Below are 227,912 nucleotides of genomic sequence, written 5' to 3' on the forward strand. Positions count from 1 at the left end.
TCCGTCATGGCAGCCAGTAAGCCACGATGTCTAGGTCAGACGTCAAGCATCACCTGACGCCGAATCGTCAAGCATCATCTGAGACCCGACACGGTTGTTCGGGGCGTGTGGGGCTTGAAGGCGTATGCGCACAAGGGGAGTTCGATGCCCTGACGGTGCGCAAGTGGTAGGTAGGTCACCGGGCTCACAGTCCAGGTGATGACTGTGCGGGCGTGGGTCACGGATACCGTCCAGGGCACGCGGTGCAGCAGGGCTCGGCGTGTGTTTACGCGGTGGTCGTAGAGCCGTTCCCATGCCTCCTCTGAGGTGTCCGTGTCGAGGGCCGGTGAGATGGTCCGCAGGATCGTGGAGACCCAGTTGTTCGCCTCGACCTCGGTGTGGGCGTCGTAGGAGGCGAAGAGTGTGGGGGGCTGGTCGTCGTCCAGGTTCCGGGTCCAGCACTCGCACCAGAATCCGGGAGCTCCCGTCGGCTTCAGCATGGGAACTCGCTGGGGTGTTCGCCGGTGAAGAGCTCCGCGGTGACCGTGTGGCCGGCTTGGCTCTCATGGATGACGACCCGGTGGGCGAGCGCGCTGACCATGCCGAGTCCGCGGCCGTGTTCGCCATCCTGGTCCTGGTGCTCGACCTGCTTGACCTTGGGCGCCGTTCTCCCGCCTCCGTCGTCGGTCACTGATACCGCGACCACCTGAGCGGAGACGGCCACGGCAAGGTGGAAGCTGCCGGACTCACAGCCGCTGGCCGTGTGGAGGATCGCGTTCGCGCTCAGCTCGCTCACGATCAGTTCGACGTCCTCGGCTAAAGGGGAGTCGCGCAGGATGTCGCGGGTCCAGCGCCGGGCCCGGCTGACCTCTTCCGGGAAACCTGGGCAAGACAGTCCCCAGACCCGTGTTGTACTCGTATACTCGTGCATACAAGTTCCTTCGTGCTGGTAGGCCGCCATGTGCAGCGGGTTCGGGCTAGACGAGTTTCACGCCGTCGTGGGCGCGGACGGCCGGCGGGGTCATCGCGTCGAGTGCGTCGGTGACGCGGATCGCGTATGCCTCGTCGGCCAGGTCGGTGACTTCTTCGCGGGTGGCCCAGCGCAGAGCGCGGGTCTCGTCGCCGGTCGTGGGCGTGCCGTCGGCGGCCTCGCAGCGGAAGACCAGGGAGACGATCAGGCCCGTCATGTTCTTGTAGACACCGGTCAGAGTCGCCGGAAGAGCGATCTTGATGCCGGTCTCTTCGAGGACCTCGCGTTGCAGGGCCTCAGGGATGGTCTCCTCGCGTTCGAGGACACCGCCCGGCGGCTCCCACTTGCCGTTGTCACGGCGCTGGATCAGGAGGGCACGGCCTTGGGCGTCGACGACTACCCCGGCGACGCTCACGGAGTGCGGGCGTTCTGTGCTCACGTTCCTCGGCCCTCCCGGATGGCTAGGCTCTCCACCGTAGCAACTTCACTCGCCCACTCGTCTAGATACCTAAAGGAGTACACACGTGAGCCCTCTTTCTTCGGGCCTCCTCGGTGATCTCGACCCCACGAGCGATCGTGCGGTCTTCCGGCAGATCGCCGACCACCTGCGCGAGGCCATCGACCGCGGGCGATTCCGCGAGGGCGAGAAACTGCCCTCCGAAGCGGAGTTGGTCGAGCACTACGGCGTCTCCCGTATGACCGTCCGCAACTCCTTCTCCATCCTCACCGGCGAGGGCCTGGTCCACGCCGAACACGGCAAGGGTGTCTTCGTCCGGCCCCGGCCGCCCGTGCGGCGCCTGGCCTCCGACCGGTTCGCTCGGCGTCATCGTGAGCAGGGGAAGTCCGCGTTCATCGTGGAGGCGGACGCCGCCGGCAGCCACCCCCAGGTCGACAGCCTTGAGGTCAAGGAAGAGAAGGCCAGTCAGGATGTCTCCGCCCGGCTCGGATCCGTCCGACGTGTGCTGGCCCGGCGGCGCCGGTATCTGCTGGACGGGCGACCCGTGGAGTTCGCGACCTCCTACCTCCCCCTCGACATCGCCCGCGGCACCCAGATCGCCGAACCCAACCCCGGTCCCGGCGGCATCTACGCCCGCCTGGAAGAGCTGGGACATCGCCTCGACCACTTCGAAGAGGAGATCCGGGCCCGGATGCCCTCGCCCTCCGAGGTCAAGACGCTCCACCTCGCCGCCGGCGTGCCCGTGATTCATCTGATCCGGACCGCTTTCGACACCGAAGGACGGGCGGTCGAGGTGTGCGACACGGTCATGGCAGCAGACGCCTACGTGCTGTCGTACCAGCTCCCGGCGACCTGATCGGAGATGGGCGGGAGTGCGGTGCTAGGCGTTGGGGTGATCCGTGGCTTCAACTACCGGGGCGGCGAACATGGCGCCGATGTTGTTCCACATGAAGCAGTCCTGCCAGCCCGGCTTGTCGGCTGCCCAGTCGAGCAGGGCTTGACGAGCTTTGTCCTGGGAGGCGGTCAGGGTTTGGTAGTGCTCTGCGGCGACGCCGTCCCGGTACTCCAGTTGGTAGGTGTTGTTGTCGCGGAACAGGACCTGGATGTACCAGTCGCCCTCGCGGTCCTCGTCCTGCCGTTCCAGGATCAGGTGGTCGCCCTGTCCCAGGTTCGCGAGCATCGTGCCTATCGCCGGCTTGGAGGGGCGCTTAACGGCGTGCCCCCGAACGTTCGTCGCAATCAGCATGGGTGGAGCATGACGGAGGGGTCTGACAGTGGGGGTTCTCGGCAAGCCTCTGTGGCCGTCCTGCTTGGGCCGTGTGGTCGTTCTTCCGAACTCGTACACCCCAACACGCCTTACTCGTATAGACGAGTGGGCAAGTTGAGCGGCAGGGTGATCCGTGCGACCCCGGCGGTCGGGTTCGTAGATCGCATCTTGTATAGACGAGTAGATAGGAACGCATCGTGCGCACCATCCGTGTCGAGACCTCCGCCGCGACGATCCTGCTGACGGAGGCCCCCGAACCGAAGGTCCGCGACCGGCAGACGGGCGAGATCGCCAAGGACGCCGTGAGCGGAGAGGCGCTGATGACCATCGGCGTCGTGTACATCGAGGACGGGGAGTCGTCCTTGATCAAGGTCACGGTTCCCGAGAGCGGTGTGTCCGAGGGGCTGGCGCTCGGCTCGCCGGTCTCGCTGCCGGGACTCGTCGCCCGGCCGTGGGAATCGGTGTTCAACGGGCAGCAGCGCCACGGCATCGCCTACCGCGCCGCCGCCGTCACGCCGGCCGCCTTCCCGGCCGCTCTGGGGGCCACGGCCTGATGACCGATCTCGTGTCGCTTCTGGAGGTGGGTGGTCCTGTCGCCGCACTCGGCGGTGGGGCTGCCTACACCAGAGCCCAGCATCCGGCCCTGTACTGGTCGGCGGTCGGCGGGCCGATATCCACCGTCCGACTGCTCAGCTCGTACGGCACGGTCATGGAAGCCTGCGGGCTGACCGTCGCCCCGTCCCGGCTGCGGGTCCTGGCCGTCAAGGTCACCACCCGGCGGGAAGTGCGGCCCGTTCCGCCTCGCCGGGGGATCATCCGGCCCACGACCACCGGCTTACGGCTGCGTCTCCGCCTCGCTCCGGGGCAGGAACCCGCCGACGTCGCCGCCTCGGCCGAACGGCTGCGGCATGCCTGGGGCGTCCACGCCGTCTACGTCACCACCGTCAAACCGGGGGTCGTGGAACTGCGGCTCGTCGGCTTCGACGTCCTGCGCAAGGTCCGGATGCCTCGCAAGGTCGACACCGGACTCCTCAAGGTCCCGGTCGCGCTGCGGGAGGACGCCATGCCCTTCGTACGCGACTACCGGACCGTTCCCCACCAACTCACCCTCGGCGCCACGCTCTCGGGCAAGTCCATGTACCTGCGCCATCTCGTCTCCGGGCTCGCTCCGCAGGACGTCGCCCTCGTCGGCATCGACTGCAAGCGCGGCGTCGAGCTGGCACCGTTCGCCTCCCGCCTGTCCGCCCTCGCCACTGACCCCGACGAAGCCGCGGAGCTCCTGCCCGTGCTCGTGAAGGAGATGGAGGACCGGTACGACCTGATCAAGGCCCGGCAGGGCATCGCACCCGGCACCCCCGACGAGGAGATCACCTCGGACATCTGGGGACTCCCCGAGAACGAACGGCCCGTGCCCGTCGTGCTGTTCGTCGACGAAGTCGCGGAACTCTTCCTCGTCGCCACCCGCAAGGACGAGGAACGGCGGGACGAGATGGTCACCCAGCTCATCCGCCTCGCCCAGCTCGGCCGCGCCGCCGGCATCTACCTGGAGGTCTGCGGACAGCGCTTCGGCGCCGAACTCGGCAAGGGCGCCACCATGCTCCGCGCCCAGCTCACCGGCCGCGTCTGCCACCGCGTCAACGACGAAGCCTCCGCCAAGATGGCACTCGGCGACATCGCCCCGGAGGCCGTATCGGCCGCCTGCGCCATCGCACCCGAACTGCCCGGCCTCGCCGTCGCGGGGGACACGTCCGGCGGCTGGTCCCGCATCCGCACCCCGTACCTGTCCCTCGGCACCGCCGCCGACATCTGCCGCCAGTCCGCGCACCTGGTCCCCGACGTACCCACGCTGAAGCCCTTCCGGCCCGACGTGCCCGAGTGGCAAGTCGAGTCGCCGGCCGTCGCGGCCTAGCCGCTGCTTCCGCACCCATTCAGCGGTCGGCGTGACCGCCTCGCGCCACGTCCCTACCCCTCCCATGCCCGAAGCCGGAAGGAGGCGTCCTCATGCGCGCCCAACTGGCCCGTGTGGATGCGGTGCTCGTACAGGCGCTCATCGCCGCCGCACTGTCCTTCGCCCACATCCACGACGTCGCCACGGCCGCCGGACAGGACGGCTGGAAAGCCTGGGCCTATCCGATCTCCGTGGACCTGCTACTCGTCGCCGCCTGGCGTCGGCTGCGCTCCGGCTCCGGCAAGGGCGCGGCCTGGTGCTGGTTCGTCATCGCGCTCGCGGCCTCCCTCGGCGCGAACGTCGCGACCGCCGGCCTCCTCGACCTGGCCGATGTCCCGGCCTGGCTACGCATCCTCGTCGCAGGCTGGCCCGCTGTCGCCTTCCTCGGCGGCACCCTCCTCGCCCACTCGGCTCCCGGTGCGTCCACGGTCGCGGTCGCCGAAGAGATCGAGGATCGGGTGGACGAGCAGGACGAGCCCGAACCCGCCCGAGAGCCGTCCATCCCAGTCCTGCCCGCCATCGACGCACCACCGGAACGCGCGCCCGTCGCGGCTCCGGTCGTCGCGGTCCCCAATGTCCCGGTCCCGGCCGCCCTGGTCGCTCACGCCCGCAAGGTCGCCGCCGAGCACCACACCCGTACCGGCGCCCCGATCGACACCCCGACCCTCCGGGCCCGTCTCGGCGTTCCGGCGCCCATGGCCGAAGCCATCGCCGCCCAGCTCTGAAAGGAAGTCCGATGTCAGCCAACCGCCGCTTCCGCAACGTCACCCGCATCGGCCCCGTCCAGGTCGGCACCGCCTACGACGGCCGCGGTCGCGAGAAGCACACCGCCGCCTGCACCGCCCCGCGCTGCAACTTCTCCGCCGACTACGACAGCCGCGCCGCCGCCGAACTCGCCGCCCGCACCCACCGCTGCCCCGTCCGCTGAAAGGACCCCGCACCCCGTGACGCTCAACCTCCCCCTCGTCGTCGTCCTCGGCTTCTTCGCCTGGGCCGCGGTCAAGTACCTCGGCGTCCGCACCTGGATCGTCGTCCTGATCGCCCTCTTCGGCTTCTGGCTCTCGCACACCTTCCTCGCCCCCGCCATCGAATCCGGCACGCGTAGCGGCGTGACCGTCATAAACGGCTCACATGACTAGACGAGTAGATAAGGAGATCGCTGCCGTGTTCCTGCCCAAGTACCCGGACAACCCCACCCCGCAGCCCACCCACACCCACGCGCCCGCCGACCCGGCCCCTATCCGGCGTCCCGCGCTCCCCTCGGTCTCCATCGATCAGAAGACCGTCGCGGCCGTCCTCGTCGGCGGAGTCGTCCTCACCGCGCTCCTTGCCGCGGTCGCCGTCACGGCCATTTCCGTCGCCGTCGCCGCCGTGGTCCTGCGCTCCCTGCTCCGCGACCAGCACCGCCGCTGAACCTCACCGCCGCTCACAAGCGGGTCGGCCTCCGGGGCGGCACGAAGCGCCCCAGCATCCGCCGCCCCGGAGGCCCATTCCTCCCGAAGTGCTCATCAGAAGGAGATCGCCATCTTCACCCGCCCCACCCCGCCCCCACTCCCGGAACTCGGCAAGCTCGCCGCGGACGGCACCCTGCCCGGTATCCTCCGCCAGCTCTCCGGGCTCGGCGGCTGCACGCACCCCATCCGCCTGGACGGCCGGCGCACCGAGTACGACATCGACACCGCGATCGGAGAGATCGGCCGCATCCTCCAGCACCTCGACTCGGCCGACCTGCCCGCCGGCCAACTCCTCGTCCGCTGCAACAACCGCCGCACGACCCGCTGCCCTGCCTGCGCCGAGGTCTACCGCCGCGACACCTTCCAACTGATCACGGCTGGGCTCCGGGGCGGCAAGGGCACTCCGGACCAGGTCGCCGCTCACCCCCGCGTCTTCGCCACCTTCACCGCTCCCGGTTTCGGGCCGGTCCACAACCGCCGCTCCGACGGCCGTGCGTGCAGCTGCGGCACTCACCACGACCCAGACGATGACGCCCTTGGAACTCCGCTGACCCCGGACACCTACGACTACGAAGCGGCCGTGCTCTGGAACGCCCACGCCGGTGCCCTCTGGCGGCGCTTCTCGATCTACCTCCGCCGTGAGGTCGCCAGGCGTGCGGGCCTCTCACAGCGTCGCCTACGTGACCACGCCCGCGTCTCCTTCGCCAAGGTCGCCGAATACCAGAAGCGCGGCGCAGTCCACTTCCACGCCGTCATCCGCCTCGACGGCCCTGAGGGTGGTCACACCCCACCCCCGCCCTGGGCCACCGCCGAACTCCTCACCGACGCCATCCGCACGGCCACCGCCAAGGTTCAGGTCGACGGCCCGACCCTCGACGGACACACCCACACCTTCGCCTTCGGCCGCCAACTCGACGTCCGCACCATCCGATCCGCCGACTTCGACACCGGCACGGAACTGACCGAACGGGCCGTCGCCGCCTACATCGCCAAGTACGCCACCAAGGGCGCCGAGACCGCCACGGGAGCTCTCGACCGGCCGCTGAAGTTCGCCGCCGAACTCGCCCAGCTCGACATCAGCGAGCACGCCCGGCAACTCATCCGAACCGCCTGGGCACTCGGCGCCCGCAAAGACCTCGAACACCTCCGCCTTCGCGCCTGGGCCCACATGCTCGGCTTCCGCGGCCACTTCTCCACCAAGTCCCGCCGCTACTCGACCACCCTCGGCGCTCTCCGCGTCGCCCGCGCCGAATGGCGTCGTGCCCAAGCGGCGACACCTGCCGCTCCTCGGCCGGACACGACGTACGTCCTCGCGCACTGGGTCTTCGCCGGCACGGGCCTCTCCGACGCCGAAGCCTGGCTGTCCGCATCCCTCGAACCAGCCCCTGGAACCGAAGGAGAGCCCTCACATGGCTGACGAAGAGCTGTTGACGGTCCCGGACGTCATGGCCCGCCTCAAGCTCGGCCGCTCCACGGTCTACGACCTGATCCGCTCCCGGCGCCTGCCCTCGCTCACCATCGGCCGGTGCCACCGCATCCCGGCGCGAGCCGTTCGCGACTACATCACCAACGAACTGGAGGCGGCCGCCTGATGGCCCAGCAGCGCAAGCGCAACCCGAACGGCGCCGGCACCATCACCAAGCGCAAGGACGGCCGTTTCCAGTGCGCGGTGTACGTGCTCCAGCCGGACGGTACCCGCGCCCGCAAGTTCGCCTATGGCAAGACGTGGGCCGAGTGCGACGCCAAGCGCCGCGAGCTGCTCGACAAGGTGGACCAGGGCGTTCCCGTGCCCACCAAGTCCGCCAAGCTCTCAGAGTGGCTGCCGTACTGGTTGGACAACGTCATCAAGCCCCGACGGAAGCTCAGCACCTTCGACAAGTACGAGACGCACGTCCGCCTCTACCTGGTGCCCCTCCTCGGTGCCAAGCGCCTCGAATCCCTCGGCGTCGCCGACGTCCGCCGCTTCCTCGTCCGCCTGGAGAAGGAGACGACCGCCGCAACCGCTAAGGAATCGCACCGAGTTCTGCGCTCGGCTTTGTCCTCCGCCTGCCGCGAGGAACTCATCACACGCAACGTCGCCAAGCTCGTTGAGCCGCCCCGTACGGACACGCCCGAACTGCACCCCTGGACCCTGGACGAGACGCTCGACTTCCTCGCAGCCTCCCGCAAGGACCCGCTCTACGCGGCCTTCGTCCTTGCGATCGCCATGGGCCTCCGCCGGGGAGAGATTGTCGGTCTCCGGTGGTCTGACCTCGACCTCGACAACCGCGTCCTCTACGTCCGCCACCAGGTCCAGCGCCGCCGCGGCGTCCTCTACGACGACGATCCCAAGAGCCGCCGTCGCCGAGCCGTCCCGCTGCCCGCCCTCTGCATCGCACCCCTGCGCTGGCACCGCATGCGGCAGTCAGATGCTCGTGCCAAGGCAGGGGAGAAGTGGCACCACTCCGACTACGTCTTCGCTACCCGCACCGGCCGCCCCGTCGAGCCGCGCAACCTCTATCGCTCCTTCACGCGCGTCGCCGAGTCCGCCAGCCTCCGCGTGATCCGCCTGCACGACGCACGCCACGGCACCGCCACTCTCCTCACGGCGGCCGGCGTCGCGCCCCGCGTCGTGATGGAGATCCTCGGGCACTCCCAGATCAGCATCACCATGGATGCGTACACGCACGTCGTGCAGGACACCCAGCGCGAGGCCATGAGCCACATGGACAAGCTGTTGAAGCGGCGCCCCGGCCCAGGCTGACCAACGCCGTTCCCCTCTATCCAAGAGGCGGAGCCCCAGGCCGTAACAGTCCTGGGGCTCCGTGGTCCTCAGAGAGCGGACTCGGGTCCTCCACGTTCAATGAGCAGTCGGGCGGCGACGAGGACTTCTTCCTTGAGCTGCTCTAGCGGAGTGCTCCAATTGGCGTTCCAGTCGTCCAGCTGAACGGCACATTCGACGATGGGTTGCAGGCGGTCGGGATAGCCGAGTTCTGACGCTGCTTCGACCCAGATGCGGTCGGCACCGGTCGCCGGGTCCAAGGAGCCGTCGACGATCTGAGAGGCCAACCAGTAAGCCAGGGCCCACCTGGCAGCGATCGGGTCGGCCGGCACCTCGAATGCCAACCCCAGCTCGTCCACGACGTGATCGAAGAGCTCCCGTGCCTCATGCTCCTCACGACGGGCCAGGCCGGCGAGGAGGGCAAGCGACGGGGCATCGACGTCGGCCAGAAGCGCGTCGAGGCCGGCCTGGATGAGACGGTCCGAGCCGACGTGATGTCCGAATGCCTGAGCTCGTGCCAGTTGCCTCAATCGGTCGAGAGCCTCATCTCGTGTCACGCCGGATGCGCTCCGTTCCGTCCCCGTTGATGTCAAAAGTAGATGTCAAAGGCCCCGGACCATGATCGGTCCGGGGCCTTTGCCTTGTGCCCCCGGCAGGATTCGAACCTGCGACACCCGCTTTAGGAGAGCGGTGCTCTATCCCCTGAGCTACGAAGGCGAGGCGGGGCCTTGCGTGAAGCGTGGCTGAATACTCTGAGTGCGTACTCGCCTGCGCTCCGGCAAGGATGCGGACCGCCGCTGAGAGCGGTCCCTGACAGGTTAGCGGATCAGACCGGGGTGGTGGGGCCGAGGCTGATGCCTTGGTCCGGTTTCATGATCGTCGGGTCTCTCCGTCGACCTTGCTGAGGTCTGTGGCTTCCGGTGTCGAAGGCGATCGCGCGGCGGTGCCACAGGGAGTGGCCGAACCGGCACTCGTCGGCCGCGATCGCGCCCGAGGCATCGGAAGCGTCCAAGGCTCCCGAAGCACCCAAGGCTCCCGAAGCGCCCGAGACCCCCGAAGCGCCGGAAGTGCCGGAAGCGCCGGAAGCGCTGGAAGCGCCGGAAGCGCCGGAAGCCCGTGTCGCAGTCACCTCGTGCCCGCGCCCTCGGTCGCGCCCGGCGGAGCCTCCAGGGGGTGGCCCGGCAACCGTCGTCGCGTGCAGGTGTGTGGCCGGTGCACCTCCCGTCGGCCACGACCTCGTCGTCGACGGCGGCGTCACCAGCTGATCCCCCTCACCTGATCGACGGAGTCCCGGCCGCGCGGCCACGCGGCCGGGACTCCGTGCTTTCCGGAACTCCCCGCGCCGGTGTCCGGCCGTATGAATGAATTCGCCCCGACCTGCGGACGAAGTGACGCTGCCCCGCCGGAACCTGACGAAGTAACGATTCCCCCTTCGCGGTGATTCCGTAATTCTGGATAATCGGTGAAAGCGGCTCACGGGTTCAGCCGAAGAAATCCTTCTTCGTCTCCATGAGAGAAACCGAGGTGGACAGCGAGCTCGCTCACATCGAATCGCTCCCCGCTCTCCGGCACCCGATTGGCGGGATCATCCCGAGACGGAGCGGGCGGGGCGGGAACTGAGCGCGCTGCCGCCGCTCGTCGGGGCCGCGGAGGTGACCCGGCTGCACGACCACCTCGGACCACCTCGGGGTGGTCGCAGGGGCACACCCAGGTCATCCAGGCCGGTGACTGCGCCGAGGCTGGGCGGAGAACGGCCGCGTGGACATCGCCCGCAAGGCGGCGGTGCTCGACCTCCTGGCGGGTGTCATGCGCGTCAACGCGGGCCCGCCGGTGGTGCGCGTAGGCGCCGGCTCGCCGGCCAGTACGCCAAGCCGCGCTCCCGGCCCACCGAAACGGTCCAGGGTGTCGAACCGCCCATGCCGCGTCGGCAGACGACGGCGGCCTGCTGCTCACCTCGACGCACTGGCCGTGGATCGGCGAGCGCACCCGGCAGGTGGACGGCGCCCACGTGGCGCTCCTGGCGGCCGTGCGCGACCCGGTGGCCTGCAAGGTGGGGCCGAGCATGACGCCGGAGGAACTGCTGCGCCTGTGCGAGCGGCTGGACCCCGACCGGGTCCCCGGGAGGCTGACGCTCATCGCCCGGATGGGCGCCGGCACGGCACCCCGCAAGCTCCCCGCCCTGGTCGCCGCCGTACGCGGCGCCGGGCACCCGGTGAGCCGGCTGTCCGACCCGGTGCACGGCGACACCGAGTCCGGCCCCGACGGTCTGAAGACACGTTTCGTGAAGACCGTCATACGCGAGGTCGAGGAATTCCAGGAGTCCGTGACGGCGTCCGGTGGAATTGCTGGCGGCCTGCACCTGGAAACCACTCCCGGCCATGTCACGGAACGCGTTGCCGATCGCACTTTTCTGGATTCGGTCGGAGACAGGTACACGAGCTTCTGCGACCCGCGCCTCAACCCCCGCCAGGCCGTTGAGGTCGCCTCGGCCTGGCGCCGCTGAGAAGCTTCTGAGAAGTCGTCGAAAAGTCGCTGAGTGAGGAGACCTGTTCGCTATGCCAGAAAAGATAGCCCTGGTCACGGGAGCCGCGGGCGGAATAGGCGAGGCCGTCGTCCGCACCTTGGGGGAACGCGGGGCCTCGGTGGCCGCCGTGGACAAGGACGCCGACCGGCTGAGCGAGGTGACCGGGAAACTGGCCGCCGACGGACTGCGGGTACGGGCGTTCCCCGCCGACGTCACCACGAGCGCCGCGGCCGACCGCCTGGTCGCGGACGTCGAGGGCACCCTGGGACCGCTGGACCACCTGGTCAACGGGGCGGGCGTACTGCGCCTGGCGAAGGCCCGGGACCTCACCGACGCGGACTGGGCGGCGACGTTCGCCGTCAACACCACCGGCGTGTTCTACATGTCGCGCGCGGCGGTCGGCCGCATGGTCCGGCGGCGCTCCGGCGCCGTCGTCACCATCGCCTCCAACGCGGCGGGAACGGCACGCGTGGACATGGCCGCGTACGCGGCGTCCAAGGCCGCGGCGACCATGTTCACCAAGTGCCTCGGCCTGGAGGTCGCCCAGTACGGCATCCGGTGCAACGTGGTCGTCCCCGGCTCCACCGAGACCCCGATGCTCACGTCCATGTGGCAGGACGGCCACGGGCGCACCGCCACCCTCGAAGGGTCGCCCGACGCCTACCGGGTCGGCATACCGCTCGGCAAGCTGGCCCGCCCCTCGGACGTGGCCGAAGCGGTGGTGTTCCTCCTCTCGGACCAGGCCTCGCACATCACGATGCACGACCTCACCGTCGACGGCGGCGCGAGTCTCGGCGTCTGACGACCCAAGCGATACGAGGAAGACCATGCCAGGGACACCGTCCACGAAGACCGTGCCGGGGATACCCCCCATCCAGCCGTACCCGATGCCCCGGGCCGGCGACCTGCCCGCCAACACCGCCGCGTGGCAGGCCGATCCGGACCGCGCGGTCCTGCTCGTCCACGACATGCAGCGGTACTTCCTGCGGCAGTTCAGCGGGGACGAGGCGCCCGCTGCCGACCTCGTGCGGAACGCGACCCGGCTCCGCGCACAGGCGGTCGCCTCCGGCATGCCCGTCGCGTACACCGCGCAGCCGGGCGGCATGACCGACGAACAGCGCGGACTGCTCAAGGACTTCTGGGGACCGGGCATGCGCGTCGACCCCGCCGACCGGGAGGTCGTCGAGCCGCTCGCCCCCGGCCCCGACGACTGGCTGCTCGCCAAATGGCGCTACAGCGCGTTCTTCCGGTCCGACCTGCTGGACCGGATGCGTGCCCACGGCCGCGACCAGCTGATCCTCTGCGGTGTGTACGCGCACATCGGGGTGCTGTCCACCGCGGTGGAGGCCTTCACCAACGACATCCAGACGTTCCTGGTGGCCGACGCCGTCGCCGACTTCACCGAGGCGTACCACCGGCTGGCCCTCGACTACGCCGCCGAGCGCTGCGCCCTGGTCACCACCACCACGTCCGTGATCCAGGAGCTCGGCCGATGAACGAGGAGAACCCCGGTATGGCACCCGACCCGCTCGACCGGATCCTCGGGCCGCGGCCGCCCGCCTTCGCGCTGCTGCACCGCCCCGAAGCATGTGGCCCGGACACCCTGGAGATCCTCACTGGTACGGCGTCGACGGTGGACGCCGTGGCCCGGATCCCCCTCGAGGCACCCGATCCCGACGCCGGGGCGCGCCAGGAGGTCATGGCGCTGATCCCCTACCGCCAGGTCGCCGAGCGCGGCTACGTCTGCGCCGACGACGGCGAACCGCTGATCACGATCACCGTGGAGGAGCAGACCTCCGTCACGGTGGGCGACGCCGTGCGGCGGCTGCCGGGTGAGCCGGTCGTGCTCGAGGGCGGCGCCTTCGACCTGGACGACGACGAATACGCCGGCATCGTCCGCAAGGTGATCGCGGAAGAGATCGGCACGGGCGAGGGAGCGAACTTCGTCATCAAGCGGTCGTTCGTCGCCGACATCACCGGCTACACGGTGCGCAGCGCCCTGGCGTTCTTCCGGCGGCTGCTGGAGCGGGAGCAGGGGGCGTACTGGACGTTCGTCGTGCACACCGGCGACCGCACCTTCGTCGGCGCCTCCCCCGAGCGGCACGTGAGCCTGCGGGCCGGCCGGGCCGTGATGAACCCGATCAGCGGCACCTACCGCTATCCGCCGTCCGGCCCCACCCTGCGCGGGGTGATGGACTTCCTCGCCGACCGCAAGGAGGCCGACGAGCTGTACATGGTCGTCGACGAGGAACTCAAGATGATGGCGCGGATCTGCGACCCCGCTCCCCGGATCGTGGGGCCGTATCTGAAGGAGATGGCGCGGCTCGCGCACACCGAGTACCTCATCGAGGGCGCCAGCGACCACGATCCCCGCACGATCCTGCGGGAGACCCTGTTCGCGCCGACGGTGACGGGCAGTCCGCTGGAGAGCGCCTGCCGGGTGATCAACCGGTACGAGCCCCGCGGGCGCGGCTACTACAGCGGCGTGGCCGCCCTGATCGGGCAGGACGAGCGGGGACGGCGCACGCTCGACTCCTCGATCCTCATCCGCACCGCCGACATCGACGGCGCGGGCCGGCTGAGCATCGGCGTCGGCGCCACCCTGGTACGGCACTCCGACCCGGACTCGGAGGTCGACGAGACCCGGGCCAAGGCGGCCGGTCTCCTCACCGCGCTGGGCGCCGAAGGCACCGGGCGCCTTGCCGAACACCCGCGCGTACGCCAGGCCCTCGCGCAGCGCAACGACTCGATCGCCGGGTTCTGGACCGGCGAACACGCCCAGCTGACCGGCCAAAGGTCCGAACTGGCCGACCGCCGGGTCCTCGTGGTGGACGCGGAGGACACCTTCACGTCCATGATCGGCCACCAGCTGCGGGCCATGGGGCTGCGGCCGACGGTCCGGCGCTTCGACGAGCCGTACTCCTTCGACGACCACGAACTCGTCGTCATGGGTCCGGGCCCCGGTGATCCGCGCGCCACCCGGCACCCCAAGATCGCACAACTGCGGTCCGCGATCCGTACGCTGCTGGACCAGCGCCGGCCCTTCGTCGCCGTATGCCTGAGCCATCAGGTGCTCAGCACCCTGCTCGGCCTGGAACTGGTGCGCCGGCCGGTACCCAACCAGGGGGTCCAGCGGGAGATCGACCTGTTCGGAGCACGGGAACGGGTCGGCTTCTACAACACGTTCGCCGCCCGTGGCACGCAGGACGAGTTCGACGTCCCCGGCGTGGGGACCGTCGAGGCGAGCCGGGACGAGGACACCGGAGAGGTGCACGCGCTGCGCGGGCCGGGCTTCGCCTCCATGCAGTTCCACGCCGAGTCCGTGCTCACACAGGACGGCGTCCGCATCGTCGGTGACGCGCTGGAAGGGGCACTGCGCCTGTGCGCGTCGTGATCGCCTGGTGGGACCTCGACTGGTCCGGGCGGACCATCGGCCGGAAGGACCTTTCCCGGGTTCCACGAGGAAGTGCGGCGGCTCTTTCCCCGGCCTTTCGACCGGCCTCCCCACAGCGACGAGGATCACGATGAGGGTACTCATCGCCGGGGGCGGTATCGGCGGCCTCGCGGCGGCACTGAGCGTCGCGCGCCACGGCCACCGGGCCGTCGTGCTGGAACGAAGGGCCACCTTCGGCGAACTGGGTGCGGGCATCCAGCTGGGCCCGAACGCCTTCCACGCCCTGGACTGCTTGGGCGTCGGCGCGGAGGTCCGCCAGCACGCGGTGCACATCGACGAGTTGAGGTTCATGGACGGAACCACCGGAGAGCGGGTCGCGAGCATGCCGCTCACCGGCGCGTACCGCACCCGCTTCGGCAATCCGTACGCCGTCGTGCACCGCGGCGACCTCTACCAGACGCTCCTCGACGGCTGCGTCGCGCAGCGGAACATCACCCTGCACACCAACTCCTCCGTGACCTCGTACGAACAGGACCCGGAGAGCGTCACGGCGATCACGGACAGCGGGCGCCGCTTCACCGGCGAGGCGCTCATCGGCGCCGACGGCATCCGGTCCGCCGTGCGCGGCCGGCTTGTCGGCGACGGCGCACCACGCGTGTCCGGCCACACGATCCACCGGTCCGTCATCCCCATGGAGCGGGTCCCGCGGGAACTGCGCTGGAACACCGTCACCTTGTGGGCGGGGCCCAAGTGGCACTTCGTCCACTACCCCATCGGCGGCGGGAAGTTCCTCAACCTGGCGGCCACCCGCGACGACGGCGCACAGGACGTCGTGGCCGGCAGGCCCGCCGAGCGGACGCACGTCCTGTCCGAGTTCCCCGACCTCAGCGACACCGCCCGGAAACTGCTGGAACTGGGGACCGACTGGAAGCAATGGGTGTTGTGCGACCGCGACCCGGTCGAGCGCTGGACGGACGGCCGCGTCGCCCTCCTGGGCGATGCCGCGCACCCCATGCTCCAGTACGCGGCCCAGGGCGCCTGCATGGCACTCGAGGACGCCGTCGTCATCGGCGAACTGCTCGCGGGGGCCGCCGGAGACGTCCCACAGCGCCTGGAGAAGTACAACGCCGAGCGGTACGAGCGCACCGCCCGGGTGCAGCAGGTGGCCCGTGCCATGGGCGAGCAGCTCTACCACCCGGCCAAGGACGCCGCGGCCGCCCGCAACACGATGCTCGCCTCCTTCACGCCTCGCGAACTGTACGACCAGGTCGAGTGGCTGCACGGGGCTCGCGTCGGCGGGACGGGAGGACACCGTCGAACAGGCTGCGCCGGCTGACCGCGGGGGAGTCCCACGGTCCCGCACTTGTCGCGACGCGGGACGCGGATCCGCTGCGCTGCCTGGACGCGGACGCGGTCGGCGAGAAGTTCGGCGGTGACTCGGTGCCGACCTGGCCGGGCAGGGCTGCGAGGCCGTCGCCCGATGCCGGAAGGCGCTCGGCCGGGGCCCCCGGGGCGCGGGGGCTTTCGCGATGCGGCCGCGTTCCTGGTTCAGGACAGCGGGACGAGGGTGAAGCGGGAGGCGATGCGCAGGTCGGTCTGGATGTGGTCCGCCGTGGTCCGCAGGTGCGGCAGGACGTCCGTCACGCACTCCTCCAGTGAGCGGCGGGCCGCGTGCGTGGCCACGTTCAGGGCGGCGACCGGGCGGCCGGTCCGGTCCCGTACCGGCACCGCGATCGAGCGCAGGCCCGACTCCAGTTCCTCGTCGGCGAGGGCGTACCCGGGTGGCCCGTCGGGGTCGAGGAGGGCCCGGCCGAGGGAGGTGCGGGCCGCCGGGAGGCGGGTGCCGACCGTGATGTCCACGGTCAGGACGCGGCTCGCGGTCGCCACCGCGATGTACTGGATCTCCGCCGGGTCCGCCCCCGGTACCGGTACGGCCAGGGCCGTCGGCTCCTGCAGCCGGTCCGTGAGGGCGCGGAGGTGGGGAGCCGCCAGGCGGGCGAGGGTGGTGCGGGACAGCGGCGGGTAACCGAGCGACAGCACCCGGGGGGTGAGGGTGAAAAAGCGGTCCCGCGCGGTCACCAGGCCCAGGTGCTCGTAGGTGATCAGGGCCCGGCGGGCCGTGGCCCGGGCCAGGCCCGTCGCCTTCGCCGCATCCGTCAGGGTCAGGGCCGAGCGGCCCTCGCCGAACGCCGTGAGGATCGTCAGGCCGCGAGCCAGGGACTCCACGAAGTCGCGGCCCAGCTCGTGCTTGGACGCCGTGGTCCAGCCGGCCAGGCCGGAGGGCGGCGGGCCCGGCTGTGGCGGCGCGGCCTCGCGCAGTTCCCGCTCCATCGCGGTCACCGCCGTAAGCAGGCGGGGCAGGAGCGCGGTGCGCAGCTCCGCCGCCGTGTGGCGGCTGGTGTGGCTGACGACGCTCGCCACGCAGGCCACCCTCCCGGTGGCCGGGTGGCGCACCGGGACGGACACCGCGACCAGGCCCGGTTCGATCAGCTGGTCGTCCAGGGCCCAGCCGTCCCGGCGGGCCCGGTCCGCCCGCGCCGCGAAGTCGTCGGCGGTGGTGCCGCGGGGCGGTACGGCCGGGAAACCCGCGTCGGCCGGGTCCGCCGCGCGCCGGGCCCGCCAGGCCGTCCACTCCGGCTCCGTCCACTGCGCCGCGAACAGCGGGCCGGGGCCGGTGCGTTCGGCCGGCAGCAGGTCGCCGATGCGGAAGCTGACGGACATCGCGCGGCGGCGGGTCGCCTGGTGGATGAAGCGGATGCCGTCCCCGTCGGCGACCGCGAGCGAGACGGACTCGTCCAGCTCGTCGGCGAGGGCGTCGGCGTGCCCGTCGAGGAGGGCGGGCAGGCGGAGGGCGGCCAGGTAGGCGTTCCCGAGTTCCATCACGCGCGGGGTGAGTACCGCGTCCCGGCCGTCCTGACGGACGTATCCGGTGCGGGCGAGGGTCGCGGTGATCCGGTCGACCGTGGAACGGGCGAGGCCCGTACGCCGTTCCAGCGCGCTCGCGCTCAGCGTCCCGCCCGCCTCGGTCAGTGCCGCCAGCACGGCCACCCCCCGGACGAGCGGGGCGACCGCCTCGGCCGGCGGATCGTGCGGTGGCACGGCGGGGGACAGGGGGGTGGTCATCGACTCTCCGGTACGGCGGCTTCCGCGATCTCCGGCACGGTGATCAGGGCACACCCACGATCTCCGGCACGGCGATCAGGACACGTCGGCGATCTCCGGCACGGTGATCAGGGCACGCCCACCGTAAACCCCGGCCGGGCCGGCTAGCGCCGCGTCACCTGTACGCGGTAGTTCCCTTCCGCGTCCACGTCCGCCACCCGCACCTCGATCCCGTGCTTCGGGTCCTTGAAGGTCTCGCCCGGGCCGAACGGGGCGTCGGAGAGTTCCGCCTGCACGTTGGGGCTGCGGGTGCAGCCGCCGGTGTCGCCGTGGGCGTCGTACACCTTGATCGGTCCGCGGCCGGTGTCGACGTTCGCGTCGACCTTGTAGATGAGGACGCCGGGGCGGCAGACCTCCTCGTCGTTGCCGCCCTTGGTGCGGACCTCAAGCGCGTAGCCGGTGCGGGCGTCGACGGGGACGAAGACCAGTTTGTGGCCACCGGCCCGGGAGAGCGGGGCCAGTGTGTACTCGGTGCTGCCGCGGGCGGCCGCGCAGCTGACCTGGTCGGCGTCGAGCCAGCCGAGCTTCCACTTGTGCCAGGCGAGGAGGTCGTTGTCGGCGCCCCAGTCCTCGCTCATGATGTCCCAGTGGCCGACCGCGCCCCCGCCCTCCTGGGTGTAGAGGTCGGGCAGGCCGAAGACATGGCCGTTCTCGTGGGGGAGGACCCGGTAGCCGGTCTGCGTGTAGGAGCCGGAGCCGTCGTCCTGGCGGGAGTAGACGAAGGAGGCGTTGGCGACCGGGACGCCGTCGGCGACCGGGGCGTCGGAGTTGCCGGCGAAGGTCACCGACAGCACGGTGTCCAGGGCGGAGGGGCCGGCGTTCGGGGTGACCAGCACGTTCAGGAGGTCGTACGACCGGAAGTCCACCTCCGGGTCGGCGGCGGCCACGATGTCCTGGACCAGCTGCCGGTAGCCGGGGTCGAAGGGGGCGCCGCGCTCTATGCCGTACGCCGCGAACGGCTTGGGCATGCGCAGCCAGTGGTCGACGGGGGCCGCCGGCTGGTAGTCGAGCTTGCCGTAGGAGGCGGTGCGGAACCAGTCCTGGGTCTGCGGGAAGAACTCGCGGTAGCGGTCGAGCGCGTCGCCCTGGCCGGGCGCGTCGGAGAAGTCGACCATCAGCGTCAGGGCGTGCACGGTGCCGGTGGAGCGGGAGTAGCCGCCCGGGGTGGGGATGCCCTCGGTCATCTGGACCTCGTGGGCCCCGCTGATCAGGCAGGGGCCGTAGACCGAGGAGCGGGCCAGCGCGATCGGGCCGGCGCCGGCCGGCGTGGGCGCCGCCGTGAGGTGTCCGGTGCCCGCCGAGGTGCCGACCGCGAGGATCAGCACGGTCACGGCGGCGAGGGAGACCGCACGGCGGTGGCGTATCGCGCGGCTCGGGGGCGTGCGCGCGGAGCGTGAAGTGCGCGCGGAGCGCGGGGGGTGTGCGCTGTGCGCGGCGGGCGCGGCGGGCGCGGCGGGCGCGGCGGGCGCGGCGTGCGCGGTGTGCGCGGCGTGCGCGGCGTGTGGCGTGTGCGTGGTGTGTGGCGTGCGCGGGGCGCGTGGGGTGTCGGGGTGCGCGGGTATCGGGCGGCTGGGCTGCGGCTGCATGCATGGACCTTTCGCGCCACGGCAGCCGCCGGTTTCCGGCTGCACCCTCTCGATCACCCTGTGTCGGCGGGGCGGCGGGCGCGCGCTGGAGAGGCCGATCGTGCGATTCCCCGTCCCAGAAGGTGTGACTCAGGTCACATGAAATGAGGAGAGGGTGTGGAAATAACCGGGGACCCTCTCCCCGTTTAGACCTGTGTCCGAGCGAAACGGGGAACGGATCCCCGGATCGTGGAAGCCCAGAGCATCACCCAGACCACCAGACAAGGAGTGCGCCGTGCAGACCGCGACCGCCACCCCCACCGTGCGCAAGGCGCCCCGGCCCCGCGCCGACGCCCTGCGCAACCGGGAGCGGATCGTCATCGCCGCCCGCGAGATGTTCACCGAGTTCGGCCCAGACGTGCCGCTCGACGAGATCGCCCGCCGGGCCGGCGTCGGCAACGCCACGGTGTACCGCAACTTCCCCGACCGCGACGCGCTCGTCCGTGAGGTCGTCTGCTCCGTGATGGACCGGACGTCGGAGGCGGCCGAGCTCGCGCTCGCGGAGACCGGGGACGCCTTCGGGGCGCTGGAGAGGTTCGTGCACGCCTCCGCCGACGAGCGGGTCAGCGCGCTGTGCCCGATGGTCTCCAGCACCTTCGACAAGAACCATCCCGACCTGGAAGCGGCGCGCCAGCGCTGTGAGCAGCTCATCGAGCAGCTCATGGACCGCGCCAAGGCGGCCGGGCAGCTCCGCCCGGACGTGGGTGTCGGCGACGTGATGATCGCCGTGGCTCAGCTCAGCCGGCCCCCGTTCGGTACCGACTGCCTGGTCGGCGACCGCTTCGTCCACCGTCATCTGCAGCTGTTCCTGGACGGACTGCGGGCCCCGGCCCGTTCCGCCCTGCCGGGCACGGCCGTGACCATGGAGGACCTCCGCCAGGCCTGAACGACCGAGAGCGACCGCACCGTCCCACGGGGGGGCCGATCAGTTTCGGACCGAGCGCCGGTCCTTCATGGCGCGCACCCCTTGTTCCGCACCGACCACCGTCTGCGCTCCACCGATCCCTTTTTTCCGTCACGAACGCCGGCCATCCGGCCTGTGTCGCCGACCGTCCGTAACGAAGCACCGACTTTCCGTCACGCATTCACGAAGTCAAGAAGTGGGTACCCCCATGTCCGAAACAGCCGCCAAGGCTCCCGGCGCACCGGCGCAGTCCGGTGACGCCAACCGCTGGAAAGCGCTGGTCTTCATCGCGCTCGCCCAGCTGATGGTCGTCCTCGACGCCACCATCGTGAACATCGCGCTGCCCTCCGCCCAGACCGACCTGGGCATCTCCGACGGCAACCGGCAGTGGGTCGTCACGGCCTACGCCCTCGCCTTCGGTGGTCTGCTGCTCTTCGGCGGCCGGATCGCCGACCTGTGGGGCCGTAAGCGGGCCTTCGTCATAGGCCTGACCGGCTTCGCCGCCGCCTCCGCGCTCGGCGGCGCGGCGACCAGCGGCGCGATGATGTTCGGCGCCCGCGCCCTCCAGGGCGTCTTCGGCGCCATGCTCGCGCCGGCCGCGCTCTCCCTGCTCGCCGTGATGTTCACGGACGCCAAGGAGCGTGCCAAGGCGTTCGGCATCTACGGCGCGATCGCCGGTGGCGGCGGCGCCGTCGGCTTCATCCTCGGCGGTGTGCTCACCGAGTACCTCGACTGGCGCTGGACGTTCTTCGTCAACATCCCGTTCGCCATCGTCGCCGCGCTCGGCGCGTACTTCGTCATCCGCGAGCCGGAGGGCGGCCGCAACCGCAACCCGCTCGACATCCCCGGCGTGCTCCTGTCCACCCTCGGCCTGGTCTCCCTGGTCTACGGCTTCACCCGCGCCGAGTCCGACGGCTGGGGCGACGCCACCACCATCGGCCTGTTCGTCGCCTCCGCGGTCCTGCTGATCGCGTTCGTGGTCACCGAGACTCGGGTCAAGGCCCCGCTGCTGCCGCTGCGCGTGGTCCTCGACCGCAACCGCGGCGGTATCTACCTCTCCCTCGGTATCGCGATCATCGCGATGTTCGGCACGTTCCTCTTCCTGACCTACTACCTGCAGGTCATCAAGGGCTTCTCGCCGATCAAGACCGGCTTCGCGTTCCTGCCGATGATCGCGGGCATGATGGTCGGCTCCACCCAGATCGGCACCCGTCTGATGACCCGGGTCCCGGCCCGGGCGCTGATGGGCCCCGGCTTCCTGGTCGCCGCGGCCGGCATGCTGGTGATGACCCAGATGGAGATCGGCTCGTCGTACGCCTCGACGATCCTGCCGGCGATGCTGCTGCTCGGTCTCGGCATGGGTACGGCGTTCATGCCGGCCATGTCCCTGGCCACGCTCGGCGTCGAGCCCCGGGACGCCGGTGTCGCCTCCGCGATGGTCAACACCTCGCAGCAGGTGGGCGGCGCGATCGGCACCGCCCTGCTGAACACGATCGCCGCGTCCGCGACGACGTCGTACATCAAGGACCACATCGCCACCGCGACCTCCAAGTCGCAGCAGCAGCTGGTCCTGATGGAGGGCGCGGTGCACGGCTACGCCAACGCGATCTGGGTCGCCGTCGGCATGCTGGTGCTGGCCGCGGTGGTCGTGGTGACCTTCGTCAACGCCGGCAAGCCGGACACCACGACGGTGGCCACGGGCGAGGGCGCGGAGGACGAGGTGGCGATCCCGGTGGTCGCCCACTGAGCCTCTGAGCCACCACCGGCCGACCGGGTACCCGCACGCGGGCCTGTCCTGATCTCCTCAGCGGAGCCAGGGCAGGTCCGCGCCCGCTTCGTTGGGCTGCAGGCCCTCGGCGACGATCTGCATGATCTCGCCGAGGGTCTGCTGCTGTTCGGGGGTCAGCCGCTCGAACAGCGCCTGCCGTACGGCGGCCACATGGCCCGGCGCGGTACGGCGCAGCACCTCGGAGCCCTCGTCGGTCAGGACGGCGAACTGGCCCCGCTTGTCGGAGGGGCAGTCCTCCCGGCGCACCCAGCCGTTCTTCTCCAGGCGCGCGACGGCGTGCGAGAGCCGGGACCGGGTGATCTTCGCCCCCATGGCCAGCTCGGTCATCCGCAGCCGACGCCCGGGCGCCTCGGCGAGCCCGACCAGCAGGCCGTAGTAGATGTGCGGCATCCCCGCGTCCCGCTGGAGCTGACGGTCCAGATGGTCCTCCAGCAGGGTCGTGGCGTGCAGGTACGAGCGCCAGACGCGCTGTTCTTCGTCGCTGAGCCAGCGGTCCCCGGCAACGGTCGCGGATGTGGGTGCCGTATTCATGTATCCCACTGTACGAGCCTCTCCTTGAAGGTTAAACAAGTGGGGCGTATGGTGTTTCACGGAAAGCTTGAGAGTTAAAACATGGGGCCCTGGGGGTTCCCGTCCGTGGAGGGAGCCGCCGTCATGACCGCCGCCGCACAGGAGCGACCCGCCGCTTCCGAGGGGCGCATGCCCGCCCTCTACCTGAGCCACGGCGCGCCGCCGCTCGCCGACGACCCGGTCTGGCCCGGCGAACTGGCCGCCTGGAGCGCCGGTCTGCCCCGCCCCAAGGCGATCCTGATGGTCTCCGCCCACTGGGAGGAGGCCCCCCTCGCCCTCGGTGCCGTCCAGACCGTCCCCCTCGTCTACGACTTCTGGGGCTTCCCCGAGCACTACTACCAGGTGCGGTACGCGGCCCCCGGCGCACCAGCGCTCGCCGAGTCCGTACGCAAGCTGCTGCGCGCCCCCGGCACCCCCGTGCAGGACATCCCGGACCGCGGGCTCGACCACGGCGCCTACGTGCCCCTGGTGGAGATGTTCCCGGCCGCGGACATCCCCGTCCTGCAGATTTCCATGCCCACCCTCGACCCGGTACGGCTGATGGAGATCGGCCGGCGGCTCGCCCCGCTGCGCGACGAGGGCGTGCTGATCGTCGGCTCCGGCTTCTTCACCCACAACCTGGCCGCCCTGCGCCACACCGGGGCCGGGGTGCCGTCCTGGTCCTCGGAGTTCGACGAGTGGGGACACCGGGCCCTGGAGCACCGCGACTGGGACGCCCTGCTGGACTTCCTCGACAAGGCACCGGCCGGCCGTTACGCCCACCCGCGCACCGAGCACTTCGCCCCGCTCTTCGTCACCATGGGCGCGGCGGAGGCCGGCGGCGAGCTGGACGCGCAGAAGTCGGTGATCGACGGGTTCTGGATGGGGATGGCCAAGCGGTCGGTGCAGTTCGGCTGAGCGGCGGCAGGGCAGTCGGCTGAAACTGGCCCTTGGCTGGGGCGGGCGCTCGGCGGGAGCGGGCCCTCGATTGGGGCGGCGCTCGGCTGGAGTGGGCGCTCGATTGGGGCGGCTGCTCGGCTGGAGTGGGCGCTCGATTGGGGCGGCTGCTCGGCTGGAGTGGGCCCTTGGTCGGGGCGGGCGCTCGGCGCGGGCCGACCCTAGGCGCGGGCCGGCCCTCGGCTAGAGCGGGCGTTCGTACCAGGCCACGTCCCAGTAGCGGCCGAACTTGCGGCCCACCTCGCGGTACGTGCCGACGTACCGGAAGCCGAAGCGCTCGTGCAGCCGGGTGGACGCCTCGTTCGGCTGCGCGATGCCCGCGTAGGCGCGGTGCAGGTCCTCGCCGGCGAGCGCCTCGAAGAGGGTCTTGTAGAGGAGCGTGCCGATGCCGCGTCCGCCGGCGTCCGGGGCGACGTAGACCGTGGTCTCCACCGAGGTCCCGTAGGCGGGTTTCGCGCGGTAAGGGCTGGATGTGGCGTACCCGAGAATCTCCTGTGAGTCCGCCGACGTGGCAACCATCAGGCGGTACGGGCCGTCTTCCGGGTGGGAGAGCAGCCATGCACGACGCTCTTCCGGCGTGAAGACCACCGTGTCGAATGTGATGGACGTCTCACGTACGTAGTGGTTGTAGAGGTTCGTGAGAGCTTCGAGGTCTCCCTCGACTCCCGGCCTGACCTGCACCTCTGTACGTTCCGGCGACATCACGCCCCCTCGGTCGGTCCGACAGGGTACTGCATGATCAGAAAAATCGGGGGGCGGCATGGGAATTCTGTCCGGATTCCAGTCGTTGTTTCCTTCGGATGCCGGGCACCCGACCAGAACGCCGGGAGTTCCAGAAGCGGACTCCGCAGCGCCGCCGGCCGAGCGCCGAGCATCCACCGGAAGACCGAGAAGAACCGGATAGGACCACCCCGCCCGCCCACCATCGCAAGGGAGCACCGCATGGCAACCCGTGCCGTCGCCCGTCGTCAGTCCGCCACCGGCGAGACGGCCGACTCGGCAAGCAGTGTTCGCCGCGTCCATGGCGGCGAGATCGCCGACCGCGATCTGGTCGGCATGTATCTCGACGAGATCGCGCGCACACCGCTCCTCGACGCCGCCAAGGAAGTCGAGCTGTCCCAGACCATTGAGGCGGGTGTGTTCGCGCGGCAGGTCCTCGACGGCGAGGAGGAGTCCGGGTCGGACGCCACCCGCGAAGAGCTGGAGGCGCTCGTCGCCGCCGGCGAGCGGGCGAAGGACGTCTTCATCCGCTCCAACCTCCGCCTGGTCGTGGCCGTCGCCCGACGCTACCCGCGCAGTGGCCTGCCCCTGCTGGACCTGGTCCAGGAGGGCAACGCCGGCCTGGTGCGTGCCGTCGAGAAGTTCGACTACCGCAAGGGCTTCAAGTTCTCCACGTACGCCACCTGGTGGATCCGCCAGGCGATCACCCGTTCCATCGCCGACCAGTCCCGGACCATCCGGCTCCCCGTCCACCTGGTGGAGGAGCTGGGCCGGATCCGCCGCGTCCAGCGCGAGTTCAACCGCGAGCACGGACGCGACCCGGAGCCCGCCGAGATCGCCGCCGAACTCGGCTCCAACGCCGAGCGCGTCATCGACGTCCTCGACTGGGCCCGTGACCCGGTGTCCCTGAACATGTCGGTGGACGACGAGGGTGAGACGCAGTTCGGCGACCTCCTTGAGGACACGTCGGCGGTCAGCCCCGAGCAGTCGGTCCTGACCCTGCTGCGCAGCGAGGAACTGGACGACCTGATCGGCCGTCTGGACCAGCGCACGGCCTCCATCATCAAGATGCGGTACGGCATCGACGACGGCCGCGAGCGCACGCTGACCGAGGTCGGCAAGGAGCACGGACTGACCCGTGAGCGCATCCGCCAGATCGAGAAGCACGCACTGCTGGAGCTGAAGAAGCTCGCCCGCAGCACGGGGTTCGAGCCGGCGGCGTAAGAGAGTTGTGTCCGCGGGCGCATGGGGCTCCCGTGTCTTCGGGAGCCCCCCGAGGTTCACGGGGCCCGCGGGCGCTCCCGGGTGTGTGCGGGCTCGCGAGCCTGGGGGCGCGCGTGGAGCGGTTCACGCCGAGCGCGTGCGCCGGGTGGCGAAAGACGGCGCAAACATGGCGCGGTACCGCCGCTTCAAGGCTCCGCGTGTAGGGAACAACCAATCCGGGCCGAGGAGTTGAGGGCCCCGGCCGGGCGGCCGGCTCAGGAGGGCGGTCGGCTCATGAGAACAAAGGGCTTCTCGCGGGACGGCCCGCGACGATCTCTGACAACGGCCTGCGACGACGGCCTGTGACGACGACTTCTGACGACGACGTATGACGATCCCTCAGTGAGCCACGTCCCGACGCACCATCCCCCCGGCGCCGGGACTTCCCCAGAGCCGGGCTTCGGCGCCCACCCCCCCCCGGCGCCGGAGCCCGGCTCCATTGTTCGGCGAGCACCCGGCGAGCACCTGTCGGCTGTTCCGAGCACTTGTCGGCTGTTCCGCGGCCCTCCGGCTCTGCGGCTCTGCGGTTCTGGGCCCCGCCACCGGCGCCGCGCGTTTGCCGGGTTCTGTCCCTTCCCCGCATGCTGGAACGGTGGTTCACCCCGTACCTGAACCACGGGGTGAACCACCGGATGGCAGATTCTGCCACAGCGGCATAGCCTGCCGAGGTGAGCACCCCCAGCACCACCGGCAACACCTCCCGACAGGACCCTCCCGGTGTCTCCCTGACGGAGCGGCGCAAGGCGGAGACCCGGATGGAGATCGCCCGGGCGGCCGCGGGCCTCTTCGTACGGCAGGGCCTGCGAGCCACCCGCGCCGAGGACATCGCACACGCCGCCGGCATCGCGCCCCGCACGTTCTACCGCTACTTCGCCACGAAGGAGGAGGCGGTCGCCCCGCTTTACGCGGCGGGCGCCCAGCGCTGGGCGGAGGCCGTACGGTCGGCTCCGGCGGCCCTCTCGGTCCCCGAGGCGCTCGAACACGCCGTCCACCACACCCTGACCCCCGGCGCCGGCGTCTCCGCGGCGTCCTGGGAATGGGTGCGCACCCTGATCCACCTCGCCGACACCAGTCCGGCCCTGCGCAAGGTGTGGGCGGAGGTCTGCCAGTCGTCGGAAGACCTCCTGGCGACGATCCTGGCGGAGCGCACCGCACCTGACACCGCATCCGACACCGCACCCGACAACGTTGCCCCCACGCCGCACCTCCGTTTCGCCTCGGCGGTGGCCGGTGCGGCGGTCCGAGTGGCGGTGGAGTCCTGGGCGGCGGGCACGGCGTCCCCGTCGGACGCGGAGGGACCAGCGGCACTCGCGCTGCGGAACCTGGCGGATCTGCGCGGGTTCGCCTGGGGAGAGCAGACGTAGCGGATGCGCCGGCGCCTGTGTACGTGCTCCGGCGCCTGTAGGGCTTCGGGTGTCCAAAGGGCCTGGGAGGCGCCGGGCCGCGCGCTCACGCGCCCCCACCGGCTCGCGCCAATCGGCCCCCCAGCTCCCTCGCACACTCCACGAGTTCCCGTGGCTCCCGCACCACGAACTCGCACCCCGCCATCACCAGCCGCACCGCCAGCCACTCCTTCGGATCCCCGGTGGTCCCTCGCACCACACACCATCCACCCCCTTCGTCCACCGGCGTCCCCAGCCATCCCGGCACCCGGGCCCCCACCTCCGCCGCCGTCCCGGCGAACGCGACCACGAACTCGTACGTCTCCTGCTGCCGTTGGATCGACCGCCGCAGATACTCCGCCGCACTCCCCGTCGGCAACTCCCGCGGAGCGAACCGCGCCCCGGTCGCGAACGGCTCGCTCACCCGGTCGACCCGGAACGTCCGCCAGTCGTCACGATCGACGTCGTACGCCACGAGGTACCACCGCCGCCCGGTCGACACCAGCCGGTACGGCTCGGCCTGCCGCCGCGTCTCGCTTCCGTCCGCCGCCCGGTAGGCGAACCGCAACCGCTCCCGCCCCGCAACCGCCGACGCCATCACGGTCAGCGTCTCCGGCGCGATACTCGCCCCGTCCCCACTGGTCAGCGGCGTGGTCGCGGCCTGAAGCGTGGCCACCCGGTGCCGCAGGCGGGCCGGCAGCACCTGCTCCAGCTTCGCCAGCGCCCGTACGGACGCCTCGTCCACCCCCTCCAGGGCATGCCCCGCTCCGGCGCGCAGCCCGACCGCGATGGCCACCGCCTCCTCGTCGTCGAGGAGCAGCGGCGGCATCGCCTTCCCGGCGACCAGCCGGTACCCGCCGTCTGCCCCCTTGCTGGCCTCGACCGGATACCCCAGCTCCCGCAGCCGGTCGATGTCGCGCCGCACGGTGCGCCGGGACACCCGGAGCCGTTCGGCGAGTTCACCGCCGGGCCACTCGCGGGGCGTCTGGAGCAGAGACAGCAGCTGGAGCAGTCGAGCCGGAGTGTCTGTCGTCATGCACCAGAGGATGCCTTACGACTAGGACAGGATCTGACCTACTCGCGCCCTACGTTCTCGACATGACTTCCGTTGACGACAACGCCGCAAAGGGGCGCGGGGAACTGCGCACACCACCACGACGAACCCACAGGCAACCCGCCACAGCGACCCCGACGGCGCTCGAAACGTCGGCAGCCCCCGGCGCACCGCACCGCTGGCTGGCCCTGGCCATCGTCATGACCGCCGCCTTCATGGACCTGGTCGACGTCACGATCGTCAACATCGCCATCCCCTCCATCCAGCGGACCGCCCACGCCTCCTTCAGTCAGATCCAGTGGATAACCGCCGGCTACGCCCTCGCCTTCGCGGCCGGCCTGATCACCGGAGGCCGCCTCGGGGACATTCACGGCCGCAAACGGATCTTCCTCCTCGGGGTCGGCGGCTTCACCCTCGCCTCGGCCCTGTGCGGCTTCGCCGCCAACCCGGAGATGCTGGTCGCCGCCCGCATCCTGCAGGGCGGCATGGCCGCGATGATGGTCCCGCAGGTCCTCTCCATCGTGCACGCCACCTTCCCGGCGCACGAGCGCGGCAAGGTGTTCGGCATGTTCGGCGCGATCGTCGGGCTGGGCGCGGTCTCCGGCCCGCTGCTCGGCGCCCTTCTGACGGAGTGGAACGTCCTCGGCCTCGAATGGCGCCCGATCTTCCTCATCAACCTCCCGGTCGGCATCGCGGCCTTGCTCCTCGGTCGCCGTTACATCAGCGAATCCAGGGCGCCACACGCCCTGAAGCTCGACCTCGTCGGCGTCGCCCTGGTCACCCTCGGCCTGCTGATGCTGCTCTACCCGCTGACCCGCGGCCGCGAGCTGGGCTGGCCGCTGTGGGGGTACGCGTCGATGGCGGGGGCGCTCGTCGTCTTCGGTGCGCTGGTGGCGTACGAACGCCGCAAGGCGGCCCGCGACGGTTCCCCGCTCATCGAACCGTCCCTGTTCAAGGTGAAGAGCTTCGCCGCCGGCATCGCCGTGCAGACCGTCTTCGGTGTCGCGCTCGGCATCTTCTTCCTGGTCTGGACGCTGTACATGCAGGACGGCCTCGGCTGGAGCCCGCTGCACGCGGGCCTGACCGGGGTGCCCTTCTCGATCGCCGTCTCCGTGGCGGCCGGCCTGTCCGTGCAGAAACTGGTCCCGCGCTTCGGCCGCAAGGTGCTGCAGGCCGGTGCCCTGGTGATGGGCCTGGGCGTCCTGCTCTACATCTGGGAGTCCGATCGCTACGGCCTCGCCATCGCCTCCTGGCAGATGGCCCTGCCGCTGGTCGTGATGGGTGTGGGCATGGGCCTGATCGTCGCCCCGCTGACCGACGCGGTGCTGTCGGAGGTGCCGCGCGAGCACGCCGGTTCCGCCTCCGGCCTGATCAACACCGTCCAGCAGATGGGCAACGCGCTCGGCCTCGGCCTGGTCTCGGTCGTCTTCTTCGGCGTCATCGACGACCGCCTGACCGCGGACCGGGTCGGCCCGGCCTTCGTGAACGCCTTCCAGCACGCGCTGCTCTGGGTGGCCGCCGTCATGGCCGTGATGTTCCTGCTGATGTCCGCCCTGCCGAAGCGCCCGGCGCAGCACGTGGAGGGCGGCGGCGCGGAGGAGGCCCTCCCGGCGCAACCGGAGGACGAGCCCGTGCTCGTCCCCTGAACACGCCTCCCGAGCGCGCCCTGAGCGCCCCCCCGACGAAGGGCTCGGCACCTCTTGGTGCCGGGCCCTTCCACATACGCGTCTCCCGCGGGCCTCACCCGCCCCTCCGGACGGCGCGGAAGTCCGACCGTGCCCGGTTGAAGCCCGAACCTGTTTACTTTCCGGAAATCCGGGCGTAGCCTCCAGCGAAACCACAAGTTCGGGCACGAGTCAGACGCAGTCGGACATGGACCGGACACCAGTCGGACGTATCTTGGAGCGGAGGCGCAGGGCATGTACGCACCGGAGCGACAGCAGGAGATCCTCCGGCTCGCCCGTGACGGCGGCCGGGTGGACGTCGTGTCGCTCGCCGAGGAGTTCCAGGTCACCGCGGAAACGATCCGCCGCGACCTGAAAGCCCTCGACCGCGCCGGCCTGGTCCGCCGGGTGCACGGCGGTGCCATCCCGGCCGGCCGCCTCGACTTCGAGCCGGACCTCGCCGAACGCGAATCCACCTCGGCCGACGAGAAGGACCGCATCGCCAAGGCCGCCGTCTCGGAACTGCCGACCGAGGGCACCCTGATCCTCGACGCCGGCACGACGGTCGCCCGCCTCGCAGGGGCCATCCCGCTGGAGGCGTCCCTCACCGTCGTCACGCACAGCCTGCCGATCGCGGCCCGCCTCGCCGACCACCCGGGCATCCAGCTCCACCTGGTCGGGGGGCGCGTACGGCACCGCACGCGCGCCGCCGTGGACGCCTGGGCGCTCCGCGCGTACAGCGAGATCCGGGCGGACGTCCTCTTCGTCGCGGCCAACGGCTTCTCCGCCGACCAGGGCCTGACCACTCCCGACCTCGCCGAGGCCGCGGTCAAGCGGGCGGCCGTCGCCGCGGCCCGCCGGGTGGTCCTGCTCGCCGACTCCGCCAAGCACGGCCAGGAGCACTTCGCCCGCTTCGGCGACCTGAGCGACGTGGACCTGCTGATCACCGACAGCGGGCTGAGCCCCGAGGACGCCGCCGCCATCGAGCGCGGCGGCACGGAAGTAGTACGAGCATGAGCACCACGGACAGCGTGAACGCGACGAACGGCACGACCGGTACGGCCATGATCCTCACCGTCACCCCCAACCCCTCCCTCGACCGCACCTACGAGGTGCCCTCCCTGGAGCGCGGCGAGGTCATCCGCGCCACCGGCGAACGCATGGACCCCGGCGGCAAGGGCGTGAACGTCTCCCGCGCCGTCGCGGCCGCCGGCCGGCGCACGGTCGCCGTGCTGCCCCTGGGTGGTGCGCCCGGCGCGCTCGTCGCCGACCTGCTCGACGCGCAGGGCATCGAGGTCGCGCCGGTCCCGGTCGCCGGAGCCACCCGCTCGAACATCGCTCTCGCGGAGTCCGACGGGGTGCTCACCAAGATCAACGCGCCGGGTCCGGAACTCTCGCGGGCCGAGCAGGAACTACTCCTGGAGACGGTGCGCGAGCAGTCCCGTGACGCGGACTGGATCGCGTGCTGCGGGAGCCTGCCGCGGGGGCTCGCGCCGTCCTGGTACGCCGATGTGGTCGCCCGGGCGCACGCCGGGGGCGCCCGCATCGCGCTGGACACCTCGGGGCGTGCGCTGCTGGAAGCGCTGCGCGAGCACCCGGACGTGGTGAAGCCGAACGCGGAGGAGCTCGCGGAGGCCGTCGGGCGCCCCCTGGCGACGGTGGGCGACGCACTGAAGGCGGCCGAGGAGTTGCGCGGCATGGGCGCGCGCGCCGTACTCGCGAGCCTGGGCGCCGACGGCCAGCTCCTCGTGGAGGACGCCGGCGCCTGGTTCGCGAGCGCCCGCGTGGACACCGTCCGCAGCAACGTCGGCGCCGGCGACTCCTCCCTCGCCGGATTCCTCATCGCCGGCGGCAGCGGCCCCAAGGCCCTCGCCTCCGCCGTCGCCCACGGCGCCGCCGCCGTCCAGTTGCCCGGCAGCGTGATGCCCACCCCCGCCGACCTGGACCCCACGGCGGTGACCGTCACCGACCGCGTCCCCGTCGACCGCGAACTTACGGAGCCGGTGTCATGAACGCTCGTACGACCCTGCACGCGGCCGCGCTCCTCCCCGGCGCCGCCCGCCGACAACCGGCCCGCGAGCGGCGAGGTTCCTCCTCTTTACTCGCCGCGCCGACGGGTCGACGGGGCACCCTGAGCCGCCCCGGCGTCCCCGGGAGGCGGGGCTTCCCCGGCCCCTCCTCCCACCCCGCCCCCCACGGCACCCCCGTCCCCGAAACCGCCCACCCCACACCCCGGGCGATACGCGTGCATAGGAGCCCGCGATGAGCGACATGATCACCGCGGACCTGGTCGATCTCGACCTGTCCGCCGACACCAAAGAAGCGGCGGCGCGCGCCCTCGCCGAGCGCATGGTGGCCCTGGGCCGGGTGACCGACCTGGAGGGCTTCCTCGCCGACGTCGCCGCCCGCGAGGCCCAGATGCCGACCGGCCTCGACGGCGGCATCGGCATCCCGCACTGCCGCAGCGCCCACGTCACCGAGCCGACGCTCGCCTTCGGGCGCAGCGCCGCCGGCATCGACTTCGGCGCGGCGGACGGCCCCGCCGACCTCGTCTTCCTGATCGCGGCCCCCGCCGGCGCCGACGACGCCCACCTCACGATCCTCTCCTCACTGGCCCGCCAGCTGATGAACAGCGAGTTCACCGACGCGCTGCGGTCGGCGGGCGACGCGGAGACGGCTGCGGCGCTGATCCGGGGGGACAAGGCGCCCACGAAGGGCGCGGAGGCCGCGGGCGCCGGCGACGCGGGCGCCGACGCGGGCGCGAAGGGCACCGCGAGCGCTGCTGAGGGCGCCGTGAGCGCCTCCCAGAGCACCGCTGCGACGCCGGCGGCGGCCTCCGCCGGCGCCGCAGCGGCAAACACGGCGCAAGCGCCCACCCCGGGCTCCGGCGCGGATGCGACCGCCGAGCGCCCCTTCCGTATCGTCGCCGTCACCTCGTGCCCCACCGGTATCGCCCACACCTACATGGCGGCCGAGTCCCTGGAGAACGCGGGCCGCGAGGCGGGCGTCGAACTCGTCGTCGAGACCCAGGGCTCGGCCGGCTTCACCCGGCTCGACCCCGAGGTCATCGCGGCGGCCGACGGCGTGATCTTCGCGCACGACGTGCCGGTGCGTGACAAGGACCGCTTCGCCGGCAAGCCGACCGTCGACGTCGGCGTGAAGGCGGGCATCAACCGCCCCGCCGAGCTGATCGGCGAGGTGCGCGCCAGGGCCGAACGCGGAGAGGTCACTTCCGGATCGGCGCCCACCCCGGTCGAGCGGGCCGGAGACGAGTCCGAGGGCTACGGCACCAAGCTGCGCAAGTGGCTGATGTCCGGCGTGAGTTACATGGTTCCGTTCGTCGCGGCCGGCGGTCTCCTGATCGCCCTCGGCTTCGCGATCGGCGGCTACGAGATCAAGTCCGCGCCCTCGGTCATGACCCACTTCGTGTGGACCCAGAGCGACAGCTGGGCCGCCCTGCTCTTCCAGATCGGCGCCGTGGCCTTCGGCTTCCTGGTCCCGGTACTGGCCGGCTACATCGCCTACGGCATGGCCGACCGACCGGGTCTGGTGCCCGGCTTCGTCGGCGGCATGATCGCGTCCACCATCAACGCGGGCTTCCTCGGCGGGCTCGTCGCCGGTCTGCTCGCCGGTGGTGTGGTGCTGGCGATCCAGAAGGTGAAGATCCCGGCGGCGGTCCGCGGGATCATGCCGGTGGTGGTGATCCCGCTGATCTCCTCCGCGATCGTCGGGTTCCTGATGTTCGTCGTCATCGGCAAGCCCATCGCCTCCGCCCAGAAGGGCATGACCGACTGGCTGAACGGCCTCAGCGGCTCCAACGCCGTCCTGCTGGGCGCCCTGCTCGGCCTGATGATGTGCTTCGACCTCGGCGGCCCGGTCAACAAGGTCGCGTACACCTTCGCCACGGCGGGTATCGCGGTCTCCAACCCCAGCGACTCCGCGATGAAGATCATGGCGGCGGTCATGGCGGCCGGCATGGTCCCGCCGCTGGCGATGGCACTGGCCACCACCGTGCGCGGCAAGCTCTTCACCGAGACCGAACGCGAGAACGGCAAGGCGGCCTGGGTCCTGGGCGCGTCCTTCATCTCCGAGGGCGCGATCCCCTTCGCTGCCGCCGACCCGCTGCGCGTCATCCCCTCCTCGATGGTCGGCGGAGCGATCACCGGCGCCCTGTCGATGGCCTTCGGCGCCACCCTGCGGGCCCCGCACGGCGGCATCTTCGTGGTCCCGCTGATCGGCAACCCGTTCCTCTACCTGATCGCCATCGCCGCCGGTGTCTGCGTCACCACGGCCCTGGTCGTCGTTCTCAAGGGTCTGCGCAAGCCGGCCCCGCAGACCCCGGCGGGCGGCTCCGCGGCCGGCCCGGCCGCCACCACGAAGGAGACCAAGCAGCCCGTCGCGGCCTGATCACCCGCACCCTCTTGTCCCTTTGATTCGCTGTGAGTTGTTCACGGCACCTGCGAGATACGTCACGGTCCGGGGCCAAAGTCCCGGACCGTGGTGTGTACTGGGGTGCATGTCTGAGCACGTCGCGCCCCTCCAGCTGATCGGAGTGACCGCCCTCGCTCTGGCGACCGTCGCCTGGGTGGTCGTCCTGATGCGCGTGCTGCGTCACACCCGCCGCGAGGCCACCTCCTGGCACCCGGGCCGCTTCCTCCCCGGCCATCCGCACCAGCTGCAGGCCGGCCCGCCACGCGAGTCCGTGGAACTCACCCCGGCCGAACAGGACGCCTTCGCCGGCCTGGTACGCCGGCTCGGCGGCCGCTGAGAACGCCTGGCGGGTGCGCCCGGCTCAGGGCCGCCGCGCGGCCCGTCGCTCCATGGCCTCCCGGGCCGCGTTCTCCGACGGGTACACCTCGCACATGTGCCGGCCGTCCGGCGTCGCCGTGTGCTCGACCTCCCACAGGGACAGCTCCCGGCCGTCGCTCAGCAGGAACGCGTGCTCGTAGAGCGAGAAACTCAGTCCGGTCCGGCCCGCCCGCCCCGGTCGTCCGAACGCCTGGGTGATCTGGTGCGCGAACGCCGTCGCCAGCACCTCAGCCGTCTCCGTATCCGGCCGGTCGGCGTTCTCCGCACGGCGCAGAAGCCGGCGCGCGTGGTCCGCGGAGTCGTCCGGTACATACACGTGCCGGGGTTCGGGGACCGCCGCCAGCGTCATCAGCACCGGCAGTTCGAAGTCCGGCGCGTCCTGCGGCAGTGGCAGCCGCGCCGTCGCGGCCCGCAACTCCTCCTCGTCGACGTACACCTCGGCCTGCGGGGCGCTGCCGGGCGCGGTGTTGTGTACGAGCTCCCACAGAGTGACCGCCGAGCCGTCGGCGAGCAGCCAGGTGTGCCGGTAGGTCTCCCGGTGCAGCCCCGCGCTGTGGTGTGCGGAGTGCAGCGAACTGTCGTGCGCCAGCGCGCAGTCCAGCTGCCTTATCGCCTCGTCGGGCAGTTCGAAGGAGTTCAGGGCACGGCCGAGGAGCCGCGCGAGATGCTCCTCCGGAGACTCGGGCGACTCGGCTGGTTCGTACGCTGCCGTCTCGTACGGAACGCTCAAGGTTTCTCCCGGCGTTGCTGCATGTCACCTTGTGGGTGCATACCGTAGCCCCTCGATCGGACATCATGTCCGGGAACCGAGAAAACGTACGCCGGGAAAACAAGCGGGCCGCGCGAAAAGTTCCCGCGCGGCCCGGTGATCTGTCAAAACCAGCCGGTCAGACGGCGCTTCCGGCAGTCCACTCGTTCCACGACAGGTTCCACCCGTTGAGCCCGTTGTCCGGCTGCACGGTCTTGTCGGGGGAGTTCTTCATGATCACGACGTCCCCGATGAGGGAGTTGTCGTAGAACCACTTGGCCGTCGTGTCACCCTGCGCGCCCTGCACGTCCGCGAGCCCCACACAGCCGTGGCTGGTGCCCTCGCGCCCGAACGGCGGGTTGCCCTTGTTGTACCAGTAGTTGCCGTGGATGAACGTGCCCGACTGCGTCAGCCGCATCGCGTGCGGCACGTCCGGGATGTCGTACTCCCCGCCCAGGCCGACCGTCTGGCTGTTCATCCGGGTCTGGGTGAACTTCTCGGAGATCACCATCTGCCCGTTGTACGTCGTGTGCTCCGGGCTGCCCGTCGACACCGGCACCGACTTGAACGTCCTGCCGTCCCGGACCACCGTCATGGTCTGCGTGTTCGCGTCGACCGTGGAGACCTGCGAACGCCCGACGGTGAAGGTCACCGTCTTCTTCTGCACCCCGTAGACGCCGTTCGCGCCCTCGACCCCGTCCAGGTCGATCTTCATCGTGACCTTGGAGCCGGCCTTCCAGTAGTCCTGCGGCCGGAAGTCCAGCCGCTGCGAGCCGAACCAGTGCCCCACCACCTGCTGGCCGCTGCTGGACGTGACCGTGATGTGCGACTGCACGGCCTTCTTGTCGCTGATGACCTTGTCGAAGTTGAACGAGACCGGCATCCCCACGCCGACCGTCGTCCCGTTGTCCGGCGTGTACGTCCCGATGTAGCTGTTCGTCGAATTGACGGTGGTGAAGATGGAGTTGGCCGCCGCCGTGAGCCCCTTGGGGTCCTTCGCGGTCGCCGATATCTCGTACTTCGTGCCGCGCTCCAACTGCTCCTTCGGCTTCCAGGTGCTGCCGTCCGCCGAGAGGGTGCCGTCCACGGCCTGCCCCGACCCTGCCACGGTCATCTTCACGACGGTCAGCTTGCCGTCGCTGACCTGCACGCCGGTCGTGTTGATGGACGCGCCGGTCGAACCGTCCTTCGCCGAGATGACGATCTTCGCGGTCGACGTCTTGGCGGCGCTGTCCTGCCCGCCCCTGCTGTCGTCGCTCTTGGCGCTGGCGTTGCCGCCGCAGGCGGTCAGGGTGAGGGCGCCGACCATCAGGGCGGCACAGGCCCCCAGTGCGCGCCGCGCTGCAATGTCCGGCGTTGTCACGGGCTGCTCCAAGTTCTTGTGATGTGCGTGATCCGCTCCAGTGCGTGGAGAGAGAGGGCGCCGACGCGGGTTCGGGTTCCCCCGGGCGGCCGCGAACGCCATCACGTGACAGAACCGGGACAATCGGCGAGAACGCGCGACAGGGGCGCGCCCCCGCCGCCGTCATCGCGACCCGTACAACTCCCCGTACGACGGCCACACTCCGCCCGGCCCGGCCACGGACTCGGCGGCGCGCACGGCGTGCACGACGGCGCGCGTCACCAGGTCCGCGCCGGCCGCGAGGATCTCGTTGAGCGCGAGCGGGCTCGCGTCGAGCGGACGCGCACCCGTCGCCAGCGCGAACACCGTGTCCCCGTCGTGCAGCAGGTGCACCGGCCGCACGGCGCGCGCGATCCCGTCGTGCGCCGTCCCGGCCAGCTTCTGCGCCTGCGCCTTGGAGAGGTCGGCGTCGGTCGCCACCACCGCGAGCGTGGTGTTGAGCGGCGGGAGCCCGTTGCCGGCAGCCGCCTCGGCGAGCCGCCGGCGCGCGGCCTCGTGCACCCGCTCCTCGGGGTACGCCACGCGCCCCTGGAACAACTCCCCGTACAGCACGCCCGTTTCGGGATCCGTCACCGCGCCGGCGGCATTGGCCACCACCAGCGCGGCCACCGTGATCCCCGACTCCAGCACCGCGCTCGCGCTGCCCACCCCGCCCTTCAGCGCCCCGGCCACGGCGCCCGTACCGGCGCCCACGCACCCCTCCCGTACCGGCGCCCCGGGCGCGCTCGCCGCGGCCTTCTCGACCGCCGCGCGCCCCATGGCCGCGTCCGGGCGGGCCCGGAAGTCCCCGCCCCGCCCCAGGTCGAAGACGCAGGCGGCGGGCACGACCGGCACCACGTGCGCCGGATCCGGCCCCACCCGCACCCCGCGCCCGCGCTCCTCCAGCCAGGCCATCACCCCGGACGCCGCGTCGAGCCCGTAGGCGCTGCCGCCCGTGAGCACGATGGCCTCCACCCGCTGCACCAGGTTGCGCGGGTCGAGCGCGTCCGTCTCCTTGGTGCCCGGACCGCCGCCGCGCACGTCCACCGCGGCGACCGCGCCGCCCTCGGGAGCGAGGACCACCGTGGTGCCGGTGAGCCAGCCGTCGCCGCTGCGCGACGCGTGTCCCACCCGCAGCCCGGCCACGTCCGTCAATGCGTCAACTGTCATGACGGCCAGTCTGGCCCAGACCGCCCTGGACCCGGAGCGTCAGGAGGCGCCCGCGGTGGCGTCCGCCGGGCGCTCACGACCGGCCGTGCGCGCCGTCAGGGCCGTCCCGGTCGCCACCGCCAGCGCGGACACCAGGCCCGCCGCCGGCACCGCCCGGTCGCCCAGGAAGGTGCAGCAGATCACCAGCAGCGCCGTCACGGGCAGCACCAGCTGCTGGGCGATGCCGACCTTGAAGTACCGCGAGTGCAGCGCCCACACGGTCAGCAGGTACAGCGCCGTCGGCAGGGTCACGGCCGCCGAGGCGGCCGGCGTCGAGATGTGCGCCGTGCCGACCGCCTGCTCCACGGCCACCTCCAGGCCCGCGCCGATCGAGGCCGCCGACGCGAAGATCAGGTAGTGGCCGTAACCCCACAGGAACGACTGCCTGTTGGAGCGCAGATGGCCGTGGATCGGCACCACGAAGTAGATCCACCACGCGGAGAAGACGATCAGCAGACCGCCCGCGGCGATCGGCAGCAGCTCGCCCAGCGCGTCATGCTCGGCCACGGCCGACTTCACGGCGGCGGTCGCCGCCGCGATCGTCTCCCCGAGCACGATGATCGTGAACAGCCCGTACCGTTCGGCGATGTGGTGCGGATGCCACGAGGTCGCATGATCCTTCTCCGCGTACAGCGGCACACACATCTCGACGACCGCCATCACCAGGAACACCCAGGCGCGCGCCTGCTCCGGCAGCAGCACCAGGCCCGTCCAGCCGACCTGGCACAGCAGCACGCCGCCCGCGTACCGGAGGGCCATTGTTCTCTCCGCGCCCTCGGCCGACCGTGCGGCTCTCAGCCACTGCGCGGCCATCGCCAGCCGCATGATCACGTAGCCCAGCCAGACCGCCATGTACTCGTGGTCCGCGAAGCCCCGCGAGATGCCGGCCGCCAGCACCAGCACGCCGGCGATCTGGATCAGGGTGACGACCCGGTAGAGCGCGTCGTCGTTGTCGTACGCCGAGGAGAACCAGGTGAAGTTCATCCAGGCCCACCAGATGGCGAAGAACAGCATCCCGTAGTTCAGGATGCCCAGGCCGGGACGGCCCTCCGCGACGGCGTGCACCAGCTCCCCACCCGCCTGTGCGATGGCCACCACGAAACACAGGTCGAAGAAGAGCTCGAGCGGGGAGGCGACGCGGTGGGCTTCGTCGCGCCCGCGCGCGGTGAGCCGGCGCAGCGGCCGGAGGTGCTGGGGCGCGCCCTGGGAAGCGGGCGCCGGAGCGGAACTCGACGTCATGCGTCCAGCACAGCAGAAAAGGACACCGAAAGCTTGTGAGCGTGTTCACGAGCGGGGATGGGGGAGGGCGATGGGCAGGGCGAGAAGGGCGCAGGCGCGGTCCCAGCCGGACCGCCGGACGAACGGTGTGGACGGTGTGGACGCAGCCATGGGCGACGCTGGCGCCCGGGCGCGCGGCGCGGGCGAGCGCCGGGACGGTCTCCGCGGTGGTCTCGCGGTACGGCTCGTGGACCGTCGTCGTGCCGGCGGCCGGGGCCTGCTCGTCGCGAGCGAACGGCCGGCTGAACTGCTCGTCCAGGAACGCACGGAATCCGGTGAGCAGATCAGGGCCCGCGAAGAACTCGGAGTCATCGGGCTCGCCCACGGCCGCGGAATCCGCGGTGGCGGCATCCGTGGCCTCGTGTGCGGCCGCGTACCGGTCGGGCCGGGTGGCAGGTCCAGGGCCGCCGGGCGCCTCGGCCGGGCCGGGACCGTACGGACCGTACTCTTGAGGCATGAGCACCGCCGCCCCCGAGCCCGAGCCGCGCGACCCGAAGGCCGCGCTGATCTTCGACGACCCGCTGGACCGGCAGTCCTCGGACGACACGGACGGCGGCTGGGGCGAGCGGCCGGACGGGGACTCCGCGGCCGACCTCAAGCGCTTCCTCGACGAGAAGCCGCCCCACCACCTCTGAACCGTCCGCGCCGTCGCCCGGACCCACCACCGCCGGGCGGCCCGCGCCGTCGTCAGGGCCGCCCGCGGCAGTGTCGCTAGCGCTCGTTGTGCCCGGACCCGCGCTGCGCGACCAGGGCGTCGCGGATCTGCTGCAGCACCTCCAGCTCGGTCACCTCGACGACCTCGCGCGTGCCCTCCTTCGCCCTCCTGCGAGCCTCTATTCGGGCCAGGTACTTCGCCATCGGCAGGACCATCAGGAAGTACACGACCGCCGCGGTGATCACGAAGCTCAGCGTGGCTCCCAGGACGGAGCCCCACATGATCGGAATGCCGCTCTTCACCGAGCCGTCCGGGTTCAACGCGCACGGGTCCTTCAGGCACGAGCTGTAGCTGTCGAGGTTCTTCGTGCCGATCGAGCCGACCAGCGGGTTGATGATCCCCTTCACCACCGAGTTGACAATGTTCGTGAAGGCGGCGCCGATGACGACCGCGACTGCCAGATCGACGACGTTTCCACGCATTAGGAAGGCCTTGAAGCCCTGCCAGATGCCCGGTTCCTTCTTCTCGCTCACCTCGGGGACTCTCCTCGCATGCACAGGGTGTGGAACAAAACGCTCCGCAACCTACGCCACCATGCGGCCATCTGGTCCAATCCGGCAGCTCGAACGAGCGACTTGACAGGATTCGGCCAAGAAATTTCCCCAGGCTGTTCAGCACAACGTCACCGCCAGCCGTGCCGTGGCGCTCGCGCCGACCAGCCGTGCCGCGGCGGTGCGCGGAACCGAGAGCACCACCAGCGCCCCGCTCTCCGAGGTCCCCTCGACCGGTTCCGGCAGCTCCTTCACACGCACCCCACGCGCGATCACCCGGGCCTCCCCGCCCGTCGCGGGATCGCCGGCGGCGATGACGTCCACCCGGTCGCCGGGGCGCAGCAGGCGGACCGTGGCGGCGTCGGCGATCCGCACCGGCGCCGTCACCATGTCCACGGGCGGGGCGTGCCGCCGTACCGGCTGGGTGGCCGGATGCTTCCGGGTCCGCTCGGCGCGCAGGGGATCCGTGGCGGCGCGGGGCCCGGCCGCCACGAGCGCCGCCGCCGTGATTGCCAGGCCGGCCGCGAGGGCCCGCCTGCGGTGCCGCAGCAGCCGCCCCAGCAGGTGGCTCCCGCCGCGTACCCGCACCGGGTCGAAGTGCGGGACCTCGCAGGTGGCGGGGGCGTCCGTGCCCAGCGGGCGCGGGACGCGAAGGGGAGGGGGGAAAACGGGGGAGGAGGGTGGGGGAACGGACATGTGGATCACCACCTGCGACGAGGAATCGGCTTGCGAGGCCACGATGAGGCCTCGTGCCGAAACGCGTCGGAGCCCGTGGGCTACCCACGGGTTGTGGACAACTCCGCCACCCGAACGAGGAATTCCGCACGTTTTCCACAGCGGCACGGCCGCTCGATGAACCGCCCTGGCGCCCGTGCTACGGCAGCGGGAATCCCGGGTCCATCCCGCCGAGCGCGTTCGTGCACAGGCAGTCCCGTGCCGTGTTCTCCGGCAGGGCCGCCACCGCGTCGAACAGCACGCCCCGCAGCCGGTCCACGTTCGCCGCGAACACCCGCAGCACCTCGTCGTGCGAGACGCCCTCACCGGTCTCGGCGCCCGCGTCCAGGTCGGTGACCAGCGTCAACGACGTGTAGCAGAGCTCCAGTTCGCGGGCGAGCGCCGCCTCCGGATGACCGGTCATGCCCACCACGGACCAACCCTGAGCCTGGTGCCACAGCGACTCGGCGCGCGTCGAGAAGCGCGGTCCCTCGATCACGACCAGCGTGCCCCGGTCCACCGGCTCCCAGTCCCGGCCGTGAGCCGCCTTGAGCGCCGCGGCCCGCCCGGTGGGGCAGTAGGGGTCGGCCAGGGACACGTGCACCACGTTCGGCACGGTGCCGTCGGGCAGCGGCAGCCCGTCGAAGTACGACTGCGCCCGGGACTTCGTACGGTCCACCAGCTGGTCCGGTACGAGGAGCGTGCCCGGCCCGTACTCGGGGCGCAGACCGCCCACCGCGCACGGGCCCAGTACCTGGCGCACGCCGACGGAGCGCAGCGCCCAGAGGTTGGCCCGGTAGTTGATGCGGTGCGGCGGCAGATGGTGGCCGCGTCCGTGACGGGGCAGGAAGGCGACCCGGCGGCCGGCGATCTCGCCGAGGAAAAGGGAGTCGCTGGGCGGCCCGTAGGGCGTGTCGACCTGGACCTCGGTCACGTCCTCGAGGAAGGAGTAGAAGCCGGAGCCGCCGATTACGCCGATCTCTGCGTTCACCATGCCCAGCACACTAGCTGGCCGCCGCGGCACGCCGGACCCGGTGCCCGGGAACACCTCGGACCCCGCCGTCACACGACGGCGGGGTCCGGGAAGAGGAGTCTCAGGCGGCGGAGCTGCTGGCGGAGCCCGAGGAGGACGTCGAGCCCGAGGATGACGTCGAGGACGACGACTTCGAGTCGGACGACGTGCTCGACGAGCCGGAACTCGACGGCTTCGACGCGGGGCTGCTGCTCGACGAGGAGCCGCGGCTGTCGTTGCGGTAGAAACCCGAGCCCTTGAAGACAATGCCGACGGCGGAGAACACCTTCTTCAGGCGGCCACCGCAGTTGGGGCACTCGGTCAGGGCGTCGTCGGTGAACTTCTGCACCGCCTCGAGGCCCTCGCCGCACTCGGTGCACTGGTACTGGTAGGTCGGCACTGTCTTCCTCCTGGCACTCTCACTCGATGAGTGCTAACGACGGTCCATAGTGACGTATTCCCGAGGATCAGTCCACCGTCACCGGCACGCGGTGACCGACGCCACGTGCGACCGTACGGTTCCGGGGCCGGGTGACGAGTCGCGAGCGCAGCGCCAGAAGGGTCACCAGGGCGAGCACCGTGCCCGCCATCGGCACCAGGAATCCGGCGCCGCCCCACAGGCGGTCCTCCAGCTGTCCGGCGACCGTGACCGCGGCCGCCTGGCCGAGCGCCACCGCGCCGGTCAGCCAGGTGAACGCCTCAGTGCGGGCGCCTGCGGGGACCAGGCCCTCGACCAGCGTGTAGCCGGTGATCAGCGCGGGTGCGATGCACATGCCGACCAGCAGGCCGAGGCCCGCCAGGACGAGCGCGGAATGGGACGTCCACAGCGCCGACGCGGTCAGCGCCAGCGCCGCGTAACCGACGACCAGGCGCCGGTGCGGGGCGGCCTTCCAGACGATCGCGCCGCAGACGATGCCCGAGAGCATGTTGCCCGCGGCGAACGTGCCGTACAGGACGCCGTTCAGGCCGGGCTCACCGATCGACTCGGTGAACGCGGCGAGCGAGACCTGCATGCCGCCGAAGACCGATCCGATGCCGAGGAAGGCGACGACCAGCACCCGCACGCCGGGGACGCGGAGCGCGGAGACGTGCTGCACGCGCGCGTGGCCGGTGACGGCCACCCGCGGCTGGGTGCTCTTCTGCGCGGCGAAGAGGAGACCGCCGACCAAGGTCAGCGCGGCCTCCGTGACCAGGCCGGCGGCCGGGGCCACGGCGGTGCACAGGGCGGTCGCGAGCAACGGGCCGAAGACGAAGGTCAGCTCGTCCGTGACGGACTCGAAGGCGGCCGCGGTGGACATGAGGGGTGAGTCCTGGAGCTTCACGCCCCAGCGGGCGCGCACCATGGGGCCGACCTGCGGCACCGAGGCCCCGGTGGGCACGGCCGCCACGAACAGCGCCCACAAGGGCGCGTGCGCCAGCGCGAGCGCCGTGAAGGCGAGCCCCGACAGCGTGTGGACCAGCACTCCGGGGATCAGCACCGCGCGCTGCCCGTAGCGGTCGGCGAGGCGCCCGCTGTAGGGCGCGAACAGCGCCATGGAGACACCGGTGACCGCCGCGGCGGCGCCCGCGGCGCCGTACGAGCCGGTGGTGTGCTGCACGAGCAGCACGATCGAGATGGTGAGCATCGCGAACGGCTGGCGCGCCGCGAAACCGGGAAGCAGGAACGTCCAGGCGCCGCGGGTGCGCAGCAGCTGTCCGTATCCCGGGCGGGGCGGCGTCGCCGAGTTCTCCGACGGCTCGGTGGTGACCGTGGATTCCACGGCCCGTGCCTTTCTGCCGCCTGGTAGCGCGCCCGTGCGGGGGCGCCGAGAGCTGTCCTCTTGCGCGGAACTGCGGTAGATACCGGTGTCCACTGCGAAGAGCGATCCGGCCGCCATACGGTCGCGCCAGCTCTGCGTCAGGCAGAGTTGGTTCGATCAGGGTGCTTTCATCGTACAGGGCTCGACACGCCGCACACCTGTGAAAACGGGCACCATAGGGGGCGTTCACCTGGGATTGGGCGGGGTGTGAACCGCCCGAAACGCACCCTTAACACGCCCCTCGCGCGCCCCGCGGCCGCGGCCGCAGGCGCCGCGCGCGCCAGCGCCCGCGGCCGTCCCGCGCCCCCGGCGCCCCTGACCGTCCCGTGCGCCCGCGCTCACCGCCCGGAGGGCGACCCCGGCCCCGGCCCCGCGCCCGACCCCGCGCTCGCCGTTCCGTTCGTGCCCAGCCAGCTCGCCAGCTTGCCTCCGTGCCCGACCGCGCGCAGCCGGCGCTCAGCGGCGTCGCGTACCGGGTCGGTGGCGACCACGAGGAGTTCATCCCCGCGCCGCAGCACCGTCGTGGGCAGCGGAACAAACGATTTTCCTTCGCGGACGACCAGGGTGACGGCGGCTCCGGCGGGCAGCCGCAGCTCGTTGACCTCCACGCCGTGCATCCGCGAGCCCTCGGGGATTGTGACGGACAGCAGGTGCCCGCGCAGCCGCTCCAGGGGCGCGGACTCGATGCCGAGGTCGGCCGCCTCCGGGTAGTCGCCGAGCCGCAGCTTGCGGGCCAGCCAGGGCAGCGTCGGCCCCTGGACGAGGGTGTAGACGACGACCAGGACGAAGACGATGTTGAAGATCCGGTGGCTGGTGTCGACGCCGTTCACCATGGGGATCGTCGCCAGGATGATGGGGACGGCGCCGCGCAGGCCGGCCCAGGACATCAGGGTCTGCTCCCGCCACGGCACACGGAACGGCGCGAGGCTGACGATCACGCTCAGGGGCCGGGCCACCATGGTGAGCGCGAGCCCGATGATCAGGGCCGGCCAGATGTCGTCACCGAGTTCGTGCGGGGTGACCAGCAGGCCGAGCAGGACGAACATGCCGATCTGGGCGATCCAGCCGAGTCCCTCGGCGAAGCCGCGCGTGGCGGGCCAGTGCGGCAGCCTGGCGTTGCCGAGCACCATGGAGGCGAGGTACACGGCGAGGAAGCCGCTGCCGTGCGCCAGCGCGCCGGCGGCGTACGCCGTGACCGCGATGGCCATCACGGCGATCGGGTAGAGGCCGGAGGCGGGCAGTGCCACATGCCTGAGGCCCCAGGACCCGAGCCAGCCGACCGCGAGGCCCATGGCCGCACCGATGGCCAGTTCCAGGGCTATCTCGCCCAGCAGGACGTACCAGTGCTCGACCGGGCCCGCGGTGGAGAAGGCGACGACCAGGATGACCACCGGGGCGTCGTTGAAGCCGGACTCGGCCTCCAGCGTGCCCGTCACGCGCGCGGGGAGGGGAATGCGCCGGAGCACGGAGAACACCGCCGCCGCGTCCGTCGAGGACACCACCGCTCCGATGATGAGCGCCTGCCGCCACTCCAGCCCGACCAGATAGTGCGCGCCCGCCGCGGTGACCCCGACACTCACCCCGACCCCGACCAGGGCCAGCACGGACGCGGACGCCAGGACCGGTTCGACCACCTTCCACTTCGTTCCGAGACCGCCCTCGGCCAGGATCACGACCAGGGCCGCGTATCCGATGACCTGGGTCAGTTCGGCGTTGTCGAAGTGGATGTCGCCGATGCCGTCCTGGCCCATGAGGACGCCGATCCCCAGGTACACGAGCAGGCTGGGGAGCCCGCTGCGCGAGGAGATCCGGACCGCCGCGACGGCGACGAGCAGGACCAGGGAGCAGACGAGCAGGAGCTGGTTGAGGTGCTGGACAGTCAGTGGCGATTCCCTCCGTCGGCTCGCGCGCGGGCGACGCGAAAGCTCACGTACACAGGACCCGAGGCTGCGGCGCTCCGCACCCAAGTACTTCGTTACCTTACCTAACTCTTGACGCTTTCTTGACGTTGCGCGAGGCAAGATCGAACGGCCGTGCCCGCCGGTTCCCGACTCCGCGTCAAGGCGCGTGAGGCCCTGCGCCTATGGTTGCTCCAGCACTCCAGGACCGCCTGCCGCTCGCGTTAGGACAGCAAGGACAGCGATGCCCCCCAACACCACCGCCACATCGGGTGACAAGCCTGGCAAGTCCGGCAGGAAGAAGGGGCGCAAAGCCCGCCTGATCGTTCTGGTGCTCGTCCTCGCCATCGTCGGGGGCATCGCCTACGGGGCGTACTGGTCGATCAGCACGGTCCGCGCGTCCTTCCCGCAGACCAAGGGTTCGCTCACGCTCAAGGGCCTCTCCGGACCCGTGACCGTGAAGCGGGACGGCTACGGAATCCCGCAGATCTACGCCTCGTCCGACGCGGACCTGTTCATGGCGCAGGGCTACGTCCAGGCGCAGGACCGGTTCTACGAGATGGACGTGCGCCGCCACATGACCTCCGGGCGCCTGTCCGAGATGTTCGGCAAGGGCCAGGTGAAGGACGACGAGTTCCTGCGCACCCTGGGCTGGGACCGGGTCGCGAAGGAGGAGTACGACACCAAGCTGTCGGACTCGACGAAGAAGTACCTCCAGGCCTACTCCAAGGGAGTCAACGCCTACCTCGCCGGCAAGGACGGCAAGGACATCTCCCTGGAGTACGCGGCTCTCGGCTTCATCAACGACTACAAGCCCGAGCAGTGGACGCCCGTCGACTCGGTCTCCTGGCTGAAGGCGATGGCCTGGGACCTGCGCGGCAACATGAAGGACGAGATCGACCGCGCCCTGATGACCAGCCGCCTCGGCCCGCAGCAGATCAAGGACCTCTACCCGGAGTACCCGTACAGCCGCAACAAGCCGATCGTCCAGGAGGGCCAGTACGAGGAGGTCACCAAGACGTTTGAGCAGAGCGGCTCCGCAAGCGGCTCCGGGACCTCGACGGGCACGAGTGGCTACTCCACCTCGTCGGCCACCGGTTCGGCGCTCACAAGCCAGCTGGCGGGCCTCTACAACGTCATGGACGACGTCCCCACGGCCGTCGGTGTGAACGGCCAGGGCATCGGCTCCAACTCCTGGGTCGTCGCGGGCAAGTACACCATCACCGGCAAGCCGCTGCTCGCCAACGACCCGCACCTGTCGGCCTCGCTGCCGTCCGTCTGGTACCAGATGGGCCTGCACTGCACGACGGTCTCCAGCAAGTGCCAGTACGACGTCACCGGATACACCTTCGCCGGCATGCCCGGTGTGATCATCGGACACAACGCCGACATCGCCTGGGGCATGACCAACTCCGGTGTCGACGTCACCGACCTCTACCTGGAGAAGCTCTCCGGCGACGGTTACCTGTACGACCGCAAGACCAAGCCCTTCACCACCCGCGAGGAGACCATCAAGGTCGCCGGCGGCACGTCGAAGAAGATCGTCGTACGCCAGACCGCCGACGGGATGCCCCTGCTGTCCGACCGCGACGACGAACTCGTCCAGGTCGGCAGGAAGGCCTCCGTCGACACCGCCGCACCCGACCGAGGCGATGGCTACGGCGTCGCACTGAAGTGGACCGCCCTCGAACCGGGCACCACCATGGACGCCGTATTCGCCCTCGACAAGGCGTCCGACTGGAGCAGCTTCCGCGACGCGGCCGCCCAGTTCGACGTGCCCTCGCAGAACCTGATCTACGCCGACACCAAGAACCACATCGGCTACACGCTGCCCGGCAGGATCCCCACGCGATCGTCGGCCGACGACGGCTCCATCCCGGCCCCCGGCTGGGACTCCAAGTACGCGTGGACCGGGTACATCAAGCAGGACGAACTGCCCTACGAGTACGACCCGGAGCGCGGCTACATCGTCACCGCCAACCAGGCCGTGGTCGGCAAGGACAAGTACCCCTACACGCTCACCACCGACTGGGGCTACGGCACCCGCAGCCAGCGCATCACCGACCTGATCGAGTCGAAGATCAAGGACGGCGGCAAGATCTCCACCGACGACATGCGCCAGATGCAGCTGGACAACAGCAGTGAGATCGCCAAGCTGCTGGTGCCCAAGCTGCTGAAGATCAACCTCGACGACAAGGACGTCCGCGAGGCGCAGAAGCTCCTCGAAGGCTGGGACTACACCCAGGACGCCGACTCCGCGGCCGCCGCCTACTTCAACTCGGTCTGGCGCAACATCCTCAAGCTCGCCTTCGGCAACAAACTGCCCAAGGAACTGCGGGTCAAGGGCCAGTGCCTGTGGGTCGAGAAGGCCGACAGCACCGGTCCGGTCGACGAGGACTCCAAGGTCCGCGAGTGCGGCGAGCGCGACGCCGACCAGGCCCAGCCGGACGGCGGCGACCGCTGGTTCGAGGTGGTCCGCACCCTCATGGACAAGCCGAACAGCGACTGGTGGAAGACGCCCGCGTCCGGCACCCGCCCCAAGGCCGACAACATGAACGAGTTGTTCGCCCGCGCCATGATCGACGCCCGCTGGGAGCTCACCGCCAAGCTCGGCAAGGACATCGACACCTGGAGCTGGGGCCGGCTGCACCGCCTGTTCCTGAAGAACCAGACCCTGGGCACCGACGGCCCGGCCATCGTCCAGTACGTCCTCAACCGCGGCCCCTGGAAGCTCAGCGGCGGCGAGGCCACGGTCAACGCGACCGGCTGGAACGCCGCAGGCGGCTACGGCGTCGTCTGGGTCCCCTCCATGCGGATGGTCGTCAACCTCGACGATCTCGACAAATCCAAGTGGATCAACCTCACCGGAGCCTCCGGCCACGCCTTCAGCGCCCACTACACCGACCAGACAGGCAAGTGGGCCGACGGCGAACTGCTCCCGTGGTCCTTCTCGGACAAGGCGGTCGACAAGAGCACCGGCGACACGCTCGTCCTGAAGCCCTGAGCCCGCCTGACCGCACGCCGCAGGAAACGGCCCTCCACGCACGCGTGGAGGGCCGTTTCCTGCGGCGGCGCTCGGCGTCGTCCCGCGCGCCGGCTACCTCAGGAGTCCGCGAACCGGCGCGCGCCCGACGGCGTCACCACCGCTTGCACCGGCCGGTCGTGCGCCTCCGTGGGCACGCGCTCGACGACCTCCGTGTCGTACAGCAGCACCACGAGCGCGGGGCGCGCGCCCGCGCGTTCCAGACGCGCCAGCACGCGGTCGTACGACCCTCCACCGCGCCCCATCCGCATCCCGCGCGCGTCGACCGCGAGCCCCGGCAGCAGTACGACGTCGGCGGCGAGCACGGCGTCCGGGCCGAGGAGTTCACCGGCGGGTTCGAACAGCGCCATCTTCCCGCCGTGTTGGACGCGCGTGAGGGAGCCCTCCCCGGCGTACGCGCCCCAGTCCAGGTCGTTGTCCGGCAGGAGCGCCGGGAGCAGGACGCGCACGCCCCGCGTGAGCAGCGCGTCGAGCAGCGTGAGCGTGCCGGGCTCGCTCCCGACGGAGACGTACGCCGCCACCGTGCGCGCACGCGCCAGCTCGGGCAGTTCCAGAGCGTGCTCGGCCAGCGCGACGGCCGACTCCCTGACGACGTCTGTCGTCAACCTGTTCCTCACCCCCAGGAATTCTCGCCGCAACTTTCGCTTGTCAGTCTCGCCCCCGGGTTCACCGTGCTGCACAGGTCGTCCCCGCATCCCTTCTAATCTGCTCATATGAGTGCCAATTAACCGGAGCCTCAGATTCTTCGCAAAGGCACCGGATAAGGTTGCGGACATGACTCAGTCGCACCCCAGGATCAGCAAGGCTGTCATCCCCGCCGCGGGCCTCGGCACCCGGTTCCTGCCGGCCACCAAGGCCACTCCCAAGGAGATGCTGCCGGTCGTCGACAAGCCGGCGATCCAGTACGTGGTCGAGGAGGCCGTGTCGGCGGGGCTCGACGACGTCCTCATGATCACCGGACGCAACAAGCGTCCCCTGGAAGACCACTTCGACCGCAACTACGAGCTGGAATCGGCGCTTCAGAAGAAGGGCGACGCCAGCCGGCTCGCCAAGGTCCAGGAGTCCAGCGACCTGGCCACGATGCACTACGTGCGCCAGGGCGACCCCAAGGGCCTCGGCCACGCCGTGCTCTGCGCGGCCCCGCACGTGGGCCACGAGCCCTTCGCCGTCCTGCTCGGCGACGACCTGATCGACCCGCGCGACCCGCTGCTCCAGCGCATGATCGAAGTCCAGGAGCAGCACGGCGGCAGCGTGATCGCGCTCATGGAGGTGGACCCGGAGCAGATCCATCTCTACGGCTGCGCCGAAGTGGAGACCACGGTCGACGGTGACGTCGTCAGGGTGACCGGCCTGGTGGAGAAGCCGGACCCGGCGGACGCCCCGTCGAACTACGCCATCATCGGCCGCTACGTCCTCGACCCGCACGTCTTCGACATACTGCGGCGCACCGAGCCCGGCCGCGGCGGCGAGATCCAGCTCACCGACGCCCTGCAGCAGCTCGCCCAGACGTATTCGTCAGCGGCTACCGCCGCGGAGAAGGTCGGCGGCCCCGTGCACGGCGTCGTCTTCAAGGGCCGCCGCTATGACACCGGCGACCGCGGCGACTATCTGCGTGCCATTGTCAGGCTCGCGTGCGAACGTGAAGACCTGGGCCCGGACTTCCGGACCTGGCTTCGCAGTTACGTAGCCGAGGAGATGCAGCAGAGTTGAGCAGCGCCGCGACCCGCCCCGCCGGCCAGAACCACCTGTGGTCGGTGGACGAGCACCTGGAGGACATCCTCACCACCGTCCGCCCCCTGGAAGTCATCGAGCTGCAACTCCTCGACGCCCAGGGCTGCGTCCTGGTCGACGACGTCATGGTGCCGGTGTCACTGCCGCCGTTCGACAACAGCTCCATGGACGGGTACGCGGTACGGGTCGCGGATGTGGCGGGCGCGAGCGAGGAGTTCCCGGCCGTCCTGGAGGTCGTCGGGGACGTGGCGGCGGGCGCCGCTGAGCTCACCCCGGTCGGCCCCGGTCAGGCCGCCCGGATCATGACCGGTGCCCCGCTGCCGCCCGGCGCCGAGGCCGTCGTCCCCGTGGAGTGGACCGACGGCGGACTCGGCGAGGGACCGGTCGAGGGCATGGTGGCGCGCCGCCTCGCGCCCGAGGGTGCCGAGGGGCACGTGCGCGTGCACCGGCCGGCCGAGGCACGCGCGCACGTGCGCGCGAAGGGCAGCGACGTGCGGGCCGGCGACCGCGCCCTGGAGGCGGGCACCGTGCTGGGGCCGCCGCAGATCGCGCTGCTCGCCGCGATCGGCCGCGGCTCGGTACGCGTACGCCCGCGCCCCCGTGTGGTGGTCCTGTCCACCGGCAGCGAGCTCGTCCAGCCCGACGAGGAACTCGGCAGCGGCCAGATCTACGACTCCAACAGCTTCGCCCTCACCGCCGCGGCCCGGGACGCGGGCGCCATCGCCTACCGGGTGGGCGCGGTCGTCGACGACGCCGACACCCTGCGTGCCACCATCGAGGACCAGCTCGTCAGGGCCGACCTGATGGTCACCACCGGCGGCGTGAGCGTGGGGGCGTACGACGTCGTCAAGGAGGCGCTGGCGCACGTCGGCGACGCAGACGAGGCGGGCGGCGGCATCGACTTCCGCAAGCTCGCCATGCAGCCCGGCAAGCCCCAGGGCTTCGGCTCCATCGGCCCCGACCACACGCCCCTGCTGGCCCTGCCCGGCAACCCCGTGTCGTCGTACGTCTCCTTCGAGCTGTTCGTCCGACCGGCCATCCGCACCCTGATGGGCCTCCCGGACGTGCACCGGCCCCGTACGAAGGCCATCCTCAGGGCGGACCGGGCGCTCGGCTCGCCCAAGGGGCGCAGGCAGTTCCTGCGCGGGGCGTACGCCGACGGCGAGGTGACCGTCGTGGGCGGCGCCGGTTCGCATCTGGTCGCCGCCCTGGCACACGCCGACGCGCTGATCGTCGTACCCGAGGACGTGGAGTCCGTCGAGCCCGGCAGCGAGGTCGAGGTCGTCCTGCTCGGATGATGCGCGCGCGTACCCGTCCGCCGGGCGATCCTGCCCGGTCCTCCGTGCCGGCTTGGCGGTACCGTGTCGCGCACAGCAGGCCCGAGCGCCGCACCGCGACGGGCCCGGACCGGGAGCGCCACACAGCATGACTGAGCCTTCCCGGGGGGAGACCCCCGGACGCCCTGCGCCAGACCGCCTGACGCACATCGACGACGCGGGCGCCGCCCGCATGGTCGACGTGTCCGGCAAGGACGTGACCGCGCGTACCGCCCGCGCCAGCGGACGCGTCCTCGTCTCGCCCCGCGTGATCGAGTTGCTGCGCGGCGAGGGCGTCCCCAAGGGCGACGCCCTCGCCACCGCGCGCATCGCGGGCATCATGGGCGCCAAACGCACCCCGGACCTGATCCCGCTGTGCCACCCCTTGTCGGTCTCCGGTGTGAAACTGGATCTGTCGGTCGCGGAGGACGCCGTGGAGATCCGGGCCACCGTGAAGACGACGGACCGCACGGGCGTCGAGATGGAGGCCCTCACCGCGGTCTCCGTCGCCGCACTCACCGTGATCGACATGGTCAAGGCGGTCGACAAGGGAGCTGTCATCACAGACGTACGCGTGGAGGAGAAGACGGGCGGCAAGTCGGGCGACTGGAGCCGGGCGTGAGCGCCGGGCCGTCCGCCGGTGGTGCGCCGCGCGCGCCGTACCGTGCGCTGGTGGTGACCGCCTCCAACCGCGCCGCCGCCGGTGTCTACGAGGACAAGGGCGGACCGCTGGTCGCGGCGGGCCTGGAGGGCTTCGGATTCGCCGTGGACGGGCCGCGGGTCGTGCCCGACGGGGATCCCGTGACGGCCGCCCTGCGCGCGGCCGTCGAAGCCGGATACGACGTCGTCGTCACCACCGGAGGCACCGGCATCTCGCCCACCGACCGGACGCCCGAGGCGACCCGCGCGGTGATCGACCACGAGGTACCGGGCATCGCGGAGGCCGTCCGCGCGTTCGGACGGGAGAAGGTGCCCACCGCGGCCCTCTCCCGTGGTCTGGCCGGGGTGGCGGGCCGGACGCTGATCGTCAACCTTCCGGGGTCCACCGGCGGGGTACGGGACGGCCTGGCCGTCCTGGAACCGCTGCTGGCGCACGCCGTCGACCAGATCCGAGGCGGCGACCACCCCAGACCCAGCACCGGGGGTGCGAGCTGAACAGCCCATCCTGGCCCGTCGTGCTGGTGGACGGCGATGTCGTCCTCCGGCCCATAAGGGTGCGCGACCAGCGGGCCTGGCGCGAGGTCAACCGGCGCAACCGCGACTGGCTGCGCCCCTGGGAGGCGACCATCCCGCCGCCCACGCCCAGCGGTCCGATCACACACCGGCCGACCTACCGGCAGATGGTCCGGCATCTGCGCTCGGAGGCGAACGCGGGCCGCATGCTGCCCTTCGTCATCGAGTACCAGGGTCGCCTGGTCGGGCAGTTGACGGTCGCCGGGATCACCTGGGGGTCGATGTGCTCGGGACACGTCGGCTACTGGGTGGACCGGTCGGTGGCCGGCCGCGGGGTGATGCCGACGGCCGTCGCGCTCGTGGTGGACCACTGTTTCCGCACGGTCGGTCTGCACCGCATCGAGGTCTGCATTCGCCCCGAGAACCGGCCCAGCCGCCGGGTCGTGGAGAAACTCGGATTCCGTGAGGAGGGGCTGCGGCCGCGTTATCTCCACATCGACGGAGCCTGGCGCGACCACCTCGTCTTCGCCCTCACCGCGGAAGAGGTGCCCGAAGGGTTGCTCGGCCGCTGGCGGAGGGAACGCTCCCAGAGCGGGTCACCCAAGGCACCGGGCACGACGGGCACTCCGAACATGCCCTGGAATCCGCAGAACACTCCAGGGAATCCCGGCTAGCCTGAAAATGGAATATGTGTTCGAAATTGATCGACTGATGACCGTCTCAGGGCATTGAATTCGCGGCTCCGGCGGCCGTCTGATCGCATCGGTCACAAAAAAAGTTCGAAATATCAGCCAGATCGTGCGACACACCGACGCAATTGGCAGATGGCCCCACGCAAACCCCTCTACCGTGTGAGGCGTGAGCAGCAGCGGCCTCATCTACGCAGTCATTGTCGGGGCCTGGGCCGCCTACTTGGTGCCGATGTGGCTCCGTAGGCAGGACGAGCTGAACGAGGCCCGTCCGACGGAACGCTTCAGCACCGCCATCCGGCTGCTGTCCGGACGGGCGGGGATGGAGCGCCGATACGCCAAGGACCTGCGGGCGCGCTCCGCCCCCGAGGGGGAGCAGGACGCCGGTGATCCGGACGCCGTCACCGACTCGGTGGACGTCCGGGCCTTCGCCATGCCTCCGACCCGCCGTCAGGTCCGGGCCGAGGCGGAGCCGGAGGCACCCGGGCGCCAGGAACCGGCGCGCGACCAGGCGGTCGCGCAGGCGGCCAAGTCCCCGTCAGCACCGGCCCGTCAGGCAGGCGCCACGCCCGCCCCGGCATCAGCCTCCGAGCGCAAGCGAGTTCCGGCTGCGCGGCGCGCGTCCTCGGCGCAGACGGCCGCAGCACGCGCCCGGCGTACGAAGGCGCTCGCGCGCCGTCGGCGCACCACCGTGTTGCTCTTCGTCGCGTTCACGCTGGGCGCGATCGTCGCAGCCGTCGGGGGGTTGGCGTTCCTGTGGGCTCCGGGTGTACCCGCCGTCATGCTCAGCGGCTACATCGCCTACCTGCGCGCGCAGGAGCGCCGGCGCTTCGCCTACCACATGGACCGGCGTCAGGCCGAGGTCGCCGCACAGCGGTTGCGGGAGCGCCAGCCGCGGCGGCGTGCGCCCCTCGACCATGACGCGGTCACGGACGAACCGGACGAGGGACCAGGGGCCGAGACCGACCCCGGCCTGTCCGCGCTCGCCGCTGACCGGCGCGCTCTCGTCGAACAGACCGATCACGCCGAGTGGGTCGACCAGCAGCGTGAGCGGCAGCGGCGGCCCGGGCACGGAGACAGCTGGGACCCGGTGCCGGTGCCACTGCCGACGTACGTGACCGCGCCGGTCGCGCCCCGCGCCACCTCCGATGTGGATCTGGGGGCGCCCGACGCCTGGAGTTCGGCGCGGTCCAGCTCCGTCGCGCCAGAGCAGGAGACCAAGCCGGTCGCGCCGGAGAGCGAGGCGGAGGCGGCGGAGTCCGCCGCCGACGACAAGCCGGCGGACGGCCGGACCGACGCGCGCCGCGCGGCCTCCGCGCGCCGGGCACGCGAGCGCGGCCGCACGCCGCTGTTCGACCAGTACGAGGACGGCGAGCGCCCGCGCGCGGCCAACGAGTGACCCGGGGAAAGCGCGAGGCGCCTCCCGGGACCCCGTCCCTGACCAGTCAGGGAATGGATTTCCAAGCACCCCGACGGGGATGCTAGAGTTTCACTCGTTGCAAGGGCCTGTGGCGCAGTCTGGTAGCGCACCTCGTTCGCATCGAGGGGGTCTGGGGTTCAAATCCCCACAGGTCCACTGCACGATGAGATGCCGGCGATCATTCCGATCGCCGGGATTTCTGTCGTTTCCGGGATGCCCCGACCCGCGACCCAGTGGGTACCGGAAGGCGAGTTGGGGCGGTCGGATGTGACGCGTATTACAAGTCCGCCCGCAGGGGCTTCGCGTAGCAGCGGCTCGACTCGTAGTGGCGGTAGTAGCCGAACTTCACGCACGGCTCGTAACCGCTGGAGGTGTACAGGGCAATGGCCTCCGGCTGCTTGGTGCCGGTCTCCAGGACCATGCGGAGGCGGCCGGCCGCGCGGGCGTCGTCCTCCAGGGCCGCGAGCATGCGGCGGGCCAGCCCCCGGCCGCGCATCTCCTCGACGACGAACATGCGCTTGAGTTCGGCGTCGCCGTCCTCGTTGCCCTCGCCGTTCTCGTCCTGGCTGCGCCAGCCGCCGGTGGCCACGGGGCGGTCGGACTCGTCGTACGCGATCAGGTAGACGCCGTTCGGCGGTGCGAAGTCGGCCGTGTCGAGGGCCGTGGCGTCGCCCCCGTCGCCGTAACGCACGTGGTACTCGGCCTGGACCTCGTCGTTGAGCTTGACGGCGTCGGGGTGATCGAAGGCAACGGAACGTATATTCATGTGAGGCATCGTATATTCGTGCAGGCGAAAGCGCGGTGGACATGGGGTCTCCGTCCAGTGTGCCGGTATCGTGCCCTGGTGCTGACTGTGACCTCGGTGAATGTGAACGGGCTGCGGGCCGCCGCGAAGAAGGGCTTCGTGGAGTGGCTCGCGGAGACCTCCGCGGACGTGCTCTGCCTGCAGGAGGTGCGCGCGGAGCCGCAGCAGCTCCCGGAGGGGGCGCGCGCGCCCGGCGGATGGCACGTCGTGCACGCCCCCGCGTCCGCCAAGGGGCGCGCGGGTGTCTCCCTCTACACCCGGCGTGAGCCGGACAGCGTGCGCGTCGGCTTCGGCTCGGACGAGTTCGACGCGAGCGGGCGCTATGTCGAGGCCGACCTGCCCGGCGTCACCGTCGCCTCCCTCTATCTCCCCTCCGGGGAGGTCGGCACCGAGCGGCAGGGCGAGAAGTACCGGTTCATGGACGCGTTCCTCGCCCACCTGAAGGAACTGCGCGAGCGGGCCGCCGCCGACGGGCGCGAGGTCGTCGTCTGCGGCGACTGGAACATCGCCCACCAGCAGGCCGACCTGAAGAACTGGCGCGGCAACACCAAGAACTCCGGCTTCCTGCCGGAGGAACGGGAGTGGCTGACCAGCGTCCTGGACCCGGCCGACGGCGGCTACGTCGACGTCGTACGCGCACTGCATCCGGAGGTCGAGGGGCCGTACACTTGGTGGTCGTACCGGGGGCGGGCCTTCGACAACGATTCGGGATGGCGCATCGACTACCAGATGGCCACGCAGGGGCTCGCGGGCAAGGCGGTCAAGGGCTTCGTGGAGCGCGCGGCCACCCATGCGGAGCGCTGGTCGGACCACGCGCCGGTCACTGTCGTGTACGACCTCTGACGGGCTGGTCCCGCTTGCTCATCCGGCGGTCCAGGGCCAGCGAAACCTCCGCCTCCACCACGCTGCGGGCCAGGGGGCGCAGGCGCTCCATGTCCTCTCGTGGGTTGTGCCGCAGGACTAGTTCGGCGAAGAGTTCGGCGAGGGCGTCGGCGTGTTCGCGGACGCTCCGGCCGGCGGCCAGGACCTCCGCGAGCGGGAAGCCCTCGCGGACCAGGGCCTCCGAGGCGTCCAGCAGGCGGCGGCTGATGTGGACGATGTCGTCGCCGTCGGTGCCGAGGTAGCCGAGGTCCAGCGCCGTGGCGAGGTTCTCCGTGGTGACCTGGCCCTCGAAGCGGGCGGCGAGTTCCTCGGGGGTGAGACGGACCGGCTCCTCCTCCGTCGGCTCGATGCCCAGGAGGTCGGCGACATCGCGGCCCTGGTCGAGGGCTTCGGCGAGCTCCGCGATGCCGTTCAGGGTGTGGCCGCGTTCCAGGAGCGCCGAGATCGTGCGCAGCCGGGCCAGGTGATGGTCGTCGTACCAGGCGATACGGCCCTCGCGGCGGGGCGGCCGGATCAGCTTGCGCTCGCGGTAGAAGCGCAGCGTGCGCACGGTGATGCCGGCCAGGCCGGCCAGTTCCTCCATGCGGTACTCGCGCGCCTCGCCGCCCTGTCCGCCGTCGTCTGCCACATGCGAAGCCTATGTTGTACCGCCGGTAACTTTCGTCCGTCCGGGCTCTACCCATCAGTACGGAGCTGCTCTACAGTCCAATCGTGCCAGTGTTCACTGGCGTAATCATGGTCGATGCGTGGAGGCTCCGGATGGCCCAGCACGAGCAGGTACGGGTGGCGGTGATCGGGTCCGGGTTCGGCGGACTGGGCGCGGCCGTGCGGTTGCGCCGGGAAGGGATCACCGACTTCGTCGTCCTGGAACGGGCCGGCAGCGTCGGCGGCACCTGGCGGGACAACAGTTACCCGGGGTGCGCCTGCGACGTGCCGTCCCACCTGTACTCCTTCTCCTTCGCACCCAACCCCGACTGGCCGCGCACCTTCTCCGGCCAGGAACACATCCGCGCCTATCTGGAGCACGTCGCCGATGTGTTCGGGCTGCGGCCCCACCTCCGCTTCGACGCCGAGGTCAAGCGGATGGCCTGGGACCCGGAGAAGCTGCGCTGGGACATCGAGACGGCCTCCGGTTCGCTCTCCGCCGACGTCGTCGTCTCCGCCACCGGGCCGCTGTCCGACCCGAAGATCCCCGAGATCCCGGGGCTGGACTCCTTCCCCGGCAAGGTCTTCCACTCGGCCCGCTGGGACCACGACTACGACCTGCGCGGCAAGCGGGTCGCCATGGTCGGCACCGGCGCCTCCGCGATCCAGATCGTGCCCGCCATCCAGCCCGAGGTCGCGAAACTCACCCTCTTCCAGCGCACGCCCCCGTGGGTGATGCCCCGCGTGGACCGCGCCATCAGCGCCGCCGAACGGCGGGTGCACCGGGCGCTGCCCTTCACCACCCAGGCCCGGCGTGGGTTCCTGTGGGGGATCCGGGAACTCCAGGTCCAGGCGTTCACCAAGCGCCCCGACGAACTCGGCCTGGTCGAGAGCATCGCCAAGCGCAACATGGCCCGTGCCATCAAGGACCCCGTGCTGCGCGCCAGGCTCACCCCGGACTATCGCATCGGCTGCAAGCGGATCCTGCTGTCCAGCACCTACTATCCGGCGCTGGCGCAGCCCAACGTGGACGTGGTGGCGAGCGGGCTCAGCGAGATCCGCGGATCGACCGTGGTGGCCGCCGACGGCAGCACCGCCGAGGTCGACGCGATCATCTTCGGCACCGGCTTCCACGTCACCGACATGCCCATCGCCGAGCGGGTCGTCGGCGCCGACGGGCGCACCCTCGCGGAGGCCTGGAAGGGCGGCATGGAGGCGCTGCGCGGTGCCGCTGCCGCCGGGTTCCCGAACTGGATGACGATCATCGGGCCCAACACCGGCCTCGGGAACTCCTCCATGATCCTCATGATCGAGTCCCAGCTGAACTACATGGCCGACTACCTGCGCCAGCTCCGTGTCCTCGGGGGGCGCGCGGCCCTCGACGCGCGCCCCGCCGCCGTGGCCGCCTGGAACCACAAGGTCCAGGAACGCATGAAGCGCACCGTGTGGAACACCGGCGGCTGCACCAGCTGGTACCTGGACGCGAGCGGCCGCAACACCACCATCTGGCCCGGTACGACGACGGAGTTCCGGCGCGCGACCCAGCGGGTGGATCTCGCGGAGTACGAGGTGGTCCGGGCGCCCCTGGCCGGCGACGAGGACGGCGCGCACGGCGCCAAGTCCGGTGCGGAGGTGGGCGCGTGAGCCGGCTCACCCATGTGACCACCGGGCCGTACGCGCCGCCCGCGCCCGCGCGTGAACTCACCGTCGTCTCCGCCGACGGCGCGCGCCTGCACGTCGAGGTGCACGGCCCCGAGGACGCGCCCGCCGTCGTCCTCGCCCACGGCTGGACCTGCTCGACCGCCTTCTGGGCGGCGCAGATACGGGAACTGGCCGTCGACCACCGGGTCATCGCGTACGACCAGAGAGGGCACGGGCGCAGTCCCGCGAGCCCCGCGTGCACCACCCAGGCGCTGGCGGACGACCTGGAAGCGGTGCTCGCGCACACGCTCGCGCGCGGGGAGCGGGCCGTGATAGCCGGGCACTCCATGGGCGGCATGAGCGTCATGGCGGCCTCCGCGCGCCCGCGCTTCCGTGAACACGCCGCCGCGGTCCTGCTGTGCAGCACCGGCAGTTCACGACTGGTGGCGGAGGCGCGCGTCATACCGTTGCGCGCCGGGGCCGTACGCACCTGGCTCACGGCGCACGTCCTGGCATCGCGCGCCCCGCTCGGACCGGTCACGCCCGCCGCCCGGAGCATCCTCAAGTACGCCACCATGGGCGCCGGTTCCGACCCGCAGATGGTGGACGCGTGCGCGCGGATCGTTCACGCCTGCCCGCGCGGTGTGCGCCACGCCTGGGCGCTCGTCCTCGCGCGCCTCGACCTCGAGGACGGCGTACGGGAGTTGCGCGCGCCCACGGCGGTCATCAGCGGCGCGTCCGACCGGCTCACGCCCCCTGCGCACGCCCGCGCGCTGGCTGAGGCGCTGCCGCACTCCCTCGGTCTCACCGAGCTGCCCGGCATGGGGCACATGACTCCGGTCGAGGCGCCGGAACTGGTCAACGGAAAGATCCGGGAACTGGTCACCGCGTATGTGACGGCCACCCCCGGCCGAGTCGGCGCCGAGGCGCCCGAGCGGATCAAGGAGGGCTCATGAGCAGGGTCGGTCTCGAAGGACAGGTCGCCGTCGTCACCGGAGCGGCGCGCGGGGTCGGCGAGTTGCTCGCCCGCAAGCTCTCCGCGCGCGGGGCGAAGGTCGCGCTGGTCGGGCTGGAGGAGGAGGCGCTCAAGGAGGTCTCCGGGCGGCTGCACACCGACAGCGCGTACTGGTACGCCGACGTCACCGACCACGAGGCGATGAGCCGGGTGGCGCGGGAGGTCAAGGAGCGGTTCGGGAAGGCCGACATCGTGGTGGCCAACGCCGGGGTGGCGAACGGCGGTCCGTTCGCCGAGTCGGATCCCGAGGCCTGGCGGCGGGTGATCGAGGTCAACCTGATCGGCTCGGCGGTGACGGCACGCGCGTTCCTGCCGGTGCTCACGGAGAGCCGGGGCTATCTGCTGCAGATTGCGTCGCTGGCCGCGATCACGCCGGCGCCGATGATGACGGCGTACTGCGCGTCCAAGGCGGGCGTGGAGGCGTACGCGCACAGTCTGCGCGCCGAGGTCGGCCACCAGGGGGTGCGCGTCGGGGTCGGGTACCTGTCCTGGACGGACACCGACATGGTGCGGGGCGCCGACCAGGACGAGGTGATGCGGGAGTTGCGGCAGCGGCTGCCGTGGCCGGCGAACAAGACGTATCCGCTGGGCCCGACGGTGGACCGGATCGTGGCCGGGATCGAGCGGCGCTCGGCGCATGTGTACGGGCAGTGGTGGCTGCGGGGGATGCAGGGCGTGCGCGGGTACCTGCCGGCGCTGATCGGGACGGTCGGGCAGCGCGAGATGAAGCGGTTCGCGCCCCGCTTGCAGGGCATGCGCACCGGGCTCGTCGGCGCAGGTGGGGCCGCTGACGAGGAGGCGCGCACTACGCACCGTCACTGATCGAAATGCGTGCGTTGTCCGCCCGTGTGAATCTGGTCGAGGCCCCACAGAGGGCCGATCCCCTCACCCTCCACGGGAGTGAACCCACATGGGTATGAAGGACAAGGCCGCCAAGACGCAGGGTCAGGCCAAGCAGAAGATGCACGAGGGCCAGCAGGAGTCGCAGCAGCGCGGCCAGCAGACCCACCAGGGTGGCCAGCAGACCCACCAGGGTGGCCAGCAGGCCCACCAAGGTGGCCAGCAGGCCCCGCAGCGTGGCCAGCAGGCGACGCAGCCGCGCGGCCGGCAGGCGACGCAGGAGCGTGGCCGGCAGATGCCTGAGCGCGGTCGTCAGAACATCGACGACACCGAGCAGGAGATGCAGGACCGGTTCGACCAGGACTACGACGCCTAGTCGTTGCACCGGCTCGGCCGTATGACGTGGGGCGCCCTCCGATCCGGAGGGCGCCCTGCGCTTTCGGGCGCCCAGAGGGCGGGGGCGCGTGCGGGTCCGCAATGGTTGCTCGCGCAGTTCCCCGCGCCCCCTGGGCTGGGACGGTTCCCGGCGTCTCAAGGGGCCGTCGGCCTCGGGGGCAGTTTCGGGCGGGACCTGTCCGGTACCTCGCTGTGGTCCGGGGGGATCGCCGCCGGATGGTCGGTCATGAGGTCCAGGGCCAGTTGGATCGCGTCGTCCATCTCCACGTGGCGGCCCTCCGCCCAGTCCATCGGGGTGCGCAGGACCTCCACATCGGGGGCGACGCCGTGGTTCTCGACGGACCAGCCGTACTCCTCGAACCAGGCCGCGTTCATCGGCACCGTGATCACCGTGCCGTCGCCCAGGCGGTGCCGTCCGGTCATGCCGACGACCCCGCCCCAGGTGCGCTGGCCGACGACCGGGCCGAGCCGCAGCAGTTTGATCGCGGCCGTGATCATGTCGCCGTCGGAGGAGGTGGCCTCGTCGGTGAGCGCGACGATCGGGCCGCGCGGGGCGTTGGAGGCGTACGACACCGGCTGCGCGTCCCTGGTCAGGTCCCAGCCGAGGATGGTCCGGGTGAGTTTCTCGACGACGAGTTCGCTGATGTGGCCGCCCGCGTTGCCGCGCACGTCGACGATGAGCGCGGGGCGTGAGACCTCCAGGCGCAGATCGCGGTTGAACTGGGCCCAGCCCGAGCCGCCCATGTCCGGGATGTGCAGGTAGCCGCACCGGCCGCCGCTCGACTCCCGAACCACGGCCCGGCGTTTGGCCACCCAGTCCTGGTAACGCAGCGGCCGCTCGTTGATCAGCGGGAGGACGGCGACCCGGCGCGCCGGCCCCGGCTCGCCGTCGCCCGGCACGAACGTCAGCTCCACCGTCGTACCGCCCGCTCCCGCGAGCAGCGGGTACGGGCCGGCCACCGGATCCACCGGCCTGCCGTCCACGTGGGTGAGCACCGCGCCCTCCCGGATCCCCGTGCCCGCGAGCGGGGAGCGCGCCTTGGAGTCGGAGGAGTCGCCGGGCAGGATCCGCTTGACCGTCCAGCGGCCGTCCCGGCGGACGAAGTCGGTGCCGAGCAGGCCCTGGAAACGCTGGTAGTGCGGCGGGCCCTCGTTGCGGCGGGCGGGGGTGACATAGGCGTGCGAGGTGCCCAGTTCGCCGAGGACCTCGCGCAGCAGGTCGGCGAACTCGTCGGGGGAGGCGACCCGTTCGACCAGCGGGCGGTACTGGGCGAGCACCCCGTCCCAGTCGATCCCGCACATCCCGGGGTCCCAGAAGTAGTCGCGGATGAGGCGGCCGGCCTCGGCGTACGCCTGCCGCCACTCGGCGGGCGGGTCGACCTGGTGCAGGATGCGGCGCAGGTCGATCCAGACGGTCGAGTCGGCGTCGCCGGACTCGGTGGACGGCACGGCCCGCAGCTCGCCCTCGTCGACCACGACCAGGCGGCTGCCGTCCCCGCTGACCGTGAACCAGTCCAGGTGGTCGACGAGTTCGGACTTCTTCGCCTTGGTGATGTTGAAGTACTCCAGGGTCGGCCGGCCGCTGGTGTCGGCGGGATTGACGAAGGTCTCGCCCAAAGCACCCGAGATCGGCCAGCGCAGCCAGACCAGGCCGCCGCCCGCGACCGGGTACAGCGCCGAGTACTTGGAGGCGGCGACCGGGAACGGGGTCACCCGGTTCTCCAGTCCCTCCACCTCGACCGTGACCGTGCCGCCCTCGCCGGGCTCCTCGTCCTCGACGGGGTCCAGACCGCCCGCCGCCGGGCGGCCGTCGGGGCTGAGGGCGAAGGGGGAGGGGGTAGCCGAGGAGAGCGGGACCAGGTAGGGGCGGCAGCCGAGCGGGAAGGACAGGTCGCCGGTGTGCACGTCGTACACCGGGTCGAAGCCCCGCCAGGACAGGAACGCGAGGTAGCGGCCGTCGCGGGTGAAGACCGGGTTCTCGTCCTCGAAGCGGCCGTTGGTGACGTCGATGACGAGCCGGTCGCTGATCCGGGCCATCTTGATCTGCCGCAGCGAACGGCCGATGCCCGGATGCGACCAGGTCAACCATGACCCGTCCGGTGAGAAGGCCAGATCACGGACCGGACCATTGATCGACTGGATCAACTCGGTGACCATGCCGTCGGAGCCCTCGCCGTCAACAGGATCAATATCGGCGGGGGCAGCGTCGTCAACAGCGTCAATACTGTCAACGGAATCAACAGACGCCCCGTCGCCCTCAACATCCTCGGACACGTCGATCAACAGCAGCCGTCCGTCGTGCGCCGCGACCGCAAGCCGCTCGCCCAGCGGGTCGGAGACCAGTTCCAGGACCCGGCCCAGCTTCCCGGAGGCCAGTCGGCGCGGTGGGCGGTCGCCGCTCGCCCGGGGCAGGTGGGCGATCTCGACCGCGTCCTCGCCGCCGGCGTCCGTGACGTACGCGATCTGCCCCGTCGAGCCGAGCATCTCCGGGAGCCGCACCCGTACCCCCGGAGTGTCGGCGATGGTGCGGGCCGGGCCGTCGCGATGGGTGAGCCAGTACAGGCTGCCGCGTACGACGACGGCGCTGGCCCGGCCCGTCTCGTCCACGGAGACGCCGTCGACGTGCTGGGCGGCCGGCACCTGGTACGGGCGGCGCCCGGCGCGCGGCCCGGACAGCCGCACCTCCAGCCTGCGCGGCGCCGAGTCCGGGCCGAGGTCGTCGACGAGCCACAGGTCGCCGGCGCACTGGTACACCACCCGGGTGCCGTCGCTGGCGGCGTTCCGGGCGTAGAAGGCGTCGTGGTCGGTGTGCCGGCGCAGGTCGGAGCCGTCGTAGGCGCAGGAGTAGAGGTTGCCGACGCCCTCGTGGTCGGAGAGGAAGGCGATCCGGCCGGCGACGAACATCGGGGAGTCCAGATGGCCGCCGATCCCGGCGAGCAGCCGCTGCCCGTGCAGCCAGAGCCGGCCCATGGCGCCACCCCGGTAGCGCTTCCAGCCGGCCGGTTCGTGCGGCGGGGTGCCGGTGAGCAGCAGGGCCCTGCGCTCGCCGTCGACGTCGGCGACCTGGATGTCGGAGACCGGCCCCCAGGGCAGCTTGCGGCCCGGGTCGCCGTCGGGGGACACCTTGTAGGCCCATGTGAAATAGGAGAACGGCTGCCCCTGCGAGGCCACCGCGAGGATGTCGCCCTCCGGCGTCCAGCCGCACACCTGGGTGTCGGCGCTGCCCCAGTACGTCAGCTGCCGTCCCGGGCCGCCGTCCACGTCGGCCAGGTGGATCTCGGGCACCAGACTGCGCCAGCTCGTGTACGCGACCCGGCGGCCGTCCGGCGAGAAGCGCGGATGGCCGATCTTGGTGCGGTCGACGGTGAGCCGCCAGGCGCGGCCCGGGGCGTCCAGCGAGGTCAGCCAGAGGTCGTCCTCGGCCACGAAGCACAACAGGTCACCGTGGAGATGCGGCAGGCGCAGATAGCTCACCTCCCCATGCTTTTCCGGGTACAGGGGGCCAGCAACTCGTGGGCACGCGCGCGTGGCGGATGCGCGTGAGCGAGCACACGTACGAAACGGTTTCGTTTCTCTAGATCCCGGGGTATCTTCAATATGTACGCAGCGAGGTGCAGGATGTACGCACCCGATTGCCGATGGAACAGGGAAGGGTGAGTGGCATGGCTGAGGTCGCAACGGCGCGTCGCAGTCGGATCACGCCCGAGCGTGAGACCGAGCTGTACGAGGCCGTGCTCGACCTGCTCCGTGAGGTCGGCTACGACGCCCTCACCATGGACGCCGTCGCCGCCCGTACCAAGTCCAGCAAGGCCACCCTCTACCGCCAGTGGGGCGGCAAGGCCGAACTGGTGGCCAAGGCGGTCCGGCACAACAAGCCCGGGGGCGCGGGCCTCGGCAAGATCGACACCGGCTCGCTCCGGGGTGATCTGCACGCCCTCACCCTGCGCTCGGACGACTGCGAGATGGAGCAGAACTCCGCGCTGATGCGAGGTCTCGCCATGGCGGTCCACGGCAACCCGGACCTCCTGGAAGCGTTCAAGGAGCATCTGATCGGGCCCGAGATGGCCGACTTCAACCAGGTGCTGCGGCGTGCCATCGACCGGGGTGAGGTCCGCGCGGACAACCCGGCGATCGACTTCCTGATGCACATGATGATCGGTGGGTTCGCCGCCCGTTCCCTGATCGACGAGCAGCCGCCCGACCAGGCCTTCATCCTGTCGTACATCGACGCCGTAGTGCTCCCCGCACTCGGCGCGCCCACCACCGGCTGACCCCTCCCCACAGCCAGCCCACCTGACGCCTTCGCTCACGTCGTCGGGCCGATCACCCCTGCCACCCACCGGGTTGATCACCCCTGCCCTGAATACCCCACGACCTGACCGGGAGTACGCCCTCGTGGCCACGTTCCTCTACAAACTGGGCCGGCTCGCCTTCAGGCGACGGCACTTCGTCGCCCTCATATGGGTGGCGCTGCTGACCCTCGCCGGAGTCGGCGCGGCCAGTGCCCCCGCCGCCGGCAACACGTCCTTCTCCATCCCCGGAACCGAGGCCCAGAAGGCCTTCGACCTGCTGGACCAGCGCTTCCCGGGCACCAGCTCCGACGGCGCCACCGCGCGCGTGGTCTTCAAGGCGCCCGCCGGCGAGAAGATGACGGACAAGCTCAACAAGGCGACCGTCAAGAAGACCGTCAAGGAACTGTCCGGCGGCTCCGAGGTCGACTCGGTCGCCGACCCCTACAAGGGCAAGGCCGTCAGCAAGGACGGCAGGATCGCGTACGCCTCGGTCAGGTACAAGGTCTCCGGCATGGAGCTGGAGGACTCCTCACGGGACGCCCTGAAGGCGGCCGCGCAGGACGCGCGGGACGCCGGGCTGACCGTGGAGATCGGCGGCGACGCGCTCAGCGCCACGCCCGAGACCGGCTCGAGCGAGGTCATCGGTATCGCGATCGCCGCGGTCGTCCTGGTCATCACCTTCGGTTCACTGCTCGCGGCCGGCTTCCCGCTGCTCACCGCGATCATCGGCGTCGGCATCGGCGTCTCCACGATCACGGCCCTGGCCAGCGCCCTCGACCTGGGCTCCACCACCTCCACACTGGCCACGATGATCGGCCTCGCGGTCGGCATCGACTACGCCCTGTTCATCGTCTCCCGCTACCGTGCGGAGCTCGCCGAGGGCCGCGAACGCGAGGAAGCAGCCGGCCGCGCGGTCGGCACGGCGGGATCGGCGGTCGTCTTCGCCGGTCTGACGGTCGTGATCGCCCTGGTCGGACTCTCCGTCGTCAACATCCCGATGCTCACCAAGATGGGTGTGGCCGCCGCGGGCACGGTCGTCGTCGCCGTCCTGATCGCCCTCACCCTCATCCCGGCGCTGCTCGGCTTCGCGGGCCGCAAGATCAAGCCGGCCGGTGAGAAGAGCAAGCTGCTCGGCGGCGGCCGCGCGAAGAAGAAGCACGCCGACAAGCCCAACATGGGCACCCGCTGGGCGAGCTTCGTCGTACGGCGCCCGGTCGCCGTCCTGCTGCTCGGCGTCGTCGGCCTCGGCGCGGCGGCGGTCCCCGCGTCCTCCCTGCAGCTCGGCCTCGGCGACGATGGCTCCCAGCCCACCTCGACCACCCAGCGCCGCGCCTACGACCTGCTCTCCGACGGCTTCGGCCCCGGCTTCAACGGCCCGCTCATGGTCGTCGTCGACGCCAAGGACAGCGCCCACCCGAAGGCCGCGTTCAACAAGGTCGACAACGAGATCAAGGGCCTCAAGGACGTCGTCACGGTGACCCCGGCCGCCGCCAACAAGGCCGGCGACACCGCGACCATCACCGTCATCCCGAAGTCCAAGCCGTCCTCGACCACCACCGAGGACCTGGTCCACGCGATCCGCGACCAGGGCACCGAGATCACCGCCGACACGGACGCCAAGGTCCTGGTCACCGGCTCGACGGCGATGAACATCGACGTCTCGCAGAAGCTCAACGACGCCCTGATCCCCTACTTGGTCCTGGTCGTCGGCCTCGCCTTCCTCCTGCTGATCGTGGTCTTCCGCTCGATCCTCGTCCCGCTGAAGGCCGCCCTCGGCTTCCTGCTCAGCGTGATGGCGGCCCTGGGCGCCGTGGTCGCGGTCTTCCAGTGGGGCTGGCTGTCCGGCCTGCTCGGCGTCGAGGAGACCGGCCCGGTCATGTCGATGATGCCGATCTTCATGGTGGGCGTCGTCTTCGGCCTCGCCATGGACTACGAGGTGTTCCTCGTGACCCGGATGCGGGAGGCGTACGTCCACGGCGAGAAGCCGAGCCAGGCCGTCGTCACCGGCTTCAAGCACGGCGCACGGGTCGTCACGGCCGCCGCCGTCATCATGATGGCCGTCTTCTCCGGCTTCATCGGCTCCAGCGAGTCCATGATCAAGATGATCGGCTTCGGCCTCGCGATCGCCGTCTTCTTCGACGCGTTCATCGTCCGCATGGCGATCGTCCCGGCCGTGCTCGCCCTGCTCGGCAAGCGCGCCTGGTGGCTGCCGAAGTGGCTGGACCGCGTGCTGCCCAACGTCGACGTCGAGGGCGAGGGCCTGCGCGCCCTGTCCGACAGGAACGCCGGCGACGACTCCGGCAAGGACGACGAGGACCGCGAGCTGGTACGCGCCTGACACACGGCTCGTGAAAGACCGCCGGTGAGGGTCCGTGGGGACGGGGCGCCCTCACCGGCTTCCTCGCGCCCGCGCGCACCATCGCCGCGAGCGCCCGCGCGCACCAACGGCTCGGGCGCCCCCGCGTGCCGCGACCACAGCCGCCCGCGCGTGCCACGGCCGCGGGCGCCCGCCTGTGCCACGGCCTCGGGCGCCCGCGCGTGCCTCGGGCGCCCGCGCGCACCACGGCCCCGGGCGCCCGCGCGTGCCGCGACCACAGCCGCCCGCGCGTGCCGCCACCGCGGGCGCGCGGCCCGGTGTTAACCGCTCGCATCGCCCCGCCCGCTTGGTTAGCGTGCCCCCTATGACGACGACAGCCGCCACTGACGCCGACGCCGGGGGTCCCGGAGCCCACCCTCGTTTCGCCGCCGCCCTGGCGGAACTGGGGCTCGGCGAACTGACCTCGCGGGTGCGGCGGTTCCCGGACGCGACCCGTACCGCCGCCGAGGCCGCCGCGGCGATCGGGTGCGAGCTCAGCGAGATCTGCAAGTCGCTGATCTTCGCGGCCGACGGGGTACCGGTCCTGGTGCTGATGGACGGCGCCTCACGCGTCGACGTGGAGCTGGTGCGCAAGGAACTCGGCGCGGAGAAGGTCACCCGGGCCAAGGCGGACGTCGTACGCGAGACCACCGGGTACGCCATCGGGGGCGTGCCGCCGTTCGGGCACCGTACCCGCACGCGCGTCCTCGCCGACCGCGCGCTGCTGCGGCACGACGTGGTGTGGGCCGCCGCGGGCGACCCGCACGCCGTCTTCCCGATCCCGCCCGCCGCCCTGATCGAACACGCCGGGGCCACCGTTGTGGACGTGCGTGAGCCCACCGGGTGATTCCACCGGTTGCCGTGGTCGTGCGTGAGCCCACCGGGTGATTCCACCGGTTGCCGTGGTCGTGCGTGAGCCCACCGGGTGATTCCACCGGTTGCCGCGGTCGTACGCGAGCCCACCGGGTGATTCCACCGATCCTCGCGGTCGTACGCGAGCCACCGGGTGATTCCACCGGTTGCCTCGGACGTGCGTGAGCCCACCCGGTGATTCCACCGATCCTCGCGGTCGTACGTCAGCCCTCCGGGTGATTCCACCGGTCGCCGCCGTCATGCGTGAGCCCACTGCATGGCCGTCCGCTCCGGCGCCAAGTCGGCTTGCGGGCTCCATGACTTGCCGTTGCCTTGACGAACCGTTCTTCGAACGTTCAGCCGACCGCCTGTGCCTGGGTTGTGTGTTCTCCGTAGGGTCCCTGCGAGTTGCGGAAGAAGGGACTCGTGGGACTCATGGACGCACTCCACGCTGTCCGGGCCAGAGGGATCACCAAGTGCTTCGGTGACATCGTCGCACTCGACGGTGTCGAGCTGGATGTGACGCAAGGCCAGATCCACGGCCTGGTCGGACCGAACGGCGCCGGCAAGACGACACTGCTCGGCCTGCTGCTGGGCCTGGCCGTCGCCGACGGCGGCCGGCTGGAGATCCTGGGCACGCCGGTCGAGCGGACGCTCGCCGCCCCCGACGGTGTCGCCGGCTTCGTGGACGCGCCCGGCCTCTACCCCTCGCTCACCGCCCGGCAGAACCTCGCCGCGCTGGCGGCCCTGCGCGGCCTGGACACGGGGCCGGCGGGCATCGACGGCGTGCTCGGCGAGGTCGGGCTCACCGATGTCGCCGACGACAGGACCCGCGGCTTCTCCCTCGGCATGCGCCAGCGGCTCGGGCTCGCCGCCGCCCTGCTCACCCGCCCCCGGCTGCTCGTGCTCGACGAGCCGTCCAACGGCCTGGACCCGGCCGGCAAGAGACATGTGCACGGCGTCCTCACCCGGCTGGCCGCCGACGGAACCGGCGTGGTGCTCTCCAGCCACCGCATGGACGACCTGGAGGCCCTGTGCTCCGAGGTCACCATCCTCGCCACCGGAAGGGTCGTCTTCTCCGGCCCGCTGAACAAGCTGGCCGCCGAGAACCGTGAACTCGACTACCGGCTGCGCACCTCCGACCCTGAGGCCGCGCGCCGGGTCGCCGCCGACACGGAGGGCGTCCGGATCGTCGACGACAGCGGCGTACGACAGGACGCCGACGTACTCGTCGTCCGCGCGCTGGTGCCCGCCCTCGACGAACTCGTCGCGAAGGTCGTGCGGTCGGACGTCGCGGTGCGCGAACTCGCCCCCGTCGTATCACCGCTGGAGGCCGCGTTCCTCGCCCTCACCGAACAAGAGGAGGCCGGCCGGTGACCGCGACCACCGTCACCCGACGCCCGCCCGCCGCCCGCCGCGTGCCGGTCTCCCGCGGCTACCGGTTCGAACTGGTCAAGCTGGTCTCCCAGTGGCGGATCCGGCTGCTGGTGCTCGCCTGCTGGATCGCGCCGGCGCTCTTCGTCGCCGGGGTGAGCCAGCAGAGCACGCTCCCCTCCGACACGCTCTTCGGCCGCTGGATGCACGCCACGGGCTGGGCCGGGCCGCTGGTGATCCTCGGTTTCGCGGGCACCTGGGCGCTGCCGCTGCTGACCTCGGTGGTCGCCGGTGACGTGTTCGCCTCCGAGGACCGGCTCGGAACCTGGCGTCATCTGCTGGTGGCGGTCCGCTCGCCCGCGCGGATCTTCGTGGCGAAGTCACTGGCCAGCCTCACCGTCATCCTGCTGCTGGTGGCCGGGCTGGCCGTCTCCAGCGCGGTCGGCGGACTGGCGGCGGTCGGCAACCAGCCCCTGGTGGGACTGGACGGGCATCTGCTGACGCCCGGGGACGCGGCCGGCCGGGTCCTGCTCTCCTGGATCGCGGCCCTCGCACCGACCCTCGCCCTCGCGGCGATCGGACTGCTCGGGTCGGTCGCGCTGGGCCGCTCCCCGATGGGGCTGCTGCTGCCCCCGATCGTCGCGCTGGCGATGTCGGTCGCCCAGATGCTGCCGCTGCCCGTCGCCGTGCGCCTCGCCCTGCCCACCTACGCCTTCATCTCCTGGAACGGCCTGTTCACCAGCCCGGCCCAGCTCGCCCCGCTCCTGACCGCCGTCGCGGTCAGCCTGGTGTGGGCGGTGCTCGCGACCGTACTGGCCCATGTGCTGTTCGTACGGCGCGACTTCACCAATCCGGCCTACGACGGTTCCGGGCGCCGCGCGATCACCCTCGGCGTGCTGCCGCTGGCCGCACTGACCGCCGTCACCGTCGCAGCGGTCGCCGTGGCCACGCCGTCGACGGGTTCCGGGATCGAGCAGGACAAGGTCCAGAAGTCCCTCGCCACGGTGTTCGCCCACCTCTACCGCCTGCAGACCGATCAGCTCCACCGCCCCGCCGTCACCGAGGCCCGGCTGCGGGCCACGGCGGCGTGCACCAAGAGCGACGGCCGGGCCGCCCAGGAGGGCGCGGGCAACGACTGGCGCTGCGTCGTGAGCTGGCACCTCCCCGGCGTCGCGGTCACGGGGACGGCGATCTACCAGCTCGACATCACCTCGGACGGGCGGTTCGTGGCCGACGGCGACGGCCCCAAGGAAGTCAACGGCTACTTCCTGGTGCGGACGTCGACCGGGGACGCCCCGAACCCGCTCTGGCAGTTCGACGGCAACGTCGATCTGCTCGAAACCCACTGAAGGGACAGTTCCGTGCAGGTAACCCGCCGGCGTCGGACCATCGAGAAGAAACACGTCGACCTCTTCGGCAGACATGTCGGCCGCCGCGCCGTACTGGTGACGGCGGGCATCGCGGTCGCCCTCGGTGTCACGGGCACCGCGGTCGCCTCGACGTACCAGTTCGGCACCCAGCAGGTCGGCCAGACCACTGCCAACGGCCAGGTCGTCTCCGCCGACCAGTACATCAACCCCTACGGCAGCCGCACCGTCATCAACGACGGCAAGATCATGTCGTCGACGGTCAGCCCGGACGGCACCCACCTCGCGGCCTCGGTCGCCGACGGTGACGCCTCCTTGGTGATCATGGACCTGGCGACCGGGCAGGTGAAGCAGAAGGTCGGCACCAACGCGGCGGACGACCTGCGCATCAGCAGTGGCGCGGTCGGCCAGGAGGGCCCGGCCTACTCGCCCGACGGCAAGCAGCTGTGGCTGGGCCAGGCCGGCGGCTACACCAGGTTCACCGTCAACGCGGACGGCACCCTCACCGGCCCGAAGGCCGTTCCGATCGCGGCCGACGGCACCAAGCAGGCGCTGGTGGGCGCGGCGGTCTTCTCGGCTGACGGCGCCACCGTGTACTCCGCGGTCAACGGCCAGAACAAGGTGGTCGCGATCGACGCGGCGACCGGCACGATCAAGCAGACCTGGGCCGTCGGCAACGCCCCGCGCGGTCTCGCCCTGGTCGGCGGCAAGCTCTACGTCAGCAACGAGGGCGGGCGTCCGGCCAAGGCCGGCGACACCACCATCAACTCCTACGGCACCGACGTGGTCGCCGACCCGAAGACCGGCGCGTCCACCACCGGCACGGTCAGCGTCATCGACACCGCCGACCCGTCCGCCGCCGTCGGCACCATCGCCGTCGGTCTGCACCCGACCGCCGTGTACGCGAGCCAGGGCGCGGTGTTCGTCACCAACACCGCCGACAACAGCGTGTCGGTCATCGACAGCCACAAGGACAGGGTCGTCCAGACCATCGCCACCCAGCCGTGGCCCGAGGCGTCCGTCGGCTACGAGCCGAACGCGGTCACCCTCACCGACGACGGCCGCCTCCTGGTGACGCTCGGCCGCGCCAACGCCGTCGCCGTCTACCGCTACACCTCCGCGCAGCAGCCGGCCCGCTTCGTCGGCCTGCTCCCCACGGACTACTTCCCGTCGGGGATCACCGCCCTCGGCAAGCAGGTCGTCGTCGCCAACGCCCGTGGCATCGACGCGCTGCGCCCCGACGCCGCCGGTCACAACACGCACGACACCACGTCGAGCCTCACCCGGTTCACGATGCCGAGCGACCAGGTCGTCAGGTCCGAGACGGCGAAGGTGTTCAAGCAGAACGGCTGGACGTCCAACTCGGTCAAGACCGCCAAGGGCAACAGGGACAAGAAGGCCGTCCCGGTCCCCAAGCGGATCGGCGACCCCTCGACGATCAAGCACGTCTTCCTGCTCGTCAAGGAGAATCGCACCTACGACCAGGTCTTCGGCGACCTCCCGCAGGGCGACGGCAACCCCTCGCTCACCCAGTTCGGCGCGAACGTCACGCCCAACCAGCACGCGCTGGCCCAGCAGTTCGGGCTGTACGACAACTTCTACGACATCGGCACCAACTCCGCCGAGGGCCACAACTGGCTGATGCAGTCCGACAACCCGGAGTACACCGAGTCGTCGGCCGGCGAGTACACCCGCAGCTACGACACCGAGAACGACGTCCTCGGCCACCAGAAGACCGGGTTCATCTGGACCGGCGCGCAGGCGGCCGGCAGGTCGGTCAAGGACTTCGGCGAGTTCCAGTCGTACGAGAGCAAGCCGGCCGGCGCGAACTGGCAGAACCTGTACTGCGACAGCAAGAACATGGCCGCGACCGGGGCATCGACCGCCTACCCCATCAAGACGGGGTCGGCGATCCCCTCGCTCAACGACGTGTCGGTGCAGGGCTTCCCGCTGTTCGACCTCGACGTCCCGGACATCTACAAAGAGCAGATCTGGAAGCAGGACTTCGAGAAGAACGGCCCGGCGAACCTGAACATGTTCTGGTTCTCCAACGACCACACCGGCGGCCCGGCCAACGCGGCCGCCGAGGTCGCCGACAACGACCTCGCGGTCGGCCGGATGGTCGACGAGATCAGCCACAGCAAGTACTGGAAGGACTCGGCGATCTTCGTCGTCGAGGACGACTCCCAGGCCGGCCTCGACCACGTCGACGGCCACCGCGCGCCGGTCCAGGTCATCAGCCCGTACGCCCAGCACGGCACGGTCGACGACCACTACTACTCGCAGATCACCATGGTCCGTACCGTCGAGCAGATCCTCGGGATACACCCGATGAACCAGCTCGACAGCGCCGCCACCCCGATGTACGGGGCCTTCACCCGCAAGGCGGACGACACGCCGTTCACGGCGGTCCCCAACCGGACCTCCCTGACCCTCGGCGTGAACCCGCAGCCGTCCTGCGGCTCGGACACCCCGGCGGCCCAGGACACCAAGGCGGCGGCCGCGCCGACGACGGTCTCGGTGCCGGCGGCCAAGAAGACGCTCGCGGCGCAGTGGAAGACCTGGGCCTCGCACCAGCGGCTGACCGGCCCGAACGCCGTGCCCGACTACGCCAACCCCACCCAGATGAACCGCTACACCTGGTACCAGACCCACAACTGGACCAAGCCCTACCCCGGCGACAAGAAGATCTACACGCCGGACGACGTACCGGGCGCCTACCTCCCGTCCTCGGAGAACGACGGCTGACAGGCCGCCAGGCCGTCATGTGCGGGGCCCTGGCCGGGCCCCGCACGCCCTCCCACGCCCCCACACGCCCTCCCCACGCCCTCCCACGCCCCCACACGCCCTCTCCCCGGTCCCGGGGACGGCCTGGTGCGGCCAGGCCGGCGCGCGCAGGCCGCCGCGCCATGCGCCAAGCTTGCTGCGGAACGTACGAGGACAGGGAGACGTCATGACCGACAAGCCGACCGTGGCCCTGCTGGGCACCGGCATCATGGGCGCCGCGATGGGCCGCAACCTCCTGAAGGCCGGGCACACCGTCCGCGCGTGGAACCGCACCCGCGCCAAGGCCGAACCCCTCGCCGCCGACGGTGCCCAGGTCACCGACACTCCCGCCGAGGCCGTCGAGGGCGCCGACGTCGTGCTGACCATGCTGTACGACGGCGACACCGCCCTGCAGACCGTCCGCGAAGCCGCCGGCGCTTTGCGGCCCGGGGTCGTCTGGGCGCAGTCCACCACCGCGGGACTCGACCAGATCCCCGAACTGGCCGCCTTCGCCCGCGAGCACGGCCTGGTCTTCTACGACGCCCCGGTCCTCGGCACCCGCCAGCCCGCCGAGGCCGGACAGCTCACCGTCCTGGCCGCGGGGCCCGAACAGGGCCGGGAGACGGTCACCCCGGTATTCGACGCCGTCGGCGCCCGCACGCTGTGGACCGGTGACGACGGGTCCTCGGCCACCGCGACCCGGCTCAAGCTGGTCGCCAACAGCTGGGTCCTCGCGGTGACGGCGGCGGCCGGCGAGGTGGTGGCCCTCGCCCAGGGCCTCGACGTCGACCCGCACAACTTCTTCGACCTGATCGAGGGCGGCCCGCTCGACATGGGCTATCTGCGGGCCAAGGCCGCGCTGATCCTCGACGGCGGACTGACCCCGCCGTCCTTCGCCGTGGACACCGCCGGGAAGGACGCCCGGCTGATCGTCGCCGCCGGCGCGAGCCACGGCGTGCGCCTCGACGTCGCCGAGGCGGCCGCCGAACGCTTCGCCCGCGCCGCCGGCCAGGGGCACGCCGACGAGGACATGGCCGCCGCGTACTTCGCGAGCTTCGACGGCAAGTGACCCGCGCGCGGGGCGGCGCGTCCCGTGCCGACGTGACGGGCGGGGCCCCGAGGGAGCACCCTGGAAGCAGCGATTGCGGAGGTGGTCCCCATGATGCAAACCGCTGTGGGATGGCACGTCGAGCTGGAGTTCCTGGAGGACGACACGCACACGCGCGCGGTCGCCATGGTGCGGCTGCCCGACGGCACGGAAGTACGCGCGCACGGCCATGCGAGCCGTCATGAATCCGACAGCAACCAGCCCAGAGTCGGGGAGGAGATCGCGGGAGCCCGCGCCATGAACGAACTGGCCATGCAGTTGCTGAGCAAGGCGCACGGCGAGATCGACGCGGACTCCGGGCGGCACTCGCATCCGATCAACGTGTGAGGAAGTGTGGGCGCGCGGGGGTGAGGCCGTGCTTGCGCGGGGCGTGCGGGGTTCGCGCGCCCGGGGCGTGTGGGGTTCGCGCGCGACGGGCGTGCAGGGCGTGCCCGCGCGGGGCGCCGAGCTCTGAGCGCGGGCGCGTGTGTCGAGGGGCGTACGCGGGCGCCGGGGCGTGTACGGCGGCGCGGTTACGCCAACGCCGTGCGCACCGCCCGAACCAGCGCCTGCGCCCGCGCGTCCGCCGTCACGCTCTTGCGGAAGCCGTTGGTGACATAGCCGAAGGCGATGCCCGACTCGGGGTCCGCGAAACCGAGCGCGCCGCCGCGGCCCGGGTGGCCGAAGGACGCGGGGGAGAGCAGCGGGGACGCGCTGCCGTGCAGCATGTAGCCGAGCCCGAAGCGAGTGGAGACGACCAGCACCCGGTCCGGCCCCGCCGACTGCTCGGCGCGGGCCAGCTCCACGGTCTCCGGCGCGAACAGCCGCTTGCCGCCGTCGACCTCGCCGACGAGGGAGGCGTAGAAGCGGGCCAGGCCGTCGGCGGTGGCGATGCCGTTGGAAGCGGGCAGGGCGGCCGCGCGGTAGGCGGGGTCGTTCTCGTCCGGGAGCGGGCTGATCGCGCCGAACGCCCGGCGGGTCAGCGACCCGGGGTCGGCATACGCCTCGGAGACGGCCCGCTTGGGCCGGGTCCGCAGCGCACCGGCGGCCTCCGGGGCCTCGACGGGCCCGACACGCCCCACGCGCGCGTGCTCCGCCTCCGGCAGCCCGAGCCACAGCTCGGCACCGGTCGGTCCGGCGATCTCGTCCGCGATCCACTCGCCGACGCCCCGCCCGGTCACCCGCCGCACCAGCTCACCGGTGAGCCAGCTGTACGTCTGCGCGTGATACCCGTGATCGGTGCCCGGCTCCCACACCGGCGCCTGCGCCGCGACCGCGGCCGCGCCCAGGTCGGGGTCGGCGGCCTCCTCCGGAGTGAGCGGCCGGTCCAGCGCCGGTACGCCCGCTCGGTGCGCGAGCAGGTGCCGCACCAGCGTCCGCTCCTTGCCGGCCGCCTTGAACTCCGGCCAGAGGTCACCCACCGGGGCGTCCAGGTCCAGTTCCCCGCGCTGCCGCAGAAGCAGCAGTACGGCGGCGGCGACGCCCTTGGTCGCCGAGCGCACGATCTGGGCGGTGCCGTGCTCCCAGGGCGCCTCGCCGACGTCCCCGTCGAAGTCCCGGGCCCCGCCCCACAGGTCGACGACCCGGTGCCCGTCCCGGTACACGACGACCGCCGCGCCCCGGTCCCCGAGCAGTTCGAAGTTCTTCGCGAACGCGTCCCTGACCGGCTCGAAGCCCTCGGCCACAGTGCCGTTCACGTCCACGCCCGCCACATCCTTCCTGATCGCCTGCACCCTTGGGGGCAACGCACCCGCGGGGCCCGCGATTCCTCGGTACCGGGGCGGTACGGGCGTGAGCTGTGCCTCAGTGGGGTGTGCCTCAGGGGTGTGCCTGAGCGGGGGGCGTGAGGTCAGCCGAGCACGATCGTCACGTCGATGTTGTCGCGGGTCGCGTTGGAGTACGGACACACCTCGTGGGCGGCGTCCACCAGCTTCGCCGCGACGTCCGCGTCCAGGACCGGGAGCGAGACGCTGAGCGCGACGGCGAGACCGTAGCCGCGCCGCTTGTTGGGGCCGATGCCGACCTTCGCGGCGACCGTGGAGCCGGTCAGGTCGTAGCCCGAGCGGTTGCCGACCAGGATCAGCGCGTTGTGGAAGCAGGAGCTGTAGCCCGCCGCGAACAACTGCTCGGGGTTGGTGCCGTTGCCGTCGCCGCCCAGCTCCGGAGGCATCGCGACCTTGAGGTCGATCTGGCCGTCCTGGCTGGTCACATACCCGTCCCGGCCACCGTGCGCGGTCGCCTCGGCGACATACATGATCTTCGTCGGACGGGTGTCGACGGTGGCGCCTTCGGTCACGGCGGGACCTCCCCCAGGGTGGAAACGATGATGGGCAACACGATGGTGTGCAAGTACATCGTGCACAAGGTACCGACCGGTAGGAAGTCTCTGGATTACCAGGGGGTGGAAACCGCGGGTAACAGGAGGGCGGGGGTGATGAGGGTGGGGCAGGGTGGGGGCGGGGCGTGCGATGTCGGGGTGCGCGCCCGGCGCTACGCCGGGCGTGTGGCCGCGCCGTTCGCGCGGTCCGCGAGCGCCCGCAACTCCTCGCGCAACCGCACGACGTCCGCGCCGTCGAGTCCCGTCGTCGTGAGCAGGGCGCCGGGTACGCGCGCCGCGCGCTCCCGCAGTTCCTCCGCACGCTCGGTGCACACGACGAGCACCGAGCGCTCGTCCCGCTCCGCGCGCTCCCTGCGCACCAGACCCGCCGCCTCCAGCCGCTTCAGCAGCGGCGACACCGTGCCGTAGTCGAGGCGGAGCGCGCCGGCCAGTTCCTTCACCGTGGTCTCGCCCCGCTCCCACAGGACGAGCAGCACGAGGTACTGCGGGTAGGTGAGCCCGAGGTCGTCGAGGAGCGGGCGGTAGGCGGCGGTCACGGCGCGCTGCGCGGCGTACAGCGCGAAGCACAGCTGGTCGTCCAGCCGTGGCGGCCCCGTGTCCTCTTGATGCGTCACCCGCCCATTGTCACGGACGCGGGGACGCGCGGGACGGTCGTCAGGGAAACGCGTCAGGCGCCGCCGCGTCCGGCCGTCGCCGCGCGCGGGTCGAAGCCGAACGGCAGTTCCAGCCGGTGGGCGCGCATCAAGGTGTCGTCGGAGAGGAGCTCACCGGTGGGGCCGTCGGCGGCGATCGTGCCGTCGCTGAGGATCAGGGAGCGCGGGCACAGCTCCAGGGCGTAGGGCAGGTCGTGGGTGACCATGAGGACCGTGACGTCCAGGGAGCGCAGGATGTCGGCGAGTTCGCGGCGGGAGGCCGGGTCGAGGTTGGAGGAGGGTTCGTCGAGGACGAGGATCTCCGGTTCCATGGCGAGGACGGTGGCGACGGCGACCCGGCGTCGCTGGCCGAAGGAGAGGTGATGCGGCGGGCGTTCGGCGAAGCCGGCCATGCCGACCCGTTCCAGGGCGGTACGCACGCGTGCGTCGAGTTCGGCGCCCTTCAGCCCGGCCGCCGCCGGTCCGAACGCCACGTCCTCGCGGACCGTCGGCATGAACAGCTGGTCGTCCGGGTCCTGGAACACGATGCCGACCCGGCGCCGGATCTCCGCCATGTGCCGCTTGCCGACCGGCAGTCCGGCCACCGTCACCGTGCCCGTGCCGCCGCTCAGGATGCCGTTGAGGTGCAGGACGAGGGTGGTCTTGCCGGCGCCGTTCGGCCCGAGCAGCGCGACCCGCTCGCCGCGCGTGACGGTGAAGTCGACCCCGAACAGGGCCTGGTGCCCGTCGGGGTAGGCGAAGGCGAGGCCGGAGACCTCCAGGGAAGCAGTCACAGGGCCCATCCCAACAGGCAGACGACAAGAGCGGACAAGGGCAGTGCGAGGGCGCGGGACCACTGCGCCCGGGACGCGGTCACCTCGTCGATGACCGGCATCGAGCCGGCGTACCCGCGGCTCACCATGGCCAGGTGGACGCGCTCCCCGCGCTCGTAGGAGCGGATGAACAGCGCGCCGGCGGACTTCGCGAGCACGCCCCAGTGGCGCACGCCCCGCGCCTCGAAGCCGCGCGACTCCCGAGCGATCCGCATCCGGCGCATCTCGTCGGTGATGACATCGCCGTAGCGGATCATGAAGGAGGCGATCTGGACGAGCAGCGGCGGGAGTCTCAGCCTCTGGAGCCCGAGGAGCAGTTCGCGAAGCTCCGTGGTGGCCGCGAGGAGCACGGAGGCGGCGACGCCGAGGGTGCCCTTGGCGAGTACGTTCCAGGCGCCCCACAGGCCGTTCACGCTGAGCGAGAGACCGAGGACGTCGACCCGCTCGCCCTCCGCCACGAACGGCATCAGCACCGCGAAGGCGACGAACGGCACCTCGATCAGCAGCCGGCGCAGGACGAAGGAAGCGGGCACGCGCGCGTGGTGCGCGACGCCCGCGAGGAGCACGGCGTACAGGGCGAACGCCCACATGGCCGTGCGCGGTGTGGAGACCACGACGACCACGAAGGCGAAGGCGGCGGCGAGCTTGGTGTGCGGGGGGAGCGCGTGCACGGGGGAGTGCGCGTGCCGATAGAGCCTGTGGGCGTGTCCGGCGCCCATGTCAGAGCGCCTCGGACGGCGCTTCCGCGCCCCGGCGCCTGCGTACCGCCCAGAACACCGCGCTGCCCGCGACGACGGTCACGCCGACGCCGATGACGCCCGCGAGACCGCCGGAGAGACGGGCGTCGGAGACGTCCTTGACGCCGTAGTCGGCGAGCGGGGAGTCGGCGGTCGCGTGCTCCCGCGCCTTCACGTCGATGCCCTTGTCGTGGGCGACCTTCTCCAGACCGTCCGGGTCGGCGGAGGCGTAGAAGCTGACGACGCCGGCGAGGACCAGGGAGGCGGCGAGCCCCGTGATCCACAGCGCGCGCCGCGAGGTGCGCGCCGCCACGGGCGCCGTGGGCGCCGGCCGTGACGGGGGCGCGTCCACCAGCACGCCGTTCACGCGCAACTTCAGCCCCTGACGCAGCTCGCGCGCCCCGTACACCAGGTCGGGGCGCACCGCGATGACGGCGCCGACCGTGAGCGCGGTGATCGCGGCCTCGCCGATGCCGATGAGGACGTGCACACCGATCATGGCCGTGGCCACCTTGCCGATGGAGACGTCGGTGGTGCCGCCGATCGCGTACAGCAGCGTGAAGGCGACGGAGGCGGCCGGGACGGAGAGCAGGGCGGCGACGAAGGAGGCGGCGGTCACCGAACGCCGGCTGCGCGGCAGGACCTTCAGCAGACCCCGGAAGACGGCGTACGCGACGACGGTCGTCACGATCGCCATGTCGGTGATGTTGACGCCGAGCGCGGTCAGGCCGCCGTCCGCGAACAGGATGCCCTGCATCAGCAGCACCACGGAGACGCACAGGACCCCGGTATAGGGGCCGACGAGTATCGCGGCCAGCGCTCCGCCCAGGAGATGCCCGCTTGTTCCGGCCGCGACGGGGAAGTTGAGCATCTGTACGGCGAAGATGAACGCCGCCACCAGGCCGGCGAGTGGTGCCGTGCGCTCGTCGAGTTCACGGCGGGCGCCGCGCAGGCTCACGGCGAGGGCACCGGCCGCGACCACCGCGGTGACCGCAGAAGTGGGGGCGTCGATGAATCCGTCAGGTACGTGCACCGTTCGATTTTAATGTGTTGTTGCGAAGCTTTTGCAAGAGCGAGAGAGTCGTGTATCGCACACCGAGGCCGGTCGAAGGATGTCGAGGTGCACCGGGGAACCGCATGAGATGTCACGGCCTCCGCAAGCGCAATCCGGAAAATGTGCGACATTTGGAGAAGAAGCGGTTGCACAGCTTTCGCAAAGGTAACGGAGCGTAAAGGGCAGTCCGATGTCTGTAGTCGAGCAGTATGCGCGAGCCCACATCGTCACGGACGAGGACGCGCGGGAGGACCCGGGTGCGGTGCCCGTCGTCCTGCGCTACGACCCCGACGCCGATCCGCGATCGGTGCGCGTCGGCCTGCCCGGGACGGACGAGTGGACGTTCTCTCGCGCGCTGCTGGAACAGGGACTCAGGGCACCGGCGGAGAGCGGTGACGTACGGGTGTGGCCGCTGGGGCGGGTGCAGGCCGTGGTGGAGTTCCACTCCGACCACGGCACGGCGGTGGTGCAGTTCGAGTCGAAGGCGCTGCTGCGCTTCCTCAGGCGCACCTACATGAGCACCCCTGTGGCCGGCTAGCGCCGCCTACAGCGTCGACCCCAGCTTCAGCAGCGCCGCCACGATCGGCCCGGCCGTGTCACCGCCGTGGCCGCCGGCCTGGACCACGCCCGCGCCCACCAGATCGCCCTTGTACGCCGTGAACCAGCCGTTCGGTTTCTTCTGCCCGTCGACCTCCGCCGAGCCCGTCTTGGCGCCGTAGTCCGGGCCGAGACCGGCCATCGCCTTGGCGGCCGTGCCGTACGCCGCCGTGTACTGCATGACCTCCTTCAGCTCGGACTGCGTCTTCGCGGACATCGTGCGCGAGGCCTTGGCGACGGTCCGGTTGTCGACCGAGGGGGAGACCAGGTACGGCTGGTGGAAGACGCCCGATTCGACCGTGGACGCCACCGACGCCATGTTCAGCGGGTTCATCCGCACCCCGCCCTGCCCGATCAGCGAGGCGCCCATCTGCGCGCCGCTCTGCACCGGCACCGAGCCGTCGAAGGTCGGGACGCCGATGGCCCAGTTGTTCATGCCGAGGCCGTAGACCTGCTGGGCCTCGGTCGTCAGGTCGCTGTTGGACAGCTTGGGCGCGAAGTTGATGAAGGCGTTGTTGCAGGACGCCCCGAAGGCCAGCTTGAACGTGCCCTTCTTGATCTCGGAGTCGTCGTCGTTGTGGAACGTCCAACCGGCCAGCTTGTACGTCTTGGGGCAGGGGTGGGAGGCGTCCGGGGTGATGAGCCCCTTCTCGAACAGCATCGTCGAGGTGACGATCTTCATCGTGGAGCCGGGGGCCAGCGAGCCCTGGAAGGCCACGTTGAAGCCGTGGCTGGAGTTGGCCACGGCGTAGATCTCGCCGGTCGACGGACGCATGACGACGACCGAGGCGTTCTTCTGCGTGGTGACCTGCTTCTCGGCGGCCGCCTGGAGGGTCGGGCTGAGCGTCGTCTTCACCGTGCCCGGCGTGCCCTTGCTGAGCTCCAGGAGGGTCTTGTCCGACAGCTTCGCCTTCTGGGACGCCTTGCCGCGCACCACGCGCAGTTCGACGCCCGCCTTGCCGCCGGCCTTCTTGCCGAACTTCTCCCGCAGCCCGTCCAGGACCGTGCCCAGCGACGGGTACTTGGCGGTGGTGATCTCCCCGCCGTCGCGGTCCAGGGCCTTGATGGGCGGCGTGCCGGACTCGCCGGTGGCCAGGGTGTCGCCGTCCGCGAGGTCCGGGTGGACGACCGCGGCATGCCAGTCGACCACCGGCTTGCCGTCGCTGGTGCGCCGCACCACGCTGAACGAGGAGTCGTACGACAGCGGCTTGCTGACGCCCTTGTACGACACCGTCGCCTTCACCGAGAACGGGACCTTGGCGCCGGTGCGCGCGCCCTCGGTGAGCGTGACGTCCTTGACGTGGGCGTCCTTGGCGTAGCCGGTGAGCAGCCTGACGCAGGCCTGGGCGTCGTCCGTGACGGCGGCGGCCTGCGTGACCTTGCCCTGCTGCCAGGACGCCAGGAAGGTCCGCGCCGTCGTCTGCACCTCGGTCGCCGACAACGGCCCGGTCTTGACGGGCTTGGCGGCCGCCTTCGACGCCGCGTCGGCCGCTCCGCCGCCGTACAGCGCGTAGAGGCCGAAGCCGGCGCCGCCGACCACGACGGCGATCATCCCGCCGATGACGGCGGGTCTCTTCTTCCGTCGTTCGACGACGCGCCTTCTCTTGCCCACAGTCCAGTTCCTCCGCGCACTTCCCCAGGGCCCCCGCCGCCCCGTAGCCCTCACGCTCCCCAACGACTGCAACAGCCTAGAGTCCCGCCCTGTGCGAGTGACTTCAGCCACCGATCCGTAGCACACTCGCGACAATCGGACCGGCCGCGTCGATGCCGTGGCCGCCGTCCTGGGTCATGGCCGCGGCCGCGACGTCGTCGCGGTAGCCGGTGAACCAGCTGTTCGACTTGGACTGTCCGTCGACCTCCGCCGAACCCGTCTTGGCGCCGATGCTGCCGTGCAGCCCGCTCATCACCCCGGCCGCGGTGCCGCTGGTCGCGGTGCGGTTCATCATGGAGCGCAACTGGCCGACCGTGTTCGCCGACAGGCCCTTCGCGGTGGCCACTTCACGGTCGTCCAGCTTCTGGGAAACGAGCACCGGCTGCCGGAAGGTTCCCGTCATCGCGGTCGCCGTCACCGACGCCATGTTCAGCGGGCTCATCTGCACCTGGCCCTGGCCGATGAGGTTGGCCGCGGTGTCCGGGCCGCCGGAAGCGGGGACGCGGCCGTCGAAGCTCGGGATGCCGACCTTCCAGTCGTTGCGCCCGAGCCCGAAGCGGTCCTCGGCCTCCTTGGTGAGCGAGTCGACCTGGACGGAGTCCGCGTACTTCACGAACGCCGTGTTGCAGGACCGCGCGAAACTGTCCGAGAGGGTGGCCTTCAGGTCCGGCTGAAGTCCCTTGAGGTTGCTGAAGGTCTGGCTCTGCCAGGTCGCGGTCGGCGGGCAGGGCGCCGGGCCGCTCATGTTGGTGATCCCGGTGTCGATGAGGGTGGCCGCGCTGATGATCTTCATGGTGGAGCCGGGCGCCAGTTCGCCGAGGAAGGCCGCGTTGAAGCCGTCCTCACGGTGGTTGGCGACCGCGAGCACCTCGCCGGTGCTGGGCTTGACGGCCACCACCGACGACTCGGCGTACTTCGTCACCGCGGTCTCGGCGGCGGCCTGCACGCGCGCGTCGAGCGTCGTGCGCAGCCTGCCCGCCCTGCCCGCCGCGAGGGTCAGCAGCGTGGTGTCGGCGGACTCCTGGGACGCGTGCTGGATCACCAGCTCCACGCCCGGGGTGCCGCCCGCCTTGTCGCCGTAGCGGCTGCGCAGCTCGTCCAGGATCGGGCCCAGGGACGGGTACTTGTCCTTGCTGAGGACCGTGCCGTTGCGGTCGACGGCCTCGATCGGCGGGCTCGCCGCCTCGCCGGTGGACAGCGTGTCGCCGCGTCTGAGCTGCGGATGGACCACGGAAGGCTGCCAGTCGACGAGCGCGCGGTGCGTGGTCTCGCCGCGCACGACCCGCAAGGTGCTCCGGTAGGCGAGCGTCTTCGACTTCCCGTCGTAGGACACCGTCCCCTTCACGCTGAACGGCACGGTGGCTCCGGTCGCCTTGCCGGGCGTGATGTGCACGTCCTTGATGTGCGCGGTGGCGCTGAAGGAGGTGAGCACCGGTTCGGCGTCGGCGGAGTCGTTCGTGTACGACGCCGCGGTCACCGACTGGCCCTTCTCCCAGGCCGCGAAGAACTTGCCCGTGGTGTCCCTGATCTCCTCCGCGGTGGGCGGTCCGGTCCGTACGGCCGGTGTGCCGCCGCCGTCGCCGCGCACCGCCGACAGCACGTTGTAGGCGCCGTATCCGGCTCCGCCCACCATCACGGTGCAGACGCCGCCGACTATGGCCGCCTTGACCCCCTTGCGCATGGTGCGAATCCCCTCCCCGTTCCCCGTGAGCTTTTGCCGCATTTTGTGAACGCGTTCAAAAGCTTGCTCTGGTGCGCACTCTAGGCGGACGTGAGGGCCCTGTGTCAGATGTTGACTAATTGTTGTCTGAACAGAAATCAGGGATGTGGCTCATACCCAGGCATCGAGCCACATACGTGAACGCCAGGAATCGACGGGAATCGCCGTGCCCGTGTACAGCGGCCAGAAATAGAGGAAGTTGCCGCGTCGCGGCCGGCGAGGCACCTGAACAGGCACTTCACGCCGACTGGGCACGCGATCCCCACTCTGGGCCGTGTGTGGGCCGTGACCGTGGGCGGGGGCCGGGTGAGAGGGCGGTGTCGTTCGCTTGTCAGCGCGAGGGGGGCGACAACTCCATCAGCCAGACATTGGCCATCAAGAACGCGAACAAGGAGTCAGTCGTCCCCGTACTGGCGTTCACCGCCCTCGACCAGAACGGTGACCCCTCGCCGAGGGTGCATGTCCGAACCGTCTACGGCGGCGACAGCGGCCGTCTGGTCACGAGCGCTGGCATAAGACCACGGCAACCTACGGCCGAGGGGTGGGACGTTCAAATCCCACCGCCTCCGCGCAGGCCAGCGTAGGTGCTGGTCAGAAGGGGTGTCCCTTGATGAGGGGCGCCCCTTCTGCAGGGGGTCTGTCTCACCTTGATCCGGCTCTGTCACGTTGTGGATCAATGTGTGTGGACCAGGCGTGGACCAGCGTTGCGAGACAAACAGCACGTCAGCGCCTGGTCAGAGGGTTTGCGCTGTTGCGGACCAGAGGGCGCAGGGCGCCGTGAAACGGGAAGGGGAAAGCCCCAGCCCTCCGGCTCGTTCCGGACGGCGGGGGCCTCGGGTGCCCATGCGATCAGTTGTTGTTCTTCATGGTGGAGCCGGTTCCTCCCGGCTCCTTCGGCGCCCAGCCGGGAGCTTGGGTGGCGTCCTTGAAATCGGCCGACTTCATCAGAACCCGCCAGTCCTCCTTGCCCGCACCGCCGTCGAGCCGAACGGTGAACTCTTTGACCTGGTGGGTGCCATGGAAGTACAGGACCACGACTTGGCGTTCTGAACCGTCGTCATAGAAATCGCCTGTCACTTTGCCGCGGGCGCCGGCTCCGAAGCCCTTGATCCAGTTCTCGGCGGTCTTTTGGGCTACCGCATCGCTGCTGTCGCTGGTCGCCAGCTTGCGGAGCTCAGCCGTCCTGCCGTCGGCGATGTCCCGCACGAGCTCTTGCATCACCAGCAACGAGCCGGTGGAGGGGTAGCCGACCACGTGCAACGGCTCGTGGTCGGCGTACGCCTGCTCGTAGGACGCGCCCGGCCCTCGGGCATCAGCAGAGCTGCTGTCGAGAACAGCACATCCAGACGTCAGCAACGCCGCTGCTGCCATCCATCCGGCCGCTGCATGGCTCTGCTTCGACCTGGGCATCTCACGTTCCTTGCTGCTAGCGGGTCTTGGGCCTGACGATCGTGACCTTCTCGATGGGGTTCCAGGCAGCCGAGCCGGAGCACCTGGATGAAAGGCGGAGGCGTCACCTCTCCTCCGACCACGAGGGCGCGGCTGAATGCCGCGCCCTCGTGACGTTTCTGCCCAGCTAGACCCAGGTGTCCAGCCACATCCGCGAGCGCCAGGAGTCGATGGGGATCGCCGTACCGGTGTACAGCGGCCAGAAATAGATGAAGTTCCAGGCGATCAGCAGGACGAGTACGCCGGCCCCGGACGCGCCGACCAGGCGGCGGGTGTCGCTGGAGCCCGGCGGGCCGATGATCGCGCCGATCATCATCGCCACCGCCAGGCACAGGAACGGCACGAAGACGACGGCGTAGAAGAGGAAGATCGTGCGCTCCTGGTACATGAACCAGGGCAGGTAACCGGCCGCGATGCCACAGGCGATGGCGCCGGCCCGCCAGTCACGGCGGAACGCCCACCGCCACAGGATGTACAGGATCGCGAAGCAGGCCGCCCACCACAGCAGCGGCGTGCCGATCGCCAGCACCTCGCGCGCGCACTTCTGTCCGGCGTTTGACGGGCAGCCGTCCGCACCGGGGGAGGGCGACTCGTAGAAGTACGACACCGGGCGGCCCAGCACCAGCCAGGACCACGGGTTGGACATGTAGGTGTGCGGCGACGACAGGCCGACGTGGAAGAGGTACACCTCGTGCTCGTAGTGCCACAGGCTGCGCAGCCAGTCCGGCAGGAACGTCCAGTCGCCGCCCTTGCCGTCGGTGGCCGCCCAGTTGCGGAAGTAGCCGCCGCTGCCGTCGGTCGGGGACAGGATCCAGCCGATCCAGGACGTCAGGTAGACGGCGGTCGCCACCGGGACCGTCGCCAGGAACGTGATCCCCGTGTCGTACTTCAGGACCGCCTTGTACGGATGCCGGGCACCGGCCACCTTGCGGGCGCCGACGTCCCACAACACCGCCATCAGGCCGAACGCGACCATGATGTAGAGGCCGTTCCACTTGGTGCCGATCGCGAGGCCCAGCAGCACACCCGCCGCCCAGCGCCAGGGACGCCAGCCGAAGCGGAAGGCGTCGGCCACGCGCGCGTCGGGGCGGATCCGGCCGTCCGCATCGGGCGGCAGCGCGGCCGCGAGTCTCTCCCGTGACCTGTCCCGGTCGATGACCAGGCAGCCGAAGGCCGCCAGCACGAAGAACATCAGCACGCCGTCGAGCAGCGAGGTCCGGCTCATCACGAAGTGCAGCCCGTCCACCGCCATCAGGCCGCCCGCCAGGCAGCCCAGGAAGGTGGAACGGAACATCCGGCGCCCGATCCGGCACAGCAGCAGCACGCTCAGCGTCCCCAGCAGCGCCGTCATGAAGCGCCAGCCGAACGGGTTGAAGCCGAAGATCAGCTCCCCGAGCCCGATGACGTACTTGCCGACCGGCGGGTGCACGACGTACGCCGCGTCCGCCGGGACCGTGACATGGCCGTTCGCCTGCAGGATCAGATCGTTGGCGTTCTTGTCCCAGTTGACCTCGAAACCGCGGTGGACGAGCGCCCACGCGTCCTTCGCGTAGTACGTCTCGTCGAATATCACCGCCTTCGGGCTGCCCAGGTTCCAGAACCGCAGCAGGCCCGCCATCAGCGTCACCAGGAGCGGGCCGCCCCAGGCCGACCACCGCGTGATCCGCTCGGCGAGCACCGGGGGCACGCCCAGGCCGAGCCACAGCCGGGAGCTGGGCTCGGCGTACGGCGGGACCAGGCGGTCGACGACATCGGCGCCCACGCCGGCGCCCGCGGCGCTCACGCCGCCGGTGGTGTGCGCCGTGTGCGCCGGGCTCGCCGTGTAGCCGAATCGGCGCAGCCGCTGCTGCCACGTCGACCGCTCGTCGAGCGCTGCCTGGCCCTGCCGGGTGTCCGTGGAGGACGCGGTACTGGTCACCGCGCCATCGTAGGGAACCGTTCTGTGTGAGTCCCGTGCAATGGGGCTTAGAGGTGGGTTCCTTTGCGATCGGCGGCCGCGGTTGCCGGGGACGGCGCTGTCGGTGGCGGCTGCGAGGATGGGGGCGTGACTGGAACCCTTGTCCTCGCAGGCACCCCCATCGGCGACGTCGCGGACGCGCCGCCCCGGCTCGCGGCCGAGCTGACCGGCGCCGATGTGATCGCGGCCGAGGACACCCGGCGGCTGCGGTGGCTCACACAGGCGCTGGGTGTGACGCCCAAGGGGCGCGTGGTGTCCTACTTCGAGGGCAACGAGGCCGCCCGCACGCCCGAGCTGGTCGAGGAACTCGTCGGCGGCGCGCGCGTGCTGCTCGTCACCGACGCCGGGATGCCCTCCGTCTCCGACCCGGGCTACCGGCTGGTCGCGGCCGCCGTGGAGAAGGAGATCCGCGTCACCGCGGTCCCGGGGCCGTCCGCCGTGCTCACCGCGCTCGCGCTGTCCGGGCTGCCCGTCGACCGGTTCTGCTTCGAGGGGTTCCTGCCGCGCAAGGCCGGCGAACGCCGTTCCCGGCTCCAGGAGGTCGCCGAGGAGCGCCGCACCCTCGTCTACTTCGAGGCACCGCACCGCCTCGACGACACCCTCGCCGCCATGGCCGAGGTCTTCGGTGCCGAGCGGCGGGCCGCCGTCTGCCGTGAGCTGACCAAGACGTACGAGGAGGTACGGCGCGGTCCGCTGGCCGAGCTCGCGGTGTGGGCGGCCGACGGGGTGCGCGGCGAGATCACCGTCGTCGTCGAGGGCGCCCCCGAGCGCGGGCCCGAGGAGCTCGACGCGGCGGAACTCGTCCGGCGGGTGCGGGTGCGCGAGGAGGCCGGCGAGCGCCGCAAGGAGGCGATCGCCGCGGTGGCGGTCGAGGCGGGGATTCCGAAGCGGGTCGTGTTCGACGCGGTGGTGGCGGCGAAGCGCGCCGACGGGTGACGGCGGTTCCGGCAGCGGCGTCGTGGTTGCTCCTGGGCAGTGGAGCGCGGGTCGCCGGGGCCGGCCGGGCAGTTCCGCGCGCCCCTGACGGGGCGTCCCGGGACCCGGAGCCGGCGAGGGGACACCCCTCGATCCTTGAGCCCGTCGCTCTTCCTCTGAGCATGCGCCTCTGACCTGCGGTGATGTGTCCTCTGAGCGGGGCGCTCCTCCTCTGAGCGCGCGCCCCACGGGACGGTAAAGCAAGGGCGGGAAACGCAAAGCCCAGCCCTACGCGACGAGGCCGATTTGGCAAGCAGACTCCAAATCGCATCCAACACTCGACAGGCCCGTCGCATTCGCGCCGGTGAAGGCGTCCACTGGTCAGCAGGGACGTACCCGTCCCTCACCTCCATGGGATTCCGGGGGGAATCCCAGCGGTCGGAGGTGCTTGTCCAGCGGACAACAGGAGCTGGCATGAGTGAGATCGCAGGGCAGACCGGCCTCCGCGGTGCGGCCACAGCCGTCGTTCACGAGTCGTATTCCTTCGCCTGCATGCGATGCGGGCACGGCTGGGAGCAGTCGTACGAGATAGAGCACCACACGGACGCGGAGAACCACGAGTTCGTCATGTATGTGGCGAACGGCCAGGTCGTCCCGTCCCCGCTGAGCCGGCCCTCGTGCCAGAACTGCGACGGCCATGTCCTGCGGATCATGCGCGCGGGACAGGTCTCGTCGGTGCACAGCGCGGCCCAGCAGTCGTCCCGGCGACCGGTGCAGAGCGGCGGGCCCGAGGTGGCCGAGGAGACCGAGACCGGACCCGCGGCGGCGACGGAGGCCTCCGCGCAGGTCAAGGCGTCCCACCACTGGCACCTGTCCGATCTCCTGCATCCGTTCCAGCGCAAGGCGAGCTGAGCCGGACGCGGGTCCGGCGGGGCGTGCCCCTTTCGTAGGATCGGGGCATGCCTTCGAACGCCTCCGCGAACGCCTCGGCCGCGGCCGACAAGAACGCGGCACCGCCGCTCCCGGAACCCCTCCGGGTACCGGTCGCCGACTCCCACACCCACCTCGACATGCAGTCCGGCACGGTCGAGGAGGGTCTCGCGAAGGCCGCCTCGGTGGGCGTGACCACGGTCGTCCAGGTCGGCTGCGACCTCAAGGGCTCCCGGTGGGCGGCCGAGACGGCGGCCGCCCACGCGAACGTCCACGCGACGGTCGCCCTGCACCCGAACGAGGCCCCGCGCATCGTCCACGGCGACCCCGACGGCTGGTCCCGGCAGGGCACCCGCACGGCCGGCGGAGACGCGGCCCTGGACGAGGCGCTCGCCGAGATCGACCGGCTGGCCGGGCTGCCCCAGGTGAAGGGGGTCGGCGAGACCGGCCTCGACTACTTCCGCACCGGGCCCGACGGCAAGGCCGCCCAGGAACGCTCGTTCCGCGCCCACATCGAGATCGCCAAGCGGCACGGCAAGGCCCTCGTCATCCACGACCGGGACGCCCACGCGGACGTGCTGCGCGTCCTCAAGGAGGAGGGCGCCCCCGAGCGGACGGTGTTCCACTGCTACTCCGGGGATGCCGAGATGGCGGAGGTGTGCGCACGCGAGGGCTACTTCATGTCCTTCGCCGGCAACGTCACCTTCAAGAACGCCCAGAATCTCCGGGACGCGCTCGCCGTCGCTCCGCTGGAACTGGTCCTCGTGGAGACCGACGCGCCCTTCCTGACCCCGGCGCCGTACCGCGGACGGCCCAACGCCCCGTATCTCATTCCGGTCACGGTGCGCGCGATGGCCGCCGTACGGGGCATCGACGAGGACGCGCTGGCGACGGCCCTGGGCGTGAACACGGCTCGCGCCTTCGACTACTGAGGGTGTACCGATCATAACCGACGTGTAACGCTCGCTCGGGCACAGCTTGGGCCCCGTCGCGACCGTGCGTAGTCGTGCCGCTTTGGAGAGTGACCGACGCTCCGCTAGGTTCTGGGGGCCCGATCCGGACCCCTCTGGCCCTCTGGAGCGTGTCGGCGTGAGCACATCGCAGTACGAGACGTTTGAGGCGTACGACCCCTACGGTGCGCCGGGGGCGCACGGCGGGGGCGGCGCGTACGGGGAGCAAGGCGCGTACGGGGAGCAAGGCGCATACGACGCGCCAGCGGTGCCCGGCGTGCACGACGCCGTGACGCAGGGATACGGCGTGGCCGCCTACGGGGGTGACACGTACCGGCCGGCGTACGAGATCGCGGCCGAGGCGGGAGCCCGGGCCGTTCCGGCAGCGCAGGCGCAGGCGTATGCGAGCGAGCCGGGGGAGCCCGGGGAGCCGGTGCTGCCGCGTCAGGGCGGGCGCGTGCCGGAGAGCGGGGCGCCCGCGCCGGTAGTGCGCGCCGGGGCGGGTCGACGTGCCGCGCGCCGGCGTAAGGCGCGGTACATCCAGCGCCCGGATTCCGCCGTGCGCCGCCTGCTGCCGCAGGCGCTGGTCGTCGCCTTCCTCGCCGGCGGCACGACCGCGTTCCTCGCCAAGGACAAGGCGATCGAGCTGACCGTCGACGGCCGGCCGCGCGTCCTGCACACGTTCGCGGACGACGTGACCGAACTGCTCGCCGACGAAGGCGTACGAGTGGGGGCGCACGACGTGGTGGCGCCCGCCCGCGGCGCGGAGCTGGCCAGCGGGGACGAGGTCGCGGTGCGCTACGGCCGCCCCGTGCGGCTCACGCTGGACGGTCAGCAGCGCGAGGTGTGGACGACGGCGCGCACCGTCGACGGGGCGCTCACCCAGATGGGGGTGCGGGCCGAGGGCGCGTACCTGTCGGCCTCACGCTCCCAGAGCATCGGTCGCGCCGGGCTCGCACTCGACGTACGCACGGAGCGCACGGTCACGATCCTGGCGGACGGCCGGACCCGCACCATCCGCACCAACGCCGCGACCGTCCGCGAGGCCGTCGAGGAGGCCGGGGTCACCCTGCACGGCCAGGACACCACCTCCGTGCCACAGGCCGGCTTCCCGCGCGACGGGCAGACGGTGACCGTGCTGCGGGTCACGGACGGCAAGGAGGTGCGCGAGGAGACCATTCCCTTCGAGGTGCGGCGCACGTCGGACCCGACGGTGTTCAAGGGCACCGAGGTGGTCGAGCGGGCCGGGCGGCCCGGGCTGCGCCGGGTCACCTACTACCTGCGGACCGTCAACGGGGTCCGGCAGAAGCCGCGTCGCGAGCGGTCCGAGGTGGTCCGCGAGCCGCGCCCGCAACTCGTGAAGGTCGGCACCAAGCCGCACCCGGACTCCGTGAAGGGCGCCGAAGGCCTGAACTGGCACGGTCTCGCCGCGTGCGAGTCCGGCGGCCGCCCGGGCGCGGTGGACCCCTCCGGGACGTACGGCGGGCTGTACCAGTTCGACACCCACACCTGGCACAGCCTCGGCGGCAGCGGGCGCCCGCAGGACGCGTCGGCCGAGGAGCAGACGTTCCGTGCGAAGAAGCTCTACACGAAACGCGGTTCCACGCCCTGGCCGCACTGCGGGGCACGGCTGCACGGGTGACCGGCGGGCGGGATCCCGGCGGCCCGTACCCTTGTCCCGTGAGCAGCCCCCTCCCCGACGCCCTCCTCGGCCCGGCCGACATCCGTGAACTCGCGGCCGCGCTCGGTGTACGCCCCACCAAGCAGCGCGGCCAGAACTTCGTGATCGACGCCAACACGGTCCGCCGTATCGTCCGCACCGCCGAGGTCCACCCGGACGACGTCGTCGTCGAGGTGGGCCCGGGACTCGGGTCCCTCACCCTCGCGCTCCTGGAGGCCGCCGACCGAGTGACCGCCGTGGAGATCGACGACGTCCTGGCGGGCGCCCTCCCCGCGACGATCACGGCGCGCATGCCGGCGCGCGCGGACCGGTTCGCGCTGGTCCACTCCGACGCGATGCACGTCACCGAACTGCCCGGGCCCCCGCCCACCGCGCTCGTCGCGAACCTCCCCTACAACGTCGCCGTCCCCGTCCTCCTCCACATGCTCGACACCTTCCCGAGCATCGAGCGGACGCTGGTGATGGTGCAGGCCGAGGTCGCCGACCGGCTCGCCGCCGCACCCGGCTCGAAGGTGTACGGCGTGCCGTCGGTCAAGGCCAACTGGTACGCCGAGGTGAAACGCGCCGGATCCATCGGCCGCAACGTCTTCTGGCCCGCCCCGAACGTGGACAGCGGGCTCGTCTCCCTGGTCCGGCGCGCGGAGCCGCTGAAGACGACGGCGTCCAAGCGCGAGGTCTTCGCGGTCGTCGACGCGGCGTTCGCACAGCGGCGCAAGACCCTGCGGGCGGCGCTCGCCGGCTGGGCCGGGTCCGCGGCCGCTGCCGAGGCGGCGCTCGTGGCCGCCGGGGTCTCGCCGCAGGCGCGCGGGGAGGCGCTGACGGTGGAGGAGTTCGCGCGGATCGCCGAGGCCGCGTCCCCGCAGGGGGCACAGCACCGGACGTCCGCCGCGCCGCGGTCCGCGTCCCCGACAGAGGAGTCCGGCAAGTGAGCGTCACGGTACGCGTTCCCGCCAAGGTCAACGTCCAGCTCGCGGTGGGCGCCGCCCGCCCCGACGGCTTCCACGACCTGGCCAACGTCTTCCTCGCCGTCGGCCTGTACGACGAGGTCACGGTCACGCCGGCCGACGAACTGAGCGTCACCTGCGAGGGCACGGACGCCGACCAGGTGCCGCTGGACCGCACCAACCTCGCCGCGCGCGCCGCGCTCGCGCTCGCCGAGCGCCGGGGCATCGACCCGGCCGTGCACATCCACATCGCCAAGGACATCCCGGTCGCCGGCGGCATGGCCGGGGGGAGCGCGGACGGGGCGGGCGCGCTGCTCGCCTGCAACGAGCTCTGGCGCGCGGGCGCCTCGCGCGCCGAACTCCTCGCCATCTGCGCCGATCTGGGCAGCGACGTGCCCTTCAGCCTGGTCGGCGGCGCCGCCCTCGGCACCGGGCGCGGCGAACGGCTCACCGCCCTGGAGGTCGGCGGCACCTTCCACTGGGTGTTCGCGATGGCCGATCGCGGGCTGTCCACGCCGGCCGTCTTCCGCGAGTTCGACCGGCTCGCCGAGGGCCTCGACATCCCCGAGCCCGTCGCCTCCCGCGAGCTCCTGGACGCGCTCGCCAAGGGCGACCCGGACGCGCTCGCCGCCGCCGTCTCCAACGACCTCCAGGCCGCCGCGCTCTCCCTCTTCCCGGAGCTCGCGCAGACGCTCGACACGGGGCGCACGGCCGGTGCCCTCACCGCGCTGGTCTCCGGCTCCGGACCCACCACGGCGTTCCTGGTCCGCGACACCGCGTCGGCGCAGAAGGTGTCCGAGGCGCTCCTCGCCTCCGGCACCTGCCGCACGGTGCGCACGGCGACCGCGCCCGCGCCGGGCGCGCGGGTGATCACCACGGCGCACGACGTCAGCGCGCACACCGGAGTGTGACGCCGGAGCACGAGCGGGGCGCATGACGCCTTGTAAGCGCCCCGAGCCCACCATCGGCGCCCAAGCGGCAACGGGGCGAAAGGGCCGGGACCCGCGGGTGAAGGTCACCTTCGTCAGCCCGGTGAACGGCGTCACCAAGGACGTCACGACTGGCTCCGGCAACCGCGACCGACTGCCCGGGCCGGACGGGTACGCCCTCCTCGACGAGGTACGCGCTCGGGCGGGCGGAAAACAGCTCGCGGCGGGACGGCCCCCCGGCGCGCATTACGCTGGGAGGCTGACCGTCCCCCTGCGCAGGAGTGAAATGGCCGTCAACCTGGTCAATGTCGAGAACGTCAGCAAGGTCTACGGCACCCGTGCCCTGCTGGACGGCGTCTCGCTCGGCGTGTCGGAGGGCGACCGCATCGGCGTGGTGGGCCGCAACGGCGACGGCAAGACCACCCTCATCCGGATGCTCGCCAAGCTGGAGGAGGCCGACACCGGGCGCGTCACGCACTCCGGCGGACTGCGCCTCGGCGTCCTCACCCAGCACGACTCCCTCGACCCGGCGGCCACCGTCCGGCACGAGGTCATCGGCGACATGGCCGACCACGAGTGGGCGGGCAACGCCAAGGTCCGGGACGTCCTCACCGGCCTCTTCGGCGGCCTGGACCTGCCCGGGTTCCCCAAGGGCCTGGACACCGTCATCGGGCCGCTGTCCGGCGGTGAACGGCGCCGGATCGCGCTCGCCAAGCTGCTCATCGAGGAGCAGGACCTGCTCGTCCTCGACGAGCCCACCAACCACCTCGACGTCGAGGGCATCGCCTGGCTGGCCAAGCACCTGCGGGAGCGCCGCTCGGCGCTGGTCTGCGTCACCCACGACCGCTGGTTCCTCGACCAGGTCTGCACCCGCATGTGGGACGTGCAGCGCGGCGACGTCTACGAGTACGAGGGCGGCTACTCCGACTACGTCTTCGCCCGCGCGGAACGCGAACGGATCGCGGCCACCGAGGAGACCAAGCGGCAGAACCTGGTCCGCAAGGAGCTGGCCTGGCTGCGCCGGGGCGCCCCCGCCCGCACCTCCAAGCCCCGCTTCCGGGTCGAGGCCGCCAACGAGCTGATCGCCGACGTGCCGCCGCCGCGCGACACCTCCGAGCTGATGAAGTTCGCCTCCTCCCGGCTCGGCAAGACCGTGTTCGACCTGGAGGACGTGACCGTCCAGGCCGGGCCCAAGGTGCTGCTCAAGCACGTCACCTGGCAGCTCGGGCCCGGCGATCGCATCGGCCTGGTCGGCGTCAACGGCGCCGGCAAGACCTCGCTGCTGCGCGCCATGGCCGAGGCCGCGCGTACCGAGGGCGAGGACCAGCCGGCGGCCGGCCGGATCGCCGTCGGCCGGACCGTCAAGCTCGCCTACCTCTCCCAGGAGGTCGCCGAGCTCGACCCGAGCACCCGGGTCCTGGAAGCCGTACAGCAAGTGCGCGAGCGCGTCGATCTCGGCAAGGGGCGCGAGATGACCGCCGGGCAGCTGTGCGAGACGTTCGGCTTCAACAAGGAGAAGCAGTGGACGCCGGTCGGCGACCTCTCCGGCGGTGAGCGCCGCCGCCTCCAGTTGCTGCGCCTGCTCATGGACGAGCCGAACGTCCTCTTCCTCGACGAGCCGACCAACGACCTCGACATCGAGACCCTCACCCAGCTGGAGGACGTCCTCGACGGCTGGCCCGGCTCGATGATCGTCATCTCCCACGACCGGTTCTTCGTCGAGCGGACCACCGACCGTGTCTTCGCCCTCCTCGGTGACGCCACCCTGCGGATGCTGCCGCGCGGCATCGACGAGTACCTGGAACGGCGGCAGCGCATGGAGGAGGCGGCCGCCGCCACGGCCGTGGCGCCCAAGGCCCCCACGGCCGAGCGGAGCGCCGCCGACCAGCGCGCCGCCAAGAAGGAGCTCCAGAAGATCGAACGTCAGCTGGACCGCGTCTCCGAGAAGGAGACCAAGCTGCACGACCAGATCGCCGCGAACGCCACGGACTTCGCCAAGGTCGCCGAACTCGACGCCCAGCTGCGCGACTTGGCCGGGGAGCGCGAGGAACTGGAAATGCGCTGGCTGGAGCTGGCGGAGGACGCGTAGCACTGCGTGCGCGCGGCAGCGGGCGGCGCGCGGCTCGGCGTGCGCGCGGTGCCGGGCGGCGCGTAGTTCGGCGTGTGTGCGGCGTGCGGTTCGGCGTGCGCGCGGTGCCGGGCGGCGCGTAGTTCGGCATGTGCGCGGCGCGTGACTCGGCGTGCGCGCGGTGCCGGCGGGCGTGCAGCTCGGTGTGCGCGCGGTGCCGGCGGGCGTGCAGCTCGGTGTGCGCGCGGTGCCGGTGGGGGCGTGCAACTCGGCGTGCGCGCCGTTCCGGTGGGCGTGCGACCCGCGGTGGCGCGCCCACCCCCACCCACCAGCGTGAACCGGCCGCGCACGCGCGCCACCCCACGGCGCGCACCACCCACCCCCGCGCCCCCCCGCCCACCGCACCCCCGCGTGCAACCCCCGTGCGTGCGCCCGGTGAAGGGAGCGTGAAGGCGCGTAACGGGCGCATCACGGGGCGGTTCTTCCTTGGGCACAGGGGCTGACGAGGGCCCGTGGCCTGTCGGTCCCGGGTGATAGAAAGGTCCGTCTGAGAGCAGTCTGAGAACGGCCTGAGGCCCGTCGGGAGCCTCGGGGCGTGGCTAAAAATCAGTAACGGGGGAAGATCGCTGATGACTCAGCCACCCAATCAGCCGCCGCAGCAGGGCGGATTCGGCGCACCGCAGGACCAGCCGGCAGCGGGTGGTGGCTTCGGCGCCCCGCAACAGCCGCCCGCTCAGGGCGGCTTCGGGGCACCCCAGGGCACACCCCCGCCTCCTGCCCAGCCGCCCCAGCCGGGTTACGGCTATCCACAGCAGCCGGGACCGTATGCGCAGCCCGGTCCCTACGGTCAGCCGCTGCAGCCCGGTCCTTACGGCCCGCCGCAGCAGGCGGGGCCGTACGGGCAGCCGCCCCAGCCGGGTTACGGCTACCCGCCGCAGTACCCGGGCGCACCCGGCGTCACTCCGCCGCCCGGGGGCGGGGGCGGCGGCCCGTTCAAGGGGAAGCCCGGGCTGGTCGTCGCGGCGGCCGTGGCCGGGCTGCTGGTCGTCGGCGGCACCGTGTACGCGGTGACCAGCGGCGGGGACGACGGCAAGAAGCCGGTCGCCCAGCAGTCCGACGATCCCAAGGCCTCGGGCACCGACACCCCGGTCGACCCGGGTGACGGCAGTGGCGACGGCGGCGCGGACCCGGAGAACCTCAACGAGGGCCGCAAGTCCGGCGAGGCCAAGGTGCTCTGGTACAAGTCGGCACCCGACGCCCCCGCGTCCGGCGCCGACGCACCCGGCATGTGGATCACCGGCAGGACCGCGGTGAAGGCGGCGTACAAGCAGGTCTTCGCCTACAAGGTGGGCAACGGCGATCCGGCCTGGGCCCCGATCACGTTCCCGCAGAAGATCTGCGCGGTCACCCCGGACCGGTCGTCCGACGGCAAGGTCGTCGTGGCGTACATGAACGGCACCAGCGACCGGGCCAAGTGCAACCAGCTGCAGGAGATCGATCTCGACACGGGCCGCAAGGGCTGGACCGCGACGGTCGCCGACGGCGGCCTGTTCGACACCGCGCTCAGCATCGAGCTGACGATCAGCGGAAAGACGCTGATGGTGGGCCGCTCCCAGTCGGGCACGGCGTACGACCTCGGCAGCGGCGACAAGCTGTACGACAAGAAGAAGTACGGCGCGTCCTGCTTCCCGACGGCGTTCGCGGGCGGCACGAACCGGCTGGTCGAGGTGGCCTCCTGCGGGGTCGGCGGAGGCAACGAGCACGACGAGATCTCGGAACTGGAGCCGGCCACCGGCAAGGTCAGGTGGACCCAGCCCGTCAAGAAGGGCTGGTCGGTCCAGCGGACGTACTCCGTCGACCCACTCGTGGTCTACATGACCAACGAGCAGAAGAAGGCCTGGAACATCTCGACCCTGGACGCCAAGGGCACGTTCCGGTCCGAGGTGAAGGTCGACGAGAAGTTCGCCCCCGAGTGCGGCTGGGCGCTCCTCTCCCGTGACCTCCAGGGCTGCCAGGGCGTCGCCGTCGACGCGAACACCCTCTACCTGCCGACGGACACGAACGGCGGCGCCAACGAGATCGTCGCGATCAGCCTCGCCGACGGCAAGGCGAAGTGGCGTACGAAGTCCCCGGCGGACGAGTCGATGTACCCGGTCAAGGTCGAGGGCGGCAAACTCGTCGCCTACGTAAGGCCGTCGTACGACTCGGGCGGCCAGGTCGTGTCGATCCCGACCGCCGGCTCCGCCCACACCACCACCAGGCTGCTGCAGAACCCGCAGCACACCGCCGACATCGAGGACGGCTTCTACGACGGCGCGGTCGACTGGGTCGACGGGCGCTTCTACCTCTCCTCCACGCGGCTGACCGGCAGCGACGACGCGAAGGAGAAGCTGATGATGGCCTTCGGCAACTGAGCGGACCCGCCACGTCGCGCCTCTCCCCGCCCCACACCGCCCCAGCCGTCTTCCGCGCCGTCCCCAGAGGTACCCCGTCATGACCCAGCCGCCTCCGCCACCACCCAACCAGCCCCCGCAGCAGCCCGGTTACGGCGCCCCCGCCGGCCCGCCGCAGCCGCCCGTACCCCCGGCCCCTCAGCCGGGCTACGGCTACCCGCAGCAGCCCGCGGCCCCGCAGCCCGGCCACGGCCACCCGCACCAGCCGCCCCAGCCCGGCTACGGCTACCCCGCCCAGCCCCCGAACCCGTACACCCAGCAGCCTCCCACCCCCGCCAACCCCTACGCCCAGCAGCCCGGTTACGGCTACCCGGGCGGCCAGCCGGGTCAGCCGGGCGGCCTCACCCCCGCCCCCGCCCCCGGCAGGAACAACGCCACGCTGTTCATCATCGTCGCCGCGGTCGTCGTGATCGCGCTGATCGTCGGCGGTGGCATCTGGTACTCCAAGTCCTCGGGCGCCGACGGCAAGAAGGACGACACCACCGGCTCCACCAACGGCGGCATCGGCGGCGACGGCGGCAAGGGAGGAGGCGGCGGCAGCGAGAAGGTGCCCGCGAACCCGGCCTCCAGGGTCCTCTTCCAGGTCCCGCTGCCCACGGCGAACGACACCACGGTCACCGCCGGTTCCTGGCTGACCGACAAGGTGTACGCGAAGACCGGCGTCGCACGGATCGTCGGCTACGACCCCGACTCCGGCGCCGAGTTGTGGACGGTCCCGCTGCCCGGCCCGGTCTGCTACGCCACCGGACACGTCGGTGCGGACGGCAGGACGGCCGTCGTCTTCCAGCCGAAGATGCCGCCCAAGGGGTCCACGGCGGGCTGCACCCAGGTCGCCGCGATCGACCTCAACGCCGGCAAGAAGCTGTGGACGAAGACGATCAAGTCCGGTGACGTGCCGGTCAACTTCAACAACGTGACGGTCGCCGGGCAGACGGTCGCGGTCGGCGGCACCAGCGGCGGCGCCGCCTTCGACCTCGCTTCCGGGAAGGTCCGCTGGCAGCCGAAGCCCACCGACACCTGCTACGACGCGGGCTACGGCGGCGGCGCCAAACTGGTCGCGGTCCGCAGGTGCGGCAGCGGTGACACCGCGCAGCTGCACATCCAGACCATCGACCCCGTCTCCGGCAAGGTGATCTCCGAGTACGAGATGACCTCGGGCATCCCCTACGCGAGCATCGTGTCGACCGACCCGCTGGTGGTGGCCGCCGACGTCAACGACAGCGCGGGCGACGGCAGCGGCTTCTCGGACGTCTTCTCCGTCGACAACGCGACCGGGCGGCTGCGCACCCGTATCTCCACGCCGGGCAGTTCCTACGCGGCCCGCTGTGACGGCATCTACCAGGTGGAGAAGTGCCAGGGAGTGGTGGTCGGCAACGACCGGCTGTACCTGGCGACCGAGGAGCACGACGGCAGCGGGAACCTCGCGAAGACCAACGAGATCGTCGCCTTCGACCTGGCCACCGGCAAGCAGACCGGCCAGCGCGCCGACGCCGGCGACAACTACACGATCACGCCGCTGCGCATGGACGGTTCAAATGTGATCGCGTACAAGGATCCGCCGTACGACAAGGGTGCTCAGATCGTCAGTATCGACGGCGGTTCGTTCAAGGAGACCAAGCTGCTGGAGAACCCGGCGACCGCGGCGGTCAGGGCCGTGGAGACCGCCATGTCCCCGGCGAACGCGGAGGTTCTCTACTCCCAGGGGCGCCTGTACCTGTCCGCGGTCTACGCCCACGCCGCCGGTTCGTCGCTGTCGGGCAAGGAGTACCTGGTCACCGCGTTCGGTACGGGCGGCTGACGGTTCGTCAAGCGTGAACGCCCGTATCACCCGGCCCGCGATTCCGGTCCCGTCCCTGCTCAGGGGCGGGGCCGGGCGCGTACCGCACCACACCCGCTCTTCACCAGCGAATACGAGAAAAGCCAGAGATTCCTCCGATCCGGGGCACTTCTCATCAGTAGGGGCAGCGCAACGTCGAACAAGCGTGTAGCTTCCGGGGGCATGAAGGACGAGGTGCCGGGGGGCCCTCTGTCCATGCGGACCAGTGGGCATCCATAGTGGGGCATCCATTGGGGGGACTGGGGGGTTGCTCTATGGGAGTGCGGCTCATGGTGGTCGACGACCACCGGCTGCTCGCCGAGGCGCTGGCCTCGGCGCTGAAACTGCGCGGCCACCGGGTGCTCGCGGCGGCGGCACCGGCGGCGGGCGCGGCGGAGCTGGTGATCACACGCGCGCCCGAGGTGTGCCTGCTGGGTACGGCGACACCGGCCGAGCCGGGGATCTTCGACCCGGTGGTGAAGATCAAGCGGGAGCGGCCGCAGGTCGCCGTGCTCGTCCTCGGCCCGGTGCCGTCGCCGCGGGGCATCGCGGCGGCCTTCGCCGCGGGCGCCTCCGGGTACGTACGGCACGACGAGCGGATAGAGGGCGTCGAGCGGGCGATCATGAAGGCGCGGGCCGGTGAGGCCGCCGTGGCGCCCGCGCTGCTCCAGGGCGCGTTCGGTGAACTGCTCAACCCCGCCGCCCAGCCCGACGACGAGGGCCAGCGCCTGCTCCAGATGCTCACTCCGAGGGAGGTCGAGGTCCTGGTCCGGGTGGCCGACGGCGAGGACACCCGCCTGATCGCCGCGGGCATGGGCATCGCCCCGAGCACGGCCCGCACTCACGTCCAGCGGGTGCTGATGAAGCTGGGGGTGGGGTCGAGGCTCGAGGCGGCGGCCCTCGCGGCCCGGACGGGCCTGCTGGACAGGGCCGGCCCACTGAGGAATTCCGCGGGGCCGGACATGACGGGCCCGGACATGTAGCCGACAGCCACCTGCACCCGCCTGCCCAGGGGTGCGGGGACCTGCGCTACCAGCCCCCGCGCCCGGCGTGACCAGCCCGCACGCCCCCCGCGACCAGCCCCGCACGCCCCGCGCGACCCGCGAAGACCCGCGCGATCAGCCCCGCACGCCCCTCCGTCGAAACACAACCCCGCCTACTCCTCGGCCTCCTCCACAGGCGGCACCGGAGGCGGCGTGGGCCGCACCCACAACCACGCCAGGAAGAACACCCCCAGCAACAACATCCCGATCCCGGTCCACAGGTTGATGTTGATCCCCTGTGCCTTGTCGATCTCGGCCTGCGAGTCCGTGATCCCGGTGATCGTGACGATGATCCCGTACAGCACGAACAGTCCGCCGATGATCCGCCGCAGGTCGAAGATGCGCGCCGCGGTCGTGGACCTGCTCTCCAGCTCGGAGACTTCCCGGTGGACGTCCTGCTCGGAGTAGTGGAATCCGGAGTGCCCGGAGTCGTCGGTCATGGTCTCTCCATTCTCCCGGGACCGGGGTCAGAACGAGAACGGGACGTAGCAGAGGGCGGCGAGGACCACCGCACCCCAGCCCAGCAGCGCCGGCCGCCGGTACCAGGCCTCGTCGCCGGGCGCGGGCGCCTCGGTCATGCCGGGGGAGCGCGTGCCGTAGACCAGGCCCGCGAGCTCCGCCTCCGGCTTGGGCGCGGTGAACAGGGACACGATCACCATCACCACCGCGCCGGCGACGAAGCCGGCGATCGCGGAGACGAAGTTGGCGCCCTGGTCCGTGGGGATGCTGATGATGTCCTTCTTGTAGAGGACGAAGTAGTTGACCATCGCGGTCACCGTCCCCGCGAGCAGCCCCCAGAAGCCGGACTTCGCCGAGGCGCGCTTCCAGAACATGCCGACGATGAAGACGACGAACATCGGCACGTTGAAGAAGGAGAACAGCGTCTGCAGGTAGCTCATGATGTTCGAGAACGACGACGCCAGGAACGCCGTACCGACGGACGCGGCCACGCCGATCGCGGTGATGAGGCGTCCGAAGCGCACGTAGTACGCGTCCTCGCGGCCCCTGACCACGTACTTCGCCCAGATGTCCGTCGTGAACACGGTGTTGAAGGACGACACGTTGGCGGCCATGCCGGCCATGAAGGCCGCGAGCAGGCCCGTGACCGCGATGCCGAGGACGCCGTTGGGCAGCAGCTGGGACATCAGGTAGGGGATCGCGTCGTTGTACTGGAGGCCGGAGCCGGACGTGCCGATGTTCGGCACCAGTGCGGCGGCGACCAGGCCGGGGATCATCACCAGGAAGACGATGAAGATCTTCGGGTACGCGGCGATCAGCGGGGTGCGCTGGGCGGCGGAGAGGTTCTTCGCCGACAGGGCGCGCTGGACCTCGGCGAAGTTGGTCGTCCAGTAGCCGAAGGAGAGGACGAAGCCGAGGCCGAGGACGATGGTCAGCCAGTTCGCGCCGAGCGGGTTGACGCTGCCGATGCCGGTGCCGCCCCAGGCGGTGGTGAAGTTGTGGCCGTGGGTGGCGTCGAGCTTGCCGACCAGGCCGTCCCAGCCGCCGACCTTCTTCAGGCCGAGCACGGACAGCGGGATGAGGGCGGCCAGGATCACGAAGAACTGGAGCACCTCGTTGTAGATGGCCGAGGAGAGGCCGCCGAGGGTGATGTACGCCAGCACGAACGCGCCGGCCACCACGATCGCCACCCACTGCGGCCAGCCCAGCAGCGCCTGCACGACGATCGCGAGGGCGTACAGGTTGACGCCCGCGATGAGGATGGCGGCGAAGGCGAACAGGATCGAACTCAGCAGGTGTGCGGCTCTGTCGAAGCGCAGCAGCAGCATCTCGGGGACCGAGCGGACCTTGCTGCCGTAGTAGAAGGGCATCATCACCAGGCCGAGGAAGACCATGGCCGGAATGGCGCCGATCCAGTACCAGTGCACGGTGTACGCGCCGTACTGCGCGCTGTTGGCGGCCATGCCGAGGATCTCGGTGGCGGCCAGGTTCGCCGAGATGAACGCGAGCCCGGTGATCCACGCGGGCAGTGAGCGCCCGGAGAGGAAGAAGTCGAGGCTCGTCTTCACCGAGCGGCGGGCCGCGAAGCCGATGCCCAGGACCACCACGAAGTAGATGGCGAGGATCGCGTAGTCGAGGCCGTTGGTGGGGAGCCGTAGCTCCGCCGCCAGGGATGTCGCGGGGTATGTGGGGGATACAGGGGCATTGGTGGGGTTTTGCACCCAGTAATTCAACACTTTTGTTGTCTCACCTTGATTGATTGCGATGTTGACTCACCTGGTGAGTTGTGTTTTGGTGTGTTCGGTTCTGTTTGATGGTTGGCTGACTCGAACAACGCTCGATTTTCGGGAGTCCGCAGTGAAGAAGACCTCGACCCGGCTGGCCGACGGTCGCGAGCTCATCTACTACGACCTGCGGGACGACACCGTGCGGGACGCGGTGGACCGCCGGCCGCTGGAGCGGACGCACACCACCTCCGAGATCCGCCGTGACCCGCTGCTCGGCGACCAGGTCGCCATCGCCTCGCACCGGCAGGGCCGCACCTACCACCCGCCGGCCGACCAGTGCCCGCTCTGCCCGACCAAGGGCGACCGGCTGAGCGAGATCCCGGACTCCTCGTACGACGTGGTGGTCTTCGAGAACCGTTTCCCCTCGCTGGCCGGCGACTCCGGGCGCTGTGAGGTGGTCTGCTTCACCTCGGACCACGACGCGTCCTTCGCGAGCCTCACCGAGGAGCAGGCCCGCCTGGTCCTGGACGCGTGGACCGACCGGACCTCGGAACTGTCGCATCTCCCCTCCGTCCAGCAGGTGTTCTGCTTCGAGAACCGCGGCGAGGAGATCGGCGTGACGCTCGGTCACCCGCACGGCCAGATCTACGCCTACCCCTTCACCACCCCCCGCACCGCGCTGATGCTGCGTTCACTCGCGACCCACAAGGAGGCGGCCGGCGGGGAGAACCTCTTCGACGCCGTCCTGGCGCGTGAACTCGCCGACGAACGCGTCGTCCTTGAGGGTGAACACTGGGCCGCCTTCGTGCCGTACGCGGCACACTGGCCCTACGAGGTCCACCTGTACCCGAAGCGCCGCGTCCCTGACCTGCTCGGTCTCGACGAGGCGGCACGCTCAGAGTTCCCCCAGGTTTATCTGGAACTCTTGAGGCGCTTCGACCGTATCTTCGGTGAGGGTGAACCTCCCACGCCCTACATCGCCGCCTGGCACCAGGCGCCGTTCGGGACGCTGGAGGAGTTCGAGGGGGTCACGCGCGACGACTTCGCGCTGCACCTGGAGCTTTTCACCATTCGCCGAACGTCCGGCAAGCTGAAGTTTCTCGCGGGTTCCGAATCCGGCATGAACGTGTTCATCAACGACGTGCCGCCGGAGCGCGCGGCCGAGCGACTGCGAGAGGTAGCGAGTTGATGAAGTACCTGGTGACGGGCGGGGCGGGTTACGTCGGCAGCGTGGTTGCCCAGCATCTGCTGGAGGCGGGCCACGAGGTCACCGTCCTCGACAACCTCTCCACGGGCTTCCGGGAGGGCGTCCCGGCGGGCGCGGCCTTCGTCGAGGGCGACATCCGCGACGCCGCGAAGTGGCTCGACGCCTCCTACGACGCGGTGCTGCACTTCGCCGCGTTCTCCAAGGTCGGCGAGTCGGTCGAACACCCCGAGAAGTACTGGGACAACAACGTCGGCGGCACCATGGCGCTGCTCGGCGCGATGCGCGAGGCCGGCGTCCGCAAGCTCGTCTTCTCCTCCACGGCGGCCACCTACGGCGAGCCGGAGCAGGTCCCGATCGTCGAGACCGCCCCGACGAAGCCCACCAGCCCGTACGGTGCCACCAAGCTCGCCGTCGACCACATGATCACCGGCGAGGCCGCCGCGCACGGCCTGGGCGCGGTCTCCCTGCGCTACTTCAACGTGGCCGGCGCCTACGGCGCGCAGGGCGAGCGCCACGACCCCGAGTCGCACCTGATCCCGCTGGTCCTCCAGGTCGCCCAGGGCAGGCGGGAGGCCGTCTCGGTCTTCGGCGACGACTACCCGACGTCCGACGGCACCTGCGTCCGCGACTACATCCACGTCGCGGACCTGGCCGACGCCCACCTGCTGGCCCTGACGGCCGCACGGCCCGGCGAGCACCTGATCTGCAACCTCGGCAACGGCGAGGGCTTCTCGGTACGCGAGGTCATCGAGACCGTCCGCCAGGTCACCGGCCATCCGATCCCCGAGGTCGTGGCCCCGCGCCGGGGCGGCGACCCGGCCGTCCTGGTCGCCTCGGCGGCCACCGCCCGCGAGCAGCTGGGCTGGAACCCGACCCGCGCGGACCTCGCGGGAATCGTCGCGGACGCCTGGGAGTTCGCACAGCACGTCTCGAGGGAGCAGTAGTGGGGGCACAGCAGGTCCGGGACGGATTCACGGAGCTCTACGGAACCGCGCCCGAAGGGGTCTGGTCGGCACCGGGCCGGGTCAACCTGATCGGTGAGCACACCGACTACAACGACGGCTTCGTGATGCCGTTCGCGCTGCCGCACGTGACGACGGCCGCGGTCTCCCGCCGCACCGACGGCGTGCTGCGCCTGCACTCCGCCGACATCGAGGGCGGGGTCGTCGAACTCGCCCTGGACGCCCTGGAACCCGGCACCGACGACGAGTGGACGGCGTACCCGGCGGGCGTGGTCTGGGCGCTGCGCGAGGCCGGCCACCCGGTCACCGGCGCCGACGTCCACCTGGCCTCCACGGTCCCGACCGGCGCCGGCCTGTCCTCCTCCGCGGCCCTGGAGGTGGTGATCGCCCTCGCCCTCAACGACCTGCACGGACTGGGCCTGGCCCGCTGGCAGCTGGCCCGCCTGTGCCAGCGCGCGGAGAACGTCTACGTCGGGGCGCCGACCGGCATCATGGACCAGACGGCGTCCGCCTGCTGCGAGCTGGGCCACGCCCTGTTCCTGGACACCCGGGATCTCGCGCAGAAGCAGATCCCCTTCGACCTCGCGGCCGAGGGCATGCGGCTGCTGGTGGTCGACACGCAGGTCAAGCACGCGCACAGCGGCGGCGAGTACGGCAAGCGCCGGGCCGGCTGCGAGAAGGGCGCGGCCCTGCTGGGCGTGGACGCGCTGCGGGACATCGCCTACGACGACCTCGGGGCGGCGCTGGACCGGCTGGGCGACGAGGAGGAGGTACGGCGCCTGGTCCGGCACGTCGTCACCGAGGACCACCGGGTGGAACGCGTCGTCGCCCTGCTGGAGGCCGGCGACACCCGCGCCATCGGCCCGATTCTCACCGAGGGCCACGCCTCGCTGCGCGACGACTTCCGGATCTCCTGCCCGGAGCTGGACCTGGTCGTGGACACCGCCCTCGCCACCGGCGCCCTGGGCGCCCGGATGACCGGCGGCGGCTTCGGCGGCTCGGCGATCGTCCTCGCGGAGGCGTCCGACGTCGACACGATCACCAAGGCGGTCGAAGAGGCGTTCGCGGCGGCCGGTTTCAAGGCGCCCCGTACGTTCGAGGCGGTGCCGTCGGCGGGCGCCCGCCGGGAGAGCTGAGGCTCAGCCCAGCCGCTTCGTCAGCGTGTACTCCGTGATCCCCGGCGGATAGTCGGGGACCACGCACACCACGACGTAACCCTGCTTCCGGTAGAAGTCCGGCGCCTGGAAGTCCCAGGTCTCCAGGCGCGCGGCGGTGCAGGCACGGTCCTGCCCGGCGATGCGCTCCGCCTCGGCGAGCAGCCGGGTGCCCAGACCCGCGCCGCGACGGCCCGCGTCCACCCACAGATAGGTGACGTGCAGCCAGGTCGCCCAGGTGTGCCCCACCAGACCGCCCGCCAGCTCGCCCGACCCCTCGTCCATCGCCCAGACGTGCAGCGGCACTTGGCGTTCACCGGGGGTGCCGCGCAGGGCCGCGAGGACCGGGGAGGCCGCGGTGTTGGTGTCCAGCAGCCGGGTGCGGAGCAGTTCCCGCCGTTCTTTGTCGACTTCCGCCTCAATACGAAACATGCGGCACACCATAAACGCGTCGGTCGGGCAGTTCTGCAAATTGCCTTCCGCTCCCGCCCCCCTTCCGTACCCTGAGGAGCAGCACCGGTGGGGGCCGGTGCTGATCAGGGGGCGAGACAAGTCGGGTACGACACCCGCGGTGGGGGTAGCAGTTCAGGCACGGCGGCGGCCGTGCGGTTCGGTCCTCCCGCGGGTGTCGTGTCCGTGTGACCCGTCGTTCTGAGCATCTTGGGGTATCCCCTGCTCGTGAAGAGCTTGGGGAAGGGGGTTTCGTGGTTCGTATCCGAGTTCTGGTCGTCGACGACCACCGTATCTTCGCCGAGTCGCTCGCCGCGGCACTGGCCGCCGAGCCCGACGTCGACGTGTCCGCGGCCGGCAGCGGTCCGGCGGCGCTGCGCTGCCTGGAGCGCGCGGTCGCCGAGGGCCGCCGCTACGACGTGCTGCTCGTCGACGCCGATCTGGGTGGCCAACTGCCCGGCGGCCGCCCGGCGGTACCGGTCCAGGAGGGCAACGAGGAGGGCCTGGTCGACGGGATATCGCTGGTCACCGGGGTCCGCTCGGCCCACCCCGCCGTCCGTGTCGTCGTGCTCGCCGAGAAGGACGACCCGCGGCGGGCGGCCCTGGCCCTGCAGGCCGGCGCCTGCGGCTGGGTCGCCAAGGACTGCTCGCTGTCCCGGCTGCTGAACGTCATCCGGGGGGTGCTGCGCGACGAGACCCATCTGCCGCCCGCCCTGCTGACCGGGGTCCTGCGGGAGCTGACGGCCGCGCGCAAGCACCGCACCGAGAGCGAGCGGCTCGTGGAGTCCCTCACGCCGAGGGAGCGCGAAGTGCTCCGGTGCATGGTGGCGGGCCTGGGGCGCAAGGCGGTCGCCGAGCGCCTGTTCCTGTCCCCGCACACCGTCCGCACCCACATGCAGAACGTGCTCGGCAAGCTGGGCGTCCACTCCACCCTGGCCGCCGTCGCCCTCGCCCGCCGCGCCGGGGTCGGCCCGGCGGACCTAGCCGGGGATGTTGTCGAACGGGGCGGTCAACTGGCGTAGCAGACCGGCCAGTTCGGCGCGCTGGGTGCGGGAGAGTTCGGCGAGGATCGCCCGTTCCTGGTCGAGGAGTCCGGCCAGGGCCTGGTCCGCGCGGTCCTGGCCCTCCTCGGTCAGCCGCACCAGCACGCCCCGCCGGTCGCTCGGGTCCGGCAACCGTTCCACCAGGCCCTTCTTGGCCAGCCGGTCGATCCGGTTGGTCATCGTCCCCGAGGTGACCAGGGTCTGGGTCAGCAACTGCCCGGGGGAGAGCTGGTACGGCGTCCCCGCGCGCCTCAGCGCGGTCAGCACGTCGAACTCCCAGGGTTCCAGGCTGTGCTCCGCGAAGGCCAGCCGACGTGCCCGGTCCAGGTGTCGGGCCAGTCGGCTCACCCGGCTGAGCACCTCAAGCGGTTCCACGTCGAGGTCCGGGCGCTCCCGGCGCCACGCAGCCACCAGCCGATCGACCTCGTCCTCCATGGCGATCAGTGTAGTGGTTGTGTCGACGTGAAGTCTCTTGATGTCGAGCTTCTTGACATCGAGATATCAGGCCGGGGAAGGTGGAACCCATGACGACTCCCGCCTGGGACCCCGCCCAGTACCTCCGGCACGCCGGCCACCGCGCCCGCCCCTTCACCGACCTCCTCGCCCGGATCCCCGCGCTCCCCGGCGAACCCCCGGCCGTCGCCGACCTCGGCTGCGGCCCCGGCAACATGACCGCCCTGCTCGCCGAACGCTGGCCCACCGCCCGCATCACCGGCTACGACAACTCGCCCGAGATGCTCGACAAGGCACTCGTGGAGTACGAGGGCCGCACGGCCGGCGGTGGCCGCCTGGACTTCTCCCACGCCGACGTCCGCACCTGGGCGCCCGAGCGGCCGTACGACCTGATCGTCAGCAACGCCACGCTCCAGTGGGTCCCCGGGCACGCCGAACGGTTCGCCGAGTGGGTCGCCGGCCTCGCCCCCGGCGGCACCTTCGCCTTCCAGGTCCCCGGCAACTTCACCGCCCCCAGCCACCGGCTGATGCGCACCCTCGCCGAGTCCCCCCGCTGGCGGGGCCGCCTCGCCGAGGCCCTCCGGCACGACGACGCCGTCCTCACCCCCGAGGCCTACCTGGAGCGCCTGACCGGGCTCGGCTGCGCCGCCGACGTCTGGGAGACGACGTACGTCCACCTGCTCACCGGCGAGGACCCGGTCCTCGACTGGGTGAAGGGCACCGGACTGCGCCCGGTCCTCACCGCCCTAGCCGACGATCCCGGGGCCCGTGACGCCTTCCTCGCCGAGTACCGGACCGCACTGCGCGAGGCCTACCCGGCCGGCCCGCACGGCACCCCGTTCCCGTTCCGGCGCATCTTCGCCGTCGCCCACAAGGAGGGGAACTGATGCTCGCCGCCCTCGACCACGTCCAGCTCGCCGCCCCGCCCGGCTCCGAGGACCGGCTCCGGACGTTCTACGTGGACACCCTCGGCATGACGGAGGTCCCCAAACCGCCGGTGCTCGCGGCGCGCGGCGGCTGCTGGTTCCGGGCCGGCGAGATCCATCTGCACGTGGGGATCGAGCAGGCCTTCCGGCCGGCCAGGCAGGCCCACCCGGGGCTGCGGGTGACGGGCATCGACGGGTATGCGGCCCGGCTCACCGCCCACGGCACACCCGTCGCCTGGGACGGGAACCTCCCCGGCCACCGCCGGTTCTTCTGCGAGGACCCCGTCGGCAACCGCCTGGAGTTCCTGGAACCGGTCCGCTGAGCCGCCGTCCGCCCCGGCACGGTCACGGTTGCCCGGCGGGCGGCGACAGCCGGCCGCCGGGCGGTCTCACGCCTTGCGGTGCCCTATCAGCCGCGGCTTCGGCTCCAGCCCGTCCAGGCCGTGCCAGGCCAGGTTGACCAGGTGGGCGGCGACCTCCGCCTTCTTCGGGCGGCGCACGTCCAGCCACCACTGGCCGGTCAGCGCCACCATGCCCACCAGCGCCTGCGCGTACAGCGGCGCCAGCTTGGGGTCGAAGCCGCGCAGCTTGAACTCGCGGCCCAGGATGTCCTCCACCTGGGTGGCGATGTCCGAGATGAGGGACGCGAAGGAACCCGTGGACTGCGGGATGGGCGAGTCCCGCACCAGGATCCGGAACCCGTCCGTGTACTCCTCGATGTAGTCGAGCAGGGCGAACGCGGCCTGCTCGCACAGCTCACGCGGATGGCCGGCGGTGAGGGAGCCGGTCACCATGTCCAGCAGCCGGCGCATCTCCCGGTCGACCACCACCGCGTACAGGCCCTCCTTGCCGCCGAAGTGCTCGTACACCACCGGCTTGGAGACCCCGGCCTTCGCCGCGATCTCCTCCACCGAGGTGCCCTCGAAACCCTTCGCGGCGAAGAGGGTGCGACCGATCTCCAACAGCTGCTGGCGGCGCTCCGCACCGGTCATCCGGGTGCGACGTGCCCGCCGCGGCTTTTCGGGACTGGGGTTGCTGGAGTCGGTCGCCACAGCGTCAATCATGCCGCCTCGACGCTCTTCGCCCCTCGCCGGGAGCCGCCTTCCCCGCTGTCACGGCGCGAATCGATACGTGAGCGTGACGGCCACCGCACGTCGTACGCCCAGCCCAGCTGCTCGCACCAGCGGATGATCCGCGCCGACGAGTCCAGCTGCCCGCGCTCCACCCCGTGCCGGGCCGAGGTCGGGTCGGCGTGGTGCAGGTTGTGCCAGGACTCGCCACAGGACAGGACCGCCAGCCACCACACGTTCCCCGACCGGTCCCGCGACTTGAACGGCCGCTTTCCCACGGCGTGGCAGATCGAGTTGATCGACCAGGTCACATGGTGCAGCAGCGCCACCCGGACGAGTGACCCCCAGAAGAACGCGGTGAACGCTCCCCACCAGGACCAGGTCACCAGGCCGCCGATCAGCGGGGGCAGTGCCAGCGAGAGCACGGTCCAGAAGATGAACTGCCGGGAGATCGCCCGGATCGCCGGGTCCTTGACCAGGTCCGGCGCGTACTTTTCCTGCGGGGTCCGCTCCTCGTCGAACATCCAGGCGATGTGCGCCCACCACAGGCCCTTGAGCAACGCCGGCACGGTCTCCCCGTACCGCCACGGCGAATGCGGGTCACCCTCCGCGTCGGAGAACTTGTGGTGCCTGCGGTGATCGGCCACCCAGCGCACCAGCGGCCCCTCCACCGCCATCGAGCCCGCGACCGCCAGCGCGATCCTGAGCGGTCGTTTCGCCTTGAAGGAACCGTGGGTGAAATAGCGGTGGTAACCGATCGTCACGCCATGGCAGCCCAGATAGTAAAAGAACACCATCAGGCCCAGGTCGAGCCAGCTCACGCCCCCCCATCCCCACGCCAGCGGCACCGCCGCCAGCAGGGCGAGGAACGGCACGACGATGAACAGCAGCAGGGTGATCTGCTCCAGCGAGCCCTTCCGCTCGCCGCCCAGGGTGGCGGACTGGAGCGAGCCGTCGGCCGCCTTCCGGGGGTCTTCGATCACATCGGAACTAGACGAGGTCATGCGCGTCCCCTGGGGGGTCGAGGGTTGAGACAGGTGCCGATCCGCGGCGACCGGACGGGACGATAGGAGCTCTTCCCTACGGTTCCGTAACCTACGGCGACGTAAGTATGGCAGCGAGGCGTCTCACGGCAAGAGCCCCATAGCCTGCGCGTCCTCATGGACACCTATCCTTGGAGTCGGTCGGACAGCGCGGTCCGCTCTGTTTCCTTCCCGGATGTCCGGCCCGTATGCGGACAGGCCCCGCCTGCCGCCCGGCTGACGGACGGGTCCCCTCCAGACGAGCTTCAACACTGCAAGGAGCCGCACCTGTGAGCAGTGCCGACGACCAGACCACCACGACCAGCAGTGAGCTGCGCGCCGACATCCGCCGGCTGGGTGACCTTCTCGGCGAGACCCTCGTCCGGCAGGAGGGCCCCGAGCTGCTGGACCTCGTCGAGAAGGTCCGCCGTCTCACCCGCGAGGACGGCGAGGCCGCCGCCGAACTGCTGCGCGGCATCGAACTGGAGACCGCCGCCAAGCTGGTCCGTGCCTTCTCCACCTACTTCCACCTGGCCAACGTCACCGAGCAGGTGCACCGCGGCCGCGAACTGCGCACCCGCCGCGCCGCCGAGGGCGGCCTGCTCGCCCGCACCGCCGACCGGCTCAAGGACGCCGACGCCGACCACCTGCGTCAGACCGTCCAGAACCTCAACGTCCGCCCGGTGTTCACGGCCCACCCCACCGAGGCCGCGCGCCGCTCGGTCCTGAACAAGCTCCGGCGTATCGCCGCACTGCTGGACACCCCGGTCATCGAGTCGGACCGCCGCCGTACCGACATCCGCCTCGCCGAGAACATCGACCTGGTCTGGCAGACCGACGAACTGCGCGTCGTACGCCCCGAGCCGGCCGACGAGGCCCGCAACGCCATCTACTACCTGGACGAACTGCACGCCGACGCGGTGGGCGACGTCCTGGAGGACCTGACCGCGGAGCTGGAGCGGGTCGGCGTCAAGCTCCCCGACGACACCCGCCCGCTCACCTTCGGCACCTGGATCGGCGGCGACCGCGACGGCAACCCCAACGTCACCCCGCAGGTGACCTGGGACGTCCTCATCCTCCAGCACGAGCACGGCATCAACGACGCCCTGGAGATGATCGACGAACTCCGCGGCTTCCTCTCCAACTCCATCCGCTACACGGGTGCGACGGAGGAACTGCTGGAGTCGCTCCGCGCCGACCTGGAGCTGCTGCCCGAGATCAGCCCCCGCTACAAGCGCCTCAACGCCGAGGAGCCCTACCGGCTCAAGGCCACCTGCATCCGGCAGAAGCTGGTCAACACCAAGCAGCGCCTCGCCACCGACACCCCGCACCAGCCCGGCCGTGACTACCTCGGCACCGCCGAACTCCTCGGCGACCTGCGGCTCATCCAGGCCTCCCTGCGCGAACACCGCGGCGGTCTGTTCGCCGACGGCCGCCTCGCCCGGACGATCCGCACCCTGGCCGCGTTCGGCCTCCAGCTCGCCACCATGGACGTCCGCGAACACGCCGACGCCCACCACCACGCCCTCGGCCAGCTCTTCGACCGCCTCGGCGAGGAGTCCTGGCGCTACGCCGACATGCCCCGCGAGTACCGCGGCAAGCTCCTCGCCAAGGAGCTCCGCTCGCGCCGGCCGCTCGCGCCCACCCCGGCGCCGGTGGACGCGGCCGGCGAGAAGACCCTCGGGGTCTTCCAGACCGTGAAGAAGGCCCTGGAGATCTTCGGGCCCGAGGTCGTCGAGTCGTACATCATCTCCATGTGCCAGGGCGCCGACGACGTCTTCGCCGCCGCCGTCCTGGCCCGCGAGGCCGGGCTGATGGACCTGCACGCCGGCTGGGCCAAGGTCGGCATCGTCCCCCTCCTGGAGACGACCGACGAGCTCAAGGCCGCCGACACCATCCTGGAGGACATGCTCTCCGACCCCTCCTACCGGCGCCTGGTCGCGCTGCGCGGAGACGTCCAGGAGGTCATGCTCGGCTACTCCGACTCCTCCAAGTTCGGCGGCATCACCACCAGCCAGTGGGAGATCCACCGCGCCCAGCGCAGGCTGCGCGACGTCGCCCACCGCTACGGCGTACGCCTGCGGCTCTTCCACGGCCGGGGAGGCACCGTCGGCCGCGGCGGCGGCCCCTCCCACGACGCGATCCTCGCCCAGCCCTGGGGCACCCTGGAGGGCGAGATCAAGGTCACCGAGCAGGGCGAGGTCATCTCCGACAAGTACCTCATCCCCTCCCTCGCCCGCGAAAACCTGGAACTGACGGTGGCCGCCACCCTGCAGGCCTCCGCCCTGCACACCGCACCCCGCCAGTCCGATGAAGCGCTCGCTCGCTGGGACGCGGCCATGGACGTCGTCTCCGAGGCCGCCCACGCCGCCTACCGCGAACTCGTCGAAGACCCCGACCTGCCGACGTACTTCCTCGCCTCCACCCCCGTCGACCAGCTCGCCGACCTCCACCTGGGCTCGCGGCCCTCCCGCCGCCCCGGTTCGGGCGTCTCGCTCGACGGCCTGCGCGCCATCCCCTGGGTGTTCGGCTGGACCCAGTCCCGGCAGATCGTCCCCGGCTGGTTCGGCGTCGGCTCCGGACTGAAGGCCCTGCGCGAAGCCGGCCTGGACACGGTCCTGGACGAGATGCACCAGCAGTGGCACTTCTTCCGCAACTTCGTCTCCAACGTCGAGATGACTCTCGCCAAGACCGACCTGCGGATCGCCCAGCACTACGTCGACACCCTCGTCCCCGACGAGCTGAAGCACGTCTTCGACACCATCCGGGCCGAGCACGAGCTGACCGTCGCCGAGGTCCTCAAGATCACCGGCGAGAGCGAACTGCTGGACGCCACCCCGGTGCTCAAGCAGACCTTCGGCATCCGTGACGCCTACCTGGACCCGATCTCCTACCTCCAGGTCACGCTCCTCAAGCGCCAGCGCGACGCGGCCGCCGCGGGCGCCGAACCCGACCCGCTGCTCGCCCGCGCCCTGCTCCTCACCGTCAACGGCGTGGCGGCCGGCCTGCGCAACACCGGCTGACCGACACCACCGCACACGGCTGTGCCCCCGGGGTCGTACACCCGGGGGCACAGCCGTGTGTGCTGGAGCCGTGTGTGCTGAGGCCATGTGTGCTCGAGCCGTGTGTGCTGGAGCCGTGTGTGCTCAGGCCATGTGTGCTCGAGCCATGTGGGCTCGAGCCATGTGCGCTCAAGCCGTATGTGCCTGCCGTCTGTGCCCGCAGCTCTACAGGCTCACTGCAGGGCGAAGAAAGCCGCCGTCAGCAGCGCGATCCCGAGACCGCCCAGTCCCCAGGCCACCCGGGTCAGCCGCAGGCCTCCGGCCACCACCACCGACGCCAGCAGCAGCGCGCCGCCGAGCGGTACCCAGGCGAGCAGGACCCCGGCGGGGCCGGACCGGACCACGTCGTCGGTACCGGGTTTCACGATCACGTCGTAGGTCTGCCCCTTGCGTACCGCCACCGACTTGTCGATGGCCACCCGCGAGCGCGCGGAGGCGCCGGACGAGACCGGGGTGAACGGGCCCGTGCAGGTGTCCGCACCGCACGTGGTCACCTCGATCGTGCCCCGCTCCTTGCCCTTCGTCAGCATCACGTGCTGCGCCGTACTCCAGGAGCCCCACACACCGCCGACCAGGATCAGCACGGCGACCGCGCCCATCGACACGACCCGGCCGAACCGCAGCGCGGCGACCGGGGGCGTACGGGAGGAGGTGACCGAGGCAGCAGGCATGGCCGGGATCATTGGCCATGTCCCTACGGCCGGTCAACTGCGGTGGGGGACAAGTCAGGAGTTGTACGAGCTTTGCGCCCGCTCCAGTCCCTCGGTGACCAGCGCCTCCACGGCGTCGGCCGCCCGGTCCACGCAGTAGTCCAGTTCCTTGCGCTCGGCCGAGGAGAAGTCCTTCAGCACGAAGTCCGCGACCTGCATACGGCCCGGCGGGCGCCCGATCCCGAACCGCACCCGGTGGTAGTCGGCACCCATCGCCTTCGTCATCGACTTCAGCCCGTTGTGGCCGTTGTCGCCGCCACCGAGCTTGATCCGCAGGACGCCGTAGTCGATGTCCAGTTCGTCGTGGACCGCGACGATGTTCGCCACCGGCACCTTGTAGAAGTCACGCAGCGCGTTGACCGGGCCGCCGGACAGGTTCATGTACGACATCGGCTTGGCCAGGATCACCCGCCGGCTCGCCGGACCCGGCGCCCCGAGCCGCCCCTCCACGACCTGGGCCTGCGCCTTGCCGGCCCGCTTGAACTTCCCCCCGATCCGCCCGGCGAGCAGGTCCGCGACCATGAAACCGACGTTGTGCCGGTTCATCGCGTACTCCGGTCCGGGGTTGCCGAGGCCGACGATCAGCCAGGGGGCGTTGGCGGCTGCGGGAGTGGTCACGTCCATGTCTCCTTGATACGCGCCAGCCGCCGCTCCCGGGAGGAAGCAGCGGCTGACGAACGACGAAACGAAGGTGAGGATCAGGCCTCGGCGACTTCCTCGCCCGACTCGCCCTCTTCGCCCTCGGCGGACTCCTCGGCCTGCGCGGCCAGGACCTGCAGGACGACCGCGTCGTCCTCGACGGCCAGGGTCACGCCGGACGGCAGGGTGATGTCCTTGGCGAGGACGGAGGCGCCGGCCTCCAGGCCCTCGACGGAGACCGAGACGGACTCGGGGATGTGGGTGGCCTCGGCCTCGACCGGCAGCGCGTTCAGCACGTGCTCCAGCAGGTTGCCGCCCGGGGCCAGCTCGCCCTCGGTGTGCACCGGGATCTCGACGTTGACCTTCTCGCCGCGCTTGACCAGCAGCAGGTCGACGTGCTCCAGGAAGCCCTTGATCGGGTCGCGCACCACGGACTTCGGGATCGCCAGCTCGTTGGACTTGCCGTCGATGTCCAGGGAGATCAGGACGTTCGGGGTACGCAGCGCGAGCAGCAGCTCGTGGCCCGGGAGGGTCAGGTGGATCGGGTCCGAACCGTGGCCGTACAGGACACCGGGGACCTTGCTGTCGCGGCGGATACGGCGGGCGGCGCCCTTGCCGAACTCGGTGCGCGACTCGGCGGCGATCTTCACCTCGGACATGGTGATCACTCCTCGTAGAGATAGGAACGGACGTGGTCACCCGGCCACGAACGGCCTGCTACGAAGAGCGCGTCGATAACGGACCGCCGACACCTGTACGAAAACAGGTACGGCCTCCCTCGCCGAGCAACTGGGGCAGTCTACTCGGAGCGGAGGCCGTACCCAAAAGGATCTTCACCGGCGGCTGGAGCGGCCGGTGCAGAAACCTCACTGCACGGTCGTTACGAAGCGCCGCTCACTGCTCGTCGAAGAGGCTCGTCACCGAACCGTCCTCGAACACCTCGCGCACCGCGCTCGCGATTGTCGGCGCGATCGACAGCACCGTGATCTTGTCCAGGTCCCGGCTCAGCTCGCCCGGCGTCGGCAGCGTGTTCGTCAGCACGAACTCGCTCACCCGCGAGTTCTTCAGCCGGTCCGCCGCCGGACCCGACAGCACACCGTGCGTCGCCGTCACGATCACGTCCTCGGCACCGTGCGCGAACAACGCGTCCGCCGCGGCACAGATCGTGCCACCCGTGTCGATCATGTCGTCGACCAGGACACAGACCCGGCCCTTGACCTCACCCACGACCTCGTGGACCGTCACCTGGTTCGCCACGTCCTTGTCACGGCGCTTGTGCACGATGGCCAGCGGCGCACCGAGCCGGTCGCACCAGCGGTCCGCGACCCGGACCCGGCCGGCGTCCGGGGACACGATCGTCAGCTTGCCCTTGTCCACCTTCGCGCCCACGTAGTCCGCCAGCAGCGGAAGCGCGAACAGATGGTCCACCGGCCCGTCGAAGAACCCCTGGATCTGGTCCGTGTGCAGGTCCACGGTCAGGATCCGGTCCGCACCCGCCGTCTTCATCAGATCGGCGATCAGCCGCGCCGAGATCGGTTCACGGCCCCGGTGCTTCTTGTCCTGCCGGGCGTAACCGTAGAACGGCACGATCACCGTGATGGAACGAGCCGACGCGCGCTTCAGCGCGTCGATCATGATCAACTGCTCCATGATCCACTGGTTGATCGGAGCCGTGTGGCTCTGGATCACGAAGCAGTCGGCACCGCGCGCCGACTCCTGGTAGCGGACGTAGATCTCGCCGTTCGCGAAGTCGAAGGCCTTCGTCGGGACAACCCCGACACCCAGCTGGTGGGCGACCTCCTCGGCAAGCTCGGGGTGGGCGCGGCCGGAGAAGAACATCATCTTCTTCTCGCCGGTCGTCTTGAACCCGGTCACAGCACTGTCTCCTCAGAGGTGTCTCAGCCGTACAGCCTGCTGGCTGCCAGCGACCCCTCGGCTGGGCGCGAGAGGCCGAATCAGCTGGTTAGGTGCGGGTGTGCACTTATCACGGTACGACGTCTTCGGCGCACCTGTTTCCGGTCAGTCCTCGTTCGTGCCCTGCCGGGAGGCCGCCTCGGCGGCCTTCGCCGCCGCACTTCCCGGACGCTTCCGGGCCACCCAACCCTCGATATTCCGCTGCTGGCCACGGGCCACGGCCAGCGAACCGGGCGGCACGTCCTTCGTGATCACGGACCCGGCAGCGGTGTACGCACCGTCCCCGACCGTGACAGGCGCCACAAACATGTTGTCCGAACCCGTCTTGCAGTGCGACCCGACGGTGGTGTGGTGCTTGCTCTCGCCGTCGTAGTTCACGAACACGCTCGCCGCACCGATGTTCGAGTACTCACCGATCGACGCGTCGCCGACATAGGAGAGATGCGGAATCTTCGTCCCCTCCCCGATCGAGGCGTTCTTGGTCTCCACATAGGTGCCGATCTTGCCCTTGGCCCCCAACCGCGTCCCCGCCCGCAGATAGGCATACGGTCCCACGGACGCGTTCGCACCGACATGGGCGGAATCGGCCACCGTGTTGTCCACCCGCGCCCCCGCGCCGACCCGGGTGTCCTTCAGCCGGCTGTTCGGCCCGACCTCGGCACCCTCACCGACGTGCGTGGACCCCTGCAGCTGCGTCCCCGGGTGGACGACGGCATCCTGCTCGAAGGTGACCGTCACGTCGACCCACGTGGTCGCCGGGTCCACGACGGTCACGCCGGCCAGCATCGCCCGCTCCAGCAGCCGGTCGTTGAGGATCCGGCGGGCCTCCGCCAGCTGCACCCGGTTGTTGATCCCGGCGATCTCGCGGTGGTCGGCGGCCACCGAGGCGCCGACCCGGTGCCCGGCCTCGCGCAGGATCCCCAGCACGTCCGTCAGGTACTCCTCGCCCTGGCTGTTGTCCGTGCGCACCTTGCCCAGCGCGTCCGCGAGGAGCTGCCCGTCGAACGCGAACACACCCGAGTTGATCTCCCGGATCGCCCGCTGCGCGTCGGAGGCGTCCTTGTGCTCGACGATGGCCGTCACCGCGCCGGACGCGTCGTCACGCACGATCCGGCCGTAACCGGTCGCGTCCGGGACCTCGGCGGTCAGCACGGTCACGGCGTTGCCGTCGCCGTGGTGCGTCTCGGTGAGCCGGGCGAGGGTCGCGCCGGTGAGCAGCGGGGTGTCCCCGCAGACGACCACGACGGTCCCCTGGACCGTGCCGCCCAGCTCCTCCAGCGCCATCCGTACCGCGTGCCCGGTGCCGTTCTGCTGTTCCTGCACGGCCGTACGGGCGGCGGGGTCGACCGCACCGAGATGCGCGCCGACCTGCTCACGCGCGTGCCCGACGACGACGACGAGGTTCTCGGGCTTCAACTCGCGGGAGGCGGCGAGCACATGGCCCACCAGGGAACGGCCACAGATCTCGTGCAGGACCTTGGGTGTGGCCGACTTCATACGGGTGCCCTCACCCGCTGCGAGAACGACGACGGCTGCCGGGCGAATGGCGCTCACGGAGTTGCCCTTCGGCTTTTGGATGGTGGGGGTGACATCCGCAGGATACCGGGGCGTTTCATGGGCGACATGGGAGCGGGCCCTGACGGTGCTGTCAGGGCCCGGCCTTGTCGTGCTCCCGGAGAAGGATTCGAACCCTCATTCAACGGACCAAAACCGTTTGTCCTGCCCTTAGACGATCCGGGATGGATAGCCGCTATGTCCGACTTTGTTGATCGGCCGCTGTGGCAGCCCCTACTATGCCGTACCACCAGCCTTCGATGCGACGGTACAACTCGCTCCCGCGGGACACACGGACGGCGAGACAGCCTCTGTAGGAGTCGCCGACGTTCTTGCGAACGGTCTTGGGGTTGTGTTTCTTGAGTGTGGTCTTGTAGAACGCGGAGCGGTCGGCGCCGACGAGATCGGCCCAGTACTGTTCGGCGCCGCTGATGTCCGCGGTCTCATGGATCATCACGGTGAATCGAAGGCGCTCGCGCTCGACGTTGAGCAGGTCCAGCCAGGCCAGATAGAACTTGATGACGCCTGGGTCGCTGTTGACGAAGATCACGTTCTCGCGGCGGGCGTACGGTTTGTCCTTGGATCCTTCGGCCCAGTACAGGGCGACTCCCGCCATGAACAGCTCTCGATCGGTCAGTTCACCGATCTCGCGTTTCGCCACTGCCTTGGTCTCCTGGCGTTCGGCGTCTCGGATCGCCAGTTCGTGCTCCCAGCGTTTCCGGCCCGCCAGCTTCGCCTGTTCCGTCGGGTCGCGTCGCTCCGGCTTCGGTAGATCCCGTACCCACAGTGAGATCGAGCTCTTCGAGCACCCCAGCTCCACTTGGATCTGGTCGTACGTCCAGCCCTGGAGCCGTAGCTCCCTCGCCCTCTCCCGCAGGTCGTCCTTCGCGTTCGGGCGCTTCGTCCATTCCGGGGGCGGCTCGCCCTCCAGGAGGCGGTTGAGGATGTCGTTGTTGTCGACGTGCAGCCGGTCGCGGATCTGGCGTCGGCTGAGTCCGGACCGCCGCAGCGCCACCGCCTGCTCCCGGAGCCCCTCGAAGTCCCGGTACTTGCTGTCTGAATGTGCCATGGGCATACCGTCCGGGCGGAATGGTCGATTCCGAGGCTGAACGGTCATGGTTCAGCAGTTCGAGGGATACAGGTGGGTTTCGGTGTTGTTCGGTTACGGAGGGTGGTGTAGGCCAGTAGACGAAACTCACCGGAAAAGCCCACCCCCGCGCCCGTAGGCTGGACGCATGACCACGACGGGGGCAGACCGCACGACGGCCTTGGCAGGGCCGTGGTGGTGGTCGCGGTGGCGTAGTGCGGTGCTGGACGGTGGTCTGGCACTGGTGTCGGCGCTGGAGTGCGGCGCCGAGGGGATCCCGTTCGCCCGGGACGCGGGTGTTCCGGCGTCGGCCGGGATCGTGTTCGGTCTGCTGGCCGGTTCGGTGCTGCTGCTGCGCAGGAAATGGCCGATCGCCGTCGTACTCGTGTCGATCGCGATCACGCCGGCCCAGATGGGCTTCCTGATGGGCATCGTCGGCCTCTACACCCTCGCCGCGGCGGAGGTGCCGCGACGGATCATCGTGGCGCTGTCCGGAATGACGTTCCTGGGCACCCTGATCGTGACGTTCGTGCGGGTCCGGCAGAGCATGGCGCGCGGGGATCTGACGATGGGGGACTGGTTCGTCCCCTTCGCGTCGCTGGCGACCTCGCTGGGACTGACCGCGCCTCCGGTGCTGCTGGGCCTGTACGTGGGTGCGCGGCGGCGGCTGATGGAGAGCCTGCGGGAGCGTGCGGACAGCCTGGAGCGGGAGCTTCAGCTGCTCGCGGAGCGCGCGGAGGAGCGTGCGGAGTGGGCGCGGGGCGAGGAACGGACCCGGATCGCGCGGGAGATGCATGACGTCGTCGCGCATCGGGTGAGCCTGATGGTGGTGCACGCGGCGGCCTTGCAGGCGGTGGCGCGGAAGGACCCGGAGAAGGCGGTGAAGAACGCGGCGCTGGTCGGCGACATGGGGCGCCAGGCGTTGACGGAGCTGCGGGAGATGCTCGGGGTGCTGCGCTCCGGGGACGGTGACCGGCGTCGTACGGCGTCGGCGTCCGCGTCGTTGCCGTTGGCCGCGGTGGGGGTGGCCGCCGCGGCGGCGGCCTCGCGGGTGGCCGAGGAGGAGGGGCCGTACCTGTCGGAGCTGGAGGAGCTGATCGGGCAGTCGGCGGCGGCCGGGATGGTGGTCGATCTGTCGGTGGAGGGGGACGTGCGGTCGTACGCGGTCGCGGTCGAGCAGACGGCGTACCGGGTGGTGCAGGAGGCGTTGACGAACGTCCACAAGCACGCGGCGGGCGCCAAGACCCATGTGCGGCTGGCGCATCGGGTGGCGGAGATCGCGATGCAGGTGGAGAACGAGCCGCCGCCGGAGCCGGCGTCGGCGGCCTCGGCGGGCCTGCCGTCGGGCGGGAACGGTCTGCTGGGGATGCGCGAGCGCGTCCTGGGCCTGGGCGGGGTGTTCGTGTCGGGGCCGACGGACGCGGGAGGTTTCCGGGTGTCGGCGGTGATTCCGGCGGCGTGAGCGGGTGTGGTGGGTGTGGGTGTGGCGGGTGTGGTGGGTGGGGGCCGTGGACGGGCGTTGCGGGTGGGTGTCGTGGGTGGTGAGTGGTTTCGGTGGGTGGTGCGTGCGTGGGTGGTGAGTGGTTTCGGTGGGTTGTGCGCGCTGGGGTGAGTGAGCGGTTTCGGTGCGTGGGTGCCGGTCAGGCCTGGGTGCCGGTCAGGTGTGGGTGGTGAGGCGTTGGGGTTCGACGCCTGCGATGAGGGCGGTGAGGCCGTGGTCGATGTCGGGGCCTACGTACCAGTCGCCGGTGTGGTCGAGGGTGTAGACGCGGCCCTCGGTGTCGATGGCGAGCAGGGAGCGGGTCTCGGTCTCCTCGCCCAGGGGGCAGACCTCGGTGTCGAGGGCGCGGCCGAGGTCGCCGAGGGTGCGGGCGAGGTGGAGGCCGTGCAGGGGGTCGAGGTGGAGGGTGGCGGGGGCGATCTGGCGGCCGGGCCCGGTGGGGTTGATGTGCAGGCCGCCGAATTCGGCCCAGGCCTCCACGGCGGCGGGGAAGACGGCGTGCCGGTGCCCGGCGGGTGAGGTGTGCTCGCGGAGGGCGTCGGCCCAGACCTCGGCCTGTTTTATGTCCCAGCGTCCGGGTTGCCAGCCGGCGGCGCGCAGAGCCGCGTCGACGGGCACCGAGAAGCGCGTGGTGGAGGTGCGGTCGGGGTGCATCTGCCCTTCGTTCGTTTGGTGCGGGTGCGGGTGCGGGTGCGGGTGCGGGTGCGGGTGCGGGTGCGGGTGCGGGTGCTACGGGTGGCGTGTGGTGTTTGGTGCGGGGTGTTGGGTGTTGAGTGCTGTGCGGGTGGGGGGTGCGTCAGTCGTCGGTGGCGGTGGGGTCGACGATGCGGACGCCGAAGTGGGCGCTGAGGGCGGCGCAGGACCGGCAGGGGGCGGCGAAGCTGCCGTGCAGGGGGTCGCCGTCCTCGCGTATGCGGCGGGCGGTGAGCTTGGCCTGCTTGAGGGCTTTGCGGGCCTCTCCGTTGGTCATGGGTTTGCGGACCGCGCGTTTGCTGCGGGCGCTGTCGGCGGAGGCGATGTGCCGTGAGATGAGGATGGCCTCGGCGCAGCGCCCGGTGGAACGGTCGCGTTGTCCGCTGGGCAGGGTGTCGAGGAACTCCTGGACCAGCGGGTGCAGCGGAGGCGGCTGGTCGCCGCGGGCCGCGGTGCCGGTGAGGGTGGCGCCGCGGACGGAGAGGGCGGCCGCGACCGTGGGCAGGATGCCGTCGCGGCGGTGCCGGAGGGTGGGCGCGGGAGGTATTTCGGTGCTGCTCCAGCCGATGCGGGGGTCGCCGGTGGTGGCGCCGTGACCGGCGCCGGGCATCGCGGTGTGCGGTCCCGTCTGCGTGACGTTCATGATCGTCTTCCCCTCCCGGGCATCCCCCCGAAAGTCACAGACTGCCAAATCCCGTGGCGGGTGCGGTAGCTGGGGCGCTGCGACACGCCCGGGTTTGGGCAGGCTGTCACGGCGGGGTGACGGCTGGTCACGGAAGCGGAGGCCCGGTGACCGGGGTTCGCGTACCGCATAGGCTGTCGGCACCGCGATGGGCGCGGTCGACGCGTCTGGGACGTGGGAGAGACAGCCGGATACGAGCCGGGGTGCGCCTTTGGGGTGTGGTTTCGGTTCGTACAGAGTGCCGCAGGGGGCAACCGTCATGACGACAGGTCGGCTCGGGATGGGGGCACCGCCCAGCCGCCAGGCCGGGGGACAAGCCGTGCCGCCGAACTCGGCCTACGCCGGGCAGGTCGTGCATTTCCCGGATCCGGTCCGGGCGGCACGTCACCCGAGAGGGGTACGTGTCGACGACCATGGGTACCCCGATTTCTCGCCCTACGCGCGCGCGGCGGCGGAGATCGCGGACCCGCCGGAGGGTTTCGGCGTCGACGAGTTGCGGCTGACGGACTACGTGTCGGCGAACGCGGTGCTGTCCGCCTCGGGTCATGAACTGTGGGACACGGTGCCGGCGGTGGCGACGCCGCACGGCTGGACGTGGCATCACGTGGCCGGGTCGCGGCGGCTGGAGCTGGTCCCGGTCGAGGTGAAGGCGTTGCTGCGGCACCACGGCGGAGTGGCGACGGCCCGGGTGGACCAGGGCAAGCGGGGCACGCGGCCGTTGCAGGAGACCCGCCCGGCCCATGTCGGGCTGCCCAAGTCGGGCGTGGCGGTGTCGGAGTCGCAGGTGCAGGGCGTCGAGGAGGACCTGGGCTACCGGTTGCCCGGTGCGTACCGCTCCTTTCTGAAGGCGGCGGGCGGGTGCGCTCCGGTGGGCACGGCGCTGGACGCCGAACTCGGTCTGCTGCTGGACCAGCCGTTCTTCACGGTCCGCGACGAGGCGGCGGTCAACGACCTCGTGTACGTCAACAAGTGCCTGCGCGACCATCTGACCAAGGACTACCTGGGCGTGTGTTTCGTGCAGGGCGGTCTGCTGGCGGTGAAGGTGAAGGGCGACCGGCTCGGTTCGGTGTGGTTCTGCGCGTACGACGATGTGCGCGACGTGGATCCGTCGTGGCCGCCGGCCGAGCGGGTGGAACGGCTGCTGCTGCCCTGCGGTGAGGACTTCGACGTGTTCCTGTCCCGGCTGGCGGGTTCCCCGCCGGAGCTGGAGACGGTGGCGAACCTGATGGTGGACGGCGGTTTCGCCCGTGCCGTCTCTGTTGGCTCGGGGGAGTGAGTTTCGGCATGGTGACGTTCGCGCAGGCGCAGGAGCGCGCGGAGGAGTGGATCAACGGCGACGTGCCGGCGTACCAGCACCGTGAGGTGCGGGTACGGGAGTTCGGCCTCGGGTTCGTGGTGTGGGGCGAGGACCGTGCCGAGGGCCCGCGTTCGGACGCGGGCGGGCAGCGGCTGGTCATCGCCCGGGACACCGGCGACGCGACGCTCTGGCCGGCGCTGCCGGTGGGCGAGGTGATCCGCCGGTACGAGGAGGAGTACGGCCGTGAGGCGGAGGTCGCCGACGCGGTACCGGCGCCCGCGGCGCGGGTCGACCTGAACCAGACCTCCTTCCTGTTGAGCCCCCCGGAGTGGCTCCAGGAAGCGGCGGACAAGCTGGGGATCCCGGACCGGCGAGCGGGAGGTGACGGGCCGTCGGCCGAGGGTGTGGCCGGGGGGGCCGGTGCGGGCTCGGGGACGGGCTCTGGTGTGGGGTCCGGTGCGGGTTCCGGCATGGGGCCGGGTGTGGGTTCCGGTGGGCTTGCGGAGACGCAGGCGGGAGTGCCGGCGGGTCCCGGTGGGGCTTCTTGGCCGGCGGCCGGGGGCGGCGCGGGGGCCGGCGCCGGGGCGGTTGTGGAGGCGCAGGGTGCACCCGGTGCGCCGGGCGTGCCCAACGTGCCTGCCGGTGCCACTCCTTGGGCGGGCACCGACACGAACGCCGATGCCGGTGAGGACCGTTCTGTTCCGTTGCCCGCGACGGTGTTCGCGCCGCCGCTGAGCGGCTCCGACAACGGTGCGCTGGGAGACGCCGAGACGGCGCTGATGTCGGGGGGCAGTCAGCTGCCGCGCACGGCGGTGTCTCCGGCGCTCGACGACGCGAGCGCGCAGGGTGTGCAGGGCGCGCAGGGTGTGCACGGCGGGCAGGGTGGTGTGTCGGGGGCGCGTGGAGCTGCTGGTGCGCCGGGGGTGCCGGGTGCACCCGGGGCGCACGGTGCGGCCGCCGCGCCCGGCGCGCCGCAGGGCAGCACGCCTCCGCCGCCTGCGCCGGGCGCCCCGACGTACGGCTATCCGCAGGGGCCGGCCGCGGCTCCGGGCGTGCCCGCGCCGGGCGTGCCGGCCAGTCCGCCGGCGCCCCCGGCTCCGCCCGCGCCCTCTTACGGCTATCCGCAGAGCCCCGCCGCCCCGGGCTACGGGTACCCGCAGGGGCCGGACGGTGCTCCGGGCGCGCCGCAGCCTCCGGCGGGGCCGGCCGCTCCGAGCCGCCCGCTGGCACCGAATGCCAGTGACATAGCGGATGCCGCGACGAGCCGGGCCGCACCTCCTCCGCGCAAGGCGCGCGGCGCGGCCGGTGCGCCGCCTCCGCCGCCGGGCACCCCTGGAACGCCGGGCGCGCGCCCGGGGGGCACGCCTCAGCTGCCCGCGCCGCCCGCGCCGGGTGCGCCGGCGGGCGGGTATGTGCCGACGCAGATGGTGTCGGCGCTGGGTCCCGAGGGGCCTGGGGGTCCGGCTCAGGCGCCGGGCGCGCAGACTCCGCCGGGCGCCCCCAACCCGCACGGCGCGCCGGGCACTCCGGGTGGCACGCCCCCCGGGGACGTCCATCGTTCGGCCACGATGCTGGCCGACCCGAATGCGAGGGGCGGGGGCGCGCCTCAGGCCCCTGGCGCCCCGGGCATGCCGAACCCGCCCGGCGCTCCTGGAGCCCCGGGCGCCCCCGGTGTACCCCACGCGCCCGGCGCGCAGCCGCCGCCATACGCCCCAGGTGCACCTTTCGTGCCGGGCGCACCGCAAACCTCGGGCGCCCCTGGCGCACCGCAGCCCCCCGGCGCCCCAGGCATGCCTCCAGCGCCGGGTGCGCAGGGCTCTCCCGGTGGTGCGCAGGGGGCGGTTCACCACGCGGAGACCGTGCTGGCCGGGCCCCCCGTGGGCGCCCCCGGCGCACCACCGCCCCCGCCCGCCCCCGGCGTACCCGCGGCACCGGGCGCCCCCGGTATGCCGCCGGGTGCCCCGCAGATGCCGCCGCCGATGCCGGCCGGCGCGATGCCGCCGCCCGGGCAGGCCGTGCCGGGGCAGCAGCCACCGGCGTACGGCTACCCGCAGCAGGGCCAGCCGACCGTGGGCCCCGGCTACCAGGCGGTGCTGCGCTACCGCGCGCAGGACGGTTCGGAGCAGCAGCTGATCCGGCGTTCGGCGCCGGGGACACCACACCCGGAGTGGCAGATCTACCACGAGCTGCGGGCGATGAACGTGCCGCCGGACCAGGTGCTGGAGCTGCACACGGAGTTGGAGCCGTGCGAGCTGCCCGGTGCCTACTGCGCGCGGATGATCCGGGAGCAGTGGCCGCAGGCGCGGCTCGCGAGCATCGCGCCGTACGGGACGGATCACGCGAGCCGGCAGCAGGGGATGCGGGAGTTGCTGGCGCACCAGGGCGAGCTGCACCAGGTGGCGGCGGGTCCCGCGCGGCCCGCGCCGGTGCGGGCGCCGTTGCCGCCGGTGCAGGCGGCGCCGCCGATCCCGCCGGAGGCGATCGCGCAGGAGCTGGGGGCGGCGTTCGGGCCGGGCGTGTTCCGGTTCGAGCAGGCGGCGGTGTCGCGGCAGGGGGTGCCGCCGATCGTGGCGCACACGCTGGTCGCGGCCGGACTGCCGCTGGACATGGGGCCGTTCTTCTGGGCGCAGGCCCAGCCGGGCCGTCCGGTGCCGACGCTGGCCGAGCTGGCGCAGGAGCGCGGGGTGCAGCCGGCGCCGGACGCGGGGTCGTACCTCGTGATGGGTACCGACTTCGGCAAGGCGATCTGTGTGCAGTACGGCACCGCGAACATCGTGGCCGTGCCGGTGGAGGCGGGGCCGGGCGGGGCGTCGGTGGCGCCGCAGTTCGTCAACACCGGGCTGCCGGAGTTCGCGCGCTGTCTGGCGCTGCTGGGCCGGATGTGGCGGCTCCGGTTCGGCCTGAACCAGGAGCAGGCGGGCCGCTGGACCGTCGACTTCCAGGCCCAGCTGGCCTCCCTGGACCCGGCGGCGCTCGGTTCGCCGGAGAGCTGGTGGTCGGTGCTGCTGGAGCAGATGTGGGACGGCCTGTTGTAGAGCGGCGGTAGGAACAGCCGGTGGGGGCCGGTCCGGTCGAGTGAACCGGACCGGCCCCCACGTGTGTGCGCACGCCGCTGCCCGGGATCGGGTCGGGGCGGGTGGTGCCGAGCCGGTACCGCGGGGCGCGCGGCTGAGGGCTCACGCCTCCTGGTGCTCTCGCGGGCCCGGATGCGATGCGCGGCGCTCCGGCCGTGACATGTCTGCGGAGTGTCGCGTTATGAACACTTACGCCCTATCCATCAAGATGTGCGCGAAATCATCATTTCGTGCGGGTCCGGCGGAGAGGGGTTCCAAGGTGAGCAACGCATCGATGCCGCCGTACGACTTCGTGACCGTCCGCGGGCGTGGTTACCGCCCCGAACAGGTCGACACGTTCCTGGCGGCACTCTCGCAGGACCGGGACGCGGCGTGGGAGCGTGCCGCGCGGCTCACCGTGCTCGCCAAGGACATGGAGGCGGAGTTCGCGCGGGTGCGTGCCGTCGTCGAGCAACTCCCGCCCCAGACCTACGAGACGCTGGGAGACCGCGCGCAGCGTATTTTCCGGCTCGTGGTGGACGAGGCGTCGGCCCTGCGCGGCAACGCCCAGCGCGCTCTGACCGACGGGGTCTCGCAGGCGGCGGAGTGCGCCGAGAACGAGCGCTGTACGGCGCGGGAAGAGGCGGACGCGCTCCGCGCGGACGCCGAGGAACGCGCCCGCCAGTTCCTTCTCGCGGCGCGCGCGGAGGCCGACGAGATCCGTATCGGCGCCCGGCTGGAGGTGAAGGAGGCGCGCGGCGAGGCCCTCGCCGCGTTGCGCGAGGTACGGCAGCGCACCACCGGGATGCTCGCCGAGCAGGCCAAGGAGCACGCCGAGCGCTGGATCCAGGCGGAGGACGAGGAGGCCGCGCGCGTCGCCGAGGCCGATGTGCAGATGGCCGACCGCATCGCCCGTGCGGAGGCCGCCCTGTCCGAGGCGAAGCGTGCCCTCGGCGAGGCGGAGGAGTGGCAGCACCGTTCCCAGGAGGCGGCCCGGGTGCGTGCCGAGGAGATCCTCGCGGAGGCGCGGGTCCGGGAGGAGCGCATCGCGCGGGACACCGAGCGGGTGCTGCGTGAGCACGGGGAGACCTGGGACGACGTTCAGGCGCACATGGATCACATGCGCGACAGCCTCATGACCCTGACGGGGCGTGCGACGGCCGAATAGCGCCCTGCTCCCCGCTCGCGCGCCCCCAGCCCACCACCTCCGCTCCGTTCAAGCCCCCCGGCGCCCGGCGCCCGCGAGGATCCAGCCCTCCACCGCCTCGTACTGCCGACGCTGTTCTGCCGCCTCGCGCCGGCCGGAGACGACCGTCCCCAGCCATCCCAGGAGGAAGCCGGCCGGGATGGAGACGATGCCGGTGGTGGTGAAGGGGAACCAGTTGAAGTCGGCGTGCGGGAAGGCGGCGCCCGGCGAGCCGGAGACCAGGTTCGTGCCCGGCATCAGGAGGAGCACGGTGAGGGTGCCGCCGAGGAGGGTGCACATCAGGCCGGTGCGGGTGTAGCGGCGCCAGAAGAGGCCGTAGACCAGGGCGGGGGCGAGGGCGGAGGCGCCCAGGCAGAAGGAGAGGGTGGCCAGGGGCTGCAGGCTGTGGTGCTGGACCAGGGCCGCCAGCAGGATCGTGGGGACCCCTATGGCGAGCGCGCAGACGCGGGCGAGTTTCATCTCGCGCCGGGCCGGTGTCTCCTGGGCGCGGGTCGCGAGGACGTCGTGGGCGAGGGAGTTGGCGCAGGCGAGGATCATGCCGGCGACGGAGGCGAGCAGGGTGAGGAAGATCGCCGTGGTGACGGTGGTGAAGAGCAGGGTGCCGGCCGTCGACACGTCGGTTCCGAACGCCGCGCGCGAGCCCAGCAGGTAGGCGGTGTTGCCCTGCGGGTCGGCGGCGGTGATGCCGGTACGGCCGACCAGGGCGGTGGCGCCGAAGCCGACGATGCTGATGATCAGGACGAACAGGGCGACGCTCGACACGGCCCAGGACATGGAGCGGCGGACCTGGCGGGCGCCGGCGGCGGTGTACATGCGCATGGTGATGTGCGGCAGGCAGGCGCCGCCGAGGACGATGGTCAGTTCTGAACTGATCATGTCCAGGCGGGGGTTGGGGCCTGTGGCGAACTGCAGGCCGGAGTGCAGGTAGGCGGTTCCGGCGCCGCTGCCCCGTGCCGCCGCGGCGAGCAGGGCGCCGGGGTCCCAGTCGAAGCGGTGCAGGATCAGCAGGGCGACCACGGTGCCGGAACCGAGCAGCATCACGATCTTCAGGATCTGGATGAGGGCGGTGCCCTTCATGCCGCCGATGGCCGCGTAGCTGATCATCAGCGCGCCGAGGCCGATGACGCAGCAGGTCTGCACGGACTCGTCGGAGAAGCCGAGGATGAACGCCATCAGTTGGCCGGCGCCGGCGAGTTGGACCAGCATCAGCGGCAGCAGGGCGGCGATGGTCACCGCGCAGGCCGTGATCCGTACGCTTCGGCCGGGCATCCGGCGGGCCAGCGCGTCGGCCATGGTGAACCTGCCCGCGTTGCGCAGCGGTTCGGCCAGCAGGAACATCAGCAGCATCAACGACAGTGCGGTGCTGAGGGCGAGGACGACACCGTCGTAGCCGCACAGGGCGATCACGCCGCCGGTGCCGAGGACGGTGGCCGCGGAGATGTAGTCGCCGGCGATGGCGAGGCCGTTGCGCAGCGGGGAGAGGGAGCCGTAGCCGGTGTAGAAGGCGTCGAGGTCGTCGCGGTCCGGGCCGGTCAGTACGCACAGCAGGAGGGTGAGGGTGGCGACGGCGGTGAAGGCGACCAGGGACATGGACTGCGCGGAGTCGCTGAAGCCGGTCACCGTACGGCTCCTCGCCTGGCGTCCAGTTCGGCCGTTCTGCGGATGCGGTCGGCGAGCGGGTCGACACGGCGGCGCGCGGTGTGCTCGTACAGGGCGATCGCCAGCCAGGTGACGGGCAGTTGGAGAAGGGCGAGGAGCAGGCCGGCGGGTACGCCGTCGGCGACCGTGCTCGTCATCATGCGCGGGGCGAACGCGGACAGCACCAGGAACAGGGTGAAGTAGCCGAGTGCGGTGAGGGTCGCGGTGCGCCGCTGGAGGCGGTAGGCGCCGCGCAGCACCCGCAGGTCGCTGTGGTGGCCGACCGGCTCCCGGTGCGGCAGATGACGGGGTGCCGGCGGCTCCGGCGGCAGCGGCTGCCAGGGGTAGGTGAGGTACGACGGATCGCGCGGGGAAGGGTCCTGGGACATCCCGGTGCTCCTTGCGTGGCTCGGGTCCGTGGCGGCGGACCGCAGGGAGAGGAGGGAGCGGGGTCACGCACGCTACTCGCAAGTAGCCGGGGCTCGCGGTGTTTTTCGCCAACTGGGCGACCGGTATGCGCTTACTGGCCGAGAGGGAGCCTGACCTCGGGTGTTACCCGCGTTAACCGTGGGGTGGGAGCCGTTCTCGGGGAGCGTGTTGACGAAGGGGCAGGTGTCAGTCCGTGAGGACCGGGAAGCGTCGCGGTGCCACGAACAGCAGGACCAGGAACGCCAGTGCGGCCGCGCACGCCGCTCCGAGGTACACCGCGTGGACCGCGTCCGCGATCGCGTGGCGGGTGGACTCGGGGGCGGTTCCGTCGTCCAGCGCGCGCGTGACGGAGTCGAGGTCGCCCGCGCCGCCCAGGTGGGCCGCGAGCACGCCGTTGGCGATCGCGCCGAACACCGAGGCGCCGATCGTCTGTCCGGTCTGCCGGCAGAAGAGCACCGACGCGGTCGTCGTGCCCCGCTCCTCCCAGCCCACCGTCGACTGCACGCCGACGATCAGCGGCAGCTGGAACAGGCCGAGCGCGCCGCCCAGGACGAGCATGAGCAGCGTCGGCTGCCAGGCGGCGCCGGGGTAGGGCAGGAAGGGGAAGGCGAACAGGATCAGCGCGGCCGCGCCGATGCCGAGCAGCGCGGTGTCGCGGAAGCCGATGCGCCGGTACACGTGCTGGCTGAACGCCGCCGAGATCGGCCAGCTCAGCGTCCACACCGACAGCACGAATCCGGCGGCCACCGGCGCGAGGCCGAGGACCGACTGCGCGTAGGTGGGCAGGAACACCGTCGGCGCGACCATCAGCAGTCCCAGTGCGCCGAGCGCGAGGTTGACGGCCGCGATCGTACGACGGCGCCACACCCAGCCCGGGATGATCGGTTCCGCGGCCCGGCGCTCGATCCACATCACGAGCCCCACGAGCGCGAGCCCGGTGGTGAACAGCGCGCACGACGGCGCGGACCACCATGCCCACGCCACCCCGCCCTGCACGAGCGCCGTCAGCAGCACGCCCCCGCACGCGAAGACCGCCAGCGCGCCCGCCCAGTCCACCCGCGGGGGCGTGCGCGGCGCGCGCTCCGGCTCGTGCAGGTGACGCACTATCAGCCAGAGCGCCGCCGCGCCGATCGGCAGGTTGACGAGGAAGATCCACCGCCAGTCCGCGTACGTGGCCAGCACCCCACCGAGCCCGGGCCCGGCGACCGCGGAGACCGCCCACACCGTGGACAGCTTGGACTGGATCTTGGGACGTTCCTTGAGCGGGTACAGGTCGGCCGCCAGGGTCTGCACGGTGCCCTGCAGCGCGCCCCCGCCGAGGCCCTGCACGATCCGGAACGCGATCAGCGCGGCCATGTTCCAGGCGGCCGCACACAGCAGCGACCCCAGCAGGAACACCACGGCCCCCGCGACCAGCACCGGCTTGCGGCCGAAGGTGTCGGAGAGCTTGCCGTACACCGGCAGCGTCACGGTCACGGCCAGCAGATAGCCGGAGAACAGCCAGGAGAAGACGGAGAACCCGCCGAGGTCGCCGACGATCTGCGGTACGGCGGTGGAGACGACGGTGGAGTCGAGCGCCGCCAGCGCCATCGCGAGCATCAGGGCGGCCACCACGGCCCCCCGCCGGCTCGTCCCGGCATCGCGCCCGGCCGCGCGTATCGCGGGTTTCGTGTTCTCCACGCCGGATCCCCTCCCTATGCGTTCCCCTTGCATCTATGTCGCGTGCGACAGCTTCCCATCCGCCCCGACCTGGCGGGAGTGCGCATTCACTTGACCCTCACGCGAGGAGAGGGAGGAGGCTGAGCGCGCCGGGGGGTGGAGCCGGACCCGGAGAAGGACTCCACCCGGCGGTGGACTTCCCCTAGGGGGTTCTCCGTACTGAGGCTCGGGGAGGGTTCGTACCGCCGGAGGAGGAGACGGCACCCCTGTCGTCCTTAACCTGGCTTTACGTCGCCGGGGGGCGGTTGACCGAACCGGCGGGGGTGGGGTTTTCCCCCGGGAAAGACGGGGCTTCGCACCAGCGCGGAGCAACCCCACGCACCGCGAGACTCATCGTCGTACCAAACGCTTCGCAGCAGGACGCGGCACAGAGCCGTCCGTTCGCTGACCGACTTAGGAGACATACCGTGACATCGGCTGTGACCATTCCCAGGCACGGGGGTACTGGAGGGCGTACGGCCGTTGCCGCGCGGGCGCGGCAGGTCGTCAAGGCGTACGGGTCCGGAGAGACCCGTGTCGTCGCTCTCGACCACGTCGACGTGGACATCTCGCGGGGGCAGTTCACCGCGATCATGGGCCCCTCGGGGTCCGGCAAGTCCACCCTGATGCACTGCCTCGCCGGACTCGACACCGTGACGAGCGGTCAGATCTATCTGGACGAGACCGAGATCACCGGTCTGAAGGACAAGAAGCTCACGAAGCTGCGCCGGGACCGGATCGGGTTCATCTTCCAGGCGTTCAACCTGCTGCCGACGCTGAACGCGCTGGAGAACATCACGCTCCCCATGGACATCGCCGGGCGCAAGCCCGACAGGGAGTGGCTGGGGCGCGTGGTGGACACCGTGGGGCTCGCGGACCGGCTCAAGCACCGTCCCACGCAGCTCTCGGGCGGTCAGCAGCAGCGCGTGGCCGTGGCGCGCGCCCTCGCCGCGCGCCCCGAGATCATCTTCGGTGACGAGCCGACCGGAAACCTCGACTCCCGCGCGGGCGCGGAGGTCCTCGGCTTCCTGCGCAGCTCCGTCGACGACCTGGGGCAGACGATCGTGATGGTCACGCACGACCCGGTCGCCGCCTCCTACGCGGACCGCGTGCTGTACCTCGCCGACGGCCGGATCGTGGACGAGATGTTCAAGCCGACCGCGGACACCGTCCTGGACCGCATGAAGGACTTCGACGCGCGGGGGCGTACGTCATGACCGTCATGAAGACCTCGATGCGCAACTTCTTCGCGCACAAGGGACGCATGGCCCTGTCGGCCGTCGCCGTGCTGCTGTCGGTGGCGTTCGTGTGCGGCACGCTCGTGTTCACCGACACGATGAACACGACGTTCGACAAGCTCTTCGCGGCGACCTCGTCCGATGTGACGGTCAGCGCCAAGGGCGCCTCCGACACCGGCGAGACGACCTCGGACAACGGCAAGCCGCCGGTCATGCCGGCCTCGGTGGTCGGCAAGGTCCGTGCGGCGGACGGCGTCAAGGCGGCCGAGGGGACGGTCTTCTCGACGTCCGTGACCGTCGTCGACGCCAAGAAGGACAGCCTGTCGCCGTCCAGCGGGGCACCGACCATCGTCGGCAGCTGGAACTCCAACGACGCCCGCACCATGAAGGTCACCTCCGGTGCGGCGCCGGCGAACTCCGGCCAGATCATGGTGGACGCCGACACCGCCGACAAGCACCACCTCGGACTCGGCGACGAGATCGGCGTGATCAGCGCGGTCGGCACGCACATCGCGAAGATCTCCGGCATCGCCGACTTCACCGTCACCAACCCCGGTGCCGCGATCTTCTACATGGACACGAAGACCGCGCAGCGCACGCTCGTCGGGCAGAGCGGCGTCTTCACGAACGTCAACGTGACGGCCGCCTCCGGTGTCACCGACGCGCAGCTGAAGAAGAACGTGGCCGGCGAACTCGGCGCCGGCTACCAGGTGCAGACCGCCAAGGAGACCGCCGACGCGAACCAGAAGGACGTCGAGGGCTTCATGAACGTCATGAGGTACGCGATGCTCGGCTTCGCCGGGATCGCGTTCCTGGTCGGCATCTTCCTGATCATCAACACCTTCTCGATGCTGGTCGCCCAGCGCACCCGCGAGATCGGCCTGATGCGGGCCATCGGCTCCAGCCGCGGGCAGGTCAACCGGTCCGTGCTCGTCGAGGCGCTGCTGCTCGGCGTGGTCGGCTCGGTCCTCGGGGTCGGCGCGGGCGTCGGCATCGCGGTCGGGCTGATGAAGCTCATGGGCTCGATAGGCATGCACCTGTCGACCAGCGATCTGACGGTGGCCTGGACGACCCCGGTGCTCGGCCTGGTCCTCGGTGTCGTCGTCACCGTCCTCGCCGCCTACCTGCCCGCGCGGCGGGCCGGCAAGGTCTCCCCGATGGCCGCGCTGCGCGACGCGGGAGCCCCCGCCGACGCCAGGGCAGGCGTCGTACGCGCCCTGCTGGGCCTCCTGCTGACCGCCGGCGGCGGCTTCGGCCTCTACCTGGCCGCGCAGGCCGACAAGGCGTCGCAGGGTGCCGCCTGGCTGGGTGTCGGCATCGTGCTCTCGCTGATCGGGTTCGTCGTCATCGGCCCGCTGCTCGCCGGCGCCGTCGTACGGGTCCTGGGCGCCGTCCTGCTGCGGATGTTCGGCCCCGTGGGGCGCATGGCCGAACGCAACGCGCTGCGCAACCCGCGCCGTACCGGAGCGACGGGCGCCGCCCTGATGATCGGGCTCGCGCTGGTCGCCTGCCTCTCGGTGGTCGGCTCCTCCATGGTGGCCTCCGCCAGCGACCAGCTCGACAAGACCGTCGGCACGGACTTCATCATCCAGTCCGACAGGGGCCAGCCGATCACCCCGCAGGCCGTCAAGGCGGTGAAGGACACGCCGGGGCTCGCCCGGGTCACCGAGTACCGGGTCACCTCGGCCGACTACACCACCCCCGACGGCAAGACGCTCAAGGACACCGACATCACGGCCGCCGACCCGACGTACGCGACCGACCTGCGGACCAAGACCGTCGCCGGTGACCTCAAGGACGCCTACCTTCCCGACTCGATGTCCGTGCACGAGAAGTTCGCCAAGGCGCACGACATCCACCTCGGCTCGAAGATCACCGTCCGGTTCAAGGAGGGGCGCACGGCCCACCTGACCGTCCGCGCGATCACCAGCAGTGACGTCGTCATCGACGCGGGCGCCAAGTACACGTCCATCGCGACGCTCGCCAAGTACGTGCCGGCCGACAAGATGCCGCTCGACCAGCTGGTGTTCGCCACCGCCAAGGACGGGCAGCAGGACAGCGCGTACAAGTCGCTCAAGAGCGCGCTGCACGACTACCCGCAGTACACCGTGCGCGACCAGACCGACTACAAGCAGGCGCTGAAGGACCAGATCGGGCAGTTGCTGAACCTGATCTACGGGCTGCTCGCACTCGCGATCATCGTCGCGGTCCTCGGTGTCGTGAACACCCTGGCGCTGTCGGTGGTCGAGCGGACCAGGGAGATCGGCCTGATGCGGGCGATCGGTCTGTCGCGGCGGCAGCTGCGCCGGATGATCCGCATGGAGTCCGTGGTCATCGCCCTCTTCGGTGCCCTGCTGGGCCTGGGGCTGGGCATGGGCTGGGGCGCGACCGCCCAGAAGCTGCTCGCCCTGCAGGGCCTGAAGGTCCTGGAGATCCCCTGGCCGACGATCATCGGAGTCTTCATCGGCTCGGCCTTCGTGGGCCTGTTCGCCGCGCTGGTCCCGGCGTTCCGGGCGGGCCGCATGAACGTCCTGAAGGCGATCGCGACGGACTGATGTGAGCGACAGAAACCGTCGAGATCGACGGGAGCGATAGAACCGACAGGACCGACGGGAGCGGTAGAACCCGCAGGACCGACTGAGAGACCACCGCATACGGGGGTTGCGGGGGAAGGCCCGGCGCCGGAGAGTCCCAGGACTCTCCGGCGCCGGGCGCTTGTGTCCCGTGCGAGACCCCCTGGGCGCGCGGAACGCCGCACAGGACGTCCACAGGCGGTTGTCCACAGCCCCGGCGCGTGTCCACGCGGCGACGTACGCTGGAGACCCCCCGGTCGCAGCCCGCGCCGGGCACTTCGCGTTGCCCACCCCCGGACGAAAGCCGCCTGAATGAGCCTGCACGGTCTGCTCGACGCCGTCGTCAAGGACGCCGCACTCGCGGAAGCGATCAAGGCGGCCGCGGACGGCAACCGCATGCACGTCGACCTGGTCGGCCCCCCTGCGGCCCGTCCCCTCGCGATCGCCGCCCTGGCCCGTGAGGCCGGCCGGCCGGTGCTCGCGGTCACCGCCACCGGCCGCGAGGCCGAGGACCTGGCCGCCGCCCTGCGCACCCTGCTGCCGTCCGAGGGCGTCGTGGAGTACCCCTCCTGGGAGACGCTCCCGCACGAGCGGCTGAGTCCTCGCAGCGACACCGTCGGCCGCCGCCTGGCCGTGCTGCGCCGCCTCGCCCACCCGAGACCCGACGACCCCGAGACCGGCCCGGTCTCCGTCGTCGTCTCGCCCGTACGGTCCGTGCTCCAGCCGCAGGTCAAGGGCCTCGGCGACCTGGAGCCGGTGGCACTGCGCACCGGGCAGAGCGCCGATCTGAACGACGTCGTGGAAGCCCTCGCGGCCGCCGCCTACGCGCGTGTGGAGCTCGTCGAGAAGCGCGGCGAGTTCGCCGTGCGCGGCGGCATCCTGGACGTGTTCCCGCCCACCGAGGAACACCCCCTGCGCGTCGAGTTCTGGGGCGACGACGTCGAGGAGATCCGCTACTTCAAGGTCGCCGACCAGCGCTCCCTGGAGGTCGCCGGACACGGACTGTGGGCGCCGCCCTGCCGCGAGCTGCTGCTGACCGACGACGTCCGCGCACGCGCGCGTGCCCTCGCCGAACAGCACCCGGAGCTGGGCGAACTCCTGAACAAGATCGCCGAGGGGATCGCGGTCGAGGGTATGGAGTCCCTCGCCCCCGTCCTGGTCGACGACATGGAGCTGCTGCTCGACGTGCTGCCCAAGGGCGCGATGGCCGTCGTGTGCGATCCGGAGCGGGTCCGCACGCGCGCCGCCGACCTGGTGGCCACGAGCCAGGAGTTCCTGCAGGCCTCCTGGGCGGCGACCGCGGGCGGCGGCGAGGCGCCCATCGACGTCGGCGCGGCCTCCCTGTGGTCGATCGCGGACGTCCGCGACCGCGCGCGCGAGCGGGACATGATGTGGTGGTCGGTGTCGCCGTTCGCGGCGGACGAGGAGCTGGCCGCCGACACCCTCAAGCTGGGCATGCACGCCCCGGAGACCTACCGCGGCGACACCGCGAAGGCCCTCGCCGACACCAAGGGCTGGCTCGCCGACGGCTGGCGCACGGTGTACGTGACCGAGGGCCACGGCCCCGCCTCCCGCACCGTCGAGGTACTCGGCGGCGAGGGCATCGCGGCCCGCCTCGACGTCGACCTGGAAGAGCTGAGCCCCTCGGTCGTGCACGTGTCGTGCGGCTCGATCGACTACGGCTTCGTCGACCCCGCGCTCAGGCTCGCCGTCCTCACCGAGACAGACCTGTCAGGCCAGAAGGCGGCCGGCAAGGACGGCGCCCGGATGCCGGCCCGCCGCCGCAAGACCATCGACCCGCTCACCCTGGAGGCGGGCGACTACATCGTCCACGAGCAGCACGGCGTCGGCCGCTACATCGAGATGGTCCAGCGCACCGTCCAGGGCGCCACCCGCGAGTACCTGGTCGTCGAGTACGCGCCCGCCAAGCGCGGCCAGCCCGGCGACCGGCTGTACATCCCCACCGACCAGTTGGAGCAGATCACCAAGTACGTCGGCGGTGAGGCGCCCACCCTGCACCGTCTGGGCGGCGCGGACTGGACGAAGACCAAGGCGCGCGCCAAGAAGGCCGTGAAGGAGATCGCCGCCGACCTGATCAAGCTCTACAGCGCGCGCATGGCAGCCCCCGGCCATTCCTTCGCCGGCGACTCGCCCTGGCAGCGCGAGCTGGAGGACGCCTTCCCGTACGCGGAGACCCCCGACCAGCTCACCACCATCGCCGAGGTCAAGGAGGACATGGAGAAGTCGGTCCCCATGGACCGCCTGATCTGCGGCGACGTCGGCTACGGCAAGACCGAGATCGCGGTCCGGGCCGCCTTCAAGGCCGTCCAGGACGGCAAGCAGGTCGCCGTCCTCGTGCCCACCACCCTGCTGGTGCAGCAGCACTTCGGCACGTTCTCCGAGCGATACTCGCAGTTCCCGGTGAGCGTGAAGGCGCTCTCCCGCTTCCAGACCGACACCGAGGCCAAGGCCACCCTGGAGGGCCTCAGGGAAGGCGCGGTCGACGTCGTCATCGGCACCCACCGGCTGTTCTCCTCGGAGACCAAGTTCAAGGACCTCGGCCTGGTCATCGTCGACGAGGAGCAGCGCTTCGGCGTCGAGCACAAGGAGCAGCTGAAGAAGCTGCGCGCCAACGTGGACGTGCTCACCATGTCCGCGACCCCGATCCCGCGCACCCTGGAGATGGCGGTCACCGGCATCCGCGAGATGTCCACGATCACCACCCCGCCGGAGGAACGGCACCCGGTGCTCACCTTCGTCGGCCCCTACGAGGAGAAGCAGATCGGCGCCGCCATCCGCCGCGAACTGCTGCGCGAGGGCCAGGTCTTCTACATCCACAACCGGGTCGAGTCCATCGACCGCGCGGCCTCCCGCCTCCGCGAGATCGTCCCCGAGGCGCGGATCGCCACCGCCCACGGCCAGATGTCGGAATCGGCCCTCGAACAGGTCGTCGTCGACTTCTGGGAGAAGAAGTTCGACGTCCTCGTCTCCACGACGATCGTCGAGTCCGGCATCGACATCTCCAACGCCAACACCCTGATCGTCGAACGCGGCGACACCTTCGGCCTCTCCCAGCTGCACCAGCTGCGCGGCCGGGTCGGCCGAGGGCGTGAGCGCGGATACGCGTACTTCCTGTACCCGCCGGAGAAGCCGCTCACCGAGACCGCGCACGAACGGCTCGCCACCATCGCCCAGCACACCGAGATGGGCGCCGGCATGTACGTGGCGATGAAGGACCTCGAGATCCGCGGCGCCGGCAACCTGCTCGGCGGCGAGCAGTCCGGCCACATCGCGGGCGTCGGCTTCGACCTGTACGTCCGCATGGTCGGCGAGGCCGTCGCCGACTACCGGCGGCAGCTGGAGACCGGGGAGATCGAGGAGGAGCCGCCGCTGGAGGTCAAGATCGAGCTGCCCGTCGACGCGCACGTCCCGCACGACTACGCGCCCGGCGAGCGGCTGCGCCTCCAGGCCTACCGGTCCATCGCCTCCGCCAACTCCGAGGAGGACATCAGGGCCGTCCGCGAGGAACTCACCGACCGCTACGGCAAGTTGCCCGAACCGGTGGAGAACCTGCTCCTGGTCGCCGGGCTGCGGATGCTCGCCCGCGCGTGCGGAGTCGGTGAGATCGTCCTCCAGGGCACCAACATCCGCTTCGCCCCGGTCGAGTTGCGCGAGTCGCAGGAGCTGCGGCTCAAGCGTCTGTACCCGGGGACCGTCATCAAGCCGGCCGCCCACCAGGTGCTGGTGCCCCGTCCGAAGACCGCGAAGGTGGGCGGAAAGCCGCTCGTCGGACGGGAGTTGCTGGGCTGGGTCGGTGAGTTCCTGGCGTCGGTGCTGGGGTCGTAGCCGTAGCCGTAGCCGGAGCCGGAGCCGGAGCCGGAGCCGGAGCCGGAGCCGGAGCCGGGGTCGGGGTCGGGGTCGGGGGACCATCGGCCCCGGGAGCGCAGGGCCGTCGGCCCGGAGGAGCGCAGGGCCGTCGGTGCGGGGCGCGGACGGCCGAGGCGCGGCCTTTGCCGGTTCCCAGGCACCGCCCGCGCCCACTCCCCGTCGTCGACGCATCGGCGCCTGCCAGGCGCCTCGTTCATTCCCGGACAACCCCTGCACACCGGACCTCGTGGACGACGCGACCGTCACGGCGGCCTTCGGTCCGCCGATCCTGCGCTCGGCCCCGGCGGTTTGGCGCGCCACGAACCGGCAAGGCGTGCGTTACGGCGTGCGACCGTGGCGTGGTGTGAGCGGGCGCGTAGGCGTACCGCCCGGGCTTCTCCCGGTGCGTCAAAGCGGTTCCGATAAGGGGGAGTTGGTTGTCAATTCGCCCTTTTAGGTACCATTCGACGTGAACCGTGCGGCGGCTACCGTGAGCCAGGAGAGATCCGCCCGCGTGGAGGCGGAAAGAGGGATGGAAGAGGGGGGCGCACGTGACGCGTCTGAGGGGCGGGGCGGTCATCGCTGTCGTCATGATCTTCGCCGTGGCCGGCTGCAAGGACCTGCAGGACAAGGGGAGCCCGGGAGCCCAGGGCGCGGGCGGCGGGGGAGCGGGCGGCGGGGGAGCGGCGCTGACCGCCGCCGACGCGCTGACCGTCAAGGGCCGGGCGCCGAAGACCGGTTACACCCGGGAGGAGTTCGGCTCCGCCTGGGCGGACACCGACTCCAACTCCTGTGACACCAGGGACGACATACTCAAGCGGGACCTCAAGGAGGTGAAGTTCACCGACGGCGACTGCAAGGTCTCCTCCGGCGTGCTGGAGCCGGACCCCTACTCCGGCAAGGAGATCACCTACAAGCGCGGCCGCAGCCTGGTCGACATCGACCACCTCGTCGCGCTCTCGGACGCCTGGCAGACGGGCGCCAAGTACTGGGACGCCAGTAAGCGCATAGCCCTGGCCAACGACCCGCTCAACCTCCTCGCCGTCGATGCGAGCGCCAACCGCGGCAAGGGCGACGGCGACACCGCCACCTGGCTGCCGCCCGACAAGGCCTACCGCTGCACCTATGTCGCCGCTCAGGTGGCCGTGAAGAAGAAGTACGGGCTGTGGGCCACCGCCGCGGAGAAGGCCGCGATGAAGAAGGTCCTCGCCACCTGCCCCGGTCAGAAACTTCCCGCGGGCGGCAACCCGACCAAGGCGCCGTCCCGGTTCAAGGCCCGCTGACGCGACGGCCCGCACGTCGGGTCCCGACGACGGAAACCTTTCGGCGCCGTGGTCGGCTTCGAGGCGTCCGGCGCGCGCCCCGGTTCGCTGTGAACCAGGGTGCGCGCGGACGCGCCGTGCACGCCGGACCCACCATGCGCAGGCACCCATCGCTCTGACATCGCACACCCCTCGACGCGCGTCCGCCCCTCGGCGCGCGTCCGCGCCCGCGTGCATCGCCCGTCCGCCCCTCGGCCGCGCCCGCGTGCACTCCCCGTCCGCCCCTCGGCCGCGCCCGCGTGCACTCCCCGTCCGCGCAACCCCCTTCTGCGGTCCGCGCCGGGGTGTGGGTGGTCGCGCCCCGGCGATCGCCACACAACGGTTCGATACAACCCGGACCGCACGTCGGTGTCGGGCCATATGCTCGATCCGACCAACGCACGACCGGTGCTGTCCGTCAGCGGACGCACCGGGCGGGCACGTACGCCCTTTTCAGGCAATACAGGAGCGATCATGCAAGGCCAGGGCCATGCGCAGCCGGTGCAGCGGCCGCCGCACGACGCGGTACTGGTCCTGTTGCGCGTGGTGTTCGTGGCGATGGGAGTGTTCAGCGTCGGCTTTCTGGCCTGGGCGATGATGCTGCGGCTGGCCGTGGTGACCCGCAGATCGGCGGACTACGGCCTGCTGGTGGCGGTCGCCGCGGCCGACATCCTCAGCGTCGTGCTGCTGGCGACCGAACCCGGCGACGACGTGCACACGGCCGGCGGCTACCTGGGGATCACGCTGCTGTTCGGCACGCTCCTGGCCACGATCGTCTACTACCTCGCCGCCGACGTACGCCACTTCCAGCGGCAGCGCGAGGCGTACGCGGCGCAGACCACGGCGCACACGTACGGCTACCCGCCCCCCGCCTCCCCGTACACCACGACGACGACGCCTCTGGGCGCGCAGCCCCCGCACACCCCGCCCCCGCACACCCCGCCCCCGCACACCCCGCCCCCGCACACCGTGCCTCCGGTCGCCGCGCCGCCGCTGTCCCAGCCCCCGATACCCGCGCCGCCCCAGCGTCCGGCGCCCGCGCGGATCGAGCAGGTGCGGGCCGAGCTCGACGAGCTCAGTGACTATCTGCGCAAGCACGACGGCCGCGACGAGGGCGGAAGGTGACCGTGGCGACAGGGAGAGTCGTCGCCGACCGCTACCAGCTGTCCACGCTCATCGGGCAGGGCGGCATGGGTCAGGTCTGGACGGCGTACGACCAGCGGCTCGACCGGCGGGTGGGAGTGAAGCTGCTGCGCCCCGACAAGGTGGCGGGCGCGGACGCCGACGAACTGCGCCGCCGGTTCCTGCGGGAGTGCCGGGTGACCGCGCAGGTCGACCACCCCGGCCTGGTCACCGTGCACGACGCGGGCACCGAGGGCGAGGAGCTGTTCCTCGTCATGCAGTACGTGGACGGCACCGACCTCGCCGGCCACCTCGCGGAGCACGATCCGTACCCCTGGCCGTGGGCGGTCGCGGTGGCCGCGCAACTGTGCGCCGTGCTGAGCGCCGTGCACGCCGTGCCGATCGTCCACCGCGACCTCAAGCCGCGCAACCTGATGGTCAAGCAGGACGGCACCATCACCGTCCTGGACCTCGGTATCGCCTCCGTGATGGAAACCGACAGCACCCGCCTCACCCACACCGGCACGCCCATCGGCTCGCCCGCCTACATGGCGCCCGAGCAGGCGATGGGCGGCGCGGTCGGCCCGTACACGGACCTGTACGCGCTCGGGGTGCTGCTGCACGAACTGCTCAGCGGAGAGGTGCCGTTCGCCGGCTCCACCTCGCTCGGCGTGCTGCACCGCCACCTGTACGAGCAGCCGGTGCCGGTACGCCGGCTCCGCCCCGAGGTGCCCGAGCCGCTGGAGGCGCTGGTGCTGCGGCTGCTCGCCAAGGACCCGCAGCACCGGCCCGCCTCGGCGCAGGAGGTGTACGAGAACCTCGTCCCGCTCCTGCCCGCGCGCGGCATGCACACCGGGGCGCCCCTGGACCCCACCCGCCCCTTCTTGCGCCCGCACGCCCCCTGGCCGGACCGCGCGCGGTTGCCCGCACCCCAACCCGCCGCCCCGGTGGCCGCCGTGCCCGGAAGACCCGATGTCGTCACCGCCGTCGAGGAGGTCAAGCGGCTGCTCGGGGAGGGGCGCATCACCCAGGCCGTCGACATCCTGGGTGCGATCCTGCCGGTCGCCGCCGACCAGCACGGTGAGCGCTCCACGGTCGTCCGCACGCTGCGCAAGCAGTACGCGGCCACCCTGATGGACGACGGCCAGTACCGGCGCGCGCTGCCCGAACTGCGCCGGCTCGCCGACGAACGCGCCGCCGAGGCCGGCCAGGCCGACCCGCAGTCCCTGCGCTTCCGCTACGAGACCGCCCAGTGCCTGGAACAGCTCGGCGAACCGGCCGCGGCGCTCGCCGAGTACCGCGCGCTGCTGCCGTACTACGAGAACCAGTACGTGGCCGGTGATCCGCAGCTCGCGCACGACGTGCGCCGCCGGATCGGGCACCTGCTGCTGGCGCTCGGCGACCGGCCGGCAGGTCAGGACACGCTCACCCGGCTGCTGTTCGACGTGGAACGGCTGCACGGGCCCGGTCATCCGATGGCGGGAGAGGTCCGGCGGACGCTGCAGTGGCTGGGGCAGGTGCGCGGCTAGTTCCCGCGCGGTTCATACTGCACCTACTTCTCGTACGGCTTTTCGCACAACACAGTTACAGACAACAGGGGTGGGGTTCCGGCATGTCCAGCCATCGGCAGTCGAAGAAGCGCAGATACATCACGTGGGGCGTCGCGGGAACCGCGGTCGTCGCCGGCGCCGGGATCGCCGCGCAGACCTCCATGGCGGCCACCACCTGGCCCGCCCAGAAGACGTACACCGGCCGCGCCTTCGACACCTGCACCGCGCCCTCGTTGGCCGCGATGAAGGCCTGGCACGGCGGCCTCTACGGCGCCGCCGCCGTCTACGTCGGCGGCAAGAACCGCGGCTGCGCCCAGCCCAACCTCACCGCCTCCTGGGTCAAGTCCGTCTCCGCGGTCGGCTGGAAGCTCATCCCGCTCTACGTCGGCGCCCAGCCGTCCTGCCAGAGCGGCTCCAACCCGGAGAAGATGACCACCGCCAACGCCGCCTCCCTCGGCACCAGCGACGCCACCGACGCGGTCGCCAAGGCCGCCGCCCTCGGCATGAAGGCGGGCAGCCCGATCTACCTCGACATGGAGGCGTACGACACTACGAACACGGCGTGCAACAACGCCGTGCTCACCTATGTGCGCGCCTTCGACAAGCAGCTGCACGCGAAGACCTACCGCGCGGGCTTCTACGGCTTCACCAGCTCCAGCGCCAAGGCGATCGCGAACGCCAAGGACAAGACGGACCTGCCGGGCAACCTCTGGTACGCGCTGTGGGACAAGAACAACACCACCACGGCGGACTGGCCGTTCGGCGCGACCCAGTTCACCGCGCACAGCCGGGCGCACCAGTACATGGTGAACAGCAAGGAGACGCGCGGCGGTTACACGATCACCGTGGACCGTGACGCGTGGGACGCCCCGGTGGCGATCACGGGCTGAGCGGGGCCTGGGCGGAGCTGGGCGCGGGCTGGGCTGGGCGCGGAGCGAGGGCGGGCCGAGGACCGGACCGCCCGGCGAATCCCGCGAACCGACCCGCAAACCCTTGCGGAGGGTGGCGCGGCGGTGCCGGATGCGCGTGTGAATCGTTGGTCGAATGGGTTGGCCAGAGCTTGCCCACTGCCTACCATCGATCACCGCAAGACTTTGTGCACCGTCGCACAATCTCCTCGGGAGGCATCCTTGCACCGCCGCCGTCGCACCGCGCTCGTCCTGTCCGCCGCGATCGCCACCGCGGCCCCCTTCCTCACCGCCTGCGGAAGCGACGCGCACCCGGGCGCGGCGGCCGTCGTCGGCGGCCAGCGCATTTCCGTCGCCCAGCTGGAGACCCGGGTGAACGAGGTGCGCCAGGCGCAGCGGGCCGCGGTGCCGGACCAGCAGCAGTACCAGCAGGTTCTCGCCGCCACCAGCAGCCTCACCCGGGACACGCTGCACAACATGGTCCTCGACCAGGTACTGCACCGGGCCGCCCAGGACGCGGGCATCAGCGTCAGCCGCAAGGAGATCCAGCAGATGCGCACCGGCCTCGAACAGCAGGTCGGCGGCTCCAAGGCGCTCCAGAACGCCTGGCTCCAGAAGTACGGCATCGCCCCCAAGCGCCTGGACGACAACCTCCGCCTCCAGCTGGAGGCACAGAAACTCGCCCAGCTCCTCGGCACCGACACCACCCAGCCCGCCTTCTGGAAGGCCCTGTCCAAGGCGTCCCAGGAGCTCCACGTCGACCTCAACCCGCGCTACGGCGCCTGGGACGTCCAGAAGAGCGGCCGGGTGGACGCCAAGACGCCGTGGGTACGCGAGGTCACGTCGTCAGGGACACCCGTGACGGCGTAGGGCAGGCCGGATCGGCGGGCCGGACGAAGACCGGCCGGCCGGCGGAAGGTGACCGGCGGGTGAAGCCGCGCGGGTCGGGGCCGGCGGGTGGAGACCGGCGGGTGTGACGCGAGCGGTCGTACGATCACTTGATCATCCCCGCCCTGTGGACAACGCCCGAGGCCGGCGACGCGGGTGCGTTACGTTCGGATGGTGAACACCACCAGCTCGGAAGCTCCCGTTCCCACCGTCCCCGACCCCGGCCGGGTCGTCCTGCTCACCACCAGCCACCGTGTCGCCCCCGGCCTGCTGTCCTGGCCCGCCTGGCAGGCGCTGCGCTCGGCGGACCGTGTGCTGTGCGCGGACGGCGCGCACCCGCAGCTACCCTATCTGCGGGAGGCCGGGACGACCGTGGACGAGGCCGCCCCCACCGCCCAGGAGCTGGTCGACGCCTGCGCCGGCGGTCGGACGGTGGTGGTCGTGGCGACGGGCGAGGGCGAGCCGGCCCTCACCGACGGCCTGGCCCGCCTCGCCGGCTCCGGCCGCGTGTCGATGCCCCAGCTGGAGCTGCTCCCCGCCTCCTACGACCTGCCCGGCGCCCGCCTCCTCGACCTCGTCCAGGTCATGGACCGCATCCGCGCGGAGTGCCCCTGGTCGTCGCAGAAGACCCATGAGGGACTGGCGAAGTACGCCATCGAGGAGGCGTACGAGCTCGTCGAGGCGATCGAGGCCGGCGACCGCGACGAACTGCGCGAGGAACTGGGCGACGTGCTCCTCCAGGTCGTCTTCCACGCGCGCATCGCCGAGGAGGACCCGGACGCCCCCTTCTCGGTCGACGACGTGGCCGGGGGCATCGTCGCGAAACTCATCCACCGCCACCCGCACGTCTTCGGCGACGAGACCGCCTCGACACCGGAGGAGGTCAAGGAGCACTGGCTGCGCAAGAAGGCGATCGAGAAGCGGCGCGAGTCGGTGACGGACGGGATACCCCTCGCCCAGCCCGGTCTCGCGCTGGCGTCGAAGCTCGCCTCCCGGGTGCGGACGGCGGGGCTGGAGGTGCCGCTGCCGCAGGCGCAGGGCATCGGGTACGAGCTGCTCGCACTCGCGGCCCGGGCCGAGGCGGAGGGAACCGACCCGGAGGCGGCCCTACGGGCGGCGGCCCGGGCGTACCGGGACGCGGTACGGGTTGCGGAAGGGGTGGATGCGTAGGGACTGCCCTGAGGATCAGCCACGGGTACCGTTGCACGTACGGGTGGGCTTCGATGCGTGGGGGCGTACGTGGAGCAGGAGTTGGACTGGCTGGTGGCGGCTCTCCTGCGATTGCCCCAGGAGAAGCGGAAGATCCACTTTCGCGGATATGGCAGCCCCGACTCGTTGCGCAGCCACCTGCGGTACCTGCGTGAGAACAACCCCGACATCTACGCCGACTTCCTCGTGCTGGCACGGTCGGCGCCGGGGACGGGACGGGCGCCGACACCGGGACCGGCGCCGAGGCCCAAGCAGACAGGGACGCCTGCGGCGGCTCCGGCACCGCGGACCGGAAGAGCACCGGCTCCGGCTCCGGCGCCTGCGTCGACACCGAGACCGGCTCCGGTGCCCGCGTCGACACCGAGACCGGCACGGGCGCCCGCGTCGGCAGCGGGAACGACACCGGGAACGACACCGGGAGCGTCGGCTCCCGCCGTCCTGGGGGACCACGTGGACTTCCGGGACGGCACCTTCCACGAACCGGTGGTCGGCGTCCAGTACAACCACTACGGCAGCGTGTCGGCCCCCGTCGAGTGGCGCCCCGTGGACGATGTCGACCCGGTGGAGCTGGGGGTGCGACCGACTCGGCGGGTCCCGGGCGAGCCGGACGTGCCGCCGTACGTGCCCCGCGACTGTGACGCGGTGCTGCGCGAGGAGTTGGCGCACGGCGGGCTGGTCCTGGTCCTCGGCGAGCCGTACGTGGGCAAGTCCTACACCGCGTGGAACGCGTTGCGCTCGCTCGCGGCACGGCGCTACGCCGTGTACGCCCCCGATCCCCGCGAGGAACTGCGGAGGCTGCCCGCCGCGGTGCGGGGCAGAACGGGAGGGCACGTCGTCTGGCTGGACGACGTGACCGAGCACCTCGGATCCGGCGGGCTGGAGCGGCGCCTGCTGGGACGTCTCACCAGTCTCGGTGTGGTCGTGCTGGGCACGATGGCTCCGGAGGAGTACTACCGGAGGCGCTTCGGCACCACGCCCGGTGAGAGCGCGCTGGCCACGGCGCGCACGGTCACGGTGGATCGGGAATGGAGCGAGGGGGAACTGCAGCGGCTGGCGCACACCGAGGACCCGCGTGCCTATCCGGCGTACATGTGGAGTGGAAAGGAGGGGGCCGCCTCGTACTTCGCCATCGGGCACGTGCTGTTCGACGAATGGCAGCGGGACGGCACCCGGACGGACCATCCACGTGGACAGACCCTCGTCAGGGCGGCCGTCGACCTCGCGCGCTGTGGTGTGACGGAGGCCGTGCCGGCCGGTCTGCTGCGGGAGGTCGAGGCGTGTTACGCCGAGCCCACGGAGAACGGACCGGAGCGGTTCGAGGACGCGTTGGCCTGGGCGACGACGCCGAAGTCCGGAGGGTCGAGCCTGCTCGTGGCGGGGGAGCGGAACGGCACCTGGCGGGCGTACGGGGCGCTGGTCGCGGAGGCTCTGCGGTCAGGAGGCCTGCCGCCTGTGCCGGACGACGTGTGGTGGGTCCTGCTGGACGACGCGAGGGTCGACCGCGCGGCCGTCATGGACGCCGCCCAGGCCGCGATGCGTCATCGGGTCGAGGCGGGCGACGTTGCCGTCATGCGCCGGTTCGCCGTGCTGTCCGAGGGAGAGAAACAGCAGGAGTGGTACCGGATGGCGGTCGGCCACGGTGACCGTCTCGCCGCCCTCCGGCTGGCGGAGATCCTGCTGGAGCGCGACGACGAGCAAGCGGCGATCCCCTACCTGGAGAGGGCCGCGGAGGGTGGGCTCGCGGAGGCCGCCCTCCAGCTCTCCGAGATCTACCAAAGGCGGGCCTGGGAGTGGGCGCGCGTCGCCGTCAAGATCGACCATGGCCGGCTCGAGGGCCCTCCGGCGCCGGATACCGTCTAGAGGTGACCGACCAGCCCGCCCCCGACGGCACCCCAGTCCCCGACGGCACCACCGCTCCTGAGGGCACCACCGCTCCTGGCGGCACCACCGCTCCCCACAGGACCGGCGCTCCTGGCGGCACCACCGCTCCTCACGGGACCGGCGCTCCTGACGGCACCACCGCTCCCCACAGGACCGGCGCTCCTGGCGGCAGCGGCGGCGCCGACGGCACCGCCACCCCTGACGGCACCACCGTCCCGGAACTCTTCAGCTGGGAGTTCGCCGCCGATCCGTACCCCGCCTACGCCTGGCTCCGGGAGCATGCGCCCGTGCACCGGACCCGGCTCCCCAGCGGGGTCGAGGCATGGCTGGTCACCCGCTACGCCGACGCCAGGCAGGCCCTCGCCGACCCCCGGCTGTCCAAGAACCCGGCGCACCACGACGAGCCCGCGCACGCCAGGGGGAAGACCGGGATCCCCGGTGAGCGCAAGGCCGAGCTGATGACGCACCTGCTGAACATCGACCCGCCGGACCACACCCGGCTGCGCCGGCTGGTCAGCAAGGCGTTCACGCCGCGCCGGGTGGCCGAGTTCGCGCCCCGCGTGCAGGAGCTGACCGACCGGCTCATCGACGGGTTCGCGGACCGGGGCGAGGCCGACCTCATCCACGAGTTCGCCTTCCCGCTGCCCATCTACGCCATCTGCGACCTGCTGGGCGTCCCGCGAGAGGACCAGGACGACTTCCGGGACTGGGCCGGCATGATGATCCGGCACGGCGGAGGGCCGCGGGGCGGGGTCGCCCGGTCCGTGAAGAAGATGCGCGGATATCTGGCCGAGCTGATCCACCGGAAGCGGGAGGCGCTGTCCGCCGAGCCGGCCCCCGGCGAGGACCTCATCTCCGGGCTCATCCGCGCCTCCGACCACGGCGAGCACCTCACCGAGAACGAGGCCGCCGCCATGGCCTTCATCCTGCTGTTCGCCGGCTTCGAGACGACGGTCAACCTCATCGGGAACGGCACGTACGCCCTGCTCACCCACCCGGAACAACGCCGCCGCCTGCAGGACTCCCTGGCCGCCGGCGAGCGCGGACTGCTGGAGACCGGGGTGGAGGAACTCCTGCGCTACGACGGGCCGGTGGAGCTCGCGACCTGGCGGTTCGCCACCGAGCCGCTCGGCATCGGCGGGCAGCGCATCGCCGCCGGCGACCCGGTCCTCGTCGTACTCGCCGCCGCGGACCGGGACCCGGAGCGGTTCGCCGAGCCGGACACGCTCGACCTGGCACGGCGGGACAACCAGCACCTCGGGTACGGCCACGGCATCCACTACTGCCTCGGCGCCCCGCTCGCCCGCCTGGAAGGGCAGAGCGCGCTCGCGACCCTGCTCACCCGCCTCCCGGACCTGCGACTCGCGGCGCCGGAGAGCGAGTTGCGCTGGCGCGGCGGCCTCATCATGCGCGGACTGCGCACGCTCCCCGTGAAGTTCACCCCCGACGGCCGATGAGCCCCACAGGCGCCCACCTGGCCCCCGGTCGGCCCCTCACCAGGCCCTCCACCCGCAAAGATGACCAGCGTTCAACTCTGTGATCTTCACGTGATCTACGCGGCATTAACTTGTGACAAGTGATCGTCTGCCTATACGTTCACCCATCAAGTGCGGCGCCCCGGCGGGACCCGTCGCGCCGGTCACCGCTGTCGCTCGAAAGGTTTCCGCATGCTCTCCGGGAACGGTCGTCACCGTCGCCCCCGTCAGGCTCCGGCTCTCCTCGTCGCGGCCGGCGTGACCGGCTCGGCCATCGCCATCCCGCTCCTGGGTGCGGCGAGCGCCAACGCGGCCGACGGCAACACCTGGGACAGGGTGGCCGAGTGCGAGAGCGGCGGCTCCTGGAGCATGGACGCCGGCACCGGCTACTACGGCGGCCTGCAGATGTCCCAGGACGACTGGGACGAGTACGGCGGCCAGGAGTACGCCGCCACGCCGGACCAGGCGAGCCGCTCGCAGCAGATCTCCGTCGCCGAGAAGATCCTCGCGGACCAGGGCACCAAGCCCTGGCGGACCTGCGCCCTGATCGCCGGGCTCTCCTCGGACGACGCCTCGGTGAACGTCGACACCGGCCTCGGCGGATCGGACGACTCGTCCGGCTCCTCCGACTCGTCCTCCGGGCTGTCGGATTCATCCTCTTCATCTGGTTCTTCGGATTCATCCGGTTCATCGGATTCCGGCTCGTCCGACTCCTCGTCGGATTCCTCGGGCGCCACGGACTCCGGCTCCGCCACCCCGTCCCCGAGTGCGAGTGACGACTCCGGCAAGGGCACCCCTGCCGACTCCACGAAGGCGGACAAGTCGGGATCCAAGGGGTCCAACGCCTCGAAGGCGAGCGAGAATCCCGTCGTGCTCGAAGCCGATGACTCGGACAATTCGTGGCAGACGGGCAGTTCCTGGGATCTGGTCGACACGGGGGCCGTCGGTAGCGGCGGCAAGCATCGCGGCGGCTCGGCGGACGAAAGCGTGACAAACGGTCAGAGTGTGACTTCTTCCGGCCGTCACGCCTCCCGGGACGCCGGCACCTACACCGTCCGGGACGGCGACACCCTCGCCTCCATCGCCGACTCCCTTGGCCTCGACGGCGGATGGCATGCGCTCTATGTCGCGAACAAGGCGGACATCGGTGCCGACCCGAACGACATCGCTCCCGGTCAGACCCTGAAACTCGGCAGCGAAACGGACTAAAAGTAGCGGGAGTTGGACCTTCCGACCGCCCTACTTCGAAGTTAAATGTCCGGTTTGGTGAAAGTGTGGGATGAGTCTCAGAAGCCCTGATCATCTTTGAAATTCACCTGATCGCCTGTTTACGGTCAAGGCCGCTCGTCACCACGAGCCCCGGCCGTCGCAACGCCGAGTCCTGCCAGCGGCTGCCCGGGAACAGTCGTCGCGTCAAGCGCCGTAGGCAGGAGCGGGGGACCCAAGGTAAGTGCCGGGACCGGTAGTTGAGACTGCCGTGTCCGGCTCGGGGTGAAGCCGCGCACCGTGAGGTGTGCGGCCGGGCAACTCAACCGGCCCGAACCCGACAGCTCACCTCGCAGGCGTCGGTGAGGGGATCCTTCATGCTGTTTTCCGGCAAGGGCAAGCACCGCCGTCCGTCCAGGGCCACCCGCGCCGCCGCGCTCGCCGGCGTCACCGGTGTCGCCATCGCCGCTCCGCTGATGGCCTCCGGCACCGCCTCCGCCGCCACCGCCTCCGAGTGGGACACCGTCGCCCAGTGCGAGTCCGGCGGCAACTGGGCCATCAACACCGGCAACGGCTACTACGGCGGTCTGCAGTTCTCCTCCTCCACCTGGGCCGCGTACGGCGGCACGCAGTACGCCGCGCAGGCCAACCAGGCCACCAAGGCGCAGCAGATCGAGATCGCCGAGAAGGTCCTCGCCGCGCAGGGCAAGGGCGCCTGGCCGGTCTGCGGTACGGGCCTGTCCGGTGCCGCCTACACCGGCGGCGGCACCAGCTCCTCCTCCTCCTCGTCTTCCTCCTCCAGCTCGGCGAACAGCGGCACGAGCAGCCGTACGACCGACACCCAGGCCGCCTCCCGCTCCGCCGAGCGTCCGGCCGCCAAGAAGACCGTCACCACCCCGACCGGGAAGAAGGTCAAGAAGGGCGACGGCGAGTACAAGGTCGTCAAGGGCGACACGCTCAGCTCCATCGCCGAGAAGCACAAGGTCAAGGGCGGCTGGCAGACGCTGTTCAAGCTGAACAAGGACATCGTCGACGACGCCGACTTCATCTACCCGGGCCAGCAGCTGCACCTGAAGTAAGGCGCCCGACGTAATACGAGGGCGCCAGCTGAATCACAGCGCCCGCACAGCCGTGGTCCCCATAGTGGAGACCGCGTGAGGGTCACCCCCGTCCCCCACGAGCCCCCGCCCCGGTGCGTTCTCCCCCGTACGCACCGGGGCGGGGTTTCTCTTTGCCACCCTCGCGCGGTCCTCGCCGTCCTCGCGGCGCGGTCCTCGCCGTCCCTCGCGCCGTCCTCGCGATCCCCCCCGCGGTCTTCCTCTTGACCCGCTCTTCTTCCGTTCTTCATCGGACCCCCCTTTGTTCCGCACATGAACAATGAGTACCGTCTGTGTGTCCACGGGCCGGTCGGTCGGCCGATTGTCGGGCCCGGGGCGGTTAGGCTCTAGTCGCAAGGCTGAGCAAGGGCCGACAAGGCCCGCGTGCGCCCGCACAACCAGCGTCACATCCCAAGAAGGAGATGCTCGTGCCGTCCATCGACGTCGTCGTAGCCCGGGAAATCCTGGACTCCCGAGGCAACCCCACGGTCGAGGTCGAGGTCGGCCTCGACGACGGCAGCACGGGTCGTGCCGCCGTCCCGTCCGGCGCCTCCACCGGCGCCTTCGAGGCCATCGAGCTCCGTGACGGCGACCCCAACCGCTACCTCGGCAAGGGTGTCGAGAAGGCCGTCCTCGCCGTGATCGAGCAGATCGGCCCGGAGCTGGTCGGCTACGACGCCACCGAGCAGCGCCTGATCGACCAGGCGATGTTCGACCTGGACGCCACCGACAACAAGGGTTCGCTCGGCGCCAACGCCATCCTCGGCGTCTCCCTCGCCGTCGCCCACGCCGCCTCCGAGGCCAGCGACCTGCCGCTGTTCCGCTACCTGGGCGGCCCCAACGCGCACCTGCTGCCGGTGCCGATGATGAACATCCTCAACGGCGGCTCGCACGCGGACTCCAACGTGGACATCCAGGAGTTCATGATCGCCCCGATCGGCGCGGAGTCCTTCTCCGAGGCGCTGCGCTGGGGTGCCGAGGTCTACCACACCCTGAAGAAGGTCCTGAAGAGCAAGGGCCTGTCCACCGGCCTCGGCGACGAGGGCGGCTTCGCCCCGAACCTGGAGTCCAACCGCGCCGCGCTCGACCTCATCCTCGAGGCCGTCAAGCAGGCCGGCTACGTCCCGGGCGAGCAGATCGCGCTCGCGCTCGACGTCGCCGCGTCCGAGTTCTACAAGGACGGCAAGTACGAGTTCGAGGGCAAGTCCCGCTCGGCCGCCGAGATGACCGAGTACTACGAGGAGCTCGTCGCCTCCTACCCGCTGGTCTCCATCGAGGACCCGCTGTTCGAGGACGACTGGGCCGGCTGGAAGGTCCTCACCGACAAGCTCGGTGACAAGGTCCAGATCGTCGGTGACGACCTCTTCGTCACCAACCCGGAGCGCCTGGCCCGCGGCATCGAGGACGGCGCCGCCAACGCCCTGCTCGTCAAGGTGAACCAGATCGGCTCGCTCACCGAGACCCTGGACGCCGTCGAGCTGGCCCAGCGCAACGGCTTCAAGTGCATGATGTCCCACCGCTCCGGCGAGACCGAGGACGTCACCATCGCCGACCTCGCCGTCGCCACCAACTGCGGCCAGATCAAGACCGGCGCCCCGGCCCGCTCCGAGCGCGTCGCCAAGTACAACCAGCTGCTGCGCATCGAGGAGATCCTCGACGACGCCGCGGTGTACGCCGGCCGCAGCGCGTTCCCGCGCTTCAAGGGCTGACCCGTCAGGGGTCGCTGACCCGTTGTTAAGGGTCAAGGCTGCGCCAGTCGTACGTACGTCCCCGTACCGGTCCCGTACCGTGTGCGGGGACGTACGCGCGTGTGAACGGGAGGCGGGGACATGGCCGTGAAGGACCGGGACCGGTTCTCCACCGCGACCAGGCTGAAGCTGCTCGGCGAGCAGACGGCGGCCCGGGTCTACCGCTCCCAGACCAAGCGGCAGGCCCGCCGCTCCCGGCTGACCGGCCGCGCCGCGCTGCTCGCGATCGTGCTGTGCACGATGATCGTGGCGCTCGCCTATCCGATGCGGCAGTACGTCTCCCAGCGAGCCGAGATCGCCGACCAGGAACGCCAGCAGGAGCAGGCCCGGCAGCGGGTCGAGCAGCTGCGGGACGTCAAGGCCCGGTGGCAGGACGACGCGTACGCCGAGCAGCAGATCCGGCAGCGGCTGCACTACGTGATGCCGGGGGAGACGGGGTACATCGTGATCGACCCCGCCGCCGCCAGGCAGGCGCACGCCTACCTCGGGGCGGCCGACCGCCCCTGGTACGCGAACGTCTGGGACGGCGTCGACAAGTCCGACGCGTCCGACCAGTGAACCGACAGAAAGCCACACAGAACACAGTCATGCAAACGCCTCCGCCCTCCACCCCGCGCACCGAGCCGACCGACGCCGACGTCGAGGCCTTCAAGCAGCAGCTCGGGCGGCCGCCGCGCGGGCTGCGGGCGATCGCGCACCGGTGCCCCTGCGGGCAGCCGGACGTCGTGGAGACCGCGCCCCGGCTGCCGGACGGCACGCCGTTCCCGACGCTGTACTACCTCACGTGCCCCAAGGCCGCGTCCGCCATCGGCACCCTGGAGGCCAACGGCGTGATGAAGGAGATGACGGCGCGGCTGGAGAGCGATCCGGAGCTGGCGGCGGCGTACCGGGCCGCGCACGAGGACTACATCCGGCGCCGGGACGAGATCGAGGAGCTGACGGGGTTCCCGAGCGCCGGCGGGATGCCGGACCGGGTGAAGTGCCTCCACGTGCTGGTGGCGCACTCGCTGGCGGCGGGGCCGGGCGTGAACCCGCTCGGCGACGAGGCGATCGCCATGCTGCCCGAGTGGTGGGCCAAGGGCGCCTGCGTGGTCACCGGCGAGTGACGGCCCCCAGGAGGCCCCGCTTCCCCGGCCCCGAGACCTTCGCCCACCCACCAGCCGACTCGGTCCGTCACCAGGTCACGTACAGAGTGAGGAACACCCAGCCATGACCCGCGTCGCCGCCATCGATTGCGGTACCAACTCCATCCGGCTGCTCGTCGCCGACGCCGACCCGGAGACCGGGGAGCTCGTCGACCTGGACCGGCGGATGGTGATCGTGCGGCTCGGGCAGGGGGTCGACCGGACCGGGCGGCTCGCTCCGGAGGCGCTGGAGCGGACCTTCGCCGCCTGCCGGGAGTACGCGGCCGTCATCAAGGAGTACGGGGCGCAGCGGCTGCGGTTCGTGGCCACCTCGGCCTCCCGGGACGCCGAGAACCGGGACGAGTTCGTGCGCGGGGTGCTGGACATCCTCGGCGTCGAGCCGGAGGTCATCAGCGGTGACCAGGAGGCCGAGTTCTCCTTCACGGGTGCGACGAAGGAGCTGACGGGCCGCGACGACCTCACCAAGCCCTTCCTCGTCGTGGACATCGGCGGCGGCTCCACCGAGTTCGTCGTCGGGGACGAGCGGGTGCGGGCCGCGCGCTCCGTGGACGTCGGCTGTGTGCGGATGACCGAGCGGCACCTGGTGCACGGGGGACAGGTCAGCGACCCGCCGGCCGAGACGGAGATCGCCGCCATGCGGGCCGACATCGAGCGCGCCCTCGACCTCGCGGAGCAGACCGTGCCGCTGCGTGAGGCGCACACCCTGGTCGGCCTGGCCGGGTCGGTCACCACCCTCTCCGCCATCCACCAGGACCTGCCGGAGTACGACTCCGCCGCCATCCACCACTCCCGCATCCCCTACGCCCGGGTGCGGGAGATCACCGAGCGGCTGCTGGACTCCAGCCACGCCGAGCGCGCCGCGATCCCCTCCATGCACCCCGGGCGCGTCGACGTCATCGGCGCCGGCGCCCTCGTACTGCTGTCGATCATGGAGCGGGTGGGCGCGGCGGAGGTCGTGGTGAGCGAGCACGACATCCTGGACGGCATCGCCTGGTCCGTCGCCTGACCCTCCCGGCCGGCCTCTCCGGCCCCCCTCACCGGCCCTCTCCGGACGCCCTGCCCGACCCTCCCGACCCCCTCGGATGAGCGTGCGGGGTGCCGGGTGAGCGTCCCGGACGGCCCGTGACACGCCGTGCCACGACACCCCCTCGGGAAACTTCGTGAAGTTCTTCACAAGGAATTCGGTGCAGGTGGGGGGTCCAAGGGGGCCCGTTGGCCCGTTCGGGGGCTCAACAGCCCCGAGCGCGTGCTCAGGAGAGCGTTCCGGGGGTGTTCGCGGAGGTGCTCGTGCGGGTGACATCCGGTGCCCCCGCGGTGCCCGCGGAAGTCTGGAGGAGCAGCTCACGCGGCATTGACAACGGGTCGTATCGGAAGTGGGTTCCCACTGTCGACCATGACCTGTGTCACGTGGGCGGCGGAGTGTAGCACGACCCCCGTGGAACCTTGTGAAGGGGCGCACGAGCGGCCCCCCTGAGGCGGGTGGATACTCGATGCCATGAGCACCACGGAGCGTCCCAGGATCCTCGTAGTAGGCGGTGGGTACGTAGGCCTGTACGCAGCTCGGCGCATTCTCAAGAAGATGCGCTACGGCGAGGCGACCGTCACGGTCGTCGACCCCCGGTCGTACATGACCTACCAGCCCTTCCTCCCCGAAGCCGCCGCCGGCAGCATCTCCCCTCGGCATGTCGTCGTCCCGTTGCGACGCGTGCTGCCGAAGGCGGAGGTCCTCACCGGCCGGGTCACCACCATCGACCAGGACCGCAAGGTCGCCACGATCGCCCCCCTCGTGGGCGAGGCGTACGAGCTGCCCTTCGACTACCTGGTCATCGCACTCGGCGCGGTCTCCCGCACCTTCCCGATCCCCGGCCTCGCCGAACAGGGCATCGGCATGAAGGGCATCGAGGAGTCCATCGGCCTGCGCAACCACGTCCTGGAGCAGCTGGACAAGGCCGACTCCACGACCGACGAGGACATCCGCCGCAAGGCGCTCACCTTCGTCTTCATCGGCGGCGGCTTCGCGGGCGCGGAGACCATCGGCGAGGTCGAGGACATGGCCCGGGACGCGGCGAAGTACTACAAGAACGTGTCCCGCGAGGACATGCGCTTCGTTCTCGTCGACGCGGCCGACAAGATCCTTCCCGAGGTCGGCCCCAAGCTCGGCCTGTACGGCAAGGAGCACCTGGAGAGCCGCGGTGTGGAGATCTACCTCTCCACCTCGATGGACTCCTGCGTCGACGGCCACGTCGTGCTGAAGAACGGCCTCGAGGTCGACTCCAACACGATCGTGTGGACCGCCGGCGTCAAGCCGAACCCGGCGCTCGCCCGCTTCGGTCTGCCGCTCGGCCCGCGCGGCCACGTGGACACCGCCCCCACCCTCCAGGTGCAGGGCACCGACTACATCTGGGCCGCGGGCGACAACGCCCAGGTGCCGGACGTCGCCGCCCGCAAGGCCGGTGTCGAGAACGCCTGGTGCCCGCCGAACGCGCAGCACGCGCTCCGTCAGGCCAAGGTCCTCGGCGACAACGTGGTCTCCGGCATGCGGGGCTTCCCGCAGAAGGAGTACAGCCACGCCAACAAGGGCGCGGTCGCCGGTCTGGGCCTGCACAAGGGCGTCGCGATGATCGTCCTGGGCAAGACGAAGATCAAGGTCAAGGGCCGTCTCGCCTGGTACATGCACCGTGGCTACCACGGTCTGGCGATGCCGACCTGGAACCGCAAGATCCGCATCTTCGCCGACTGGACGCTCGGCATGTTCCTCAAGCGCGAGGTCGTGTCCCTGGGCGCCATGGAGAACCCCCGCGAGGAGTTCTACGAGGCCGCCAAGCCGGCTCCGGTCGCCGCCCCGAAGACCGAGGAGAAGGCCAAGGCCTCCTAGCCGAAGCCTGCTGGGCCAAGGCCTCCCGGGTCCCGGTCCGCCGGCCTCGGCCGTCGGACCACCTCGAGGATCTCCCGCAACACCACCCGAAGGACCTCCCGCCATCCGTGGTGCGGGAGGTCCTTCGGCGTTCCCGGACCCGTCCGTAACTGCGTGGCCGCTACAACTGTTTTGCCCAGTCGTAACTCCTTTGCGGGACTGCGATGCTGACCTCACGGTGTTTACGTGGTAACCGGCATCCGGGATCGTCGTCTTGGAGGTGTACGCCATGGCCGACGCCGCGTCGCGGCTGAGGAGTGTTGCCGAGCAGGTGCTGGGAGTTCCGCTCCCGGTACGGCTGCGGGCCTGGGACGGATCACAGGCCGGACCGCCGGACGCCCCGGCGATCGTGATCCGCAACCGCCGTGCCCTGCGTTACATGCTGTTCAAACCGGGTGAACTGGGCCTGGCCCGGGCCTGGGTCGCCGGCGACCTGGACATCGAGGGCGACCTGTACAGCGCCCTGGCGGTGATGTCAGGACTGATCTGGGAGCGCGGGGAGGACGACCGTACCCTCGCTCAGGCCCTGCGCGACCCCGAGGTGCGGGCGGCCGCCCGGGAGCTGCTGAAGCTCGCCGGACCGCCCGTCCCGCCGGCCCCGCCCCGCGAGGAGGTGCGCAGACGCCGCCATCTGCACACCCGTCGCAGTGACAAGCAGGCCATCAGCCACCACTACGACGTGGGGAACGACTTCTACGAGATCGTCCTCGGGCCGTCGATGGTCTACTCCTGCGCGTACTGGGAGGACGACGGAACCTTGGAGACCGCCCAGCGCGACAAACTGGAACTCGTCTGCCGCAAGCTCGGCCTGAGGCCCGGTCAGCGGCTGCTCGACGTCGGCTGCGGCTGGGGCTCGATGGCGATCCACGCGGCCCGCGAGCACGGCGTGAGCGTCGTCGGGGTCACCCTCTCCCAGGAGCAGGCCGCATACGCCCGTAAACGGGTCGCGGACGAGGGTCTGACGGACCGGGTGGAGATCAGGGTCCAGGACTACCGGGACGTCAGGGACGGGCCGTACGACGCGATCTCGTCGATCGGGATGGCCGAGCACGTCGGAGCGGAGAAGTACCTGGCGTACGCGAGCGATCTGTACGCGCTGCTGAAGCCGGGCGGGCGGCTGCTCAACCACCAGATCGCGCGGCGCCCGCAGCGCGACGAGGCGGACTACCACGTCGACCGGTTCATCGACGCCTACGTCTTCCCGGACGGGGAGCTCGCCCCGGTCGGCACCACCGTCACCCAGCTGGAACGGGCCGGGTTCGAGGTGCGGGACGTGGAGTCGATCCGCGAGCACTACGCCCGCACCCTGCGCCGCTGGGTGGTCAACCTGGAGGCCGACTGGGGCCGGGCGGTACGGCTCACCAGCCCCGGCCGGGCCCGCGTCTGGCGGCTGTACATGGCCGCCTCGGCCCTCGCCTTCGAACGCAACCGGATCGGCGTCAACCAGGTGCTGGCCGTCAGGACCCCCGAGTCGGGTGCGTCGGGGCTGCCCCTGCGCGCCCGTACCTGGAACAGGTAGGACGAGAAACCGGAAGGGGGCCCCACACCATGTGTGCGGGGCCCCTTCGCCGTACCTGCCGCTACTCGGACTTGATCGCCGACAGCATGTTCAGCCGTGCCGCGCGCCGGGCCGGCCACAGGGCCGCCAGGACGCCGACCAGGCCGGCCAGGACCAGGAAGAGCGCCATCCTGGACCACGGCAGGACCAGTTCGTACGTCGGCATCCGCGCGCCGACCAGCTGACCGGCCGCCCAGCCGAAGAACACCCCCAGGCCGAGACCCAGCACCCCGCCGAAGAGCGAGATGACCAGGGACTCCAGCCGGACCATCCGCTTGACCGCCTTGCGGTCCAGGCCGATCGCGCGGAGCATGCCGATCTCCTGCTGCCGTTCGAAGACCGACATGGCCAGGGTGTTGATGACACCGAGCACCGCGACGATCACCGCCATCGCGAGCAGGCCGTAGACCATGTTCAGGATCAGCGTGAACGCCTGCGCGATGGAGTCGGACAGGTCCTGCTTGTCCTGGACCTTGATCGCCGGGTTGAAGCCGAGGACCTTCTCCAGCCCGTCCTTGGCCGCGCCCGACGCGCCGTCCGCCGTCTTGACCATGACCTGCATGTCGGCGGGGTCGGTCACGTGCGGGGTGAGAGTGGCGTTGTCGAGCATGATCCCGTGGATCGCCTCGTTGCCCTCGTAGATTCCGGCGACGGTCATCCTCTGCGCCTTGCCGTCCTCGAAGTGGACGGTGAAGCTCGAACCCGCCTTCCAGCCCAGCGACTTGGCCTTCTTGGCGTCCACGACGACGTTCGACCCGCCGACCTCGAAGGAGCCGCTGTCCACCGTGAGGTCGGTCAGCTTGCCGATCGCCGAGCCGTTGACGCCGGTGAGGAACTCGGTGTCGCCGTCGATCCGGGAGATCGCGTTGCGCAGCGGGCTGCTCGCGGTGACGCCGTCCGCGGCCGCGATCTTCTTCGCCACGTCGGGGGAGAGCGCGTTTCCGTTGGCCATCGAGACGATGTAGTCCGCGCGGATCGCCGAGCTCGCCATCTTGTCGATCGACTTCTGCAGGCTGCCCGCCATCACCGTCATGCCGGTGATCAGGGTCAGGCCGATCATCAGCGCCGAGGCGGTCGCGGCGGTACGGCGCGGGTTGCGCACCGAGTTCTGCCGGGCCAGCTTCCCGGCGACCCCGAACCCGCGCAGCAGCGGGGCGGCGGCCGCGATCAGCGGACGGGACAGGAGAGGGGTGAGGACGAAGACGCCGATGATCAGGAGGACCGCGCCCAGGCCCATCGGCGCCTGGCCGTCGGAGCCGCTCATCGTGGTCGCCGCCAGGATCACCGTCACGCCCGCCGCCGAGAACAGCGCGCCGATCGTGTTGCGCAGCACCAGCGACTTGGTCGTCGGCGCCGAGTGCAGCGCGCTCATCGCGGCGACCGGCGGGATCTTCGCGGCCCGGCGGCCGGGCAGCCAGGCGGCCAGCATCGTGATGACGACGCCGACAGCGAGGGCGGCGGCCACCGTGCCGGGGCTGACGACCAGCGGGCCGTCCGGGACGGTCGCGCCGAACGAGCCCATCAGCGCGCGCAGTCCGGCGCCGATGCCGATACCGGCGACCAGACCGGCGACCCCGGCCACCGCGCCGACCACGAACGCCTCGATCAGCACCGAGCGGGTGACCTGGCGGCGGGAGGCGCCCACCGCGCGCAGCAGCGCCAGCTCCTTGGTGCGCTGGGCGACCAGCATGGTGAAGGTGTTGGCGATGATGAACGTGCCGACGAACAGGGCGATGCCGGCGAAGACCAGCAGGCCCTGGCGCAGGCCGCTCATGCCGGCGGCGATGGCCTTCGCCTGGTCGTCGGCGAGCTGCCGGCCGGTGGTGGTCTCCACGAGCTTCTTCGGCAGCGCCCGGTCCAGCTGCGCCTTGAGGGCGGCCTGGCCGGTGCCGGACTTCGCGGTGACGTCGATCTCGTCGTACGCGCCCTTCGTGCCGAACAGCCGCTGCGCGGTCGCCGTGTCGAACAGGGCGAGGCTGCCGCCGGCCGTGACATTGCCGTCGTCGGTGGTGAAGATGCCGGCGACGGTGGGCGTGAGGACCGGGCCGTTCACCGAGATGCGTACGGTGTCGCCGACCTGGTAGCCGGCCCGCTCGGCGGTCTTGGAGTCGATCAGCACCTCGTTCGCACCGCTCGGCGCGTGGCCGCCGACCAGCGGGTAGCGGGCGTCCTTGGAGCCCCAGTAGTTGCCGCCCTCGGACTGCCAGCCGCCGCCGATCAGCTTGCCGTCCTTGTCGGCGATCGCGGTGAAGCCGGAGACGACGCCGGTGGCGGAGGCGGCCCCGGGGACCTTCGCGGCCCTGTCGAGCAGCGCCTGGGTGAGGTGGGGGGTCTTGCCGACCTGATCGCCCTTGGAATCCTGGTACTTGGCCTGTACGGCCACGTCGACGCCGTCGAAGCCCTTGGCGGAGCTGTTCTGGTAGGCGTCCGAGATGGTGTTGGTGAAGACCAGGGTGCCGGAGACGAACGCGACGCCGAGCATGACGGCGAGCACGGTCATCAGCAGCCGGGCCTTGTGCGCGAGGACGTTGCGCAGGGCGGTGCGGAACATCAGCTGGTCCGGCCCTTCGCGTCGAACTGCTTCATGAAGTCGAGGACGGTCTCGGCCGTCGGGCGGTACATCTCGTCGACGATCCGGCCGTCGGCGAGGAAGACGACGCGGTCCGCGTACGCCGCCGCCACCGGGTCGTGGGTGACCATGACGACCGTCTGGCCCAGCTCCCGCACGGAGTTGCGCAGGAAGCCCAGCACCTCGGCGCCGGAGCGGGAGTCCAGGTTTCCGGTCGGCTCGTCACCGAAGATGATCTCCGGCCGGGAGGCGAGGGCGCGGGCGACGGCGACGCGCTGCTGCTGGCCGCCGGAGAGCTGCGCGGGCCGGTGGCTGAGCCGGTCCTTCAGGCCGACCATCTGGATGACGCTGTCGAGCCACTGCCGGTCCGGCTTGCGGCCCGCGATGTCCATCGGGAGCGTGATGTTCTCCAGCGCGGTCAGCGTCGGCAGCAGGTTGAACGCCTGGAAGATGAACCCGATCTTGTCCCGGCGCAACTTGGTGAGCTGCTTGTCCTTCAGGGTGCCGAGTTCGGTGTCGCCGATCCGCACGGAGCCGGAGGAGAAGGTGTCGAGGCCCGCGACGCAGTGCATCAGCGTGGACTTGCCGGAGCCGGACGGCCCCATGATCGCGGTGAACTCGGCCTGCCGGAACTCGACGGTGACCCGGTCCAGGGCGACGACCTGGGTCTCACCCTGCCCGTAGATCTTCGACAGCTCCGTGGCGCGAGCGGCCACGGAGGTGGTCCGCCGGTCGGCGAGGGGTGTGGTGGACACGGAAGGGTGCTCCTGTCGGGACGACGGCGTTCATGGGGACGTGACCATCGTCCCGGCCGCGGCGGCCCGTGTAGTCAGCCGCAGTTCCGGTTCCGGGGGGCGACCGAGGGGGGACCGGAGCGCGCCGAGTCATACCTGGGGATGACGGCGGACCCCTAGACCGACCGATCGAGCGGCGCGACCGATCGAGCGGCCTGACCGAAAGAGCGGCCCGACCGGATGAGCGGCCCGACCGGATGAGCGGCCCGACCGGATGAGCGGATCGACCGAATGAGCGGATCGACGGATCGAGCGACTGGCTGAGTGGAACGGACCGGACCGACTGACTGACTGACCGACTGACCGACTGACCGACTGACCGACCGAACCGAACCGGAACGAACCGAACCGGATCGGATCGGATCAGATCCGGAACCAGTCGCTCCCATCTGTCCAGAACAGGTGGAGCCCCCTTGTTCGGACGGTGAAATTCCGTCATTCCCCGTACGCGTGCACCCACCGCGCGTAACGCTACTGGCAAGTGCGGATGGCCCGTTCCGGGGGCTGATGCACCCTCAGACGTCAATAAAATAAGACAACATCGGGTCGCCTGCCCGCTGTTCGGGGGACGCCTCCCGATAGGCTCGGAATCTCGTTGCGAAGCCCATGGCCTGCCCGGATGGTGGAATGCAGACACGGCGAGCTTAAACCTCGCTGCCCCTCGCGGGCGTACCGGTTCAAGTCCGGTTCCGGGCACTTTCGCTGCCATTGCGTCGGCCCTGCCGATAAGGTCGGTCGGCGCCGTCCCTCGTGCGAGTCGCGACAGACGGTAGCGCTTCGACCCCACCGACGAAGGCCCGGAGGCCGGTTGCCCGGGATTCGATCGACGACGGGCGGCACCGCTTGCTCGAGGAGCACACCGACGCGCCCGAGACCGCCACCCCACGCCGGCCCGCACCGGTGCGTTCGCGGGCACCGAGAGCCATCGTGACCAGGAGGACCGCCCCCGTTCCACGACGACGTGCGGGCGCTGCGCAAGTTCGCCGACCCGCTGGTCTTCGGGCACTCCAGCATGCTGCCGCTGCTCGCGGAGGACGTGGCCGCGGCCAGGCTGCACCTGAGCGGCGAGGTGGCCGGGTTGCAGGAGCGGCGGTGGGGGAACGCCGCTCTGTTCGACGAGCTGACCGACGGCCGGCTCGTCAGTGCCGGGCAGCGTTCGCCCGTCCGCGGGGCCCATTTCGCCACCGAGCAGGCGGCGTTCGAGGCCGCGAGGCGGCTGCGCTCGGCCGGCGTCCTGGTACTGCCCGCCTCCTTCCCGACCGTCGCGAAGGGCTCCGGGCTCATCCGCTTCGCGCTCTGCGCGCTCCACGAGACCTCCCGGCTGACGGCAGCCGCGGAGGCGCTCGGCCCGATCGCCTCATGACCGTCCCCCCACCGCAACCGTGAGCCCACGACCCGGCGGGCCCGCCCAAGGAGTCACGTGAACACGAAGAACCTGGTCCCTCCGGCCGGACCGGCGCGTACGCTCGCCCTGGCCCAGTTGATCAGCAGGACCGGTGACGGCGCGTACTACGTGACGGCGGCGCTGTTCTTCACCCAGGTCGTCGGGTTGTCCGCGGCCCAGCTGGGCCTCGGGCTGACCATCGCCTGGACGGTGGCGCTGGCCGTGAGCGTGCCGCTGGGACATCTGGCCGACCGCCGCGGGGCGCGGGGGACGGCGGTGTTCTTCTTCCTGTGCGCGGCGGTGGCCGTCGGTTCCTACCTGGTCGTGCGCTCCTTCCCGCTGTTCGTGCTCTCCGCGTGCCTGTACGCGGTGGGGCAGCGCAGTGGCTCCGCGGCCCAGCAGGCTCTGCTCGCCGGGGTGGTGCCCAAGGAGAACCTCACCAAGGTCCGCGCCATCCTCCAGGCCGGCTACAACGCCGGGCTCTCCCTGGGCGCCGCGCTCGGCGGCGTGGTGCTGCTCTTCGACACGCGGGGCGCCTATCTCGCCGCGTTCGCGCTCAACTCCGTGGCCTTCGCGGTGGCCGCCGCGGTGCTGTGGCGGGTGCCGCCCATCGCCCCCGCCCCGGCACCCGCCGACGGCGAGCGGACGAAGACGGTGTTCCGGGACCGGCCCTACGTCGCCGTCAGCCTCCTCAACCTGGTCCTCGTCCTGCACGTGCCGCTGATCGACGTGGCGCTGCCACTGTGGATCGTCGGGCACACCGAGGCCCCGAAGTGGGTGCTGTCGGTGATGTTCGTGCTCAACACGCTCGCCGTCGTGGTCCTCCAGGTGCGCGTGGCGCGCGGGGTGACCGACCTGGCGAGCGGGGCGCGGTACGTGGTGCGCGGCGGGCTGCTGCTCGGCGCGGGCTGCGTCGTCTTCGCCTTCTCCGGCAGTGGTGACTCCGCCTGGTCGGCGGTGCTGCTGCTGGTCGCCGCCGCGGCGGTGCAGACGGTGGGCGAGATGACGCAGATGGCCGGCAGCTGGGAGATCAGCTTCGGGCTCGCCCCCGACGGCAAGCACGGCCAGTACCAGGCGTTCTTCGGGTCGGGGCTGACGGTGGCCGAGATCGTGGGCCCGCTCGCGCTGACCGGGCTCCTCGTCTACTGGGGCGCGCCCGGCTGGATCCTGCTCGGCGCCCTCTTCGTCGCGGCGGGCCTGGCGATGGTGCCGGTCGTGCGCTGGGGTGAGCGCACCCTGGCCGGCCAGGGGGAGGCGGTGCCGGACACCGCCGACGCGGCCGGACACCAACTGACCCGGGACTGACCACCGACTGACGGACCAGCTGGTCCGTCCTGCGGCCCCTGGTGACGGCCGCGCACCAGGTCTTCGGTTTCTCGGGCAGGGCGACCATCACCGAACCCGGTGCGGAGCCGGTCGGCCTCAGCTGCGACACGCCGGGCCCGCGCGGCAACAGCCACCGGTGCGCCCGGCTGCTGCGCGACAGGGCGGAGATGCGGGGGCACCTGGCCGGCCGGCCCGGCGCGGTCGCCGCCGCCGTGGCCGAGGACCGGGCCGCGCTGGAGAGGTTCGGGGCCGGCCCGGGCGGCGCGGAGACACGAATGGCGGCATTGCCCGGGTGCCGGGTCGGCTCACCCCTCGTAGACGGTCAGGACCGCGCCGTCGACCTCGATGCGGCGGCCCGCCCGCATGCCGTTGCGGCGCAACGCGTGCAGGCATTCCCCGAAGAGGGCGAGTTCACCGGTGTCCAGGATGGCGGCGGCCAGGTCCAGGAGCTCGGTGACCGAGGCGTCGGTGAGCACCTCGGGCAGTTCCCCGGACAGCAGGACGACGGACTCGCCGTCGGGTCCCCGGACCACGGCCGTCGCCGGTCCGCCGTGCACGAACAACACATTTCCCCCTGAGAGCCCGTGGTCGTGCGGCTCTCGCGTCCCGGGCAGGACGAGAGACTAGTCCTGGATCTTCACGGTTTCGTGCGGAGTCGGATTCTTTTTCCGACTTGGCGAAAGACCGTCCGAGAGCGTTCGAGGAGCCGTCCGGTGGCGGTCACTTCTCCTTGGCGGGCCCGGAGGAACGGTCCAGCAGGGACTCGACCAGCGCGGTGACATGGCGGCGGTCGTCCGCCGACAGCTTCTGGACGCTCGCGATGAGCAGCGCGACCTCGGGGTCGGCGGCGCCGCCGGTCGCGCCGGCGTCCGGCGAGGTGTCGTACACGTGGATCCCGCACGCCTCGGCGGCGGCCCGGCGCACGCTCTCCAGTGGGAGCTCCAGGCCCTTGGCCAGGCCCTCCAGGGTCGCCGTCTGGGGCATGCGGACCACCCGCTCGGTGGTGGCCAGGTGGTGGACCGTGGAGCGGGGGACACCACCGCGCCGCGCCACGTCACCGTAGGACCAGCCCTTGCGGTCGAGGTGCTCACGGATCAACTGCTGCAGTGCGTTGGCCACTGAGTCACTTCCTGCTCGCCGCCTGCGGAGTCCGCCATGTCGCGCCGATTCTACGGTCGTGACCGCGATCGGCCGAGAGGGTGATTTCCCGAACGGGTTGCGCGAGGGGTCTCCGAGGCCCTAGTGTCCAATCTCGTTGGACAGCTCGTCCGACCAGATTGGACAGAGTCCGGGGGGAACCTGACTCGGTCCGATCGGAAATGTCTATCCCTGAGGGGGAAGCGATCATGATGGACGCCCATGAGCTCGAGGCCGAGTCCGCGGAGCTGCTGCCGGGTCGTGAGGCCCTGGGCCGCCTGAAGTTCGGCTTCGGCAAGACGGTCAACGTCACCAAGCACGTCGCGAACATCAGCGCCCACAACGAGTCCGCCGCCCTGAACGACCACTCGTCGTGGTCGGTGGCCGACTCCGGCGCCGCCCAGACCATCAGCGTCACCCAGTAACACCGCGCCGGCGCCCGGCGCCGGCGCCCACCTCGACCTCATCGCACACGAAACGAAAGGACATCCGTCATGAGCATGGACATGAACGAGCTGGAGAACGAGTCCGCCGAGCTGCTGCCGGGCCGTGAGGCCCTCGGCCGCCTGAAGTTCAGCTTCGGCAAGACCGTCAACGTCACCAAGCACATCGCCAACATCGACGCGTCCAACCAGTCCGCCGCCCTGAACGACCACTCCTCGTGGTCGGCCGCCACCTCGCAGGCCGCGCAGACGATCAGCGTCACCCAGTAGTCCCCGGGAGCGCCACCGCCGTCGCCCCGGCGGTGGCGCTCGCGGCCGGCGCCGGACCGGCGCCAAGGGGGGGAACTGCATGCGGGATCCGGGGGGAGACCAGACATGACGGTGCTCGGAGACGGGACCGCCGCACTGTACGACACGGGCCCGGTGCCCGGACCCGGCGGCTGGCCGGTCACCTACGAGCAGGTCGCGACGGGCAGCCTGCCGGTGGTCGACCCGCCGTCGCCGATCCCGAGGCTGAGCGCGGGACTGCGGTTGCACGGCGAGTACCAGGGGTCGGGATTCACCGAGTCCAAGTACATCGCCCGTCGGGGGGACGGGCAGGTCGTGCAGCTGTCCAGGCTGCTGTACCTGGTGGCGTCGTCGGTCGACGGCGTCCGCGATGCCGAGGCCATCGCCCACCGGGTCAGCGCCCGCTTCGGCCGCGAGGTCAGCGGGGAGAACATCCGCTACCTCGTCGAGAAGAAGCTCGAACCGCTGGGAGTGACGGTCCCGGAGGGCCAGGAGGACGACGAGGTCGACGCCCCGCGCTCCGACCTGCTGCTCGCCCTCAAGGGCCACCGGGTGATCTTCGACGAGCGGCGTACGGCGAAGATCGCCCGTTCGCTGGCCTGGCTGCACCGACCGGTGGTGGTGGCACTGGTGCTGGCCGCGGTCGTCGGCATGGACGTCTGGCTGTTCGGGTTCTTCGGGGCGATAGAACCCGTCCTGGAGGTGCTCGACCAGCCCGTCCTGATCCTGGTCGTCTTCGTGCTCACGGTGGCCTCCCTCGTCTTCCACGAGTTCGGCCACGCCTCCGCGTGCAGATACGGCGGAGCCCGCCCCGGCTGTATCGGGTGCGGGCTCTTCCTCATCTGGCCCTCGATGTACACCGACGTCACCGACGTCTACCGGATCGGCCGGGCCGGCCGGCTCCGCACCGACCTCGGCGGCGTCTACTTCAACATCGTCTTCATGCTGGCCATGGCCGGTGCCTACTTCGCCACCGGGGCACAGTTCTTCCTGGCCACGGTCTACCTCGGGCACTTCGAGATCCTGGAACAGCTGATGCCGGCCGTACGGCTGGACGGCTACTACATCCTCGGCGACCTGGCCGGGGTCCCGGACCTGTACGGCAAGATCAAGCCGATCCTGCTGGCCCTGGTGCCGGGCCCACGGGGGGACAAGGCCCGCGAGGAGGTCGCCGGGCTGAAGAAGTCGGCGCGCGCCATCGTCGCCACCTGGGTGCTGACGATGGTCCCGCTGATCATCGGCGAACTCGGGTACGCGCTGTGGAACCTGCCGCGGATCCTCACCACCATGACCCGCTCCCTGACCGAGCAACTCGTCGGCACCGGCTCGGCGTTCGTGGACGGGAAGATCGTCGAGGGGCTGGTCGGAACCATCGGCAGCGTGATGCTGCTGTGCCCGATGGCCGGTGTCGTCTATCTGTCCGTGAAGATCGGCGGGCGGATCATCCGGGCCGCGAAACGCACCACGGCGGGCCGGCCGGGGCTCCGGCTCGCGGTCTGCGCCGTCGCCCTCGCCGGGCTCACCGGTCTCAGCTACGCCTGGGTGTCCGGGGTGACGCCGAAGCCGCTGCCCAAGCAGCCGCCGATCGCGCCGATCCTGCAGCCGGGGGTGCCGACCGAGGCACCGCCGGCCCGGCAGGCCACGACCCCGGACCGCCCGACGGGATCCGGCAGCCCGTCGGACCCGTCGGCCGGTGCGCCGGCCGCCTCGGGCGGGGCGGGCGCCGGGCCCTCGCCGACGGAGTCCTCGCGCCAGGCGTCCGCCTCGGCGTCGCCGTCCGCCTCGGTACCCGGCGGTCCCGGCGACGGTGCCTCCAGGTCGCCGGTGCCGTCCAGCGGGGGAACGGTCGCCGATCCGGTGCCCTCGCCGTCCGACGGGCCCGGCACGACGGAGCCCGAGCCGTCGCCCACGCCGTCGGAGAGCGTCCCGGTGTCCCCGCCGCCCAGCCCGACCCCGCCGCCGGCCAGCGACCCGCCCAGCTCCCCGGCCCCGGCCACGTCCTGACGAGCGGCCCCGGGCCGTCGTACGGCCACCGCGCGGGCCGCGCCGCCGGCCACCACCACGCGGCCGGCCCGCGCACGGCCACCGAACCACCTACCGCAGAAGCACAGGAGCATCCATGAGCAGTCACCGAAAACCACGCACCACCTCAGGTCCGCTCACCCGGCGGGCCGTCCGGATCGGCCTGTTCGCCGCCGGGGTCGCCGGCGCGGCCACCGCCCTGCCCGCACAGGCGGCCACCGCCGTGCCGCACGCCGCGGTCGCCTCCGACCATGTCTTCAGCCACGCCGACCGCGGCCACCACACCCAGGTCCGGGACTCGTTCACGGTCCGTCAGTTCGGCAAGGTCAACGCCGCCGCCGTACGCAACCAGGCCAACGCCGTCTCGGCCGGCTGCTCGGCGGACGACCACTGCCGTTCGGTGGCGCTGTCCTTCCAGATCGTCACGGTCGCCGGGGAGCACACGCGGCTGAACGCGGTGAACCTCAGCGACGCGGCCAACAAGGAGTGCACGGGCTGCCAGACCCTGGCCGGTGCCTACCAGTTCGTGGTCGCCACGCCCAACCCGCTGCTGCTCGACGCCACCGCGCGGGGCAAGCTCGGCGACATCCACCGCCGGCTCGACGAGCTGAGCCGCTCCACGCTGCCCGCCGACGAGCTGCGCACACAGGCCGACGGGCTGGCCGCCGAGGTCACCACCGTCCTGCACGACGCGGTCGCGAACGCCCCGAAGGGCGACCCGCGCACCGATGTCACCCTGCACCGCCACCTGGACGGCTGGCCGGGTCGCTGACCCCCGCTCCACCGCTCCGCGCACCGGCCGCCCGGCCCACCACCGCCTCCGGCGGACCGGGCGGCCGGCCGCGCGCGCCGCCGGAGCTCGGGCGCGTCCATTGACAGGGGGTAGGTGCGGGCGGAGACTCGGGAGAACAGGGTGAAGGAAATTTCACCAGACGAACAGGCGAACCAGGTGAACGCCGCAGTCTCCGCAACGGGCGACGACGCCCCGTCCACGGAAGGAACGACCGATGCGCACCACCGTCGGCATCATCGGAGCCGGACCCGCCGGGCTCCTGCTCGCCCGGCTGCTGCACAACGCCGGCATCGACTCGGTCGTCCTGGAGGGCCGCGACCGCGGCTACGTGGAACACCGCCAGCGCGCCGGGATCCTGGAGCAGGGCACGGTGGACGTGCTGCGCGCGGCCGGCGCCGGGGAGCGGATGGACCGCGAGGGCCTGCGCCACGACGGCATCGAGCTGCGGTTCGCCGGACAGCGCCACCGCGTGGACTTCCCCGGGCTCACCGGCGGGCGGTCCGTGACGGTCTACGCCCAGACCGAGGTCTGCAAGGACCTCATCGCCCTCCAGCTCAAGGAGGGCGGCCCGCTGCTCTTCGAAGCGGAGGCGCTGGCCGTGGAGGGCGCCGACAGCGAGCGGCCGCGGGTGCGGTTCCGGCACGAGGGGCGGGAGGACGTGCTGGAGTGCACGTACGTCGTCGGCTGCGACGGCTTCTGGGGGGTGGCCCGCGGCGCGTTCCCCGACTCCCTCTCCCGGGTGTTCGAGCGCACCTACCCCTACGCCTGGCTGGGCATCCTCGCCGATGTCGCCCCCTCCCACGACGAACTGGTCTACGCCCGCCACGACCGCGGCTTCGCCCTCCTGTCGATGCGCTCCCCCTCCGTCTCCCGCCTCTACCTCCAGGTCCCGGCCGGCACGGACGCCGAGGACTGGACCGACGAGGCGATCTGGGACGAGCTGGAACGGCGCCTGGAGACCGACGACGACTGGCGCCTGGCGCGCGGGCCGATCGCCCAGAAGTCGGTCACACCCATGAGGTCGTACGTCCACGAGCCCATGCGGCACGGCCGGGTCTTCCTCGCCGGGGACGCCGCCCACATCGTGCCGCCGACCGGTGCCAAGGGGCTGAACCTCGCCGTCGGTGACGTCGTCACCCTCGCCCGCGCCCTCGCCCACGAGAAGGAGACGGGCTCGCCCGAGCTCCTGGAGACCTACTCGGCGACCTGCCTGCGCCGGGTCTGGCAGGCCGAGCGGTTCTCGTACGACATGACGACCCTGCTACACCGCGGCCCCGGGGACACCCCCTTCGACGCCCGGCTCCAGCTGGCCCGGCTCGGCCGGATCGCCTCCTGCCGGGCGGCCGAGACCGACCTGGCGGAGGCGTACACGGGGTTCCCGCTGGACGCCTGAGGCATCTCGGGCCGGTTCCGGCCGTGTAGCGACCCGGTCATGGAATGAAGCCCTCCATGGCCGGGAATGAGGGGTCCGCGTAGCGTGTTGCGCAGCACGACGAGGGAAAGATCCTCCCCAGGTACGAGGGTCGTTCTTTTGCCAATCCATTACTCTTGACGCCAAGGCCACGCACCGTGGCCATGGAGGAGCGAAATGAGGAGCAGTAACCCGGTCTTCTCGCGACGGGGGTTCAGCCGCGACAACGGCTACGCGGGCTTCAACACCGCGCCGCAGGCCGGGTACGCACAGGGCAACCCCTACGCGCAGAACCCGTACGCGAACAACCCCTACGCCCAGCAGGACGTCCAGCAGGGCGCCCCGCCGCAGGCCCCGGCCACCACCGGCCGGATGACCATGGACGACGTGGTCCTGCGCTCGGCGATGACGCTGGGCACGGTCGCCGTCGGCGCGGCCCTCGCCTGGGCCCTGCTGCCGGTCTCCAGCACCAGCTACGGCCTGGCCTTCGGCTCCGCGATCGTGGCGATGGTCCTGGCCCTGATCCAGAGCTTCAAGCGCACCCCGGTGCCCGCGCTGATCCTGGGATACGCCGCCTTCGAGGGCGTCTTCCTCGGCGTGATCAGCGAGATGTACAACAGCCGGTGGAGCGGCGCCCCGTTCCAGGCGGTGCTCGGCACCATGGCGGTCACGGCCGCGACCCTGCTGGTCTACAAGGCCGGCTGGATCCGCGTCACGGCCCGCTACGCCCGCGTCGGCATGGCCATCGCCATCGCCTTCGTACTGGTGATGGCGGTCAACCTGCTGCTGGTCGCGTTCGGCGTCGCCGAGAACGGCGGATTGCGCAGCTTCGGTCCGCTCGGTGCGATCGTCGGCATCATCGCGATCCTGCTCGGCGCGTTCTTCCTGACCCTCGACTTCAAGCAGATCGAGGACGGCATCGCGTACGGCGCCCCGAAGAACGAGGCCTGGCTGGCCGCGTTCGGCCTCACCCTGACCCTGGTGTGGATCTACGTCGAGATGCTGCGCCTGGTGGCGATCTTCAGCAGCAACGACTAGCGGTCACGGCCTTCGGCCGCAAGAGAGCCGAGAAGGGCCCCGGGACTCCCGGGGCCCTTCCTCGTCTGTGCGCGCCTAGAGAAGTTTGCGCGCGGCCCTCCTCAGGTCGTACTCGTGGATCAACGCCTTCGCGTGGCCGTACGCGAGGTTGTGCTCGTGGCGGAGCCAGCTGACCTTCTCCTCGAAGCGGAAGAGGGACGGGCCTTCGGCCACGGTACGCAGCCAGTCGGACACTTCACGACCGGTGCAATGGGGGATGCGGGCGAGCATGTTGCGATGGGTCTCCTCGGAGAAGACTTGGGACATCGGCGCCTCCGGTGCGCAAAGGGGGTTGTAGCCGGTCCTTCACGTCACCGTGCCTGAGTGTTGGCGTGTTGGCAACAGTCAGGACAGGACAGCCGACGTCAGGCGTTACGCTCACGGCGTGGTTGATACGACGCCTCTTACCCGTGCCGTGGAGCATTTCGCCGACAAGTTGAGGGCTGCGCCGCAGAGTCGGCTGCAGAGGGGGGCGGCCGCGGAGGCGCTGGCGCTGGCCAGGCAGTTGGCCGACTGGGCGCAGGATGTCGAGGAGCCGGGCGGCGAGGCCCGGGAGATGCCGGACGCGGGGATGTTCGCGGTCGCCGACCAAATCACGGTGGCCGGGAACGACTTGGCGGTGGTCCTGGAGAGCGACGCGGAGGTGGGGGACGCGGTGCGCCTGGTGGAGGAGGCGCAGAAGAGGGCGGGGGTGTGAGGGCGGCGGTGTGTCGGCGGGTGCGGGCGCGTGGGCGTTGCTCACGCAGTTCCCCGCGCCCCTTAAGGGCAGGACGTTGCGGCAAGCGCCCCTTCAGGGGCGCGGGGAACTGCGCGACCAGCCACATCGCACCCGCACCCGACCACGCACCCTCAACGGCTCACAGCGACGCTATGACCCGGTCCGCCAGGATGTACACGTTCTCCTCGCCGCACGCGAACGTCAGCGTGTAGGCGCCGGAGATCCCGGACCCGCCCAGCAGGTACGGCGTCTCGCCCGCGCTCAGCGCCGCGGCCAGCCGTTCCGCCGTCTCCCGGTGCCCCGGCGTCATGCACAGCGTCGTGCCGTCGGCGAAGACATAGACGTCCAGCGTGCCCAGCGGCCCGGGGCGGACGTCGGAGAGCTCGACCTGGGACTCGGCCAGCTGCTCCAGCGTCGCGACCGTGCGCTCGTGGTCGTTCACCACCGGCGACTGCACGGGCACGAAGTCCGGGTGGGACGGGTGCCGGCGGCGGGCCGCGGCCAGCTCCGGCGACTCGGTGGCGCCGCCCCCGGCGAAGTCGTCGGCCTCCGTCGCCTGCTCGGCGACCGGCTCCAGACCCACGAAGTCGCTGTGCCGGGGCAGGAACGGCTCACCGTCCGCCAGGCCCAGCAGCGAAGGCGTGTCGGAGGCGTCACGCACCTCCTGCGCGGCCCAGAAGGCCCGCGCCTCGGCCAGCTCCCGCTCCCGCTCCTCGGCCAGCGCCTCGGCCACGGCGGCCCGTATCTGCTCGGCGTCCGCATGGCTGCGGGCGGCCGGCAGCAGCGCGCGCATCGCGGCGGCCTGGTTCTGGGCAAGCTGGGTGTGCAGCTCGGCGACCTGACGGCGCAGCTTCAGAACACTGCGCAGGACAGCGACGCCCACGGCGCCCGTGGCGGCCGTGGTGAGCAGCAAGGCGATCGGCATGGCGCTCACTGACGTACTCCCGGTTCAAAGTCGACCCCCGACTTCCTACATCAGCTTGAAGGGCGGACTATCAAGCTGTCAGTGCGTAACGTCACGAAAGGGACAGGACTTTGACCCTCGGGTTTACTGGGGCGACCCAGCTGACCTGCGGTGATATACCCGCAGAGGGAGATAGGTCACATCCTGGGGGAGATTGGATCACAAATCGGCCCGGTGTTCGGAGTTTTCTCGAACACCGGGCCGTGGCGTCACGGTGGGTCCCGTGACGGTCACTCAGGGATCAGGCAGGGGGGGTTCACTCGGGGTTCACCCGGAGGCCCCGCGGTGGCTCAGCTCAGGCGCTCGATGACCATCGCCATGCCCTGGCCGCCGCCGACGCACATCGTCTCCAGACCGAACTGCTTGTCGTGGAACTGGAGGGAGTTGATGAGCGTGCCGGTGATCCGGGCGCCGGTCATGCCGAAGGGGTGGCCGACGGCGATGGCGCCGCCGTTCACGTTCAGCTTCTCCAGCGGGATGTCCAGGTCGCGGTAGGAGGGGATCACCTGGGCGGCGAACGCCTCGTTGATCTCGAACAGGTCGATGTCGTCGACGGTCAGGCCGGCGCGGCGCAGGGCCTGCTGCGAGGCCTCCACCGGGCCGAGGCCCATGATCTCCGGGGAGAGGCCGGTGACGCCGGTCGACACGATCCGGGCGAGCGGGGTCAGGCCGAGCTCGCGGGCCTTGGTGTCGGACATGATGATCACGGCGGCGGCGCCGTCGTTGAGCGGGCAGCAGTTGCCGGCCGTGACCAGGCCGTCGGGGCGGAACACCGGCTTCAGGCCGGCCACGCCCTCCAGGGTGACGCCGGCGCGCGGGCCGTCGTCCTTGCTGACCACCGTGCCGTCGGGGAGGGTCACCGGGGTGATCTCGCGCTCCCAGAAGCCGTTCTTGATGGCTTCCTCGGCGAGGTTCTGGGAGCGGACGCCGAACTCGTCCATGTCCTGGCGGGTGACGCCCTTGACGCGGGCCAGGTTCTCGGCGGTCTGGCCCATCGCGATGTACGGGTCGGGGACCAGGCCGTCCTCGCGCGGGTCGTGCCAGGTGGAGCCGGTGGACTGGGCGGTGGCGGCGGTACGGGCCTGGGCCTCGGCGAAGATCGGGTTGGTGGTGTCCGGGAGGCCGTCGGAGCTGCCCTTGACGAACCGGGAGACCGTCTCGACACCGGCCGAGATGAACACGTCGCCCTCGCCGGCCTTGATGGCGTGCAGCGCCATGCGGCTGGTCTGGAGGGACGAGGAACAGTAACGGGTGATGGTGCAGCCGGGGAGGTGGTCCATGCCCATCTGCACGGCGACGATCCGGCCGAGGTTGTAGCCCTGCTCACCGCCGGGGAGGCCGCAGCCGAGCATCAGGTCGTCGATGTCCCTGGGGTCCAGCTCGGGGACCTTGGCGAGGGCGGCCTGGATGATCGTCGCGGTGAGGTCGTCGGGGCGCAGGTCCTTCAGGGAGCCCTTGACGGCACGGCCGATCGGGGAACGGGCGGTCGAGACGATGACTGCTTCGGGCATCTCACGGCTCCAGTGACGCGGGGATTGGCAGGGCTGCTTGGGAAGTTACCCGCACGTATGTCATCGGTCACCGGTGCCGCGGTGTGACACTGGCCGCACTTTCTAAGCGCTTGCTTTTCTGCGTCGGCGGTCCAGTCGTCCGTCCGCGGCGCCGTCGTGGCCGTTCGCGCAGTTCCCCGCGCCCCTGAAGGGGCGCTACAGCGCGGGCGCGCTTGCCGGTGACACAGCCGCGCCCACCCCACCGTCTCCCTAGTCGGTGGTACCCGCCCGCGACCTCGCCTCCTCGGAATCCGGGTCGGTCGGGAGGGCGGGCGGCTCGTCGACCTGGTGGCGCCGGCGGCGTTTCAGCAGGGCCCACGGTCCCCGCGGCCCCGTCGGCATCGCCGCCGTGACCTCCGTGCCGGCCTCCGCCGCGGCCTCCGCCGCCGCACGGGCGACCGGGAGGAAGCCCTCGCGGCGGGTGACGTCGGGGCGCTCCTCCTCCGCCGGCCACAGACCGAGGGCCGCGCAGACCGTGGGGAGCACCGCCATCGCCGCCGTGGCGTAGCCCTCCGCCGAGGGGTGGTAGTTGTCGGGGCCGAAGAGCTCGCGGGGGTTCGCGGCGAACTCGGGGCCCAGCAGGTCGCCCAGCGACACCGTGCGGCCGCCCTGCTCCACCGTGCCGATCGTCTGGGCGGCCGCCAGCTGGCGCGACGCCCGCCGGGCCAGCCAGCGCAACGGCTGCCGTACCGGCTCGATCGTGCCCAGGTCCGGACAGGTGCCGACCACCACCTCCGCGCCCGCGGTGCGCAGCCGTCGTACCGCCGCCGAGAGATGACGCACCGAGCGGGTCGGCGGCATGCGGCGGGTGACGTCGTTGGCGCCGATCATGATCACGCAGACGTCGGGGGCCGGCGAGGCCGAGCCCAGGACCAGCGCCACCTGGCGGTCCAGGTCGTCGGACTGGGCGCCGGGCAGGGCCACGTTGGTGAACTCGACCGGACGTTCGGCCACTGCCGCGAGGCCCGATGCCAGCAGCGCGCCCGGCGTCTGCGCGGCCCGGTGCACACCCTGCCCCGCCGCCGTGGAGTCGCCGAGCATCGTCAGGCGCAGCGGGGGCTCGCCGGTTCCGTACGCGTCGCCGTAGCGGCCGTTCGCCGCCGGTACCCGGCCGCCGCTGTTGCCGTTGTTCACCCGGGTCCTGGCCATCCGGACCTCGGCCAGCACCAGGCCCACCGCGGCCGCGCCGACCAGCCCGATCCCGCCTCCGCCGTACGCCGCCCCGGCCGCGATCCGCCGGGCCACCCGTGCCCTAGACATGCTCGACATACGTCGCCGCCACCTCCTCGTTGCCCGTACATCCACTCCTTGCCCCGTACCGGCCGTCCGCCAATCTCAACGGTGAGTGAACCTGTGGAGCGGGCCTTAGGCTGGCGGCACCACCAGGACCACTTCTTTTGAAAGCAACCGGAGACAACGGTGCGATTCCACGACTCGATGATCAGCCTCGTCGGCAACACCCCGCTGCTGAGGCTCAACAGCGTCACCCAGGGCATCCAGGCCACCGTGCTCGCCAAGGTCGAGTACTTCAACCCGGGCGGTTCCGTGAAGGACCGCATCGCCCTGCGGATGATCGAGGCCGCCGAGAAGAGCGGGGAGCTCCAGCCCGGCGGCACCATCGTCGAGCCGACCAGCGGAAACACCGGGGTGGGGCTGGCGATCGTGGCCCAGCAGAAGGGGTACAAGTGCATCTTCGTGTGCCCCGACAAGGTCAGCACCGACAAGATCAACGTGCTGCGGGCGTACGGCGCCGAGGTGGTCGTCTGCCCCACCGCCGTCGACCCCGAGCACCCGGACTCGTACTACAACGTCTCCGACCGGCTCGTCCGGGAGACCCCCGGCGCCTGGAAGCCGGACCAGTACTCCAACCCGAACAACCCCCTTTCGCACTATCACTCGACCGGCCCCGAGCTGTGGGAGCAGACGGAGGGGAAGATCACCCATTTCGTGGCGGGCGTGGGCACCGGCGGCACCATCTCCGGCACCGGCCGCTACCTGAAGGACGCCAGCGACGGCCGGGTCCAGGTGATCGGCGCGGACCCGGAGGGCTCCGTGTACTCCGGCGGGTCCGGGCGGCCGTACCTCGTCGAGGGCGTCGGTGAGGACTTCTGGCCGACCGCCTACGACCGGACCGTCGCCGACGAGATCGTCGCGGTGTCCGACAAGGACTCCTTCCAGATGACCCGGCGGCTGGCCAAGGAGGAGGGCCTCCTGGTCGGCGGCTCCTGCGGCATGGCGGTCGTGGCCGCGCTGCGGGTGGCCGAGCGGCTCGGCCCGGACGACGTCGTCGTCGTCCTGCTGCCGGACAGCGGCCGCGGCTACCTCAGCAAGATCTTCAACGACGAGTGGATGGCCGACTACGGCTTCCTGGAGGACGAGGGCCCCAGCGCCCGCGTCGCCGACGTGCTGAGCGACAAGGCCGGCGGCTCCATCCCCTCCCTCGTCCACATGCACCCGGAGGAGACCGTCGGGGAGGCCATCGAGGTGCTGCGCGAGTACGGCGTCTCGCAGATGCCGGTCGTCAAGCCGGGCGCCGGCCACCCGGACGTGATGGCCGCCGAGGTCGTCGGCTCGGTCGTCGAACGCGAGCTGCTCGACGCGCTGTTCAGCAAGCGGGCCTCCCTGCAGGACCCGCTGGAGAAGCACATGAGCGCGCCCCTGCCGCAGGTCGGCTCCGGTGAGCCGGTCGGCGACCTGATGTCGGTGCTGGGCGCGGCGGACGCGGCGATCGTCCTCGTCGAGGGCAAGCCCAAGGGCGTCGTCAGCCGGCAGGACCTGCTGGCGTTTCTCGCCAAGGGCGGCAAGCACTAGCGAACGTCCGGTGAACCGGCCGTGACGCCGGGGAACTTGCCGTCCTCCGTCCAAGCGATGGACTTCGCGGAAGTGGTACGAGCGTGTCACGTCCACGCAGCACACGCTTAACACGGGTCCGGCACATTGGTGGGTGTCGGCAGGGCGGGAGCGGCTCCCCGCCCCGGCCGGCACCGAACGTCCAAGGACCTCCGGAGCGGCTCCCGGACCTCCATGGACGCTTGGACGTGCGACCCGGCCCTGACCCGGTCCATGTCCCTCGCGGGGACCGCCGTCGTCCCGCCCCCCGGTAACGGGGGTGCGGCGGTCCCCGCGCCACTTCTCGTGCCTGAACCGGCGCCGCTCTCGCGGACGTGGTTGCTCGCCGGCGTGGTTCCTCAGTTACTGGTTGCGGCCGTCGTCGCTTTCCAGCTGCCGAGCAGCGCAAGCCGTTCTTCCGTCTCCGAGCCCGGTTCCGGGGTGTACGCCACGAGCGTCTGGTCCGGGGCCGTCGGGACCGTGAGGGTCTCGTAGGGGAGGGTGAGCAGTCCGGCCACCGGGTGCTGGATGCGCTTCACGCCGTACGCGCACTCCTTGACCTCGTGGTCCGCCCACAGCCGGCGGAAGTCCGCGCTCTTCAGGGACAGTTCGCCGATCAGCGTGGCCATGCGCGGGTCGTCGGGGTGGCGGCCCGCGTCGATCCGCAGGTTCGCCACGGTCTGGGCCGCGACCGCCGCCCAGTCGGGGTAGAAGTCCTCGGCCGCCGGGTCGAGGAAGACCTGGCGCGGCACGTTGCGCTCGGCCGGGGCCAGCGCGCTGAAGCCGTTCACCGCGTCGCCGAGCGCGTTCCAGGCGAGCACGTCCATCCGGCGGCCCAGAACGAACGCCGGCGTCCGGTCCATGCCGTCCAGCAGCAGCTGCACACCGGGGCGCACACGCGGGCCGGCGGGATGCCCGGCGCGCCTGGTGTTCCTGCCCGGGCGGGCCACCGTCCGCAGATACGCGTGTTCGGTCTCGTCCAGGCGCAGGACGCGGGCGATGGCGTCCAGCACCGCGTCGGAGACTCCCCCGGACTTCGTCCGGGACGGGCCTCCGGGCCCTCTGCCCTGTTCCAGCCGGATGTAGTAGTCGACGCTCACGCCCGCCAGCTGTGCCACTTCCTCGCGGCGCAGGCCCGGCACCCGGCGCCGTCCGTGCGAGGGCAGCCCCACCTCCTCGGGCCGGATCCGGGCGCGGCGCGAGCGCAGAAAGTCTCCGAGGTCCCCGTCCATAGGTTCGATCGTAGGGGAGCGGCGGCCTTCCAGCCTGGTTCTGCCAGACCCAGGAAAAACGCATCCCTGGGTAGGGCGCCCGGCCCCGGCGAGGGTGGAGACACGCCACCGGGACCGGCCCGGCGGCACTGACCAGGGAGTACCTCATGTCGTACGACAACCTGTCCGGCCGTACCGCCGTCGTCACCGGAGCCGCCAGCGGGATCGGGGCGGCCGTCGCCCTGCGGCTCGCCGGGTCGGGTGCCCGGGTGGCCCTGCTGGCCCGGCGCGCGGACCGGCTGGAGACGGTCGTGGCGAAGATCCGGGCGAACGGCGGTCAGGCCCTCGCCGTCACCGCGGACGTCACCGACGACGCGTCCGTACAGGCGGCTGCGGACGCCGTGCACGAGGCCTTCGGGACCGTCGACCTCGTCGTCAACAACGCCGGTGTGATGCTGCCCAACCCGGTCGACGACGGCCGGCTCGACGAGTGGCAGCGCATGATCGACACCAATGTGACCGGAGTGCTGCGGGTGCTGCGGGCCTTCACCGGGGACCTGGTGGCGGCGGCCGCCGAGGGCCGCACCGCCGACCTCGTCAACGTGTCGTCGATCGGCGCGCACGCCGTCTTCCCCACCTACGCGGTGTACGGCGCCACCAAGGCCGCCGTCACCCACCTCTCGCAGCTGCTGCGCACCGAGTTCGGGCCGCGTGACGTGCGGGTCACCAACGTCGAGCCGGGGCTGACGGAGACCGAACTGGCCGACCACATCGGGTCGGCCGAACTGCGGGAGCAGCTGGGCGGCATGCTCGAGGGAATGGGCTCGCTGGCCGCCGAGGACGTCGCCGACCTGGTGGGCTATGTGACGAGCCGGCCCCGCCACGTCAACCTGCGCCAGGTCATGGTGCTGCCGACCCGGCAGGTGTGACCCGCGGGGCCGCGGGTCAGTTGTCGCGGTCGGGGCGGTGGAACATGCCCGGGTTGACGCGGACCGCCTGGGCCATGTTCACGCCGACGATGCCGAGCCAGGTGGCGATCAGGCCGGTCGTGCCGCCGAACGTGCCGCCGAGCGCCGACAGCGGGACCGCCAGCACCAGCGAGACGATCGCGAAACCGAACCGCTCTCCCCAGGAGTCGGTGCCCTTGCCGCGCCGCGTGCTCCGGGCCGCCTGGAGCTGCTGCTCGGCCAGGGTCCTGCGCAGCCGGCGCTCCACGGCGCCGTCGATGCGCTGGTCGATCTTCTCCAGGAAGGAGTCGGCCAGCTCCGACTCGTACTCGGGCCCCAGTTCCCTGCGGGCGTGCAGGGTGGCGTCGAGTTCCTTCTTCAGGTCGGTGTCATGCGCGTCCGTCATGGAGCCCACGGTAGGGAGCCGGGACGCCCGCCGCACTGGGGTAAGCCCCCGCAATTCTCCGGGGGCCCGCCCTCAGGGCAGCAGCGACACCAGCCCGCTGTCCAGGTCGAACCGGGCCGCCACCACCGACGCCCCGCCGAACGCGGGGTCCGCCCGGATCGCGTCCCGCACCCACGCGGTGTGCGCCCGCATGGTGTGCTCGGCCCAGTCGCCGGGCAGCGCCCTGGTGCGGCGGGCGGCCGGGGAGATCTCCTCGACGAGCAGTTCCAGGTGGCCGGGGACGGGCGCGCCGGTGCGCAGCCGGGCGAGGGTGGCGGCGACGGCCCCGCAGCGCTCGTGGCCGAGCACCACGACCAGCGGGACGCGCAGTTCCTCCACGCCGTACTGGATCGAGCCGAGCACGGCCTCGTCCAGCACCTGCCCGGCCGTCCTTATGCACAGCAGGTCACCGAGACCCTGGTCGAAGACCAGCTCGGGGACGACCCGGGAGTCGATGCAGCCGAGGACGACGGCGAACGGGTGCTGGCCGCCGGCCAGCAGCCGGCGGTGGCCGACGATGTCGTGCGGGTGACGCGGCCGGCCGGCCGCGTAGCGCCGGTTGCCGGCGAGGAGTTCGTCCAGTGCGGCGTCGGCGGTGGCCGGCGCGGGGGAGTGCGGTCGGCCGGTGCCGGCCGTCGCCGGGGTGGGGGCGACGGCCAGGGCGCCGACGGCGGTTGCGGTTGCGGTGGCGGTCAGAAAGGCCCTGCGGTTCGAGGCCATGACGCTTCCCCAGAGTTCACAGAGTTCCGGTGCGGTGCTGCTGACACCTCCTCACCGTAAGCACACGCATGGTTACTCCGTGTGCCTGTTTGCGGACATTTGGTACTTCCGTCATCGGCTCATCGACCGTGCGATACGGCTTCGTGATCAGGTCAGCCCGTGCTGCTCGGCGTAGGCGTCCGCCACGTCCTCCGGGTCCTTCTTGTCGTTGTCCACCTGGCTGTTGAGCTGGGTGAGCTGCTCGGTGGTGAGGAGGTTGCCGAGCCGGGCGAGGGCCTTGCGGACCGTGGCGTCGGCCTTGCGGTCGGCGATCAGCGGAACGATGTGCTGGCTGGGGATCAGGTTCTTCGGGTCGGTCAGCACCACCCAGTCGTTGGCGGCGATGTCGGTGTCGGTGGTGAAGAGGTTCGCCACGTCCACGTCGCCCTTCTTCAGGGCGCCCTTGACCAGCGGCCCGTCCGAGTCCAGCGACTTGAACTCCTTGAACTGGACGCCGTACACGTCTTGGAGGCCGATGGCGCCCACCCGGCGCTTCTTCACCTCGGGCGCCGCGCCGATGACCAGCCTGCCGTTCTGCTTGGTCAGGTCGGCCAGCGAGGTCAGGCCGTACTTCCGCGCGGTCGCCCGGGTGACGACGAAGCAGTCGGAGTCGGCCGCCTGCCCGTAGGGGAGGACCTGGAGGCCGCTGGGCAGGGCGATCGCCAGCGCGTTCTGCATGGTGCCCGGGTCCGCCGAGGTGTCCTTCGGGGCCAGGTAGTTGAGCAGGGCGCCCTGGTACTCGGGCAGCAGGTCGATGTCGCCGGCCTCGAGCGCGGGGATCACGATCTCCCTGGTGCCGAGGTTGGGGCGGACCTTCACCTTCACGCCGGCGGCCTTGAGGGCGGCCGCGTAGAGGTAGCCGAGCACCTGGTTCTCGGTGAAGTTGGCGGTGCCGATGGTGATCCCGCTCTTGCTGGAGCCGCCGCCGGCGGCCGAGCCGCCGCTCTCGTTCAGGGAGGTGATACCGCTGGAGCAGGCGGAGAGGGCGGGCACGGAGGCCGCTGCGAGGAGGCCACCGAGGAGCGTACGTCGGTTCATCTGGGGTCCCTAGGCGGTGCGGTGGCGGAAGAGGAAGCGCTGGAGGCTGCTCAGCAGCAGGTCCAGGACGATGGCGACGACCGCGACCAGGACCGCGCCGCCGAGCACCTGGACGAGGTCGCGCTGGGCGAGTCCGTCGAAGACGTAGCGGCCGAGGCCGCCGAAGGAGACGTAGGCGGCGATGGTCGCGGTGGCCACGACCTGGATGAGCGCGAGACGCAGGCCCGTCATGATCAGCGGGAGCGCCAGCGGCAGCTCGACCTGGAGGAGGACCTGGTGGCCGCGCATGCCCTGGCCGCGGGCGGCGTCGCGGACGTCCGGGTCGACGGCCGTCATCCCGGCGTAGGTGTTGGTGACGATCGCCGGTACGGCGAGGGCGACCAGCGCCACGTACACCGGCAGCATCGACAGGCCGCCGGCCAGGAAGACCAGGACGACCAGGCCGACGGTGGGCAGCGCGCGGCCGAAGGACGCCAGGTTGATGGCGACGAACGCGCCCTTGCCGGTGTGACCGATCAGCAGGCCGATCGGGAGGCCGATCGCGGCCGCGATCAGGGTCGCGAGGAGCGAGTACTGGAGGTGCTCGGCGAGCCGGTGGCCGATGCCGTCCGGGCCGGCCCACTGGGAGCCGCTGGTCAGCCAGGTGCCGAGGTTCTTGAACAGCTCGAACATCTCAGGCCCGCCTCCTTCGCCACGGGGTGAGGACGTACTGGAGGGCCACCAGCAGGGCGTCGGCGACCACCGCGAGCAGGATCGTGAGCACCACGCCCGCGATCACCGGGGTCGGGAAGTCGCGCTGGAAGCCGTCGGTGAAGAGCTGGCCGAGGCCGCCGTCGCCGATGTAGGTGGCGACGCTCACCAGCGAGATGGACATGACCGTGGCGATCCGGACGCCCGCCATGATCACCGGGAGGGCCAGCGGGAACTCGACCGTGAGGAGGGTCCGCAGCGGGCGGGTGCCCATCGCCTTGGCCGCCTCCTTGGTCTTCGCGGGGACCGAGTCCAGGCCCTCGACGGTGTTCCGCAACAGCACGACCAGCGTGTAGACGGTGAGGCCGATGACCGTGGTGGTGCGGGTCAGGCCGCTGATCGGCAGCAGCAGGACGAAGATCGCGATCGAGGGGATCGTGAAGAGCACGTTGGACAGGCCGAGCAGGAAGCCGCGCAGCGGGCGGACCCGGTGGGCGAGGACCGCGAGCGGGAGCGAGATCAGCAGGCCGAGGAGGACCGCGGTCATCGCCGCCTGGAGATGGGAGAACGTGAGGCCGGCGAGGTCGTCGGTGTGGTCGCCTATCCACGACCAGTCGATGGTCATGCCGCCACCACCCGGGCCTCGGTGTGCGCCTGGCCGGCGTGCGCGTGGATGTCGTCGCGGGACGAGACGCCGGTGAGGACGCCGTCCGCGTCGACCCTGGCCACGAGCCCGGTGGGGGAGGCGATCGACTCGTCGAGCGCCGCCAGCAGGGAGTCGCCGTCCTTGAGGGGGCGCAGCGGGAGTTCGGCCTCCTCGGACCGCCAGTGCAGGGGCTTGCCCGCCGGGTCGAGCGCGAGGGTCCAGTCGCCCTGGGGTGCCGGGCCCTGCGGGACGTCGGCGAGGGTCTTGAGGGACAGCAGCTTCAGTCCCCTCTCCGCGCCCAGGAAGTCGGCGACGAAGTCGTCGGCGGGGCGGGCCAGCAGCTCGGCGGGCGGCGCGCACTGGACGAGATGGCCGCCGGTGCGGAAGACGGCGATCCGGTCGCCGAGCCGGACCGCCTCGTCGATGTCGTGCGTGACGAAGACGATGGTCTTGTTCAACTCCTTCTGGAGCCGGAGCAGTTCGTCCTGCAGCTGGGCGCGGACCACCGGGTCGACCGCGCCGAACGGCTCGTCCATCAGCAGCACCGGCGGGTCGGCGGCGAGGGCGCGTGCCACGCCGACGCGCTGCTGCTGGCCGCCGGAGAGCTGGTGCGGGTACCGCTTGCCGGAGTCGGCGGCGAGGCCCACGGTCTGAAGGAGTTCGGCGGCGCGGGCGCGGGCCTTCTTCCGGTTCCAGCCGAGCAGCAGCGGGACGGTGGCGATGTTGTCGAGCACCGTGCGGTGCGGGAAGAGCCCGGCCTGCTGGATGACGTACCCGATGGAGCGGCGCAGTTCGGCCGCGTCCTGGTCGAGGATGTCCTTGCCGCCGACCCGGATGGTGCCGGAGGTCGGGTCCACCATCCGGTTGATCATTCGCAGGGTGGTGGTCTTGCCGCAGCCGGAGGAGCCGACCAGGACGGTCACCCCGCCCTCCGGCATCTCCAGGGAGAGATCGTGGACTGCTGTCGTGCCGTTGGGGAAGCGCTTGTGGACCGCGTCGAACTGGATCATGAGATGTCCCTTGCCCGGCTGTATAACGTCATGCAGAGTTCTTCGTAGGTGAATAGCTTGTCAACGGTCTGGCGTTAATCCGAGGTAACGGATGACCGCAACGCAAGACCGGGTGTCCGGATTGAGGGGAGTTTGGGCGTGTTGTCGTCTCGCATCGTGGACGCACCCGGAACAGAACATTCCGGCCTGGTGATCCTCGACGGCATCGGAATGGGCGTCGAGGATGTCGTACGACTCGCCGACGGCGCCGCCCGGCCGGTCCCCGGCACGGACGGGATGCGCCGTGCGGAGGAGTCCTGGAACGCCGCCCGGCAGATCGCCGCGACCGGCCGCGTCTACGGCCGTTCGACCGGCGTCGGCGCCAACCGGAACGAGGACGTGCCCACCGAGGCCGCCGCCGGACACGGACTGCGGCTGCTGCGCAGCCACGCCGGGGCGATCGGCGAGGAACTGCCCGCCCGGCAGGTGCGCGCGATGCTCGCGGTGCGGGCCAACCAGCTGCTGGCGGGCGGCGCGGGACTGCGGCCGAGTGTCGTCACCGCCCTGTGCGAGGCGCTGGAGGCGGGGGCCCACCCGGTCGTCAACGAGTTCGGCTCGGTCGGCACCGGCGACATCGCCGCACTGGCCCAGGTGGGGCTGGCGCTGGCCGGGGAGCACCCCTGGCGGGGTGAGAAGGCCCCGGACCCCCAGCCGCTGGACAACAACGACGCCCTCGCCCTGATCAGCAGCAACGCCCTCACCCTCGGTCAGTCGGCGCTCGCCCTGCACGAGTTGCGCGGGCTGATCGAGGCCACCCAGGTGGTGGCGGCCCTGTCGCTGCTCGCCGTCGACGGCTCCCACGAGGCCTACGCGGCCCCCGTGCACGCGGCCCGCCCGCACCGGGGCAGTGTCGAAGCCGCCCGCCGGATGCGGGAGTTGATCGGCGCCGCCGACCGGCCCACCCCGCCGCTGGGCCGTATCCAGGACCCCTACGGCTTCCGCTGCCTGCCCCAGATCCACGGCCCCGCGCTGGACGCCGCCGACGCCCTGGAACAGGTCCTCGCGATCGAGATCAACGCGGCCGCCGAGAACCCCCTCATCTCGTCCGAGGACCTCGCCGCCTACCACCACGGCGGCTTCTACCAGGCCCAACTCGCCCTCGCGCTCGACCACTTCCGGCTCGCCGTCACCCAGGTCGCGCGCCTGTCCACCTCCCGGCTCTCCTCCCTCAACGAGCCCGCCTTCACCCGCCTGCGCCCCTTCCTCGCCGACCCGGAGCCCGCCTCCTCCGGCGTGATGATCCTGGAGTACGCCGCCGGCGCCGCCCTCGGCGATCTGCGCGCCTTCTCCGCGCCCGCCTCCCTCGGGCACGCTGTACTCTCCCGAGGCGTCGAGGAGCAGGCCAGTTTCGCCTCGCTCGCCGCCCGTCAAACGCTGCGCGCCTGTCGTGCGTACCGTCTGGTGGTCGGCTGCGAACTCGTCGCCGCCGTACGGGCGCTGCGCCAGCGCGACCTGAAGCCCGAACCCGGGCTGGGGGTGGGGCTGGCGCTGGAGCTCGCCGAGGCGGTCCTCGAGTCGGACCCGGCCGACCGGCCGCTCACGGACGACGTCACGGCGGCGGCCGGGCTGCTCGACCGGTTCACGGACATCTGGAGGGGGAGCACGTCATGAACGTGACCGACAGCCCTGCGACACGGTTGCAGGCGCTCTTCGAGGGGCACCGGCTCACGCCGACCCAGCGGCGCATCGCGCACAGCATGGTGCGGCGCGCCGCCGACGTGCCCTTCCTGTCCAGCGTGGAGCTGGCCGAACTGGCCGGGGTCAGCCAGCCGTCCGTGACCCGGTTCGCGGTCGCCCTGGGCTTCGACGGCTACCCGGCGCTGCGCAAGCACCTGCGCGAGGTGGTGCCCGCCGAACAGGCGGCGGGCAACGGCTCGTACAACGAGTACCAGCAGGCCGTCGAGGCCGAGATCGAGAACCTGCGGCACCTCGCCGAGGTGCTCGCCGACCCGCGCCCGGTGCAGCAGGCCGGCCGGCTGCTGGCCGCGTCCCGGCCGCTGCCGGTGCTCGGGCTGCGCGCCGCCGCCTCGCAGGCCTACGGCTTCGCCTACTTCGCCGCCAAGGTGCACCCGGACGTCCGGCTGCTCAACGAGGGCGGCACGATGATCCACGACCGCATCGACGCCGCCGTAAGGGCGGGCGCGACGGCGCTGCTGTGCTTCGCGCTGCCCCGGCATCCGCGCGAGGTCGTGGACACCCTCGGCTATGCGAAGACGGCCGGGCTGACCGTCGTGACCGTCGCCGACTCCGCCTTCGCGCCCGTGGCCAAGGTCTCCGACCTGCTGTTGCCGGCCGCCGTCGGCACCGGGCTCGCCTTCGACACGGCGTGCGCGCCGATGCTGCTGGGCCGGGTGCTCCTGGAGGCCATGGCCGACGACCTGCCGGACGCGCAGGCCCGCCTGGAGGAGTTCGACGCGCGGGCGACGACCCTGGGGCTGTTCGTCGAATAGCCCGCCCGGTCGGACGCCTGTCGAGCGACCGGCATGTCGAGCGACCGGCTCGTCGAACGGGCGGCTTTAAGACTCGTCTCACGTTGACTGGTTAGCGTCCCGCCCTACGGACCGACTGGGCCGATACGGGCGAGGAGGCTGCGGACATGGCGCGTGCGGGACGAGGGACACGGGGCGGGCAGGGATTGGCCCGGGTGGCCGTGGTCGTACGGGCCGGGGCCGCCCCGCTGTGGTGGTTCGGGGTGTTCGCGGCCGGGATCGGCGTGCTGCCCGAGGGGATCACCGGACGCCGGATCGGCGTCATGGCCGGGGCCGCGCTGTTCATCGTCGGCGCCGCCGTCGTGGCGCTCACCCGCCGCAAGCGGTACACCGCGCTGCTGCGCGGGGCCGCCCGGGCCGGCAAGCACGATGTGCTCCAGGACCGGGCGGTGACCGTGCGGAACTGGCGCCGCGGGCACCGCTGGTGGCTGCTGCTGGCCTGGGCCGTCGCGCTCGGCAGCGCCTTCGCGGTGCCGGCCGCCGGGGGCATGCTGCTCGCCGGGACCGGCACCGGGCTGCGGCTGAAGGCGGCCTGGCTGGGCCGCCGGGAGCGGGACGGGGAGCAGCTGGTGTGGCTGCGCGTGGACTGGCTCGACGGGCGCGGCGGACGCCCGGCCGGCAAGGCCGTCAGGGCGTACCGCGGTACCGGCATCGCGGCGGGCGACGCGGCCCCGGGCGGGGCCCGCCGCCGCACCGCGGCGCTGGTGTGACTCCGGGACCCGGGGGGTCAGACCTCCAGGTCTTCCTCGATCTTCTTCAGCTGGTGCCGGGCCATCGCCAGGTTGGACCGGTTGATGTCCAGCACCAGGTAGAGGAAGAGGCCGTTGCCGCCCCGGCCCTTGATCAGCCGGATCAGGTGGTACTGGGAGGAGAGCGTGATCAGGATGTCCTCGATCTCGCCCTTGAGCCCCAGGTGCTCCATGGTGCGCATCTTGGCGCGGATCACGTCCGTGTTGCCGGCGGCGGCCACGTTCAGGTCGAAGGTCTTGCTGCCGCCCATCGTGCCCAGCGCCATGCCGGTGGTGTAGTCGACGAGCGCGACGCCGGTGGCACCCTCGATGGAGGTGAGGGCCTCTTTCAGCGCGGTTTCGGTGTTGGCCATGACTCTCTGTTTCCTTTCAACTCAACTGTCGGTTGCTGCGGTGCGCGCGTCGGTAGTGGTGCTGGTACGAGGCGTGCGCGTGGATCTGGTCCGTGTGGCTGCTGTGCGGGCGGGGCGCATGGCCTTGGCGGCGGCCTCGGCGGCGTCGACCAGCTCGCCGATCCGGGCGGCGGCCCGGCGGCCCTCCAGATGGAGCCGGCCGACGTTCACCCGGTCCTCGGCGAGCAGGGTGAGCACGGCGCTGCGGCCGGCCGCGTAGGTGGCGACATAGCCGTCCTCGCCGCGTACCAGCAGCTCCCTGAGCTCCCCCTTGCCGGTGGCGTCGGAGACCCGCACGGCGACGCCGAGCTCGGCCGCGGTGAGGGCGGCGAGTCCCTCCGGGTCGACGCCCGGGCAGTCGTGCGCGACGACCAGGCCGTCGACGCCGGCCGCGAGGGCGCCGGTGAGCTGGGGCATCCGGGTGCGTAACCGGCGTAGTTCGTCGAGGACGGCCTCTCTGCCGGAGCTGCCGGGTTCTGCCGCCATCAGCTGTCTCCTCTCGGCGGGGCGGTGCCGTTCAAAGGGCCTCCAGCGCATCCCTGAGCCTCTTCAGCAGCGCGATGTCGGGGTCGGTGACCGGGGGGAGCCGGGGCGGTGCGGCCGTGCTGCTCCTCGGGGCGAGGAGCCCGGCCGCCGCCAGCCGCCGTATGTCCACCAGCGTGTGGAAGGCCGGCCGGCCCAGCTCCCGGGCGATCTCCGGGGCCGTGCGGACGCCGTCCACCCGGCCCAGGACCGCCCGCTGGCGCTGGGTGACCGGCGGTGCCGCGACCGGGTCGGCACGGATCAGCGGGGTGCCGTCCGTCGACGGGTCGGGCCAGATCCGGTACAGCAGCTCGCGGCGGCGCAGGGTCTCGCGTTCCAGTGCGGCGGCGGGGACCGCCGGGAACGGGCCGGCGGCGGCCGGGTCGCCGTACCGGAACCGCCCCGGGGTGCTGCTGGGCGCGAGCGCGAAGAACCCGGCGTCGTACAGCGCGCCGAGGCGGCACAGTTCCAGGGCCCCCTTCGGCAGCAGACCGGCGTCGAGCAGCCGGTGCATCGCGGCGGGTATGTCGTCGGTCCAGGGCCAGACCGCCGCGTCGAGCGTGCCGTGGGCCGTGAGGAGCACGTCGAGGCCAGGGGCGAGCGGGCTCTCGGCGTGCACCACGCGGCCCTCGGCCAGGTGCAGGGTGCCGTGCTCGCGGACCAGGACACCGGTGGCCCGCTCCTCGGCGAGACGTATCAGCATCGGTGAGAGCGCGCCGGCCACTCCGTCGGGCGGGGCCGCCCGGTCCCGGACCGGCAGCGGCGGAGGTATGTCGACCACGGTCATCCCAGCACCAGCCGCTCGGCCATCTCGCCGAGCCGGATCCGGGCGAGGGCGAGATTGCCGTCCTCGCGGGCCAGCCACAGATGCAGGAACACCGTGGCGTCGAAGGACGTGACCACGAACCGCAGCAGGTGGTAGCTGTCCCGGTTGCTGACGATCAGGTCCTCCACCGGAGGGTTCACCTCGGTGTCGTCCTCCGTGCTGAACGCCCCGTGCTCGGCGGCCAGCCGGGCCAGCTCGGCGGCCTCCGCGGCGGTGGTCTCGTGGTCACCGCCGGGCGCCTCCCCGACCGTGCCCAGGGCCAGTCCGCTCGTCCAGTCGACCAACGCGGCCCCCCGGGCACCGGGCAGTCGCATCGCTTCCAGTAAGCACTCGTCGATTCCGGGCACCGTGGCTCCCCTCCCACCGCCTGGCTCTCCGGTTGAGTGACGCAGACACTACGCAACGTGTGCGACGGGAGGGATGCGTTTGGCATTTTCCAGTGGAACATGCTTACGGCAGGCTAGTGTTGGTCAACTGAGCTGCTTTTCGCACCAGTTGATCCCTCTGTCCCGGGTCCCTCAACGGCTTCCGGTTGCGCGCAGGGTGGTGAGCGCGTCGGCGTGCGCCCCTCCGGACTCGGCCACGATCTCCGCGACCGTCTGCGGCCGCCGTACGACGGCGAACGCCACGCCTCCGGCGCCGTCCGGGGCGAAGCCGTAAACCCCGGGCCGGACAAGGGAGTTGTAGGAGTAGTGGGTGCCGAAGTAGTACGCGCCGGTGTCCAGCGCGGCCGCGTAGTCCCCCTGCTCCAGCGCCGGGAGCGCGCGCCCCTCGGCGAGCAGATCGCCCGAGAAACAGGCCGGCCCCGCCACGTCCTGCACCACCGGCGGCCCCTCCTTGGGGCGCCCCTTGCCGTCGTACCCGGCGATCCTGAGCGGCCACGTCCCCGGCACGTACACCGTCCGCGCCGCCACCTGTACGCCCGCGTGCGTCACCGCGATCCGCCGTCCGCCGGAGCTCTTGGCGTACTCCACCCGGGCCACCACCGTGCCGTGCCGGGCCAGCAGCGACCGCCCGAACTCCGTCACCAGCCCGTACCGCCCGTCGAACAGCCCCGGCACCGCCTCCGCGAGCAGCCGCGCGTACTGCGCGTACGTCGGCTGCGTGACCTCCGACGCCAGGTTGACCGACAGCCCGCCGCCGATGTCGAGGGTGTCGATCTGCCGCCGCCCGATCCGCGCGTTGATCTCCTCGGCCAGCGCGTAGGTCTCCGCCACGCCCCGCGCCAGCAGCGACAGCGAGATCCCCTGCGAACCGATGTGCGCGTGCAGCCGCGTCAGCCACGGCCGCTCGCCGAACGCCCGCACGACCCACTCGCGCGCCCCCTCGTCCCGCAGCCCCACCCCGAACTTCGAGGTCGCCGTCGCCGTGGAGGTGGCGCCGATGCTCCCGGCCCCGATCTGCGGGTTCACCCGGATCCCGAGGGGTGAGCGGGGGAGGCCGCCCGCGGGTGCGCCGGTCACCAGGGCGTCGATCCTGGTCAGCTCCTGCGGGTTGTCCGCGTTCACGGCGACGCCCAGCGCCAGCGCCTCGCGCAGCTCCGCCTCGGTCTTGGCGGGGGCGTCGAACACCGTCCGCTCCACCGGCACCCCGGCCGCCCGCGCCAGGGCCAGCTCGCCCGCGCTGGCCACCTCGGCGCCGATGCCCTCCCCGGCCAGCAGCCGCACCACCGGCACCAGCGGGTTCGCCTTCACCGCGAAGGCGTGCAGGATCGGGGTGCCGGGCGCCGCGACCGCCTCGAACGCCCGGCGCAGCGCCGCCGCCGAGGCTCGGATGCCGGTCACGTCCAGCAGGCCTACGATCGGCGCGTCCGGCCCCAGCAGTCCCTGCTCCACCGCCGCCCGCACGGCGTCGTCCCGCCGCACCACCCGCTCGCTGTCGTCCACGCAACCGTCCCTGCCCACTTCGCCGCCCGTCCTGCCGTCCGCCACGTCGTCCCCCGACATGTCGTCGTCCGCACCCTTAAGGCCCATAAGTCCAGCGAAACACCCGGAACGCGGCCGCGCTGGCGGACCGATGTATTGACTAGTTCTATTCAGCGAGCCAGGATGTGAATAACCGAATAACCGCAGGAACACTTCACTGGCCGTCATTCGCTAGGAGGCAGACCATGTCAGGACCCCGCCCCGTACGAGCGCCGCGCGGTACGGAACTGAGCGCCCTGGGATGGCAGCAGGAAGCCGCCCTGCGGATGCTGCAGAACAACCTCGACCCCGAGGTCGCCGAGCACCCCGACAAGCTCGTCGTCTACGGCGGCACCGGCAAGGCCGCCCGCGACTGGCGCTCCTTCGACGCCATGGTCCGCACGCTGCGCACCCTCAAGCAGGACGAGACCATGCTGGTCCAGTCCGGCCGCCCGGTCGGCGTCATGCAGACCCACGAGTGGGCCCCGCGTGTCCTCATCGCCAACTCCAACCTGGTCGGCGACTGGGCCAACTGGGAGGAGTTCCGCCGCCTGGAGGCCCTCGGCCTGACCATGTACGGCCAGATGACCGCCGGCTCCTGGATCTACATCGGCACCCAGGGCATCCTCCAGGGCACCTACGAGACCTTCGCCGCCGTCGCCGCCAAGAAGTTCAACGGCACCCTCGCCGGGACCATCACCCTCACCGCCGGCCTCGGCGGCATGGGCGGCGCCCAGCCGCTCGCCGTCACCATGAACGACGGCGTCGCGATCTGTATCGACGTCGACCCGCGCGCCATCGAGCGCCGCATCGAGCACCGGTACCTGGACGTGAAGGCCGACTCGCTCGACCACGCGCTCCAGCTGGCGACCGAGGCCCGCGACGCCCGCCGCCCGCTCTCCGTCGGCGTCCTCGGCAACGCGGCCGAGCTGGTCCCGCAGCTGCTCGCGATGAACGCGCCCATCGACATCGTCACCGACCAGACCTCGGCGCACGACCCGCTGGCCTACCTGCCGGTGGGCGTGGCCTTCGAGGACATGGCGGACGCGGCCGCCAAGGACCCGGCGGGCTTCACGACCCGCGCCCGGGAGTCGATGGCCAAGCACGTCGAGGCCATGGTCGGCTTCATGGACGCCGGTGCCGAGGTCTTCGACTACGGCAACTCCATCCGCGGCGAGGCGCAGCTGGCGGGCTACGAGCGGGCGTTCGCCTTCCCCGGCTTCGTCCCCGCCTACATCCGCCCGCTCTTCTCCGAGGGCAAGGGCCCCTTCCGATGGGCGGCCCTGTCCGGTGAGGCCTCCGACATCGCCAAGACCGACAAGGCGATCCTCGACCTGTTCCCGGAGAACGAGTCCCTGCACCGCTGGATCAAGCTGGCCGGTGAGCGGGTCCACTTCCAGGGCCTGCCGGCGCGTATCTGCTGGCTCGGCTACGGCGAGCGGGACAAGGCAGGCGAGCGGTTCAACGACATGGTGGCGAGCGGCGAGCTGGCGGCGCCGCTGGCGATCGGCCGCGACCACCTGGACTGCGGCTCCGTGGCCTCGCCCTACCGCGAGACGGAGGCCATGCTGGACGGGTCCGACGCGATCGCCGACTGGCCGCTGCTGAACGCCATGGTGAACGTGGCCTCGGGTGCGTCCTGGGTCTCCATCCACCACGGCGGCGGGGTGGGGATGGGGCGGTCCATCCACGCGGGGCAGGTGACGGTGGCCGACGGTACGAAGCTCGCCGGCGAGAAGATCCGCCGGGTACTGACCAACGACCCCGGCATGGGTGTCATCCGGCACGTGGACGCCGGGTACGACATCGCGGAGTCGGTCGCCGACGAGCGGGGCGTGCGAGTGCCGATGCGTGAGGGCGACGACGCGTGAATCCTCGTGAGGGTGGACGTAGCGGCAGCGCTCCGGTGGGGGCCGAAGCCTCGTCGCCGAGCGCGGGGGCGGCTGGGCCCACCCGCCCCCACTCTCAACTTCGTTCGAGCGGGGGGACCCCCATCGCCCCGCGGAACGACTGCCCACAGCCCGGAGCGGTACGGCCCGGAGCGGCCCAGGCTGTACCGGCGCAGCCCGTGCAGCCGGTCGGCGGTGGCGGCTCCTTCCACGAGATGTGGCGGGAACTGCTTCCCGTCGGCCGCCATCCCGAGTCCCGCGGTTACCGGCGCTTCGCCTGGACCGGGGCCGATGCCGAGTGCCGCGCCTGGTTCAAGGAGCAGGCCGAGGCGCGTGGGCTGACGTACGAGGTCGACCGGAACGGGAACCAGTGGGCCTGGCTCGGCGACCCCGCCGCCGGGGACGCCGTCGTCACCGGGTCGCATCTGGACTCCGTCCCGGACGGCGGCGCCTTCGACGGCCCCCTGGGTGTCGTGTCCTCCTTCGCCGCGCTCGACGAACTGCGCCGCAGGGGAGCGGAGTTCACCAGGCCCCTCGCCCTCGTCAACTTCGGTGACGAGGAGGGTGCCCGGTTCGGGCTCGCCTGCGTCGGGTCACGGCTCACCGCCGGGCAGCTCACCGTCGAACAGGCGCACCGGCTGACCGACGGGGACGGGGTCACCCTGCCCCGGGCCATGGAGGCCGCCGGCTACGACCCCGACGCCATCGGCGCCGACCCCGAGCGGCTCGCCCGTATCGGTGCCTTCGTCGAGCTGCACGTCGAACAGGGCCGGGCGCTGGACCTGTCCGGTGACCGGGTCGGCGTCGCCAGTGCCATCTGGCCGCACGGCCGCTGGCGGTTCGACTTCCGGGGCGAGGCCAACCACGCCGGCACGACCCGGCTGGCCGACCGCCGCGACCCCATGCTGTCGTACGCCGAGACCGTGCTCGCCGCCCGCCGCGAGGCCGAACTCGCCGGTGCGGTCGCCACCTTCGGGAAGATCGCCGTCGAGCCGAACGGTGTCAACGCCATCCCCTCCCTGGTGCGCGGCTGGCTCGACTCGCGCGCCGCCGACCAGGCCACCCTCGACACCGTCGTCGGCGGCATCGAGAAGGCGGCCCGGGAGTACGCGCAGGCGCACGGCATCGACCTGGACGTGGTCCGGGAGTCCTTCACCCCGGTCGTCGAGTTCGACCACGCCCTGCGGGACGAACTCGGCCGCATCCTCGGCCGGGACACCGGTCTCACCGTGCCCGTCCTGGGTACCGGTGCCGGACACGACGCCGGGATCCTCTCCGGGAGCATCCCGACCGCCATGCTGTTCGTGCGCAACCCCAGCGGTGTCTCGCACTCCCCGGCCGAGTTCGCGGCCGAGGACGACTGCGTGGCCGGGGTGGGCGCGCTCGCCGACGTACTGGAAGGGCTGGCCTGCGGGTGACGACACGGACGACGTACTGGTTGGAGCACGCCTGGCTGGACACCTACGTCGAGCCCGGTGTCGCCGTGGAGGTGGCGGACGGCCGGATCACCGCCGTCCGCGCGGAGACCCCCACCCCGCCGCCGGGGGCCGAGATCCTGCGCGGTCTCACCCTCCCCGGCCTGGCCAACGCCCACTCGCACGCCTTCCACCGCGCCCTGCGCGGCACGGTCCAGGTCGGCTCCGGGACCTTCTGGACCTGGCGCGAGCTGATGTACTCCGTCGCCGACCGGCTGACCCCGGAGACGTATCACGCGCTCGCCCGCGCGGTGTACGCCGAGATGGCGCTCGCGGGCATCGCATGCGTCGGAGAGTTCCACTACGTCCACCACGCCCCCGGCGGCACCCCGTACGCCGACCCCAACGCCATGGGCGAGGCGCTGATCGCGGCCGCCGCCGACGCAGGTGTCCGCATCACCCTCCTCGACACCGCCTACCTCTCGGCAGGCTTCGGGGAGCCGCCCAACGCGCATCAGACGCGCTTCTCCGACGGCAGCGCGGAGGCCTGGGCCGAACGCTGTTCAGTTCTCAAGGAACGGGATCACGCGCGGATCGGGGCGGCCGTCCACTCCGTACGGGCCGTGCCCGCCGGCCAGCTGGCGACCGTGGCCCGCTGGGCCGAGGAGCGGCGGGCCCCGCTCCATGTGCACCTGTCCGAGCAGACGGCGGAGAACGACGCCTGCCTGGCCGCCCACGGCCGCACCCCCACCCGCCTGCTCGCCGACCACGGTGTCCTCGGCCCGCGCACCACGGGCGTCCACAACACCCACCTCACCGACGAGGACATCGCCCTGCTCGGCGGCTCCGGCACCGGCACCTGCATGTGCCCGACCACCGAGCGGGACCTGGCCGACGGCATCGGACCGGCCGCCGCCCTCCAGCGGGCGGGCTCGCCGCTCTCCCTCGGCTCCGACAGCCACGCCGTCATCGACCTGTTCGAGGAGGCGCGCGCGATGGAGCTGAACGAGCGGCTGCGCACTCGCACCCGGGGCCACTGGACGGCCGCCGCCCTGCTGCGCGCCGCCTCCGCCGACGGCCACGCCGCGCTCGGCTGGGAGGACGCCGGCACCATCGAGACCGGCATGCTCGCCGACCTGACGACGATCGCGCTGGACTCGGTCAGAACGGCGGGGCCGCTGCCCCGGCTGGGCGCCGAGACGGCCGTATTCGCCGCGACGGCAGCGGACGTACGGCACACGGTCGTGGGCGGACGGCACGTCGTACGAGACGGCGCGCACGCCCTCGTCCCCGATGTGCCACAGGCCCTCGCGCGGGCCGTGGAAGCCCTTCGCGCCTGACGGGCCGTCGAAGCACCCCGCGCCTGACGACCACCCACGAGGACACCATGAGCAGCAGCACCGTCATCACCAACATCGCCACGCTGGTCACCAACGACCCCTCCCTCGGTGACAACTCCCCTCTCGGTCTGATCCAGGACGCGGCCGTCGTCATCGACGGCGACCGGGTCGTGTGGACCGGTGAATCCAGCAAAGCACCCGCCACTGACAACCGGGTCGACGCGGGCGGCCGGGCGGTGCTGCCGGGCTTCGTGGACTCCCACTCCCACCTGCTCTTCGCGGGCGACCGCACCCAGGAGTTCAACGCCCGGATGTCCGGCCGCTCGTACACCGCGGGCGGCATCCGCACCACCGTCGCCGCCACCCGCGCCGCGACCGACGCGGAGCTGGAGGCGAACCTCACGCACTACCTCGCGGAGGCCCTCCGCCAGGGCACCACCACCTTCGAGACGAAGTCGGGCTACGGCCTGACGGTCGAGGACGAGGCGCGGGCCCTGCGCATCGCCGCCGCCCACACCGACGAGGTGACCTACCTCGGCGCCCACATCGTCTCCCCGGACTACGCCGACGATCCGGCCGCCTACGTCTCCCTGGTCACCGGCGATATGCTCGACGCCTGTGCCCCGTACGCCCGCTGGGTCGACGTCTTCTGCGAGAAGGGCGCCTTCGACGGCGACCAGGCCCGCGCGATCCTCACCGCGGGCAAGGCCAGGGGCCTGACCCCGCGCATCCACGCCAACCAGCTCTCCTACGGCCCCGGTGTGCAGCTGGCGGTGGAACTCGACGCGGCCAGCGCCGACCACTGCACCCACCTCACGGACGCCGACGTGGACGCGCTCGCGAACAGCGCGACGGTCGCCACCCTCCTGCCGGGCGCCGAGTTCTCCACCCGCGCCGAGTGGCCGGACGCCCGCAGGCTCCTCGACGCGGGCGTGACCGTGGCCCTGTCCACGGACTGCAACCCGGGTTCCTCCTTCACCTCCTCCGTCCCCTTCTGCATCGCCCTGGCCGTCCGGGACATGCGGATGACCCCCGACGAGGCGGTGTGGTCGGCGACTGCGGGCGGCGCGAAGGCCCTGCGCAGGGACGACATCGGCCGGCTCACCCGGGGCGCCTACGCCGACCTGACCCTGCTGGACGCCCCCAGCCACGTCCATCTGGCCTACCGGCCGGGTGTTCCGCTGGTCGCCGGGGTGTGGCGCAGGGGCGTCCGGGCCGTCGGCTGAGTCAGCTCGCCCCGGCCCGCCAGAGCTGGGCCTTGCCGTCGTTCACCGGGTCCAGGGAGAGCTGGTCGTCGCCGTTCGGGGTGAGGGCCGTCTCGATGGCGATCTCCGGGCGGATCTCGCCGTCGGAGACGACCGTGAAGCGCAGGTTGGCGCCGTGGTCGCCGTCCACCGACGAGCACTCCCAGATGCCGACGCCCTTGTCGACCGAACCCCGGCTGTCCAGGCAGAAGCCGGGGTCCGCGGCGGACTGCAGCACGCCCCGGTCCGTGTCGACCCGCCAGCGCTGGGTGGCGGAGCCGGAGCAGGCGGCCGTGACCACGTCGGTGCCGTTGTCGAAATCGCCGTCCCGGACGTCAAGACAGCGGCCGGTGGCGGCGTTCACGACCTGGGCGTAGCCGGCGCCCGGCGGCTTCGGGGCGGGCGAGGGGGCCGGCGACGCGGAGTGCGTCGGAGACGGGGCGGGCGACGCGGAGTGTGCCGGGGTCGGGCTGTGGGACGGCTTCGTGGGGGAGGGCGACGGGGCGACGGTCGCCGTCGCCGTCACGGTCACCTGGGGGGTGACGGGCGGTGCCGGGGTCGCGGCCGCCGGGGTCCGGGTGTGCCCGGCCGGGTGGTTCAGGAGCACCAGCAGCAGCGGTACGAGGGCCACGCCCAGCGCCGTGGAGGTCAGCAGGACGCGGCGGGACGGGGACCGGCGTCCACGCGCCGGGCCCGGCGCGGCGGCCGCCTCGGCCGGGGTCTCCTGCCGTACGTATCCCGTTCCGCTCCAGGGCAGCAGGCCCTCGGCCAGGGCCGTGCGCGGGTTGTCCCGGAGCGCGGTCAGGTCCTCGAACGCGGCCGTGCAGTGCGGGCAGTGGGCCATGTGCGCGTGCAGGTCGGCGCTGTGCCGGGGGTTGTCCGGGCGTACCGACTCCTCGATCAGCCGGCGGAAGTCCGCACAGCGCGGGTCGTCGGACGCGGCCAGGCGGCTGCGCAGACAGGCCTGTGCCAGCGACTGGAGCGCGGGCGGGGTGTCGTACCGGACGTCCTCGGGGGTCAGGCCGAGGTGGGTGGCGGTCCGGGCCGGGGGTTCCTGGTCCAGTACGCCGTACCAGAGCAGGCCCTGGGTGCGGGACGGCAGGGACTGGAACGCCGTGAGCAGCGGCGGGGCGGGCGGCTCGGGTGCGCCCGTCGAGTTCAGGACCAGGAGGAGGGTGGGGTCCAGGGCGGCGGAGCGTTCGTCGTGCGCCCACTCGGCGGCCAGGCGCGCGGTCAGCAGGAGCAGGTGGTGGCGCAGGGGGACGACCGGTTCGGCGCCGCGCGCGATGTCCCGGGCGACGGTGGTGAAGGTCTGCGCGGCGAGCCGGCGGGCCGCCGCGTCGCCGGCCGTGCAGAGCCGGGCGTAGCCGAGGACCGCGGGGTGGTGGCGGGCGCGCAGTTCCTGGAGGGCCGGGTAGGCGGTGGCCGCGGGCGTGCGCAGGAGTTCGGTCAGGCGTGCGTCCGGGGGTGGGTTGTCCTGGACCATGCTGCACCCCTTCGCGCCGGCCCGCCGTGGGCCCGTCCTTGCTGACGTACCGGCCAGTTTGGGGTGTGCGTGGGGCGCGAGGGAGGCCTTTGGCGAAAAGAGGCGGCCGGGAATCGCCCCTCCAGGGGGCACAGCGGCAGCACAGGGGCCGCACAGGGGGCGCGTGTCCGGCATACGGCTGCGGGCGCGTGGGACGACCGGTCCCCACGCGCCCGCAGCCGTACGACGACCCCGGCCGGTCACCGCCGCGGTCACTCGTCGAGCGTCAGTGCCTTCCGCAGCCGCACCAGCGTGCGGGACAGCAGCCGGGACACGTGCATCTGCGAGATGCCCAGTTCCTCGCCGATCTCCGACTGGGTCAGGCCGGCGACGAAGCGCAGCGAGAGGATCTTCCGGTCCCTGGACGGGAGTTCGGCGATCAGCGGCTTCAGGGACTCGATGTACTCGATGCCCTCGAGACCGTGGTCCTCGTAGCCGATGCGGTCCGCCAGGGCGCCCTCGGAGTCGTCCTCGTCCGGCTGTGCGTCCAGGGAGGAGGCGGTGTAGGCGTTGGAGGCGGCCATGCCCTCGACGACCTCGTCGTTCGAGAGGCCGAGGCGCTCCGCCAGTTCCGCGACCGTGGGGGCGCGGTCCAGCTTCTGGGCCAGCTCGTCGCCCGCCTTGGCGAGGTCGAGACGGAGCTCCTGGAGACGGCGCGGGACCCGCACCGACCACGACGTGTCGCGGAAGAAGCGCTTGATCTCGCCGATGATGGTAGGCATCGCGAAGGTGGGGAACTCGACACCGCGGGAGAGCTCGAAGCGGTCGATCGCCTTGATCAGGCCGATCGTGCCGACCTGGATGATGTCCTCCATGGGCTCGCTGCGGGAGCGGAACCGGGAGGCGGCGAACTTGACGAGCGCGAGGTTCAGCTCGACGAGCGTGTTGCGTACGTACGAGTACTCGTGCGTGCCTTCCTCCAGCGACTCCAGCCGCTCGAAGAGGGTCTTGGACAGGGCGCGCGCGTCGACCGCGTCGACCTCGTCGTACGGGGGGATCTCGGGGAGGTCGAGCCCCGCGACGGATCCCTCGATGGCATCCAGTTGTTCCGGTGGGGGTGTCGACGTCGCCGTCCGGGTATGCGATGCGTCGAGCCGGGGTGACATGGTGTCCTCCATCGTTCTCGGCATAAGGCTGCCGAAGCCGTGCGTGCACTGCGGAGTGCGGCGCCTCCAAAGCCGGCCGTGTCGGTTCAGGTGTCTCTACTAGCCCTACCCGCTTCGACGAGTCACTCGCAAGTCCGTTCTATTAGCATTTGTCCGATTGTGCGAGGTTGTTCGGGTGTCGGAGTGCGTGGAGAAGGCGTAATGTTCGAGGGCGTCGACACGGCGTTCGGCGGACATCGGTGGGCATCGTCAGACATCGGTCAGACGGTGGCAAAAGCGTCACGACCTCGGGAGAGAGACGGCAATGGACCACGGGACGGTCGGCAGCGCACAGTCGGGCCGGCTGCTGGTGGAGGTGCGGGAAGAGGGCCCCAGCGCCGTCGTGATTCCGGCGGGTGAGCTCGATCACCACACCGCCGATCTACTGCGCGAGCCGCTCGACGATCTCCTCGACAAGGGGTTCTCGCGCCTTGTCGTCGACTGCTCACGCCTTGAGTTCTGCGACTCCACCGGGCTGAACGTGCTGCTCGGCGCCCGACTGCGGGCCGATGCCGCCGGCGGCGGGGTGCACCTCGCCGGGATGCTGCCCGTCGTCGCTCGGGTGTTCGAGATCACGGGGGCGGAGGCGGTCTTCACCGTCCATGACTCCGTCGAGGCGGCCCTGGCCGACGGCGCCGGCGAGACCGGCGCGAGCGGCGACGAGAGCTGAGTTCCGGCCCGGTGTTCGCAACCAGGGGGTGTCCCGGCGGATCGCCCGGGCAGGAGAGATCTGTCGGCGGTCGTCCCGGCCCCGGTTGAGTAGGCCCTACCGACGGGCCCGTACGAAGTGCAGCAACGCGAGTTTATGAATCGTGAACCGGTGAAACGGTGAGGTGAAGCGCTGATGAGCACCACCCGGCCTTACCCGCCGGGCGACCGCGGCCCGGAGACCAGCGGCGTCTCCGGGATGTCCGAGGCGGCGGCGTCCGACGTGCCGTCCGCCTCGTCGGGGGGTCGTCAGGTCCGCAGGCTGCGCCTCGCCGGCGAGAGCGGGGTGGTTCCGCTCGCCCGCGACTTCGCCCGGCAGGCGCTGTACGCGTGGGGCTGGCTGCCCGCCGCGTCCGCCGACCGCAGGGCCGCCGCCGAGGACGTACTGCTTGTCGTCTCCGAGCTCGTCACCAACGCGTGCCTGCACGCGGAGGGGCCGGACGAGTTGGTCCTGGCCTGCGACAACAAGGTGATCCGGGTGGAGGTGTCCGACCGGGGGGCCGGGCAGCCGTCGCCGCGGACCCCGCACCGGGCGGGACGGCCGGGAGGGCACGGGATGTTCATCGTGCAGCGGCTGTGCCTGGACTGGGGGGTCGTCCGGGCGTCCGGGGAGACCGGGAAGACGGTCTGGGCGGAGCTGGGGGCGCCGGCGTAGGGGGCGGCGTGCGCCCGAGAGGGTGCCGCGTGATGTCCGGTGGCGACCGCGGGTTGATCGTGGTCGCTCGCGCCCGCGCGGCGGAGCCGCGAATCGGCAGAGCCCCGCGCCCCTGAGGGGCGCTTCGGCTGACGGGATCGATTCCCCCGCGCCCCTCACGGGGCACTCACACTTCCGCCACGCCCTTTCTCTTCCCTCCTCATGGGCCCCGGCGTACCTTGACGGCCGAATCTGATACCTCGTCAGTAGCGAATGGGGTGGACCGACCGTGTCGTCGTACCCGAAACGCACCGCCGTGCTCGCGTCCGCCGCCGCCCTCGCCGGCTCGGCGGTGCTGCTCACCGCCCCGGCGGCGCACGCCACCGTCGTCGACGTCAACTACGCCTGCAAGACGCCGATCGGCGACAAGAGCGCCGTCTCCCCGATCGACATCAAGGGCGTCCGGAGCGGCAGCGGTTACAAGATCACGATGTCCTGGCAGAAGGGCGTCTCCTCCAGCCCGGTCGAACTCGGCAAGGGCGCGATGAACCCGAGCGCCACCATCAAGCTGGGCGGCGCCGACAGCGGGACCCTGAACGTGACCGGCTCGCCCAACCAGGCCGCGATACCCGCCAACACCCCCATCAAGATCAACGACTTGAGCGGCACCTACACGCCGGAGAAGAACGGCAAGGTGACCTTCACGGCGGGCATCCTCACCATCAAGGCGCTCGGCACGACGACGACCTGCACCCCCACCAACAACCCCGGCCCGTCCCTGACCCTGGACGTGAGCGCCGCGGGCGGGGGCGGCTCGACCGGCTCCGGCTCGTCGTCCGGCGGCACCGGCGCCGACTCCGCGGGCACCCTCCCGAAGACCGGTCCCGAGGACTCGTTCGTCGCGCTCGGCACCCTCGGCGGCACCGTGCTGCTCGCGGGCGCGGCCGGCGCCCTCTGGCTGACCCGGCGGAACCAGCCCGTACGCCGCTGACCCTCGGGGTCCGACCGCCGGAGCCGCCCATGCCGTCCGCCCAGTCCGTCACCCGTGTGCTCGGCCTCGCCGCGCTGACCCTGCTCGCCACCGCCCCGCGCGCGGCGGCGGCCGGCGGCTGGTCACTCGCGCCCGCGGGCGGCGGCCGCCCGTCCTTCTACGCCGAGGGCACCCCCGGGGCCGTCCTCCAGGACACCGTGTCGGTGACCAACCGCGGCGGACACCCCGTCACGGTAAGGCTGTCCGGCACCGGCGTCCCCGTCACCTTCGCCGGGCCGAGCGTCCGGGTGCCCGCGCGCACCCGGGCCGACGTCCCTTTCACGGTGACCGTCCCGGCCGGTGCCGCCCCCGGCGACCTCCCCGGCGCGCTCGTCGCCAAGGACACCGACGGCCGCACCGCCACCGTCCGGGTCCGGCTGCGCGTCGGCGGCCCCACCCTGACCGCGCTGACCGTCGAACATGTCGCCGTCCACGGTGACCGCATCACCTACGAGCTGGTCAACCGGGGTACGACCGTCCTCGTGCCGAAGCTCGCGGTGCACGCGGACGGGGTCTTCGGCCGGGACCTCCTCGACCGGGCCCCGCGCACCCTCCCGGTCCGCCTCGCCCCCGGCAGCCGCACCGAACTCGCCGAGCCCTGGCCAGACCACCCCGCCCTGGACGCGGTCGACGTCCGGCTGACGGCGACGGCGGCCGGCGGCGCGCACGACACGGCGGACGCCCGGGCGCGGTTCGTGCCCTGGGGCGCGGTCGCGGGGATCGCGGGCGCGCCGGCGGCGGCGGCGGCCGCCGCCGTGACGGTCGTACGACTGCGCAGGCGCCGGGCCGGCCAGGCGGCGACCGAACCCCTGCCCATGGAGGCCGAGTTGACGGGAGCGGCGAGGTGAGAGCGCGTGCGATCGCGATATCGACGGCGCTGGCGGCGGTGTTCGCACTGCTCCTGACGCCCCTGGCCGCGGCCGCCGGCGGGCCGGCCGTGAAGGTCTCCGAGGCACAGGCAGGCACCGGCGGGTCCATCACCGTCAGCGGCACCGGCTGGCGGCCGCACACCCTGCTGATGATGCTGATCTGCGGCCTGGCCACCCCCGCCCGGGGCGTGATCGGCGGCACCAACTCCTGCGCCAACGCCGACGGGCGCGCCGTCACCACCGACGCGAAGGGTGGCTTCGGCAAGCAGCTCCCGGTCGCCGAGCCACCGGTGCCCTGCCCCTGCGTGGTGCACGTGGCCACCGTGACCGGCGCGAAGGCCGACGCGGACGCCGTCTTCCAGGTCGGCGGGCACCCCGTGAAGGCGCTGCCCGCCGAGCCCACCGGCGGCCGTCTCGCGATGCTCACCGACACCCGCCTCGACGGCTCCTCGTCCCTGCTGACCTGGTTCGGCGCGCCACCCTCCCGCACCCTCGTCTTCACCATCGGCAACGCGGGCGCCACCACACTCAAGGATCCCGTCTTCCAAGTCGGCGCCGCGCACGGTGTGTTCGCCCCGCAGTGGGACGAGCAGCAGTGGCGCGGCACCCTGGCACCCGGCAAGAAGGCGCAGATCAAGCTGCCCGTCGAACTCTCCGCCGGGGCGCACGGCGACTACACCGTCTCCCTCAGGTACGACGGCAAGGTCCTCGCCGAACAGCCCTGGGGCGTCGGCCGCCCCTGGGGCGTGACCCTGTTCTGGCTCCTGCTCTGCGTGGTCGTACCGGCCGCCGTCTTCCGCATCGGCATGGCGGTGGTCGACCGGGTGCGGCCGCCCCGCGCGGGCGGCATCCGCCACCGGGGCGTGCACCGCCCGACCCTGCGCCTGCCCCGCCTGCGCGCGCCGGAGCCCGCGCCCGACACGACCTCGACCCTGCCGTGGTTCACCCCGGACAACGATCCGGGCACGGCGGCCGGTCGGCTCTCCGCACCGCACGACGACAGTTCCACGAGTCCCACGACTCCCACCAGGAAGGGAACCACGTGACCATGCGAAGGAGAGTGACACCGGTCAGAGCGGGTGCGGCGGCGGCCGCGCTGGTCCTCGCCGGGGCGGGCGCCCTGCTCGGCGCGGCCGCCGGTACCGCACAGGCGGCCGAGGTGTCGTTCGCGACCCACTGCGTACCGCCCGCCGGTGTCGCCGACCCCGTCGACGGGACCACGAAGGTGGCGATCACCGCGCCCGCGACCGCGAAGGTCGGCGACACGGTCGACATCACCTGGAAGTTCGTGCAGGCCGCGTCCAAGAACCCGGACATCATCGACCTGCCCGCCAACTCGGTCCAGCCGTCCGGCACGCTCAAGGCGGCCGGTGCCCAGACCGCCGACATCGCCCTGCAGGGGCCGCGCGAGAACCCGGCGATCCCCAAGGGCGGCGACATGGTGCTGTCCGACATGACGGGCACGCTGAAACTGACCTCACCGGGCGAGGTGACGCTCACCCCGGACGCGTACAAGGTCAACGCGTTCGGGACGGACACCGTGTGCACCCCCTCGGCGACCGTGCCCAAGGCGGCGACGATCGAGGTGACCGGCAGCGGTTCCAGCGACTCGGCGTCCCCGACCGGCACCGGCTCGGCCTCTCCGTCCGCCTCGGCGAGCCCCTCCGACTCGGCCTCGGAGTCCGCCTCGGCCTCCGCCTCCCCGTCCGCCTCCTCCTCCGACGGCACGGGCACCGGCCAGACCGACTTCACGGGCAAGGAGGTCGACGTCCCCTACGCCTGCAAGACGCCCATCGGCGACAAGAACGCGACCTCGCCGGTGCAGATCAACGCCAAGAAGAACGGCGGGAGCTTCGACCTCACCGTGCAGTTCAACGGGTCGGTGATGGACAGCCCCGCGGACATCCCGGCGGACTCGGTGAAGCCGTCGATGGAGGTGGTCCTGGGCGGCGCCGACAAGGGCACGGTCCATGTGGAGGGCCCCACCAACTCCGCCCCGATCAAGTCCGGCGACCCGATCGACATCCCGGACCTGACGGGCACGTACAAGCCGGGCGCGAGCGGCGAGTCGACGCTGTCGCCGGGCGTGCTCACGGTCAACGCGCTCGGTACGACGACGACGTGCACGCCGACCAAGTCGGAGGTGTCGCTGACGCTGGACACGACCGAGCAGGCGGGCGGCGCGTCGGGGGGTTCGTCGACGTCGGGCGGTTCGTCGAGCAGCAGTGGCGGCAGCGGTGGCCTGGCGGAGACCGGCGACAGCAGCAACGGCGCGGTCAAGGCGCTGGGGCTGGTGGCAGGAACGGCGATCCTGCTGGGCGGCGCCGTGTTCACGTTCATGCCACGAAAGAGGACGCGGTGATGCTTTAGGGGCGCGGGGCTCTGTTCGATGTGCGGCTGCCGCCGCGCGGGCGCGACCAGCCACATCCGGCGGACAGCCGAAACACAAGAGGGCCACCCCATTCCAAAGAATGCGGTGGCCCTCTGTCGGAAGACGCAGAAGACGATCAGTGAACGTCGCCCATGAGCTCCCGGACCTTCTTCCGGTACATGAACACCGCCGCACCGGCGAGCACCGCCAGCACCGCCTGGAACGCCACGATCCCCGTCTTGTTGAGGTCGACGCCCGCGATGGACAGCAGACCGGTCGTCGCGTCGCCCGCGGTGACCGCCAGGAACCACACGCCCATCATCTGGGACGCGTACTTCGCCGGAGCCATCTTGGTCGTCACGGACAGACCCACCGGGGACAGCATCAGCTCACCCACGGTCTGCACGAAGTAGATCCCGACCAGCCACATCGCGGCGGCCTTGTGACCGCCGTCGGCGATCGACAGCGGCGCGAGGAACAGGAAGAACGACGCACCGATCAGCACCAGACCACCGGCGAACTTCACGGCCGTGCTCGGCTCCTTGCCGCGCCGCGCCATCGCCAGCCACGCCCAGGCGAAGACCGGCGCGAACGCCATGATCATGACCGGGTTGACGGACTGGTACCAGGAGACCGGGAAGTTCCAGCCGAAGATGGTGTTCTTGGCGGAGGCGTCGGCGAACAGGGAGACGGTCGAGCCACCCTGGTCGTAGATCATCCAGAAGACGGCCGCGGCCACGAAGAACCAGATGTACGCGCTCATCTTGGACTGCTCGGCGCGGTCCAGGTCCTTGTCGCGCTTGATGCGGGCGATGACGACGACCGGGATCAGCAGACCGGCGACGGTGATCGGGACCAGCAGCCAGTTCAGCGTGTAGACGCCGGAGACACCCACGACGACGTAGAAGACCGCGGCGACGGCGGCCCAGAAGCCGGCCTTCGTCAGCGTCGCCTTCTTCTCCGCGGCGGACAGCGGCGTCGGGACGATGCTCGAACGCGAGCTCAGGTGCCGCGTGCCGAGCAGGAACTGGGCGAGACCCAGCGCCATGCCGAGCGCGGCCAGCGCGAAGCCGAGGTGCCAGTTGTAGTTCTCGCCGACCGTGCCGATGACCAGCGGTGCGGCGAAAGCACCCACGTTGATGCCGATGTAGAAGAGCGTGAAGCCACCGTCACGGCGCGGGTCGTCCGGACCGTCGTACAGGTGACCGACCATCGTGGAGATGTTGGCCTTCAGCAGACCTGAGCCTATGGCGACCAGGCCGAGGCCCGCGAAGAACGTACCCGAGCCGGGCAGCGCCAGCGTCAGGTGGCCGAGCATGATGATCGCGCCCGCGACGGCGACCGTCTTACGGGGGCCGAGCACACGGTCGGCGAACCAGCCGCCCGGCAGGGCGAGCAGGTACACGAGCGACAGGTACACGGAGTAGATCGCCGTCGCCGTGGCCGCCGTCATGTGCAGGCCGCCGGGAGCGACCAGGTACAGCGGGAGCAGGGCCTTCATGCCGTAGTAGGAGAAACGCTCCCACATCTCGGTCATGAAGAGAGTGGCCAGTCCGCGGGGGTGGCCGAAGAAGGTCCTCTCGGAACCGGGGGTGCCCGGTCGGACCGAGTCCTTCGTCAGGCTGGACGCCATGTCGTTCCTTGCTGGTCGGGACGCGCGGTGGGGCTGTGCGCGCCCGTGGGGGGAGCGGCCGGCACCGGCGGGTCGGACCGTCCACCCCACGCCCAGGGGAGTCCGCCCCGGATCACGGAGCGGCGGACGGCGACCACCGGGATCCACGCTCCGTGACGCTGTGTCGCGTCCGGAGCCCGGCCAGAGGTCATTCCTTTCAAGGCCGGCCTGGGCCGACCCGCACACAAAAGAGACCTTCAGTGTCAAGAAGCCCACCAAAGGTCCCCGGGTGTACTACAGGCGTTCACGTCACTCTACGTCAGGACACTGCCGTATATGGAAGGACTTGAGACACGGATCACAGGTGTCGGGGGAACCGCGCACCCGCTTTCGAAGGCCCCTCTACCGTCTCACCTCTCGCCCACAGGTTCGTACCACTGTGCCCCAAGGTAAGAATCCCTGGTGCCGATCACACCCCGGCACAGCGCGTAATCGGACTACCATCACCTCATGACCCGTGTACTGCTCGCCGAGGACGACGCGTCCATTTCGGAGCCGCTGGCCCGCGCACTGCGCCGGGAAGGTTACGAGGTCGAGGTGCGCGAGGACGGACCCACCGCGCTCGACGCCGGAATGCAGGGCGGCATCGACCTGGTCGTGCTCGACCTCGGGCTTCCCGGCATGGACGGCCTGGAGGTCGCTCGCCGGCTGCGTGCCGAGGGCCACGCCGTACCGATCCTCATCCTGACCGCGCGGGCCGACGAGGTGGACACCGTCGTCGGCCTGGACGCGGGCGCCGACGACTACGTCACCAAGCCGTTCCGGCTCGCCGAACTGCTCGCCCGGGTGCGGGCGCTGCTGCGCCGCGGTGCCGCGGAGCCCGCGCAGCCGCCGGCCACGCACGGTGTGCGGATCGACGTCGAGTCGCACCGGGCGTGGATGGGGGACGAGGAACTCCAGCTCACCGCGAAGGAGTTCGACCTGCTGCGGGTGCTGGTGCGGGACGCCGGACGGGTGGTTACTCGTGACCAGTTGATGCGTGAGGTCTGGGACACGACGTGGTGGTCCTCGACCAAGACGCTCGACATGCACATCTCGTGGCTGCGCAAGAAGCTCGGCGACGATGCGGCGAACCCGCGGTACATCGCTACGGTGCGTGGTGTCGGGTTCCGTTTCGAGAAGAGCTAGGTCGGCTACGCGCGTTGCGCCGTGGGGGGCTCGGGTAGGTGCGTGACCGACCGTCGCATGTGGCTGGTCGCGCAGTTCCTCGCGCCCCTGCGGGGCGCTGAAGCCGTCGTTTCCCGGAGAGTGCCGTGCGTCGTCGTCTGATCCAGTCCACCCTCGCCGTCGTACTGGTCGTCATCGCGGTCTTCGGCGTGTCCCTCGTGATCGTCGAGTCGCGGACCATCAGCAACAGCGCCCAGGAGCGGGTGGACTCCGAGGCGCTCCGGCTCGCCAGCATCGTCGACAGCCGCATCCTCGGGGACGAGGACGTCACCGCCGAGATACTGCACAGCCAGGTCGGCAAGGACCAGTACGCCGTCATCCGGATCCCGGGCAAGGCCCCGATCGAGCTCGGGGTCAGGCCCGAGGGTGATGTCATCCACTACACCGTCGACGGCGAGGAAGGCGAGACGGTCACCGTCCAGGAGCCGCGGTCCACGGTGACCCGGGAGGTCGGCCGTACGCTGCTGATCATCGGGGCGGTCGCGCTGCTCGCCGTGATCGCCGCCGTGCTGCTGGCCATCCGGCAGGCCAACCGGCTCGCCTCCCCGCTCACCGACCTCGCCGAGACCGCCGAGCGGCTGGGCTCCGGCGACCCGCGCCCCCGGCACAAGCGGTACGGCGTCCCGGAGCTGGACCGGGTCGCCGATGTGCTGGACTCCTCCGCCGAGCGGATCGGGCGGATGCTCACCGCCGAACGGCGGCTGGCCGCCGACGCCTCCCACCAGCTGCGCACCCCGCTGACCGCGCTGTCGATGCGGCTCGAGGAGATCACCCTCACCGACGACCCGGACACCGTGAAGGAGGAGGCGAACGTGGCGTTGACGCAGGTGGAGCGGCTGACCGATGTCGTGGAGCGGCTGCTGACGAACTCCCGCGACCCACGCACCGGCTCCGCGGTCTCCTTCGACCTGGACGAGGTCATCCAGCAGCAGCTCGCCGAGTGGCGCCCCGCCTACCGCAGCTCGGGCCGGGCGATCGTCAGCTCGGGCAAGCGGCATCTGCGGGCGGTGGGCACGCCCGGCGCGGTCGCGCAGGTGCTGGCCGCACTGATCGAGAACTCGCTGATGCACGGCGGCGGCACGGTCGCCCTGCGGACCAGGGTCACCGGCAATCAGGCGGTCGTCGAGGTGACCGACGAGGGCGCCGGGGTGCCCGCGGATCTCGGCAACCGCATCTTCGAGCGCACCATCAGCGGCCGTAACTCCACCGGGATCGGGCTGGCCGTCGCCCGTGACCTCGCGGAGGCCGACGGCGGCCGTCTGGAACTGCTCCAGGCCCAGCCGCCGGTGTTCGGTCTGTTCCTGTCCCGCACCCCGCCGGCCCACAAGCTGCCGCCGGACGACGACCGGCCGACGGTCCGCTAGGAACACTCATCCGCCAGGAAGACCCGCGCCGGGAAGTCTCAGAAGACCCGCTGCTTGGGCTTGGGCTCCGGGGAGTCGGCGGCCCGCTCCAGGATCGCCTCCGCGTCGGCGACCGTCTCACGGGCCGGCAGTGCCTTGAACACCCACGAGCGGTACGACCAGAAGCGGAACAGCGTCGCCACGCCGATGCCGACGAACTTGAACACGTTGCTCTGCAGCGGGCTGTCCCAGCCGAAGCCGTAGGTCGCGAGATACAGCAGACCGTTCTCGATCACCAGGCCGACCGCGCTGAACAACAGGAACAGGGTGAGTTCCTTGGTGCGGCCGCCCTTGTCGCGGTCCCGGTACGTCCAGTAGCGGAAGCCGAGGTAGTTGAACACAATGGCGACGACGGTGGCTATCACGCTCGCCCGCACCACCGGAAGCTCGGTGAGGTGCCGGACCAGGTTGAAGACGCCGAGATTGACGAGAATGCCGGCGCCGCCGACGGCGCCGAATTTGGCGACCTCGCGTACGAGCCGTTGCAGCCCCGAGGAACCACGTTCCATGGTTGTGCGGGCTCCTGTCCGTAGGTGATGGCGATCCAGCCATGCTAACGATCCAGTATGTCCCATGCCCGTGGATGACGACACAGGTCGGGAACGGCTTGGAAAGAGCACGGGAAAAGCGGGGCAAGAGGAGGCGAAGCGGCCGGTAAGAGCCCTGGTCGCGGGCGTGGAATCAGGCCACTGTGGCGCGGCCGATACCCTGGGGGTGTGACGTTCCCGGTAGTCGGCATGGTCGGCGGGGGCCAGCTCGCGCGTATGACGCACGAAGCGGGCATCCCGTTGGGCATCAGGTTCAAGCTCCTCAGTGACACTCCTCAGGATTCCGCGGCCCAGGTGGTGAGCGACGTCGTCATCGGCGACTACCGCGACCTGGAGACACTGCGCGCGTTCGCGCGCGGCTGCGATGTGATCACCTTCGACCACGAGCACGTGCCCACCGAGCATCTGCGGGCCCTGGAGGCGGACGGCATCCCCGTGCGCCCCGGCCCCGACGCTCTGGTGCACGCCCAGGACAAGGGCGTGATGCGGGCGAAGCTCACCGAGATCGGCGTCCCGTGCCCACGGCACCGGATCGTGACCGACGCGGAGGACGTGGTCCGGTTCGCGGCCGAGGGCGACGGCTTCCCCGTCGTCCTGAAGACCGTCCGCGGCGGCTACGACGGCAAGGGCGTCTGGGTCGTGGAGACCGCCGAGGAGGCCACCGACCCGTTCCGCGCCGGCGTGCCCGTCCTCGCCGAGGAGAAGGTCGACTACGTCCGCGAGCTGGCCGCCAACGTCGTACGCTCCCCGCACGGCCAGGCCGTCGCCTACCCGGTGGTCGAGTCCCAGCAGGTGAACGGCGTCTGCGACACGGTGATCGCGCCCGCCCCCGACCTGGACGAGTCCCTCGCCCTGCGGGCCGAGGAGATGGCCCTGCGGATCGCGAAGGAACTGGGCGTGGTCGGCCACCTCGCCGTCGAGCTGTTCCAGACCCGCGACGGCCGCATCCTCGTCAACGAGCTGGCGATGCGCCCGCACAACTCCGGCCACTGGAGCCAGGACGGCGCCATCACCAGCCAGTTCGCCAACCATGTGCGAGCGGTTCTCGACCTGCCCCTGGGCGACCCGCGGCCCCGCGCCAAGTGGACGGTCATGGTCAACGTCCTCGGCGGCGACTACCCCGACATGTACTCCGCGTACCTGCACTGCATGGCCCGCGACCCCAAACTGAAGATCCACATGTACGGCAAGGACGTGAAGCCGGGCCGCAAGGTCGGGCACGTCAACACCTACGGCGACGACCTGGACGACGTTCTCGAACGCGCACGTCACGCTGCCGGCTACCTGAGAGGCACGATCACCCAATGAGCCCTGTTGTTGGCATCGTGATGGGTTCGGACTCCGACTGGCCCGTCATGGAGGCCGCCGCGAAGGCCCTCGACGAGTTCGAGATCGGGTACGAGGTCGACGTCGTCTCCGCGCACCGCATGCCGCGCGAGATGGTGACGTACGGCGAGCAGGCGGCGGAGCGCGGTCTGAAGGTGATCATCGCGGGTGCCGGGGGAGCGGCCCACCTCCCGGGCATGCTCGCCTCCGTGACCCCCCTCCCGGTCATCGGCGTCCCGGTCCCGCTGAAGTACCTCGACGGCATGGACAGCCTGCTGTCGATCGTGCAGATGCCGGCCGGTGTCCCGGTCGCCACGGTCTCGGTCGCCGGCGCCCGTAACGCGGGCCTGCTGGCCGCCCGCATCCTGGCCACGCACGACGAGGACCTCCTGGCCCGGATGCGGGACTTCCAGCAGGACCTCAACGACCAGGCGACCGAGAAGGGCAAGCGCCTGCGGTCAAAGGTCGAAAGCGGCTCGAACGGCTTCGGCTTCGGCAAGTAGGACACCGGGAAGCAATACGCAATGACCTCATCCGACGAAGCCCGGTCCCTGCTGCGCGAGTTCCCGGTCGTCGACGGCCACAACGACCTGCCCTACGCACTGCGCGAGCAGGTCCGCTACGACCTCGACGCCCGTGACATCGCCGGCCACCAGAACGCGCATCTGCACACCGACATCCCGCGCCTGCGCGAGGGCGGGGTGGGTGCGCAGTTCTGGTCGGTGTACGTCCGCTCGGACCTGCCGGGCGCGGTTCCGGCGACCCTCGAACAGATCGACTGCGTACGGCAGTTGATCGCCCGTTACCCGGCCGACCTGCGGGCCGCGCTGACCGCCGCCGACATGGAGGCGGCGCGCGCCGAGGGCCGGATCGCCTCCCTCATGGGCGCGGAGGGCGGCCACTCCATCGACAACTCGCTGGGCACGTTGCGTGGCCTGTACGCCCTCGGCGTGCGCTACATGACGCTCACCCACAACGACAACAACGACTGGGCGGACTCGGCGACGGACGAGCCGAAGGTCGGCGGTCTGTCCGCCTTCGGCCGCGAGGTGGTGCGGGAGATGAACCGCCTGGGCATGCTGGTGGACCTCTCCCACGTGGCCGCGACGACCATGCGGGCCGCGCTCGACACCACCGCCGCCCCGGTGGTCTTCTCGCACTCCTCCGCCCGGGCCGTCTGCGACCACCCCCGCAACATCCCGGACGACGTCCTCGAACGCCTCCCCGCCAACGGCGGTGTGGCGATGGTGACCTTCGTGCCGAAGTTCGTGCTCCAGGCGGCGGTCGACTGGACGGCGGCGGCCGACGACAACATGCGCGCGCACGGCTTCCACCACCTCGACACCACCGAGGACGCGATGAAGGTCCACCGCGCCTTCGAGGAGAGCCACCCGCGCCCGGTCGCGACGACCGCCACGGTCGCCGACCACCTCGACCACATGCGCGAGACCGCCGGCATCGACCACATCGGCATCGGCGGCGACTACGACGGCACGGCCTTCACCCCCGACGGCCTGAACGACGTCTCCGGCTACCCCAACCTGATCGCCGAACTCCTCGACCGCGGCTGGTCCCGCCCCGACCTGGCCAAGCTCACCTGGCAGAACGCGGTCCGCGTCCTGGGCGCGGCGGAGGACGTGGCCCGGGACCTCCAGGGGACACGGGGACCGTCGAACGCGACGATCGAGTCGCTGGACGGCTGAGGTCCGGCCGCCGTCGACCGCGCCGATCCAGCGGGCCTTCGGCGGCACACCCGTCCGGATGCCGGCGCGGGCCACCAGGGTCGGCCGAGAGGGACACCGTCAGCGCCGCGAGGCCGCGGATGACCGGCAGCAGGTCGTCCACAGGGGCACGTCGGCGGCGCAGGCCGGTGCCGGCCTCTCCCGTGAGCGGGCTGACTGAAGGGCCGTCAGCCCACGGAGAACGGATCTCCCTCCGCCGGTAGGCCGGGCGGAGGGCGAGCGGGACGTCGGGACGTCGGGACGGCCGGGCCGGTCGGGTTCGTGCGGCCGCCGGTTCAGGGTGACCGGACCGGGCGGCCGTACCCCCGAACGCCGCGTCCACCAGGAACCCTCCCGGGCGGGCGTGCGACGGTGGGCTACAGCCCCATCACGACGTAGCTCACGACGACGTACGGAGCCCGCAATGGCCGACCTCCACGACATTCCCGCCACGACCGAGGTCGGCGAGGACGACAGCCTCCCGGACGACCCCTTCCCCCTGGTGCCCGACACCGAGTTCCTGGAACGGGCCCGTGTCCTGCTGGACGCGCACCCGGTCGCGGACGGCTACAGCGGGCTGCCGCGGGCGCTGGGGCCGCTGCCCTGGTACGACCTGGAGCTGGGCGAGGCGGCCGTGGACACGGACGTGCCCCGGCTGCGCGAAGGGCACGTGGGCGCGCTGTTCTGGTCCCTGGACCTGCCGGAGCAGGAGCGCGGCGGCCGGGCCGTGGGGGCCACGCTGGAACAGCTGGACCTGGTGCGCCGGGTCGTCGAGACGCACCCGGAGGGGCTCCGGCTGGTGCGCACCGCCGGGCAGGTCATCGACGCCCGCAACTGCGGCCGGGTCGCCGTGGTGCTCGGCCCCGCCTCCGCCGCCGCCGTCGACAACTCCCTCGGCATCCTGCGCGTCCTGAACTCCCTCGGCCTGCGCGTGCTCTCGCTGGCCGGCGCCGACTGGGCCGACCGTGAGGGGCTGACCCGGTTCGGCGAGGAGGTGATCCGTGAGATGAACCGGCTCGGTGTGCTGGCCGACCTGTCCGGCGCCCCGGAGAGCGTCCTGGCCCGGGTGCTCGCCCTGTCCAAGACGCCGGTCCTGTGCACCCGCTCCGCCGCCGCAGCCGTACGCCCCCACCCCGCCAACCTCTCCGACGCGCTGCTCGCGCAGCTCGGCGAGCAGCGGGGCCTGTGCATGGTGCCGCTCACCGCCGAGCAGTCCGGGCCGACCGTCGCGGACGTCGCCGACCACCTCGACCACGTCCGGATCGTGGCCGGCCCCGAGTGCGTCGCCCTGTCCGGCAGTTACGACTCCGGCGCCGCCCACCCCCGCGACCTCGCCGACACCTCCCGCTACCCGCACCTGATCGCCGAACTGCTCAGGCGAAGCTGGTCCGACATCGAGCTGTCCCTGCTGACCTGGGGAAACGTCCAGCGAGTCCTGCGCAGCGCCGACTTCACCGCCCGCGCGGCCCAAGGCCGCCGCGAGCCGATCCCGGGCAGACCGGGACCGGCCGACGCGGAGACGTGAGCCCGCCCCGGCCGATCCGGACGGCGTGATCAGGGGAGATCCCGTTCAGGGAAGATCCGGTTCAGGGAGCTCAGGGGGGCTCAGGGGGGCTCAGGGGGTCAGGGGATCCGGCACAGGCAGAAGGGGTGACCGGCCGGATCGGCGTACACCTGGAAGTCCTTCTTCTCCCGGTCCTCCAGGTCCAGCGGCCGCGCCCCCAGCGCCAGCACCTTCTCGTGGGCCGCGTCCACCTCCTCCCAGGTCGCCCCCGCGTCGAAGTCGAGATGGAGCTGCTGGGCGTTGCGGTCGGCCCGCGGCCACTCGGGCGGCGTGTACCCCGCCACCCGCTGGAAGCCCAGCCGCGGTCCGTGCGGTACCTGGAGGACGACCCACTCGTCGTCCTCCACCACCGGGGTGCCTCCGGCGACGGCGGCGTAGAAGCGGGCCAGCGCGAGCGGGTCGGGACAGTCGATCACTACGTTGCGCAGACGGGCGACGATTGCCATGAGTCCTCCTGGGTCAGCCGGCGCAGAGACAGAACGGGTGCCCAGCCGGGTCGGCGTACACCCGGAAGGTGCGCCCCCTGTCCGCCGCGTCCAGCGGCCTCGCCCCCAGCTCCAGCACCCCCTTCTCGGCCGCGTCCAGATCGCCCACCGTCAGGTCCAGGTGGAACTGCTGGGAGTCGTCGGGCGCGGGCCACTTCGGCGGCACGAAACCGGGCGCCCTCTGGAAGGCCAGCACCTGCCCGCCGGGCACCGTCAGATCCACCCACTCCTCGTCCCCCTCGACACTGCCGCCCAGCACCCCGGCGTAGAAACCGGCGAGCGCGGACGGGTCGGGACAGTCCAGGACGACGGCACCGAGCTTGGCGAGAGCCATGACTTCCTCCTCGAGGTCCGAGTTGCTTGTTACCTGTAGAGCCGGGTAACCAGTCACCGTTACCGCATGCTCCCGCAGCGGGGGTAACCTCGCAAGGGAATTCGGGAGGCTTGCAGGGATGAGTGAGAGATCGCCCGCGCCGGGCGGCCTGGCCCTGGTCGAGACCCTGGTGAACACGCTGGACATCGAGTCGGGCGCCGACACGCTCGACACACCGGACGGCAGGGCACGCCTCGGCATCACGGAGGCCGAACTCCCGCTCTCCCGCGCCCTGCGCGAGTCCCTGCGCGCCGCCCTGCTCGCGCACGCCGGACACCTCCCGCACCGCGAGGTCACCCCGCTGGGCGAACTGCTCGCGCAGGCCCCTCTGTACGTCACCGTCGACCCCGCGGACGGCTCGGCGGCCCTCACCCCCGCCGGCTCGGCCCCGCTGCTCTCCCGGATCGCCGCCGCCGTCGCCACGGCCCTGGTCGAGGGCACCTGGATGCGCCTCAAGGTCTGCGAGGCCGACACCTGCCACTGGGCGTACTACGACCGCAGCCCGGCCGGACGCGGCCGCTGGTGCTCGATGCAGGTGTGCGGGGCGCGCGCGAAGATGCGCCGGTACCGGGCCAAGGACAAGTAAGGCACAGGCAGTTCACCGGTCACACCTGTGCCGCATGGTGCAGAATGCGACAAGACACCGGTTCGGCCGACTGAGCCTCGGCCGAACCGGTGTCGTCCTTCCGACCTGGGCGGACAGCTGCCCCCAACGCCCTGCCCGGGGCCCCCGTCCGGGGCGCGGGGCCGTGTCGATGCGCGGCCACCGCCGCCTGGGCGCGACCGGCCCTACGCACCCGCGGCCTGAGGCGGTCGGCCGCCCCCACGCACCCGCGGCCTCAGGCGGTCGACCGGCCCCCACGCACCCGGGGCCTCAGGTGGTCGGCCGCCCCCACGCACCCGCGGCCTCAGGTGGTCGGCCGCTCCCACGCACCCGCGGCCTCAGGCGGTCGGCCGCCCCATCGCCCGGTACGTCCACCCCGCCCGCCGCCAGACCTCCGGCTCCAGCGCGTTCCGCCCGTCGAGGACCACCTTCGACGAGGCCACCGCACCCAGCTCCGCCGGATCCAGCTCCCGGAACTCCCGCCACTCCGTCAGATGCAGCACGACATGGGCCCCCCGCACGGCCTCCAGCGCCGTCTCCGCATAGCCCAGCGTCGGGAACAGCCGCCGGGCGTTCGCCATGCCCTTCGGGTCGTACACCGTCACCTGGCCGCCCTGCAGATGGATCTGCCCGGCGACGTTCAGCGCCGGCGAGTCCCGCACGTCGTCCGAGTCCGGCTTGAAGGCCGCGCCGAGCACCGCGACCCGCTTCCCGAGGAACGACCCGCCGCCGAGCGCCTCGCGGGCCATCTCGACCATCTGCCCCCGGCGCCGCATGTTGATGGAGTCGATCTCGCGCAGGAAGGTCAGCGCCTGGTCGGCACCCAGCTCACCCGCGCGCGCCATGAAGGCGCGGATGTCCTTCGGCAGGCAGCCGCCGCCGAACCCGATCCCGGCACGCAGGAACTTCTTCCCGATCCGGTCGTCGTGCCCGATCGCCTCGGCCAGCCTGGCCACGTCACCGCCCGCGGCCTCGCACACCTCGGCCATGGCGTTGATGAAGGAGATCTTGGTGGCGAGGAAGGAGTTCGCGGACGTCTTCACCAGCTCGGCCGTCGGGAAGTCGGTCACGACGAACGGCGTGCCCTCGCCCACCGGCGTCGCGTACACCTCGCGCAGCAGCTTCTCGGCGCGCTCGCTGCGCACGCCGACCACGATCCGGTCGGGGTGCAGGGTGTCCTGGACGGCGAAGCCCTCCCGCAGGAACTCCGGGTTCCAGGCGAGTTCGGCGTCGGCGCCGGCGGGCGCGTTCGCGGCGAGGTAGGCGGCCAGCCGCTCCGCCGAACCGACCGGCACGGTCGACTTGCCGACCACGAGCGCGGGCCCGGTCAGATGCGGGGCCAGCGACGCGATCGCGGAGTCGACGTACGACATGTCACACGCGTACTCGCCGTGCTTCTGCGGGGTGTTCACACAGACGAAGTGGATGTCCCCGAAGGCGCCCACCTCGGCCCAGTCGGTGGTGAAGCGCAGCCGCCCGCTGGAACCCTCGAAGCCCGCCACGTGCCTGCGCAGCAACTCGTCGAGGCCCGGCTCGTACATCGGGGTCTCGCCGCGCTCCAGCATGGCGATCTTCTCCGGTACGACGTCGAGGCCGAGCACCTCGAAGCCGAGCTCCGCCATGGCCGCGGCATGCGTGGCGCCGAGATAACCGGTGCCGATCACAGTGATCTTGAGGCTCATGGAATGCTCCAGCTCGGGGACGTTGATGCTGCTGCGGGGCCGAGCATAACCGGGCCCTCCTGCGGGCAACTTTCCCGCTGTCGCGTACCTCACGTCACCGTTCCGTGGGCCGCGCTCTAAACTTTGAGTTACTTAACAGTAATTAGCGTCAGCACCACTGCGTCTGGAGTGAGAGACCTTGGCCGGATCGGCTGACTTCGACCTGTACCGCCCGTCCGAGGAGCACGACATGCTCCGCGACGTCGTCCGCGCGCTGGTCGAGGCGAAGATCGCCCCGTACGCGGCCGCGGTCGACGAGGAGGCCCGCTTCCCGCAGGAGGCCCTCGACGCGCTGGTCGCCAACGACCTGCACGCCGTGCACGTACCCGAGGAGTACGGCGGTGCCGGCGCCGACGCGCTCGCCACGGTCATCGTGATCGAGGAGGTGGCCCGCGCCTGCGTCTCCTCCTCCCTCATCCCCGCCGTGAACAAGCTGGGTTCGCTCCCGGTGATCCTCTCCGGCTCCGAGGACCTGAAGAAGAAGTACCTGGCGCCGCTGGCCAAGGGCGACGCGATGTTCTCGTACGCCCTCTCCGAGCCGGAGGCGGGCTCCGACGCGGCCGGCATGCGGACGAAGGCGGTCCGCGACGGCGACCACTACGTCCTCAACGGCGTGAAGCGCTGGATCACCAACGCCGGCGTCAGCGAGTACTACACGGTGATGGCCGTGACCGACCCCGAGAAGCGCTCGAAGGGCATCTCCGCCTTCGTGGTCGAGAAGTCGGACGAGGGCGTCTCCTTCGGCGCCCCGGAGAAGAAGCTCGGCATCAAGGGCTCGCCGACCCGTGAGGTCTACTTCGACAACGTCCGCATCCCCGCCGACCGCATGATCGGCGCGGAGGGCACCGGCTTCGCCACCGCGATGAAGACCCTGGACCACACCCGCATCACCATCGCCGCCCAGGCGCTCGGCGTCGCCCAGGGCGCGCTGGACTACGCCAAGGGTTACGTCCAGGAGCGCAAGCAGTTCGGCAAGCCGATCGGCGACTTCCAGGGCATCCAGTTCATGCTCGCCGACATGGCCATGAAGATCGCCGCCGCCCGCGCCCTCACCTACCAGGCCGCGGCCGCCTCCGAGCGCGGCGACGCCGACCTGACCTTCCAGGGCGCCGCGGCGAAGTGCTTCGCCTCCGACACCGCCATGGAGGTCACCACGGACGCCGTCCAGCTCCTCGGCGGCTACGGCTACACCCGCGACTACCCGGTCGAGCGCATGATGCGCGACGCGAAGATCACCCAGATTTATGAGGGTACGAACCAAGTGCAGCGGATCGTGATGGCAAGGAACCTTCCCTAGCGCTGAAAACAGCCACCGACCTGCACAAATAACACAGCCCCCGGCGCGACGCCGGGGGCTGTTGTCGTACGCGGATCAGGCGACCTCCGACGCCTCCGTCGGGTCGTCGGCGCCGGGCATCAACATCGTGGCGATGGCGGCCCGACCGCGCTGCTCAGCCCCTTCGAAGATGTAGTGGTAGTGCTCCCTCAGCACGTCCGTACTGCTGTGGCCCATCCAGTCGGCCACATCGTTCTCGGGGACTCGGGCGTAGAGCAGCCGCGACCCGTAGTAGTGCCGGAGTGAGTGAGCCTTGCAGTACTTCACCTGCCCCTTGCCCAGAGCCTCCATCCAGATCTTCGGGTAGAAGTACGAGGCGTAGAGGTAGCCAGTCCGCGTCACATTGGGGAAGAGAAGCCGCTCCGGCCCCCATACGCCGTGGTTCTTGATGTGCCGCTGAAGCTCGAAGGCGACGTTCGGCGGGAGAGGGACGGAACGCCCTGGCTCGCCTTCGTCACGAGCTTTGATGTGCCGACGCTGGATCGCGCTGTTCTTCCCCGACTCGGTGGCTCCGTCCTCCGCAATCTGGAAGTCGACGCGAAGCGTCTCGGCCTTGAAATCGATCTGATCGCGGGACACCGCCATGGCCTCACCCAGCCGCAGACCACACCCGGCCATGAGCCACAGCATTGCCCGGTATCGCGGAGGAGCGGCATCCAGCATCGCCAGGACTTCCTGCGTCGTGAGTCGCCGTGCGGTGTTCTTGTGTTCCCTGATCTCCTTGGCGCGGCTCCCGGCACACTTGACCTCCTTGCACGGGTCCCGGCCGATGATCTCGTTGACGACAGCCCAGTCCATCATCCCGGAGAAGAACGAGAACCGCTGACGCCGAGTGCGGGCCGAGAGCTTCCGGTCCTGCTCCATCCACAAGAGCCACTGCTCAACGTCGGCAACCTTCAAGGACGCAATCGGACGGGCCTTGAAGAACGGCTCAATGGTCGTCTTCTGGATGGACCGGTACTGCTTCTTCGTGCTGTTCTCCAGCTTCCTTTGATTCGTCCATTGTTCCCAGACGGCCGTCACAGGCTGCCTGCCCAACCGGTCGTCCAGGTGGGTACCGGCATCGAGTTCCTGTTCCTTCAGGTCGTCCATCGACTGTGCGACCCATGCCCTTGCCACTGAGGCGGCCCCCTCTCCCTGCTGCCGATGTGCGGCCCCCCGCCGTCGCGCCGGCCACTCGCCGGCATCTCAAGTTTGCTCATGGCCCACCCTGGGTTGTCAACACAGGGTGGGCCACCCTGTGTGGTACGTTGGAAGCGTGGAAGCGGATGGGAGCGGGTTCGAAATTACCCAGGAGCAAGGGGCTTGGGTGATCCGCATGTGGTGGCCGACCGGGCCGGTCACCGGAGGGCCTCAGCGGATCACTGTCGAGTCGTCCGAAGGTGCTGCCGCTCGTGACGTGGCGCGCGGGATCTCCACGACTGTTCTGCGCAGGTTCGACCTGGCGGCGGCCGTGAAGCTGGCGGAGAAGGCCCCCGAACTGCAACAGGGCATGGGGGAGGTGACGGCGAAGGTGGAGGAAGCGGCATCGTCGGCGGCCCTGCTGCTGACCAACGAAGGCGTGTCAGAGTCCTACTTGGCCATGTTGGCCACGACCTACAAGACCATGGCCGACTTGGGTGCTCCGGCACCTGTTCCATGGTTGGCACGGCTCATCGGTCGCCGCCCTGAGACCGTGAAGGACCACCTCAAGCGCGCGCGAAGAGAGGGGTACCTGACCACTGTCGCGGGCAAGGCCGGCGGAGAACTGACCGAGAAAGCAGCGGAGGTACTTGCGGCCTTCGTCACGCTTGGGGACGGTCAGAGCTGACATTCGTTGTCACTGAGGCGGCACGCAATGAGCCTCCAGGGAGCTGGGGCCTCTCCTTGAGCAGGTGGACCCATGCGGGCAAATCTGATGAAAGAGCTCGCCGAGGGTCCTGGATGAGGTTGTCACGGATGGCCTTCTGGATCAGTTCCATCGGGATCTCGACCATGGTTTCGTGAGCGGGAATCTGAAAGCCGTGATCGGTTGGCGTCTCGCCTGAACCAGGACGTGCGCGAGCCGTTGCGTAGATCGTCGGGCAGTCCGTGAATGACACGTGCTGGCCAGCTTCGTGACCTTCATGGACCGGGTTCCCCTCTCTCGAGGATCAGGCGTATCGAGCAATCACAATTGGCGGAACGGGAACCGCGTAACCTACGCCGGTGCTGCTCGCCTACAGCACGGCCGTGATGGCGCTTCCGACGCGGTTCATGCCGAGAGGTGTTCGTACAGGTCGGAGCCGTATGGCCGAGAGGGATCCGGCTGTCGCCGAATGGCGCTACCGGTCGGTCGGGCTTAGGAACGAAGACGAACGGGGCCTGCCCCGGGCCCTTCCCCCTCTCCCCTGGAGGAGCCATGACCCAGACCGGACCCATGACCGCCATGAGCAAGCAGATGCAGGAGTGCGTCAACGCGTGCATGGCCGCCCACACGATGTGCGAGGAGACCATGAGCTCCTGCATGTCCATGGACGGTGGCCAGGCCCACATGAGGATCATGCGCGCGCTGATGGACTGCTCCGAGATGACCCGGATGTGCGCCGACATGATGATGCGGCGCTCGCCCCTGTCGGCCGAGATGTGCGCGATGTGCGCCAGGGCCTGCGACATGTGCGCCGAGGCGTGTATGTCCATGCCGGACGATCCGCAGATGAAGCGCTGCGCGGACGCGTGTCGCCGCTGCGCCGAGATGTGCCGCTCGATGGCCGGCGCGTCCATGTGACACCCCGCTGAAACGGCGCGGGGGCACCCCGCAGGGTGCCCCCGAACCGCGTACGACCGGTCTCAGTTGCCGGTGACGGTGACTTTCTGGTCGTTCTTCAGCTCGTCGACCAGGGTCTTGACCTTGGCCTTGTCCCAGACGAGGTTGCCGCCCGTGGAGCCGGAGACCGGCATGTTCATCGAGGTGCCGTCGCCGCCGTTGACGTCCTTCATCGCGAAGAACATGGAGGCCAGGTCCCACAGGCTCATGTCCTTGTCGACGGTGAGGGAGTCCAGTCCCGCGCCGAGGGTGGGGTAGAGCTTGAAGGGGTTCAGGACCGTCGAGGGGGTGGCCACCTGGTGGGCCAGCGCCGCCAGGAACTTCTGCTGGTTCTTGGTGCGCTGCAGGTCGGACGCGGCGAAGGCGTGCCGGGTGCGGACGAAGGCGAGGGCCTCCTCGCCGTTCAGGGTCTGCTTGCCCGCCTTGAAGTTCGCGCCCGAGTACTTGTCCGTGAAGCCCTTGTCGATGTCGATCGTGACCCCGCCGACCGCGTCCACGATGTCCGCGAAGCCGGCGAAGCCGATCTCCACGTAGTGGTCGATGTGCAGCCCGGTGTTGTACTCGACCGTGCGCACGAGCAGGGTCGGGCCGTCCTCCGCGTAGGCCGCGTTCAGCTTCGTGTGCCGGCCGGTGCCCTGGTAGACCTTGCCGGACGTGGACCCCTTGTACGAGGGGATCTCCACGTCCGAGTCGCGGGGGAGGGAGATCAGCGTGTCGCCGTTGTCGCCGACGTGCAGGATCATCATCGAGTCCGTGCGCTGGCCCTCGGCCGACCCCGTGTGCAGCTTCTTCTTCTCGTCGGCCGACATGCCCTTGCGGCTGTCGGAACCGACGATCAGGTAGTTGGTGCCCGCGCCGGCCGCGGGACGGTCGATGACCTTCGACAGGTCGACGTCCCGGTGCAGCTTGGAGTCGGCCCAGAAGTAGGTCGCCACGGATGTGACGATCAGCACGCTCAGGACGACGATCGCGGTCCACTTGATCCGCTTGCGCCAGTTCGGAGCCGGCCGCGGGCCGCGCTCACGGGTGCCGCCGGGTCCTCCGCTCCCGGGGCCGCCGCCGTAGACCTGGCCGGTGTTGTAGCCGCTGTCGTACCCGTTGTCGTACCCGGAGCCGTCGTCGTACCCGTTGCCGTACGCCGGCTGCTGCGGGACGCCGGCGTAGCCGCCGCCCCCCTGCTGCGGCGCGCCGTACGGCGGCGCCGACGGCTCCCCGCGCCGTACCTGGCGCATCACGCGGGCACCCTCAGGCTGCGCGCTTGCGCTACCGCGTCCGTACTGGTTGCCGCGGCTGTCGTTCGACCGTCCCTGGGGCCATTCGCTCATGGGCCCCAGTGTGCAGGCAGCGCCCATACCTCTTACAAGGGCCGTCGGGAAATCAGGGCACCGCTGTTGCGAACCCGACACAAATTCCGTGATTGTCACTTCGGCATAAGGTGGGGGCCATGACAGACCAGGCCCCCGAGGCGGAGTCCGATATTCCCGGCAAGCCGACGTCCGCGTCCCGGACCACGCTGAGCCACATCATGACCCACAACGACACCAACCTCCTCGGCACGGTGCACGGTGGTGTGATCATGAAGCTCGTCGACGACGCGGCGGGCGCGGTGGCCGGGCGCCACTCGGGCGGTCCCGCCGTCACCGCGTCCATGGACGAGATGGCGTTCCTGGAGCCGGTCCGCGTCGGTGACCTGGTCCACGTCAAGGCGCAGGTCAACTGGACCGGCCGGACGTCCATGGAGGTGGGCGTACGGGTCCTCGCCGAACGCTGGAACGAGTCGAACCCCGCCACCCAGGTCGGCTCGGCCTACCTGGTCTTCGCGGCGGTCGACGCCGACGGCAAGCCGCGCCGGGTACCGCCGGTGATACCGGAGACCGACCGGGACCGCCGGCGCAATCAGGAGGCCCAGATCAGGCGCACGCACCGGCTGGCGCGCCGCCGGGAGATCCGCGAGCTGCGCGAGCGCAGGGTGGCCGAGGGCTTCGAGGACTAGGGCGGTACCGCGCCGGGCCGTCGGCCGGGTGCGGGTCGTGCGGGCTTGTCGCGCAGTTCCCCGCGCCCCCGAAGAAGCGCTCGTGCAGCACCCCGCTTTTCAGGGGCGCGGGGAACTGCGCGAACAACCCCCACGCACCCGCAGCCGAGACGCGACCCTCAGCACACCGTCTCATCTCCCCTGATCACAGAGGAGTCCCCCTGCGCGGGGGACTCGGCCCGTACCTTCCGCACACTCGCCGGCCCCTTGAAGTCCGCCCCGGTCGTCACCCGCAGCACCGGGCCCATCCCCTTCACCGCCCGCAGCTCGCTCCCCGGCAGGGCCGTCGCGAGCGACCGGGCCGAGCGGTCCCAGCGGGGGTCGAAGGAGATCACCGTCCGCCGCACGTCGTGCCGGGCGGCGGTCACCGGCTGGTGGTTCGTCGCGAACCCCGCCGCCGCCAGTGCCGCGTCCATTTGCCGCCCGAGCCCCGCCGTCCCCGTGCCGTTCTC

202 protein-coding genes, 4 tRNA genes, 2 pseudogenes and 1 riboswitch (1 of these 209 running past the window's edge) are annotated in these 227,912 nt (G+C 71.2%); of the genes and pseudogenes, 124 read left to right on the plus strand and 84 right to left on the minus strand.

Annotated elements, in window-relative coordinates; all coding sequences use genetic code 11:
• Positions 1–74 precede the first annotated feature (74 nt).
• The 3 genes from ACWDGI_RS32920 to ACWDGI_RS32930 are packed head-to-tail and all read right to left on the minus strand — an operon-like array spanning position 75 to position 1,364.
• Positions 75–479 carry a hypothetical protein gene (locus ACWDGI_RS32920; RefSeq protein ID WP_450765352.1) on the minus strand — a complete coding sequence of 135 codons (405 nt, stop codon included), beginning with the start codon at positions 477–479 and terminating at the stop codon, positions 75–77.
• Positions 473–910: an ATP-binding protein gene (locus ACWDGI_RS32925; RefSeq protein ID WP_450765354.1), complete on the minus strand. Its 438-nt coding sequence runs from the start codon at positions 908–910 to the stop codon at positions 473–475. The genes ACWDGI_RS32920 and ACWDGI_RS32925 overlap by 7 nt, the downstream gene beginning before the upstream one ends.
• 46 nt (positions 911–956) lie before the next feature.
• Complete coding sequence (locus tag ACWDGI_RS32930; RefSeq protein WP_365575355.1) at positions 957–1,364, minus strand: NUDIX hydrolase; 408 nt, start codon at positions 1,362–1,364, stop codon at positions 957–959.
• Positions 1,365–1,473: 109 nt separating this feature from the next.
• Between ACWDGI_RS32930 and ACWDGI_RS32935 the strand changes: the two genes are divergently transcribed.
• Complete coding sequence (locus tag ACWDGI_RS32935) at positions 1,474–2,262, plus strand: GntR family transcriptional regulator (RefSeq protein ID WP_450765356.1); 789 nt, start codon at positions 1,474–1,476, stop codon at positions 2,260–2,262.
• Between the two features lie 24 nt (positions 2,263–2,286).
• Here ACWDGI_RS32935 and ACWDGI_RS32940 read toward each other — a convergent pair whose 3' ends face one another.
• Positions 2,287–2,652 carry a hypothetical protein gene (locus tag ACWDGI_RS32940; protein ID WP_450765358.1) on the minus strand — a complete coding sequence of 122 codons (366 nt, stop codon included), beginning with the start codon at positions 2,650–2,652 and terminating at the stop codon, positions 2,287–2,289.
• A gap of 218 nt (positions 2,653–2,870) precedes the next feature.
• Between ACWDGI_RS32940 and ACWDGI_RS32945 the strand changes: the two genes are divergently transcribed.
• The 9 genes from ACWDGI_RS32945 to ACWDGI_RS32985 all read left to right on the plus strand — a co-directional run bounded on the left by ACWDGI_RS32945 (position 2,871) and on the right by ACWDGI_RS32985 (position 8,818).
• Entirely contained in the window at positions 2,871–3,227 is a 357-nt protein-coding gene (locus ACWDGI_RS32945) for an SCO3933 family regulatory protein (protein ID WP_363014062.1), read from the plus strand.
• Positions 3,227–4,582 (plus strand): FtsK/SpoIIIE domain-containing protein, encoded by a 1,356-nt coding sequence (locus ACWDGI_RS32950; RefSeq protein ID WP_450765360.1) that lies wholly within the window; start codon positions 3,227–3,229, stop codon positions 4,580–4,582. The genes ACWDGI_RS32945 and ACWDGI_RS32950 overlap by 1 nt, the downstream gene beginning before the upstream one ends.
• A gap of 92 nt (positions 4,583–4,674) precedes the next feature.
• The gene (locus ACWDGI_RS32955; protein WP_450765362.1) at positions 4,675–5,346 is read left to right on the plus strand and encodes a DUF2637 domain-containing protein; all 672 of its coding nucleotides are present in this window, start codon (positions 4,675–4,677) and stop codon (positions 5,344–5,346) included.
• Positions 5,347–5,357: 11 nt separating this feature from the next.
• On the plus strand, positions 5,358–5,549 hold the full coding sequence (locus ACWDGI_RS32960) for a mobile element transfer protein (RefSeq protein WP_376352699.1): 192 nt from the start codon (positions 5,358–5,360) through the stop codon (positions 5,547–5,549).
• 16 nt (positions 5,550–5,565) lie between these two features.
• The gene (locus tag ACWDGI_RS32965) at positions 5,566–5,760 is read left to right on the plus strand and encodes a hypothetical protein (protein ID WP_450765364.1); all 195 of its coding nucleotides are present in this window, start codon (positions 5,566–5,568) and stop codon (positions 5,758–5,760) included.
• A gap of 25 nt (positions 5,761–5,785) precedes the next feature.
• Positions 5,786–6,034 carry a SpdD protein gene (locus tag ACWDGI_RS32970; RefSeq protein WP_376352704.1) on the plus strand — a complete coding sequence of 83 codons (249 nt, stop codon included), beginning with the start codon at positions 5,786–5,788 and terminating at the stop codon, positions 6,032–6,034.
• A gap of 174 nt (positions 6,035–6,208) precedes the next feature.
• The gene (locus ACWDGI_RS32975) at positions 6,209–7,492 is read left to right on the plus strand and encodes a replication initiator (RefSeq protein ID WP_450765734.1); all 1,284 of its coding nucleotides are present in this window, start codon (positions 6,209–6,211) and stop codon (positions 7,490–7,492) included.
• Entirely contained in the window at positions 7,485–7,667 is a 183-nt protein-coding gene (locus tag ACWDGI_RS32980; protein WP_450765366.1) for a helix-turn-helix domain-containing protein, read from the plus strand. Before ACWDGI_RS32975 ends, ACWDGI_RS32980 begins: the two co-directional genes overlap by 8 nt.
• Positions 7,667–8,818 carry a tyrosine-type recombinase/integrase gene (locus tag ACWDGI_RS32985; protein WP_450765368.1) on the plus strand — a complete coding sequence of 384 codons (1,152 nt, stop codon included), beginning with the start codon at positions 7,667–7,669 and terminating at the stop codon, positions 8,816–8,818. Before ACWDGI_RS32980 ends, ACWDGI_RS32985 begins: the two co-directional genes overlap by 1 nt.
• A gap of 68 nt (positions 8,819–8,886) precedes the next feature.
• Here the strand turns inward: ACWDGI_RS32985 and ACWDGI_RS32990 are convergent, their stop codons facing one another.
• Complete coding sequence (locus tag ACWDGI_RS32990; RefSeq protein WP_450765370.1) at positions 8,887–9,393, minus strand: hypothetical protein; 507 nt, start codon at positions 9,391–9,393, stop codon at positions 8,887–8,889.
• A gap of 87 nt (positions 9,394–9,480) precedes the next feature.
• A tRNA-Arg gene (locus ACWDGI_RS32995) sits at positions 9,481–9,553 on the minus strand.
• 807 nt (positions 9,554–10,360) lie between these two features.
• Here ACWDGI_RS32995 and ACWDGI_RS33000 point away from each other — a divergent pair.
• From ACWDGI_RS33000 to ACWDGI_RS33020, 5 genes and pseudogenes are all read left to right on the plus strand, one after another.
• Positions 10,361–11,339: pseudogene (locus ACWDGI_RS33000) on the plus strand (3-deoxy-7-phosphoheptulonate synthase).
• A 52-nt stretch (positions 11,340–11,391) separates the two neighbouring features.
• On the plus strand, positions 11,392–12,162 hold the full coding sequence (locus tag ACWDGI_RS33005) for a 2,3-dihydro-2,3-dihydroxybenzoate dehydrogenase (protein WP_450765372.1): 771 nt from the start codon (positions 11,392–11,394) through the stop codon (positions 12,160–12,162).
• 52 nt (positions 12,163–12,214) lie between these two features.
• Positions 12,215–12,856, plus strand: a complete 642-nt coding sequence (locus tag ACWDGI_RS33010) for an isochorismatase family protein (protein ID WP_450765736.1) — start codon at positions 12,215–12,217, stop codon at positions 12,854–12,856.
• The gene (locus tag ACWDGI_RS33015) at positions 12,853–14,754 is read left to right on the plus strand and encodes an anthranilate synthase family protein (RefSeq protein ID WP_450765374.1); all 1,902 of its coding nucleotides are present in this window, start codon (positions 12,853–12,855) and stop codon (positions 14,752–14,754) included. Before ACWDGI_RS33010 ends, ACWDGI_RS33015 begins: the two co-directional genes overlap by 4 nt.
• A gap of 130 nt (positions 14,755–14,884) precedes the next feature.
• Positions 14,885–16,090 (plus strand): 3-hydroxybenzoate 6-monooxygenase, encoded by a 1,206-nt coding sequence (locus ACWDGI_RS33020; protein ID WP_450765376.1) that lies wholly within the window; start codon positions 14,885–14,887, stop codon positions 16,088–16,090.
• A gap of 212 nt (positions 16,091–16,302) precedes the next feature.
• Here ACWDGI_RS33020 and ACWDGI_RS33025 read toward each other — a convergent pair whose 3' ends face one another.
• Entirely contained in the window at positions 16,303–17,877 is a 1,575-nt protein-coding gene (locus ACWDGI_RS33025; protein ID WP_450765378.1) for an IclR family transcriptional regulator domain-containing protein, read from the minus strand.
• A gap of 143 nt (positions 17,878–18,020) precedes the next feature.
• Positions 18,021–19,502 (minus strand): M6 family metalloprotease domain-containing protein, encoded by a 1,482-nt coding sequence (locus ACWDGI_RS33030; RefSeq protein ID WP_450765380.1) that lies wholly within the window; start codon positions 19,500–19,502, stop codon positions 18,021–18,023.
• A gap of 274 nt (positions 19,503–19,776) precedes the next feature.
• On the opposite strand from ACWDGI_RS33030, the gene ACWDGI_RS33035 reads away from it, so the two are divergent.
• Positions 19,777–20,427: a TetR/AcrR family transcriptional regulator gene (locus ACWDGI_RS33035; RefSeq protein WP_450765382.1), complete on the plus strand. Its 651-nt coding sequence runs from the start codon at positions 19,777–19,779 to the stop codon at positions 20,425–20,427.
• A 226-nt stretch (positions 20,428–20,653) separates the two neighbouring features.
• On the plus strand, positions 20,654–22,192 hold the full coding sequence (locus tag ACWDGI_RS33040) for an MFS transporter (protein ID WP_450765384.1): 1,539 nt from the start codon (positions 20,654–20,656) through the stop codon (positions 22,190–22,192).
• A 57-nt stretch (positions 22,193–22,249) separates the two neighbouring features.
• On the opposite strand, the gene ACWDGI_RS33045 is transcribed toward ACWDGI_RS33040, so the two are convergent.
• Positions 22,250–22,765 carry a MarR family winged helix-turn-helix transcriptional regulator gene (locus ACWDGI_RS33045; protein ID WP_450765386.1) on the minus strand — a complete coding sequence of 172 codons (516 nt, stop codon included), beginning with the start codon at positions 22,763–22,765 and terminating at the stop codon, positions 22,250–22,252.
• 123 nt (positions 22,766–22,888) lie between these two features.
• On the opposite strand from ACWDGI_RS33045, the gene ACWDGI_RS33050 reads away from it, so the two are divergent.
• Positions 22,889–23,701 (plus strand): dioxygenase family protein, encoded by an 813-nt coding sequence (locus ACWDGI_RS33050; RefSeq protein WP_450765388.1) that lies wholly within the window; start codon positions 22,889–22,891, stop codon positions 23,699–23,701.
• Positions 23,702–23,923: 222 nt separating this feature from the next.
• Here the strand turns inward: ACWDGI_RS33050 and ACWDGI_RS33055 are convergent, their stop codons facing one another.
• Positions 23,924–24,442, minus strand: a complete 519-nt coding sequence (locus ACWDGI_RS33055; RefSeq protein WP_450765389.1) for an N-acetyltransferase family protein — start codon at positions 24,440–24,442, stop codon at positions 23,924–23,926.
• Positions 24,443–24,682: 240 nt separating this feature from the next.
• On the opposite strand from ACWDGI_RS33055, the gene ACWDGI_RS33060 reads away from it, so the two are divergent.
• A complete protein-coding gene (locus tag ACWDGI_RS33060; protein ID WP_450765391.1) occupies positions 24,683–25,684 on the plus strand; it encodes a sigma-70 family RNA polymerase sigma factor in 1,002 nt (333 codons plus the stop codon).
• Positions 25,685–26,478: 794 nt separating this feature from the next.
• Complete coding sequence (locus ACWDGI_RS33065; RefSeq protein WP_450765738.1) at positions 26,479–27,087, plus strand: TetR/AcrR family transcriptional regulator; 609 nt, start codon at positions 26,479–26,481, stop codon at positions 27,085–27,087.
• 85 nt (positions 27,088–27,172) lie between these two features.
• Here the strand turns inward: ACWDGI_RS33065 and ACWDGI_RS33070 are convergent, their stop codons facing one another.
• Positions 27,173–28,141 (minus strand): helix-turn-helix transcriptional regulator, encoded by a 969-nt coding sequence (locus ACWDGI_RS33070; protein ID WP_450765393.1) that lies wholly within the window; start codon positions 28,139–28,141, stop codon positions 27,173–27,175.
• A 62-nt stretch (positions 28,142–28,203) separates the two neighbouring features.
• Here ACWDGI_RS33070 and ACWDGI_RS33075 point away from each other — a divergent pair, with 62 nt between their 5' ends.
• From ACWDGI_RS33075 to ACWDGI_RS33095, 5 genes are all read left to right on the plus strand, one after another.
• Positions 28,204–29,805, plus strand: a complete 1,602-nt coding sequence (locus ACWDGI_RS33075) for an MFS transporter (protein ID WP_450765395.1) — start codon at positions 28,204–28,206, stop codon at positions 29,803–29,805.
• Positions 29,806–30,078: 273 nt separating this feature from the next.
• Positions 30,079–30,840, plus strand: a complete 762-nt coding sequence (locus ACWDGI_RS33080) for a DeoR/GlpR family DNA-binding transcription regulator (RefSeq protein ID WP_351739087.1) — start codon at positions 30,079–30,081, stop codon at positions 30,838–30,840.
• A 47-nt stretch (positions 30,841–30,887) separates the two neighbouring features.
• Positions 30,888–31,835 carry a 1-phosphofructokinase gene (gene pfkB / locus ACWDGI_RS33085; protein WP_450765739.1) on the plus strand — a complete coding sequence of 316 codons (948 nt, stop codon included), beginning with the start codon at positions 30,888–30,890 and terminating at the stop codon, positions 31,833–31,835.
• 250 nt (positions 31,836–32,085) lie between these two features.
• Positions 32,086–34,230, plus strand: a complete 2,145-nt coding sequence (locus ACWDGI_RS33090; protein ID WP_450765397.1) for a PTS fructose transporter subunit IIABC — start codon at positions 32,086–32,088, stop codon at positions 34,228–34,230.
• Between the two features lie 109 nt (positions 34,231–34,339).
• On the plus strand, positions 34,340–34,591 hold the full coding sequence (locus ACWDGI_RS33095; RefSeq protein WP_450765399.1) for a hypothetical protein: 252 nt from the start codon (positions 34,340–34,342) through the stop codon (positions 34,589–34,591).
• Positions 34,592–34,615: 24 nt separating this feature from the next.
• On the opposite strand, the gene ACWDGI_RS33100 is transcribed toward ACWDGI_RS33095, so the two are convergent.
• The 4 genes from ACWDGI_RS33100 to ACWDGI_RS33115 all read right to left on the minus strand — a co-directional run bounded on the left by ACWDGI_RS33100 (position 34,616) and on the right by ACWDGI_RS33115 (position 39,209).
• A complete protein-coding gene (locus ACWDGI_RS33100; protein ID WP_450765401.1) occupies positions 34,616–35,362 on the minus strand; it encodes a DUF6227 family protein in 747 nt (248 codons plus the stop codon).
• Between the two features lie 157 nt (positions 35,363–35,519).
• Positions 35,520–36,743, minus strand: coding sequence for a L,D-transpeptidase (locus tag ACWDGI_RS33105; protein ID WP_450765403.1), 1,224 nt, complete (start codon positions 36,741–36,743; stop codon positions 35,520–35,522).
• A gap of 162 nt (positions 36,744–36,905) precedes the next feature.
• Complete coding sequence (locus ACWDGI_RS33110) at positions 36,906–37,931, minus strand: P1 family peptidase (RefSeq protein ID WP_450765405.1); 1,026 nt, start codon at positions 37,929–37,931, stop codon at positions 36,906–36,908.
• Between the two features lie 39 nt (positions 37,932–37,970).
• The gene (locus tag ACWDGI_RS33115) at positions 37,971–39,209 is read right to left on the minus strand and encodes a low temperature requirement protein A (protein WP_450765407.1); all 1,239 of its coding nucleotides are present in this window, start codon (positions 39,207–39,209) and stop codon (positions 37,971–37,973) included.
• Between the two features lie 494 nt (positions 39,210–39,703).
• Between ACWDGI_RS33115 and ACWDGI_RS33120 the strand changes: the two genes are divergently transcribed.
• Positions 39,704–39,883 carry a hypothetical protein gene (locus tag ACWDGI_RS33120; RefSeq protein ID WP_450765408.1) on the plus strand — a complete coding sequence of 60 codons (180 nt, stop codon included), beginning with the start codon at positions 39,704–39,706 and terminating at the stop codon, positions 39,881–39,883.
• Between the two features lie 76 nt (positions 39,884–39,959).
• On the opposite strand, the gene mscL is transcribed toward ACWDGI_RS33120, so the two are convergent.
• The 6 genes from mscL to ACWDGI_RS33150 all read right to left on the minus strand — a co-directional run bounded on the left by mscL (position 39,960) and on the right by ACWDGI_RS33150 (position 45,946).
• Entirely contained in the window at positions 39,960–40,436 is a 477-nt protein-coding gene (gene mscL, locus ACWDGI_RS33125) for a large conductance mechanosensitive channel protein MscL (RefSeq protein ID WP_450765410.1), read from the minus strand.
• 138 nt (positions 40,437–40,574) lie between these two features.
• Complete coding sequence (locus ACWDGI_RS33130; protein ID WP_450765412.1) at positions 40,575–41,150, minus strand: hypothetical protein; 576 nt, start codon at positions 41,148–41,150, stop codon at positions 40,575–40,577.
• A gap of 178 nt (positions 41,151–41,328) precedes the next feature.
• Positions 41,329–42,162, minus strand: a complete 834-nt coding sequence (locus ACWDGI_RS33135) for an S-methyl-5'-thioadenosine phosphorylase (RefSeq protein ID WP_450765414.1) — start codon at positions 42,160–42,162, stop codon at positions 41,329–41,331.
• 100 nt (positions 42,163–42,262) lie between these two features.
• Positions 42,263–42,580, minus strand: a complete 318-nt coding sequence (locus ACWDGI_RS33140; protein ID WP_450765416.1) for an FmdB family zinc ribbon protein — start codon at positions 42,578–42,580, stop codon at positions 42,263–42,265.
• 67 nt (positions 42,581–42,647) lie between these two features.
• On the minus strand, positions 42,648–43,940 hold the full coding sequence (locus ACWDGI_RS33145) for an MFS transporter (protein WP_450765418.1): 1,293 nt from the start codon (positions 43,938–43,940) through the stop codon (positions 42,648–42,650).
• Positions 43,941–44,317: 377 nt separating this feature from the next.
• Positions 44,318–45,946, minus strand: coding sequence for a potassium/proton antiporter (locus ACWDGI_RS33150; RefSeq protein ID WP_450765420.1), 1,629 nt, complete (start codon positions 45,944–45,946; stop codon positions 44,318–44,320).
• A 175-nt stretch (positions 45,947–46,121) separates the two neighbouring features.
• Between ACWDGI_RS33150 and ACWDGI_RS33155 the strand changes: the two genes are divergently transcribed.
• Complete coding sequence (locus ACWDGI_RS33155; RefSeq protein ID WP_450765422.1) at positions 46,122–48,881, plus strand: penicillin acylase family protein; 2,760 nt, start codon at positions 46,122–46,124, stop codon at positions 48,879–48,881.
• Between the two features lie 98 nt (positions 48,882–48,979).
• Here ACWDGI_RS33155 and ACWDGI_RS33160 read toward each other — a convergent pair whose 3' ends face one another.
• Entirely contained in the window at positions 48,980–49,615 is a 636-nt protein-coding gene (locus tag ACWDGI_RS33160) for a 5-formyltetrahydrofolate cyclo-ligase (protein WP_450765424.1), read from the minus strand.
• 79 nt (positions 49,616–49,694) lie between these two features.
• On the opposite strand from ACWDGI_RS33160, the gene galU reads away from it, so the two are divergent.
• The 7 genes from galU to ACWDGI_RS33195 all read left to right on the plus strand — a co-directional run bounded on the left by galU (position 49,695) and on the right by ACWDGI_RS33195 (position 55,405).
• On the plus strand, positions 49,695–50,630 hold the full coding sequence (gene galU, locus ACWDGI_RS33165; RefSeq protein ID WP_450765426.1) for a UTP--glucose-1-phosphate uridylyltransferase GalU: 936 nt from the start codon (positions 49,695–49,697) through the stop codon (positions 50,628–50,630).
• Entirely contained in the window at positions 50,627–51,949 is a 1,323-nt protein-coding gene (gene glp, locus ACWDGI_RS33170) for a molybdotransferase-like divisome protein Glp (protein ID WP_450765428.1), read from the plus strand. The genes galU and glp overlap by 4 nt, the downstream gene beginning before the upstream one ends.
• 127 nt (positions 51,950–52,076) lie before the next feature.
• A complete protein-coding gene (gene moaC / locus ACWDGI_RS33175; RefSeq protein WP_450765430.1) occupies positions 52,077–52,589 on the plus strand; it encodes a cyclic pyranopterin monophosphate synthase MoaC in 513 nt (170 codons plus the stop codon).
• Positions 52,586–53,122, plus strand: a complete 537-nt coding sequence (locus ACWDGI_RS33180; protein ID WP_360489848.1) for a MogA/MoaB family molybdenum cofactor biosynthesis protein — start codon at positions 52,586–52,588, stop codon at positions 53,120–53,122. Before moaC ends, ACWDGI_RS33180 begins: the two co-directional genes overlap by 4 nt.
• Positions 53,123–53,142: 20 nt before the next feature.
• On the plus strand, positions 53,143–53,814 hold the full coding sequence (locus tag ACWDGI_RS33185) for a GNAT family N-acetyltransferase (RefSeq protein WP_450765433.1): 672 nt from the start codon (positions 53,143–53,145) through the stop codon (positions 53,812–53,814).
• Between the two features lie 184 nt (positions 53,815–53,998).
• Entirely contained in the window at positions 53,999–55,228 is a 1,230-nt protein-coding gene (gene sepX / locus ACWDGI_RS33190; protein WP_450765435.1) for a divisome protein SepX/GlpR, read from the plus strand.
• Positions 55,229–55,331: 103 nt separating this feature from the next.
• Positions 55,332–55,405, plus strand: a tRNA-Ala gene (locus tag ACWDGI_RS33195).
• Positions 55,406–55,526: 121 nt separating this feature from the next.
• Here the strand turns inward: ACWDGI_RS33195 and ACWDGI_RS33200 are convergent.
• Positions 55,527–56,015, minus strand: a complete 489-nt coding sequence (locus tag ACWDGI_RS33200; RefSeq protein ID WP_450765437.1) for a GNAT family N-acetyltransferase — start codon at positions 56,013–56,015, stop codon at positions 55,527–55,529.
• A gap of 78 nt (positions 56,016–56,093) precedes the next feature.
• Here ACWDGI_RS33200 and ACWDGI_RS33205 point away from each other — a divergent pair, with 78 nt between their 5' ends.
• Positions 56,094–56,897 carry an exodeoxyribonuclease III gene (locus tag ACWDGI_RS33205; protein WP_450765439.1) on the plus strand — a complete coding sequence of 268 codons (804 nt, stop codon included), beginning with the start codon at positions 56,094–56,096 and terminating at the stop codon, positions 56,895–56,897.
• Here ACWDGI_RS33205 and ACWDGI_RS33210 read toward each other — a convergent pair.
• Positions 56,875–57,519, minus strand: coding sequence for a MerR family transcriptional regulator (locus ACWDGI_RS33210; protein ID WP_450765741.1), 645 nt, complete (start codon positions 57,517–57,519; stop codon positions 56,875–56,877). The two genes, ACWDGI_RS33205 and ACWDGI_RS33210, sit on opposite strands and share 23 nt — an antisense overlap.
• Positions 57,520–57,695: 176 nt before the next feature.
• Between ACWDGI_RS33210 and ACWDGI_RS33215 the strand changes: the two genes are divergently transcribed.
• The 4 genes from ACWDGI_RS33215 (at position 57,696) to ACWDGI_RS33230 (ending at position 61,453) form a co-directional block, all read left to right on the plus strand.
• Positions 57,696–59,225 (plus strand): flavin-containing monooxygenase, encoded by a 1,530-nt coding sequence (locus ACWDGI_RS33215; RefSeq protein ID WP_450765441.1) that lies wholly within the window; start codon positions 57,696–57,698, stop codon positions 59,223–59,225.
• Positions 59,222–60,178, plus strand: coding sequence for an alpha/beta fold hydrolase (locus tag ACWDGI_RS33220; RefSeq protein ID WP_450765443.1), 957 nt, complete (start codon positions 59,222–59,224; stop codon positions 60,176–60,178). Before ACWDGI_RS33215 ends, ACWDGI_RS33220 begins: the two co-directional genes overlap by 4 nt.
• Positions 60,175–61,059, plus strand: a complete 885-nt coding sequence (locus tag ACWDGI_RS33225) for an SDR family oxidoreductase (protein WP_450765445.1) — start codon at positions 60,175–60,177, stop codon at positions 61,057–61,059. Before ACWDGI_RS33220 ends, ACWDGI_RS33225 begins: the two co-directional genes overlap by 4 nt.
• A gap of 88 nt (positions 61,060–61,147) precedes the next feature.
• Positions 61,148–61,453 carry a hypothetical protein gene (locus ACWDGI_RS33230; RefSeq protein WP_450765447.1) on the plus strand — a complete coding sequence of 102 codons (306 nt, stop codon included), beginning with the start codon at positions 61,148–61,150 and terminating at the stop codon, positions 61,451–61,453.
• 155 nt (positions 61,454–61,608) lie between these two features.
• Here ACWDGI_RS33230 and ACWDGI_RS33235 read toward each other — a convergent pair whose 3' ends face one another.
• On the minus strand, positions 61,609–64,947 hold the full coding sequence (locus ACWDGI_RS33235; RefSeq protein WP_450765449.1) for a S41 family peptidase: 3,339 nt from the start codon (positions 64,945–64,947) through the stop codon (positions 61,609–61,611).
• Positions 64,948–65,135: 188 nt separating this feature from the next.
• Here ACWDGI_RS33235 and ACWDGI_RS33240 point away from each other — a divergent pair, with 188 nt between their 5' ends.
• The 8 genes from ACWDGI_RS33240 (at position 65,136) to ACWDGI_RS33275 (ending at position 75,915) form a co-directional block, all read left to right on the plus strand.
• Positions 65,136–65,744 (plus strand): TetR/AcrR family transcriptional regulator, encoded by a 609-nt coding sequence (locus tag ACWDGI_RS33240; RefSeq protein WP_450765451.1) that lies wholly within the window; start codon positions 65,136–65,138, stop codon positions 65,742–65,744.
• 124 nt (positions 65,745–65,868) lie between these two features.
• A complete protein-coding gene (locus ACWDGI_RS33245; protein WP_450765453.1) occupies positions 65,869–68,103 on the plus strand; it encodes an MMPL family transporter in 2,235 nt (744 codons plus the stop codon).
• Positions 68,104–68,446: 343 nt separating this feature from the next.
• Positions 68,447–68,968, plus strand: coding sequence for a YbaK/EbsC family protein (locus tag ACWDGI_RS33250; RefSeq protein WP_450765455.1), 522 nt, complete (start codon positions 68,447–68,449; stop codon positions 68,966–68,968).
• Between the two features lie 440 nt (positions 68,969–69,408).
• Positions 69,409–70,350, plus strand: coding sequence for an ABC transporter ATP-binding protein (locus tag ACWDGI_RS33255; RefSeq protein WP_450765457.1), 942 nt, complete (start codon positions 69,409–69,411; stop codon positions 70,348–70,350).
• On the plus strand, positions 70,347–71,696 hold the full coding sequence (locus ACWDGI_RS33260; protein ID WP_450765459.1) for an ABC transporter permease: 1,350 nt from the start codon (positions 70,347–70,349) through the stop codon (positions 71,694–71,696). The genes ACWDGI_RS33255 and ACWDGI_RS33260 overlap by 4 nt, the downstream gene beginning before the upstream one ends.
• A 12-nt stretch (positions 71,697–71,708) precedes the next feature.
• Positions 71,709–74,462: an alkaline phosphatase family protein gene (locus ACWDGI_RS33265; protein WP_450765461.1), complete on the plus strand. Its 2,754-nt coding sequence runs from the start codon at positions 71,709–71,711 to the stop codon at positions 74,460–74,462.
• Between the two features lie 205 nt (positions 74,463–74,667).
• The gene (locus ACWDGI_RS33270; RefSeq protein ID WP_450765463.1) at positions 74,668–75,549 is read left to right on the plus strand and encodes an NAD(P)-dependent oxidoreductase; all 882 of its coding nucleotides are present in this window, start codon (positions 74,668–74,670) and stop codon (positions 75,547–75,549) included.
• Between the two features lie 90 nt (positions 75,550–75,639).
• Complete coding sequence (locus ACWDGI_RS33275) at positions 75,640–75,915, plus strand: DUF1876 domain-containing protein (RefSeq protein ID WP_450765465.1); 276 nt, start codon at positions 75,640–75,642, stop codon at positions 75,913–75,915.
• Positions 75,916–76,100: 185 nt separating this feature from the next.
• Here the strand turns inward: ACWDGI_RS33275 and ACWDGI_RS33280 are convergent, their stop codons facing one another.
• The 6 genes from ACWDGI_RS33280 to ACWDGI_RS33305 form a co-directional block, all read right to left on the minus strand.
• Positions 76,101–77,270, minus strand: coding sequence for a serine hydrolase domain-containing protein (locus tag ACWDGI_RS33280; RefSeq protein ID WP_450765467.1), 1,170 nt, complete (start codon positions 77,268–77,270; stop codon positions 76,101–76,103).
• 146 nt (positions 77,271–77,416) lie between these two features.
• Positions 77,417–77,821, minus strand: a complete 405-nt coding sequence (locus tag ACWDGI_RS33285) for an organic hydroperoxide resistance protein (RefSeq protein ID WP_450765742.1) — start codon at positions 77,819–77,821, stop codon at positions 77,417–77,419.
• A gap of 236 nt (positions 77,822–78,057) precedes the next feature.
• Positions 78,058–78,519: a MarR family winged helix-turn-helix transcriptional regulator gene (locus tag ACWDGI_RS33290; RefSeq protein ID WP_450765469.1), complete on the minus strand. Its 462-nt coding sequence runs from the start codon at positions 78,517–78,519 to the stop codon at positions 78,058–78,060.
• Positions 78,520–78,572: 53 nt separating this feature from the next.
• On the minus strand, positions 78,573–79,340 hold the full coding sequence (locus ACWDGI_RS33295; protein ID WP_450765471.1) for an energy-coupling factor ABC transporter ATP-binding protein: 768 nt from the start codon (positions 79,338–79,340) through the stop codon (positions 78,573–78,575).
• The gene (gene cbiQ / locus ACWDGI_RS33300; protein ID WP_450765473.1) at positions 79,328–80,089 is read right to left on the minus strand and encodes a cobalt ECF transporter T component CbiQ; all 762 of its coding nucleotides are present in this window, start codon (positions 80,087–80,089) and stop codon (positions 79,328–79,330) included. Before cbiQ ends, ACWDGI_RS33295 begins: the two co-directional genes overlap by 13 nt.
• Position 80,090: 1 nt before the next feature.
• Entirely contained in the window at positions 80,091–81,140 is a 1,050-nt protein-coding gene (locus ACWDGI_RS33305; RefSeq protein ID WP_450765475.1) for an energy-coupling factor ABC transporter permease, read from the minus strand.
• 211 nt (positions 81,141–81,351) lie between these two features.
• Between ACWDGI_RS33305 and ACWDGI_RS33310 the strand changes: the two genes are divergently transcribed.
• Positions 81,352–81,699, plus strand: a complete 348-nt coding sequence (locus ACWDGI_RS33310) for an SsgA family sporulation/cell division regulator (protein ID WP_450765477.1) — start codon at positions 81,352–81,354, stop codon at positions 81,697–81,699.
• A 6-nt stretch (positions 81,700–81,705) separates the two neighbouring features.
• Here the strand turns inward: ACWDGI_RS33310 and ACWDGI_RS33315 are convergent, their stop codons facing one another.
• The 4 genes from ACWDGI_RS33315 to ACWDGI_RS33330 all read right to left on the minus strand — a co-directional run bounded on the left by ACWDGI_RS33315 (position 81,706) and on the right by ACWDGI_RS33330 (position 88,496).
• The gene (locus tag ACWDGI_RS33315; protein WP_450765479.1) at positions 81,706–83,370 is read right to left on the minus strand and encodes a penicillin-binding transpeptidase domain-containing protein; all 1,665 of its coding nucleotides are present in this window, start codon (positions 83,368–83,370) and stop codon (positions 81,706–81,708) included.
• A 103-nt stretch (positions 83,371–83,473) separates the two neighbouring features.
• Positions 83,474–85,090 carry a penicillin-binding transpeptidase domain-containing protein gene (locus ACWDGI_RS33320; RefSeq protein ID WP_450765481.1) on the minus strand — a complete coding sequence of 539 codons (1,617 nt, stop codon included), beginning with the start codon at positions 85,088–85,090 and terminating at the stop codon, positions 83,474–83,476.
• Between the two features lie 888 nt (positions 85,091–85,978).
• The gene (locus tag ACWDGI_RS33325; RefSeq protein ID WP_450765483.1) at positions 85,979–86,539 is read right to left on the minus strand and encodes a hypothetical protein; all 561 of its coding nucleotides are present in this window, start codon (positions 86,537–86,539) and stop codon (positions 85,979–85,981) included.
• A 166-nt stretch (positions 86,540–86,705) separates the two neighbouring features.
• Positions 86,706–88,496: a dolichyl-phosphate-mannose--protein mannosyltransferase gene (locus ACWDGI_RS33330; RefSeq protein WP_450765485.1), complete on the minus strand. Its 1,791-nt coding sequence runs from the start codon at positions 88,494–88,496 to the stop codon at positions 86,706–86,708.
• Positions 88,497–88,622: 126 nt separating this feature from the next.
• Between ACWDGI_RS33330 and rsmI the strand changes: the two genes are divergently transcribed.
• The 10 genes from rsmI to ACWDGI_RS33380 all read left to right on the plus strand — a co-directional run bounded on the left by rsmI (position 88,623) and on the right by ACWDGI_RS33380 (position 102,204).
• The gene (gene rsmI / locus ACWDGI_RS33335) at positions 88,623–89,471 is read left to right on the plus strand and encodes a 16S rRNA (cytidine(1402)-2'-O)-methyltransferase (RefSeq protein WP_450765487.1); all 849 of its coding nucleotides are present in this window, start codon (positions 88,623–88,625) and stop codon (positions 89,469–89,471) included.
• A gap of 453 nt (positions 89,472–89,924) precedes the next feature.
• Positions 89,925–90,362, plus strand: coding sequence for a hypothetical protein (locus ACWDGI_RS33340; RefSeq protein ID WP_450765489.1), 438 nt, complete (start codon positions 89,925–89,927; stop codon positions 90,360–90,362).
• A gap of 47 nt (positions 90,363–90,409) precedes the next feature.
• Complete coding sequence (locus ACWDGI_RS33345) at positions 90,410–91,312, plus strand: TatD family hydrolase (RefSeq protein WP_450765491.1); 903 nt, start codon at positions 90,410–90,412, stop codon at positions 91,310–91,312.
• Between the two features lie 157 nt (positions 91,313–91,469).
• Complete coding sequence (locus ACWDGI_RS33350; RefSeq protein WP_450765493.1) at positions 91,470–92,972, plus strand: ubiquitin-like domain-containing protein; 1,503 nt, start codon at positions 91,470–91,472, stop codon at positions 92,970–92,972.
• Between the two features lie 38 nt (positions 92,973–93,010).
• Entirely contained in the window at positions 93,011–93,940 is a 930-nt protein-coding gene (gene rsmA / locus ACWDGI_RS33355; RefSeq protein ID WP_450765495.1) for a 16S rRNA (adenine(1518)-N(6)/adenine(1519)-N(6))-dimethyltransferase RsmA, read from the plus strand.
• Positions 93,937–94,866: a 4-(cytidine 5'-diphospho)-2-C-methyl-D-erythritol kinase gene (locus tag ACWDGI_RS33360; protein ID WP_450765497.1), complete on the plus strand. Its 930-nt coding sequence runs from the start codon at positions 93,937–93,939 to the stop codon at positions 94,864–94,866. Before rsmA ends, ACWDGI_RS33360 begins: the two co-directional genes overlap by 4 nt.
• Before the next feature lie 304 nt (positions 94,867–95,170).
• Positions 95,171–96,973, plus strand: coding sequence for an ABC-F family ATP-binding cassette domain-containing protein (locus tag ACWDGI_RS33365; RefSeq protein WP_450765744.1), 1,803 nt, complete (start codon positions 95,171–95,173; stop codon positions 96,971–96,973).
• A 608-nt stretch (positions 96,974–97,581) separates the two neighbouring features.
• The gene (locus tag ACWDGI_RS33370) at positions 97,582–99,366 is read left to right on the plus strand and encodes an outer membrane protein assembly factor BamB family protein (RefSeq protein WP_450765499.1); all 1,785 of its coding nucleotides are present in this window, start codon (positions 97,582–97,584) and stop codon (positions 99,364–99,366) included.
• Between the two features lie 79 nt (positions 99,367–99,445).
• The gene (locus tag ACWDGI_RS33375; protein WP_450765501.1) at positions 99,446–101,203 is read left to right on the plus strand and encodes an outer membrane protein assembly factor BamB family protein; all 1,758 of its coding nucleotides are present in this window, start codon (positions 99,446–99,448) and stop codon (positions 101,201–101,203) included.
• A 293-nt stretch (positions 101,204–101,496) separates the two neighbouring features.
• Positions 101,497–102,204, plus strand: a complete 708-nt coding sequence (locus ACWDGI_RS33380) for a helix-turn-helix transcriptional regulator (RefSeq protein ID WP_450765503.1) — start codon at positions 101,497–101,499, stop codon at positions 102,202–102,204.
• Between the two features lie 173 nt (positions 102,205–102,377).
• Here ACWDGI_RS33380 and ACWDGI_RS33385 read toward each other — a convergent pair whose 3' ends face one another.
• Together ACWDGI_RS33385 and ACWDGI_RS33390 are read right to left on the minus strand one after the other, a co-directional pair.
• Positions 102,378–102,704: a hypothetical protein gene (locus ACWDGI_RS33385; RefSeq protein ID WP_450765505.1), complete on the minus strand. Its 327-nt coding sequence runs from the start codon at positions 102,702–102,704 to the stop codon at positions 102,378–102,380.
• 27 nt (positions 102,705–102,731) lie between these two features.
• On the minus strand, positions 102,732–104,444 hold the full coding sequence (locus ACWDGI_RS33390) for a sodium:solute symporter family protein (protein WP_450765506.1): 1,713 nt from the start codon (positions 104,442–104,444) through the stop codon (positions 102,732–102,734).
• A 136-nt stretch (positions 104,445–104,580) separates the two neighbouring features.
• Here ACWDGI_RS33390 and galT point away from each other — a divergent pair, with 136 nt between their 5' ends.
• From galT to galK, 3 genes are read left to right on the plus strand one after another with little or no spacing between them, the layout of a single operon-like run.
• Positions 104,581–105,639, plus strand: coding sequence for a galactose-1-phosphate uridylyltransferase (gene galT / locus ACWDGI_RS33395; protein ID WP_450765507.1), 1,059 nt, complete (start codon positions 104,581–104,583; stop codon positions 105,637–105,639).
• Complete coding sequence (gene galE, locus ACWDGI_RS33400) at positions 105,639–106,601, plus strand: UDP-glucose 4-epimerase GalE (RefSeq protein ID WP_450765509.1); 963 nt, start codon at positions 105,639–105,641, stop codon at positions 106,599–106,601. Before galT ends, galE begins: the two co-directional genes overlap by 1 nt.
• Positions 106,601–107,755, plus strand: a complete 1,155-nt coding sequence (gene galK / locus ACWDGI_RS33405; RefSeq protein WP_450765511.1) for a galactokinase — start codon at positions 106,601–106,603, stop codon at positions 107,753–107,755. The genes galE and galK overlap by 1 nt, the downstream gene beginning before the upstream one ends.
• Before the next feature lie 3 nt (positions 107,756–107,758).
• On the opposite strand, the gene ACWDGI_RS33410 is transcribed toward galK, so the two are convergent.
• Positions 107,759–108,205: a GNAT family N-acetyltransferase gene (locus tag ACWDGI_RS33410; RefSeq protein ID WP_450765513.1), complete on the minus strand. Its 447-nt coding sequence runs from the start codon at positions 108,203–108,205 to the stop codon at positions 107,759–107,761.
• A 272-nt stretch (positions 108,206–108,477) separates the two neighbouring features.
• On the opposite strand from ACWDGI_RS33410, the gene ACWDGI_RS33415 reads away from it, so the two are divergent.
• Entirely contained in the window at positions 108,478–109,245 is a 768-nt protein-coding gene (locus ACWDGI_RS33415; protein WP_450765515.1) for a LuxR C-terminal-related transcriptional regulator, read from the plus strand.
• Here the strand turns inward: ACWDGI_RS33415 and ACWDGI_RS33420 are convergent.
• Positions 109,204–109,701: a MarR family winged helix-turn-helix transcriptional regulator gene (locus tag ACWDGI_RS33420; RefSeq protein WP_450765517.1), complete on the minus strand. Its 498-nt coding sequence runs from the start codon at positions 109,699–109,701 to the stop codon at positions 109,204–109,206. The genes ACWDGI_RS33415 and ACWDGI_RS33420 overlap by 42 nt on opposite strands.
• Before the next feature lie 89 nt (positions 109,702–109,790).
• On the opposite strand from ACWDGI_RS33420, the gene ACWDGI_RS33425 reads away from it, so the two are divergent.
• Positions 109,791–110,606: a trans-aconitate 2-methyltransferase gene (locus ACWDGI_RS33425; protein WP_450765519.1), complete on the plus strand. Its 816-nt coding sequence runs from the start codon at positions 109,791–109,793 to the stop codon at positions 110,604–110,606.
• Positions 110,606–110,968 (plus strand): VOC family protein, encoded by a 363-nt coding sequence (locus tag ACWDGI_RS33430; protein ID WP_450765521.1) that lies wholly within the window; start codon positions 110,606–110,608, stop codon positions 110,966–110,968. The genes ACWDGI_RS33425 and ACWDGI_RS33430 overlap by 1 nt, the downstream gene beginning before the upstream one ends.
• A gap of 66 nt (positions 110,969–111,034) precedes the next feature.
• Here ACWDGI_RS33430 and ACWDGI_RS33435 read toward each other — a convergent pair whose 3' ends face one another.
• Positions 111,035–111,709, minus strand: a complete 675-nt coding sequence (locus tag ACWDGI_RS33435; protein ID WP_450765523.1) for a TetR family transcriptional regulator — start codon at positions 111,707–111,709, stop codon at positions 111,035–111,037.
• Positions 111,706–112,719: an acyl-CoA desaturase gene (locus ACWDGI_RS33440; RefSeq protein ID WP_450765525.1), complete on the minus strand. Its 1,014-nt coding sequence runs from the start codon at positions 112,717–112,719 to the stop codon at positions 111,706–111,708. The genes ACWDGI_RS33435 and ACWDGI_RS33440 overlap by 4 nt, the downstream gene beginning before the upstream one ends.
• Before the next feature lie 308 nt (positions 112,720–113,027).
• Here ACWDGI_RS33440 and ppc point away from each other — a divergent pair, with 308 nt between their 5' ends.
• A complete protein-coding gene (gene ppc / locus ACWDGI_RS33445; RefSeq protein ID WP_450765527.1) occupies positions 113,028–115,760 on the plus strand; it encodes a phosphoenolpyruvate carboxylase in 2,733 nt (910 codons plus the stop codon).
• 212 nt (positions 115,761–115,972) lie between these two features.
• On the opposite strand, the gene ACWDGI_RS33450 is transcribed toward ppc, so the two are convergent.
• From ACWDGI_RS33450 to ACWDGI_RS33480, 7 genes are all read right to left on the minus strand, one after another.
• Positions 115,973–116,482 (minus strand): hypothetical protein, encoded by a 510-nt coding sequence (locus tag ACWDGI_RS33450; RefSeq protein ID WP_450765529.1) that lies wholly within the window; start codon positions 116,480–116,482, stop codon positions 115,973–115,975.
• A 42-nt stretch (positions 116,483–116,524) separates the two neighbouring features.
• On the minus strand, positions 116,525–117,133 hold the full coding sequence (pth, locus tag ACWDGI_RS33455; RefSeq protein WP_450765531.1) for an aminoacyl-tRNA hydrolase: 609 nt from the start codon (positions 117,131–117,133) through the stop codon (positions 116,525–116,527).
• Between the two features lie 74 nt (positions 117,134–117,207).
• The gene (locus ACWDGI_RS33460; protein WP_450765533.1) at positions 117,208–117,807 is read right to left on the minus strand and encodes a 50S ribosomal protein L25/general stress protein Ctc; all 600 of its coding nucleotides are present in this window, start codon (positions 117,805–117,807) and stop codon (positions 117,208–117,210) included.
• A gap of 235 nt (positions 117,808–118,042) precedes the next feature.
• The gene (locus ACWDGI_RS33465; protein ID WP_351710648.1) at positions 118,043–119,023 is read right to left on the minus strand and encodes a ribose-phosphate diphosphokinase; all 981 of its coding nucleotides are present in this window, start codon (positions 119,021–119,023) and stop codon (positions 118,043–118,045) included.
• A gap of 144 nt (positions 119,024–119,167) precedes the next feature.
• Complete coding sequence (gene glmU, locus ACWDGI_RS33470; RefSeq protein WP_450765535.1) at positions 119,168–120,616, minus strand: bifunctional UDP-N-acetylglucosamine diphosphorylase/glucosamine-1-phosphate N-acetyltransferase GlmU; 1,449 nt, start codon at positions 120,614–120,616, stop codon at positions 119,168–119,170.
• Between the two features lie 115 nt (positions 120,617–120,731).
• Positions 120,732–120,802 (minus strand) — tRNA-Gln (locus ACWDGI_RS33475).
• Positions 120,803–120,812: 10 nt separating this feature from the next.
• Positions 120,813–121,685, minus strand: a complete 873-nt coding sequence (locus ACWDGI_RS33480) for a hypothetical protein (RefSeq protein ID WP_450765537.1) — start codon at positions 121,683–121,685, stop codon at positions 120,813–120,815.
• Between the two features lie 166 nt (positions 121,686–121,851).
• On the opposite strand from ACWDGI_RS33480, the gene ACWDGI_RS33485 reads away from it, so the two are divergent.
• The gene (locus tag ACWDGI_RS33485) at positions 121,852–123,165 is read left to right on the plus strand and encodes a sensor histidine kinase (RefSeq protein WP_450765539.1); all 1,314 of its coding nucleotides are present in this window, start codon (positions 121,852–121,854) and stop codon (positions 123,163–123,165) included.
• A 195-nt stretch (positions 123,166–123,360) separates the two neighbouring features.
• Here the strand turns inward: ACWDGI_RS33485 and ACWDGI_RS33490 are convergent, their stop codons facing one another.
• Positions 123,361–123,858, minus strand: a complete 498-nt coding sequence (locus ACWDGI_RS33490; protein ID WP_450765541.1) for an SUKH-3 domain-containing protein — start codon at positions 123,856–123,858, stop codon at positions 123,361–123,363.
• 142 nt (positions 123,859–124,000) lie between these two features.
• Positions 124,001–124,540 (minus strand): YwqJ-related putative deaminase, encoded by a 540-nt coding sequence (locus ACWDGI_RS33495; RefSeq protein WP_450765543.1) that lies wholly within the window; start codon positions 124,538–124,540, stop codon positions 124,001–124,003.
• 298 nt (positions 124,541–124,838) lie between these two features.
• On the opposite strand from ACWDGI_RS33495, the gene ACWDGI_RS33500 reads away from it, so the two are divergent.
• The 3 genes from ACWDGI_RS33500 to ACWDGI_RS33510 all read left to right on the plus strand — a co-directional run bounded on the left by ACWDGI_RS33500 (position 124,839) and on the right by ACWDGI_RS33510 (position 130,097).
• Positions 124,839–125,855 (plus strand): SMI1/KNR4 family protein, encoded by a 1,017-nt coding sequence (locus ACWDGI_RS33500; RefSeq protein WP_450765545.1) that lies wholly within the window; start codon positions 124,839–124,841, stop codon positions 125,853–125,855.
• Positions 125,856–125,863: 8 nt separating this feature from the next.
• Positions 125,864–128,911, plus strand: coding sequence for an SUKH-4 family immunity protein (locus ACWDGI_RS33505; RefSeq protein ID WP_450765547.1), 3,048 nt, complete (start codon positions 125,864–125,866; stop codon positions 128,909–128,911).
• Positions 128,912–129,209: 298 nt separating this feature from the next.
• Positions 129,210–130,097, plus strand: coding sequence for a cellulose-binding protein (locus tag ACWDGI_RS33510; protein ID WP_450765549.1), 888 nt, complete (start codon positions 129,210–129,212; stop codon positions 130,095–130,097).
• A 48-nt stretch (positions 130,098–130,145) separates the two neighbouring features.
• Here ACWDGI_RS33510 and ACWDGI_RS33515 read toward each other — a convergent pair whose 3' ends face one another.
• The 3 genes from ACWDGI_RS33515 to ACWDGI_RS33525 form a co-directional block, all read right to left on the minus strand.
• Positions 130,146–131,756, minus strand: a complete 1,611-nt coding sequence (locus ACWDGI_RS33515; protein ID WP_450765551.1) for a sodium/solute symporter — start codon at positions 131,754–131,756, stop codon at positions 130,146–130,148.
• Positions 131,753–132,163, minus strand: a complete 411-nt coding sequence (locus ACWDGI_RS33520; RefSeq protein ID WP_450765553.1) for a DUF485 domain-containing protein — start codon at positions 132,161–132,163, stop codon at positions 131,753–131,755. The genes ACWDGI_RS33515 and ACWDGI_RS33520 overlap by 4 nt, the downstream gene beginning before the upstream one ends.
• A gap of 226 nt (positions 132,164–132,389) precedes the next feature.
• Positions 132,390–133,883, minus strand: a complete 1,494-nt coding sequence (locus ACWDGI_RS33525; protein WP_450765555.1) for an MFS transporter — start codon at positions 133,881–133,883, stop codon at positions 132,390–132,392.
• Between the two features lie 446 nt (positions 133,884–134,329).
• On the opposite strand from ACWDGI_RS33525, the gene ACWDGI_RS33530 reads away from it, so the two are divergent.
• The 19 genes from ACWDGI_RS33530 to ACWDGI_RS33620 all read left to right on the plus strand — a co-directional run bounded on the left by ACWDGI_RS33530 (position 134,330) and on the right by ACWDGI_RS33620 (position 161,542).
• Positions 134,330–135,118, plus strand: a complete 789-nt coding sequence (locus ACWDGI_RS33530) for an ABC transporter ATP-binding protein (RefSeq protein ID WP_360489974.1) — start codon at positions 134,330–134,332, stop codon at positions 135,116–135,118.
• Positions 135,115–137,694, plus strand: coding sequence for an ABC transporter permease (locus ACWDGI_RS33535; RefSeq protein ID WP_450765557.1), 2,580 nt, complete (start codon positions 135,115–135,117; stop codon positions 137,692–137,694). The genes ACWDGI_RS33530 and ACWDGI_RS33535 overlap by 4 nt, the downstream gene beginning before the upstream one ends.
• A gap of 330 nt (positions 137,695–138,024) precedes the next feature.
• Positions 138,025–141,558 (plus strand): transcription-repair coupling factor, encoded by a 3,534-nt coding sequence (gene mfd / locus ACWDGI_RS33540; protein ID WP_450765559.1) that lies wholly within the window; start codon positions 138,025–138,027, stop codon positions 141,556–141,558.
• Positions 141,559–142,130: 572 nt separating this feature from the next.
• The gene (locus ACWDGI_RS33545) at positions 142,131–142,862 is read left to right on the plus strand and encodes an HNH endonuclease family protein (RefSeq protein WP_450765561.1); all 732 of its coding nucleotides are present in this window, start codon (positions 142,131–142,133) and stop codon (positions 142,860–142,862) included.
• Between the two features lie 492 nt (positions 142,863–143,354).
• A complete protein-coding gene (locus tag ACWDGI_RS33550) occupies positions 143,355–144,005 on the plus strand; it encodes a hypothetical protein (protein ID WP_450765563.1) in 651 nt (216 codons plus the stop codon).
• 38 nt (positions 144,006–144,043) lie between these two features.
• A complete protein-coding gene (locus ACWDGI_RS33555; RefSeq protein ID WP_450765746.1) occupies positions 144,044–145,531 on the plus strand; it encodes a protein kinase domain-containing protein in 1,488 nt (495 codons plus the stop codon).
• 83 nt (positions 145,532–145,614) lie between these two features.
• Positions 145,615–146,442 (plus strand): glycoside hydrolase domain-containing protein, encoded by an 828-nt coding sequence (locus tag ACWDGI_RS33560; protein WP_450765565.1) that lies wholly within the window; start codon positions 145,615–145,617, stop codon positions 146,440–146,442.
• A 240-nt stretch (positions 146,443–146,682) separates the two neighbouring features.
• Positions 146,683–147,330: a SurA N-terminal domain-containing protein gene (locus ACWDGI_RS33565; RefSeq protein ID WP_450765567.1), complete on the plus strand. Its 648-nt coding sequence runs from the start codon at positions 146,683–146,685 to the stop codon at positions 147,328–147,330.
• Positions 147,331–147,522: 192 nt separating this feature from the next.
• Positions 147,523–148,518, plus strand: a complete 996-nt coding sequence (locus ACWDGI_RS33570) for a nucleoside triphosphate pyrophosphohydrolase (RefSeq protein WP_450765748.1) — start codon at positions 147,523–147,525, stop codon at positions 148,516–148,518.
• Positions 148,519–149,007: 489 nt separating this feature from the next.
• Positions 149,008–150,417 (plus strand): hypothetical protein, encoded by a 1,410-nt coding sequence (locus tag ACWDGI_RS33575; RefSeq protein WP_450765569.1) that lies wholly within the window; start codon positions 149,008–149,010, stop codon positions 150,415–150,417.
• A gap of 2 nt (positions 150,418–150,419) precedes the next feature.
• Complete coding sequence (locus tag ACWDGI_RS33580; RefSeq protein WP_450765570.1) at positions 150,420–151,895, plus strand: cytochrome P450; 1,476 nt, start codon at positions 150,420–150,422, stop codon at positions 151,893–151,895.
• Between the two features lie 210 nt (positions 151,896–152,105).
• Positions 152,106–153,122: a transglycosylase family protein gene (locus ACWDGI_RS33585; protein ID WP_450765571.1), complete on the plus strand. Its 1,017-nt coding sequence runs from the start codon at positions 152,106–152,108 to the stop codon at positions 153,120–153,122.
• A 199-nt stretch (positions 153,123–153,321) separates the two neighbouring features.
• A riboswitch (cyclic di-AMP (ydaO/yuaA leader) is annotated at positions 153,322–153,493 on the plus strand.
• Positions 153,494–153,496: 3 nt separating this feature from the next.
• Positions 153,497–154,198, plus strand: a complete 702-nt coding sequence (locus tag ACWDGI_RS33590; RefSeq protein WP_450765573.1) for a transglycosylase family protein — start codon at positions 153,497–153,499, stop codon at positions 154,196–154,198.
• Positions 154,199–154,638: 440 nt separating this feature from the next.
• Positions 154,639–155,925 (plus strand): phosphopyruvate hydratase, encoded by a 1,287-nt coding sequence (gene eno / locus ACWDGI_RS33595; RefSeq protein WP_450765575.1) that lies wholly within the window; start codon positions 154,639–154,641, stop codon positions 155,923–155,925.
• 120 nt (positions 155,926–156,045) lie between these two features.
• Complete coding sequence (locus ACWDGI_RS33600; protein ID WP_450765577.1) at positions 156,046–156,522, plus strand: FtsB family cell division protein; 477 nt, start codon at positions 156,046–156,048, stop codon at positions 156,520–156,522.
• 29 nt (positions 156,523–156,551) lie between these two features.
• Positions 156,552–157,070, plus strand: a complete 519-nt coding sequence (locus tag ACWDGI_RS33605) for a DUF501 domain-containing protein (protein WP_384489793.1) — start codon at positions 156,552–156,554, stop codon at positions 157,068–157,070.
• Positions 157,071–157,173: 103 nt separating this feature from the next.
• Positions 157,174–158,115, plus strand: coding sequence for a Ppx/GppA phosphatase family protein (locus tag ACWDGI_RS33610; protein ID WP_450765579.1), 942 nt, complete (start codon positions 157,174–157,176; stop codon positions 158,113–158,115).
• A 489-nt stretch (positions 158,116–158,604) separates the two neighbouring features.
• Complete coding sequence (locus tag ACWDGI_RS33615) at positions 158,605–159,984, plus strand: NAD(P)/FAD-dependent oxidoreductase (protein WP_450765581.1); 1,380 nt, start codon at positions 158,605–158,607, stop codon at positions 159,982–159,984.
• A 268-nt stretch (positions 159,985–160,252) separates the two neighbouring features.
• Complete coding sequence (locus ACWDGI_RS33620; protein WP_450765583.1) at positions 160,253–161,542, plus strand: class I SAM-dependent methyltransferase; 1,290 nt, start codon at positions 160,253–160,255, stop codon at positions 161,540–161,542.
• A 61-nt stretch (positions 161,543–161,603) separates the two neighbouring features.
• Here ACWDGI_RS33620 and ACWDGI_RS33625 read toward each other — a convergent pair whose 3' ends face one another.
• Complete coding sequence (locus tag ACWDGI_RS33625) at positions 161,604–164,132, minus strand: ABC transporter permease (protein ID WP_450765585.1); 2,529 nt, start codon at positions 164,130–164,132, stop codon at positions 161,604–161,606.
• Positions 164,132–164,905 (minus strand): ABC transporter ATP-binding protein, encoded by a 774-nt coding sequence (locus tag ACWDGI_RS33630; protein WP_450765587.1) that lies wholly within the window; start codon positions 164,903–164,905, stop codon positions 164,132–164,134. The genes ACWDGI_RS33625 and ACWDGI_RS33630 overlap by 1 nt, the downstream gene beginning before the upstream one ends.
• Positions 164,906–165,557: 652 nt before the next feature.
• Between ACWDGI_RS33630 and ACWDGI_RS33635 the strand changes: the two genes are divergently transcribed.
• From ACWDGI_RS33635 to ACWDGI_RS33645, 3 genes are all read left to right on the plus strand, one after another.
• Positions 165,558–165,640: transfer RNA gene (locus ACWDGI_RS33635), tRNA-Leu, on the plus strand.
• Positions 165,641–165,905: 265 nt separating this feature from the next.
• Positions 165,906–166,307 (plus strand): hypothetical protein, encoded by a 402-nt coding sequence (locus ACWDGI_RS33640; RefSeq protein ID WP_450765589.1) that lies wholly within the window; start codon positions 165,906–165,908, stop codon positions 166,305–166,307.
• 57 nt (positions 166,308–166,364) lie between these two features.
• Positions 166,365–167,633 carry an MFS transporter gene (locus ACWDGI_RS33645; RefSeq protein ID WP_450765591.1) on the plus strand — a complete coding sequence of 423 codons (1,269 nt, stop codon included), beginning with the start codon at positions 166,365–166,367 and terminating at the stop codon, positions 167,631–167,633.
• A 326-nt stretch (positions 167,634–167,959) separates the two neighbouring features.
• On the opposite strand, the gene ACWDGI_RS33650 is transcribed toward ACWDGI_RS33645, so the two are convergent.
• Both ACWDGI_RS33650 and ACWDGI_RS33655 read right to left on the minus strand, forming a co-directional pair.
• A complete protein-coding gene (locus ACWDGI_RS33650) occupies positions 167,960–168,211 on the minus strand; it encodes a hypothetical protein (protein ID WP_450765593.1) in 252 nt (83 codons plus the stop codon).
• Between the two features lie 163 nt (positions 168,212–168,374).
• Positions 168,375–168,773, minus strand: a complete 399-nt coding sequence (locus ACWDGI_RS33655; RefSeq protein WP_450765595.1) for a helix-turn-helix transcriptional regulator — start codon at positions 168,771–168,773, stop codon at positions 168,375–168,377.
• Between the two features lie 227 nt (positions 168,774–169,000).
• Between ACWDGI_RS33655 and ACWDGI_RS33660 the strand changes: the two genes are divergently transcribed.
• The 6 genes from ACWDGI_RS33660 to ACWDGI_RS33685 all read left to right on the plus strand — a co-directional run bounded on the left by ACWDGI_RS33660 (position 169,001) and on the right by ACWDGI_RS33685 (position 174,786).
• Entirely contained in the window at positions 169,001–169,216 is a 216-nt protein-coding gene (locus ACWDGI_RS33660; protein ID WP_207921928.1) for a hypothetical protein, read from the plus strand.
• A gap of 69 nt (positions 169,217–169,285) precedes the next feature.
• Complete coding sequence (locus ACWDGI_RS33665; protein ID WP_382540914.1) at positions 169,286–169,504, plus strand: hypothetical protein; 219 nt, start codon at positions 169,286–169,288, stop codon at positions 169,502–169,504.
• A 105-nt stretch (positions 169,505–169,609) separates the two neighbouring features.
• Positions 169,610–171,526: a hypothetical protein gene (locus ACWDGI_RS33670; RefSeq protein ID WP_450765598.1), complete on the plus strand. Its 1,917-nt coding sequence runs from the start codon at positions 169,610–169,612 to the stop codon at positions 171,524–171,526.
• A 115-nt stretch (positions 171,527–171,641) separates the two neighbouring features.
• On the plus strand, positions 171,642–172,316 hold the full coding sequence (locus ACWDGI_RS33675) for a hypothetical protein (protein ID WP_450765600.1): 675 nt from the start codon (positions 171,642–171,644) through the stop codon (positions 172,314–172,316).
• Between the two features lie 235 nt (positions 172,317–172,551).
• Positions 172,552–173,730 (plus strand): 4-hydroxybenzoate 3-monooxygenase, encoded by a 1,179-nt coding sequence (locus ACWDGI_RS33680; RefSeq protein ID WP_450765602.1) that lies wholly within the window; start codon positions 172,552–172,554, stop codon positions 173,728–173,730.
• A gap of 195 nt (positions 173,731–173,925) precedes the next feature.
• Positions 173,926–174,786: a Bax inhibitor-1/YccA family protein gene (locus tag ACWDGI_RS33685; protein WP_450765604.1), complete on the plus strand. Its 861-nt coding sequence runs from the start codon at positions 173,926–173,928 to the stop codon at positions 174,784–174,786.
• A gap of 75 nt (positions 174,787–174,861) precedes the next feature.
• On the opposite strand, the gene ACWDGI_RS33690 is transcribed toward ACWDGI_RS33685, so the two are convergent.
• Positions 174,862–175,092, minus strand: coding sequence for a DUF4287 domain-containing protein (locus tag ACWDGI_RS33690; RefSeq protein ID WP_351706537.1), 231 nt, complete (start codon positions 175,090–175,092; stop codon positions 174,862–174,864).
• A gap of 118 nt (positions 175,093–175,210) precedes the next feature.
• Here ACWDGI_RS33690 and ACWDGI_RS33695 point away from each other — a divergent pair, with 118 nt between their 5' ends.
• A complete protein-coding gene (locus ACWDGI_RS33695) occupies positions 175,211–175,522 on the plus strand; it encodes a hypothetical protein (RefSeq protein ID WP_382540931.1) in 312 nt (103 codons plus the stop codon).
• 160 nt (positions 175,523–175,682) lie between these two features.
• On the opposite strand, the gene ACWDGI_RS33700 is transcribed toward ACWDGI_RS33695, so the two are convergent.
• The 3 genes from ACWDGI_RS33700 to ACWDGI_RS33710 form a co-directional block, all read right to left on the minus strand.
• The gene (locus ACWDGI_RS33700; protein ID WP_450765606.1) at positions 175,683–176,477 is read right to left on the minus strand and encodes a hypothetical protein; all 795 of its coding nucleotides are present in this window, start codon (positions 176,475–176,477) and stop codon (positions 175,683–175,685) included.
• A 320-nt stretch (positions 176,478–176,797) separates the two neighbouring features.
• On the minus strand, positions 176,798–178,018 hold the full coding sequence (locus ACWDGI_RS33705; protein WP_450765608.1) for an acetyl-CoA C-acetyltransferase: 1,221 nt from the start codon (positions 178,016–178,018) through the stop codon (positions 176,798–176,800).
• Between the two features lie 249 nt (positions 178,019–178,267).
• Positions 178,268–179,326 (minus strand): SGNH/GDSL hydrolase family protein, encoded by a 1,059-nt coding sequence (locus ACWDGI_RS33710; RefSeq protein ID WP_450765609.1) that lies wholly within the window; start codon positions 179,324–179,326, stop codon positions 178,268–178,270.
• Between the two features lie 150 nt (positions 179,327–179,476).
• Here ACWDGI_RS33710 and ACWDGI_RS33715 point away from each other — a divergent pair, with 150 nt between their 5' ends.
• Positions 179,477–180,868 carry a cystathionine beta-synthase gene (locus ACWDGI_RS33715; protein ID WP_450765611.1) on the plus strand — a complete coding sequence of 464 codons (1,392 nt, stop codon included), beginning with the start codon at positions 179,477–179,479 and terminating at the stop codon, positions 180,866–180,868.
• Between the two features lie 377 nt (positions 180,869–181,245).
• On the opposite strand, the gene ACWDGI_RS33720 is transcribed toward ACWDGI_RS33715, so the two are convergent.
• Complete coding sequence (locus tag ACWDGI_RS33720; RefSeq protein WP_450765613.1) at positions 181,246–182,118, minus strand: helix-turn-helix transcriptional regulator; 873 nt, start codon at positions 182,116–182,118, stop codon at positions 181,246–181,248.
• A gap of 146 nt (positions 182,119–182,264) precedes the next feature.
• Between ACWDGI_RS33720 and ACWDGI_RS33725 the strand changes: the two genes are divergently transcribed.
• Complete coding sequence (locus ACWDGI_RS33725; protein ID WP_450765615.1) at positions 182,265–183,026, plus strand: SDR family oxidoreductase; 762 nt, start codon at positions 182,265–182,267, stop codon at positions 183,024–183,026.
• 16 nt (positions 183,027–183,042) lie between these two features.
• Here the strand turns inward: ACWDGI_RS33725 and ACWDGI_RS33730 are convergent, their stop codons facing one another.
• From ACWDGI_RS33730 to ACWDGI_RS33755, 6 genes are all read right to left on the minus strand, one after another.
• The gene (locus ACWDGI_RS33730) at positions 183,043–183,450 is read right to left on the minus strand and encodes a hypothetical protein (RefSeq protein ID WP_450765617.1); all 408 of its coding nucleotides are present in this window, start codon (positions 183,448–183,450) and stop codon (positions 183,043–183,045) included.
• A gap of 72 nt (positions 183,451–183,522) precedes the next feature.
• Complete coding sequence (locus ACWDGI_RS33735) at positions 183,523–184,209, minus strand: carbonic anhydrase (protein WP_450765619.1); 687 nt, start codon at positions 184,207–184,209, stop codon at positions 183,523–183,525.
• 147 nt (positions 184,210–184,356) lie between these two features.
• Entirely contained in the window at positions 184,357–185,286 is a 930-nt protein-coding gene (locus ACWDGI_RS33740) for an ABC transporter substrate-binding protein (RefSeq protein ID WP_450765621.1), read from the minus strand.
• A 9-nt stretch (positions 185,287–185,295) separates the two neighbouring features.
• On the minus strand, positions 185,296–185,958 hold the full coding sequence (locus ACWDGI_RS33745; RefSeq protein WP_450765623.1) for an ABC transporter permease: 663 nt from the start codon (positions 185,956–185,958) through the stop codon (positions 185,296–185,298).
• Position 185,959: 1 nt separating this feature from the next.
• Complete coding sequence (locus ACWDGI_RS33750) at positions 185,960–186,601, minus strand: ABC transporter permease (protein WP_450765625.1); 642 nt, start codon at positions 186,599–186,601, stop codon at positions 185,960–185,962.
• Entirely contained in the window at positions 186,598–187,632 is a 1,035-nt protein-coding gene (locus ACWDGI_RS33755; protein WP_450765627.1) for an ABC transporter ATP-binding protein, read from the minus strand. The genes ACWDGI_RS33750 and ACWDGI_RS33755 overlap by 4 nt, the downstream gene beginning before the upstream one ends.
• A gap of 141 nt (positions 187,633–187,773) precedes the next feature.
• Here ACWDGI_RS33755 and ACWDGI_RS33760 point away from each other — a divergent pair, with 141 nt between their 5' ends.
• The 3 genes from ACWDGI_RS33760 to ACWDGI_RS33770 all read left to right on the plus strand — a co-directional run bounded on the left by ACWDGI_RS33760 (position 187,774) and on the right by ACWDGI_RS33770 (position 190,870).
• Positions 187,774–189,282: an aromatic amino acid ammonia-lyase gene (locus ACWDGI_RS33760; RefSeq protein WP_450765750.1), complete on the plus strand. Its 1,509-nt coding sequence runs from the start codon at positions 187,774–187,776 to the stop codon at positions 189,280–189,282.
• Positions 189,279–190,121: a MurR/RpiR family transcriptional regulator gene (locus ACWDGI_RS33765; RefSeq protein WP_450765629.1), complete on the plus strand. Its 843-nt coding sequence runs from the start codon at positions 189,279–189,281 to the stop codon at positions 190,119–190,121. Before ACWDGI_RS33760 ends, ACWDGI_RS33765 begins: the two co-directional genes overlap by 4 nt.
• Before the next feature lie 146 nt (positions 190,122–190,267).
• On the plus strand, positions 190,268–190,870 hold the full coding sequence (locus ACWDGI_RS33770; RefSeq protein ID WP_450765631.1) for a hypothetical protein: 603 nt from the start codon (positions 190,268–190,270) through the stop codon (positions 190,868–190,870).
• Positions 190,871–190,887: 17 nt separating this feature from the next.
• Here ACWDGI_RS33770 and ACWDGI_RS33775 read toward each other — a convergent pair whose 3' ends face one another.
• The 5 genes from ACWDGI_RS33775 to ACWDGI_RS33795 form a co-directional block, all read right to left on the minus strand.
• Positions 190,888–191,262 carry a roadblock/LC7 domain-containing protein gene (locus tag ACWDGI_RS33775; protein WP_362729318.1) on the minus strand — a complete coding sequence of 125 codons (375 nt, stop codon included), beginning with the start codon at positions 191,260–191,262 and terminating at the stop codon, positions 190,888–190,890.
• Between the two features lie 21 nt (positions 191,263–191,283).
• The gene (locus ACWDGI_RS33780) at positions 191,284–191,787 is read right to left on the minus strand and encodes a roadblock/LC7 domain-containing protein (RefSeq protein ID WP_450765633.1); all 504 of its coding nucleotides are present in this window, start codon (positions 191,785–191,787) and stop codon (positions 191,284–191,286) included.
• A 31-nt stretch (positions 191,788–191,818) separates the two neighbouring features.
• Positions 191,819–192,610 carry a transcriptional regulator gene (locus ACWDGI_RS33785; protein ID WP_450765635.1) on the minus strand — a complete coding sequence of 264 codons (792 nt, stop codon included), beginning with the start codon at positions 192,608–192,610 and terminating at the stop codon, positions 191,819–191,821.
• Positions 192,607–192,996, minus strand: coding sequence for a hypothetical protein (locus ACWDGI_RS33790; RefSeq protein ID WP_360495101.1), 390 nt, complete (start codon positions 192,994–192,996; stop codon positions 192,607–192,609). The genes ACWDGI_RS33785 and ACWDGI_RS33790 overlap by 4 nt, the downstream gene beginning before the upstream one ends.
• A gap of 171 nt (positions 192,997–193,167) precedes the next feature.
• Positions 193,168–194,595, minus strand: coding sequence for a diaminopimelate decarboxylase (locus ACWDGI_RS33795; protein WP_450765637.1), 1,428 nt, complete (start codon positions 194,593–194,595; stop codon positions 193,168–193,170).
• Positions 194,596–194,759: 164 nt separating this feature from the next.
• Between ACWDGI_RS33795 and hutU the strand changes: the two genes are divergently transcribed.
• From hutU to hutI, 4 genes are all read left to right on the plus strand, one after another.
• Positions 194,760–196,424 carry a urocanate hydratase gene (gene hutU, locus ACWDGI_RS33800; RefSeq protein WP_450765639.1) on the plus strand — a complete coding sequence of 555 codons (1,665 nt, stop codon included), beginning with the start codon at positions 194,760–194,762 and terminating at the stop codon, positions 196,422–196,424.
• 233 nt (positions 196,425–196,657) lie between these two features.
• Positions 196,658–197,860 (plus strand): allantoate amidohydrolase, encoded by a 1,203-nt coding sequence (locus ACWDGI_RS33805; RefSeq protein ID WP_450765752.1) that lies wholly within the window; start codon positions 196,658–196,660, stop codon positions 197,858–197,860.
• Positions 197,851–199,197 carry a formimidoylglutamate deiminase gene (locus tag ACWDGI_RS33810; RefSeq protein ID WP_450765754.1) on the plus strand — a complete coding sequence of 449 codons (1,347 nt, stop codon included), beginning with the start codon at positions 197,851–197,853 and terminating at the stop codon, positions 199,195–199,197. The genes ACWDGI_RS33805 and ACWDGI_RS33810 overlap by 10 nt, the downstream gene beginning before the upstream one ends.
• A gap of 47 nt (positions 199,198–199,244) precedes the next feature.
• Complete coding sequence (gene hutI / locus ACWDGI_RS33815; protein WP_450765641.1) at positions 199,245–200,423, plus strand: imidazolonepropionase; 1,179 nt, start codon at positions 199,245–199,247, stop codon at positions 200,421–200,423.
• Between the two features lies 1 nt (position 200,424).
• On the opposite strand, the gene ACWDGI_RS33820 is transcribed toward hutI, so the two are convergent.
• Both ACWDGI_RS33820 and ACWDGI_RS33825 read right to left on the minus strand, forming a co-directional pair.
• Positions 200,425–201,927: an RICIN domain-containing protein gene (locus ACWDGI_RS33820; RefSeq protein ID WP_450765643.1), complete on the minus strand. Its 1,503-nt coding sequence runs from the start codon at positions 201,925–201,927 to the stop codon at positions 200,425–200,427.
• Positions 201,928–202,178: 251 nt separating this feature from the next.
• Complete coding sequence (locus ACWDGI_RS33825) at positions 202,179–203,072, minus strand: RNA polymerase sigma factor SigF (RefSeq protein WP_450765645.1); 894 nt, start codon at positions 203,070–203,072, stop codon at positions 202,179–202,181.
• Between the two features lie 304 nt (positions 203,073–203,376).
• Between ACWDGI_RS33825 and ACWDGI_RS33830 the strand changes: the two genes are divergently transcribed.
• From ACWDGI_RS33830 to ACWDGI_RS33855, 6 genes are all read left to right on the plus strand, one after another.
• Positions 203,377–203,781, plus strand: a complete 405-nt coding sequence (locus ACWDGI_RS33830) for an STAS domain-containing protein (RefSeq protein WP_450765647.1) — start codon at positions 203,377–203,379, stop codon at positions 203,779–203,781.
• Positions 203,782–203,955: 174 nt separating this feature from the next.
• Complete coding sequence (locus ACWDGI_RS33835) at positions 203,956–204,474, plus strand: ATP-binding protein (RefSeq protein ID WP_450765649.1); 519 nt, start codon at positions 203,956–203,958, stop codon at positions 204,472–204,474.
• Between the two features lie 268 nt (positions 204,475–204,742).
• A complete protein-coding gene (locus ACWDGI_RS33840; RefSeq protein WP_450765650.1) occupies positions 204,743–205,444 on the plus strand; it encodes an LPXTG cell wall anchor domain-containing protein in 702 nt (233 codons plus the stop codon).
• 29 nt (positions 205,445–205,473) lie between these two features.
• Positions 205,474–206,331 carry a hypothetical protein gene (locus ACWDGI_RS33845; protein WP_450765652.1) on the plus strand — a complete coding sequence of 286 codons (858 nt, stop codon included), beginning with the start codon at positions 205,474–205,476 and terminating at the stop codon, positions 206,329–206,331.
• Complete coding sequence (locus ACWDGI_RS33850; RefSeq protein WP_450765653.1) at positions 206,328–207,398, plus strand: hypothetical protein; 1,071 nt, start codon at positions 206,328–206,330, stop codon at positions 207,396–207,398. The genes ACWDGI_RS33845 and ACWDGI_RS33850 overlap by 4 nt, the downstream gene beginning before the upstream one ends.
• 2 nt (positions 207,399–207,400) lie before the next feature.
• Positions 207,401–208,714, plus strand: coding sequence for a hypothetical protein (locus tag ACWDGI_RS33855; RefSeq protein WP_450765655.1), 1,314 nt, complete (start codon positions 207,401–207,403; stop codon positions 208,712–208,714).
• Between the two features lie 145 nt (positions 208,715–208,859).
• Here ACWDGI_RS33855 and ACWDGI_RS33860 read toward each other — a convergent pair whose 3' ends face one another.
• Positions 208,860–210,356 (minus strand): oligopeptide:H+ symporter, encoded by a 1,497-nt coding sequence (locus ACWDGI_RS33860; protein ID WP_450765657.1) that lies wholly within the window; start codon positions 210,354–210,356, stop codon positions 208,860–208,862.
• Positions 210,357–210,845: 489 nt separating this feature from the next.
• Between ACWDGI_RS33860 and ACWDGI_RS33865 the strand changes: the two genes are divergently transcribed.
• Both ACWDGI_RS33865 and ACWDGI_RS33870 read left to right on the plus strand, forming a co-directional pair.
• Positions 210,846–211,523: a response regulator transcription factor gene (locus ACWDGI_RS33865; protein WP_007382513.1), complete on the plus strand. Its 678-nt coding sequence runs from the start codon at positions 210,846–210,848 to the stop codon at positions 211,521–211,523.
• A gap of 125 nt (positions 211,524–211,648) precedes the next feature.
• Positions 211,649–212,926, plus strand: a complete 1,278-nt coding sequence (locus ACWDGI_RS33870) for an ATP-binding protein (RefSeq protein ID WP_450765659.1) — start codon at positions 211,649–211,651, stop codon at positions 212,924–212,926.
• 38 nt (positions 212,927–212,964) lie between these two features.
• Here the strand turns inward: ACWDGI_RS33870 and ACWDGI_RS33875 are convergent, their stop codons facing one another.
• Entirely contained in the window at positions 212,965–213,474 is a 510-nt protein-coding gene (locus ACWDGI_RS33875; protein WP_450765661.1) for a GtrA family protein, read from the minus strand.
• Between the two features lie 207 nt (positions 213,475–213,681).
• Between ACWDGI_RS33875 and ACWDGI_RS33880 the strand changes: the two genes are divergently transcribed.
• The 4 genes from ACWDGI_RS33880 to ACWDGI_RS33895 all read left to right on the plus strand — a co-directional run bounded on the left by ACWDGI_RS33880 (position 213,682) and on the right by ACWDGI_RS33895 (position 218,085).
• Entirely contained in the window at positions 213,682–214,821 is a 1,140-nt protein-coding gene (locus ACWDGI_RS33880) for a 5-(carboxyamino)imidazole ribonucleotide synthase (RefSeq protein ID WP_450765663.1), read from the plus strand.
• Positions 214,818–215,342, plus strand: coding sequence for a 5-(carboxyamino)imidazole ribonucleotide mutase (gene purE / locus ACWDGI_RS33885; RefSeq protein WP_450765665.1), 525 nt, complete (start codon positions 214,818–214,820; stop codon positions 215,340–215,342). The genes ACWDGI_RS33880 and purE overlap by 4 nt, the downstream gene beginning before the upstream one ends.
• A gap of 21 nt (positions 215,343–215,363) precedes the next feature.
• Complete coding sequence (locus ACWDGI_RS33890) at positions 215,364–216,542, plus strand: dipeptidase (RefSeq protein ID WP_450765667.1); 1,179 nt, start codon at positions 215,364–215,366, stop codon at positions 216,540–216,542.
• A gap of 442 nt (positions 216,543–216,984) precedes the next feature.
• Positions 216,985–218,085, plus strand: a complete 1,101-nt coding sequence (locus tag ACWDGI_RS33895) for a dipeptidase (protein ID WP_450765669.1) — start codon at positions 216,985–216,987, stop codon at positions 218,083–218,085.
• Positions 218,086–218,183: 98 nt separating this feature from the next.
• On the opposite strand, the gene ACWDGI_RS33900 is transcribed toward ACWDGI_RS33895, so the two are convergent.
• On the minus strand, positions 218,184–218,570 hold the full coding sequence (locus ACWDGI_RS33900) for a VOC family protein (RefSeq protein ID WP_450765671.1): 387 nt from the start codon (positions 218,568–218,570) through the stop codon (positions 218,184–218,186).
• Between the two features lie 13 nt (positions 218,571–218,583).
• Positions 218,584–218,943, minus strand: coding sequence for a VOC family protein (locus ACWDGI_RS33905; protein WP_450765673.1), 360 nt, complete (start codon positions 218,941–218,943; stop codon positions 218,584–218,586).
• Positions 218,944–219,061: 118 nt separating this feature from the next.
• On the opposite strand from ACWDGI_RS33905, the gene ACWDGI_RS33910 reads away from it, so the two are divergent.
• On the plus strand, positions 219,062–219,568 hold the full coding sequence (locus ACWDGI_RS33910) for a CGNR zinc finger domain-containing protein (RefSeq protein WP_450765674.1): 507 nt from the start codon (positions 219,062–219,064) through the stop codon (positions 219,566–219,568).
• Positions 219,569–219,924: 356 nt separating this feature from the next.
• On the opposite strand, the gene ACWDGI_RS33915 is transcribed toward ACWDGI_RS33910, so the two are convergent.
• Positions 219,925–221,268, minus strand: coding sequence for a UDP-glucose dehydrogenase family protein (locus ACWDGI_RS33915; protein ID WP_450765676.1), 1,344 nt, complete (start codon positions 221,266–221,268; stop codon positions 219,925–219,927).
• 178 nt (positions 221,269–221,446) lie between these two features.
• Between ACWDGI_RS33915 and ACWDGI_RS33920 the strand changes: the two genes are divergently transcribed.
• The gene (locus tag ACWDGI_RS33920) at positions 221,447–222,604 is read left to right on the plus strand and encodes an acyl-CoA dehydrogenase (protein WP_450765678.1); all 1,158 of its coding nucleotides are present in this window, start codon (positions 221,447–221,449) and stop codon (positions 222,602–222,604) included.
• A gap of 75 nt (positions 222,605–222,679) precedes the next feature.
• On the opposite strand, the gene ACWDGI_RS33925 is transcribed toward ACWDGI_RS33920, so the two are convergent.
• Positions 222,680–223,762, minus strand: coding sequence for a tyrosine-type recombinase/integrase (locus ACWDGI_RS33925; RefSeq protein ID WP_450765680.1), 1,083 nt, complete (start codon positions 223,760–223,762; stop codon positions 222,680–222,682).
• Between the two features lie 139 nt (positions 223,763–223,901).
• Here ACWDGI_RS33925 and ACWDGI_RS33930 point away from each other — a divergent pair, with 139 nt between their 5' ends.
• Positions 223,902–224,453, plus strand: a complete 552-nt coding sequence (locus ACWDGI_RS33930) for a hypothetical protein (RefSeq protein WP_450765682.1) — start codon at positions 223,902–223,904, stop codon at positions 224,451–224,453.
• A 112-nt stretch (positions 224,454–224,565) separates the two neighbouring features.
• Here the strand turns inward: ACWDGI_RS33930 and ACWDGI_RS33935 are convergent.
• Positions 224,566–224,750: pseudogene (locus ACWDGI_RS33935) on the minus strand (hypothetical protein); the annotation flags it as partial.
• 273 nt (positions 224,751–225,023) lie between these two features.
• Here ACWDGI_RS33935 and ACWDGI_RS33940 point away from each other — a divergent pair.
• Positions 225,024–225,389 (plus strand): four-helix bundle copper-binding protein, encoded by a 366-nt coding sequence (locus ACWDGI_RS33940; RefSeq protein WP_450765684.1) that lies wholly within the window; start codon positions 225,024–225,026, stop codon positions 225,387–225,389.
• Between the two features lie 62 nt (positions 225,390–225,451).
• Here the strand turns inward: ACWDGI_RS33940 and ACWDGI_RS33945 are convergent, their stop codons facing one another.
• Positions 225,452–226,753: an LCP family protein gene (locus tag ACWDGI_RS33945; RefSeq protein ID WP_450765686.1), complete on the minus strand. Its 1,302-nt coding sequence runs from the start codon at positions 226,751–226,753 to the stop codon at positions 225,452–225,454.
• 119 nt (positions 226,754–226,872) lie between these two features.
• On the opposite strand from ACWDGI_RS33945, the gene ACWDGI_RS33950 reads away from it, so the two are divergent.
• A complete protein-coding gene (locus tag ACWDGI_RS33950) occupies positions 226,873–227,421 on the plus strand; it encodes an acyl-CoA thioesterase (RefSeq protein WP_351738700.1) in 549 nt (182 codons plus the stop codon).
• A gap of 158 nt (positions 227,422–227,579) precedes the next feature.
• Here ACWDGI_RS33950 and ACWDGI_RS33955 read toward each other — a convergent pair whose 3' ends face one another.
• Positions 227,580–227,912: the 3' end of an LCP family protein gene (locus ACWDGI_RS33955; RefSeq protein ID WP_450765688.1), read on the minus strand. Its footprint extends 1,170 nt past the window's final position; 333 of the gene's 1,503 nt are visible here — the last part of the coding sequence; the start codon falls outside the window, past its right edge; the stop codon is at positions 227,580–227,582.

The organism is Streptomyces sp. NPDC001220 (assembly GCF_053597895.1).

What these genes read in the sequence shown, in the direction of transcription:
- ACWDGI_RS33450 (WP_450765529.1), bottom strand. Translation starts at nt 116,482, where the DNA reads ATGATCCCGGCCATGCCTGCTGCCTCGGTCACCTCCTCCCGTACGCCC.
- ACWDGI_RS33795 (WP_450765637.1), bottom strand. Translation starts at nt 194,595, where the DNA reads ATGTCGGGGGACGACGTGGCGGACGGCAGGACGGGCGGCGAAGTGGGC.
- ACWDGI_RS33110 (WP_450765405.1), bottom strand. Translation starts at nt 37,931, where the DNA reads ATGACAGTTGACGCATTGACGGACGTGGCCGGGCTGCGGGTGGGACAC.
- ACWDGI_RS33755 (WP_450765627.1), bottom strand. Translation starts at nt 187,632, where the DNA reads ATGATCCAGTTCGACGCGGTCCACAAGCGCTTCCCCAACGGCACGACA.
- ACWDGI_RS33460 (WP_450765533.1), bottom strand. Translation starts at nt 117,807, where the DNA reads ATGTCCGAGGTGAAGATCGCCGCCGAGTCGCGCACCGAGTTCGGCAAG.
- ACWDGI_RS33275 (WP_450765465.1), top strand. Translation starts at nt 75,640, where the DNA reads ATGATGCAAACCGCTGTGGGATGGCACGTCGAGCTGGAGTTCCTGGAG.
- ACWDGI_RS33900 (WP_450765671.1), bottom strand. Translation starts at nt 218,570, where the DNA reads ATGGCAATCGTCGCCCGTCTGCGCAACGTAGTGATCGACTGTCCCGAC.
- ACWDGI_RS33225 (WP_450765445.1), top strand. Translation starts at nt 60,175, where the DNA reads ATGAGCAGGGTCGGTCTCGAAGGACAGGTCGCCGTCGTCACCGGAGCG.
- ACWDGI_RS33550 (WP_450765563.1), top strand. Translation starts at nt 143,355, where the DNA reads ATGCAAGGCCAGGGCCATGCGCAGCCGGTGCAGCGGCCGCCGCACGAC.
- ACWDGI_RS33775 (WP_362729318.1), bottom strand. Translation starts at nt 191,262, where the DNA reads ATGGCCAACACCGAAACCGCGCTGAAAGAGGCCCTCACCTCCATCGAG.
- ACWDGI_RS32955 (WP_450765362.1), top strand. Translation starts at nt 4,675, where the DNA reads ATGCGCGCCCAACTGGCCCGTGTGGATGCGGTGCTCGTACAGGCGCTC.
- ACWDGI_RS33210 (WP_450765741.1), bottom strand. Translation starts at nt 57,519, where the DNA reads ATGGAGGAACTGGCCGGCCTGGCCGGCATCACCGTGCGCACGCTGCGC.
- ACWDGI_RS33250 (WP_450765455.1), top strand. Translation starts at nt 68,447, where the DNA reads ATGACGACGACAGCCGCCACTGACGCCGACGCCGGGGGTCCCGGAGCC.
- ACWDGI_RS33095 (WP_450765399.1), top strand. Translation starts at nt 34,340, where the DNA reads ATGTCTGAGCACGTCGCGCCCCTCCAGCTGATCGGAGTGACCGCCCTC.
- ACWDGI_RS33075 (WP_450765395.1), top strand. Translation starts at nt 28,204, where the DNA reads ATGACTTCCGTTGACGACAACGCCGCAAAGGGGCGCGGGGAACTGCGC.
- ACWDGI_RS33430 (WP_450765521.1), top strand. Translation starts at nt 110,606, where the DNA reads ATGCTCGCCGCCCTCGACCACGTCCAGCTCGCCGCCCCGCCCGGCTCC.
- ACWDGI_RS33120 (WP_450765408.1), top strand. Translation starts at nt 39,704, where the DNA reads ATGAGCACCGCCGCCCCCGAGCCCGAGCCGCGCGACCCGAAGGCCGCG.
- ACWDGI_RS33615 (WP_450765581.1), top strand. Translation starts at nt 158,605, where the DNA reads ATGAGCACCACGGAGCGTCCCAGGATCCTCGTAGTAGGCGGTGGGTAC.
- ACWDGI_RS33660 (WP_207921928.1), top strand. Translation starts at nt 169,001, where the DNA reads ATGATGGACGCCCATGAGCTCGAGGCCGAGTCCGCGGAGCTGCTGCCG.
- ACWDGI_RS33750 (WP_450765625.1), bottom strand. Translation starts at nt 186,601, where the DNA reads ATGACCATCGACTGGTCGTGGATAGGCGACCACACCGACGACCTCGCC.
- ACWDGI_RS33440 (WP_450765525.1), bottom strand. Translation starts at nt 112,719, where the DNA reads ATGACCTCGTCTAGTTCCGATGTGATCGAAGACCCCCGGAAGGCGGCC.
- ACWDGI_RS33425 (WP_450765519.1), top strand. Translation starts at nt 109,791, where the DNA reads ATGACGACTCCCGCCTGGGACCCCGCCCAGTACCTCCGGCACGCCGGC.
- ACWDGI_RS33735 (WP_450765619.1), bottom strand. Translation starts at nt 184,209, where the DNA reads ATGGCCTCGAACCGCAGGGCCTTTCTGACCGCCACCGCAACCGCAACC.
- ACWDGI_RS33005 (WP_450765372.1), top strand. Translation starts at nt 11,392, where the DNA reads ATGCCAGAAAAGATAGCCCTGGTCACGGGAGCCGCGGGCGGAATAGGC.
- ACWDGI_RS33940 (WP_450765684.1), top strand. Translation starts at nt 225,024, where the DNA reads ATGACCCAGACCGGACCCATGACCGCCATGAGCAAGCAGATGCAGGAG.
- ACWDGI_RS33585 (WP_450765571.1), top strand. Translation starts at nt 152,106, where the DNA reads ATGCTCTCCGGGAACGGTCGTCACCGTCGCCCCCGTCAGGCTCCGGCT.
- ACWDGI_RS33040 (WP_450765384.1), top strand. Translation starts at nt 20,654, where the DNA reads ATGTCCGAAACAGCCGCCAAGGCTCCCGGCGCACCGGCGCAGTCCGGT.
- ACWDGI_RS33710 (WP_450765609.1), bottom strand. Translation starts at nt 179,326, where the DNA reads ATGTCGAGCATGTCTAGGGCACGGGTGGCCCGGCGGATCGCGGCCGGG.
- ACWDGI_RS33155 (WP_450765422.1), top strand. Translation starts at nt 46,122, where the DNA reads ATGCCCCCCAACACCACCGCCACATCGGGTGACAAGCCTGGCAAGTCC.
- ACWDGI_RS33520 (WP_450765553.1), bottom strand. Translation starts at nt 132,163, where the DNA reads ATGTCCCAGGACCCTTCCCCGCGCGATCCGTCGTACCTCACCTACCCC.
- ACWDGI_RS33680 (WP_450765602.1), top strand. Translation starts at nt 172,552, where the DNA reads ATGCGCACCACCGTCGGCATCATCGGAGCCGGACCCGCCGGGCTCCTG.
- moaC (WP_450765430.1), top strand. Translation starts at nt 52,077, where the DNA reads ATGACTGAGCCTTCCCGGGGGGAGACCCCCGGACGCCCTGCGCCAGAC.
- ACWDGI_RS33610 (WP_450765579.1), top strand. Translation starts at nt 157,174, where the DNA reads ATGACCCGCGTCGCCGCCATCGATTGCGGTACCAACTCCATCCGGCTG.
- ACWDGI_RS33420 (WP_450765517.1), bottom strand. Translation starts at nt 109,701, where the DNA reads ATGGAGGACGAGGTCGATCGGCTGGTGGCTGCGTGGCGCCGGGAGCGC.
- ACWDGI_RS33765 (WP_450765629.1), top strand. Translation starts at nt 189,279, where the DNA reads ATGAACGTGACCGACAGCCCTGCGACACGGTTGCAGGCGCTCTTCGAG.
- ACWDGI_RS33025 (WP_450765378.1), bottom strand. Translation starts at nt 17,877, where the DNA reads ATGACCACCCCCCTGTCCCCCGCCGTGCCACCGCACGATCCGCCGGCC.
- ACWDGI_RS32980 (WP_450765366.1), top strand. Translation starts at nt 7,485, where the DNA reads ATGGCTGACGAAGAGCTGTTGACGGTCCCGGACGTCATGGCCCGCCTC.
- hutI (WP_450765641.1), top strand. Translation starts at nt 199,245, where the DNA reads ATGAGCAGCAGCACCGTCATCACCAACATCGCCACGCTGGTCACCAAC.
- ACWDGI_RS33215 (WP_450765441.1), top strand. Translation starts at nt 57,696, where the DNA reads ATGGCCCAGCACGAGCAGGTACGGGTGGCGGTGATCGGGTCCGGGTTC.
- ACWDGI_RS33015 (WP_450765374.1), top strand. Translation starts at nt 12,853, where the DNA reads ATGAACGAGGAGAACCCCGGTATGGCACCCGACCCGCTCGACCGGATC.
- ACWDGI_RS33725 (WP_450765615.1), top strand. Translation starts at nt 182,265, where the DNA reads ATGTCGTACGACAACCTGTCCGGCCGTACCGCCGTCGTCACCGGAGCC.
- ACWDGI_RS33745 (WP_450765623.1), bottom strand. Translation starts at nt 185,958, where the DNA reads ATGTTCGAGCTGTTCAAGAACCTCGGCACCTGGCTGACCAGCGGCTCC.
- ACWDGI_RS33255 (WP_450765457.1), top strand. Translation starts at nt 69,409, where the DNA reads ATGGACGCACTCCACGCTGTCCGGGCCAGAGGGATCACCAAGTGCTTC.
- hutU (WP_450765639.1), top strand. Translation starts at nt 194,760, where the DNA reads ATGTCAGGACCCCGCCCCGTACGAGCGCCGCGCGGTACGGAACTGAGC.
- ACWDGI_RS33385 (WP_450765505.1), bottom strand. Translation starts at nt 102,704, where the DNA reads ATGACCGACGACTCCGGGCACTCCGGATTCCACTACTCCGAGCAGGAC.
- ACWDGI_RS33030 (WP_450765380.1), bottom strand. Translation starts at nt 19,502, where the DNA reads ATGCAGCCGCAGCCCAGCCGCCCGATACCCGCGCACCCCGACACCCCA.
- ACWDGI_RS32925 (WP_450765354.1), bottom strand. Translation starts at nt 910, where the DNA reads ATGCACGAGTATACGAGTACAACACGGGTCTGGGGACTGTCTTGCCCA.
- cbiQ (WP_450765473.1), bottom strand. Translation starts at nt 80,089, where the DNA reads ATGGGCGCCGGACACGCCCACAGGCTCTATCGGCACGCGCACTCCCCC.
- ACWDGI_RS33240 (WP_450765451.1), top strand. Translation starts at nt 65,136, where the DNA reads ATGGCTGAGGTCGCAACGGCGCGTCGCAGTCGGATCACGCCCGAGCGT.
- ACWDGI_RS33485 (WP_450765539.1), top strand. Translation starts at nt 121,852, where the DNA reads ATGACCACGACGGGGGCAGACCGCACGACGGCCTTGGCAGGGCCGTGG.
- ACWDGI_RS33675 (WP_450765600.1), top strand. Translation starts at nt 171,642, where the DNA reads ATGAGCAGTCACCGAAAACCACGCACCACCTCAGGTCCGCTCACCCGG.
- ACWDGI_RS33435 (WP_450765523.1), bottom strand. Translation starts at nt 111,709, where the DNA reads ATGATTGACGCTGTGGCGACCGACTCCAGCAACCCCAGTCCCGAAAAG.
- ACWDGI_RS32920 (WP_450765352.1), bottom strand. Translation starts at nt 479, where the DNA reads ATGCTGAAGCCGACGGGAGCTCCCGGATTCTGGTGCGAGTGCTGGACC.
- ACWDGI_RS33825 (WP_450765645.1), bottom strand. Translation starts at nt 203,072, where the DNA reads ATGTCACCCCGGCTCGACGCATCGCATACCCGGACGGCGACGTCGACA.
- ACWDGI_RS33620 (WP_450765583.1), top strand. Translation starts at nt 160,253, where the DNA reads ATGGCCGACGCCGCGTCGCGGCTGAGGAGTGTTGCCGAGCAGGTGCTG.
- ACWDGI_RS33050 (WP_450765388.1), top strand. Translation starts at nt 22,889, where the DNA reads ATGACCGCCGCCGCACAGGAGCGACCCGCCGCTTCCGAGGGGCGCATG.
- ACWDGI_RS33070 (WP_450765393.1), bottom strand. Translation starts at nt 28,141, where the DNA reads ATGACGACAGACACTCCGGCTCGACTGCTCCAGCTGCTGTCTCTGCTC.
- ACWDGI_RS33685 (WP_450765604.1), top strand. Translation starts at nt 173,926, where the DNA reads ATGAGGAGCAGTAACCCGGTCTTCTCGCGACGGGGGTTCAGCCGCGAC.
- ACWDGI_RS33830 (WP_450765647.1), top strand. Translation starts at nt 203,377, where the DNA reads ATGGACCACGGGACGGTCGGCAGCGCACAGTCGGGCCGGCTGCTGGTG.
- ACWDGI_RS33055 (WP_450765389.1), bottom strand. Translation starts at nt 24,442, where the DNA reads ATGTCGCCGGAACGTACAGAGGTGCAGGTCAGGCCGGGAGTCGAGGGA.
- ACWDGI_RS33560 (WP_450765565.1), top strand. Translation starts at nt 145,615, where the DNA reads ATGTCCAGCCATCGGCAGTCGAAGAAGCGCAGATACATCACGTGGGGC.
- galU (WP_450765426.1), top strand. Translation starts at nt 49,695, where the DNA reads ATGACTCAGTCGCACCCCAGGATCAGCAAGGCTGTCATCCCCGCCGCG.
- ACWDGI_RS33785 (WP_450765635.1), bottom strand. Translation starts at nt 192,610, where the DNA reads ATGACCGTGGTCGACATACCTCCGCCGCTGCCGGTCCGGGACCGGGCG.
- mfd (WP_450765559.1), top strand. Translation starts at nt 138,025, where the DNA reads ATGAGCCTGCACGGTCTGCTCGACGCCGTCGTCAAGGACGCCGCACTC.
- ACWDGI_RS33490 (WP_450765541.1), bottom strand. Translation starts at nt 123,858, where the DNA reads ATGCACCCCGACCGCACCTCCACCACGCGCTTCTCGGTGCCCGTCGAC.
- ACWDGI_RS33720 (WP_450765613.1), bottom strand. Translation starts at nt 182,118, where the DNA reads ATGGACGGGGACCTCGGAGACTTTCTGCGCTCGCGCCGCGCCCGGATC.
- pth (WP_450765531.1), bottom strand. Translation starts at nt 117,133, where the DNA reads ATGGACGTGACCACTCCCGCAGCCGCCAACGCCCCCTGGCTGATCGTC.
- ACWDGI_RS33325 (WP_450765483.1), bottom strand. Translation starts at nt 86,539, where the DNA reads ATGCCCAGGTCGAAGCAGAGCCATGCAGCGGCCGGATGGATGGCAGCA.
- ACWDGI_RS33045 (WP_450765386.1), bottom strand. Translation starts at nt 22,765, where the DNA reads ATGAATACGGCACCCACATCCGCGACCGTTGCCGGGGACCGCTGGCTC.
- ACWDGI_RS33690 (WP_351706537.1), bottom strand. Translation starts at nt 175,092, where the DNA reads ATGTCCCAAGTCTTCTCCGAGGAGACCCATCGCAACATGCTCGCCCGC.
- ACWDGI_RS32985 (WP_450765368.1), top strand. Translation starts at nt 7,667, where the DNA reads ATGGCCCAGCAGCGCAAGCGCAACCCGAACGGCGCCGGCACCATCACC.
- ACWDGI_RS33945 (WP_450765686.1), bottom strand. Translation starts at nt 226,753, where the DNA reads ATGAGCGAATGGCCCCAGGGACGGTCGAACGACAGCCGCGGCAACCAG.
- ACWDGI_RS33080 (WP_351739087.1), top strand. Translation starts at nt 30,079, where the DNA reads ATGTACGCACCGGAGCGACAGCAGGAGATCCTCCGGCTCGCCCGTGAC.
- ACWDGI_RS33625 (WP_450765585.1), bottom strand. Translation starts at nt 164,132, where the DNA reads ATGTTCCGCACCGCCCTGCGCAACGTCCTCGCGCACAAGGCCCGGCTG.
- ACWDGI_RS33670 (WP_450765598.1), top strand. Translation starts at nt 169,610, where the DNA reads ATGACGGTGCTCGGAGACGGGACCGCCGCACTGTACGACACGGGCCCG.
- ACWDGI_RS32940 (WP_450765358.1), bottom strand. Translation starts at nt 2,652, where the DNA reads ATGCTGATTGCGACGAACGTTCGGGGGCACGCCGTTAAGCGCCCCTCC.
- ACWDGI_RS33915 (WP_450765676.1), bottom strand. Translation starts at nt 221,268, where the DNA reads ATGAGCCTCAAGATCACTGTGATCGGCACCGGTTATCTCGGCGCCACG.
- ACWDGI_RS33905 (WP_450765673.1), bottom strand. Translation starts at nt 218,943, where the DNA reads ATGGCTCTCGCCAAGCTCGGTGCCGTCGTCCTGGACTGTCCCGACCCG.
- ACWDGI_RS33500 (WP_450765545.1), top strand. Translation starts at nt 124,839, where the DNA reads ATGACGACAGGTCGGCTCGGGATGGGGGCACCGCCCAGCCGCCAGGCC.
- ACWDGI_RS33820 (WP_450765643.1), bottom strand. Translation starts at nt 201,927, where the DNA reads ATGGTCCAGGACAACCCACCCCCGGACGCACGCCTGACCGAACTCCTG.
- ACWDGI_RS33230 (WP_450765447.1), top strand. Translation starts at nt 61,148, where the DNA reads ATGGGTATGAAGGACAAGGCCGCCAAGACGCAGGGTCAGGCCAAGCAG.
- ACWDGI_RS33730 (WP_450765617.1), bottom strand. Translation starts at nt 183,450, where the DNA reads ATGACGGACGCGCATGACACCGACCTGAAGAAGGAACTCGACGCCACC.
- ACWDGI_RS33890 (WP_450765667.1), top strand. Translation starts at nt 215,364, where the DNA reads ATGACCTCATCCGACGAAGCCCGGTCCCTGCTGCGCGAGTTCCCGGTC.
- ACWDGI_RS33295 (WP_450765471.1), bottom strand. Translation starts at nt 79,340, where the DNA reads ATGGGCCCTGTGACTGCTTCCCTGGAGGTCTCCGGCCTCGCCTTCGCC.
- purE (WP_450765665.1), top strand. Translation starts at nt 214,818, where the DNA reads ATGAGCCCTGTTGTTGGCATCGTGATGGGTTCGGACTCCGACTGGCCC.
- ACWDGI_RS33380 (WP_450765503.1), top strand. Translation starts at nt 101,497, where the DNA reads ATGGGAGTGCGGCTCATGGTGGTCGACGACCACCGGCTGCTCGCCGAG.
- ACWDGI_RS33285 (WP_450765742.1), bottom strand. Translation starts at nt 77,821, where the DNA reads ATGTATGTCGCCGAGGCGACCGCGCACGGTGGCCGGGACGGGTATGTG.
- ACWDGI_RS33370 (WP_450765499.1), top strand. Translation starts at nt 97,582, where the DNA reads ATGACTCAGCCACCCAATCAGCCGCCGCAGCAGGGCGGATTCGGCGCA.
- ACWDGI_RS33665 (WP_382540914.1), top strand. Translation starts at nt 169,286, where the DNA reads ATGAGCATGGACATGAACGAGCTGGAGAACGAGTCCGCCGAGCTGCTG.
- ACWDGI_RS33130 (WP_450765412.1), bottom strand. Translation starts at nt 41,150, where the DNA reads ATGTCCGTTCCCCCACCCTCCTCCCCCGTTTTCCCCCCTCCCCTTCGC.
- galE (WP_450765509.1), top strand. Translation starts at nt 105,639, where the DNA reads ATGAAGTACCTGGTGACGGGCGGGGCGGGTTACGTCGGCAGCGTGGTT.
- ACWDGI_RS33895 (WP_450765669.1), top strand. Translation starts at nt 216,985, where the DNA reads ATGGCCGACCTCCACGACATTCCCGCCACGACCGAGGTCGGCGAGGAC.
- ACWDGI_RS33865 (WP_007382513.1), top strand. Translation starts at nt 210,846, where the DNA reads ATGACCCGTGTACTGCTCGCCGAGGACGACGCGTCCATTTCGGAGCCG.
- ACWDGI_RS33740 (WP_450765621.1), bottom strand. Translation starts at nt 185,286, where the DNA reads ATGAACCGACGTACGCTCCTCGGTGGCCTCCTCGCAGCGGCCTCCGTG.
- ACWDGI_RS33600 (WP_450765577.1), top strand. Translation starts at nt 156,046, where the DNA reads ATGGCCGTGAAGGACCGGGACCGGTTCTCCACCGCGACCAGGCTGAAG.
- ACWDGI_RS33410 (WP_450765513.1), bottom strand. Translation starts at nt 108,205, where the DNA reads ATGTTTCGTATTGAGGCGGAAGTCGACAAAGAACGGCGGGAACTGCTC.
- ACWDGI_RS33910 (WP_450765674.1), top strand. Translation starts at nt 219,062, where the DNA reads ATGAGTGAGAGATCGCCCGCGCCGGGCGGCCTGGCCCTGGTCGAGACC.
- ACWDGI_RS33060 (WP_450765391.1), top strand. Translation starts at nt 24,683, where the DNA reads ATGGCAACCCGTGCCGTCGCCCGTCGTCAGTCCGCCACCGGCGAGACG.
- ACWDGI_RS33950 (WP_351738700.1), top strand. Translation starts at nt 226,873, where the DNA reads ATGACAGACCAGGCCCCCGAGGCGGAGTCCGATATTCCCGGCAAGCCG.
- ACWDGI_RS33855 (WP_450765655.1), top strand. Translation starts at nt 207,401, where the DNA reads ATGCGAAGGAGAGTGACACCGGTCAGAGCGGGTGCGGCGGCGGCCGCG.
- ACWDGI_RS33535 (WP_450765557.1), top strand. Translation starts at nt 135,115, where the DNA reads ATGACCGTCATGAAGACCTCGATGCGCAACTTCTTCGCGCACAAGGGA.
- ACWDGI_RS33705 (WP_450765608.1), bottom strand. Translation starts at nt 178,018, where the DNA reads ATGCCCGAAGCAGTCATCGTCTCGACCGCCCGTTCCCCGATCGGCCGT.
- ACWDGI_RS33160 (WP_450765424.1), bottom strand. Translation starts at nt 49,615, where the DNA reads ATGCGGGGACGACCTGTGCAGCACGGTGAACCCGGGGGCGAGACTGAC.
- ACWDGI_RS33135 (WP_450765414.1), bottom strand. Translation starts at nt 42,162, where the DNA reads ATGGTGAACGCAGAGATCGGCGTAATCGGCGGCTCCGGCTTCTACTCC.
- ACWDGI_RS33320 (WP_450765481.1), bottom strand. Translation starts at nt 85,090, where the DNA reads ATGCGCAAGGGGGTCAAGGCGGCCATAGTCGGCGGCGTCTGCACCGTG.
- ACWDGI_RS33270 (WP_450765463.1), top strand. Translation starts at nt 74,668, where the DNA reads ATGACCGACAAGCCGACCGTGGCCCTGCTGGGCACCGGCATCATGGGC.
- ACWDGI_RS33875 (WP_450765661.1), bottom strand. Translation starts at nt 213,474, where the DNA reads ATGGAACGTGGTTCCTCGGGGCTGCAACGGCTCGTACGCGAGGTCGCC.
- pfkB (WP_450765739.1), top strand. Translation starts at nt 30,888, where the DNA reads ATGATCCTCACCGTCACCCCCAACCCCTCCCTCGACCGCACCTACGAG.
- ACWDGI_RS33495 (WP_450765543.1), bottom strand. Translation starts at nt 124,540, where the DNA reads ATGAACGTCACGCAGACGGGACCGCACACCGCGATGCCCGGCGCCGGT.
- ACWDGI_RS33115 (WP_450765407.1), bottom strand. Translation starts at nt 39,209, where the DNA reads ATGACGTCGAGTTCCGCTCCGGCGCCCGCTTCCCAGGGCGCGCCCCAG.
- ACWDGI_RS33845 (WP_450765652.1), top strand. Translation starts at nt 205,474, where the DNA reads ATGCCGTCCGCCCAGTCCGTCACCCGTGTGCTCGGCCTCGCCGCGCTG.
- ACWDGI_RS33780 (WP_450765633.1), bottom strand. Translation starts at nt 191,787, where the DNA reads ATGGCGGCAGAACCCGGCAGCTCCGGCAGAGAGGCCGTCCTCGACGAA.
- ACWDGI_RS33090 (WP_450765397.1), top strand. Translation starts at nt 32,086, where the DNA reads ATGAGCGACATGATCACCGCGGACCTGGTCGATCTCGACCTGTCCGCC.
- ACWDGI_RS32950 (WP_450765360.1), top strand. Translation starts at nt 3,227, where the DNA reads ATGACCGATCTCGTGTCGCTTCTGGAGGTGGGTGGTCCTGTCGCCGCA.
- ACWDGI_RS33200 (WP_450765437.1), bottom strand. Translation starts at nt 56,015, where the DNA reads ATGAATATACGTTCCGTTGCCTTCGATCACCCCGACGCCGTCAAGCTC.
- ACWDGI_RS33340 (WP_450765489.1), top strand. Translation starts at nt 89,925, where the DNA reads ATGAGTGAGATCGCAGGGCAGACCGGCCTCCGCGGTGCGGCCACAGCC.
- ACWDGI_RS33345 (WP_450765491.1), top strand. Translation starts at nt 90,410, where the DNA reads ATGCCTTCGAACGCCTCCGCGAACGCCTCGGCCGCGGCCGACAAGAAC.
- ACWDGI_RS33365 (WP_450765744.1), top strand. Translation starts at nt 95,171, where the DNA reads ATGGCCGTCAACCTGGTCAATGTCGAGAACGTCAGCAAGGTCTACGGC.
- ACWDGI_RS33310 (WP_450765477.1), top strand. Translation starts at nt 81,352, where the DNA reads ATGTCTGTAGTCGAGCAGTATGCGCGAGCCCACATCGTCACGGACGAG.
- ACWDGI_RS33590 (WP_450765573.1), top strand. Translation starts at nt 153,497, where the DNA reads ATGCTGTTTTCCGGCAAGGGCAAGCACCGCCGTCCGTCCAGGGCCACC.
- ACWDGI_RS32960 (WP_376352699.1), top strand. Translation starts at nt 5,358, where the DNA reads ATGTCAGCCAACCGCCGCTTCCGCAACGTCACCCGCATCGGCCCCGTC.
- eno (WP_450765575.1), top strand. Translation starts at nt 154,639, where the DNA reads ATGCTCGTGCCGTCCATCGACGTCGTCGTAGCCCGGGAAATCCTGGAC.
- ACWDGI_RS33020 (WP_450765376.1), top strand. Translation starts at nt 14,885, where the DNA reads ATGAGGGTACTCATCGCCGGGGGCGGTATCGGCGGCCTCGCGGCGGCA.
- ACWDGI_RS33480 (WP_450765537.1), bottom strand. Translation starts at nt 121,685, where the DNA reads ATGGCACATTCAGACAGCAAGTACCGGGACTTCGAGGGGCTCCGGGAG.
- ACWDGI_RS33065 (WP_450765738.1), top strand. Translation starts at nt 26,479, where the DNA reads ATGGAGATCGCCCGGGCGGCCGCGGGCCTCTTCGTACGGCAGGGCCTG.
- ACWDGI_RS33860 (WP_450765657.1), bottom strand. Translation starts at nt 210,356, where the DNA reads ATGGCGTCCAGCCTGACGAAGGACTCGGTCCGACCGGGCACCCCCGGT.
- ACWDGI_RS33770 (WP_450765631.1), top strand. Translation starts at nt 190,268, where the DNA reads ATGGCGCGTGCGGGACGAGGGACACGGGGCGGGCAGGGATTGGCCCGG.
- ACWDGI_RS33805 (WP_450765752.1), top strand. Translation starts at nt 196,658, where the DNA reads ATGTGGCGGGAACTGCTTCCCGTCGGCCGCCATCCCGAGTCCCGCGGT.
- ACWDGI_RS33835 (WP_450765649.1), top strand. Translation starts at nt 203,956, where the DNA reads ATGAGCACCACCCGGCCTTACCCGCCGGGCGACCGCGGCCCGGAGACC.
- ACWDGI_RS33505 (WP_450765547.1), top strand. Translation starts at nt 125,864, where the DNA reads ATGGTGACGTTCGCGCAGGCGCAGGAGCGCGCGGAGGAGTGGATCAAC.
- ACWDGI_RS33375 (WP_450765501.1), top strand. Translation starts at nt 99,446, where the DNA reads ATGACCCAGCCGCCTCCGCCACCACCCAACCAGCCCCCGCAGCAGCCC.
- ACWDGI_RS33605 (WP_384489793.1), top strand. Translation starts at nt 156,552, where the DNA reads ATGCAAACGCCTCCGCCCTCCACCCCGCGCACCGAGCCGACCGACGCC.